The organism is Shewanella sp. ECSMB14101 (assembly GCF_000773485.1).
GTDB classification, from domain to species: Bacteria; Pseudomonadota; Gammaproteobacteria; order Enterobacterales; family Shewanellaceae; genus Shewanella; species Shewanella marisflavi.
Window position 1 is genome coordinate 403143 of the sequence record NZ_JSFF01000001.1, and the last position, 183978, is coordinate 587120.

The window sequence follows — 183978 nt, forward strand, 5'->3', positions numbered from 1 at the left end:
TTCGACTTCGTTGATTGGGCTTTCGGTGCGGTTATTGATAAAGCCTTTGTCGGTCAGAGCCGCAACTTTACCTTCGGCTTTTGTCAGGCCGTTAACAAGCTCACCATTTTCATTAGTGACCTCAAACTCGTAACTAATAGTACCTTCACCAAGTGTATAGTTAATTACCTTAACATTTGTTTCTAACGATGTTGTTGCTACCGGTGGAGTCCAGGATTCTCCTGGGGTACCAGGTTGACCATCAACTCCGTCTTTACCATCTTTTCCATCGTCACCACTGCATCCCGCTAACGAACCGGCCAGCACAGCGGCGACCAGATAAGCGAGTTTTTTAGATGTTATAAGTTTCATCATTTTTCTCCATTGATCCAAAGCGCCGAGTTAGCTGCCTTCCTGCTAAATTTTGCAGGGGGTCATTAGCAGTCAACAGTTTGTATCGGCGTGATTGGACCCAGGTTATTTTTATTGTTTGAACCAACATGGAAACATATGGGTTCGAATATGACTATATTGTTAAACCCATGTTGTTTTCTTAACCTGGCTCACAGGAATTTGTATCTCTTTGGGGGTAGATCTCATTTTTGTTAAATTTATTTAAAATCAAACATCTAATTAATGTTTGTTAAGGTTGTTTTAAGTTTATTTTAAGGTTGTGACTGTTTTAACCATCGATGAGATAAACGAAGTTGTTGATGCTGGCAAACCGCACTGGTTAGGGACGGTGCCGATTACTCTGCAGGTGGGACTAGCACAATTTAATCTTGTGACAACTGGGCCAGCTTTGCTTGGTAGCGCAGCTGTAACTCGACCTCATGGGTTTTATCTAAAGCCTGGGTAATAGCGTGGCGAGCCGCTAGCGGTTTACCCATAAGGTATAGGGCTTTAGCCTTGCCAGCATAGGCTTGTGGCATATAAGGGGCAAGCTCAATGGCCTTGGTGTAGTAGCGTAGTGCGCCTGGATAATCGGCGTTTTGGTAGTGCTCGTTAGCAAGTATGATCCAGCGAAACGGACTGGGATCATCGGCCTTGTCTATACGCCGCTGTAATTCGCGCGCTTCTAGGGTACGTCCCTGAGTTACCATTAACACTTTATAGTTAATCAATAAATTCAGATCGTCATTATCGATAGCTAAGCCATATAAGTAGAGAGATTCCGCTTGTTGAGGTGCGTTTAAATGGCGATAGATCACCGCAAGCAGATTGATGAGTTCGACCCTTTTAGGTGCCAGTGTTAACCCTTCGATGGCGATCCAGGCGGCTCTGGTATACGCTTTTTGCTCTAGCGCATCGGCCGCTAGGTTTTGATAGTACATGGCCATAAACTCATTTTCGCCAATATTCCCCTTAGCACGGCTGTTACGACTCGGGAAATAGTCGACCACTAAGCCTGGCTCGTAGAAATAGAGGCTACCGGCTTTGGGTTCGAAGTTGGGATCCATGAGCTTGGTTTTGACATGATTGGAGATCAGCTGCAGTTCGGCCGATTGGAAAAACACTGGCGAGGAGGTTTCCTCAATATACTTGAGTTCAATGCCCACCAAGTTAGCGTAGGCCTTGGTCAGTACAGCCAAAGACATACAGTTACCCGCATTTTGGATTAAGGTGTCATTGGCATTGTAGGTTTGGCCATAGTAGTTAAACGAGCCTAAACGTCCCTCGAGATAATCATAGATGCGGTAATGACCCGCTATATCCTGATGGGCGTCGTAATAGCGAAGAAAACGTGATTTTTCTTTTTCATTGATAAACAGTATCTTATCTATACTTTCTATTTCTGGTTTTTGGCCTAATAGACTCGTATCGAGTTGCTTGATGAGATCAAACTTGTCTATTTTTGCCTCTTGCTTTGGCTGAGAGACACAGGCGCTGAGCGAGAGTAGGGCCAGTAAGCTAATGAAGTGGAGCCTAAAGGGTGAAAAAACCATAACTTTCCTTGTATTTTTTGGGACGTGACGACCTTTTCTGATGATTCGCAAGTTGCCAATGCACTTCTACTGGATAATAAATAACCATCCTACAGGTGTCTATCGCCATTTTTTGGCCGAAATGAACCCATGCCTATGCTTCGCCCATTTGCCTAGTCAGGGGAGAAATGTGTGAGATTGTGCAACATCGCCCATTGCCAGCGTGTTTGGCGCTGCTAATTGATATTAGATGGTGATAGAATCGCTCGATAACAATAATCAGGGGAATATTCGATTTGGCACAGCTTTACTTTTACTACTCGGCGATGAATGCGGGTAAATCTACTTCTCTGTTGCAATCTTCCTATAACTATCGTGAGCGTGGCATGAATACCTTGGTCATGACGGCGTCTATCGATGATCGTTATGGTGTGGGTAAGGTCGCCTCGCGTATCGGTATCGAGACCGAAGCTCAGGTGTTTGCCAGCGACGATAATCTGGTGGAGATGGTGAAAGCGGCCGTCAGAGAGCAGACCTTGCACTGTATCTTAATCGATGAGTCGCAGTTTTTGAGTAAGGAGCAAGTACGCCAACTAACCTATGTGGTTGATGTGCTTGATATTCCTGTGCTTTGTTATGGCCTGAAGACTGATTTTCAGGGGGAGTTGTTCAGTGGCAGTCAGTACCTGCTGGCTTGGGCCGATAAGCTGGTGGAACTTAAGACCATCTGCCACTGTGGTCGCAAGGCCAATATGGTGGTGAGACTGGATGGCGAAGGCAAGCCGATGAGAGAGGGCGAGCAGGTCGCTATCGGCGGAAACGAGAGTTACGAGTCCGTGTGCCGTAAACATTTTCGCGAATTCCTTTGGGATTAAGTGTTAAAACAAAAAGCCACCTCAGGGTGGCTTTTTAGTGCAGGCTTGTTTACCAATGGCAAGAGCCGCTAGTGTTGCTTATGACCAAAGTTGACTTCTTGTTCGGGGAACCATTTTTCATAGAGACGCTGTATCTCGCCTTCAGCAATCAAGATCCCCAGTGCAGTGTCGATTTGCGTGAGTAGGGCTTGATTACCTCGCTTGACCGCGAAGGCCACAGGCGAACCGGGATCGGGATTGTCGAGTATCTTCACCTTGATTCCCATCTGCCGCGCCAGATAGAAGCCTACCGCCTTAGGCATAATAGCGGCCTGGATTCGACCTTCCTTTAACATCTGCATCGACTTCTCCTTACTTTGAGTGCCGATAATGCGAAAATCGTACAGGGTGCCCAACTCCTTCCAGTGTGTCTCGATGTAGGAGTGGCGATCGCCGCTGACAAATTCGTTGTGAAGATCCTCAAGCTTAGTGATCTGTTGGTTGTCTTCGAGAATGAATATCACATCATATCTATGGTAGTAAGGCTGGGTGAACTCAAAGAACTTGGCTCTAAGGGCGTTGACTTCCATGCCTGCAATCACCTCGATATCACCAAACCTAAGCTCATTAAATACCAGATCCCAGGCTTGCTGCCTAAACTGAAATGGCAGGCTGAGACGCTTAAAAATCAATCTGGCCACATCGGCATCGAACCCTGTTGTTTCGCCGTTTAAGGAGAACTGGTAAGGAGGAAATCCGGTGGCTACGCCACATCGTGTCGGTGGCGTTTGCTGCGCCAGAGCCGTAAGACTCAAACAGAGGAGTAGGCTGCCAAGAAGCAGCTGTTTGTAGGTAGCAATTTGGGGCATTAGTTGAGGTGGCCTGCTAGTTTCATCTTTTCACTCATAGGGGTTTAGTTTAGTTGGTTTTGTCATCTTGGGGCGAACACGCTAAGGGCCACCCTGGCAGGCGCGTCTTCGCTAATGGCCATAATAATATTGTGGATTAGACCTAAATAGCAAACAAAAGCTGTTACAATGTGTTTTATTGTCTTAAATTCAAAGTGATAGGTAAAAATAATCTTTATTATCGCAGCCTTATTTAGTGTGTCTTAAATTATATCCCCTATGAGACCTGGCTCAAAAAATCAACACTTGTAACCAGTGTTGATACAGAAATATTGCGTTAGATCAATTGTCAATTCGTCGTCAGGCGTCAAAATTCAGACACTTCTTGGATAACTTATTAAAATGCAATGCGAAATAATCAACCCGTGATAGACAATGAAGTCCCGCTTACCGACGATGACATCTTGCTCTCCACGACAGATCTCAAAGGCAATATAGGTTATGCCAATGAGGATTTTTGTCGTATCTGTGGCTTCTCTGAGGAGGAGCTGCTGACTCAGCCCCATAATATAGTACGTCATCCCGATATGCCCAAGGACGCCTTCGCCATGTTGTGGCAAAGCCTGGCCAAGAAGCAAGCCTGGCTCGGTGTGGTGAAAAACCGCTGTAAAGATGGCTCTTTCTACTGGGTCAACGCCTATGTAGCACCTGTATTAGAAAATGGTCAGGTGAAGGAGTATCAATCGGTACGGCGCCGGGCAAGCCGCGAGCAGGTAGAGCGCGCCAGCGATATCTATCAGAGCCTGAATAAGTCGGAGCAGCGCAGCGAGATCAAGGATGCCAAGCTCAGTTATGGCGGCAAGTTGACCCTATTTGCTTTTCTCTGCCTTATGTTAGCCATCGGCCTGAGTAATATCTCGCCCTGGTTGGCGCTCGTCTGCGCGCCGCTGTTGGCGCTCGGCATGAGGCTCCTCTTGGCGCCGCTAAGGGCCTTGAATGACCATGCACTTACTATCGTGTCAGATCCTGTGGCCAGACACATCTACGCTGGAAGGCGGGACGAGCTGGGCAATATTCAATTTGCCATGGAGTTTACCACGGCTGAGATCGCCGGGGTGGTAGGGCGGATGACAGATGCCTCAAGCGTCATCGCCAGAGACAGCGACGCCCTGCTCGGCTCTATCACAGCCACGGCCGATCGCGCCGATGGCCAGAATCAACAAACCGCCCAGGCCGCAGCGGCCGTTGAGGAGTTAACCGCCAGCTTTAATGAACTGGGGCAGCAGATAAAACAGGTGTCGGTGGATGTCGAGGCGAGCCAGGAGGCGGTGCAGCAGGGCTATCAGCAGCTCGATGCCGTGGTGGCCAGCATAGATGAGCTACATCGCGAGGTGGGTAACTTTGCCAATGTGGTCAGCGAGATAGAACATGACAGCGTAGCGATAAACCAGGTGCTTGAGGTGATCACTAAGATTGCCGAGCAGACTAATCTGCTGGCGCTGAATGCGGCCATCGAGGCGGCAAGGGCTGGTGAATCTGGCCGCGGTTTTGCCGTAGTGGCCGATGAGGTGCGCCAGCTATCGGCGCGCACCGCAGATTCTACCAGTCAGATCGATGCCATTATCGCCAAGTTTCAGCAGAGCACGGCCAATGCGGCTCATACCCTGAGCGCCGGTCAGCGTCAGGCGACTCAGGCGGTGCAGCTGGTTAAGCAAGCCGAGGAGGTGTTTGCCGAACTGGTCAATCGTATCGATAAGATCAATCAGATGGCTGAGCTGAGCGCAGATGCCATGCAGGAGCAGGGATTGGCAGCGGTAGATATCAGTGATTCGCTGCAGGCGATCAGCGAGCTGGCCAGCGAAGGCTTCGAACAATCCCAGGCCGATAGGCGCTTGGGTGAGCGCACTTCACTTAAGTCGGTCGAGTCGCGGCAACTGGCGCGTCAGTTTTGGCGTCAGGCGGTGCATCGCGCCAATGCCTAGGCGTGTCGCAAGAATGCTTAGCATTATTGGTTAGATAACAAAAAGCCCAGATAATTCTGGGCTTTTTTAGGTTTAGCTATTGTGATTAGAGCTGCATCTCTGGGACGTGCTCGGGCACAATCAGTTTGCCGGCCGTCTTGGCGACGATCTCCTCAACACTCACCCCTGGGGCTCGTTCCAGCAGGTGGAAGGCACCATCTTTGATCTCCAGGAAGGCCAGATCGGTCAGTACGCGCTTGATACAGCCGTAACCGGTCAGCGGCAGCTCACATTTTGGCAGCAGTTTAGAGTTGCCGTGCTTATCGGCGTGCATCATGGTGACGATAATATTATCGGCACCGGCTACCAGATCCATGGCACCGCCCATGCCTTTGATCAGCTTACCTGGGATCATCCAGGACGCGATAGAACCTTCCACATCCACCTCGAAGGCGCCCAGCACGGTGAGGTCCACATGACCACCACGGATCATGGCAAAACTCTCAGCTGAGGAGAAGAAGGAGGCGCCAGGTACCGCAGTAACCGTCTGTTTGCCCGCGTTGATGAGATCGGCATCTATGGTCTCTTCGGTAGGGAACTCGCCCATGCCGAGCAAACCGTTTTCCGACTGCAGCATCACCTGCATGCCTTCGGGAATATAGTTGGCGACCAGAGTCGGGATGCCTATGCCTAAGTTGACATAGTAGCCGTCTTGCAGCTCTTGGCTGACACGCTGTGCCAGTTGTTCTCTCGATAAAGCCATGGTGTCGCCTCCCTATTTACTCTTCACTGTACGCTGCTCGATACGCTTCTCGAACGTACCTTGGATCAGGCGATCCACATAGATGCCTGGGGTATGGATATGGTCGGGATCCAGCTCGCCCGGCTCGACGATATGCTCGGCTTCGACCACAGTGATTTTACCGGCGGTAGCCATCATAGGGTTGAAGTTAGCGGCTGTCTTGCGAAATACCAGGTTACCCATGGTGTCGGCCTTCCAGGCGCGTACTAGAGCGAAGTCGGCGGTCAGCGCAGGTTCGAGCACATAGTGACGACCATCGATCTCACGGGTCTCCTTACCTTCGGCCACTGGCGTGCCGTAACCAGTCGCGGTGAAGAAGGCGGGGATACCGGCACCACCGGCGCGGATCTTCTCGGCCAGGGTGCCCTGAGGGGTGAGGATCACGTTAAGTTCACCCGAGAGCATCTGCTGCTCGAAGGTGGCGTTCTCGCCCACGTATGAGGCGATCATGGTGCTGATCTGACGGCTCTTGAGCAGCAGCCCCAGGCCGAAATCATCGACCCCGGCGTTGTTTGAGATGGCGGTGAGGCCCTTGGCACCACTCTTAACCATCTGGGCAATTAAGCCTTCAGGAATGCCACAGAGGCCGAAACCTCCCACCATCACTGTCATGTTGTCTGTCAGACCTTCTAGTGCTTCTTCATAGCTGCCGACCAGCTTATTGAGTCCTGCCATTATTATTATCTCCTTTGAGAGTAAGCCGGGCCTGAGCCCAGCCCTGTTATTCTGTTAACGCGCGTGCGACCTTGGCACCGCTGACTCTGCCCAGTGCCTGGCTGATACTGTTACCTGCCTTGATCAGCGCATTAAGATCTATCCCTGTGTCTATTCCCATACCGTGGAGCATATAGACCAGATCTTCGGTGGCCAGGTTGCCCGATGCGCCTTTGGCATAAGGGCAGCCGCCAAGCCCTGCCACCGAGCTGTCGATGACACTGACGCCGGTCTCCAGGCAGGCGAGAATATTGGCGAGCGCCTGGCCATAGGTGTCATGAAAGTGTAGTGCCAGTTTCTCAACAGGCACCTTTTGCGCGACCGCTTCCACCATTCTACGGGCATTTAAGGGGGTGCCAACGCCTATGGTGTCACCCAGAGAGATCTCGTAGCAGCCCATTTTGTAAAGGATTTCTGCCACGCGAGCCACTTCCTCTACCTGTATTTCGCCCTCGTAGGGACAGCCCAGCACGCAGGAGACATAGCCGCGCACCGGGATCTGTTTTGCCTGAGCCGCCTCCATCACGGGGATGAAGCGCTCGATCGACTCCTCGATAGAGCAGTTGATGTTGCGCTGGCTGAAGCTCTGTGACGCTGCGCCGAAGATAGCGACCTCGTCAGCCCCGGCGTCAAGCGCAAGTTCCAGTCCCTTAAGGTTAGGAGTCAGGGCGCTGTAGATCACGCCTGGGCGTTTACTGAGCTGGCGGAAGATCTCGCCCGAGTCGCCCATCTGCGGCACCCACTTGGGGGAGACGAAACTGCCAGCTTCGATACGGGTTAGGCCCGCTTCGCCCAGTTGGTCAATTAGTGCTAGCTTGTCGGCTGTGGTCACCGCCTTCTCGTTCTGTAGGCCGTCGCGGGCGCCGACCTCGAAGATGCTGACCTTGCTTGGATAGCTGTACGTCGCGGACATGATTAAGCGTCCTCTTTCGCAGTGACTTCGAGCAGCAGGGCGCCGTCGCTCACCAACTCGCCTGGTTGGAAGAAGAAAGCAGCGACTTTGCCGTCAAACGGTGCCTCTATGGTGTATTCCATCTTCATTGCTTCCATCACCATCAGGCCTTGACCCGCCTCGACCTCATCGCCTACTTCGACCAGGTGAGTGACGATAGTGCCGTTCATCGGCGCCTTGAGCTTGTCTTCGCTGCTGGCTTGATCTTCAATCACCTCGGTTTGCAGCGCGCGGAAGTGGTAGCTGCCGCTCGGCAGGAAGAGGGTGAAGTCGTCGCCTTCACGGCTGACGGGGATCTTGCTCTTGTGGCCGTTGATCTCGGCGTGCAGCAGATCTTGCTTGAGTTCGCCGCTCAGGGTCAGCTGCTGATCGTTAAGGTTCAGGTAGTAGCAATCGCCAACCTGACTCAGGGTCAGATGCTGGATCTCATGCTCATCGTCTAGCAGGGATAGCTGATGCATGCCGCTGCGGTTGAGCCTAAAGCCGCTGACCTGACCCCAAGGAGAGTAGGGATCCTGGCTGTTGGTCGCTGTGAGCTTGGCCTGCTCTTTCTGTGCGCACAGGTGATAGAGCGCGGCGAAGGCCAGGGCACCATTTTGCTCATGGCTGTTGTCACCATCCAAGTTCGCGCCAATCAGGGTGTCGCCATAACGCTCGATAAAGTCTGTGCTGAAATCGGCCTGGCCAAAGGCCTGGTGTTCGGCGATGTTAGCCAAAAATTCTATGTTGTGCTTGAGGCCGCTGATCTGGTACGACTCCAGGGCATGCACCAGGCGCTGCAGGGCGCGGGGGCGCGACTCGTCCCAGACGATCAGCTTGGCGATCATAGGATCGTAAAAGTTACTGATCACATCGTTTTCGCGGATACCGGAATCGATGCGCACATAGCGGTTCTGCTCGGGCTCACGCAGGAAGTTGAGCTTACCGCTGGCGGGCAGAAACTCGTTTTGCGGATCTTCGGCGTAGATACGTACCTCGAAGGAGTGGCCGTGGATGCGCACATCCTCCTGACTCAGTGGCAGCTCGCTACCGCTGGCGACCATCAGCTGCCATTTGACCAAGTCCTGACCCGTGACCATCTCGGTCACAGGGTGCTCTACCTGCAGACGGGTGTTCATCTCCATGAAGTAGAAGCTGTTGGTCTCATCGGTCGCATGGGTGTCCAGCAAAAATTCTACCGTGCCCGCGCCCACATAGTCGATCGCCTTGGCGGCGGCCACAGCGGCCTCACCCATGGCGCGGCGCAGGCTGTCAGATAGGCCAGGGGCTGGAGCTTCTTCAACCACCTTTTGGTGACGACGCTGAATCGAGCAGTCTCGATCCGACAGATAGATACAGTTGCCCTGAGTATCGGCAAACACCTGCACCTCGACATGGCGAGGCTGTCTCAGGTAGCGTTCGATCAGCAGCTTGTCGTTGCCAAAAGAAGAGGCCGCTTCGCGGCGGGCCGAGTTGATCGCCTCCAGGGCTTCAGATTCCGACTCGACGATACGCATTCCCTTACCACCACCGCCATAGGCTGCTTTAATTAGCTGAGGGAAACCTATCTCTTTAGAGGCCTTGAGCAGCACCTCGTCGCTCTGGTCGTCGCCGTGATAACCGGGCACCAGAGGTACATTGGCCTTTTCCATGATGATCTTGGCGGCGCTCTTGCTGCCCATGGCATCGATGGCATCGGCGCACGGTCCGACGAAGGCGATACCGGCTTGTTCACACTGGCGGGCAAAGTCGGCGTTTTCTGACAGGAAACCGTAGCCAGGGTGGATCGCCTGGGCACCGCTGCGCTTGGCGATTTCAAGGATTAATTCGCCCTTGAGGTAAGACTCGCTCGGGGCGCTGCCGCCTAAGTAGAAGGACTCATCGGCCATCGCCACATGACGGGCGTCCTTGTCGGCGTCCGAATAGAGGGCCACGGTTTTGATACCCATGGCCTGTGCTGTCTTGATGATTCTGCAGGCGATTTCGCCACGGTTGGCGATCAATAATTTGGTAAACATGTTAGCGTGCTCCCCGAACTGGTAGGGCAATAGGGTCTAAGATGATCTCTGGCTTCATTAGGCGTTCCACCTTGGGCTTCTCTTCTCGAAGAAGGCGTTTAGCCCCTCCTGGCCCTCGTCTGAGACGCGAATGCGGGCGATACGCTCGCTGGTGTAGGCCAGGGTTTCCTGGTCGATAACACCATCTTCTAGGCGTGACAGCAGGGTCTTGACCCAGGCCATGCCTTGAGGGCTATTGCCCTTGAGCGCCGTGATGATGGGCGCACTGGCCGCATCGAGGTCATCGTTAATTTCATGGATCACATTGAGCTTAAGTGCCGTTTGGGCGTCGAAACGCTCGGCGGTCAGCATGTAGCGGCGCGAGGCGCGCTGGCCCATGGCACGGACCACATAGGGGCTGATCACCGCTGGGATAAGTCCGAGCTTTACCTCGCTCAGGCAGAAGCTGGCGCGGCTGTCGGCGATGGCGATATCGCTGGCGCAGATTAGCCCCAGAGCGCCACCAAAGGCTGCCCCTTGTACCAAGGCCAGTGTCGGCTTGGGGAACTTGTCCAGCTTGTGCATCAGGGTCGCCAGCTCGTTGGCGTCACTCAAGTTTTGCTCGAAATCCATCTTGGCTTGCTTGCGCATCCAGTTGAGATCGGCGCCGGCGCTGAAGTTACGACCATTGGCCTTAAGCACCAACAGCTGACAGTTGTCATCTTTGGCGAACAGGTCGAGGGCGGCGATCATCTCGGCAATCATCACCTCATCGAAGGCGTTATGTTTGTCGGCGCGGTCAAGCACCATCTCGCCGACCCCGTCGCTTAGGGCGCAGCTTAAGTATTTAAATTCTTGTGCGATTGTTTGGCTTGTCATGAGTATCCTTCCTTGCCTCTGCGTTATCGATTGCTGACTAAAGCGGCGCATTACATGCGGAATACGCCAAACTTAGTCTCCTCAATTGGCGCATTGAGCGCTGCAGAGAGGGCAAGGCCGACCACGTCACGGGTTTGGGCAGGGTCGATAATGCCATCGTCCCACAGTCGGGCGCTGGCATGATAAGGATGTCCCTCCTTGTCATATTGAGCCACGATAGGGGCGCGGAAGGCGGCCTCATCTTCGGCGGACCATTCCACCCCTTTACGGGTCAGACCGTCACGGCGTACGGTTGCCAAAACGCCGGCTGCCTGCTCGCCGCCCATCACAGAGATGCGGGCGTTAGGCCACATCCACATCATGGTCGGCTCGAAGGCGCGGCCGCACATGCCGTAGTTACCGGCGCCGTATGAGCCACCGATGATCACGGTAAATTTAGGTACAGTGGCGCAGGAAACGGCGGTCACCATCTTGGCGCCGTGTTTGGCGATCCCTTCGTGCTCATACTTCTTACCCACCATGAAGCCAGTGATGTTTTGCAAAAACAGTAGTGGGATCTTGCGCTGGCAGCAGAGCTCGATGAAGTGGGCGCCTTTTTGCGCCGACTCGGAGAATAGGATGCCGTTGTTGGCGACTATGCCAACTGGGTAGCCGTGGATGCGGGCAAAACCGCACACCAGAGTGGCGCCATAGTTCGCCTTGAATTCGTCGAAATCTGAGTCATCCACTATGCGGGCAATCACCTCTTTGACATCGAAAGGCTTCTTCAGATCCGTGCCGACTATGCCGTAAAGTTCATTGATATCGAACTTAGGCGGTTTAGCTGGACTTAGTTGACTGGCGATCTGCTTGTTGTGATTGAGTCGGGTCACTGCCTTGCGCGCCAGTTCGAGGGCGTGGTCATCGTTTTGCGCCATATGGTCGGCTACGCCTGAGATCTTAGTATGCACCTCGGCGCCGCCCAGCTCTTCTGCCGAGACTTCTTCACCGGTCGCGGCCTTCACTAATGGTGGTCCCGCGAGGAAGATGGTGCCTTGCTCTTTGACGATGATCGATTCATCGGCCATGGCGGGTACATAGGCTCCCCCTGCGGTACACAGGCCCATCACCACGGCGATCTGTGGAATGCCTTTTGAGGACATCTTGGCCTGGTTATAGAAGATGCGGCCGAAATGATCTCTGTCGGGAAATACCTCGTCCTGGCGCGGCAGGTTTGCCCCGCCTGAGTCCACCAGATAGATGCAGGGCAGGTGACAGCGCTCGGCGATCTCCTGGGCCCTAAGGTGTTTCTTCACCGTCAGTGGATAATAGGTACCGCCTTTTACCGTGGCGTCGTTGGCGATGATCATGCACTCGACGCCGCTGACGCGACCGATACCTGCGATAATGCCCGCAGCCGGTACTACGTCTTCATAGACCTGGTAGGCGGCAAATTGGGAGATCTCCAGAAACGGTGAGCCGGGATCCAGTAGCTTCTCGACACGTTGACGTGGTGACAGCTTGCCACGGGAGAGGTGGCGCTCCATGGCCACGGCGCCACCGCCTTGTTCGATTTCAGACAGTTTTAATTTGAGATCGGCGACCACCTGGCTCATCTGTTGATGCTTGGCCTTAAACTCGTCGCTGCGGGGATTGATTTGACTGCTCAGTTGCGTCACGGCTTGGTTCCTTTTAAGACTGTGGTGAACGGGAAGCGGCGATTGCCCGCCCGAGGCCGGACAGGATCCGGCCTACTTTACGCATTCGATTATTTCGACTCGTTGAACAGCTCGCGGCCGATCAGCATGCGACGGATCTCTGAGGTGCCGGCGCCAATCTCATAGAGCTTGGCATCGCGCAGCAGGCGACCCGTGGCGTATTCGTTAACATAGCCGTTGCCGCCCAGCAGCTGGATAGCATCCAGTGCCATCTTGGTAGCGAGCTCCGCGCTGTAGAGGATGGCACCAGCAGCGTCTTTACGTGTGGTCTCACCGCGATCGCATGACTTGGCGACGTTATAGATGTAAGACTTGGCGGCGTTCATGCCTGTGTACATGTCGGCAAGCTTGCCCTGTACCAGCTGGAACTGACCGATAGACTTGCCGAACTGCTCGCGCTCGTGAATGTAAGGCACCACGATATCCATACAGGCGGTCATGATCCCTAACGGGCCGCCTGAAAGCACTACGCGCTCATAGTCCAGACCGCTCATCAGCACCTTAACGCCGTTGTTGAGGCCGCCAAGGATGTTCTCTTCTGGCACTTCGCAATCTTCGAACACCAGCTCACAGGTGTTAGAGCCGCGCATGCCCAGCTTGTCGAGTTTTTGCGCCTGACTGAAGCCCTTGAAACCACGCTCAACGATGAAGGCGGTGATGCCGTGTGGGCCCTTGTCCATATCTGTCTTAGCGTAGATGACATAGGTGTCGGCATCTGGGCCATTGGTGATCCACATCTTGTTGCCGTTAAGGATATAACGGTCACCCTCTTTACGGGCGCTCAGCTTCATAGAAACCACATCTGAACCCGCGTTAGGCTCGCTCATCGCCAATGCGCCGATATGCTCACCGCTAACCAGCTTGGGCAGGTACTTGGCCTTCTGCTCGCTATTACCGTTACGATTGATCTGGTTAACACACAGGTTTGAGTGCGCGCCGTAGCTCAGGCCAATTGAGGCCGAGGCGCGGGAGATCTCTTCCATGGCCACCACGTGGGCTAGGTAACCCATGTCTGCTCCGCCGTACTCTTCAGGCACTGTGACCCCAAGCAGACCCATTTCGCCCAGTACAGGCCATAGCTCGTTAGGGAAGGCATTTTCCTGATCGACTTTCGCGGCGATAGGGGCGATTTCGTTGGCGGCGAAGCTTTGCACTGCGTCACGCAGCATGTCCACATCTTCACCTAGGCCAAAGTTGAGAGAGGAGTAGAGTTGAGTCATTGTTTTATCCTACAGGTCTAATTTTTATAATTTTTATCAGGCCGGTTTATCCAGCCTTGCTTGTGTTCAATTTGTTGCTGTGTTAACTCGATATGGATTTTTGGTGCCTTAGGCTTGTTCTTGCTGCTCCAGGGCAGCGCGGCACTGTTGCTCGGCAGAGTTGAGCTCCATCAAGACCACCTTGATGTCGTCCATCTGCTGTTGCAGGGCCGATTTTTTCTCTTCCACCAATTCCAGCATGGTATGTAGCTGAGTACTGCTGTTCTTGTCGGCGTCATATAGCTCAAACAGGCGGCGAGTTTCGGCGAGGGAGAAGCCCAGACGTTTACCTCTTAAGATCAGCTTGAGACGCACACGATCTTTCAGACCATAGATGCGGGTTTGCCCGCGGCGTTTGGGTTTCAACAACCCCTGATCTTCATAGAAGCGGATACTACGGGTAGTAATGTCGAACTCCTTTGAAAGGTCGCTGATAGAGTAGGTGGTCTGTGGACTGTGTTTGTCGCTCATCGAAAAAATACCATATTGATTAACTTGTCTAGCACGATATATGAAGTTTACGTAAAGGTAAAGATTTTGGTGGTCGGATTGGCCCATTTGGCTGTAAAAATCTTAGTGATAACTGGTGGAATAACCACCAGTCCTGACTTTGGGGCTAGGTTAGGGAGGCTGCGAATAAGTCCTAGTGGCCTTCTCTTTTATAGAGAGTGGCTTACACAGCAATTGGCGTTCAAGGCGTCTGACTGAAGGCATGCCGGAGCCAGGCAAAGTCAGATAACGCAGAGAGCCGGTTGCTGTGAAAGCGCCGAAGGGCGTAGTTTACTGGCCAGCCTGCTGTGTTGTACTTCTTGCAAAGAATTTGGGTCATTTGCCGCGAACCAACCCTTGTATTCAGGCCTGTAAGCCGACGCAGAGCACACAGGGGACTTGGTCGCACCTCCCTTAGGCAAAGGTCTAATGGGAAAAGTGTCACTTGGCTCCATAATGTGATCTATGGCGCATAAGCCAAATCGTATGGAAGGGGAAGCCGATATGTCGGCGTCAACGGCGCTCGCATGTCATTCGGAGAAGATCATATGAAGGATTTGCATAATCAGTTACACCAGGAATCTATCGACAATCCCAACGCCTTTTGGGCCGAGGCCGCTGGCGCCTTAGTCTGGGACAAGGCGTTCGAGCGGGTACTCGATGATAGTCAGGCACCTATGTATCGCTGGTTTAGCGGCGGACAACTCAACACCTGTTATAACGCGGTCGACCGTCACGTTGAAGCTGGGCGCGGCGAGCAGGTGGCGATTCAATATGTAAGCCCGATTACGGACACCGAATATGGGATCACCTATAACGAGCTGCAAGCCCAGGTGAGCCGACTGGCCGGTTATATGGCCAGCCAGGGCGTGACCAAAGGCGACAGGGTGATCATCTATATGCCCATGGTGCCAGAGACCGCCTATGCCATGCTGGCCTGTGCGCGGTTAGGGGCGATTCACTCAGTGGTGTTCGGAGGTTTTGCCGCCAACGAGCTGGCGACCCGTATCGACGATGCCAAGCCTAAGATGATCCTTTCCGCTTCCTGCGGCGTGGAGCCATCGGGCGTGGTGGCCTATAAGCCGCTGCTGGATGATGCCCTCGAACAGGCAAGCCATCAGGTGGAGCAATGTGTGATCCTCAACCGTCCTCAGTTGCAGGCCGAATTAGTCGATGGCCGCGACATAGATTGGCAGAGCGCAGTGGCCGATGCGCCCAATATCGAGTGCCAGACGGTGGATGCGACCGATCCGCTCTATATTCTGTATACCTCGGGGACCACAGGCCAACCCAAAGGTGTGGTGCGCGATAATGGCGGTCATGCGGTAGCACTCGCCTGGTCGATGAAGCATATCTATGATATCGACCCGGGTGATGTTTTCTGGGCGGCTTCGGACGTGGGCTGGGTTGTTGGCCACTCCTATATTGTCTACGGCCCCTTATTAGTGGGCGCCACCACAGTATTGTTTGAGGGCAAACCCGTGGGCACGCCAGATCCTGGCATCTTCTGGCGCACCATTGCCAAATATGGGGTAAAGAGCTTCTTTACCGCGCCGACGGCGATCCGCGCCATTAAACGTGATGACCCAGAGGGCAGTTACCTTGAGGGTGTGGATCTTAGTTGTCTCGGCACTTTATTCCTCGCTGGCGAGCGCTGCGACCCGGATACCCTGCACTGGGCCGAGCAGCAGCTCAATAAGCCGGTGATCGATCATTGGTGGCAGACAGAAACCGGTTGGCCGGTCGCGGCTAACCTGATGGGTACCGCGCCTGTGCCGGTCAAGGCCGGATCTCCGGCTAAGGCTGTGCCAGGTTATGACGTGCAGGTGCTCGATGAGATGGGCGATAGTGTCGCGCCGAATCAGTCAGGTAACGTAGTGATCAAGTTGCCATTGCCACCGGGCACGCTGGCGACCCTGTGGCAAAACGAGGCGCGCTACAAGGAGAGTTACCTCTCCATGTATCCGGGTTACTACCTCACAGGGGATGCCGGTTACATGGATGAAGAGGGTTATCTCTATATCATGAGCCGCATCGATGACATCATTAATGTGGCCGGTCACCGTTTGTCGACCGGGCGCTTCGAAGAGGTGCTTTGTCAGCATGAGGCGGTGGCCGAGGCGGCGGTGATCGGGGTGGATGACAAGCTTAAGGGACAGGTGCCACTGGGGTTAGTGGTGCTCAAGAAAGGCTGCGATCTCAGCGACGAACAGCTTTACAAGGAGCTGATCGCCCTGGTACGTGAGCAGATTGGCCCAGTGGCCGCCTTTAAGCTGGTGAGCGCCGTGCCTAAACTGCCCAAGACTCGCTCGGGTAAGATCTTGCGCGGTACCATGCGTAAAATTGCCGACAACCAGGATTTCAAGATGCCGGCGACTATCGAAGACCCCTACACGCTGGAGTTGGTACGCAACGCCCTGACCCGCATGGGTTATGCCGACGCTCACGTTTAAGGTGTTTGTCTTTCACGATTTAAAAGGGCCCTAGGGCCCTTTTTTAATGTCGGCTTCACTTTGCAACTTAAAGGTATCGATGCGCGTTATCAATTGCAGCCAAATGCCGCTTGTATAAGGCTCGTATACAGGAGTCGTAAAGAGATAGGGGCGCTCAAGTATAAGCCGCTGCAGCAGTAGCGTAAGTTTATCTTAGCAAGGAGAAGCTTTTCGCCTGCGGTTTAAATATCGCCATTGATAAATAGTTTTAAGCTGTCGTATGCTGAGATGGCACTTTAATCCAAAAGGTTGGGGAAAATGAAGAGTAAGTATCTAGGAATAGTGTTGTTGGTCATCGGCGTAGCGTTAGCCTGGTGGGGGTATAACATCTATGACTCAACCAGTTCGCAGATCACCCGAGCGGTCAACGGCGATACGCCCATTGAGGCTTGGGCTGGTATGGTTGGTGGCGCCATCTGTGTGTTGATTGGCCTATTAAAATTAAAATAATCTTTTAGCACTGACTGGTTAAGCCTGCATTTTTGCAGGCTTTTTGTTTTTAAGATGAAGGATAGAGTAATAAGCTGGGCTGCTAGATAGCAAAGCTAGGCCTTTGGATAACTTATATACGGGCTAATTGATATAGCGCCTAATTGGCGCAGCTTTTCTGTATTTCGGGCTCTGATAGTACAATCCCGGCAGCATAAGACAGTGTCAATTATCGTAAAAAAAACCGGCATAGAGCCGGTTTATTTGAAGTATCTTCAAGGATGCTAGTTAGGCGAGTTTAACCAGCATCTTACCTCGGTTCTTGCCTTCAAACAGGCCGATAAAGGCTGCCGGAGCATTGTCCAGTCCTTCATATATGGTCTGCTCTGCCTTAACCTGGCCATTTGCCAGCCACTGACTCATTTGCTGGGTAAACTCGCCATAGTGCTGCCAGTGTTCGAACACGATAAAGCCTTCGATTCTCAACTTTTTCATGATGATATAGGCAAGGTTGCTTGGGCCTGGAGTTGGCTCGGTTTCATTGTACTGGGCGATCATGCCACACACGGCAATACGACCATGGTCGTTCATGTTATCCAGCGCTGCGGCTAAATGCTCGCCGCCGACGTTTTCAAAGTAGACATCTACCCCTTGAGGGGCCGCCTCTTTGAGTGCCTGACTCAGGTTAGTGGTGCGCTTATAGTTGATCACCTGCTCTATGCCCATCGCCTTGAGCGCTTCGGCTTTCTCGTCTGAGCCCACAGACGCAACGACCTTGGCCCCCATCAAGAGACCCAACTGACAGGCAACACTGCCCACGGCGCCAGAGGCGGCTGAGACAAACAGTGTCTCGCCTTCTTTTAACTGGGCAATGCGATTAAGGCCAGTCCAGGCAGTCATACCTGGCATACCCAACACCCCAAGGAAGTGGGATTCAGATAAGGGGGTCTCGGGTAACAGAGTGTGATCAGCTCCGTCGGTAATGTAGTGGCTACGCCAGCCTTTCATGCTGCTCACCTTGCTACCGACTGGGAAATCGACATGGTTAGATTCGATCACCTCACCAATGGCGCCGCCTTCTAATACTTGGCCCAAGGCAAACGGCGCGATATAGCTCTCTCTGTCTACCATGCGGCCACGCATGTAGGGGTCGACCGACATCCATAGGTTTTTTACCAGAAATTCTCCGGCCTTGAGTGGTGGTAACTCGATCTGTTTTAGGCTGAAATTCGCATGGGTAGGCATGCCTTGTGGACGGCTGGCCAACAGTATCTCTTGTGCTTGCATAGATTAAACCTCTTTTTACTTTGCGCGCTAACTAATTGTGGTAAACTCTACAAACAAATTGAGCGCAATGCAAATACTTTGTGCGCAAAGTAATGCGTTTTATTGCCCAATATCTTGCGTTCATTTTGTTAAGATAGTTGTAGGCTAAGGTGGCTGGCGGCGCTAAAGTGCAGAGCCTTAGTAATAGTTCGAGTCAAAAACGGTAAAAATAATGAGTAAGCAGATGAGTGAAGTACAAGTGACAACTGATGCCGCCGCGGGCGATAGCCTAGAACAGGGCGGCGAATGCCTGTCAGATAACGTCTGCTTTGCCCTCTATACCGCCGCCAATGCCTTGGTGCGCGCCTATCGTCCCTTATTGCAAGAGTGCGATCTTACCTATCCCCAGTATCTGGCGATGCAGGCCTTGTGGCTGAAAGATAACGCCAGCCTGACGGATCTCTCCCTAGCGACTCGTTTAGACTTGGGCACCTTAACCCCCATAGTGAAGCGCCTTGAGGCCAAGGGACTCGTGGTGCGCCATGTGGACAGCCGTGATGAGCGAAAGAAGGTGATTCAGGTGACTCAGGTCGGTGAGGCGCTTAAACAGGATGCCCTGGCGTTGAAGCAGCAATTGCTCGCTAAGGTGACAGCATCGGATGAGCAGCTCGAGCAGCTAAGGTTGATCTGTCTTAATCTGACCCAAGATCTCAATGTCGGTTAGTCCAGGTGCTTGATGTGAAAAGCGAAAACACTGTTCTGAAATGCGGCCAGTGAGCGGGGAGTTTTCCTAGTAATTAACTTACCAATTTTTGTATAATCGCGACCAATTTCGTGCCTATCGACTATGTGACTCGCAGTTGTCGTCATAACCTTTTTTAAGCTTATGATTTAACTCAGATAGTCCAGACTATAATAAAAGATAGGTGTAGACAGTCTCTGTTTCCCATGGGAAAAATCTAATGCAAAATCACTCAGACCTCCTCGATATTGGCGTGATTGGCCTAGGCGTCATGGGCAAAAATCTGGCGCTTAATATTGCCGACAACCATTACCGTGTCGCCGCCTTCGATCTTGATAGTGCCAAGATAGATGCCTTGTTGGAGCAGGAGCAAAAAGAACGTCCTGCCGATAAACCTCAACGTATTGAAGGATGTAGCAATCTTTCAGAAATGTTATCTAGTCTCGCAAAACCTCGCATTCTGGTGTTATCGGTTCCGGCCGGGGCGCCTGTCGATGGCGTCTGCCATGCATTGCTTCAAGCAGGTATCGAAGCCGACGATATCGTGGTCGATACCGGCAACAGCCTTTGGACTGATACCGTGGCCCGTGAAGCCCAGTATAAAGATCAATTTATCTTCTTTAGCTGCGCCGTTTCAGGTGGTGAGATGGGGGCACGTTTTGGCCCCTCTTTGATGCCCAGCGGCGATATTAAGGCGTGGGACAGAATTAAGCCGATTTGGGAAGCGATTGCGGCCAAGGTTGACCCGCAAACGGGTTTGCCTATCGAGCGTCAAGAGCTTGGTAACCCTGTGACAGAGGGCGAGCCCTGTACCACTTACATTGGTCCGGCTGGCGCCGGCCACTATGTGAAGATGGTTCACAATGGCATCGAGTATGCCGATATGCAGCTGATCTGTGAGGCTTATCAGCTGCTCAGCGAAGGCTTAGGGTTAAGTGCAGCAGAGGTCGGCGAGATCTTTGCCCGCTGGGATCAGGGCAGCCTGAACAGTTATCTGATGGAGATCAGTGCTGACGTCTTGTCGCAGGCGGATCCCTTAACAGGCAAGCCATTGGTCGAGATGATCTTAGACAAGGCGGGGCAGAAGGGCACAGGTCTGTGGACGGCGGTGAGCAGTTTGCAAATTGGTTGTCCGGCGCCCACTATCGCCGAAGCCGTATACGCCCGGGCGGTAAGCACCCAGAAACAACAGCGCCAGCAGTTGAGCCTGTTGCTGGCCGGTCCTGCGCCGCTGAGCTTAAGCGAAGATGAGCGCGGAGTCTTTATCGACCAGCTGGAAAATGCCCTCTATTGCGCCAAAATCGCCTGTTACGCCCAAGGCTTCCAGCTGATGGCGATGAATGCGCAGGAGCGTGGTTGGCAGTTGGATTTTGCCGAAATTGCTAAGATATGGCGTGCCGGTTGTATTATTCGTGCTACCTTCCTGCAATCTATCACCCAGGCCTATCAACAGGCACAAACCGCAGGTCAGCCTCTCGCTAACCTGCTGATGGCTGAGACCTTCAGTCTGGCATTATCGGCCAAGCAGCAAGATTGGCGTCAGGCCGTGGCCAAGGCGATCATGAGTGGTGTGCCCGTACCCTGTATCGGTTCGGCGCTGGCCTATTACGATAGCTATCGCTGCGAGACCCTGCCGGCTAATCTGCTTCAAGGTCAGCGTGACTTCTTCGGCGCCCATACCTTTGAACGTATCGATAAGCCAGCCGGTGAAAAATATCACCTCAACTGGAGTCATAGCGAGCGCACGCTAGAGAAGCTCTAATTGCTGATGAACATAAAAAACCGCTACTGATACCAGTTAGCGGTTTTTTTATATCTAAATTTGGCGCTGGCTGACGTTAGCCCTGACAGCCGCCACTCTCGTAACAACTGGGCTTACGGGGACAGCTGGCACCGCGGGCGCAGATGAGCCTGGCTTCACTGTCGATGCCGCGCTCCACCCAGTTGATGTTGAGGATCTTAGCCACCCGCTTGATATCTGTCTTGATATTGCTGGGGAGGGGCGATGAACCGCCATTGTCGACACAGGCCTCTTTGAGTTGTTGGGCCACTTGATTAGCGTCGCCGCCCTGGGCCTCGATGGCGGGGTTGAGGTCGATACCGGCGCACAGCACGTGGGGATTACCGGCAAGATCCTTTACCCGAATCGACTCGCAGCAGTAGATCTTTGGCTCGTTGGCCACATCTAAGATGGAGATTTGTGCCGATGAGCCTTGGGTGGTGGCGTTAATCATTCTAAATACTGCCCAGTGCTGGCAGGGATCTTCCACTTGACGCATATTGCCCCAGGGCAGCGGAATGCCGTTACCTCGATAGACGGCCTTAAGCTTCCCGGGGGAGTAGGCATCGAAATAGTGCCAGTGGCTATAGGGGGAAACCGCCGTCATGCGGCGCATGGCCACCGAGGGGGAAACATCCACCAACCTGGCAACGTCTATCTCGTAACCATGTCTGTCCAATAGCTGCCTGAAGGGCACCTTAGGGCAGAGCAGGGCGCCAGCGAAAAAGCTGGATTCAAAATCGCGCCAGGCGTGCAGTATATCCTGGGCATCGACGGTCGATGATTGAGGCCTAAGATCGGCTTCTTCCACTAAGCTTGTGCCATGGCTGCGACCGGCCACCATGATGCTTTTCAGGCCATCTTTGTTGTGTAGCACGCTATGACCTATGTGCACCGCCAAGTCATACTTGAGTCGGCGGGTATGCTGGTTAAGCAACTTGTTAAGACAGATTTTGTTGGGCAACTCGAAGTAGGAGGTGATGATATGTTGTTGGGTCGCTCCAGCCTCTTCGCGGATTGCCTTGGGCGCGCGGGAAAACCATTTCACCACCAGACCGAGGCGCTGCACGATAGCCAATAGATCCTCCAGGCTTAATGGCATGCGTTTTAGGCCCACCTCTTCGGCGGCGCGCTCTAAATCGGGAAAGTGGTTTTGGTGATGCTCCTGATGGGCGCGAATTAAAAGGTGAGCGAACTGGCGACCGCTGATCCCGGTTTGCGACAGCATTTCAGGAATGGCAATTTGTAAAATTTCATTGGAAAACAGAAAACTGGGTTCCAGCGCCATGCCGCTTATCCCACCGCGGGAGCCTTTGACCGGGGTGATAGCCTGCTCCTCGGGGGCATCGTCGAGAAACCAGTCGACCTCTTTTTGAAACACCGCCGCAATCACGGCCAGCATGCCTGCACTGGGCACGCGTTTACCGCGCTCTATCATCGACAGGTAAGAGACTGAAGGGGCTGAGTCGGCATCAACCCTAATACAGCGGGCTGACAGATCTTCCATAGTTAGGTTATTGCGTTTTCTGAGGTTGCGTATCTTAGTGCCCAGAAAATGCGACTTTCTCATCAAGCTGCTATTTGTCTTCATTTTGTAAAATTCACACTGTGAAATTTCTATTGTGAAATTGTAATGAAAAAGTGGCTAGACTACAAATTAAGCAATCGGGGAAATCTATTAGCCCTTGAGCGTCACACTAAGCTGTAAGGGAAATATCTCCTCAGCGAGTCACATAGCGATCACGAAATATGAGGGATGAGGCGATGAATATGCATACAGAGCAACTAGACCAGAGTATTTACAACTTCATCAAGCAGGTAATGCCAATGACACTGATAAACGGAAATAACGCTCTGGCCCCACAAGGTCAGGAGCAAGATACCTTGACCTATGCCAAGCAGATCTTAGATCAGTATTTTCCCCTGGATCAGGGTTCGCATCAGGATGTCTGCAGCTATGTGATTTACTACAAGCAACTGCTAGCTTTCTTCGCCGATGGCAGCCAGAGTGGTCTGGCACAGCCAAAACAGTTTGTGGCGCTGTCGGGTCACAAGTGTGAGCCTAGCTCTCTAGTGCTGAAAAATAATGGTTTTCATATTGAGATTGCCATCGATCGTAGAGGTGAGCAGGGACGTCATGATCTGGCAGGCATCAATGATGTACAGGTCGAGGCGGCATTGATGACGATAGTTAATAGCGAGCAGAGCCCTTGTCAGCGCAGCTGGACCAGCCTGGTGACTGGCCAAGCCGATAAGCATTGCAAGGAGTTCACTTCAAAAGATGGCAACGAATACTGCCTGTGATCTTTCCATCGACTCGCTATAAAAAATGCCAGCATTTCGCTGGCATTTTTTATGGCTATTTGTATTTAGCCTGACGTTTACGCCAGAGCCAGTCCTAAGCTGAACAGGGCACTAAAGATCACCGTGAGCTTGGCGGTGCGCCCTAATAGGGGGTTTAATGCCGCCCCCGAGGTTTGGCTAAATTCGCTGTTTAATTTACGCGCCAATACCAGAGAGAGTCCACCGAGTAAGACAGGCAGACCAGGTAGTAAGCCCAGCAAGAAGCCACCAATGATGAGTGCAAAAGGTAGGTATACCAGTGCCTGATATAGGACTCTGGCTTGCCCTTCGCCAATTTTAACCGCCAGGGTGTGCTTGCCCGCTTTGGTATCTGTGGGAATGTCGCGGGTATTGTTGACCAGCATTACGGCGGCGTTAAACAGGCCGATGGCACTGCCTAAAATCCAGGCGGCAATGCTGGTGTCATTGGCCTGCAGATAGTAGCTGCCTACGACGGCAACCAAGCCGAAGAAGACAAAGGCGGCGACCTCACCAAGGCCATGTGAGGCCAGCGGATAGGGGCCGCCACTATACCCCAGGGCGCCGAGTATTGAGGCCGCGGCTAAGATGGCGATAGGCCAGCCACCGTGGTAAATCAATAGTGAGCCAACTAATAGCGCCAGCACTAAGCAAGCCACCATGGCATTGCGTACCTTGTTGGGGGCAAGCAGGCCACTTTGGGTGACTCGTACCGGGCCTAGTCGCTCTTCGGTATCGATACCACTCTTAAAGTCGAAGTAGTCGTTGGCGAGGTTGACGGCGATCTGCAGCAGCAGGGCGCACAGCATTGAGGTGGCAGCAATCAGCCAGCTAAATTGCGTTAGTGAAAGTGCAAGCGCATTGCCGACCAAAAGGGGGCCAATGGCTGCAGGTAAAGTACGGGGGCGTGTCGCCAAAATCCAGGGATTCATTATGTGAGTTCGTAGTTGTTAGGGTGGGGATGGGAGCGAAGCTCGACAAACGTTGACCAAGCATAGCAAAAAAGGCGAACTCGATGAAGCGCTTGAATTAGCATTATGTGAACAGCTTCGTTTTATTTGTGTGGTTTGCCACTTCTGCTTGCTATCAGTTTTAACAAAGTTTAACGGCACTGTTAAAACTTTGTGTATTTTTGAAGCGGCGCACATCTCCAAGTGATTTTAAGCATAAATTTGCAGCTAGCCTCAAAGACATATCCCTTTTTATATGCTGTGATAGCTGTCTGACAGTAGGAAACTGTGAGCTTTGGTTTAAGCTTATCTAATTAATTTATATAGAATTATGCGTAAACCTCGTCGGCAGTCTCCTCGAAGGGTAAGACAAGGAATAGGGTAATGCGTTTTGATGAACAGGTTGCCATTGTCACAGGGGCTGGATCCGGCCTAGGCCGGGCCTATGGGATTGCTTTAGCCGAGCGCGGCGCACGCGTGGTCCTTATCGATTCAGGTATCGCGGATAGCGGCTGCCAGACATATAGTGGTGCTGGTCTCAACAAGACAGCCAAAACCCTAGCAGGGCTGGGTGCCGATTGTTTGACATTTCAACTCGATGTTCGTAATCCTCAGGCCTTAAAAGAGGCGGTAGATACTGTCATGACCCGTTGGGGACGTATTGATATTTTGATCAATAACGCCGGGGTCCACTCAACCGTGCCTTTCGATACTTTGAGCTTTGAACAGTGGCAGCAGCAATTGGATGTGGATCTCAATGGCAGCTTTCACCTGACTAAATTGGTCTGGCCGTTAATGAAACAGCAAAATTATGGCCGTATCGTTATGACGGGCAGCGCCAGTGGTCTCTATGGGGATATGCACGAAACCCATTTCAGTGCCAGTAAGATGGCGCTAGTAGGTCTGGTCAATAGCCTGGCTAAGGAGGGACGGGAATATAATATTTACGTCAACACCTTAGTGCCTCAGGCGCTCACTCCTATGACAGAACATCACCTTAGCCCTCTGGTGAAACCCTTATTTAGTACCTCGTCGGTTAATGCCGCACTCCTGTATCTTTGTTCTGCCAAGGCCTGCACTGGCCAACATCTGCTGGTTGCCGCCGGCAGTGTCAGTCACGGAATGTTTGTCGAATGTCAGCCGCTGCGCATTATAGAAGATGGCTGTAAGCCTGAGGAGATCGCCCATCGTTGGGACGAACTCTACCGCGCCCAGCCATATTTATATCATGAGAGTGGTGAGGAGCAGGTGACGGCTTGGGCTAAGCGCAGTGCCGCCGAGCATAACGTTGATATAGAGTAGTGCTATATTCGACTTGCTGATCCTGTCCACTATTCTTGCATTAACTTCTTGAGTTGCGGAGCGGTTTTAGGCTTTGTTGCCCATAGGCTTTGGCTGGGATGTGATGCTCGGCTTAGCGAGATGACAAGCTTGTTAACTGGGGCAAAACTTTGCTGCAAGGGGCTAAGAGAAGCTCAGGTTAAGCTAGTAAGGTTAGCGTCGTTTAAGGTAAGCTTAACGGTCAAGTTAGATAAAATATCGGTGAGATCGTATGAGTCACGTGTTAGATGATTTGTTATCCCTATTATCGCTAGAGCAGATAGAGGCTGGCCTCTATCGGGGGCAAAGCCAAGATCTGGGTTTTGGTCATGTGTTTGGTGGTCAGGTAATGGGGCAGGCTTTGAGCGCTGCAGCGCAAACGGTTGACGCCGAACGTCATGTTCACTCCTTCCATTCCTATTTTTTGCGCGCCGGTGATGAAAAGCTACCTATTGTCTATGATGTCGAGAATATGCGCGACGGTGGTAGCTTTAGTGCACGCCGGGTAAAGGCGATTCAGAAGGGTAGACCCATCTTTTACATGACCTGCTCTTTTCAAAAGCCAGAAACCGGATTCAATCATCAAAACCAAATGCCTGATGTGCCAGGCCCTGAGGGTTTACTGAATCAGCAAGAGTTGGCGATGACCCTGACAGATAAGGTGCCAACTAAGGTGCTTGAGAGGTATATGGCTGACTCGCCTTTGGAGATGCGTTTGGTGAATCCATCGACACCTGTGGCACCCAAGCAGAGTGATCCCAAGCGCTATGTGTGGATCCGTGCCAATGGCAAGGTGCCAAATGATCTCTCTGTTCATGAGTATCTGCTGGCCTATGCTTCTGACTTTAACTTCTTGGTTACGGCGGCTCAGCCACATGGCGTGTCGTTTTTAACTCCGGGTATGCGTATGGCGACCATAGATCATGCTATGTGGTTCCATCGTCCCGTCGATTTGAGTCAATGGTTGCTTTATAGCATTGAGAGTCCTAATGCCAGTGGCAGTAGGGGGTTTGTTCGCGGCGAGTTTTATACTGAGTCCGGTGAGTTAGTCGCATCGGCTACCCAGGAAGGTTTGATTCGATTAACACAGGGATAAAGGATTTAGGTAGGTTGAAAGAAATGAAGATTAAAATGAAAGTCATTTTAGCCACTTTACTGCTGATGTTGGCGGGGTGTGTGACTGTAGAGCCAGAGCCACCCATTATCGTCAACGGAGCCGCTGGCTATTTGGAAAGGGTTAACCTGCCTCAGGGATGCAGCGTGACTATAGCTGTGATCGATCTCGATACCCCTGGTGTCATCGTCGCCCAGAAAACCTTTGATATTGCCAGGGCTCCCGTGCCGTTTAAATTTACCTTTGCCCGAGAGACCATTGAAAGCCACGTCAATTATGGTGTGGTGGCAATGATTCAGTATCAGGGGAAGGTGATCTTCCAAACTTACGATAAGTTTCCGGTGATCAATAACGGTAAATACACCACTGAGGTGGTGATGAAACTGGTTAAATAGCACCAGATAATAACAAGGAGCCCTAGGGCTCCTTTTTTATGCCTCTATGATTTATCTATTCATTCTTAGCGGATTGCTCTATTGCTCTGACATGTTTTACAAAGGATGAATCTTGAGAAAATTTCATTCAGTAGCGCACTATGAAATGTTGATTTGTTATATTTTATCCAATAGGGTGGAGAGATAATAATAATCAAGGAAGAGCAGATGCAATTTGTCGGCAGTCATCATCTTATTGGGAGTTTGCCCGAAGCGGCGCTAACTCAAGAAAACCCTCTCGATAGACACAACAACCCCAAGGCGTTGATGAGTTCACAACCAGGAATGGTCGCTGAATTCCAGCTGCCCACCCCAACTTCCTTTATTGGCGGTTCTCGCCGTCAAGACTTAACAGATAAAACAGGCTCACATCAAGATTTGGCAGCTAAGGAAGATGCGGCTATAGATTTTGCTGAGCTGACAGAAGCGCAGAGCCAAGTGTTGCTGGCCAATCTTGGACTGTTGACTCTCGCCTTATGCTTTCTGCTGTTTGGCATCAGTGTCTAGTCACCAGCCCGTTAGGGCAAATAGTGTAAACGCTAGCTTTTTACAAGCCGAGCGACTGGTTAAATCGCAGCAGCTGTCTTCTATTTACCTAACCAATTTCTTATCTCCCTCATCAGATGTAGAGCTTAGGATGTACTGGGCTTTTTGACGTCCCCAGGGTTGTCCTGAGCCTGCACCTTTGTTTTGCCTAAAAACTCAATTACACAAAGGGATTTCAATGACCGCTATTTCTCTTTTTCTCTCTTTCCCTCTCTTTTCTCTCTTCCCCCTCTCTTTTCATAGTGCCAAAACCTGTGTTAATGGATTGTAAATTACCATTTCGCTTAGCTTTGCCAATTCGGCGCTCAATAAGTGGGCAAGCCGGATGCTTGTCACAGTAATAAAAGGTGTATTGTCGATATTTGTTTGTTTTGTGTGATCTGTATCGTGTCGGGGTATTTAAAAAGAGGTACAAGTTAGGCTTGTTGATTTAGATCAATAACTCCTCGTTATTTGTCTGGCAGGATACGCGCAAATGTAAGGAATTTGATAATAAAAACAACAGTAACTGTTGTGTTAATGGAGTAGTATGATGAAAAAAACTATCGTTTCAGGTCTGATCGCTGCCACCCTACTGTCTACTGGATTTACAGCCTCTGCACACCAAGCTGGTGATGTTATTATTCGTGCTGGCGCCGCTGTTGTTGCCCCTAACGAATCTAGCCAAGATGTTGCTGGTTTTGGTGAGTTCAATGTTAGTAACAATACCCAATTAGGTCTTAACTTTGGTTACATGCTGAGTGATAACTGGGGTATTGAGCTATTAGCGGCAACGCCATTTAGCCATGATGTCTCTTTAGATGGCGTAGGCAAGATTGCAGAGACTAAGCACCTGCCACCAACTTTAGTGGCTCAGTATTACTTCGGTTCTGCCGAGTCTAGCGTGCGTCCTTATATCGGTGTGGGTGTGAACTTCACTAACTTCTTCGATAACGAATTCACTAATGATCTGGATGGCGCATTGACTGACCTTAGCCTAAGTAACTCTTGGGGATGGGCTGCGCAGGTAGGTTTTGACTATCAATTCAATAAGAATTGGCTGTTTAACGCTTCTGTTTGGTATGCACAAATCAGCACTGATGTTAAATTCAATTTAGGCGATGTTCCTGTGAAAATTGAAACCGACATCGACCCATGGGTTTACATGGTGAGCTTTGGTTACACTTTCTAAATCTGAGTTTTCGATAATAAAAAAGGAGCCAAAGGGCTCCTTTTTTGTTGTCTATTTTTAACGTATCAGGTTACTGCGTCTTTTTAGCTGCTTTTGCCGCTTTACGTTCTTCTTTGGTGCGCCAGTGACGGGTGTTGTAGATAAATTCTGGTAGCAGCTTAGTTAGCCAGGCGACGAGTCTCCAGCGCTTGGTGATATAGGCTCTGCGCTTTGCCTTCTGCATCGCCTTGATGGCCTGACGGGCGACCTCTTGGGGCGGTGATAGCCAGAGGCGACTCTTCTGCATGGCGGCTTTGTCCAGCAAGCCTAACTGCAGATCTGTGATAGTGATTGGCAGCTTTAAGCGTTGGGCATGCATACTTAGCCCCTCTAGGTAACTGCTGGCGTAGGCCTTAGAGGCGTGGTAGGCCACGTTAGGGCCGCCACGTAGACCGGCGATAGAGTTGATGGCCGCTAGTTGGCCATAGCCCTGTTCGACAAATAATCGAAATGCCGTATTGCATATGGCGCTGTAGCCCTGCACATTGACGGTAATAATATCTTGGTCAAGTTGCCATGGCAGCGAGGCATCATAGCCGTTGAGGCCAGTATTGACTATCACAAGGTGGGCGCCACCGAGTTGCTGCCATACAGACTCTAGGGTGTTGATAATTGCCTTGGGCTCGGTAATGGCCAATGGATGCAGGCTGACTTTTGTGGGCAGCCCATTGGCAAACTCTTGAAGTGATTCGGTATCTTGTGCCAGAAGTGCCAGTTCGACACCTTGCTCGGCGAGTTGTTTGGCGATTTCGCGACTGACAAGTGAGCTGGCGCCCACAATTATGGCTGTAGCTTGAGACATGAGACTATTCGACATCAAATGGTTAGCCTATGATATGAAGATATCTGATTGAGAACAAGATTTATAATATAGACATGTGGACATCCAGAAGTCTTGATGTATGATTAGGAGCAAGAGTATGAACAGATGGTTAAGCCCGGTAGTGGCAATGGCGATGAGCGCTGGTTTACTGGCAGCTTGTGCGACACCCAATGCCAGTGTGGAGATCCAAGGGGAAGTGTGGTTTAAGGAGCGTATGGCGTTACCGCCTGAGGCTGTGCTATCGGTGCAAATTCAGGATGTGTCTAAGATGGATGCCCCTGCTGTGGTGTTGGCGGCCTTTGACAGAGTCGATGTGACAACGCCTGCACCTTTTAATTTTGTCATTCCTAGGGATCAGTTTGAGGCAGGCCATAGGTACACAGTCGGTGCCAAGATCACTTTAGATGGCAAGCTGATGTTTATTAATACTCAATCGTACCCCATAGATTTAGGCGATAGCTCGCCTATCTCAGTGTTAGTGCAGCGCGTCGGTAGGTAAGATTAAACACCGCGCCGATAGCGATTACTGGCCCTATGTGGTTGTTTGTTAACGAGATCGAAAGAGGCGCGGTATGCCGGTAAAAATTCCCGATAATCTGCCAGCGGCGGAAATACTCGAATCAGAAAATATCTTTGTTATGTCCGAAACCCGGGCGGCAAATCAGGATATCAGACCGATGAAGGTGCTGATCTTGAATCTGATGCCAAACAAGATAGAGACTGAAACTCAGCTGTTGCGATTACTCGGCAACACGCCGCTACAGGTGGATGTGGATCTGCTGCGTATTCACGATAAAGCCTCTAAGCACACCTCTATCGATCATATGGACAACTTCTATCGTGATTTTGAGGCGGTTCGTCACAAAAATTACGATGGCCTGATCATTACCGGTGCGCCTTTAGGGCAAATTGAATTTGAAGAGGTGACTTACTGGGACCATATTCGTGAGATCATCGACTGGTCGCAAGAGCATGTCACCTCTGTGCTCTTTCTGTGTTGGGCAGCTCATGCGGCCCTGTATCATCTCTACGGCTTGCAGCGCAAACTGCTGTCGGCTAAGCGTTCAGGGGTGTTTAACCATCAAAGAACCTGTAAACATTTCCCTTTGCTGCGCGGTTTCGATGATGAGTTTTTTGCGCCTCACTCTCGCTTTGCCGAAATGGATGTGCAGGATCTCAAGGCTCACAAGGATCTGCAGGTGTTGGCCGAGTCCGATGAGGCGGGCGCTTACTTGGTGCTGAGCCGCAACAACCGCAACTTGTTCGTGATGGGGCACCCCGAATATCAAAAATCGACCTTAAGCGATGAGTATCAAAGGGATCTTGCCGAGGGGCTTAGCCCTAAGGTGCCGAAAAACTATTTTCGCAATGACGATCCCAGCCAGCCGCCAGTGGCTCGCTGGCATGGTCATGGCAGTCTCTTGGTCAGCAATTGGCTCAACTATTATGTCTACCAGCTGACGCCTTATGATCTTGATGATATGAACGCTATCACTCCTTGGGAACATGAGTATAAAGATGAGCAGGAGTAACTCTTACGGCGGGTCGATCCTTATCGATACCCCCAGGCTGTGCATGCGCCAGTTTGTGCTGGAGGATGCCGAGGATGTGTATCGTTTTGCCGCGAATCCCGATGTGGTGCGCTATACAGGTGATGCAGATGCGGTCAAGAGCCTGGAAGATGCAAAGCGGATCATAGAAAACTATTGGCTGGCGGGGTACCGAGAACATGGTTTTGCCCGTTATGCATTGATCAACAAGGCTGATAAACAGCTGATCGGTTTCTGTGGCATAAAGTATGAATCCTTACTTAACCGAGGGCAGGGTGGCATAGATATCGGCTATCGTATGCTGCCCGAATACTGGGGAAAAGGGCTTGCCACTGAAGCCGTCACTGCCTGTTTGCGCTATGCTCGCGAGACCCTAGGTATCGACTGCGTCTATGCCGAGGTGATGCTTGATAACCCAGCTTCTAGCCGGGTACTGGAAAAGGCTGGCATGGTGCAGATAGATAGCTATCAAGACGATGGCGTGAGTCTCCTTCTTTTCCGCACTCCCTAGGTGGCTGGCAGTTAGTTTTGTTCTCCTGATAGCTGCGTGGCGGTTGAAGAACAAGGTGTAAGGCGCTATTTTAACTAGACGCAGCGCCCGCTCGCTTACCTTCGAGAATGGATCCTCATGTCAGAGAAAAACCAAGCTGTACTCCTGTTATTGGCCCATCCTTCGCAGCACAGATCCGAAGTCAATCTTCCCCTGTATAACCTTGCCAAGACGATTCCTGGCGTCACTGCAGTGGATCTCTACGGTGAGTATCCCGAATTTGATATCGATATCGAGCGGGAGCAACAACGATTGCTGAGTCATGACGTGGTGATCTTTCAGTTTCCCCTCTACTGGTATTCGACGCCCGCTATCTTGAAGGAGTGGCAGGACTTAGTGCTTGAATATGGCTTTGCCTATGGCACCGATGGTAATGCGCTCAAAGAAAAGACCTTTTTTTGCGCGATCACAGCAGGGGGCAAGGAAGAGGCCTACCAGACTGAGGGTTATAACCATTTTACCCTGAGACAACTATTGGCGCCCCTTGAGCAGACCGCCAGCCTGACAGGGATGCGCTATCTGCCACCCTTTGCGCTGTTTGGGGCGCGCACCGCCATCGAAGATGGCCTGATGGCTCAGCACCTGAGTGACTGGCGTTCCCTGTTGAGCGCCTTGGTGGCTGGAAAAGTCAATCGCCGAGTGGCCGCTAAGCTGGCCAAGCTAAACGGCCATCTTGATCAGATCATAACGGGGTAAGCGCCATGACGAGCTATTTTCTACAGGCTTTTATTTATCTGGTTGCCGCCGTAATAGCTGTGCCCCTGGCAAAGCGGTTTGGTCTGGGCTCAGTGCTGGGGTATTTGATCGCCGGGGTGGTGATAGGGCCTGTGATCGGCCTGGTGGGCGATGAAACCTGGGTTATTCAACACTTTGCCGAATTTGGCGTGGTGATGATGTTGTTTGTCGTCGGGCTGGAGCTTGAGCCCAAAATGCTCTGGGCTATGCGTCATCGCCTGATGGGGCTTGGTGGCTTGCAGGTGTTCTTAAGCGCCGCAGCCGTGATGGCTATCGCGCTCTATTCTGATGTGCAGTGGAGCATAGCTCTCACCATAGGCCTTATTTTCGCGCTTTCTTCGACGGCCATCGTGCTGCAGACCTTTAATGAAAAGGGGCTAAGCCGCACCGATGGCGGACGCAATGCCTTCTCGGTATTGCTGTTTCAAGATATCGCAGTGATCCCTATGCTGGCCTTTATTCCTTTGTTGGCGCTCCCCGAATTGGTGGATAAGGCGCAGCAGGCGGCTACTCAGGTTGCCGAGCATCATGATGAGATGAGCCTGGTGGCTGGGCTGCCGCCCTGGGCCTATGCCATAGTTATCGTCGCCGCAATCGCCAGTTTGGTGGTAGGCGGGCACTACTTGAGTCGGCCGCTGTTTCGTTTTGTCGCTGCCTCTGGACTGCGGGAGATCTTTACCGCGACTGCGCTCATGCTGGTCATAGGCATTGCGGCGCTGATGAGTTTGGTCGGGCTATCGCCTGCCTTGGGTACCTTTTTAGCTGGTGTGGTGCTCGCTAACAGTGAATTTCGCCATGAGTTGGAGTCCAATATTGAGCCCTTTAAAGGTTTGCTGCTAGGGCTTTTCTTTATCACTGTGGGCGCCGGGATAGACTTTGGCATCCTCTGGCAAGATTTTGGCCTGATCATTGGCCTGACGCTGGGGATCATCTTGCTCAAAGTGCTGGTACTTTTACTGCTCAGCTTAGTGTTTAAGATCCGTCAGAGCGATCGCTGGTTGTTTGCCCTGAGCCTTGCTCAGGCTGGGGAATTTGGCTTTGTGCTGCTTAGCTTCACGGTGCAAAACCATGTGTTACCTGTTGAGTTGGCGCAGCAGCTTTCATTGGTGGTGGCCCTGAGTATGATGCTGACCCCTGGTCTGTTTATCTTATTCGAGCGGGTGATTGAGCCTAAATATCGCACCAGCAGCGCCGAGCGGGAAGCCGATCAAATTGATGAGCGCGGCAGTGTGATCATCGCTGGCGTCGGTCGATTCGGCCAGGTAGTTAATCGTCTACTCAGCGCCAATGGCATCAAGACAGTGGTGCTGGATCATCAGATAAGTCAGGTCGACATGCTGCGCAGCATTAACGTAAAAAGCTATTTTGGGGATGCCACCCGACCGGATCTGCTGCATACGGCTGGGATAGATGAGGCGGCGCTCTTGGTGGTCGCCATGGACAATCGCGAAGGGGCGGTGGAGCTGGTGAAATATGTTAAACACAGCTACCCGAAAGTGAAGATATTAGCGCGGGCATTTGACCGAGGCCATGCCTATCTACTGCGTGATGCGGGCGCCGATTTTATTCAGAAGGAGACCCTGCTGTCGGCGCTAGAGTTAGGGGCCGATGCCATGAAATGTTTGGGGTTTCATCCTTTTCATGTGGAGCAGCAGAAAAATACCTTCAAGCGTATCGAGAAGCGCAGTTCAGATATGCTCTATCGTGCCTGGAAAGATGACAGCAGCGGTGAGCGTTTCGACAACAACTACCGTAAGCTGTTCATTGAGTTAGAGGAGACGATTAAGGCCGCCATGACAAGGGATCGTACCGATAAGCATGCCATGAGCGATCGAGGCTGGACCCCGCCGCCCAAGGGCTATGATGAGTTGCTTGACGGCGATGAGCCGCTGCCATTAACGCCCCCAGAGGATCAGATCAAGCCTTAAGGGCGGAGAGACTGGGTTGTAGCGCCTCGGGCAGCGCCAGCTGCATTGGCTCATGACTCACAGGGCAGGTGAAATTTAGGAAGCAGGCGGTCAACTGCAGGTTGGGATCGCCTGCTGTGGCATCACCATGCTGCCTGTCGCCCACGACTGGGTAGCCAATGCTTGCCATATGGATACGGATCTGGTGTTTACGCCCTGTCTCTATGTTTACCTGTACCAGCGACATATCAAGCTCGGGATCATATTCAATAAGTGAGGCATGGGAGCGCGCGGCCTTGCCATCGACCTCAGTGTCTATGGTGCGGGTCGCCTCGGGAAATTCACCTTTAACTATCACCCTGTACTGCTTATCTAGCTCACGCTGTTCAAATTGAGCCGCCAGCGCCGCCGTGGTTTTCTTACTGTGACCTATGATCACCAGCCCAGTGGCAGCTCTGTCCAGTCGGTGGATGATGAAGGCCGGACGCTGAGGCGTGAGGTGGGTCTCTACAAAGCGATTGATGGTGGTGTGATCGCTCCATTTTGATCCCTGGCACAACATGGCGTAGGGTTTGTACCAGATGCTGTAATCGCCCTTATCTAAGATTAACTGTGCGTCGTCGACGCTTTGGTTAAGCACGTCACTATTGTAATAGAGGTGCAACTCATCGCCGATTTGTAGTGGTTTCTTTGCTCGGCGCAGTCGCTGGGTGTATTTCCCTCGGGTGAGCCACACAGCACCTTTGGTCATCGCCTGCTTTATCGCCTGTTTTGAGAGTTGGCTTGCCATAGCCAGTTGGCCACAGGCGTCAGTCTGGGTCTCTTTGATGGTGAGGTGGCATTCACATTTGGTTGGTATAGTCTCTTGGGGCATGGGGCTTAATGACCTAATATTCAGGCCCGACAGTTTACACCATTTTAGTGAGAGTTTGAGGGGCTTTTTACGAAGGCGGGCATGGCTTTTGCGCTGCTATACTCATGCTAGGCGGTAATACATGGCGTGGACAGTGATCACCAGGGAGGAGTGGATGATGCGATTGATCGTAAGCGTGCTGGCAGGCTTGCTGATAAACTATGGTGGCACTGCGCAGGCAGAGGAAACCCCAGTCCTGGTTCGTTATAACTTATCGACACACTTTGTCGATAATAAGCAGAGCTATTATATCGATCTGCTGCGCCTGGCAATGGAGAAGAGCCGAGATCAGTTTGGCGACTATCAGATGCAAGCGGTGCCGCTAGAGATGCCCCAAGGGCGAACTATCAAACTGGTAGAGCAAGGCAAGTTGGATGTGGTGTGGACCATGACCAGTATGAGCCGCGAGCAGCAGTTGCGGGCGGTCTATTTTCCGCTGCTAAAAGGGCTGATGGGTCATCGAATCGCCATTATTCGTAAGGAGGATGAAGCGCGTTTTGCAAATATTACTCGCCTAGAGCAGTTGCAGGCGATTCCCGTCGGTCAGGGGATCGACTGGCCCGACAGTGATATTTTGCAGCGCCAGGGTTTTACCTTAGTACGTGGGGCGGCTCCCCATCTTCTGGCTATGCTGGAGAAACGTCGCTTCGACTATTTTCTGCGCGCCCTGCATGAGCCTTGGGGTGAGATAGCCGACAAAGACACACTGATGGTGGATCCCCACTTTGTTATCGTCTATCCGGCGCCCCTTTATTTCTTTGTCAATCCACAAAATCCGGGACTGGCTGAGCGGATCGAGTATGGCCTGCGAGCGGCTCTGGCGGATGGCAGTTTCGATGAGCTCTTTTATCATCATGCTGTCACTGAAGGTATGTTGAATCGGGCTAAGTTAGCCGAGCGGCGTTTGTTTCGGTTGGACAACCCTTTGTTGTCCCAGGAAAGCGAGAACTTGTTAACTGAGCCTGAACTCTGGCTCGATTAACGATGCTGATTTTACTGGCAATTGTCATTAATTTGGCGTCAAATACCAGTATAAAGACTTCAATATTGGAGCGGTTATGATCGCAAATGAGCAGATGGTGGCTGTACTTGAGGCCCTTCCCGATCCCGCCTTTATACTATCGAGCAGTGGTAAATATGTGGCCGTATTTGGCGGCAGTGACGCCCGCTATTACCACGATGGTCGCGGTTTGATAGGCGTCCGTCTGCAAGATGTGATTAAACCTGCCAAGGCTGCCTGGTTTTTACAAATCATAGACAGGGCGCTCTCCAGCCGTCGTTTGCTTATTGAAGAGTATGAGCTGAGCAATAAGGATGTAAAAGGGCTGCCCGATGAAGGGCCTACAGAACCTATCTGGTTTGAGGGGCGGATTCAGGCACTTGATTTTCTTGTTGATGGCGAGGAAGTGGTTTTATGGGTGGCCAGCAATATCTCTAAACGTCATGATCTGGAGCTTAAGCTTAGAGAGATGAGCGATACCGATCAGCTGACCGGTTTGTTTAATCGGCGCAGGCTCGAACGCGATATTTCTATTCACTTCGATAATTTTACCCGTCAACAGATGCCCACCACCGTCTTGATGTTGGATATCGATAACCTGAAACAGATAAACGATGCTAAAGGCCACCACAAGGGGGATGAAAATATCCTGGCGGTTGCCGAGATCTGTCGCCGTGAGTTTCGCAAAACTGATTATGCTTACCGTTTTGGTGGTGACGAGTTTATTGTGATGCTGCCGGGCTTGATGCCGAATCAGGCGATGACTATGGTCGAGGGCTTGCATCAGCATTTCAATCAGGCGCTGGCTGCATTGGCCGAAGATTGCCCGAGTGCCACCATCAGTATGGGGATGACAGGGATCAATGCTAAAGACGCCTCTTACCAAGATACGCTAAAGCGTGCCGATATGGCTCTGTATCAGGCGAAAACCCAAGGTAAAAATCAGCTAATTTTCACACCTTAAAAGACGACCCTTGGGTGCGTTGATTATCCTAAGCGCGCCGCTCAAAGAGGTTGTTTTGATTGGGGCATCCGCACCTTTCTTCTATAGTTTATATAATGAATCTTTAATGCAAATTCACTTGTTAAGCCTTGCTGACAGACATACTGTTAAGAGGAAGCAAGCGCAGCGGAGGCATTATGCACACACAGTTACAGGCAAAGATAAAACATTGGTTGAGTCTCGATAGCGATGCAAGCAGTCGCGCCGAGATCCAGACCTTGGTGGATAGCGGGGCACACGAGGAGCTGGCCGCCAGGTTCGCTGGACGACTTACCTTCGGTACCGCGGGCATTCGCGGCGTGGTGGGAGCCGGTCCCATGCGGATGAACCGTTTAGTGGTGCAACAGACGTCTAAAGGTGTTGCCGAATACCTTAAGGCGCAGGTTGACAATGCCGTCAGTCGCGGGGTGATCGTCGGCTATGATGGTCGCCATGATTCCAAACAGTTTGCCGAAGATGCTGCAAGCGTGCTCACCGCCGCCGGTTTTAAGGTGTTTCTCACCAGTGCGGTGGCGCCGACTCCGCTGGTGGCCTTTGGCGCGCTGCACTTGGGCGCTGCGGCCGGCATAGTGGTGACTGCTAGTCATAACCCGCCGCAATATAATGGCTATAAGGTGTATTGGGGCAATGGCGCGCAGATCATTCCGCCCCATGATACTGGCATCGCGGCGCGTATCGAGCTGGCGGCCAATACGCCTGTAGATATGTTGCCGCTGGCAGATGGCCTAGAGAGCGGCAAGCTGGTGATGCTGGAAGCCGATTTCTATCAGGCTTATCGTCAAGGTGTGTTAAACGCCGAGGTGCTGCAAAACCATACCCATCCTGAGATGGTGAGTCTGGCCTATACCGCCATGCATGGGGTCGGCGCCGAGATGGCCGAGAGCCTGCTTAAGGATATCGGGGTCACACAGGTCTATTCTGTGGCGGCCCAGCGTGAGCCAGATGGAGATTTCCCCACGGTCAATTTCCCCAATCCTGAGGAGGCTGGCGCCATGGATCTGGTGATGGCCGAGGCCCATCAACATGGCGCCATGTTGGCCTGTGCCAATGACCCGGACGCCGATCGCTTTGCGGTGGCGGTACGTAAACCAAGCGCCACGCCAGAGATGCCATCGACTGAGGCTTATCAGATGCTCACTGGGGACCAGGTGGGGGTATTACTGGGTCACTATCTGCTCTCCCATGCCAGTAACGATCAGCGTCTGCTCTGCTGCACTATCGTCTCCTCCAGTCTCTTATCATCCATCTGCCAGTCGATGAAGGCCGATTGTCAGACCACGCTGACAGGTTTTAAATGGCTCACCAATGTGGGCATGAGCAAACAAACCCAGCACAACCGCTTTTTGTTCGCCTACGAAGAGGCGCTGGGGTACACGGTTGGTAGCATGGTGTGGGATAAAGATGGTCTTTCCGCGCTGGTGGCTTTTGTGCAGTTAACCGCCGAGCTTGTCGCCAAAGGCGAAACACTCTGGGACAGACTGGAGAGCATCTATCGCCAATATGGTTACTACCTCAACCGCCAGGTGAGTATTGCGCTGAGCGGCGAGCCCGGCGCGCCTAGCATAGGCGAGCAGTTAAGAGCGCTGAACCCTGTTGAGGTCGCGGGACGTAAACTGGTGTCGGTGGATGATATTAGCCTGGGCGTGCGCCGCTTTGCCGACGGACGAGAAGAAACGATTGACCTGCCTCGCAGTGACGTACTCATCTATCGTTTAGAAGGAGGAGCTAGAGTGATCGTTCGCCCCTCGGGCACAGAGCCTAAGGTGAAGTGCTATTACGAGCTGGTCGAATCTTTTGGTGAGCAGGAGGGGCTTGATACCGTGCAGCGCCGCGCAGAAGCCGCCATGGACGCGTTTGTCCTTCGTCATCAAGCAGAGCTGCCTAATGCATAGGGAGCAGAAACTCGCGCCTGAAATGATGTGTCATTTATTTATGAAATGTTTGTTCTCTACTGACAATAGGCTGTCAGTAGGGGGGCTTTAAGCTCTTTATAGTGCCGAATGAGGTAGACGCTCAGGGTTGAGCGTCGCATTTGGCCCTTTAAGGAGAGCATGATGCAAGAACAGAAAGTGTTACAACAGGCACCCTTACAGCAGGCCCCTTTGGTCTGGGGCGAGATCGCCGTCGCGGATATGGCGAGAGCCAAAGTCTTCTATCAGAGCCAGTTCGGGGTGAGTTTTCGTGAGCAGCAGATGTTTGGTATGGAGATGGCTATCTTAGAGACAGAGGCGTCCCAAGCGGCCAGCATCGCTCTGGTAAAGCATGATATGATGCGCCCAAGTTCAGAGGGTAGCATTCTCTATCTGCACCTTAGCGATCACCTAGCGCCTATGGTTGAAAGGCTGGAGCGTAATGGTGTCGAGATCGCCCTGCCTATCATGGCCATCAACGAAGGTGAGTGTGGCTACAGCTGTGTCATAGTTGACAGCGAAGGCAAGCGCGTCGGCCTCTGGGCGCCTAGTCTGAAAGGCTAAATTTGCGCACTTAAGTTAGGCTCTTAACCCTCAGATGCTTTAACTTTAGAGATTGAGATTTTAAAGGATTAACGCAGGCGCTGCGGCGCTTGCAAGCTATCCAATCCAATCCAAGCTATGCAACCCAAGCTATGCAAAGGATATAACAGAAGGAATTGAGATGAAGACGATAAACCTCGCGTCTAAGTCCGTGGTCGGCATGAGCGTTCGCACCAACAATGGCAATGAGTCTGAGGTGGCAACGCAAAGTATTGCGCCTCTCTGGCAGGCTTTCATGGGGCAGTATGGTAAGCAGATCCTCGGTAAGTTGCCTGTGTATGGGGTCTATTACGACTATGCCAATGACATGGATGGCGACTATAGCCTGATGGTGGCGGTAGAGGCTGCAACCATTGAGGCCTGCGAGGGCGGGGCGTTAACCCCCCTGACCATAGAGGGCGGCAACTACCTCTGTTTTAGCGCCACGGGAGAGATGCCCCAGGCGGTGCTCTCCCTCTGGCAGCAAATTTGGGCTTATTTTCAGCGCCCAGAATGCCCCTATCGTCGTCAGTATCTGACCGATTTCGAGTGTTACTCTCAGACCGACAGCGTCGATATCTATATCGGCGTTCACGTCGAGGTCTAGATAGGTTGGTCTTATCCGGTCGAGATATCGTCGGTTTCGTCAGTCTTGGTATCGTTATCACTGGCCGCGCCTAGCGGTGATTATTAGGTAAGTTATGCGCCGCGCCGATCGCTTATTTCAAATCGTCCAAATTCTCAGACACAGACGCCTCACCACTGCCAAGCAGCTGGCGGAGCGTCTTGAGGTCTCTAGCCGCACCATCTACCGGGAGATTCATGATCTCTGCCTGTCGGGGATCCCCATCGAAGGTGAAGCAGGCGTTGGTTATCTGCTGCGCCATGAGGTCAATGTGCCGCCCTTGATGTTTAACGAACAGGAACTGGAGGCCATTCAGGTGGGGATGCGTATGGTGCAGGCACAGGGTGGCCATGAGCTGGCCAGCGCCGCCAAGCAGGCGATGATCAAAGTCGAAGCCGTGTTGCCTGAGCGCCTCAAGGCTTATCTGTCTTTGATGTTTGCCCCTGATTTTTACAGCGATGGTCAGCTATTCACCTTTCTCGACTTGCTGCGTCAAACCGCTAGAGAACGGCAATACATTCAGCTGAGTTATCAAGATGTCAAGCAAAGTAACAGTGAGCGTAGGGTGCGCCCGCTGGCGCTCTATTACTGGCAAGGGGTCTGGACCTTGCTGGCCTGGTGCGAATTGCGTGGCGATTTTCGTAACTTTAGAGTCGACCGCATCTCAGACGTGCTGCCTCTGGCCAGCCATTTTGCTCATACGCCGGGCCAAGAGATGGCAGATTATATCGCCCTGATGCAGGCGCAATATGGTGACTGCTAGGTGTATTATCAGCGGTTAGGTTATTCTGGCTGCAATGACTACACAAAGCCTTGTGTCTTAACCCCGGTTTGTCTCAATTGCCCCGCTTATTAACAATGGAGTGATACACTCGGGCGATGAGCTTGAGTTAAAGAAAAGCCAACGCGAGGAATTAGCACATTAACACTCATGATGCCGCCGGGCTGGATAATATCTATCCCTTAGTGATCTTCGATGGCACCTGTAACCTGTGTCATGGCGCCGTGCGTTTTATCGTTAAACGCGACAAGCTGCGACGTTTTCGATTTGCCTCGATTCAGAGCGATATTGCCCGGCAGATCTTGGCCGAGCACGGCATAGTCGTGGACCTTGAGGATCTCAGTAGCTTCTATCTGGTAGATGAGGATGGTGTGCTGGCTCAGAGCGAAGCGGCGCTGGCGGTGGTGAGTCACCTCGATGGCGCCTGGCCCTTATTGAAGCTATTTAGGTGGCTGCCCCGCGCCTTGAGAGACTGGGGTTATCGCCAGATTGCCAGCAGGCGTTATCGTCTCTTTGGTCGCAGAGCCTGCGCCCTGCCAACAGAGGTCGACAGGGCTAGATTTCTTAACTGAATCGAGATTAGTTGAGATCAGAGCGCCATCAGCTTAGGCAAGAAACGATCGTCCAGTTTGGCAATCTCGCGCTGTTCATCCAGAACCTGCTGCAAAATCTCCTTGCTGGTGAGTGGATTGGCCAGTACCACACGAAACACGACCGAAGTGATGCCATGATTATTGGCCGGGATGATGCGGGTACGGGAGACAAAAGATTTTCCCTGTTCGCGCTGCCGCTTCTGAATAAACTTGGTCAGGCCGTCTAGCAGGGTGTTGATCTCGCTCACCCGCGCTGTGTCACCAGTCTGTACAGCCTTTTCCAGTGTCACTTGTACCTTGGCGGGCACATAGCGATAGGTCAGCAGGCAAAGCTCTGGCTTAGATGCCAGCTGAAAATCATCTTGAGCGGCAATCAGCTCGCCGAAATAACGCGCCTTTTCCAGGCTGTTGTTGATTAAGATCTCGTAGCCGTCACGGCCAATCACCTGCAAACAAGCGTGCACCAGCATGGCCATACCTGGGCGGGATCCCTCTAAGGTTTGGCTACCCAAATCCTTTGAGCCCTTGCGCAGAATATATTCGGCGTGGTGTTTGATGGCGTTGGCAAATTCCGGGTCTTTAAATAGCACCATGCCGGCGCCCATGGGCACGTACATCTGCTTATGAGCATCGATAGTCACTGAGTCGGCGCGCTCGATGCCGGATAACAGCTGACGATACTTGTTCGACAGTAGGCTGGCACCGCCCCAGGCGGCATCTACATGGAAATGACAGCCAAGGTGCTCGGCGAGATCTGCAAGCTCATCGAGCGGGTCGATATTGCCGGTTTCCGTGGTGCCAGCCACACCGACAATCGCCATGACCTTGATATTCTTATCGGATAGTTGTTTGGCCGTCTCGCGCATCTTGGCCACATCCACCTTGTTGTCCGCCGCGCAGGGGATACTGATGATGTTGTCGCGGCCGATGCCGAGCAAATCAGCGGCCTTGCCGAGAGAGTAGTGGCCGCGCGTTGACACTAAGATCGCCAGATCATCATAGCCATAATGGCGCAGCGCGCGCATTAGGCCTGATTGTGCCACACCCTTGAAATCCCCATCGGGTTTTAGCAGACGGTTACGAGCGATCCACAGGGCCGTGATATTGGCGACCGTACCACCAGAGCAGAAGGCGCCGAGTGAGTGACTGGCGCTGTGCATCCAGCTCTGATAAAAAGTCTTGGTCTGGCCGTAGACCATATGATGCATCATCCCCAATACCTGACGTTCCAGCGGCGTAAAGGCCTTGGAGGTCTCTATTTTTACCAGGTTTTGGTTCAGCCCTACCATCATCTTCGACAGTGGCAGTACGAAATAGGGCAGTGCCGAGGTCATATGGCCAATAAAGCTGGGCGCCGAAGTATGTACGCTGTGGGCGATCAGCGTTTGCATCATCTGCTCGGCATAGTCGGAGACGAAGCTGGGAGCGGCCGGGATCTGATGGGCCTGAAAGTCTTTTTCGATCTCGCTAAGTGGTTTCTCGACCGCGACGATATTCTCTTTGAGGAATCCCATCAGGTTTTCTGACAGGTTTTTCTCTATCTTGCCAAGGGTCGAATTAGGTGCCTCGGGCAAGGTGAAAATACGCATCAAGGCCTCTTCAGAGGCGGTCGCTTGTCGTGTCTGTTTTGATGTCATCGAGGCGCGTCGCTTAACTTGTGTCTGTTTTCTAATCGAAAACAGGCGAACGAAAAAGGGAGCTAACTTTACTGTAAGCTTTATACCGCATCAAGGGGGAAAAGTGAAATGGCTAGCGGCAGGGGAGTAAAGCCCTGAGAGGGCCCAGGAACTAACCAAAGGGGGTCGTTCCTGGGCACTTTAGTTTAATTGGCTTTGGGACTATCGACCTAGCCGATAGAGGCGGGCGATATTCACTGCGCAGTGGTAAAGGTTGTCGCTGGCACTGGCCAGAACCTGTTCTAATGCCATCGCTCTTGGGGTGACTGAAAAAATAGCCTCTATGCCGTGTTCGAGCAGTATATTGGCATCGTCGCTAACACAGCCGGCAATGGCGATCACCGGGATCCCCTGTTTGTTGGCCTCGCGGGTGACCCCCATGGGCGTCTTACCGTGCAGGGTTTGGCTGTCGAGGCGGCCTTCGCCAGTGATCACTAAGTCTGCGCCTTTGAGCTGCTCGCTCAGCTTAACCGTTTGCATCACGATATCGATACCGGGTCTGAGCTTGGCCTTGAGATAGGCCAGCATCGCAAAACCCATACCGCCTGCCGCGCCTGCACCCGGTACCTCGCGGCATTCCGTAAGGCCCGCGAGGTGGGTAATATCGGCAAAGTGAGCCAGTGCCTTATCCAGTCTGGCGACCATGATCTCATCGGCGCCTTTTTGTGGCCCGAAGATGGCGGATGCGCCTTTTTCGCCGCACAGGGGATTATTTACATCGCAGGCAACTTCAATCTGTACCTGATTTAAACGTGGATGCAGGCCGCTGAGATCGATACTGGCCAGTTCGATGAGGGCTGCGCCGCCTGGGGCAAGGGGCGTACCTTGACCATCGAGCAGGTGAACGCCGAGCGCCTGCAACATACCTGCGCCGCCATCGTTGGTGGCGCTACCGCCGAGTCCGAGGATCAGGTGAGTAACGCCGTTATTGAGCGCGTGGCAGATAAGTTCACCTGTGCCATAGCTGGTGGTGATTAGGGGATCGCGCTGGGCCGGAGGCACATGGTGCAGCCCCGAGGCCGAGGCCATTTCAATCACCGCGGTGCGCTGGCCAGCGATCTCTTGACCCAGTAAGCCGTAGTGCGCATCGACCTGGTTGCCCAGTGGGCCAGTGACCTTGAGGTTAACCAGTTTACCACCTGTGGCATCGACCATAGATTGCACAGTACCTTCGCCGCCATCGGCCACGGGTAACTTAATATACTCAGCATCGGGTAGCACCGCTTTAAATCCGCGTGCTATCTCTGTGGCGACTTCCATGGCGCTCAAACTTTCTTTATATGAATCGGGCGCGATGACTATTTTCATGCAGGCTTCCTGTGTGAAGGGGGAGTAACGTTTAATTAAATCTGGGGTGTCCGGCGCCAAGGTATTAACCCTTCAGCGCCGGGGAGTTTAGCTTAGAGTAGGACAAGACTCAGCAGATAGACTAGCGTCATGGCGGTAACACCTTGGATTAGGGTCGCCATGGTTTGTGCCTTGTAGGCCTGCTTCACGCTCATGCGGCTAAACTGAGTGACCACCCAGAAGAAGCTGTCGTTGGCGTGTGAGACTGTCATAGCACCGGCGCCAATGGCCATCACTGTGAGCACGCGGCCCATGTCGCTGGCCAGGCCGATATCGCCCAGCATAGGCGCAACCAATGCAGAGGTGGCCACCAGGGCTACGGTCGATGAGCCTTGAGCCGATTTTAGTGCCGCGGCGACGATAAACGGCATGAAGATACCGATACCCAGTGCCGACAGAGAACTGCCAAGGAAATTACCAATCTCTGTGGCTTTGAGCACGGCACCGAAGGCACCACCTGCACCAGTGATTAACAAAATCGGGGCTGCAACCACCAGACCATGGCTGATGCGCTCACTGAACTCTTTGATCTTATCGTCACTCTTAAGCAGAAGTAGCGAGAGGAACAGGCCAATCATCAAGGCGTTCACAGGTTGACCCAGGAAAGCCAGCGTATCGAATAGCGCGCCATCGCCCAGTGGCATTGAAGGGAACTTGGCAATAGAGCCTAAACAGATCAGTAGGATCGGCACGAAGATGGGGGCAAAGGCTTTGGCTGGGCTAGGTAGCTCGCCATAGGTTGCCTTCAGTTTGTCAAAATCTTCTACATTGTTTTTAAGCTCTTCGGCGCCTTCGCCATCGGGCTCAACATTAGCGAAGCGGTTAGCCCACAACATACCTGCCAGTGCGGCAACGGCGGCAACGAAGATACCGACACCAATCACCAAGCCAAGGTTAGATTCCAGTCCCAGGTTACCTGCTGCGGCGATAGGGCCGGGCGTTGGCGGTACGAAGGTGTGAGTAGCATAGAGACCCGTGGCGAGGGCTACACTCATGGAGACGCTGGAGACCTTCATACGGTTGGCCATCGACTGCTTGAGCGAGTTGAGGATCACATAGCCCGAGTCGCAAAATACCGGGATAGAGACTAGGTAACCGATGATCGACATGGTGAGGGTCGGGAAGCGTTTACCTAACAGTTTAATGACCACATCGGCCATGGTAATCGCCGCGCCGCTCTTTTCCAGTATGGTACCGATAATGGTACCCAGCACGATAACCAGGCCGATATAGCCTAAGATACCGCCGAAACCGGAGGTGATGGTTTTTGCCACATCGGCGCTGGGTAAGCCATAGGCAAACGCAGCGATAAATGAGGCGAGAATGAGGGTTAGGAAGGGGTGAAGCTTAAATTTGGATGTCGCGATAACGATGAAGGCTATCACGGCGATCAAGATCAATACTAGGCTCATAGGGTGTCCCTGTCGTGGGTTATATTTATTGGTTTAGCGTTAACCCGCCCCTAGCGCAGGGACAGAGGGTTTTCAGGCTGGCACCATTATCCGTAGATAGAGACAATCTGGCTTCGTGCCAGTTGCCTAACATTTAACGTGAGCGCAACCAATATTTGTGCGCTTGCACAAATATTGGTGAAAATAGAAGATAAAAGTCGGTCTGGATCACAAATCGACGGGCAGGGTTGTTCGATTAGGCGGTTAATTTGTCGTCGTTGGCTGATTGCCAGCTGGCCTCGCCGCGACAGGCACTGCCGAAGGCTTGAAATAGTTTGACCGAGTCAGGATTTTCATTGGCCTGCCACTCAGGGTGCCACTGCACGCCGAGGATAAACTGGCCATAATCTGGGCCGTGGATTGCCTCAATCAATCCATCTTCACCATAAGCCAAGGCTTCGAGCCCCTTGCCTAGGGTGCAGATCCCCTGGCCATGGAGGGAGTTGACCATGGTCTTGTCGCCAATCAACTTGGCCAGCCAGCTGCCGGGTACCGTCTTGATGGCGTGTCTGGGTCCATACTGCACATGATTTGGGGTCTGAGGATCTTCACGGTGATCATCAAAGCCGGGTTCGCTATAGACCTTTTGATACAAGGTGCCACCCAGTGCAATATTAAGCTCCTGCATGCCGCGGCAGATCCCCAGAATAGGTAACTTACGCTTAAGGGCGCCTTCAATCACTGCTAGGTCGACGATGTCACGGTTCAGATCTTGGCTCTTTTCAGGGGTAAGGTTTTCTTGTCCATACAGGCTAGGCTCGATATTTGAGCCTGCGCCCGAGAGGTAAACCCCATCGACCATGTCCAGATATCGGTCTACGTCCTCGACGCCGAAACAGGTAGGCATGAGCAGAGGGACAGCATTGGCTATTTCCACAATCGGCTGCATATATTTGTGGGTCATCACTTGGTACGGATGTTGGTTTTTGTCCTGCTGGCCCATGGTCATCAAGATAATAGGTTTGGATTTCTTAGCACTTGTAGTCTGTGTTATTGGCATAGATCACCCGTTTGGTCGCGTTATTTGTCACCCGATGCGTGACGTAAGAGTAGCGTTATACGGCCGCTGTGGGCCTTAGCTATTGGCTTTGTTTTAAGGATAGCAAAATGTGCAAAGCCCATTTATCGACCACCAGTCTGCCCTAATGGTGTTCATTATGTCAAACGGTTTGATTTTAATTAATTACGTTTTGGGGCTGGTTGGAGGAGACGTGAAATCCCAGATTTTATACTGGGAGCATGATTCTTCGATTTGACCTGGTTTGGTTATTGAGGGGGATTCTATATGTTTGATCTATCCGAGGTGTCCATATATGCGATCGAATAACATCCCTGTTTAATTGCCAGTTCGGCATCCATGCCTCTCGCTCGTAAGCGCTAAGCTTTGCTTCACTCACCGTGCCAAAATAGTGATTGTACGAGCCCTGCCGGGCAGGCGCTACTGCCAGATTCCCCCCATTGGGCTGATCGCCACAATAACCATTTGTTCCGACCTCGACCTAGATCAAAATAACTTCACCAAATAAACCTTAACATTGGTGCGAACTGTCACCTGACAGAGCATGTTCCCGTTCCCATTGTTGGCTGGAAGACTTGAAAGGTAAGCCTGTTGAGTCCTGCTGAAACGCAATTGCTCAGGGCTGAATTGTTGAGAAACAGGCTCTGCTTCTCATGCCGGAAATGATGGTGAACATTGCTAAGAAGATAAAAAACCACCTGATTGAGATTGTTATGATTCATAAAATGAGCAAGGCCGTAAGGGGCATACCCACACCAATGGCGGGCTTGGCGCTGGGCATTGCAAGCTTAGGTTGGTGTTGGGAAAACTTTGCCGAGCTCCATGGCTATGGGCAGTGGACTGGCGCCGCGATTGCCAGCGTGCTGTTAGTCGTCTTGGCCGTTAAGTTTTTCTTTCATCACGCTCTGCTTAGGCAAGATCTCGCTCATCCGGTCGTCGGCAGTGTCGTCCCCACCTTTGCGATGGCGCTCATGGTGGTGTCTAACTCCCTGGCGCAATTTTATCCGCTAGCGGGTGAAGCCTTGTGGCTAGTGGCTGTGGTGCTCCACATCATCTTTCTGGTGAGCTTTGTATATCACAGGGCAAAAGACTTTGAACTTCACCATTTGGTGCCCAGTTGGTTTATTCCCCCCGTAGGCATTGTGGTTGCGGATGTCTCTTTCTCAGGCAATCCGGCACTGGCAGGGATAGCGCAGGGCGCGCTGCTCTTTGGCATGTTGGCTTATGCCGTGATGCTGCCCATGATGATCTATCGTTTCATGTTTACCCATGAAGTGCCTGATGCGGCGAAACCCACTATGGCGATTCTGGCGGCGCCAGCCAGTCTCTCGTTGGCAGGCTATTTAACCGTTACAACAACGCCATCGCCGGTGATTATCGCCCTGTTATTTGGCATCGCCGTGCTGATGACAGCTGTTATCTACCTGGCGTTTTATAAGCTCCTGAGATTGCCCTTTAGCCCCGGCTATGCGGCGTTTACTTTCCCTTTAGTGATTGGCAGTACGGCATTGTTTAAGGTGGCAAACTGGATGGTACTCGAGGGGATAAAGGCTGATTATGTGCAGCAGGTGAGAGAGTTAGCGGTATTTGAGTTAATGGTGGCGACCCTTGTGGTGTGTTATGTCACGCTGCGCTACATCAATAACCTCTTGATACAGCCACGCCTTGTTTCACGGACAGCTTAGTGTCACCTCCTGTTTAGAGTCTCGTTTTGTTCAGTATCGACGCGCCCTGCTTGATGGGCGGCAGGTTAACCGTACTGGCAAGGAAGCCTCGCCGCGTGAAAGCCATAGCGTGAAAGCCAGCAACTCAACGAATCCCCATGCGCTCAGCGCAATAATCAAAACCCTATAGTCTTAACGGTCCGTATGCGCAAAAATAATGACCTTTACGGCATGACTTAGCCGGCGAGAGTGCGTAAAATCCCCGCTTTCAGAAAGGGGGCCTAGCGCCATTGCCCCCGCTTTTTGTCGTATTTACTTAAGATGTCAGACACCATGTACTGTGCCCAGCAATGTTTCACTCCGTTTCGCGCCTCCGTCGAGGGGATCGCGCTGCCTGAGCGGTTTACCTTTCCCTTCTATTATGAGCCCCACAAGCTGTGTGAGCTGGCGGCAAGTGAGTTGCAGGAATATCTTGAGCATCAAAAGCAGTGGCAGCACAACTTCGGTCTGAGCGGCGAGCGTGAAGGTGCCATCGGCAAGATGTTTGGCGTCTTGGTGGTGCAAAATGAACAGGGTGAGCTTGGTTATCTCAAGGCGTTTTCAGGCAAACTCGCCGAGCAGAATCTGCTGCCGGGGTTTGTGCCGCCTGTGTTTGACATGCTGACCCAGGATAGCTTTTTTCATGGCGAGCAACTGGCCATCAATCAATTGACGGCAGAGCTTGAGGCGTTACAACAATCCTCCGTTCTCAGCGGGCTAAAGAGCGAACTTAAGGCGCTGCGCGAAGCCAAAGAACAGGCTGTGGGCGAACTTAGGGCGGAGATTATCGACAACCGTAAGTCGCGCAAGGCCAGACGTGTGGCGGGTGAGCAGCTTGATGCCGCGGCCTTTGAGGCATTACAGCAACAGCTTGGTCGCGAGAGCGTGGCCGAGAAGCACAGGCTCAGGCTGTTAAATGAGGAGTGGGACAGTCAGATTGAGGTGCGCGCCACCCAACTTGCCAGCCTTAATGCTGATCTCGACGCCTTAAAACAGCGACGTGCCAAGCAGTCCAGTGCCTTGCAGCTAAAGTTGTTTGCCCAGTACCGCTTTTTAAATCAGGCGGGCGAGGTTAAGGATCTTAACAGCCTGTTTAGTCACCTGCCTAATGGATTACCGCCGGCCGGGGCGGGGGAGTGCGCCGCGCCTAAGTTGCTGCAATTTGCCTTTGAACATCACTTTAAACCTATTGCGATGGCGGAGTTCTGGTGGGGGGCATCGCCCAAGTCCGAGGTGAAGCAACATAGGCATTTCTATGGTGCCTGTCAGGGCAAGTGCGAACCCATTTTAGGTCATATGCTTGCCGGTATCGAGCTGGATGATAATCCGCTGCTGAGCAACCCTGCCGAGGGCAAAGCGCTCCCCATTCTCTATCAGGATGAGGCGATAGCCGTGATCAATAAGCCGGCGGAGTTTCTCTCTGTGCCAGGCAAGAATATCAGTGATAGCGTTTATAGTCGCATGAAGCAGGCTTTTCCGAGGGCAAGTGGACCGCTGATAGTGCACCGCCTAGATATGTCCACCTCGGGTTTGATGGTGATCGCACTGAGCAGCGAGGCCAATAAGGCGTTGGTACAACAGTTCATCGGCCGCACCGTGGAGAAGCGCTATCTTGCCAAGGTGGCTGGAGAAGTAAAGGGCGATGCGGGGGAGATCAAGTTGCCTCTGAGGGTTGACCTAGATGACAGACCGCGCCAACTGGTCTGTTTTGAACATGGTAAACATGCTCATACCTATTGGCAGGTAAAGGCCAGGGAAGAGGGCTCGACCTTGTTGTCACTGTTTCCGAAAACGGGCCGAACCCATCAGCTCAGGGTGCACTGCGCTCATCAAGATGGCCTAGGGCTGCCGATTATCGGTGACGATCTCTATGGTGCTAAGGCCAACCGATTGCATCTGCATGCCCAGTATCTGGCCTTTAACCATCCGCTAAGCGGTGAGCGGGTGAGTTTTAGCTGTGAGCCCGATTTCTAGACCTTTTTATTGCTCATCCTGGGTGCGGCTTAGTAACACCTGCCCCAGATAGAGCTGCAACAGGCCGTCGAGCTTATGAATATCTATCTTAGTGATTTGGGCTATCTTATCCAGGCGATACCTTAAGGTGTTACGGTGAATAAACAGCGACTTGGCACAGGCTTGCTGATCGCCAAAGTGTCCCAAATAACTTGCTAGCGTCTTGCGCAGCAGGGCGTTCTTGTCTTTGTCTATCAGGCGCTGAAATGGCGTCAATAACTGTTTGCCGCGCCAGTCATCCTTAAGGCCTGAGAGCATCACCAAGAGGGCATGGTCTTCATAGAGGTATTTGCTCTGCTCAGGTTGTAACTGTTGACCAAAATTGAGGGTTTCCAGCGCCGTCTGATAGGAGCGGTTGATCTCCATGGTATCGGGGAAGTAGTGGCCAAGGGCGATTTTGAGGCGTGTGTTTAACTCGTTTGGCAGACGTTTAAGCAGGCGGTCGATGCGCAAGCTCTCAGCTTCGGCGCTCCAAGACTTGCCATCGAGAAAAGCGGGTTTGAGGATCACCAACTCTGTCATCGAGGTCATGGCGATTAGGTTGCCCCTTGAAGGCGTTTCCAGCAGGTGCAAAACAGTCTTGAGCAGAGAGTTAGCACGCTCGTCGCTGGTATCGTCATTGATTCGAATGACGGCGGCGACTCTGGGCATCTCAAGATCGATATCGAGTCGTTTAGCCCAGATCCTGAGATGATCGAGATCCCGTCCCTCAGGTTTTATCAGCTGCAGGATAAACTCCTCCTGCTGACGAGCACGCCATTGCGCCACATCCAGCGAGTTAGCCTGCTCGACAATCATCTCGGCGGTCATCTTCAGCAGCTGGCCAAAGGCCCTGAGGTGTTCAGGCTCGCCCGTGATACCGATAACGCCGATGATCTCGCCCTGATAGTGCAGCGGCAGGTTGATGCCCGCCTTGACCCCATGCAGGCTACCTGTGCTGGCGTTGTTGAGCTCAACGGTGCGATTCTGACTGATGGCCAGCAGGGCACCTTCGTGGGTGGAGCCGATTCGGTGTGGGTCGCCAGAGCCCAGGATCACGCCTTGGCTGTTCATCACATTGATATTGTGGCCGATGATCGCCATGGTGCGATCGACTATTTGTTGGGCAAGTTGTGTGTCGAGAAAGAACAAGTCGATGTTAACGGCTTAGGGATTGAACCTTGAGCTTAAGGCAAAAATTTACCAGACACTAGACTTGCTGGACGCTTTTGCGAGATGGCAATAAAAAACCCGCGACAGGCGCGGGTTTTTTTGTAGGCTTTAGCTTATTACAGCTTGTAGCTCATGCTAAGCATGATCAGGTGGGCATTGTAGTCGTGGTTGTTGTAACCAAATCCGACGACGTTCCAAATACCATCTGGCGCTATGCTGTTACCTGGGTCATTGTCCTGGTATTTTTCCATCTTGTAGTCAAGACGAACAGCCATCTTATCGGTGGCCTGGTATTGACCATAGAAATTGACGTTGTGGACTCTGGCATAGTAATCGCCATAGTCACCAGTGATACCCTGTTGTACCTGAGTGTTGCTGCTTGAATCTGAGAAGGTGTAGTCTACGCCAAGACGTAGTTTCTTCTCTAACAGATTGTTGTAGCTAAACCCAGCGCCAACCACATCGACCTGATCTTCAACTAAACCAAACCAGTTTGGCGCGCCAAAGTTGGTGCTGCCAGCCTGCTCTGAATCAATGTTTTGACGATTGTAGAAGGCGTTAACCATCATATCGTCGTTGAGCAGGTAGCTGAGGTTGATGTCATAGCTGACATCTTTTGACTCAGTGAGACCGATTTGGGTTTCGTTGTAGTCATCCAGTGCGTAACGACCACCAAAGTCAATGGTCAGCGCATCGATTGGCGTGTGGCTAACACGAGCCTCGACCATGGTGCGCTTGCGGTCGGCAAGGTTGTACTTGCGCAGCAGGCTGTTTGACTCATTCGAGGTCCACTCTGAGGCTTGGTATTGCGAACCATCACGCTCGCCATAGCTACCCTTGATCCACATATCCCACTTGTCAAATGCGCTTAGGTGGTACTTAGCCCACAGCGTGTTCTCATCAGTGGTTTCGCGATCTTGGTAGCTACGCTCGTCGCGACGGTAGTCGTAACCCACATCAAGCTTCATGCCACGGCTGATACGCAAATCAACACCCACTTTACCTCTTTGTGTCGTGAAGTCATAAGGGGTGTTGTAGGCCGCTTTGCCTGTGGTGGAGTCGATGCTGATCTGAGTCCATTCTTCCACATTGGTTTTGTTATCGCGGTCGCTATAGTCATAGCTGGCGTTAACACGAACCGTGCGGTTGATGCGAGACACGACCTTTAGGTTAGCGCCAGTCATATCGACCTTAGCATCCACGGCATCTACTGGCGTTTGATAACCATAACCAGAGGTTACCAGCGCCTGATCTTGGCTCATCTGACCGTAATGCACGCGGCCGCTCATGATGGTGCTACCGGCTGTGTATTGGCCCATTAGCGAGACGGTGTGCGCCTCGTTGTCTGGGTCTAACGCCATGGTGCCCTGAGTCTGCGCGCCGAAGGTCGGATTAAAGGCATTGTCAAAGGTCAGCTGGCTGTACTGGTTCTTAAAGCTTGAACCTGAGTAGGCCAGGGCGGTAAACCAGTTGTCGCCTTTGAACTTGACGCCTGCCTCCACGGTATCTGTGGTGTAATCCACAGGCTCAGCCAGCATCATAGACTGATTGAAGAAACTACCTGATGCCTGCTTAAGACCCGTTTTATCTTCACGCTCATAGGTGATGTAAGTGCTCCACAGCTCCTCACCCTGATACTCGAAGCCCAGGCCAGCGCGCTTGCGCTTGAGGGAGAGTTCAAGTGGGTTAAGGCTGTTGTATAGCTCACTCATATCCTGGCTTGAGCCCGCAGTTTGCCAGTTGTCTGGCAGAGTGAGGTGGTCGCCGCCTACGCCTTGATAAGGACTCATCGCCTTGTCAGTCTTGTAGGTGGCAATTTGACGGTAGTTGATGTTCAGCTTGTGCTGTCCTACCTTGCCAGTTTCGAGATCAAGAGAACCGTTTTCCATGCCGAGGTTTTGCGCCTCTACGCTGGCACGGTAACCAGATTCGCTGACGTAACTGACATCGGCATCGACCTTACCGGCAAATTCATTTTCGGCGGCAAATGCGTTGGCAGAGCGTATATCATCGCTGTCGTTGTAACCCACGCCAACACCTACAGTGCCGCTGATGCCAGTTTCAATTTTACAACGCTTACAGTCCCACTTATCGAACTTCACCTTCTCGGTATTGGCGTTTTGAATGCCATAGCCATCGGCCAGTGCCATGCCAGGCATGACGATACCGGCATTAGCGATAAGGGCGAGGGTGACTACATTGAGTTTGAATTTCATCTTCTCGTCTCCTTAGCGCTGGAATAGCTTGCCAGATGGATGGTTTGAACCATGGATCTGGTTGTGACAGTTCAGACAGCTACGACCACCGGTAAAGGCGTTACCACCCACGGTACCTTGGTCGGTGTTGCCCAGGTAAGCATTGCTGGCATGGCCATCGCTAGCGTGGCACTGCTGACAAAGTTGTGGCGCGCGAGTCTTCAACATGCCCTCGTTAACGCTACCGTGCGGGTTGTGGCAGCTAACACAGTTTTCAGTTACGGGAGCATGTTCCCATAGCTTTGGGCCGCGTTTTTCTGCGTGGCACGAGTAGCAGGTCTCGTTAACGCTGGGCTTAACCAGGTCCGAGTCTGACAGGGTACCGTGTGGGTTGTGACAATCGCTACAAACCATCTGCGCCCACTTCATTGGGTGAGCAGAGCGCTTGTTCATGTCAGCTTTTTGCTTAGTGTGGCAGCTGGTACAGATCTCCATCTCGGTGTTCTTAGAGAGCACGGGATCTTTATCTGTGTGAACTGAGTGACAAGAAGCACAGGCAACATCGGCATTATCGTGGTGACCGCCGTTCCAGGCCATACGCTTGTCATCTTTGTGACAGCTCATACAGACGCTGTTTTGCTTCTCAGCAGACAAGCTTGAGTCGGGACCGAAGGCGATCATCGGCTCGTTACCGCCGCGGTTATGCTTACCCATAGGGCCGTGGCAGGCTTCACACTGCAGACCGGCCATCGGGCTTTTGCTCGAGTCGGCGGCGCCGTGTACGCCTTTAAACAGATCCATGACCTTTTCTGATTTGCCGTGACACATAAGGCAAGAGTCGGCACCTTTAGGCGAGTATTGGCCTTCGGCAAACTTCTTGTCTAGCGTGGCTTCCACCTCGTCAGGGGTCATCTTAGCGTCCCACTTAGAGGCAACGGCGCCTTGGCTTATGCCAAGCGACAGCACAGCTGCTGCCATCACCGCCGGAATCAGGCTTTTGAATTGATTTATGATTTTCATAATAGGCATCCTAATTTGCACAAAATAGTCGTGAAAAGTGGGGGAGGTGACTCCCCCGGATTTCAATTTGAGATGTGCAAATTACATCTTCACCGCAGTGTGATCTTCGATAACAGGTGCGTGGCAGTAGAAACAAGTTTCCAGTTGCGCTGCCTCGGTAACCGCTTGCTTATCGGTGCCATTAACAATAGCGCCTTGACCTTCAGCATGTGCTGCAAATTTAGCTTCTGATTCAGGGCTATATACGTGGCAAGACATACAGGTTGCTGCGATAGGCGTTGTGTATGTTCCGCCTGCTGTCGCTAGCGCGCCCTTGTTCTTAAATGCATCAAGGTTGAAGTCGTTATGACATTGCTCACAGGTCATGCCAGCGATAACAGCGTAATCACCAGAGCTATGAACTTTATGAAGTTTCAGCTCAAGAGCGCCCATGTTTGCACCGCCGGCATAAGTGCCATCTGGCGTGTGACAAGCCACACAAGCATCGACACCTATGATAGGCATATCGTTGGCGTCTTTGGTGTGAGACAGCTGCTCAGACATCACGAAACCAGCATGGTGGCTACCCTTGTGCACTTCAAACTCTTTGGTGTGACAAGATGCACAGGCAGTGAAGTTAACTGAGTCGACATGACGCATGCTTGGTGCTTGACCCGATAGCGTGGCAAAGACCAAATCGGCTTTCATACCAGTGTACTTATCAGTATCACTACCGTCGAAAGCTGGATCGTCACAGGTAACGAACTCACCCTTGTCTGAACACATTGCCCAACCGACGAAGGTAAAGGCGGTTTCGTTGTCGGCACCTTCTTCACCTAGCTTAAGATCTTTGCTTGTGGTGTAAACCAGCTTGCCATCTTCGATCTTAGCAGCTGCATCCAGTACGCCATTTTTCACAGCATTGATTAAGTCTTTACCATAGTAGCCAAGAGTGACATTGTTTGGCCCTACGTTAGTGACGATCTCGAAGCGCTGTACCATAGGCAGAATAGTGTTGATATCAACGGCTGCGCCACTTGAATCGACAACCTCAATACTGATGGTTGCAGCTTTGGTTTCTGCGTTGATAACAGATTCAACATTTAGGCCGTATTGGTCGATAAGGGCTTTCTTGTCGTTGCCCGCTTGTGTATGGAGCTCGGCAGTCCAGCTCGCGTTATGACAGGCAACACAGTTGCTGTTGTCATTTTGCTGAGAGTGACCTTTACCCGCTTTGAAGTCTACGTTGACGTGGCAGCTAGTACAGGTTTCCATGGTTGGAACGCGTGACCAGTTACCCCACTCGGTTAGCTCTTCTGACTGCACGTGACAGGTTTGGCAGTTGTCTTGCACTATGTGATGAGCGGTTTCGGCGCTCTTATCCATGTTACGACCGTACATCTTAGCGTCGTTGTGCACGTTGTGGATCAGATGGCCGAAGGCAACTTGTTGCTTACCTTTGTCATCTGCCATCTCTTGAGTATGACAAGACACACAGCTCTCTACCTCAGTGTAGCTGTGATAGATCTTCTTACCTTCTGCGTGACAGCTGTTACAGCTAGCGGTATCAACCACATTTTTGGTGTAAAGGGCTTCATAGCCTTCACCTGAGAAATCTTCTGCGATCTCAGTACGTGGTACGGCAGTTACACCGTCAAGCAGTGTCGATGCACTGGCGATAACGTTGTAGCGTTGAGTTAGTTCTGAGTTGTAACCTTCCACGTCGATAGTAAAAGTGTAGTTACCATCTTTATGATCGGTAAAGGCTTTTTGTGAGCCAATGAATTGCCATTCGGCGGCATTACCGGCACCGGTTGCACCTTGTGGCAGCAGTTGAACCACTTTTTTCACTTCAAGATCTTTTAGACCGATAACTGGAAGATCTTCTTCGTTGGTCGCAAAGACTGTGATAGTTGGAATGCCGTTGTCATAGTCCACCTTGGTGACATCAAGGTGAAGCACTTCAATGGCGTCGGCTGCTGGGCCACCTGGGTTGCCCGGATTACCATCTTTACCATCGCTACCACCACAACCGGTAAGAGCCATGGAGACGGCACCTGCTGCGATAAGCAGCTTAAATTTATTGTGTTGTACGTTCATCATTTTTTTCCCTGCATAGGTTTGGCATCGTCTTAAGTGCATGGCCTGTTAACAGCGCCGATTCTCGTTTATAAGTTGTGCGACCTAAGTCAATGCTGGAAATAGAAATCCCCAAGGAAATGCTAACGTAACAGACGGCTAAAATCTGCCTGACTGAGTCTAATGTGTGACCCAGATCTTTCTATTTCTAAAGGGGTAGGTTTGAGGGCTGGTAAAGGCGAAGTTTGATGAAAAAAATGTTGCAAAATGAAACGGTTTTGCGATTTTTGTTTTTATTTTAGCATTAGCTGTTCTTTATTAAAAACAAAGGGAGGCAATGCCTCCCTTTGGGTATCAGAATTTCCCCAGATGAGCCATCAGGGGAAAGGCTAAGTCACTAGTGACTGCTGCCCCAGTTAGCGTGAGCTTCCAGGATCTGACTGTCTTTATGACAAGTAGAGCAAGTTTCAGCCGGGTTGAGGCTATCATAATCGCTAGCAGGTACACCTAAGGTGGTGAGTGGAGCACCGTCTTGCTTTAGCAAGCCACCATTGGTCTGAATGTGTGCTGCAGTGGCTTCACTTAGACCATAAGGCGCTTGGTGACAGCTGACACATGCTGCGGCTTGTGGTGATACCACTAGCTGCTCGTTAGCGTCACTTAAACGGTTACCATCAGTTGTACCAAAGGCAACAGGTGCGGCTTTCGGATCTATCTTAGAAAGTGAGAATCCGTTGTCACCGTGACATGCCTGACACTCAGTCTTCTTGAAGAACATGTCGCCTTCAGGGGTATAGACATAGTGCTTGCTGTGAACAATATAAGCTAGGTTAGAAGAACCTGCGCCTTTCTTGTCACGTGTGCCATTGTGGCAGCTTGCACAGCCATCCATATCGTTACTGAAACGATGCTTGATCGCAGTAGTGTGACACTGCTGACAAGCTGTCATGTCTGCATGTTGTACGCGTGGAGACTGGTCAACCTTGGTACCATCGGCAGCGAAGTAGGCTGTGTCAGAAGGCACATAAGGGCCAGCATTTGTTGCAACGCCTTCTGTGACTGTACAGTCGGCTAATGCGCCTTTGCCGTCAAAGCAGATGTGCAGTTGGCTGCTTAGCGCAACAGTCACTTCAGGGGTTTCCATCACCTGGGCAACCTTGTATGCACCATCAGCGATAGTGACATTGATAGACCCATCTTCGCCAGCAGTGAAGTAGCGGTAACCTATCTTTTGGTAGTTCACGAGGAAGTCATCATCGACTACACCGTTGAATACAATGGCACTGGTGTCACCACCATATTTGTATGGCGTAGGATCGATTTGTGCCAACGTCACCTTAGTATCACCTAAGCTCACAGTCATGTTAGCCGTTACTGTCTTAGTATCAGCATCATAGCTCATGCTGTTAAAGGTCACTTTTGCAGCTGCTGATTGTGCATTGTCATTTTTCAGGTAGTGGCCCGATTCTGCACCGCGTACACCACCGTTTGGATCGTTATGACAGCTCACACAGTTTTGCTTGCTTTCATCAATCTGGTTGTTGTCACTATCCCAGTGCCAGCTTGGTACTGCATATGGGCTGTTATGACAGTTCATACAGGTTGCAGTATCCAAGTCAGCCTTCCAGGCGTCAGCCATCATCAGGCTTTCATCTGCCTGGTGACAGGTTTGGCAGTTACCCGCGCTTTGTGGGTAGATACCGTTGTAGGTCGAGTGGCTATGGATAGCGTGTGCCATACCTTTGATTGAGCCATCAAACTCATAGCTACGTACCACGTTGCCAGCGTCATCTTTCTCGTCTTTCATGTACGTGTTGTAGTCGGTATGACAGAAGGTACAAGACTCAAGTGTGACATGTTTGCCGCCATGCATGGCAAGAGCGCCATCTTGACCAGGACGGTGACAGCTCTGACAAGTATCATTTGCAATCAAAGCTTTAGGCTTATCTTGAACTGTGTCAGAACTTGGTTGCCAATAGAAGAAGCTGTTATCAACCATTGACGAACCGGCAAAATTGCTCGCCTTAACGCCGAGGTAGATGCCGTTAGTGACGTCTGCCTTATAGTCGTACTTGCCTAAGGTGTCGATAGGTTTATCCAGCACTAGCGTATAGCTACCGTCACCATTATCGGTTAAGCAAGTTTCACACTCTGAACCTTTGAAGTAGGAAGAGCCAGTGTAGTGGTCATCGCCTTTATCTTTATTAAAGTAGCTTAACCAGATATCACGTGGGTTGCCTTCGAGATCTGTGCTGCCCACTTCATCTTCGTTGCCGACACGACCAAAAGAAACTGCACCAATATCTGCTGGTGTGAGACCGAATACCGCAACGCCGTTAGCGTCAGATAGATTGAAGTTGATGGTGAGGATACCTGCGTCATCTACGCTGGCCGATTGAATAGTCGATTTTAGGTGTGAAACCTCGCCAATGGGGTTAGCGATAGGACCTGGCTTGCCATCTTCGCCATCTTTACCGTCGCTGCCGCAACCAGATAAAGCGAGAGAGAGAAGTCCGGCACCTAATACAGCTTTTGTCGCTGCATTAACATTGAACTTTTTCATCATGATTATTCCCTGCAATAGTTTTAATCATCACTAATTGATTGTTCTTCAATAAAAACAAGTACTGAAACAGAGTGCTGTAATTGTTTTCTACGTTGAAAACACTCGCTTAGTGTGTGGAATTAATTTCCACCTCTAAGGCTATCGAAATGGCAGCTTTTTAGCAGGTGTTTCAGTCAGCTTATGTGATTGAGATCTGACTATTTCTTTAGAGGTAGGTAAAAAAATGCATTTTAAGTGAAATTTTCATTTTCACTTAAGAAAGTCAGCCAGTTAAAAGGACTTTTTGTTAAATTTTTGTGGCAAGGTGAGCCGGGTTTGTCACGGCGTGTTAGCCTGTTTAGGTATGTGTGGGAAGTTGTGGGAAAGTCACTCGCTGAAGTTAAAGGGATGTGTGGTAAACAAAAAAAGAGTGGAAAGCTTGGCTTTCCACTCTTGTCATGATTTAGAACAGACTTTGCTTTTTAGTCTTGCTTATGCAACTCGGCAACCTTTTCTGCACTATGGCAGGTTAGGCACGACTCGCTGTTGAGCATAGCTTCTTCGTAGCTACCCGCAACGACACCACCCATGCTTTCGATGTGTGATTTAGCCGCTTCTTTTCCTCCGCCGATCTCATAGCTTGATGAGACGTGGCATGAGGCACAAACACCCGCTTGTGGACTAGAGAAACTGGCATCGCCCTTGTTCCAACGCATTGGGGTTGAACGCGCATTTTCTAGACCGAAGTTCATATCACTATGACAAGCAGAACAGTTGGCACTGCTCACTAGAGACTGAACATCTTCGCGGCCGTGTGCCTTACCGAAAGTGCCGTGTACACGAACGATTAGGCTGTTGTAATCGCCAGCTTCGTGACACTGCGCACAAGTGTGCACGTCTGCATTGCGGTAGTGCGTATCGCCTTTGCGGGCAACCATGTCGTTGTTGTGACAGCTTGCACAGTTTTCATAGTCAACGGCGCTGGCGCGTTCAGGAGCTTGTTCACCACTTAGCGTCAAAAATGCGGTTTTTGCAGCATTAGTGCTGAGGGCACCTGAACAGTTACCTTCACTATCAAGAGCTGTCAATGTCGAGCTCTTGTTTGCAAAACAGGTGTTAAAGCTTGGAGTGATGGCAATGTTCGCCCCAGCCTTGATAGCATCAGCCAGAGATGGAAGGCCATAACCTGGGTTAGCAGCATTAACCGTTACACCGTAACTACCATCTATATTCGCGATGACTGAACCACTGGTGCGTCCGGCTAGGAAAGCATCAGGCTTTGTCGCGTCAACGGCGTTTACATAGAGACGCATGCCAGTGGTATAGTCAGCAGTTACTATCTCTTCACCCTTAGTTAAGTGCATGGTAAAGCTTAAGGTATTTGAAGCCTCATCCCAGTTGATTTGACTGTAGCTGGCATCAATTAGAGTACCCGCCTGTGATGCTGCTTCGCGGCTGTCTTGCTCATGGGCAGCGAAATGACGGAAGGCGCCGCCACGGGTGTTACCGTCGTGGCTACTGTGACAGGCGACACAGCCTACCAGCTGGGTTTCTTCTCCAACAAGCTCAGTGCGGTTACCGTAATGGTAATCACCGTGGCAAGTTTGACAGGCAACGGCATCCTTATCAGCAAACCATGCCATTGCATGAGGAGTAAGTCCTTCTGGCAGTGTCTCTTCAGTTGTGGTGTAGCTAATGTGACAGCTTTGGCAGTTGGCTGTTGAGGCTGGGAAGTTAAGCTCGGCTTTAGGCTGACCTTCGCTATCGAGCGCCGCACCATCAAACTTGTATGCAAATGCTGGGTTTTTGCTTGCGTTAGCAATAACAGTATTGAATTTTGCCAGTTCACGGCGATCACCTTCAGTGATACCTGTGTGAACCGCATGCACTAGGCCTTTGATTGAGCCATCAAAATTAAATTCAACCGTATTACCTTCTCCGTCAACACCAGAGCCGCTGTATTGGGTGTAATCGGTATGACAGAAGCCACAGCCATCGGCGGTGTTACCATAGTTGCCATGACGAATATGATCCTGGCCTACGTGACAGTTAGTACAGGTTTCCATCTCTAACACCTTCTTAGGTGAGGCGACAGACTGCTCTGTTAATGGATCCCAGTAGTAGGCTTCGACATTCTTAAGCTTGTTCTGACCCACGCCATATGTGATCAGGTAGATACCATTGATGCGATTGGCGTCATAGTCATAATCCAGACCATTAGTGTCGATGATCTCCGGCGCAGTAACCTGATATCTTCCCTGGCCAAGATAAGCCAGACAGGTCACACCTTCCTGACAGTCACGGGTCGGGCGCCAGTTGTTAGAACCTGTCATAGGTACGCCATTTTTGCTGGCATTACGGTAAGAAAGCCAGATCTCCTCATCGCCATCGCCTCTGGCGGTGACTTCTGTACCGTCTTCTAAGCTGAAGGGAGTGAAGGCTTCGCTGCGTGTGCCCATACGACCAAAGGCGATACGTAGTGGATCGGTAAGTGTCTCTAATCCAGTAACGGCAACACCGTTAGGATTGGTTAGACTGAATTCGAAGGTTAAGGTTTTTGACGTCTCATCAAAGCTTGCCTTTTCTATTTGGGTCTGTACGGCGGTTGCACTGTTGATATCGATTGCGATTTCACCTGGTTTGCCGTCTTCACCATCTTTACCATCGCTGCCGCCACAACCGGCAAGCGCTAGGGACAAGGCCCCAACACTGAAAGCTGTTTTGACAGCGGTACTGATTGAATACCGTTTCATCATTTTTCCCCTGCATGAGAATGAGAGTGATCTCAATTTTATTTTTGGTATGAACAAGGTGAGCCAGAGTTATTGCTATTGCCTCAATGACTTGGCGACACCTTGGGCGCATATTACTCAAAAGGGGGTAGATGGAGAGCGTGCGTCTGCCCAAACGTGAAGCGGATCTATTAACAGTGTTACAAAATGATAGTTGTGTTAAAGTACAATAATTACAGTGGGTTATATTTTAGCTCGGTTTCAAAATTAAGCAATGCTGTGAAAAGTCGGCCGCTATCTTAAGTGAAGCTTAATAAGTGGGCGTTTTATTAGCTTATGTATTGATCTAAGACAAACTCATTGGTGGAGGCTGATGACCGATTGCGCTTCGTTTGGTCACAATCTGTATTTGTGGGGTTGTCTGAATGTTGTCTAAAGGTTGGTGGGGTGAAGAAAAGGAGGCTAAAGCCTCCTTTTCTGAGCTGAGGGTTAAGGGTTATGAATACCCAGTAGTTGAGTTGGTGTGTGGCAGGTTGAGCAGCTCTCTGCAGAGCGGCTGCGAACGTCATCAGCACTCATACCATCTAAGATACCGCCGTTAGTCTGGATATGGGCCGCTCCAGAGTCCTTAAGGTATTTCTGGTGACAGCTGAGGCAGGCACCAGCATCGGATGAGACCCAGATATCGACGCCTGTGGTGGTATCGCCATAGCGCCAGACGCGGTCTTTGGCTCGGCCAAGTTCAAAACCACCATCGGTATGACAGGTGAGACAGTCTGTTTTCAGTACTGTGCCCGACTGCACGCCTGCGTATTTCAGGTAATGGCCTTCGGCTTCGTGCGCCTTAAAGGCGAAGCTGGTTGGTTTACGACCGCCTGGGTAACCTTCATCTCCTCGTGTGGTTTTATCAGAGGTGTGACAAGTCTGACAGTTGTAGCCATTATTGTAGTGGTGGTTTTCCTGGTTGTGGCAAGTTTGACATTTTGCCGTATCGACAATGGCACGGCGCATGGCGGTTTGCCCGTTCTGGTCAACACCAGTACCAGACCAGACGAATTGGTAAGGTGCCTCTTTTACCGCTACCGAACGGGTGTTATCGCTACAGGCGGTCATCACCACCTCAGCTACACCATAGCCACCATTGTTGAAGCAGACCTCAATGGCCGACCAGAGTTCAAATGTCTTACCTGTGGCATCTAGTGGCATATCGAAGGTGTTAGCCACAATGGTAAAGGTCTTGCTGGTATCGTCATAGGTGCCTTGAGACAATCTGAAACGGCGGTTGCTATAGGAAGCGTCGCTATAGGCTGGATAGTCTTTATCGACATCCCAAGCGACGACCACTCGGGTTCCCAGTTCAATATAGTCTGCGCCAACTGCATTACCTGAAGCATCGGTAACTTGCACATCAAACTTCAGTTTACCATCGGCGTCTAAGCCTATGTTGCTAAAGTTAACGCCCATGGCCTGTGCTAGCGTATAAGCCTTGAGGACATCGCCATGACGCTTCTCGGCGTTACCTGTGCCTGAGTAGGTATCCGTCGCGTTATGACAGGCAACACAGTTGGTGCTGGAGTGATTTTGCGACGGTTTTTCGGTGTGACAGCCAATACAGGCAAGGTTTGACTTATCGGCCTTAAACAGCGCGGCATCGCTAGGGGCATCGTCGCCCTCGACATGGCAGGCTGCGCAATTGGCTGCCGGCTTTTGCGGGAACATCACCTTGCCATAGTCGTGCAGGCTGCCACCAAAACCCACTATCTTATAAGGCGCGGGTACATAGCCTTCAGGGGTGCTGGTGACTCTGTTCTGGCCCTTATGGATGGCATGTATCATGTGAGCAAATGCAACGCTGTTGCCACTTTCTGGATCGCCAGAGGTTGTGGTGTGGCAACTGGCGCAGTTTTCCAGATCGATACGACGACCGCCGTGGAGCGCCAGACTCTCCTCTTGGTGGCAGTTCATGCAGGTTTCTTTGCTGACCACATTGCGGGTTTGAATCCCGTCGGTAGCGCCTGTTGATGGTTGCCAGTCATGGTGAGCATTGGCGGTTGCCTGAGGCAGTTTCAGCTCCAGTGTCACCCTGTGAGTGTTGTCGCCGTTATAGGTGATCGCCAGTGGTTCGGCCACATTGGCGATATTTTGCTGAAATTTATAGGTGTAGCTACCGTCAAGATTATCCATGAAACAGTCTTCACAGCTGCTTGCGGCCTCAACGTTTGCTTGGTACTGAGGGGAGGGGTTAAGCCCTGAGGTATCCTCAGGTAAAGAGCCTGGCTGTCTTAGTCTATTGATGTAGGCTTGCCACTGGTAGCCGCGATCAAACTCCTGACCATCTATAGTTTCGACGACATTAGCGAGTTGGGCGACCCCAAAGCGTAAATCATAATCTTTGGTGAGGCCGAGTACGGCGACGCCATTGGCATTTTCCAGCTTAAAGGTCACGCTTACCTGTCCATCTTCGACCGAGGCCTCTGTAAATTCGGCCATTACGGTAGGCGTGTCATCGATATTGACACCGATAGGGCCGTCAGCGCCATCTTCACCATCCTTACCGTCACTGCCACAACCTAGCAGGAGCGCGCTGCAACTTAGGGCAATGAGGCTCCATCTATTCACCTTTCTCTTTATATCCATCATAGTGCGTTCCATTTTAATCTATCTATCAATGCTTGTTAGGATAGGCGCCAGCGATACTGGCGCCTCCACGGGTTATTTGATTGGGTGTACTTTCAGGACATCGGCTTCTGCGCCCAACCTGTGACAGGTCGCGCAGCTTTCAGTACCTGCGGTAGCATCTGACAGGGTGCCCATAAACACGGCGCCTTGCTGGATCATGTGATTCTTGTTGGTCTCGCTGCTATGACAGTCGCTACAGATTGCCGCAGTTGGGCTGGTGTAGCTACCGTCACTAATGGCCAGAGGTTTAACTCCTGGGTCGAGTGGCAGCGCTGGCGAGAGTACACCGTCATTATTGCTATGACACTGGGCACAATTGCCTATGTCACCAGGATAGTTGATGGCTTCATAACCGGCTCGCTGGCCGCTATGAATGGCGTGGATCAGGTGCTTAAAGTCGGCAGTGGTCGTCGAAGGATTCTCGCTGGCTTCGGCTACCATATTAGGGTTATGACACAGCTGACATTGGCCTTCGAGATCATTTCGCGAACCATGGAAGTTCAGTTGTTGATCCCCATGACAACTGCCACAGGTGTCATTAGTCACTACCACGCGACGTCCGCTATCACTGAGCGCCTCGCTGCTAAAGAAGCTGTGGCTGGATTTGATGACGATTTGGCTGTTGGCTTCGTTATCGCAGCTACCCAATACGCCATCGGCCGCGCAGATGCGTCCCTGTATCGCTAAGGTGCCCTTATCCATCTCGCTACCCGCTGGCACGCTAAGCCCAGTGACTTGATAGTCGAAGGCACCATTACTGCCGGCGAGAGGCGTTATTTCATGCAGACGAATCGAGCGTGCCGAACGAGTGGCATAGTCGAAGCTTGTGCCCCAGTTCGCGTAGACTCGGAGGTCTGATATAAAGTCGAGTTGGTCGGCACTGGAGGTATACCGCTCACCACTACTCGGGTTTTCAAGTGCAAGGGTAAAGGAGACGGTATCACCGCTTCGCATCGCCTTAGTGATCACTGGCTTAAATTGTGCCAGTGCCTGCTCGTTACCACCGTCATTGTGTACGCTGGCTGTCCAGTCGGCATTATGGCAGGCGACACAGTTGGCATTGTTAAGTTGAGCGGGGTGGCCTTCCCCAGCCTTAAAGTCGATATAGGTATGACAAGAGCCACAGGTCTCCATCGTTGGCACTCGAGCCCAGTTCATCTGTTCGCTCAGGCTTTCATCTTGGGCGTGACAGGTTTGGCAGTTAGCCAGCGAACCTGGGAAGCCGATTAAATGTTTGCCGTGGATCATCTGGGGGAAGATGTTATCTGGATTGCTGACACGATCGGCATTATGACAGGTCACACAGGTCTCAATCTGGTTGTAGTTACCTCTGTGGAAGGCGAGATCGTTGTGACAGCTGTTACAGGTGTCTATCTTAATCAGATTGCGGCTGTAAGCGGGATCGCTACTCGTTCCGTCTGTTTCCGCCTGCCAGTCAAAGTGCTGATTGGTAATGGGCAGGGAAGTCCCATCGGCAAGTGTATCGCCGCCCATCTTCACTACAATACGTTGAGTAGCGCCAGCCTGATAGCTTATGTCGTTCATGCCATCAAAGGCTGCACTGAAGGTGTAGCTGTAGTTACCATTTTTATGGTCGACATAGCTCCCTGGGCAGCTGGCATTGCAGTTCTCAGAGGTAAAATATTGCCACTGTGAGCTGTTACCCGCATTGGTATAGCCTTGAGGTAACAGCTGGGCGGCAATAAAGGTGGCAGTGGGCACCCCCACCACAGGCTCATCGTTTTGGTTGGTGACACGATAGTTGACCGTGGCGACGCCTCCCTCCATATCAACCTGATCGAAGGTGATATGGAGATCATCTATCACCATGGCTGGTGGGCCGCCGGGTTCACCTGGGTTGCCGGGTTTACCATCATCGCCACCACAGGCTGATAATAGGGTAATTAGCCCGAAGAGGGCTACATAACAAATGGGGTTGTTCATCTTCATCATCGCTTCCTTGGCATACGGGGTGGTACCTGAGTTACAGACGGTAACTCAGGGTCACTCCAAAGTAGTGGGCGCTGTAATCGTGGCTTAAGTCACCGAAACTCAACACGTTGGGGATGCTGTCTGGCATGAGCTGGTCATTGGCCCAGTCAGCATCTTGGTACTGCTCGAAGATCCAATCGAACCTCAGACCTAAGCCATTGCTCAGGCTAAAGTCTGCGAAGGCATTGATGTTATGTTTGGTGGCGTAATAGTCGCCATAGGGATTGTGTAGCCCTTGGCTCACTTCGGTGTCGCTCTGACCATCACTGAAGCTATAGTCAAGTCCTATCCTAAGGCGTTTTTCAAGCAGGTTGCTATAGTCAATGCCTGCCCCTATGAGGGTGGCCTCGTCCTCAGTGTTTGCAAACCAATTGGCTCCGGCGTAGTTATTGCTGCCAGCCTGATCGCTGTCGCGCCAGTCCTGGTTGACAAAGGCGTTGAAGTTTAGGTTTTCACTGATAGCGTATTGCGCTGACAGATCATAGCCTTGGCTGTCTACCTGTGTCAGGCCTATCTGGGTGTCAGTATAATCATCTTGGCGGGTATGCAAATTTAATGTGACATTATAGGCTCCGCCGTTGTAGCTGGCATAAAGTCCATAACCTTGGTGCTCGCGATCGGCGAGGTAGCTGCGTCTCAGCAGAGGGTTATTGGGCCTGTTGCTGGCGGTCATGCCATGATATTCACTGCCGTTGCGATCGCGATATTCGGCCTTTAACCAAGCTTGCCAATGGGGAGAAAGCCTGTAGTGGAGCTTGGCTTCAATATCGGACTCCTGCAGAGTGTCTCTATCAAGGCCGTTGTAATTGTTGTGTTCATATTGATATTGCAGGTCAAGATAGAGGCTGCGGGTGAATCTGTACTTGGCGCCTAGATTGGCCTGCTGACGTGTGCGGTCGTAGTCTGGATTGAGCCGATCGCCACTGTAGTAGCTGTCGGTGACAATTTGTGGATAGCTGAAGATTGGCGTCTTGTTGTCACGGTCTCGATAATCATACCCCGCTCTGAGGCTAAAGGCTGGTGTCAGCCTGCCGTGATACTTTAGTTTCATCTCTATCAGATCTACTTGGCCTGCTAGGTCCGTCGCTGGTAACGTAGGCGAGGGGCCATTGATGGTGGCAGGTAAGAACGCCTGATCTTGTGTCATACGAGTAAAGCCCAGATGCATAATGACCTGTTGGCCCTCAGCGGAAAATTGGCTATGACCAGCGACGCGATAAGCTTTGTTGTCAGGAGCCACGGCATTTTGGCCATAATAGGCGGCACCGAAGGTGGGGCTGAAGGCCGATTGCCAGTGCAGAGCACTCAAGTCGTTTTGATATTGGCTGACTTCGGCGTCTATGCCCGTGAGCCAGTGATCGCCACGAAAGTAGAGTTTGGCATTGACGCGATCGTTTTTATCTTCGATACGCTCGGCCAATAAGGTGCTATTGGTAAGCAGATTAACACTGGCGCGGCGATTGCCCTGACGCTCTTCATGTTGATAGCCAAGAGCAACTTCATAGAAGTCACCTGTATAGTTAGCATCGATACGATAGCGGTCCCGGGTGATCTTAAGCTCTGCAGGGCTGAGGCTGGATGACAGGCTTGTCATCTGATCTGTGGTTGCAGCGCTTTGCCACTCACTAGGCAATTGCCATGTCTGGCCATCGCGGCGGTAAGGGGTTAGGGCGCTATTATTGTCGTAACGGGCAAAGCCTCGATAGGCTGCTTGTATTTCATATTGGCCTTTGCGCCCCGTGGTTAAAGAGGCTGAGCCGGCATCATAGCCTAAACGATTGGCTTCGAAGCGAGTTTGATAGCTCGAATCTGTCTTGTGAGCAAGATCCGCTTCAAGGCTTGCTACGGCGCCATCTTGGTCTGTCCCTGTTGTATTGCCGAAACGGCTATCACCGCCATCATTGTAGGCAATTCCTGCCCCTATCATTCCCGTTGTACCCTTAGGGACTTCACAACGTTTACATTCCCAGGCATCAAGTTTGACTTTGTCACGGTTGGCCGAGGCAAGCCCATATCCTTGTGCGCCGGCATAGCTGCTGATCACAGCTAAGGCCAACAGGCTTAAACGCCATGGGAGTCTTTGAGATCCATCTTGTTTAATCATCGCTATGCTCCCTCATTAACGTTGCAGAAGTTTGCCAGACGGGTGGTTAGAACCATGTACCTGGCCATGACAGTTCATGCAGCTTTGTCCCGCATTAAAGGCGTTTGGACTGTTGGCAAATACGGGATTAGCCGCATGGCCATCGCTGGCATGACACTGTTGACAAAGTTGCGGCGGCTTGGCGATTAACATCGCCTCGTTGACTGCGCCGTGGGGGTTATGACAGTTAGCGCAGTTATCGCTCACCGGTGCGTGCTCCCATAGCTTAGGACCACGTTTTTCGGTGTGGCAGGCATAACAGTTCTCGTTAACGCTCATCTGTTTTAAGCCTGCATCACCCAATCCACCATGGGGATTGTGGCAGTCGCTACAGACCATCTGCTGCCATTTGAGTGGGTGGCTGCTGCGCTTGTGTAAGTCGGCCTTCTGTTGGGTATGACAGCTGGTGCAGACGGCAACTTCCTGGGCCTTATCGCTAATAGGGTCATGACCTGTATGTACCTGATGACAATCACTACAGGCCACATCGGCGTTATCATGATGGTTACCGTTCCAAGCCATACGCTTGTCGTCGTTATGGCAACTCATACAGACGCTATTTTGTTTTGCAGCGGGCACAGGAGATTGGGCACCAAAGGTAATCATGGGTTCTTTGCCGCCACGGTTATGTTTGCCCATAGGGCCGTGACAGGCTTCACATTGGAGATCTGCCATGGGAGAGCCTTTTACTTGAGGATCGCCATGTACGCCATCGAAAAGGGCCATTACCTCTTGGCTTTTTCTGTGGCACATAAGGCAGCTATCGGCGCCTTTGGGAGAGTATTGTCCCTCGGCAAACTTAGTGTCGAGGATTTGCTCAACCTCTTCGGCGGGCATCTTGTCCCAAGGGGTTGCCTGAATCGACACACTGAGGAGTGGGTATAGTACGATTAGAGCCGCTAGCTTGAGCGCAAGCAGCCAGTTAGATTCCTTTTTCATCATCATCCATCCAAGCGCAGAAAAGTTTTTAGTTGTTATCTTTAAAGATTGCTAATTTACCAATTCTAAATAATAGGTGTGATTTGTGACGAATGTGTAACTTTTGTATCGATAATTGTTCTGTAAAAGTGATGTTTTAGAACAAATTAGCATTATATGTGATCTTGATCACGTTGCTGGAGTGGGGTAGGGACGTAGAATGCCCTTGTTGGTGGAAATGATTCTCATTTAATTATCTCGTTTTCTCATTGAGATATCTGTCACATAATATAAAATACAATTGAAAATTATTATCGTTTCCAATCATAAATATTGATCTAGATAAAGTTATTGGAAGCCTTGCTCCGTTAGAATCTGGTGTAGTTCAGATTTATCGAGACCTGAAAAGGTAGAGTTGCAATATGAAATTAAGCGAATTAAAGCCTGGCGACAGTGCAGTGATCTCCGAGGTTGGCCAAATTAGCCTGCCTGCGGTGGTGAAACGCAAGCTTTTATCTATGGGGATCACCCCCAACACCTCTTTGACATTATTACGACGTGCCCCACTTGGCTCGGGATTAGAGTTGGCCATTCGTGGCAGTAAGTTATGCATGCGTAAGGACTTGGCAGAGGTAATAGAGGTGGAGCTGGCTCATGGCTAAACAATTTCATTGTGTGACTGTTGGCAACCCAAATGCGGGTAAATCAACACTATTTAATGCCCTAACCGGAGCTAACCAACAGGTGGGTAACTGGTCAGGGGTGACGGTTGAGAAAAAGACTGGCCAATTTACGTTAAATGACACTGAGGTGTTGTTGACGGATCTTCCCGGTATTTACGATCTCTTGCCTGCAGGCAGCAGCTGCGATTGCTCTCTCGATGAGCAAATTGCCCAGCAGTATCTGGCTGAGGCGCAGATGGATGGCATCATCAACTTAGTGGATGCGACCAACATTGAGCGTCACCTATACCTGACGGTGCAGCTGCGTGAACTTGGTATCCCTATGGTGGTGGTGATCAACAAGATAGATGCGGCTAAGGCTCAGGGGATCGAGGTCGATGTTACCAAGATGACCAAAGAGTTAGGCTGTCCGGTGATCGCCGTCTGTTCTCGTGATGTCAATGATATTAAGCAGGTTCAGGCCCAGGTGGTGGATCTGCTCGACGGCAAGGTCTCAGAGGCGCCATTGGTGCTGGATTACGATGTTGAGATTGAGGCGGGAATTAAAGCGCTGTTTGAGCGCGACAGCCAACTGAGTCGTGGCCGAGCCTTGGCAATGATGGGCAATGGCTTAGGCTGTGGTCAGTGTAAAAATGGCCAGATGCTTTCAGAGGTTTCTCAGTGCTCCGAGAAACTTGCGGCTCAGGGCAAAGATATCGAGATCATGGTAGCGACTACTCGTTTTGATTTCGTGCAGAAAGTGTTTAACGAATCGGTAAAAGCCGCCGATGTACAAACCATCAGTGATCGCTTAGACAAGCTGGTATTACATCCGATAGCCGGGGTCCCAGTATTTCTGTTCGTGATGTATCTGATGTTCATGTTCAGTATTAATGTGGGCAGTGCTTTTATTGATTTCTTCGATATCACGGCCGGTGCCTTGTTTGTTGACCATCTCGGCGCCTTTATGAGTAACGTGGGCGTACCTGCGTGGTTAGTCACTATTGTTGCTGGTGGCGTGGGACAAGGTATTCAAACCGTAGCTACCTTTATTCCGGTGATCGCCGCGCTCTTTTTGGCTCTGTCTGTCTTAGAAGGCTCGGGTTATATGGCTCGCGCAGCTTTTGTGGTGGACGGATTGATGCGCCGCATCGGTTTGCCGGGTAAGGCGTTTGTGCCTATGATTGTCGGCTTTGGTTGTTCAGTGCCTGCAATTATGGCGACCCGTACCTTAGGCAGTGAGCGTGAGCGTATCGTGACGGGTATGATGGCGCCCTTTATGTCTTGTGGTGCACGTCTGCCTGTTTACGCCCTATTTGCAGCGGCCTTCTTCCCTGAATCGGGCCAGAACCTAGTGTTCTTGCTTTATATCATAGGTGTATTCGCGGCTATCGGTACCGGCTTACTGCTAAGGTCGACCTTACTACCCGGCAGCAGCAGCGCCGTAGTGATGGAACTGCCTAACTATGAAAAGCCTAAGTTTAAGGCGGTGATGGCCAGAACCGGTAAGCGCACCAAGAGCTTTATTCTAGGAGCGGGTAAAACCATTGTGATTGTGGTTACTCTGCTTCACTTTGTTAACTCTATCGGTGTCGATGGCAGCTTCGGACATGAAGACAGCTCTGAATCTGTGCTGAGTGTGGCGAGTCAAAAGGTGACTCCTTTCTTCTCACCAATGGGGATAGAGAAAGACAACTGGCCAGCCACAGTCGGTATCATCACTGGTATCTTTGCTAAAGAGGCGGTAGTTGGCACCTTAAATAGTCTCTATTCCACTTCGGGTGGTGACGAGGAGGCTTTAGCACCATTTTCTGAAAGCTTTAGTGAAGCCTTAGCAACGATTCCTGAGAACCTGTTTGGTATCGCCCCAGAAGATCCGCTATCTATGTCAGTAGGGGATATCGAGAGTATTGAAACTGCCTCAAGCGAGCTGGATGTAGATACCTCGACCTTCAGTGCGCTGCAGAGTGGCTTTACAGGTATTACAGCGGCATTTGCGTACTTGCTCTTCATCTTGCTTTATACGCCATGTGTGGCCGCAATGGGGGCGTTAGTGGGCGAATTTGGCTCTCGCTGGGCGACCTTTGCAGCGACTTGGACATTCGCACTGGCCTATGGCACAGCAACCGTCTTCTATCAGGTGATGACCTTTGCGGCTCACCCATTGCAATCGGGTCTCTGGATAGCCTTCTTTGTGGTGGCCTTGGTGGTCTTTTACCTCTGGCTTAAGCGCAAAGGGCAGCGCGCCCAGACGATTATTCCTGTTATCAATGTGGTAACTGAATAGACAATCGACCCGCGTTAAGTCAGTCGTTAAAAACAGAAAAGCAGCGATTTATCGCTGCTTTTCTGTTTTTGCGCTAAATGATGTCAGTTTTTGCTATTTGGCCGTTGTAACGAAGCGAGATCTGTAGGAATATGCAGGTTTTCCCCAATTAATGTCGAGCGGCGATTGTGCGGCCGATGATTAGAGTTCGCAAAGAGGATTTCCATGAGTCATGTGGACACCGAAGTACGTCCTAGTAACTTCATTCGTAACATCATAGATGAAGATTTAGAAAGCGGTAAGCACACGAGTGTACACACGCGTTTTCCGCCTGAACCAAACGGTTATCTTCATATTGGTCATGCTAAGTCGATCTGCTTGAATTTCGGTTTAGCTAAGGACTATAAGGGGCTATGTAACTTACGTTTTGATGATACCAACCCTGAGAAAGAGGATATTGATTACGTTAACTCTATTCAGGCCGACGTCCAATGGTTAGGTTTCCAGTGGGATGGTGAAATCCGTTACTCGTCAAACTACTTTGATCAGTTACATCAGTACGCTGTTGAGTTGATCAATAAGGGCTTGGCTTATGTATGCTTCCTTAACGGTGAGCAGACCCGTGAATATCGCGGTACCTTAAAAGAGCCGGGTAAGAACAGCCCTTATCGTGACACCTCGGTGGAAGAAAACCTTGAGCTGTTTGAGAAGATGCGCAAGGGCGAATTTAAAGAGGGTGAGTGCGCCCTGCGAGCCAAGATTGATATGGCGTCACCTTTTATGTGCATGCGCGATCCTGTGATCTATCGTATCCGTTTTGCTCACCATCATCAGACAGGTGACAAGTGGTGTATCTACCCTATGTACGATTTCACTCACTGCATCTCTGACGCGATTGAAAATATTACCCATTCGCTCTGTACTCTGGAGTTCCAGGATAACCGTCGCCTATATGACTGGGTATTAGATAACCTGGATGATTTCCAGGCGCCAAACCGCACTCGTCAGTATGAGTTTTCGCGCCTGAATCTGGAATACACCTTGATGTCTAAGCGTAAGCTTAACGATCTTGTGGTTCGCGGTTTGGTGTCAGGTTGGGACGACCCGCGTATGCCGACCATTGCAGGTCTACGCCGCCGTGGTTACACGCCAGCGTCTATTCGCGAGTTTTGTCGTCGTATCGGGGTGACCAAGCAAGACAACATGGTCGAAGTGGGTATGCTAGATGCGTGTATCCGTGAGGAGCTTAACGAGCACGCGCCGCGCGCCATGGCTGTGATCAATCCGGTAAAGGTGATCATCGAAAACTATCCTGAAGGCCAGGTTGAAAAGCTATCTGCACCAGCGCACCCAACTATAGAGACTATGGGGCAACGTGAGCTGGTCTTTGGTCGTGAGCTTTATATCGATGCTGACGATTTCCGTGAAGAGGCCAACAAGAAGTACAAGCGCCTTATTCAGGGCAAGGAAGTGCGTCTGCGTAATGCCTACGTGATTAAGGCTGAGCGCTGCGACAAAGATGAAGCGGGCAATGTGACCACCATCTATTGTACCTATGATGATCAAACCCTAGGTAAGAACCCGGCTGATGGTCGTAAGGTGAAAGGGGTGATCCATTGGGTTGAGGCTTCTAGCTGTGTTCCTGCTGAGTTCCGTCTGTATGACCGACTGTTTAATCAGGCAAATCCAGCTGCGGCCGATACGGTTGATGAAGTGCTTAACCCTGAATCTCTCGTGGTTAGACACGGCTTTGTAGAGCCTGGTTTGGTGAATGCTGAAGCCGAAAAGGCTTACCAGTTCGAGCGAGAAGGCTACTTCTGCGCCGACAATAAAGACTCATCACCTGAGCATCTGGTCTTTAACCTGACCGTTGCGCTGCGAGACTCTTCTAACTAAGTCTTAGGCTCAGTTTTAGTTGGGTGCTAGCTTGATGTTAACTTAGCACCCACTCGGTATTAAAAAAGGCTTTAGGATCATCCTAAAGCCTTTTTTGTATTTAGCAGTTGGCTATCTTTGCTATTGATATATAGGGCCTAATCCGTAGCTCCAAAGGATCACACTCGAGGCCATTAAGGCAACCAGCAATACTAAACCGGCAGTAACGACCGAGCTGGCGTAGATAAAGCCTTTCTCTTCAGGGATGTTCATGATGATGGGAACGCCCGTGTAGAGCAGATAGACAGAGTAACTTAGGCCAACTAACCCTACAATCATCACAAACCACAGAGCGGGGTAGAGTGCTGCCAGACCCACCATAAATAGCGGAGTGGCTGTATAGGCGGCTAGCTCAATGGCTTGGGTATAGGTTGGGTGTGCATCAAAGGTCTTTGCCATCCAAAAGGCCAGGTAGGCTAAGGCAAATACCCCGGCGATTAGACCGAAAAACATACTGACTGACATCATCAAGGCGCTTTGCTTGGTGAGGAAGAGTGGATCGGATACCCCGAGGTTCCAGCCTATCATTGTCGATGCAACATAGGTGCAAACAGCCGGTATAAGGGCAATTAACAGGACATGACTGAGACTGCTCTTGAGCGCTACGTGATTTTGTTCAATTGTGTGCCACTCTTCTTTTGGATGAGTGTATAACCCCATTAAGTGATTCAATATCATTATAGTTATCCTTGTTCAGCTTTCATTACTGTGCTCGCCAAACTTCAGACGAACCCTAAATGCCTGTCGGTCCGCTACCAATAGACCTTAGGCTCCCAAACAGCCACTTCAATGTGGCTGACATAGTTTATTTATTGAACATAAACTTAGACTAGTCAAGCTAACTTTCATCTGTTAGGCAGATAGGCGTGCCCAAGGATTGATTTTATGAGTAAAATAGGCGCCGTTTGTTTGTTAACCTTCAGAGTGTGTAATGCAAGCCTTATTAGCGCCGATCAAGCAGTTTTTACAATGTGAAACCCCGGATGAGTGGATCGCCGTCGCCAGCCGACCGGAGCAGTTGTCGGCGTTATTAATCGATCACTGTAATTGCGAGCTAAAGGCGGCGCAGACCGCGATGTTTCTTATTCGCAAATATGCGGTAGATAAGGATAGCGGTGAGCAGTTGCTGCAGTGGGCTAAACCCTATGAAGACTTTGTCTATAACAAACAGCGAGATATCGATGTTTTTCTTGCTCGCGACGTTAAGAAGAATGAATTACTTGGTGAGCTTAAGCCAAAGGCCGGTGTCGCCTACGGCGCGGATCTCATTGCCAAGATGGTACGCCTGATTAAAGAGGAGTTTCATCATTTTGAGCAGGTGCTTGAGATCATGCAGGCTAGAGGCATTCCTTATCAAAACCTTACCGCCGGTCGCTATGCTAAAGGTATGATGCGTGCGGTGCACACCCATGAGCCGGCGACGCTGGTGGATAAGTTGATCGTGGGGGCCTTTATCGAGGCGCGCTCCTGTGAGCGTTTTGCTAAGTTAGCGCCTTATCTTGACGAAGGGCTGCGCAAGTTTTATGTCTCGCTGCTACGCTCTGAAGCCCGTCATTATCAAGATTATCTGGTGTTAGCTCAGGCGATATCACCTGATAATATTGAGCAGCGTGTCGCCGAGTTTGCAGCTCTTGAGGCGGAGCTTATCAGCGCCCCAGACAGCGAGTTTAAGTTTCACTCTGGCAGGCCTTGTTAATCGCTAGCTATTTAACCGGTTGAGCAACAAAGGTTAATTATCGGCGAATGGCAGACGTTGCAGCACCAGCTGCTCGGCACTGACTTTTAGCACACTTCCTTGCTCGTACCAGTCACCGACGACTATGCGTTGGCGATTATTGGTGAGCTGGTGGATGTTGGGTCTGTGGATGTGACCGTGGATCATTCGTTTAGTGTCAGTCTGCTGCATTAACTGCTCGACCGCACTCTGCTCGACATCCATGATGCTGTAGCTTTTTAATTGATTACTCTGCTTACTCTTATGGCGCAGCTTATTGGCAATGGCTGTGCGCTGGGATTTGGGCAGATGATTGTAAATAAACTTGGCCCAGCCGAAATTTCTAAATCGACGAAATCGTTGGTAGGCTTTATCTAAGGTGCATAGGCTGTCACCATGGAGAATAACACAGGGTATCCCGTAAAGGTCTATACAATAGACTTCGGGTAACAGGGTCATTCCAGCGAGCTTTGCATAACGTTTACCAAGCAAGAAATCGCGATTGCCATGGACGAAATAGATAGGCGTGTGCGCCGAGAAGGCTTTTAAACGCTCGGCGAGCTCGAGAGCGAAAGGCTCTGCAATGTCGTCTCCTACCCAGACCTCAAATAGATCGCCCAGAATATAGAGGGCATCACAATGGCTGGCGTCTTGACTGAGAAAACGGTTGAATGCGGCGAGAATATCGGGGCGATCGGCACTAAGATGCAGATCGCCCACAAACAGGGTGTAATTCAAGAATTGTCTGCCCTGTGCTTACTCAGCAACGGTAACGCTTTCGATAACAACAGCTTCTAGCGGTACATCTTGATGCATGCCGCGATTGCCCGTAGCCACTGCCTTGATCTGGTTAACCACATCCATGCCTTCAACCACTTTACCGAACACGCAGTAACCCCAGCCTTGTACTGACTCAGATTTAAAGTCGAGGAAGGTGTTGTCGTTGATGTTGATGAAGAACTGTGCCGTGGCCGAGTGAGGATCTGAAGTACGTGCCATGGCAATGGTGCCTACAACATTAGATAGACCATTGTTGGCTTCGTTTTCAATGGCTTCGTTACAACGCTTTTGCGACATATCTTCGGTAAATCCGCCGCCTTGGATCATGAAACCATCGATTACGCGGTGAAAAATGGTGCCGTCATAGAAACCGTCTTTAGCGTACTTAATGAAGTTAGCTGCGGTTACAGGGGCTTTTTCGGCATCAAGTTCAATTTTGATAACACCGTGGTTGGTTTGCATTGTGATCATATGACTGTATCTCATCATGGTTACTTATTCAGATAGCGCCCGATTCTAGCCTATTAACCATGATGCATAAAGGGATGGCACGACTTTTATCATCTTTCCCTGATCCCAGCGCCTGAATATTTACCTCTTGTTAGCTGTAGAATGTGCGGCGTAACAAAAAACGCTTTAGATTCACGCTATCACGCTGGAAGACCCTGTTTTCAGGTGGTAGACTGAGCGACCCAATTGTAGTCAATAATTTGTAGAGAAAATCGATGTTGAAGCTATACAACAGTCTTACCCGCCAAAAAGAGGAATTTAAGCCATTACAGCCAGGTAAAGTCGGCATGTATGTCTGCGGGGTCACCATATATGATTTGTGTCATATTGGTCATGGACGTACGTTTGTTGCTTTCGACATGATCGTCAGATACCTGAGGTATAAAGGTTACGATGTGAACTTTCAGCGTAACATTACCGATGTCGACGATAAGATCATTAAGCGCGCCGCAGAGAATAACGAGAGCTGCGATGCACTGACTGAGCGATTAACCCAAGAGATGTATCGTGATTTCGATGCGCTCAACATGAAGCGTCCTGACTTCGAGCCGCGTGCGACTCAGCATATGCCTGAGATCATTGAGATGGTTGAACGTCTAATTGAGCGCGATCATGCCTATATTGCCGACAATGGCGATGTGCTTTTCAGTGTGGCTTCATTCCCTGAGTATGGTCGTCTATCAGGGCAGAACCTAGATCAGCTGCAGGCGGGTGCCCGCGTTGAAGTCGATGAAAACAAACGTGATCCTATGGATTTCGTGCTTTGGAAGATGTCTAAACCAGGTGAGCCAACATGGGATTCACCTTGGGGACCGGGTCGCCCTGGTTGGCATATCGAATGTTCAGCAATGAACAGTAAGCATTTGGGTGAGCATTTTGATATCCATGGCGGCGGTTCGGATCTGCAGTTTCCGCACCATGAAAATGAGATAGCACAGTCATGCTGCGCCCATGATACGCCTTATGTGAATTATTGGATGCACACCGGCATGGTGATGGTGGATAAGGAGAAGATGTCGAAGTCACTGAACAACTTCTTCACCATTCGTGATGTGCTTGCGCATTATGATGCCTCGACTGTGCGTTACTTTTTGCTGTCGGGTCACTATCGCAGTCAATTGAACTATTCAGAAGATAACCTTAAGCAGGCTAAGGCGGCGCTTGAGCGACTCTATACGGCGTTAAAAGGCTTGGAACTTAGCGTCGAGGCGGCGCCAGCGACCGAGTATGTGGCTAAGTTCACTGCGGCCATGGACGATGACTTTAATACTCCTGAGGCCTACTCTGTGCTGTTTGATATGGCGCGCGAGATCAACCGCCTTAAGGTGGACGATTTGGCTGCAGCTTCTGCTCTGGGTGTAAGCCTTAAGCAGCTAGGTGATGTGCTAGGCATTTTAGATCAAGATGTGGATGCCTTCTTTAAAGGTCAGGGCAGTGACGATGAGGTTGCTCAAATTGAAGCCCTAATCGCCGAGCGTAACCGTGCCCGCGCTGAAAAAGATTGGCCTGCGGCAGATGTGGCCCGTGATGGTCTGAATGCTCTTGGGGTGATCTTAGAAGATGGCCCAGAAGGCACAACATGGCGTAAAAAATAAGCTATCGGTTAGCCAGTGAGATTGCTTTAGCTGTCTTGTTGTAAAAACCACTTAATAAAAAAGCCTGCATTAACTGTGCAGGCTTTTTTGTGGGCATTGATTGCTGGAGGTGTTACCACCCGGACCACAATCAGATTTACTGCGCTTAGTCGTGATAGTTCTCGGCCGCAAACAGGGTATTTTCCAGTAGGCTGGCAATTGTCATAGGACCTACGCCACCAGGTACTGGTGTGATATGACTAGCGTGCTCAGCGGCCACATCATATTGCACATCACCAACCAGTTGGCCGTTTTCCAAACGGTTGATCCCGACATCGATAACGATGGCACCGGGTTTAATCCACTCACCTGGAATAAAGTGTGGTTTACCCACAGCAACCACGACCAGATCGGCGCGGCGGACTTTATCTTCAAGGTCACGGGTAAAACGGTGACAGGTCGTCGTGGTGCAGCCGGCCAATAGCAGCTCTAATGTCATTGGGCGACCAACAATATTCGATGCGCCAACGACAACTGCATCTAGGCCGTAGGTGTCTACGCCTGTTGATTTAATTAAGGTCATGATCCCCATAGGTGTGCATGAGCGTAGCACAGGAATGCGCTGCGCCAGACGACCGACATTATAAGGATGGAAACCGTCGACATCTTTATCGGGCTGAATGCGCTCGATCACCTTCGATTCTTCGATATGATCAGGTAACGGCAGTTGCACCAAGATGCCGTCAATCGCAGGATCTTGGTTGCACTTGTCGATCAGGGCCAATAGATCGGCCTCAGATGTTTCGATTGGCAGGTCAAAAGATTGTGATAGGAAGCCAACTTCTTCACAGGCGCGGCGCTTGCTGCCGACATAAACCTGAGAAGCCGGATCGGCGCCGACTAAAATAACGGCTAGTCCCGGTACACGCTTTCCAGCCTCTTTGCGGGCGGTTACTTTGGCACTTAGTTGCTTTCGAATGGATTGAGCAATCGCTTTGCCATCGATTATTTGTGCTGTCATGGGGGGTGGATTTCCTTAATATGGCGCGATAATAAAAAATCGGCGACATTTTAACAGGGGGGGCGGAAACTGTCATTGACTTAGGACGATAATAGACAGTTCTAATATATGGATAATGCCAGCTAAGGCGCCTATTATCATTGCATTGTTAAAAAGGCCAAGCTGAAGTGTGGAAACGGGTTATTCGCGCAGATATTTGCCCGGATTGTTTAATAAAGTTTCGGATAGCTGTTTAAATAGTCATGTGCGTCGTCATTGCAAAAAAATCGTTGACGCTAACCATGTGAGGGGATAATATGCGCTCCGTTCTCAGCGACACCCAGTGAGTGTTGAGAGTGTTAGACTTTCGGTGATTAGCGCAGCCCGGTAGCGCATCTGGTTTGGGACCAGAGGGTCAGAGGTTCGAATCCTCTATCACCGACCAAATTTTTAAATAGTGTGGATACGCTATTTTGCCCTGTTAGGATATGAACCAAGTTCATAACGACGCGCCCGTAGCTCAGTTGGATAGAGCATCCGCCTTCTAAGCGGATGGCCGCAGGTTCGAATCCTGCCGGGCGTACCAAATCAGTGGTGATTGTAGCTCAGTTGGTAGAGCCCCGGATTGTGATTCCGGTTGTCGTGGGTTCAAGTCCCATCAGTCACCCCACTTCTTTTGAAGAAAATAAAAAAAGCGACCTAAGGTCGCTTTTTTTACGTCTGTAATTCGAGCTTTGAGGCTCGACTATGCAGAAAACCGTGGCTATAATGTCGCGTCTTGATAAATTTCAACTATGTGCGACGACTGCCAAACCCAGTTACCAAGGCATTTTAGTCGTTTTTTTAGATCAAGAAACGAATACCTTAATAGTTGATGATTCGGCTATTACAAAAGACGTTTGACATATTTCGAGGTAAAACAATGCAAGTTTCTGTAGAAACAACACAAGGTTTAGAGCGCCGCCTAACTATCTCTGTTCCAGCTGAGCAGATTGAAAAAGCCGTTTCTGATAGTTTGAAAAATGAAGCTAAGCGTGCACGTATTCCTGGTTTCCGTCCAGGCAAGGTACCTGTAAGCGTGATCAACAAGCGTTACGGTAAAGCGATTCGTCAAGAGATCACTGGTGAAGTGATGCAACGTAATTTCGTTGAAGCCATCATCGCAGAAAAATTGAACCCAGCGGGTGCACCAACTTTTGTTCCTGGTGAGACCGATGCCGAAAACTTCCAGTTTGTTGCAACCTTCGAAATCTACCCAGAAGTAGAACTAAAAGGTCTAGATGCAATTGAAGTTGAACAACCAACTGCTGAAGTAACCGATGCTGATGTAGATGCGATGATCGAAACTCTGCGTAAGCAACACGCAACGTTCGAAGTGGTTGAGCGTGAAGCGGCTGAAGGCGATAAAGCGAAGATCGATTTCGTGGGTTCTATCGACGGTGAAGAGTTTGAAGGCGGCAAGGCTGAAGATTTCGAACTACAACTGGGTAGTGGCCGCATGATTCCAGGCTTCGAGTCTGGCGTTGAAGGTCATAAAGCGGGTGAAACATTCGATATCGAAGTGACTTTCCCAGAAGATTACCACGCAGAAAACCTGAAGGGTAAAGTGGCTAAGTTCGCTATCACTTTGAAAGAAGTACAAGCGGCTAACCTGCCTGAAGTTAACGACGAGTTCGCTAAGTTGTTCGGTGTCGCTGAAGGTGGCCTAGAAGCCCTTAAAGTTGAGATCAGCAAGAACATGAGCCGTGAGCTTGAGCAAGCGCTTAAGGCTAACGTTAAAGATCAAGTACTAAACGGTCTGCTAGCGCAAAACGAGATCGATCTGCCTAAGGCACTGATCGACGGTGAAGTTAACGTACTTCGTCAACAAGCAATGCAGCGTTTTGGTAACCAAGCCGCTAACATGCCTGAGCTACCAGCTGATCTGTTCACAGAGCAAGCTGAGCGCCGCGTAAAAGTCGGTCTGCTACTTGGTGAAGTGATCAAGACTAACGAGCTGAAAGCGGATGATGAGCGTGTACAAGCACTGATCGCTTCTATGGCGTCTGCCTACGAAGATCCAAAGGAAGTTATTGAATATTACAATAACAACCAAGAGATGATGCAGAACATGCGCAACGTTGCGCTAGAAGAGCAAGCGGTTGAAGCTCTGCTGAAAACGGCTAAAGTGACAGAGAAAGCAGTTCAATTCGAAGAATTTATGAACAAGGCTACTGGTCGCGCGTAACCTATGCTTGACTTAAATGGCTGTTAGCCATTTATAATGGCTCGTATGAGGCTCCTCATGCGAGCCGTTTTTATTTAGGGAAGTTAATAATGCAAAATGCGCCAGAATCAGTACTGAATGCACTTGTGCCTATGGTTGTTGAACAAACGGCCAAAGGAGAACGTTCATATGATATTTATTCTCGTCTGCTAAAAGAGCGAGTGATCTTCCTCGTCGGTCAGGTCGAGGAGCATATGGCAAACCTAATCGTTGCTCAGCTACTGTTCCTTGAGTCTGAGAGCCCAGATAAAGATATCTATCTTTATATTAATTCTCCGGGTGGTTCGGTGACGGCAGGTATGGCGATTTATGATACGATGCAGTTTATTAAGCCTAACGTCAGCACAGTTTGTATTGGCCAGGCTGCCAGCATGGGCGCGTTTCTGTTAGCCGGTGGTGCTAAGGGTAAGCGTCATTGTCTACCTAACTCGCGTGTGATGATCCATCAGCCTTTGGGCGGTTTCCAAGGCCAAGCCTCTGACATTGCGATTCATGCGCAAGAGATCTTAGGTATCAAGAATAAGTTGAATCAGATGCTTGCCGATCATACTGGCCAGCCGCTGGAGGTTATCGAGCGCGATACCGATCGTGATAACTTTATGAGTGCAACCGAGGCCGAGGCCTATGGTTTAGTGGACTCAGTGCTCGATAAACGAAGCTGATATTTGTCGCTTGCTGAGCTATGATCAGTAAAAGGCTATAGAGATGAATTGTGCAGTGAGTGAAACTGCAAAAGAGGTAAACTAATGGGCGACAACAAAAGCAACGGTGATAGCGGGAAACTGCTGTACTGCTCTTTTTGTGGAAAGAGTCAGCATGAGGTTCGTAAGCTCATCGCCGGCCCTTCTGTGTATGTATGTGACGAGTGTGTAGAGCTTTGTAATGATATCATCCGTGAAGAAATTCGTGAGATATCGCCTAAGCAAGATCAAGACAGATTACCTACGCCACATGAGCTCAGAGCACATCTTGACGACTATGTGATTGGTCAGGAGAAGGCTAAGAAAGTCTTATCTGTTGCTGTATATAATCACTATAAGCGTTTAAAGAATTCCACGCCTAAAGATGGTGTCGAGTTGGGTAAGAGTAATATCTTGCTGATCGGCCCAACAGGTAGTGGTAAAACATTGCTGGCCGAGACTTTGGCTCGCTTCTTAAACGTGCCTTTTACTATGGCCGATGCCACCACCTTAACCGAAGCCGGTTATGTGGGTGAAGATGTTGAGAACATCATTCAGAAGCTATTACAAAAGTGTGATTACGATGTCGAGAAGGCACAGCGCGGTATCGTCTATATCGATGAGATCGATAAGATCAGTCGTAAGTCAGATAATCCGTCTATCACCCGTGACGTGTCCGGTGAAGGTGTACAGCAGGCATTGCTTAAACTGATTGAAGGTACTGTAGCAGCTGTGCCACCTCAAGGCGGACGTAAGCATCCTCAGCAGGAGTTCTTGCAGGTTGATACCTCTAAGATTCTGTTCATCTGTGGCGGTGCGTTCGCAGGGCTGGAGAAGGTGATTGAGCAGCGTTCTCATGTGGGAACCGGTATTGGCTTTGGCGCCGAGGTGAAGGGGGAGGCCGATAAGGCAACCATTTCCGATGTACTGATGCAGGTTGAGCCTGAAGATCTGGTTAAATACGGTCTGATCCCTGAGTTTATCGGTCGTCTGCCTGTTTTGGCGACACTGGCAGAGTTAGATGATGCGGCCCTAATTCAGATTCTGTCTGAGCCGAAGAACGCGTTGACTAAGCAGTTTGCAGCCTTGTTCGAAATGGAAGGGGTAGAGCTCGAGTTTAGAGAAGATGCCCTTAAGGCGATCGCTTTGAAGGCGATGGACCGCAAAACCGGTGCTCGTGGCCTGCGTTCAATTGTTGAAGGTATACTGCTTGATATCATGTATGACTTACCTTCGTCAGAAAATGTGGCCAAGGTGGTTATCGATGAATCCGTGGTCAAGGGGGAGTCAGATCCTATCTTGATTTACGAAACCAACGAGTCGCAAGCTGCCGTTGCTGAACAATAATTCGGCTAACACTCTGCTAAGCTATCATTAAGGAGTCCACTGGACTCCTTTTTTTATTTTTGCCATTGAAACCCACTAAAACACCCCAATATACTGATTAATATTGTTACCAAACGGAATCGAGCTATGACCTTAGAGCGTGAAGCGCGAATCGAACTCCCGGTACTGCCATTGAGAGATGTGGTGGTCTACCCGCACATGGTTATCCCCCTGTTTGTTGGGCGGGAGAAATCTATCCGCTGCCTGGAAGCGGCGATGGAGCAAGACAAGCAGATTATATTAGTGGCTCAGCGCGATGCTGAATTAGATGAACCGACCAGCGATGATATTTTTGACGTCGGTACCGTCGCCTCTATCCTGCAACTGCTGAAACTGCCTGATGGCACGGTGAAGGTGCTGGTAGAAGGCGGCCAACGTGCGCGCATCGACAAGTACACTCAAGAAACCGAGTATTTTATTGCCACGGCGCAATACCTTGAATCGGAAGAGCTTGCCGACAAGGAAGAGGAAGTGCTGGTGCGCTCGGCCATCGGCCAGTTCGAAGGTTATATTAAGCTGAACAAGAAGATCCCGCCTGAGGTATTGACCTCGCTCTCGGGTATCGATGAGGCCGCACGTTTAGCAGATACCATGGCGGCACATATGCCGCTCAAGCTGGAAGATAAACAGGCTGTGCTTGAGATGGTCAACGTCTCTGAGCGCCTCGAATATCTGATGGCCATGATGGAATCTGAAATCGATCTGCTGCAGGTGGAGAAGCGCATTCGCTCTCGCGTCAAGAAGCAGATGGAGAAGAGCCAGCGTGAGTACTATCTGAATGAGCAGATGAAGGCGATTCAGAAAGAGCTTGGTGATATAGACGAGTCTCATGACGAGTTCGAGACCCTGACACGTAAGATTGAAGAAGCGGGTATGCCGAGCGAGGCCAAAGAGAAGGCTACCGCTGAGCTGAATAAGCTGAAGATGATGTCACCCATGTCAGCTGAAGCTACCGTGGTTCGCAGTTATGTGGACTGGATGATCTCTGTGCCTTGGAAGCAGCGCTCTAAGATCAAGCGTGATCTGGCAAAAGCTCAAGATGTTCTGGATACAGACCATTATGGTCTGGAGAAAGTCAAAGAGCGCATCTTAGAATATCTTGCAGTGCAGAGCCGTGTTAAGCAGCTAAAAGGGCCTATCTTATGCCTTGTGGGTCCACCAGGGGTAGGTAAAACCTCTCTGGGTCAATCTATCGCTAAGGCAACGGGCCGTAAGTACGTCCGTGTTGCGCTCGGCGGCGTGCGTGATGAAGCGGAGATCCGTGGTCACCGTCGTACCTATATCGGCTCAATGCCAGGTAAGGTGATTCAGAAGATGTCTAAAGTGGGTGTCAAGAACCCGCTGTTCCTGCTCGATGAGATAGACAAGATGAGCAGTGATATGCGTGGTGATCCAGCGTCAGCGCTGCTTGAGGTGTTAGATCCTGAGCAGAACGCGACCTTTAGCGATCACTACCTTGAGGTGGACTACGATCTCTCTGATGTGATGTTTGTCGCCACTTCTAACTCGATGAATATTCCTGGTCCATTGCTTGATCGTATGGAAGTGATTCGTCTGTCGGGTTACACGGAAGATGAGAAGCTTAATATTGCCAAACAACACCTGCTGCCAAAGCAGATTGAGCGCAATGGTCTGAAAGCCAACGAGGTGACTGTTGATGAGAGTGCCATCATAGGCATTATTCGCTATTACACCCGTGAAGCCGGTGTGCGTGCACTTGAGCGTGAGCTGTCTAAGATCTGCCGTAAGGTGGTGAAGCAAATCCTGCTGGATAAGTCGGTTAAGCATGTGGACGTCAATCAAGACAATCTCAAGTCTTACCTGGGGGTTCAGCGCTATGACTATGGCAAGGCGGAATCGAACAACCAGATTGGCCAAGTCACAGGTCTTGCCTGGACTGAAGTGGGTGGCGACCTGCTCACCATCGAAGCCACCTCTGTACCGGGTAAGGGCAAGTTGACCTATACCGGTTCTCTGGGTGATGTGATGCAAGAGTCGATTCAGGCGGCGATGACAGTGGTGCGAGCCCGCGCAGAGCAGCTTGGCATTAACCCAGACTTCTACGAGAAGCGTGATATCCATGTGCACGTGCCAGAAGGGGCGACGCCTAAAGATGGTCCATCAGCCGGCGCGGCGATGTGTACGGCTTTAGTTTCAAGCCTCACGGGTAACCCGGTACGTGCCGATGTCGCCATGACCGGCGAGATCACCTTGCGCGGCGAAGTATTGCCCATTGGTGGCCTAAAAGAGAAATTGCTCGCGGCCCACCGCGGCGGTACTAAGCTGGTGTTAATCCCTAAAGAAAACGAACGAGATCTTGAGGAAATTCCGGCTAATGTGGTGGCCGATCTTGAGATTAGACCGGTACGCTGGGTCGATGAAGTTCTTAAGTTGGCGTTAGAACGACCAATCGAAGGCTTTGAAGTTGTTAAAAATTTGGTCTAACGCAAGAAAATGCCTATTTGCATTAAAAAAAATGCAAAAAGGGGCTTTTTAAAATCTAAACCTGTGGTAGCCTAGGTCTGTGGATAGCTTTCTAGCTGCAGCCCTTGGCGCTGCTGGTTTTTAGGCTTATTCCGATTTTATTTCTTAGGTTTTCCTATTTGGCTTGAACTTTAGATTCAAGCTTGTTATAAAAAGCCTCCGCAGACCGCTCTAGAGAAGGATTTGGTTGCGGCGCAAAAATTAAATTCAAGGGGATGACATGAACAAATCTGAACTAATCGAGAAAATCGCTTCTGGTGCTGATATCTCTAAAGCGGCCGCTGGTCGTGCTCTAGATTCTTTTATTTCTGCTGTGACTGATGGCTTAAAAGATGGCGATAAAATCTCTCTAGTTGGTTTTGGTACTTTTGAAGTGCGTCAGCGTGCAGAGCGTACTGGTCGCAACCCACAGACGGGTAAAGAGATCAAGATTGCAGCAGCAAACATTCCAGCATTCAAGGCCGGTAAAGCACTTAAAGACGCTGTAAACTAAGAGACTCTTAGTTAAGGTGGCCTTTGTAAACCTTACGAGTAGTTTGATAAGCACTGTTTAGACAGTGCTTTTTACGAGTAAGGGTTTTGATAATGTCAATTCACATTATCAAGCCGTTGGCCTAACATTACGCACTGTGTAAACTAGGTCTACAAATTACAAAAATGGCGCATCCTCCATATAGGTGATGCGCCATTTTATTTTCAATGCAACGAGCGAGAAATCTGATGTTAGAAAAGATTCGCGAAGGCTCACAAGGCGTGATTGCTAAAGGCATTCTCGTTCTTGTGATATTGTCCTTTGCATTTACTGGTGTAAGTAGTTACCTCGGGTCATCCTCGGAGCCGTCAGCGGCTACGGTTAATGGTGAAGAGATCAGTAAATCTGCACTGGAGCAAGCCTATCAAAGCGAGCGTGCTCGATTAGAGCAGCAACTGGGTGAGATGTACGATGCATTGGCCAGTAACGAGAGTTACCTGGCTAGCGTGAAGCAGAGTGTTTTAGATCGTTTGATCGCCGATAAACTGGTTGATCAAGCTGCTGCCGAACTGGGACTGACGGTGTCAGATCAGCAGATCAAGACAGCCATCATGAACGAACCTGCGTTTCAAACCGATGGTCAATTCGACAACGATCGTTACCTGGCACTTATTCGTCAACTGGGTTATCAAGCCAACAGTTTTCGCGACATGATGCGCGCCGACATGACTCGCCGTCAGTTGGTGGTTTCTGTGGTAGGGTCTGAGTTTGTGTTACCTGGCGAGGCCGAGTATCTGGCTAAGCTGCAAGGGCAGACTCGCGATATCCGTTATCAGGTTGTCGATGCTGAGCCCCTGTTAGCGGGCGTGACTGTTAGCGATGAAGAAGCTAATACCTACTATCAGCAAAATCAGCTGCAATTTGTGCGTCCTGAGACGATTTCGTTAGATTATATCGAGCTAAGTGCCGATATGTTGGCATCGTCTGTTCAGGTCACGGATGAAGAAGCTAAGACCTACTACGATGAAAACAAGGCGCAGTATCTGCAGCCAGAGAAGCGTTTAGCTGGTCATATTTTAATTAGCCTTGGCGATGATGATGACGCGGCCGAAGCGAAGGCAGAGGCGGTATTAGCCAAACTTAAAGCTGGTGAAGACTTTGCAGAACTGGCTAAGAGCGATTCAGACGACAGTTTTAGCGGTGAGCAAGGTGGACAGCTGGATTGGTTCGAGCAGGGTGTGATGGAAGCACCATTTGATGAGACGCTGTTTGCTCTAGAAAAAGGTCAGTATTCAGATGTGGTTAAAACCAGCTTTGGTTACCATATCATTAAGCTGTTAGACCTACAGCCAGCATCGACCTCTGCTTATGAGGATGTGAAAGATAAGATCATCGCTCAACTACAGCAAGATAAGGCGGTTAACGAGTACTATTCGCTGCAGCAGCGCTTGTCTGATGTAAGCTATGAAGTGCCTGATACCCTATCTGAGGCGGCTAAAGAAGTTGGCGTTGCGGTGAAGACAAGCCCTGTATTCACTCGTGACAATGCACCAGAGCCTCTTAACTCTCCTGATGTGCTCAAAGCGGCGTTCTCTAACACCGTATTGCTAGATGGCATGAACAGTGACGTAATTGAGCTGGGTAATAACCATGTGGTTGTGGTACGTGTTAAAACACATACTGAGGCCGGTACCATGGAGTTTGCCGATGTTAAAGCAAACATCCTTGAGCGTCTGAAACAGGATAAGGCGAACGATCTTGCTCGTGATAAAGCTCAAGAGATAATGGCAGCCATTAAAGGCGGCGATATCTCAGAAGAGATGATCACTCGTACTCAGTTAAGTCGTGGTGAGCAAGGTATAGATACTTCGATTGTCAGTAAGGCATTTGAAATGGCTCAACCTTCAGGTGACCTAGTGGTTGATACTGCAGCATTGGCTGATGGTTATGCCGTGGTGATTTTAGACAAAGTTAATCAGCCTGAGCAAGTCGATGCAAATCTGGTGACAGCGTTGAAACAAAGATTGAATTCGCAGTACAGTGAAAACGATTACCGCTCGCTTATTGCCGCACTGAAGTCAGAAGCTGAAGTGGTTTACTCGCCAGCTGAATAAAGCTATCGGGTATCCTTAAAAAGCCAGTCCAAGTGACTGGCTTTTTTATTATCTGTCATTTAACGAGCTAAGTTGGCTATGGGTTTTAAGATCACAGTGTGAAGGTGCAATCAGAGTGTCAGAGTTCAGCTAAGAGCGGATAACTCATTAAACCAGTGCATTGGGTAGTCGATAAGGAGATTAGGTTATTGAGGCGAGCAGAGGCGTTTTGATGAACATTATCAGGCGCAAGGGGAGACAAATATAAAAAAGCCACGGATAGATCCGTGGCTTTCTTCATGACACACAGCTAGGTAAAGTTTAGAGCTGCTCTACGTCAAAATTCACTTCAGGGTTAACATCGGCTTCATAGTCAACTGAGGCGATGCCGAAACCAAACAGCTTAAGGAACTCCTCTTTGTACTCTCGATAATCGGTGAGTTCGCTGAGGTTTTCGGTGGTGACGCTAGGCCACAGATCGCGGCAATGCTGCTGAATATCTTCACGTAACTCCCAATCATCTAGGCGCAGACGGTTGGCCTCATCGACCTCTGGTGCTGCACCATCGGCTCGGTAGAGGCGCTCGTGGAACATACGGTTGATCTGCTCCTGACAGCCTTCGTGAAGGCCCTCTTCGCGCATCTTCTTAAACACCATAGCAATGTATAGCGGCATTACAGGGATCGCCGAGCTGGCCTGAGTTACCACGCTTTTTAGTACAGCGACATTCGCGCTACCGCCAGTGGCTGACAGCTTATCGTTCAGTGCGTGTGCCGCGCGGTCTAGATCCATCTTGGCTTTGCCCAGCGCACCGTGCCAGTAGATAGGCCAGGTCAACTCTGTACCTATGTAGCTGTAGGCAACGGTTTTGCATTGTGGGGCTAAGACACCGGCTTCAGAGAGGGCGTTCATCCACAATTCCCAATCTTGGCCACCCATGACGGTAATTGTGTCTTGGATCTCTTGCTCAGTAGCAGGCTCGACACTTGTCTCTATGATAAGGTCTTTGTTGGTATCCACAGCCGTTGCCGTGTACGTTTCACCAATGGGCTTAAGTGATGAACGTACCAGCTCTCCGGAGTCTGGCAGCTTTCTTACTGGTGAGGCCAGGGAATAAACCACCATGTCTACTTGACCCAGATCTTGTTTGATCAGCTCGATTGCCTTTTGCTTAGCTTCATGGCTGAAGGCATCGCAGTTTAGGCTTTTCGAGTATAGGCCATCTTGCTTTGCAAACTTGTCGAAGGCGGCAGAGTTATACCAGCCAGCCGTACCAGGTTTAGTTTCGGTACCTGGTTTTTCAAAAAAGACGCCGAGGGTTGCTGCGCCGCTGCCGAAGGCCGCTGCGATGCGTGAAGATAGACCATAGCCACTTGAAGAGCCGATCACCAATACTTTTTTGGGGCCGTTTGCGACCGGACCTTTTGCCTTAGTGATGTTAATTTGCTCTAGTACATTTGCTTCACAGCCAACCGGATGAGTGGTGGTACAAATAAAGCCACGTGTTTTTGGTTTGATTATCATGTTTCTGCTTCTCTTGAAAAAGTGCCATAAGGATAAATAAACCAAGAAGAAATGGCACATGTTTTTTAGTAATAAGACGTTAATGCTCCAGTGGTTGGAGCAGTTTAACGCTTGTAGGAAAACATCGTCTGTTCTTGGATCAGTCGCTGGGTGTATTCGTGTTGTGGCGCACTAAACAGTTTTTCAGTCGTGGCCTTTTCCACCATTTTGCCCTGATGCAATACCATGATCTTGTCGCTAAAGTGGCGGATGATATTCATGTTGTGGGAGACGAAAATATAGGAGAGCCCCATCTCCTGCTGCAGCTTGAGTAGCAGGTTAAGGATCTGTGAGCGTACCGAGAGATCCAATGCCGTTAATGCCTCATCGGCTATGATGATTTTGGGGTTTAGCATTAAGGCTCTGGCCACGGCTACCCGTTGTTTCATCCCCTCTGAGATCATATGGGGGTAAAAGTCGGCATGCTCGGGCAGTAAGCCGACCTTTCTTAAGGTGTCGACCACTTGGGCAAAACGCGTTTGTTTGTCCAGATCCGTATTAAACCTCAGGGGTTCATCCAAGAGCTCACCTACAGTAAGACGTGGGTTGAGTGAGGTGTTTGGGTCTTGGAAGATCATGCGGATTAGGCGGCAGCGTTGTTTGAGGTTACGGCTCTCTAATGCTTCGCCCTCAAATAAAATTTCACCATCTGTGCGTTGCTCCGCGCCGACCAAAATGCGTGCCAAGGTACTCTTGCCTGAGCCGGTTTCACCAACAATCGCCAGGGTCTCGCCACGATTGAGCTCGAAAGAGATAGGTTCGAGCGCGTGATGATACTGACGCTTAAAGCCTTTATAGCCGGCGAAAAAGGTTTTACTCAGTCGATCAACTTTTAGTAAGGGGCTCTTCATGGCATGGCTCATTGTGATAAGGAAAATGACAGGCAAAATAACGGTCTTTCTGATGACACAGGCTAGGCTGATTGACACATAGTTTCTGTGCCTGGGGACAACGCGGACCGAGTCGGCAACCTATTGGAAGATGTTGCAGCGCAGGCGCGGAGCCAGGTAGTGTCTGCATCATGGTCTTGTGATGTTCAGGATTTGAATAGTCAGGAATATTGTCCAATAGCGCCTTAGTGTAGGGGTGATAGGGATTGGCGATCACATCGCTTGTCGCTCCCGATTCCATCACCTGACCGCTATACATCACAGTTAGGCGGTCGCTCCATTGGGATAAGGTTTCTAACTCGTGACTAATTAATAGGATAGAGACGTTTTGCAGCTGGTTTAGCTTACTCAATAGACGAAATATTTGTGCCTGGGTGCGCACTTCCATCGAGTTGGTTGGCTCATCGGCGATCAACAATCTGGGTTGGTTGGCCACGGCGATGGTAATCATCACCTTCTGGCATTCGCCGTCTGATAACTCCCAGGCATAGCTGGACATGATCTTCTGTGTCTCTTTGATGCCGACCTTGTGTAACCATTGCTGTGCTTTTTTACGTTTGTCACTGCCACGTTTCCACCAAGGGAGATCTTTGTTTTCCGGCATCGCCTCAATGATCTGAGTGCCGACTGCGATGGCCGGATCCAGGCTACTGATAGGGTCTTGAAAGATCATTGCCATTTCGCTGCCCATGAGCGCGCGGCGCTCGCTGGGTGACATATCCATCAGATTTTGGCCATCCCACATCATGCGGTCGGCTTGTATGGTCCAGTTGTGACCTGGAATGCCCAAGATGGCTTTGGCAAGCAGTGTACGACCCGAGCCTGATTCTCCCACCAAGCCGTGCACTTCTCCTGGATTAAGGGTCAGACTCACCCGCTCCAGCGCCTTCACTCGGCCATGGGGCGTATCCAGTTCTATGGTGAGGTTTCTAATGTCCAGTAGTGGCATAGGTTTGTCTCATTAGGAGCGAATAGGGGAGAGGGCAGATCGCAGCCCGTCGCCCACAAGGTTAATGGCCAGTACGCTGCACAAGATAGCCACGCCGGGGATGGTCACAGTCCAAGGGGCGGTGAGTAGGTTGTCCATGCCTTGAGATACCATGGCGCCCCATTCCGGGCTAGGTGCCTGCGCCCCGAGATTGAGAAAACCCAGTGCGGCAATATCCAAGATAGCCGCGGAGATCCCTAGAGTGGTTTGAATAATCATGGTATCCATTACGTTTGGCAAAATCACATACCAGAAGATCTGTAGGCTGTTGGCACCATCGAGTCTGGCGGCGGTAACATATTCTTTTTGCCGTTCTTCATGTACCGCCTGGTGAATGGCGCGCACAAATTGTGGCGTTAAGGCGATGCCCACCGCCCAGAATACGTTACCAAGCCCAGGGCCTGTCACGGCAACCACTAAGATCGCCATCAAGAGCGAAGGAATAGAGAGCAGGGCATCTAATAGATGGCTGAGAATGCTGGATTTAAGCCCTGTCATCATGCCTGAGATAGAGCCGATAACAAAGCCTACCAAGAGGGCGGTAATTACGATGGCAAGGGCCATACCGAAGGTCAGGTGAGCGCCATGAAGTAATCGACTGAAGATATCCCGGCCCAGATCGTCAGTACCGAGAAAATGTTCTACTGTGCCAGAGGGTTCCCATGAAGGCGCTAGCAAGAGTGCCAGGGGATCTTGATGCTCCGGGCTATAAGGTGCGATCAGCGGACCAAATAGTGCCAAGAGCAACAGACAACAGACGGCCCAGAGTCCCGCGAAGGCAAAGGGATTGTCGGTAAAGGCTGACCAGATCCGGCTCAGGGGAGAGGGAATATGATCTTCCTGATAGATTTTAATTTGCGGCATAAAGCTCTTTCCTGCTGAGGGGATTCATTGCCGTATGGATCACTTCGATAAGAATGCTCAAGAAGATGATAATTAGGGCAACGGCTAAGATCCCACCCTGAATCACAGTATAATCACGTTGATAAATCCCCGAGACTAACCAAGCGCCTACGCCCGGCCAGCTAAAGATCACTTCTACAACCATAGCATAGCTGGCAAAGGCGCCTAACATCAGGCCAAGGTTTTTCAATACAGGGACAAAGGCGTTCGGTAGGGCATGGCGCAGCACTATGGTACTGGTGCGCAATCCGCGTGCCTCGGCCGCCTTGATATAGGTCTGATCCATGATGGTTATCATGGCTGAGCGTGTGATACGTACCACTACGGTAAACGGCAGTACCGCAAGTGTTACTGCTGGTAAGATGATATGCAGCAGGGCGTCAATAAAGGCCGATGTCGCGTATTGTGAATCGGACAGCAGGGTATCGATAAGCAAAAAGCCGCTGACAGGTTTTATGTCGTACAGCAGGTTGATCTGGCCCGAAATGGGCAGCCACCCCAGTTGCACGCCAAACCAGAGCGAGAGTGACAGGCCTAACCAGAATACTGGGATAGAGTAGCCTGTCAGGGTGATCGCCATAATGGTGTGCTGTGTGATCTTGTGTTTGCTTAAAGAAGCCAAGACGCCTAAGGGAAGACCGAGGATAAGGGCGATAAGGCCTGCAACGATGCCTAACTCGAAACTGGCGGGTAACACGGCCGAAAGTTCATCGATAACTGGGTTTTGAGAGGTCGCGGAAATGCCTAAATTACCTGTCAGTCGCTGGTGCAGATAGGCGATAAACTGATGCACTTGAGAACTGTCGAGTTGATAGTCTTGCTCTATCTGCATCAGTTCTTCACTGGTTGGTGATTGTAAGCCAGTTAGCGCGAAGGTATGTTCTACCGGAAATTTTCCCGTGGCGATAAACATCACCAAAAAGAGCACAAAGGAGGTTGCCAGGAACAAATTGAGTCTACGGATCAGGTATCTGGCCATTAGTTACTCTCCTTTGCAGCAGGCTGGGACGCCGAGGTGTTGGTAAAGGAGATACCGCCAAAAGGCGTTAACTTAGATTCTGTGACCGATTTTTGTTTGACCACCAGGCGGGTGGCGTGAGCAAAAGGTAACAATGGCATCTGCTGGGCAATATAGTGTTCCGCCTCCTGATAGAGCTTGGCGCGTTTTGCTCTGTCAGTGGTCGATTTCGCCGCATTGAGAATCTGATCAAATGCTGGGTCACACCAACGAGAGCGATTGCTGTTAGAACCCACCGAGGCGCAGCTTAAGATCGGCGTAAAAAAGTTATCCGGGTCGCTGTTGTCGGCGTTCCAGCCAATAAGCACTGAGTCATAGCCGTGCTGGCTCAGTTTCTGATTGAATACACTCCAGTCGTAGTTAACGATATTGACCTTGACGCCAATGTTGGCCATATCTGCCTGAATCAGCTCTGCTGTTTTATGGGCGTTAGGGTTATAGATACGCGCAACAGGCATGGCCCAAATATCTATGGTGAGATCGTGAACCCCAGCCTCGCTAAGCAATTGACGGGCTTTCTCGGGGTTATAATCGATCAGACTTTCGTTGGCGGAGTAGGCCCAAGAGAGGGGCGGCAACAGGCCGACAGCCTCTTCTGCGGTCTTATGGTAAACGGCTCTGAGAATGTTTTCTTTGTCTACAGCGTGAGCCAGCGCGCGCCGAACCCTGACATCATTGAGGGGAATACGCTCTGTGTTGAAGGCCCAGAAGGCGACATTAAATCCTGGCAGTGAATCGACCTCAAGATCGTCTTTATCGATGACAACTGGCAGTTCGCCCGCTTTTGGTAAGGCTGAGATGTTACAGTCACCCGTGATGAGCTTTGCTAAGCGAGTGGTGCTTTTTGGCGTTATATCAAACACAAGCTGGTCGACTTCAGGGGTGAGACGCCAGTAGTCAGGGTTGCGGTAGTAACGGATAAAGTCATTTTTAACATAGTCGATAAGACGAAACGGCCCAGTGCCTATGGCTTGTTTATCCAGTAACTCAGCTTGGCCAGATTGCAATAGCTGATCGGCGTACTCTTTGGAGAGAATAATCGCAAACCCGGTCGCCAGATTTGACAAGAAAGAAGCATCTTTATGCTTGAGATGGAAGGCGACATGGTAGTCATCAATCTTCTCAATAGCGTCGATCAGTTCGGCAAAGCCAATACTCTGGAAAAAGGGGTAACCTGTCTTGGAGACAAAGTGGTAAGGATGGTTAGTGTCGATAATGCGATTGAAAGAGAAGAGCACATCGTCGGCATTAAAATTACGGCTCGGGGTAAAACTGTCTGACTGATGAAATTGTACGCCCTGGCGTAGCTCAAAGGTGTAGACCTTCTCATCCTCGCTTAATTGCCAAGAGGTGGCCAGTGACGGGGTCATCTCTCCCGATTTGGCGTCATAATCGACCAATCCATCATAGAGCTGCTGTGAGGTAGCATCGACCGTAGTGCCTGAGGTAACCAACTGGGGATTAAAAGATTCTGGATTGCCTTCAGAGCAGTAGACCAAGCCTGAGGGCACGCGTGTTGGCCCACAGGCTGACAACAGTGGCACAATACAACAAAACGCCGAACCTAACGTGAGACGTTTGAGCAGCTCTTTCATCAGTAGATGTAATAGTTGTTTGAATGAAGAGGTTTATTTTAACAGTGGGATGGAGTTAGGGGCAAACATCATCTGCCCCTGAATGCGTTATTTATCCAGTAAGTTGTACTTTTTCAAGATACCCCTGAGCTGGTGATAGCTGAGCCCGAGCAGTTCGGCGGTTTTCTTCTGATTATATTGACCTGTCTCTAAGGCTTTTTTGAGCAGTGAGATCTCTTGATGTTCGCAGTGCTCTTTAAAGTCGATGGGGAAACAGATTTCATCGCCAGTCGAGACAGTGCTTTGCGCCTTAGGCTCTGGCTTGTCCGTGTCGCTCTCGCTCTGGCGCGGCGTATCGACCTGGGCTTGACGAGATTTGGTCTTGACACGATTCGTTGGGCGATAGGGAGAGGCGAAGGGATCGATCACTATGCTGTCTATGGCTTCATCTTGCTCCGTATTGCGATAGACGGAGCGCTCAACTACGTTCTTTAACTCACGAATATTGCCTGGCCAGCTGTATTCCATTAACTGTTCTATTGCATTTGGGCTAAAGCCATCAAATTGTAGCTGTTTTAATTGGCGCGCCATGCCGATGGCAAAGTATTCTGCTAGCGGCATGATATCTTCCTTACGATGACGCAGTGGTGGCAGCGTGATCACATCGAAAGCCAGGCGGTCGAGCAGGTCGGCCCGAAATTCGCCTGCTTCGGCGAGTGAGGGCAGATCTTCGTTGGCGGCGCACACTAATCGCACATCGGTCTGCACGGTTTTACTACCGCCCACGCGTTCAAACTCACCATATTCGATGACCCGCAGTAACTTCTCTTGTATGAGTCCAGAGGTGTTGGCCAACTCATCTAAAAACAGTGTGCCGCCATCGGCACGTTCGAAACGCCCCTCATGTTTCTTATTCGCGCCGGTAAAGGCGCCGGCATCATGGCCAAAGAGTTCACTTTCAAGCAAGTTTTCACTGAGTGATGAACAGTTTAGCTTGATAAAGCTTTGATCCCAGCGTTTAGAGAGATAATGTAAGCGCTCGGCGATCAGTTCTTTACCTGTGCCGCGCTCGCCAATAATTAAGACAGGCTTTGATAGCGGAGCAATTTTTGATACATGCTCTAGGACTTCCAAGAGGGCGTTTGACTGACCTATAAGGTTGTCTTGTTGAAATTGATTGGCCACTTTATTTTTTAGTCTTTCACGCTAATTATTGGTGAAAATAATAATATGTGTCTCGTGAATTAAAATAAAGAAAAAGTTATAAATATGTTTAACCAATTGTTTTTTATGGGTATAGTTAAGTTGGCACACTTAATGTATTAATCTTAGCGAAACCAACATAAATTTGAGGACAGTATTATGGGAATTTTCTCTCGCTTTGCAGATATTATTAACTCTAATATCAGTGCATTACTCGATAAAGCAGAAGATCCAGAAAAAATGGTTCGCCTGATCATCCAAGAGATGGAAGATACATTAGTTGAAGTGCGTTCGACCTCTGCCAAAGTCTTGGCTGAGAAGAAAGAGATCATTCGTCGCATCGCTAAGGTACAAGAGCAGGTGCAGGATTGGCAGGACAAAGCAGAATTGGCCTTGTCGAAAGACCGTGAAGATCTCGCCAAAGCCGCTTTGCTTGAAAAGCAAAAGGCCAGTGAGTTGGCGGCCACTTTGGAGCAAGAACTGGTTGTTGTTGAAGAGCAGATCAGCCGTTTGAAAGAGGAAGTGAACCTGCTGCAAGAGAAGTTGGCCGATGCCAAGGCGCGTCAGAAGACTATCATTATGCGTAAGCAGACTGCTTCTTCTCGCTTAGAAGTGAAGCGTCAGCTGGATTCGAGCAAGATTGATAATGCCATGAGCCGTTTCGAGCAGTATGAGCGTCGTGTTGAAGGTCTTGAGTCTCAGGTGGAAGCCTATGATCTGGGTAACCAGAAGACACTTAACGACGAGTTTGCTGCGCTGGAAGCTGATGATGCCGTGAATGCGGAACTAGAAGCCCTTAAGGCTAAGGTCAAATCAGCTAAAGCTAAGAAACAGACTAAATAACAACAATTCTGAGGTGAGTTATGGATTTGGATTTATTAATAGCCCCCATTATTATCTTTATGGTTGTGGTGGCGCCCATCTGGCTAATTCTGCATTATCGTAGTAAACGCCAAGTGAGCCAGGGACTCACTGAAGAAGAGTATGCTCAGCTTAATGAGTTGATTGGTAAAGCAGACAAGATGGCCCAACGCATCGAAACATTGGAAGCAATTTTAGATAGCGAGGCCCCGCAGTGGAGGAATCGAGATGAGCGAATCTAGTGGACGCCCCTTATATCGAATTCCCGAGTCAGGCAAGATAGCTGGAGTATGCGCAGGGATTGCGGATTACTTTAACTTCGAAACCTGGTTGGTAAGGGTAGTAGCAGCATCGATATTTTTGCTTGGGGGATCGGGAGTTGTCATTATCATCTACGTATTACTCTGGATGATCTTGGATATTAAACCCGGCAGCGCAACGAACAAGCAACAACATAAAGAGATCGAGGTGAAGAAAAAGGTTTGGCAGGCAGGGGAGCCAGCCAAGGCAGCCTTAAGAGACGTCAACAACCAGTTTCGTGATTTAGAACTCAGGTTGCAGAATCTCGAAAGACATGTCACCTCAGATAGCTTCGAGCTAAAACAACAGATCAATAATCTTTAAATTCTTTCAATGGGCGGTGTATACCGCCCTTAGCCGTATTAAGATTAGGTGATGAACTCAATTAATCGCTCACTTCGTAAACTTACTCACCATTCTAAGTCTTTGGTTAAACGGACGACGGATAACCATGTCAGATTGGCTGTCACGGGTCTGTCTGGGGCGGGAAAAACCGCATTTATCACCGGGTTGGTTAACCAGTTGCTGCATGCGGGCATCGGCGAGCGTCACAATGCTCTGTCTTTGCTTGAAGTGTCGCGAGAAGAGCGGCTTTACGGGGTTAAACGTACGTTACAGCCCGATCTTACTATTGCCAGTTTTGATTATGAAGGTGCCATGGCGGCGTTATGTGGCGAACCCGCCGCCTGGCCGCAATCGACGCGTACTATTAGCGAGTTACGCCTGGCCATCCGTTATCAGCCTGCTGCCGGCCTTAGGGCGAAATTTACCGACAGCGCGACGCTTTTCTTAGATATCGTCGATTACCCGGGCGAGTGGTTGCTCGACCTGCCCATGCTAAGACTCAGCTTTATGCAGTGGTGTCAGGCGCAGTCACGACGAAAGGCGGTACTGTCGCTTAGCCCTCTCTATGAGAGCCTGATGTCTCTCTGTCGCGAACTGGATCTAAACGCACCAGCCGATGAGCTCAAGCTCAAAGAGATTGCCAATGCTTATCAAGCGCTCTTGGTTGATCTCGTTCAGCAGCAGGGGTTTTATTATGCACAGCCTGGACGCATGTTGCTGCCTGGAGAATTGGCCGATACGCCGATTCTGGCGTTTTTCCCGCTATTGCATCTGCGAGAGAGTGAGTTGCTGGAGCATGAAAAAAGCGCTAAAGGTTCATACTATCAGGTGCTTAAGCAAAGGTATCAGAGCTATGTTAGCCAGGTGGTGAAGCCTTTCTACCTACACTATTTCGCTAAATTTGATCGCCAGCTTGTGTTGGTCGATTGTTTAACCCCCCTTAATCGTGGCAAGGCGCAGTTTGATGACATGGCCAGTGCAATCGACGGCATCATGGAGAGCTTCCATTTTGGTCAGTCTAATCTGCTCAGACGCCTGTTTGCGCCCCGTATCGATAAGTTACTGTTTGCTGCCAGTAAAGTGGACCATATGAGTCGTGATCAGCAGGGCAATGTACTGTCGCTCCTATCACATCTGGTTAAGCGTAGTCAGCAGCATGCCCAGTTCGAGGGCTGTGAGGTCGAGACCATGGCGATCAGTGCTATCAAGGCTACCCAGCACGGTATGGTTCAGAGCCAAGGTAAAGAGGTTGAGGTGGTTCAGGGCCGAGAGCTAAGCTCTGGTGACCTGGTTACCTTGTACCCAGGCGAAGTCCCTACTCACTTACCTAGCGCCGATTTCTGGGCCCGTCAGGGATTCGATTTTGTTAATTTTGCCCCGCCAAAGGCTGAGCAATCCGGTCATGAGGTGCATTTTGAGCATATACGCCTGGACCATCTTTTGCAGTTCTTACTCGGCGATAAATTGCGCTAACAGGTCGCAGATAAACATCATGTTGAAGGTGTTATGAATAAACCCGATTTACAGATAGAGAAGAAGCAGGTCTTCGATGAGCCTCAGCTTACCGGGGAGACAGAGCTTAAGGCTGCGCGGCGTTTTGATGGTGAGGTGACTCTTGACGATCAAGAGTCCGAGCAGACCTTGAATGCACTGGTTCCTGAGCTCGATGGGATAGCGCCTCAGGCACACTCACGCAAAAAATCCTGGTCTTGGTTAGCCAAGGGAACAATCTTGGGGATTGGCCTTGTCTTTGTCGTTGAGCTTTTGCTGACACTGCGACAGGCCTGGTTTGAAAGCCCTTTGCTATTTGCCCTCTACGGCGCTGTGACCTCGGTTGTGGGATTATGGGCATGTGTGATTGCTATCAAAGAGTGGCGTCAGCTTAAGCGACTTCGCTCAGTGGAAGAGGCTCAGGCGGTAAGTGAGCGCTTATCAGTTAGCATGCAAAGAGGTGAAGCTGATAAGTTTATTGATAAGCTCATCTCGGCGTTACCTGGAGAGATAGATACTCAAAGGTACTATCGATTGGTACGAGAGGAGCACAACGATGCCGAGCGGTTACTCCTGTTCGAAACAAGTGTCTTGCCACAGCTCGATGCCAAGGCCAAGAAACTGGTGCATCGTTATGCCAGCGAATCAGCGCTGCTGCTTGCGGCGAGTCCTCTTGCCGTGCTCGATATGGCGATCATATTGTGGCGCAATCAGAAGATGATCGCACAGCTTGCCAGTTGTTATGGCATAGAGCTAGGTTATTGGAGTCGCATCAAGCTTATCAGGTCGGTGATCACTAACATTATCTACGCAGGTACCAGCGAAGTGGTCACTGACATTGGGACTCAGCTGTTTTCGCTCGAGGTATCGGGGAAAGTATCGGCCCGGTTGGCGCAGGGACTAGGCGGTGGTTTACTCACCGCGCGTTTGGGATATCAAACTATGCGTCTGTGTCGTCCGGTTGTCTTTACGCCGGAGACTAAACCAAAACTCAGCAAGATCCATACGGCTCTGCTGGGTGAGTTGAAAGACTTCTCACTTTCGGTTCTGGGTAAAACAACCGTTCGTAACAAAGATTTTACATCGAAGTAGGGCTTAATTTTTCGCTGCAGGTTTACTCCTAGCCCCTAAACTGGGCAAGTTAGTGCATCGCTCTCATTCAAACCTAACAATAATAGTGAGCGAGTATTATGGAGAAAGTGTATGCAAGAGAAATGGAAGCTTGCCACTCAGGTTATTCATGCTGGGCACGAGTCAAACCAGCATGGCGCCTTAGTGTCCCCGCTGGTGCAGAGCGCGACCTTTACCTTTGATAGTGTCGAGCAAGGTGGCGATTGTTTTGCCGGTGAGCAACAAGGCTATATCTATACCCGTTTGGGAAACCCCACCACCGCAGAACTGGAACGCAAGATGGCTACCCTTGAGGGAAGCCAATCGGCTGCGGCTACGGCTTCAGGAATGGCTGCAGTCTCTGCAGCCCTGCTGACCCATTTAAGCCAGGGCGATCACTTGGTCGCCTCACAGGCCGTCTATGGTTGTACTTTTTCCCTAATGACCGAGCAGTTTAAGCGCTTCGGTATTGAGGTGACCTTGGTCGATTTTGCCGAGCTTGCCAACATCGAACAAGCTATCAGGCCTAACACTAAGGCGCTCTTTTGCGAAACTCCCGTGAATCCTCATCTTGATGTTTATGATTTACAAGCGATAGCCGCCATCGCGAAGCGCCACAATCTGGTCAGCATAGTGGATAACACCTTCATGACGCCACTATTGCAACGTCCACTTGCGCTGGGAATAGATGTTGTGATCCACAGCGCCACTAAATACCTCAACGGCCATGGTGATGTGATTGCCGGTATTGTATGTGGCACTGAGGAGATGATCACTAAGCTGAAACTCGAGGTGCTAAAGGATATTGGTGGGGTGATCTCTCCCCATGATGCCTGGTTGATCCTTCGAGGGCTAAAAACCTTAGATGTACGTCTGGGGAGGCATTGTGACAACGCTGATCGGGTGGCGGCCTACCTTGAGCAACATTCGCAAGTCGCCAGAGTCTACTATCCGGGGTTAAAGGGGCATTCTGGCTACGGATTGCTCGGACAGCAGATGCGCCGCGCTGGTGGTGTCGTTGCCTTTGAACTTAAGGGTAGCTTTGAGACCGCTAAGGCATTTGTGAACAGACTGAACCTATTTAAGATCGCGGTGAGCCTGGGGGATGCGGAATCGCTTATCCAACATCCTGCTTCTATGACTCACTCTCCCTATTCGCCAGAGGCGAGGATGGAAGCGGGGATAGGTGATACGCTGCTAAGGATCTCTTTGGGTCTCGAGGACAGCGATGACATCATTGCCGATTTGGCGCAGGCCTTCTAATCATGATCGTTAACTGAAATAGGTTAAGTGAAGTACTTTTAGTGAAATTTACAGGTGATAAAAAAGGCCCGCATCAGCAGGCCTTTTTTGTTACTGGTGTTAGATAGTCCAGAATAGGTGGGCTATCACATAGAGCGCCAGCATACTGATGAAGTTGATAATCACCCCGGCGCGCATCATTTCAGATTGTTTAATGTAACCTGAGCCGTAGACGATAGCGTTAGGCGGTGTGGCGACGGGCAGCATAAAGGCGCAAGAGGCCGCAATACCGATAAGCACCGACAACATGACTGGAGACAGGCCAAGTGCCTCGGCGATGGCGGCAAACACTGGCACCAAGAGTGCTGCACTGGCCGTGTTACTAGCAAACTCGGTCAGCATTACCACGAAGAAGATCACCGCAAAGGTAAACAGGGCCATGTGAGTGTTGCCAAAGATATCGGTTACCCAGTGAGCGAGGAAAACGCTGGTGCCTGTGGCCTTGAGAATGGCGCTGAGAGTGAGGCCGCCACCAAAGAGGATCAGTACGCCCCAATCTGTGGTTTTCTCAATCTTCTTCCAATCGACTAAGCCTAAGCCTGCCAACATAACCACTGCGCCGAGTGCCACTATAGTATCGAACTGAGGGATCCCTCCTAGGGCTGCCGAGATAGGCTTACTGAAGATCCAGCAGCAGACGGTAGTGAGGAAGATCAGTAAGGTAAGTTTGCCGGGTAAAGCAAGTTGCTCGTTGCTCTTGGGAAGCTCACATACCACATTGAGGTTGGGTTTCAGATAGAGATAGAGAGCGATCAGCATACTAGGCAGCATGAGAGCCACGGTAATAAGGCCAAATTCTAGCCAGTCGGCAAAACTTAAACCGACCTGAGCCGCTGCAATCGCATTGGGAGGGCTGCCAACTAAAGTGCCTATGCCGCCAATGTTTGCCGAATAGGCGATACCCAGTAGCATAAACAGATAGGTGCTTTTGTGCTCCTTAAAGTCCAATTGTCTTAATATTCCCAAGGCTAGCGGCAACATCATGGCCGCGGTGGCAGTGTTGCTTATCCACATCGACAGTAATGCAGTAATACCGAAGAGGAGCATACAGGCAATGCTGAGTTTACCTTTCGATGCCGTTAGCACCTGATATGCAATGCGCTTATCAATGCCCTGATGATTTAGCGCTGCTGCCAGCACAAAACCACCAAAAAACAGATAGATAATTGGGTTGGCGAAGTTGCTCATGGCGGCCTTGGTTTCAAATACCCCAAGTAATACCCCCATGATAGGGATTAAGATGGCTGTGACACTAATATGTATCGCTTCTGTTAGCCATAGAATTGCGGCGAAGATCAATATGGAGATCCCCGTATTGACGCCTTGTTCAAAGGGCAAGAAATTGTAGAGCAGTGCAAAAAGCACGATATCGGCAAATAGGATCACCAGCTTGCTTTGTGAAGCCGATTTTGGCGGGGCAGCGAGTGCCTCTTGTGTTGTGTCGAGGGACATTGAGCTTCCTGATTTATTATTGTTTGGCGCTACACACTAGCCTAGCGGCGGCGGTACGCAACTGAAATTTTTTTGTGGCAAAACTACAGAGCGGTGACGGCCTGATGTGATCCGCGTCTCTGAAGTGGGTGCAATTGTGCTTTATATCACTCAGGCATGATAGGGGACGATCAAATTTTTTTTCAGTCACTAGTTAAAGGCTCAGCAATTAATAAGGCGCTGAAATAAATTAATATAATTTATTTTGTGATCTGCATCGCATCGGTTGTGCTGCTGCAGCTTTGCTGGTCACGAATTGGCAAAATTTTTGAACCTGTTCTATGTTTTCGAGGTGGCCGAGGAAAAAGGATTGTTGGCCATGTATACCACAAGGACACAAGGAGACACCCTATGAAACATCTGCTTTTTGCGGCGCTCGTTGCAGCGTCATTTTCCCTTCTACCCGTCATAGCCGCCGACCAGGTGGTTGTTCCTGTTGAGACCGCTCAGGCGAGTCTGACACAGGTTAATATTAATACTGCCAGTGTGCAGGAACTGACTCAACTCAAAGGCATTGGCGAAGCCAAGGCCATGGCAATAGTCGAATATCGCGATACACATGGTCAATTTTCGAGTGTTGAGGAGTTGACCAAGGTAAAAGGTATTGGGCCTAAGGTGTTGGAGCAAAATAAAGCGATGTTATCGCTTTAACCTAATGGTTAGTATTGTTGTTTTAGCCCGCAGTCGCGGGCTTTTGTTTATAGATTCGTCAGTTAGGGCTATTCTGGCGATAACTCTTGGTTATTCACTTGATTGCTGGGCTGCCTTAGTGGATAATGCAGGCCGTCTTAGAGCATTCTAGCTCAAGAAACTATGGTGACCCTAGGGTCCCCCCGCAATGATAACTTGTGAACTCGGCCAGGCCCGGAAGGGAGCAACCGCAGCAGGCGACTCATGTGCCGGGGTGTGGCTCTAGGGGAACCTCCAATTCTCACTATTATCAACGAGTTAACTCAGAAATACCTCAGGTGATACACTTGGTGGTACACTCGATGATAATTAGTCTATCTCCAACACTAAACCTAAGATAATCAGTTTAGCGATCACTCTGACTTGTCAGATATCTTCTTGTTGCTCTTCTGTGAGCTTTGATTTTAAGAAGGCCCTGGATTTCTCAAGCGCGGCTTGTATTTCTTCTTTCATTTGTTTGAGTTCGTTATAGTCTTCGAAGAAATAGGTATCGACCAGATGGCGGATATAGCGCACTGGTAGTTGATTTAAGGTGACGCAGCAGAGATCGGCAAGATAGTCTTCGGGGAGTTCGTCGAATAACCCTTCGTCAGACAGTAACTCCATCAAGAGTACTTCGTAATAATTGCGAATTTCCAGTTGCATAGGTTTTTCCCTCAAGTTCCATTGCGGTTTATCTAAGCATAATCTAGTTTGCTACCATATGGCATGAGCGGCAATAAAAACTTGTGCATGGCGCTCACTAAGCTCTTGTATGTCATGACTATAGCCTCCACCGACCACGCATGCTATGGGGATTCCGGCCTTTTTTGTCGTCTCGAGTACCAGATGATCTCGCTGATAGATCCCTAGAGTCGAGATGTTCAGGTGTCCTAACCTATCATCTTGATGCACATCAACGCCGGCATCATACAAGATGAGATCTGGCCGATAGAGACGAATCGCAAGTGCTAAGGTTTGCGTCACTGTCTCAAGATAGTCAGCGTCCTGGGTTCCGCGCGCTAACTCAATATCGAGATCTGAATGCTGCTTTCGGGCCGGAAAATTCTCTTGGCAATGGATAGAGCAGGTGTAGATATTGTCATATTTTTGCCCCATGGCGGCGGTGCCATCTCCTTGATGCACGTCACAATCGAAGATCAATACAGTATCGACGCCATCGAGGCGTTGGGCGTGCAAGGCTGCGGAGATCAGATCATTAAACACACAGTAGCCACTTCCAAAGTCATAATGGGCATGGTGATAGCCGCCGCTAAGTTGTAGCGCGACGCCATGGGTTAATGCCAATTCGCAGGCCAGATGGGTGCCGCCGATGGAGTAAAGCGTGCGTTGTGTCAGCCTGTCGCTTAAGGGAAATCCCAGGCGGCGAATGGCCTTGTCGGCGAGACTTTGCTGGATAAATTGGGCCACATAATCCGGGCAGTGGATCTGGCTTAGCCATTGAGGCGTGACGGCTTGGGGGAGGTGAAAGGCCTCTGGCGGCGCTATCTTGTTATCTCTTAGATATTGGTATAAAGCCTGATATTTGGTGATGGGAAATCTATGGTGTTGGGGTAACGCCAGCTGAGAATAGCTGGCGTGATAGACGAGTGGAACCATGTAAGTTGTTTATAGCTGTTGAATTGCCCAGCTCATAAACTCTTTACGTGTTTTCTCATCGGCATGTAGCCACCAATATTGCAGCATCTGCTGAGCATGGTCAGCATCGCTTGGGTTGGCAGGGAGTTTGGCTGGCAGAGTGACAGCTTCTACGGTATTGGCTTGCTGGGCAGGCGCAGTGCTACGGGCAACGGCGGCGCCACCTGTGGCGGCGGCTGTAGCGGCTTCAATATCCTGGCCAGAGTCGCCATTAAAGAGTTTACTGACAAAGCTGCTTTCGGTGATATCGGTTTGAGTGACCTTATAGTTGACGTTGCCTCCGTCGACACGGCTGATCACGACGGCTGGCGACTTAGCAAAACTCTTAGGTTTCTTGATGATCTCGCCTTCTGCTGGTTGAAGCTGGTATTCATAATCACCATCAACGGCCAGGGTCACAATAAATGGTGAGGATTTAACGAAACTTTCACTGTCGCTGAAATCGTCTTGTACCATATCATGGTAACGGATAGCGATTTTGTGGGTACCTTCGCTTAGTTCCAGATCCGACTTATGGTTAAACAGGCTGCCTTCAACTTTTTTGCCGTCCAAGGCAAGGTATTCGAACGACATGGGAATCTTGAGATTTGCAGCCATTGCCGATGAGGCACCAAGCAGAGCGATTAAAGCGGTGATTGGCTTGATTGATTTCATTGTTGCTCCTTAACGATTTTGATGCTTATACGGGCGTTCAAACGCCTGAATACGATCTTCTATATAGCTAATAGCTTGTCGGCACTTGCCTAAGCGGCGATGGACCAAAAGTATTTCATTTTGCAGTGCAATTTTGTCAGCACTATGACAGTTTTCAAGCTTAGATTGCAAATGCGCAATTTTTTGTTCAAAGGTGTGAACCCAGTTCATATGTTTGTTCAATTCTTCATAGAGCTGGTGGCTATTATTCATCACCCCGGCCGCGATCCAGCTAAAGCCACTCTGCGCATGGCTGTTTTGGCGGCGTTTTCTTGCATGGGCAATACGCGATGTCTTCTGCTGCTGTGCAGACTTAACCCCGAGTCCCGTCGTGTTGAGTGCACGTTTTAAAGCGGTAAACCTGTCCTGTATCCCTTCACAACTCAGTGCGATAGTGTCTGCCGAGATATTGCCTTGAAGCAGTTTCTCTAATTGGGCGATCTTCTTACTGAGTTGATCTATGCAGGGACCGAGTTGGGCGCCCGCCTGATTGAACAGTTTGTCATTAAATCGCTCAGTGTCTTGCAGCAGTTTTCGTTCCCCTTTGGGGAGCTGGCTGTCGTGTTGTAACACCTCTTGCTCTAACTGTTTCAGTTGGACTCGTAAGCGGTGGATAAGTTCATTGGTCTTCATGACCAGGCTCCCCAGGCCAAATTAATGGCGATGAGTATGACGATGGCTATAAAGAGGGGACGAATAAAGGGAACCCCAAACTTTATCGCTGTTCTGGCACCGATGAAGGAGCCTAACATCATGCAGAGGCCCATTGATAAACCAATGATCAGGTTCACCTGGCCTAAGGCAAGAAAAACCGCTAAAGAGGTCAGGTTGCTAATAAGCGTCATTGCTCTGGCGAGGCCGCAACTGTTCAGTACCGGCAACTTATATTGCGAGACGCTGCTAATTGTCCAAAAGGCGCCTGTGGCGGGTCCGGCAAATCCATCATAGAACCCTAGCGGCAAACCTTGGCGCCACTGTTTGAACTTGGAGGGCGCTTTCTGTGGTGGCTCATAGCTGGGGCAACCCATGGCATTGGGTTTGAGTAAGGTGTAAAGGGCTACGGCTATGATAAATAGCGGTAGCCACTTTTCTAGCCATTGGTTGTCGATAAGGTAAACCACAAAGGTGCCCATCACGGCGCCAATAAATGTGGCGACGGCAGCGTGATACCAAAACTTGGGGGTAAAGAACTGTTTTCGATAATAGGTAAAGGCTGCCATGGACGAACCAAAGCTGGCAGCTAACTTATTGGTGCCCAGTGCCGTATGGGGGGGAATGCCTATCGTCAGCAAGGCGGGGATGGAGAGTAGCCCGCCGCCGCCGGCTACGGCATCAATAAAACCTGCGATGAAGCCCGTAGCAGCAAGAATGGCCCAGCTGCTGGGTTCGAGTAATAGATCCAAAGAGTTTCCTATTCTATAACTTGGCGGAAGGGTGGCAGGGCATCGAGCAACGATTTGCCGTAGCGTTTCGTCACTAAACGGCGATCCAATATAGTGATTCTGCCATAATCCTCTTCTTTACGCAGTAATCTACCACAACTTTGAATGAGTTTACGTGAAGCATCGGGAATCGTCAGTTGTAAAAAAGGATTTCCCCCTTTGACTTTGATGTATTCCGCGTGGGCTTGTTCCACTGGTGAGGTGGGGACGGCAAAGGGGAGCTTGGTAATGATCAGGTTAGTCAGGTAGTCGCCTGGAAGGTCCAAACCTTCTGAAAAGCTGCCGGTGCCAAAGATGATACTGACCTCGCCGTTATCACAGCGCGTCTTATGATCTTGCAGTAGCTGTTGACGCGACGCTTCTCCCTGTATCAGTAGCGGGCTTTTAAGCTTGGGCCGAACCAGATCGGCCACTTTCTCCATCTGCCAGTAAGAGGCAAATAGCACTAGGGTTGCCATCTCCCCATCGATCAGGGTCAGGATCTGCTCGGCCAACTCATCTGTGTAGCGATCGTCTGTGGGTTCAGTGCGCATCTTAGGCAGATAGAGGGTGGCGTTCTGTTGGAAGTCGAACGGGCTGTCCATGGCCAGGTATCGACTGCCATCATTGACAGACAAGCCAACCTGATGGGTAAAGTGATTAAAGTTGTTCAATGCCCTTAATGTCGCGCTGCAAAGCACGACACCGGCAGCCTTTTCCCACAGCAGGGATTCCAGCATGAAGCCGACTTCGATAGGAGAGACATTGAACAGGTAGTCGCTCTGCTTGCCGACAATATGTTCTACCCAACGTGCCATAGGGGCGCCTTTGCTATTGTCCTCTTTGGCCATCATCTTCCAGAGCTTTTGCAGGTTTTCCAGACGCTGAAGCATAAACCCTGTTTCGCTCAGCAGCTGCTCAGCCTGATGCTTGGGCAGCTCACCATCTTTAATGGCTTCGCTAAGCAGTGCCAACATCTTGTTGAATTGCTTAAGTGCTCCATTTGAGGCGGTAGCCAGGTTTTCCGCTTGTATGGTTAAAGCCTGAGGCAATTTGCCGTGCTCAAACCGAATACGACGTTCGGGGTTATCAAACCCGGCCGCTTGACCATCACAATATTGGGCGACGCTGGAGAGTAGGCTGGTGAGCTCATTGATGTGATCAAGCATTGCCTGAGCTGGCGCTATGATATGGTTGCTCTTGAGCTGATTTTGCAGTTTAGTGCTGGTTTTACCGACCTTTTCAAGCCAATCGATAGCGCCTCTCAAGGTTGCTTGGGCGCTAGAAAAGTCCCTGGCGACCACAGGCAAGTGATGCGCCTCGTCAATGACATAGTAGAGATCTTCTGGGTCAGGCAGTATCACGCCGCCCCCCAGCTCAAGATCGGCAAACAGCAAACTGTGGTTGGCGATCAATACATCCCAGGTGTCGATATCTTCTCGGGCCTTATGAAAAGGACACTGTCTGTGGCTAGCCAGTTGTCGGTGGCAGCTGTGCTTGTCACAGGCTATCTGTTGCCATAGGTGATCTGGCAATGCTTGGGTGAGTGTGTCTCGCTCGCCATTCCAGCGACCCTCATGGAAATCTTTCAGCAAGCTTTGCAATAGTTCTACTTGACTGTGATCCGGTTTGGTTTGCCACATCGCCATCTGGGTGCCGTCATCGCCGCCGATCAGCATCTCCAATTTGGCCAGACAAACATAACGCTGTCGTCCCTTGACGAGACCAAAACTAAAATTGAGCCCAGATTGCTGTAAAAAGAAGGGCAGATCCTTGTTAAGCAGCTGCTCTTGTAGGGCAACCGTGGCGGTAGCGATACAGACTTTCTTTTTACTGGCAAGCGCCAGGGGGATGGTTCCCAGAATATAGGCTAAGGATTTACCTATACCTGTGCCAGCTTCCACGACTATGATCCGCCTGTGCTTATCATATTCTCCTGCAAGCGTCTTTGAGATCTCGGCAACGATATAGTTTTGTTCCCGGCGTGACCTAAAGTTAGGTAAGGCCGCGGCGATATCTTTGTAAATGGTACGGATCTGGGTTTTAACGTCTGCAGATAACATGAAGGCATAGTGCTGGACAAATAATGCTGTACATAATAACAGTGATTACATAGCCTAAGAAGCATTGATGTGATGATTTGGCGACTTATTTACAGTTACCTAATCTAAAGATATGAAATAAATGGAAATAGTTTAATTTGCGCGACGCTAATTCGCTGCTTGTCAGCATAAAAGGACGAATACTCACTCGTCATCATTTTGCTAACGAGCTGCATTATTATCTTAGAACTCCTCAAGGTCCTGTGCGGGTCATCGTTCCCCATGGTGAGCGTATCTGCTTTTGCCGCACACAAGATCTCGCAGCGCTTGGCACAGCGCTGCAAGATACTGGGGTAAGGCAAGAATCGCTGGTATTGAAAACTTTCGATGATGAGCCAGTAAGTGCGCTTTATTTTTCCTCTAACCAAAGTTTCCGACACCTGAGTCGCACCGCGACGGATAAAGGCGTGGCGTTGTTCGAATCTGAACTGCGCGCCGAGCAGCGTTATTTGATTGAACGTTATATCGCCCTCGATGTGGAATTTGTGGGCCAATGGCAAGCAACAGAGCAGGGGATACCGACACTGTTGGCTGACAGGGGGCGGCGAAGTGATGCCAAGGTTTCCATGTCAGTCGTCTCCTTAGATTTTGAATGCTCTGTGGAGGGGCAACTATATAGCGTCGGCTTATTTGGTCAGTCGGCCAGTGGAGAGCGTTTTCAACAAGTCATCATGGTGGGCGAGGCGGGACAAGCCGAAGCTGACTATCTCGAGATGGTTGAGGATGAGCGCGCGCTAATTTTGCGCCTGCTGCAATGGTTTAAAGAGCAGGATCCCGACATCATCATTGGCTGGGCGGTAGTGACCTTTGACCTTGCACTTCTCTATCGCCGGGCAAAATTGCTTGGGATAGATCTCACCCTGGGACGTTGCGGCGCGCGCTTATCCTGGCGAGTCGAAAATAAATTTAGGCCGGAAACCTTGGTGCTGCCAGGGCGTGTGGTGCTCGATGGTATCGATTGGTTAAAAGCCGCATTTTATCAATTTGATAGCTTTAGCCTGGAGAACGTAGCACGTGAGCTGCTGGGGGAAGGTAAAGCGATTCACAACGTCAGTCAGCGCGCCGAGGAGATCACCAGTCTGTTCCTTCACGATAAAGTGGCGCTGGCACATTACAATATTACCGATTGTCGCCTTGTGTGGGACATCTTTGAAAAAACCTCTCTGTTAGCCTTTGCGTTAGAGCGCTCACGCCTGACCGGACTGGAGCTTGGGCGGGTGGGTGCATCGGTTGCAGCCTTTAATAACCTTTATTTACCCCATCTCCATCGAGCCGGTTATGTGGCGCCAAGCGCGCCGGCAAGTGATGGCATTGAGAGTCCGGGTGGCTATGTGATGGACTCAAAACCCGGCCTTTACCAACACATATTGGTATTGGACTTTAAGAGCCTTTACCCATCAATTATTAGAACCTTTTTAATCGACCCCAAAGGCTTGATTGAAGGGCTTAAACAAGGTCAAGACACAGTTCCTGGCTTTCTTGGGGCCGAGTTTAGTCGTCGGGAGCCCATCTTACCTGAGCTGATCGCCAGCTTGTCGGCGAAACGGGAGTTAGCCAAACAAGAGGCGAATGGGCCCTTGTCTCAAGCGATTAAGATCATCATGAACTCTCTTTACGGGGTGCTTGGGTCTCGCGGATGTGTGTTTCATGATGCCAGACTGGCAAGCTCGATCACCTTGCGTGGTCACGAGATCATGAAACAGACAAAGCAATGGATTGAAGAGCAGGGGTTAACGGTTATCTATGGCGATACGGATTCAACTTTTGTGCATCTGGCTGAGCCTGAAAAAGTGGGCGATATTGACGCCTTTGCCCGCAAGCTGGTTGATAGCATTAACCAGAAGTGGCGAGTCAAGTTAAAGCAAGAATATCAATTAGAATGTTATTTAGAACTCGAATATGAGCGCCATTTTGAGCAGTTTTTCATGCCAACGTTGCGGGGCTCAACCTTAGGGTCTAAGAAGCGTTACGTGGGCGCCTATCGAACATCGGAGCAAGAGCTTAAGTTAGTCTTTAAGGGCATGGAGCAGGTCAGGAGTGACTGGAGTCCATTAGCGCGTGAAATTCAGGCTGAGATTTACTATCGACTGTTTGCCAAACTGGATGTGGTGGCGTATCTCAAACGGATCATTAGCGAGTTACAGCAAGGGATGTTGGATGACAAACTCATTTTCTCAAAACGTTTGCGTAGGGATATTGTCGACTATACTGCTAAATCATCACCTCATGTGAAGGCCGCGACAATATGGTGCGAGCGTAGTGGGGAAAAGGAGCACGGCAAGCGTGGCGCTAAGATCAGTTATCTGATGACACAGAATGGCGCTGAACCCGTGCAGTATCGTGTCGGAAAAATCGATTATCAGTACTATTTGGATAAACAAATAGCACCTATTTCTGATCCTATACTTTCAATTTTAAACACTAGTTTCAATAATCTTGTGGACAAGCAAATGACGTTAATTTAGTTGTTTTCACGTTGAGTAGATAGTGTGTACTTGTTAACAATTAGTATGAAGTCTGAGTTTTCTGAATTTTTTTAGTTAATTTGGTGAAAAAAGGCACGGTTATTGTGATTTTCATCTTTGAGGGGGTGCTGATCTTTTGCTAATCTTGAACTGAAATTGGAACGAAATAAAACAACGGAATGTAGCAAAAAATAAAGCAAACTGAACATAACAAACAAGGTTAGATTAACAAGATGAAGAAGAGTGTAATAGCAACAGCGCTAGCGGCAGTCATTTTTGTTCCCGCTGCATCCGCTATCGAGATCTATAAAGACGATAAAAATGCTGTAGAAATTGGTGGTTTTGTTGATGCCCGTGTTATTAACACTCATGGTTCAACCGAAGTGGTAAACGGTGCATCACGGATTAATTTCGGCTTTACGCGTGAGATGAGCGATGGCTGGAAAGCATTTACTAAGTTGGAGTGGGGTGTTAACCCATTCGGTAACAGTGAAATCGTTTACAGTAGTGAAAGTAACTTCGAATCAAAGAGCGGTGACTTTCTTAATAACCGCCTAGGCTATGTTGGTATTGCCCATGACCTATATGGTAGTTTGACTATCGGTAAGCAATGGGGTGCATGGTATGACGTGGTCTACAACACAAACTATGGTTTTGTGTGGGATGGTAACGCTGCTGGTGTATACACCTACAACAAGGCTGATGGTGCGATAAACGGCGTAGGTCGTGGTGATAAAACGGTTCAATACCGTAACGCTTTTGGCGACTTCAGCTTTGCGGTACAAGCTCAGCTAAAACACGATACCTTCTACACCTGTGAGGCAGATCCAAATCCAGCGTTGTCGACTGATTGTAAAGAGCGTTGGGATGACCCTGCTGTTTTGGATTCAGAAGAAGTTAAGTACAACTATACCTATGGTGCATCGGCGACTTACCAAGTTACCGACAAGTTTGCTGTTACAGCGGGTCTTAACCGTGGTGAATTTGATGTGACCTTCAGAAAGACAGCCGAGCAGATCACCGCTATAGACGTGATCTACGGTTTAGGTCTGACCTGGGGTAATTGGGATGGCGATGGTTTTTACGGCGCCGCTAACTTTAACAAAAACGAAAACCATGACACTGATAACCTTGGTCGTTTGATTAAAGATTCTTACGGTGTGGAAACCCTGTTTTCTTACAAGTTTGACAATGGCCTACGTCCCTTTGTTTCTTACAACGTATTAGATGCGGGTAAAGACTACATCATTCAACCGAATAACGTTGATCCTAACTCATCTTTCAAGCGTCAGTTCGTGGTGGCCGGTTTGCATTATGTGTGGGATGCCAACACAGTACTTTACATCGAAGGCCGTAAGGACTTCAGTGAATTTGAAGGTGCTGATGCCGAAGCGCAAGCTAAGTTTGAAGAAGATGGCGTAGCCATTGGTATTCGTTACACCTTATAATCAACAAATAGATCTTTTTCTGTTTAAAGAAGCGCCCTTTGGGGCGCTTTTTTGTGTCTGTAAAACAGTGGCGTATTAATTGAGTCGATTAAGCCGACCCTATGTTCTCTGTCTGTTCTCTCGATGTTTGTAACATCTTGTTCTATTTCAATATGCTTTTGCCGAATTCAACAGGCGAAAGGCTTAGATTTCTACCCTTGTATCGCTTATTTTGTAATCAATTCTTTACGAGTCCACCAGAGTCTAGCTTGATATTGCTACTTACCTATAGGTTTTTATCAAGTTGTTACCATCTTCGTTTTGTTACATTTGCATATAGATAAATTATCTTAATCGTTAATTAAGCGACCCATTAAATTAGCTTGGGCAGATTAAAGCTAATGAAGTGAGATGTAGTTAAGCTGTTGTTTGATATTGTTTATTTAGGCGTTCCGCATTGCTGTGCTAATTAAGGGATAGCGAAACCAAGCAAAGGGATCTGGCTAACAAAGATCATCCCAATTGTGATAAGCGTCTACAAAATGAGCGAACGCAAATTAATTCTGTGAAAATAGTGATGCGATTGTTGATTAAATGTTTCACATGTGGTTCTATTTGTTGGCGAATGTGCACAAGTGTAACGATTGGTGTTTATTTGTGTTTACTTTCACAAAAAAATAAAAAATAAAGTCCAGGGAGAAACAACATGTATAAGAACAGCTTATTAGCTAATTCGGTGCGTTTTGCGCTAGTTAGCGGTGCAGCTATGACTGCTTTTACTGCTCCAGCAGTATTCGCGGCAGACGAGGAAGCTGCGGATAAAGTTGAACGTATTGAAGTTACTGGTTCACGCATTAAGCGTAGTGATCTTGAGGGTGCTTCACCTGTAACAACGATCACTGCAGAAGATATGAAAGTTGAAGGTAACTTTACGGTAGCCGATGCGCTACGTAACAGTAACTTAAACTCTTTTGGTTCATTCTCTGAGCGTTCAGGTAGTTCTGCTCAGTCTCAAGCAACTATCGATCTTCGTGGTGCCGGTTCAAGCCGTACACTGGTTCTGATCGACGGTAAGCGTTTCCCAGGTTCACCAACACTGGGTGGTGCATCAGCTAACTTGAACGCCATTCCTATGGCGGCAGTTGAGCGTATCGAAATTCTGACCGATGGTGCTTCTTCTACTTACGGTTCTGACGCGATTGCTGGTGTTGTTAACATCATCATGAAGAAGAACTTCCAAGGTATTGAGTTCAATGTAGGTGGCGGTTCACGTGAGCGTGATGGCGGCCTGACAAGTAAAGAATTCTCTGTGGTCGCTGGTTATGAAATGGATAAGGGTAACATTACCTTTGCATTCGACCACCAAGACCGTAAAGGTATCTCTGATGCAGACCGTGAGTTCACTGCACCATGGATGAAAGATCTAGATGGCGACGGTGTTATTCAGGCATACAACGAGACTGACGGCTGGTCATACTACGGTGCTACAGTACTTTCTCCTGATTTTTCTGAAGCACAAGCTTCTTTATTGTGTGATGACCTTATTGCCCAGTATGGCGAAAATGTATTCAAGCGTGTTGCTGCTGATGCGGATTGGAGCGAAGGTTCTGAGTACTGTATGTATGCATACGGTAACGTTTCATTCAACAAGGCTTCTGTAGACCGTAACACCGTTTATGTAGACGCTAACTATGAGTTGGGTGAAGATGTTGAGTGGTTCGGCCGCATCATGTTTACTCAAAACAACTCATTTGGCCGTTATGCGCCGCCAGCAGCACCGTGGACTAACATGACTGCTGATAACCCACATAACCCATATGGTGAAGACGGTGCATACGGTCTATACCGCTGGGTTGGTATCGGTACCCGTGATGGTCGAGTAGATGACTATAACCAAGATTACCTAACAGGTCTTCGTGGTTCTATCAGCTCATGGAATGATGCAACGTGGGAATTCTACTACCACTACAACAAGGCCGATAACAAGTCTATCGGTGAATACTACTTAAGCTATTCAGGTCTTGCTTACAACGAAGCTAACGGAATCGATCTAGGTTCTGAAGCCGGTGTAAACAACATGAAAGCGACTACTCTGACTCAGGATAAGGCGACTTTCCATCAGTATAATGCTGGTATCGGATTTGACGCTGGTGAACTGCCAGGTGGTGCTGCAGCTCATTACTTCGGTCTTGAGTACTTCGAACAAGATTACGCTTCTATCTATGACGCTCAGTCAGAAGCTGGTCTAATCGGTGGTAGTGCTGGTAACTCAGCTGGTGGCGACCGTCAAGTATGGGCAGCTTTCTATGAAGCAGCGCTACCAATCATCGATTCTGTTGAGTTGAACCTTGCAGCTCGCTACGATGATTACAGCGACTTCGGTGACAACCTTGCACCTAAAGCGTCTATTCGCTGGCAAGCTCTGGACAACTTAGTTGTTCGTGCTTCTTACTCTGAAGCTTTCCGCGCACCAGCGCTTGATCAGCTTTATGCTGCGACAACCTTCAGTGCTGATACTGGTACCGATTACCCATTCTGTGAATCGAATGGCATCTCTGAGGCAGACTGTTCTAGCCGTCAGTACGACACTTATATTCGTGCTAACAAGGACCTAGGTCCTGAGACTTCTGAATACCTCAACTTTGGTGTTGCGTGGGACGTCGTTGATAACTTCGGTATCAAGGTTGACTACTTCGACCTGAACATCGATAACGTGATCAGCCGTCGTTCAATCACTAACGTGATGGAAGGTATTGCTGACGGTACGCTTAACCCAACTGAAACCTTCTACGTGGTGCGTGCGCCAGGTCAGGGTGGCAAGCTTGGTGCGGCTCGCGAAATCGGTACTGGTTATGGTAACGGCGACAAGCTACAGATCAAAGGTTTGGACGTAGCGTTCAATGGTAACTTTGAAACTAGCTTCGGTGACTGGGGTATCAACTGGAACAACAGCTTTGTATTCGATTACATTGTTGAAGTTCAAGGTGGTGAATCAGCTGAAGATACAGCTGGCTGGAACGGTCAACCTGATTACAAGTCAGTATTCACAACTTCATATACCAATGGCGATCACCGTGTATCATGGAACATGAACTACACTGCATCTACCTATGAAGATAAAGATTCTGGTAAGTTAGATTCTTGGTTAATCCATAACCTAAGCTACACTTACAACGCAGGTGCTTACGGTGCAATTATGCTGACTGTTAATAACCTGACTGATGAAGATCCAGTACTGTCTTCTGCTGGTAAGTATGAGAACCCTGATCTTTACAACAACTACGGTCGTGAATACCGTGCTAGCTACACTCTTAAGTTCTAAGAGTTAGTTAATAGTTGTAGTATAAATACTTGATAAAAAGGCCCTTAATAGGGCCTTTTTTTATGGTATTAATAAAGCCAATAAAGATAACAATATGAAAAGGGCAAGCATTATGAGCCAACATTGGGATGAATACTGGCAACAGGGGCACTTAACCTCATTCGGCGCCAGCTTTAGCGGAAACTATTCAGGCGTGCTTGAAACTATATGGCATCAGGATTTTAAATGTTTGCCTGATGATTTTAAGGTACTAGATCTAGCGACGGGCAATGGGGCACTGCCGCTTTTACTAAATCAGTTTTTTGCTGATACGCAGAAACCTGGAGAGGTAATAGGTGTTGATCTTGCCAAAATTAATACTGATCTTGCCAAGCTAGATATCAATAACAATATCGATGTTTCCTTGGTTTCTCATGTTGATTGTGCTTCATTGCCCTATGCTAATAATCATTTTGACCAAGTGATCTCTCAGTTTGGCTTGGAATATTCAGACTTAACACTCTCTATACCGGAAGCAATTCGTGTTTTGAAACCAGAGGGAGCTTTGAGCCTGGTTACCCATCATAGCCGCTCTTTGGTGATAAATCGTAACCGACGAATTCTAACTTTAATCAGTCGCGATGAAACCCAGCGTGTATTTGCCACAATGGAGGCCTTAGTTGCACAAATGGGCACTTTAATCGATGCGGAGGATTTGAGAAAAGTTAAGCAAGACCCTGAATGTGAGCGTCTACGGCATGAGCTAAATCAACACATATCGGCTCTTGTTCAGTTTGATGAAGACGCATTGAAAGATAGTGAACTGTTAGCCTATGTTGCGACACTTTTTCAGCAGGGGCTTTTTTGGTCTCTGGAGCAAAAGACGACATACCTTAATTTCGCCAAAACCCAAATTGTAACGTTAAAGGAGAGGTTGTCAGAATTGATAGCCGCTTCACTCGATGAATCCGCCTTGGCGAGTCTATTGGCTAGGCTCAATGAATATGGCGCTGTGCTCTATAGCCTAAGTCAAATAGCGAATGAGGACGGGCAGATTTTAGGATGGAAGATTGTTATAAACAAAACTGTCTAGCAGGGGAGGGGGCTAAACCGATCATATGTGTACATCATGTTTCGAATGTCTCCCACGGCAACGCCGGAGCAACATAATTGCATTTACATGCTTTTCCCTAGGCAACTTGGTTATCACTTTGTTAATTAATCTTTTGTTTATTGTTAATGCGGATAGTCCTTTAAATTCATGTGTTTAGTGCCTTGCGCCTGTTTAAACTCCTGGGGGCTTGTTTAATTTGTAAATATTGACTTGTTTGAAAAAACACCTCTTGTATTAATTTCGCCTCGTAAGAGCTTTTTCTGCTAGTTTTAGCCGTTTCCAAATGTTGACACAGGTCAACATTTTGTGAAATGATGCCTGCGGGTCTACACCTCACCCGGTGTAGAAAAGGGAAGATAATAACTAACAATCACAAGAGAAATGCACACTTATGGTGGCGGAATTCATGCAAATATAAGCAGAAAACCCGTGTTACCAATAAGTTAAACCTTTTATTTTTCACTTCAAATTGGTTGGGAACTATGTCCAAGGTAAGCAATAGAACTAAAATCGCTACAGCGCTCATTGGCGCGCTGGCCTTAGCAGGCAGTAACTTAGTGGTTGCCGATCCACTTTCTGACGTTCAGAAAGCGGATTCTAAAATTCATACAGATGCAGCAGCATCTCAGAAGAAAGTCGATAAGTATTACGATCAAGCGCAAGATATGGCGTTTGAATATGGCCAAGTTGCAGACACTCGTGAGTCAACTAAGTCATACAATGATTACGTGGCTGGTTTGGTTGCAGACCAAGAAGCCACAATGAAACTGATTCAAGAAGATATCAACGGTGTTGATAAGCTACGTCAAGGTGTTGTGCCTTTGATGTTCAAGATGGTTGATGCCCTTGAGCAGTTCGTTGCACTGGATCTGCCGTTTAATAAGGAAGCTCGTGAAGCACGTATTCAGCGTCTTCGTGAGACCCTTGATACCGCTAACGTCACTTTGGCTGAAAAGTACCGTTTGATTCTTGATGCTTATAACATCGAGCGCGAATACGGTTCTAAGCTGAACGTTGAAACCGGTAAGCTACAACTAGACGGTAAAGAGATCTTGGTTGATTTCATCAACTTCGGTCGCGTTGCCTACTACGCACAAAGCCTAGATCAAAAGTCTGCTTGGATGTTCAATCCAGAGACGAAAGCATGGGACAAGCTAGAAGATAGCTACCTACGTAACATTACTAAAGCAATTCGCCAGGCTCGTGGCCAGGGTGCTCCAGATATGTTCGCGTTACCAATCCCAGCTGCGGAGGCTGCACAATAATGAAAAAGTTAATCTCTACAGCAATCGTTGCTGCAAGTCTATCTTTAACAGCTGGTATGGTGAGCGCTGCTGACGCGCCAAAGAGCATCGACCAGCTACTTAAGCAAGTTCAAACTGAACGTGCTAACGCTGCTCAAGTTAACAAGAAGCGTGAAGCTGAGTTCCAGGCAGAGCGTGGCGACAAAGCTGCACTACTTAAGCGTGAAAAGGCTGCACTAGCAGCTGAAGAACAGCGCGGTAAAGATCTGTCACAAGCATTTGCCGATAACGAGCGTAAAATTGCTCAGTTAGAAGAAGACCGTAAGATTGCTCAAGGCGACTTGGGTGAAATGTTCGGTGTGGTTAAAGGTGAAGCCGGTGATTTCGCTGGTAAGCTTGTTGCGTCAAACGTTAGTGCACAGTACCCAGGTCGTGATGCGTTCATCGCTGAACTTGGTGCTCGTAAAGAGCTGCCAAAAATCGAAGAACTCGAAAAGTTCTGGGAAGAGCAGCTATTTGAAATGGCTGAATCTGGTAAGGTTGTTACCTTTGATGCTGCGGTAACGGGTATCGATGGTAACGTTCACACCACTAAGGTAACTCGTGTTGGTGCTTATAACCTACTAGCCGATGGTCAGTATGTTGTTTACAACGCTGACCTAGGTCTTATCCAGCAGCTTTCACAGCAGCCTGGTGGCGAGCAAGTAGCAAGCGTTAAAGCTTTCGAAGGCCAAACTTCTGGCGTTCACAAACTGTTCGTTGACCCTGCACGTGGTGTACTGCTAAACGTATTCACTCAGAAAGCAACTATCGAAGAGCGTATTGAAGCCGGTGGTACTATCGGTTACATCATTATCGGTCTACTGGTACTAGGTGCCCTGATCTCTATCGAACGTCTGGTGACTCTGTATGTTGTTGGCGCTAAAGTTAACGCTCAGCGTAAGAACATCGATAACCCAGGTAATAACCCTCTTGGTCGCGTGTTGAAAGCTTACCACGACAACAAAGATGTTGACGTTGAAACGCTTGAACTGAAACTTGACGAAGCGATTCTAAAAGAAACGCCTGCACTTGAGACTCGTATCTCAATCATCAAGGTTCTGGCTGCTATCGCACCTATGATGGGTCTACTGGGTACGGTAACCGGTATGATTGCAACCTTCCAAAGCATCCAGCTATTCGGTACTGGTGATCCTAAGCTAATGGCTGGTGGTATCTCTATGGCACTGATGACAACCGTACAAGGTCTGGTTGCTGCACTTCCACTAATGCTAATGCACGCTATCGTGATTGCACGTAGTAAGTCAGTTGTTCAAGTACTTGAAGAGCAAAGTGCGGGTATCGTTGCCGAGCACGCTGAGAAGAGGAACGCCTAATGATGCTATACCTGATGGACATCTGGGATTCCGTCAGGGGCTTCATGGCCTCCGGAGGCGACGTCCTCTGGTTGGTTGCGGCAGTGCTATTTCTAATGTGGGTGTTAATGCTTGAGCGCTATTGGTATCTCAATTTGATTGCGCCAAAAGAGCACAAGAACATTATCACCGCATGGGACAATCGAGAGGATTCTACCTCTTGGCATGCACACCGTATCCGTGAAGCTTGGGTATCCCAAGCGAAACAAGATATGAATGCTCGTATGCTGATTATCAAAACCTTAGTAGCCATCTGTCCAATGATCGGTCTACTAGGTACCGTAACCGGTATGATACAGGTATTCGATGTGATGGCAGTTCATGGTACGAGTAACGCTCGTATGATGGCAGCTGGTATTTCAATGGCGACAATGCCCACAATGGCGGGAATGGTCGCAGCACTATCGGGTGTATTCTTTAGCACACGTTTAGATGCAAAAATGAAAATCAGTTTAGAAAAGCTCAAAGATAGCTTGCCACACCACTAGAGAGAGTATTGAACATGGCACGTAAAAAGCATTCAAGTATAGAAGAAGAAGCGCAAATTGATATGACGCCGATGCTCGACATCGTGTTTATCATGTTGATCTTCTTTATCGTAACGACGTCGTTCATTAAGCCATCTGGTCTTGACTACAACAAGCCAGAAGCTTCTCAAGCGACAACTAAGAAGTCTGCAAACATCTTTATTGGTGTCAGCAAGACAGGCGTGATTAAGATGGAAAACCGTCAGGTTGACATCGAGCGTGTGACAGCAAACGTTGAGCGTATGCTGGCTGAAGCACCAGAAGCGGCTGTACTGATCGAAGCAGATAAAGAAGCTGAACACGGCATTGTTGTAAAGGTTATGGACAATGTGAAGAAAGCGGGTATCGATAAAATATCGGTTTCAGCGGGGAAAGACTAATATGCTGAGAGGAATAGTATCATTATTAGTTGGTGGTGCTGTTACTTTTGCCCTGTTTGTTTTCATGGCCTTCTTGGTCGGTGGCGGCGCTAAACGCGCCGACACCAAAACTGATTCTCCAGTTATCGAGATCAGTATGGATAAACAGGATACGAAAGTGCAGGACAAGCCTAGGGTAAAACCTAAGCCACCTACACCGCCTGAGCAGCCACCTTTACCAGATACGCCACCGCCAGATAGCTCATCTGACATTGATACCAACATGGCTTTCAACATGTCTGGTGTAGTTGCTGGCTCAGCGAGTACCGGCTTTAAGCTGGGCAACATGATGACCCGTGACGGTGATGCGACACCTATCGTACGTATCGAACCACAGTATCCAATTGCTGCGGCACGTGACGGTAAGGAAGGCTGGGTACAACTTAGCTTTACCATCAACGAACTTGGTGGTGTAGAAGATGTGCAGGTGATCGACGCCGATCCAAAGCGTATTTTCGATAGAGAAGCTAAGCGCGCACTGAAAAAGTGGAAATACAAGCCTAAGATTGTTGACGGTAAAGCCCTTAAGCAACCTGGCATGACTGTTCAATTGGACTTTAAACTAGATGGAGGCAAATAGAGATGCAAAAAGTTAATACGCTTGCAGCAGCACTATTGTTTGCTATCGGTGGAAGTCTAACAATGGCGCCAGTCGCAAACGCCGCTGAGAAGTGCCCGATTGAGAAGCGCCAGTCTAAGGCCGTAGGCCAAAGCTCGGCAAAGAAAGTCCAAAAGTCTTTCGAAGCTTATCAAGAAGGTAACATTGACGAAGCGATTGCTGTTCTGCTTGAAGCCAGTCCTCGTGATGATTTTGATAAGGCCTATATTGCCCGTATGTTGGGTAACTTCTATGCCGAAAAGAATCAGATGGGTACAGCGATCAAGTATTTGAAGCAAGCTGTAGACGCTGACATTCTTGGTGGTACAGACCATGGTGCTACCCTGCGTTTGTACGCTGACCTGTTGATTCAGGAAAAGAAGTTTAAAGAATCTATCCCTTACTACTATGAGTGGATGAAGTTTACCTGTAAGGAAGATGCACAAGTGTATCGCCGTATTGGTATCGCTTACTCTGAACTCAAAGAGTGGGACAAGGTTCTTGGCGTTGTTGATAAAGGTCTGGCCATCAGTACTAAGCCCGATAAAGGCTTGTACCAGATGAAGCTAACCGCTTACTTCAACAAGAAAGATTATAAAAATGCGATTAAAGTACTCGAAACTATGGTTCCCTTGTTCCAACAAGATGGCCGCCTTTGGGTGCAGTTAGCGCAGTTTTATTTGATGACTGAATCTTATGAAAAGTCACTAGCAACTTATCACTTAGCTTATATGAATGGATTTTTAGAGACTGCGGCTAATATTACACGCCTGTCTCAACTGCTGGCACAAAACGGTTCACCGTATCGTGCAGCGAAAATCTATGAAAAGCATATGAAGAGTGGCCTAATCAAGGAAGATGAGAAAACCTTGTCTATCCTGGGTGGCTTCTATCACAATGCGAAAGAGCTAAAAGAAGCGGCTGAATACTATGGTAAAGCTGCTGACGTTAATAACGACGGCAAACTTTATCTTAAGCAAGCAAGACTTTTGACGCTTCGCGAACAACATAAGGCTGCTATTCCAGTGCTGAAGAAAGCACTTGCAGCAGGTGGCGTGAGCGAGGGTGAAGTTGAGTTTGAATTGGCACTGGCTTATCTCGGCACTAAGCAGTACAAGGCAGCGTATAACGCTTGCTTAAAGGCTGCTAAGGATGAGAAGACTAAGCGCACAGCTAATAGCTATCTTGCTTATATCAAGGAAAAAGCACGTATCTATAACGTTGCACTTTAATCCTGGTTGTTATGACATAAAAAGCCCCGCGAGGGGCTTTTTTTATGTCATTTAATCTAGTTAGTTGAGACAGCGCATCGCCGTATGATGCTCCTTTTGCCCCTCGAGGGTATGAGTCAACGAGCGCACATCTTCAAACAAATTTTCGATGTTGAGACCGTCCTCAGGCTGGCAAAGGCAGGCAGCCAATTCATAGTCGATACGGTAGTTGTGTTTACGTTGAAAATCCTGGTTAAAGGCCATGATTTTCTGCTCGATGCGGCCGATAACGATTTCGGTTCCTTCTCTGTCTATGTTGAACAACCCCAAGGCAAAGTTATCCTGATTTAGCCTTGCAACCAGATCCGTGGTCCTTAATATCGCTTCTTGAACCTGTTTCATGAATAATTCAAGCAAATGAGGTTGCTTTACTGTTTCATGAATGTGTGGGCAAAGATACAATAGTGCCAGCGTCTGGCGTTCTCGCATATGGCGGTGCCACTCACGATTGAACACCTCCATAAAGTAGGTTTGATTGTAGACGCCAGTTTCAGGATCTCTGAATCCAGAATTACTAAATGAGTAAATCATTAACTCGCTCCTCAGATACACCTAAGGTAAGTATAGAAAACAACGTACACTTGCACAGAATATGAAGGATATAACTCGAATGAATAAAACGCTTCTCGCATTGACGATATCAGCTTTAGTAGCCATGGCTGGCTGCTCAGACAAGGACACTAGTGCAAGTCAAACGACAAAGGGCTCGCCGGCAGCAGAGAAAGTCTCTGCCACACAGACTCAGAGCGCTGAGCAGGTTTACCTTGAATTAGTCGATCGTTATTTTGACGATCTACTCAAGCTCGAACCTATGTACGCTACCTTTGTCGGTGTTAATGATTATAACGATCAGTTTGGTGGCAGTCTGACTGAAGAGTATTTAAAGGCACGTCATGACTTCAACAGTCGCTATTTGAAGGAAGTTAAGGCGATAGATCGAAATGCCTTACCTGAGGCGCTACAGCTTAGCTATGACATGTTTGCCTATGATAGAAACATGGCTCTAGTGTCTGAAACTTTCCCGGCTTATTTTATGCCGATGAACCAATTCTATAGCACAGTGATCACCATGGTGCAGTTGGGTAGTGGGGAGAGTGCCCAACCTTTCAACACGGTTAAAGATTACGAAAACTGGTTGTCGCGTTTGAGCGGCTTCATTCAATGGACCAAGTTGGCACAGTCGCGCATGGATGAGGGGATCGCCAGTAAGGTTGTGCTGCCAAGGGTTTTGGTTGAGCGCATTATTCCTCAGCTGGAGGCCCAGCTGGTCGAAAAGCCAAGTGAAAGTCTCTTCTATGCACCAATTACCAAGTTGCCGGCAAGTTTTAGTGAGCAAGAAAAAGCGCAGCTCACCCAGCAATATAGTGACTTAATCAGTAAAGAGCTGCTCCCAGCACTTACGTCACTTAAACAATACTTCCAAGACACTTACCTACCAGTTGCCAGAGCCAGTGACGGTTGGTGGGGATTGCCAAACGGTAAGGTTTGGTATCAGCATCTCGCCAATTCTCATACTACCACCAGTATGTCGGTGGATGAGATACATCAGATTGGCCTCGATGAGGTGGCGCGCATCTTGAGTGAGATGGACAAGGTGAGAGCTCAGGTAGGTTTTGAAGGCGATCTCACGGCATTCTTTGATTCGCTATCATCAGAGCCTCAGTATTTCTTTAGCGACCGTCAGGGGTTGATTGACGGATATGGTGTGCTGAAAGATAAGATTAACGCCGAATTGCCACAGTATTTTAATGTCATGCCAAAAGCCGACTATGTGGTTAAGCCGGTTGAGAGTTTCCGTGAGCAGTCTGCGGCAGGTGCTTCTTATCAAGCGCCTGCGGTAGATGGCTCTCGTCCTGGTGTATTCTACATCAACACCTTTAACCTTAAGGCGCAGCCCAAGTGGGGCATGACGACCCTGTCTTTGCACGAGGCGGCGCCAGGACACCATTTCCAGATCGCCATCAAGCAGGAGTTGACCGGCGTTCCTCAGTTCCAACGCTTTAGTGGATATACTGCCTTCGAAGAGGGATGGGCCCTTTACGCCGAGTATCTGGGGATTGAGATGGGATTGTTTGAAGACCCGTACCAATATTTCGGCAAGCTGTCCGATGAGATGCTGCGCGCAATGCGTCTCGTGGTCGATACCGGACTACATGCTAAAGGCTGGAGCCGCGAGCAGGCAATCCAGTATATGAAGGATAACTCGCCGATGGCCGAGAGCGACATTATCGCCGAAGTGGAGCGCTATATGGCGATCCCCGGACAAGCTCTGTCATACAAGGTGGGTCAGCTGAAGATATTGGCACTGCGCGCCGAAGCGGAAAAAGCTTTGGGGGACAAGTTCGATCTTAAAGGTTTCCATGACCAGATCTTGACCTCGGGCTCGCTGCCGATGGCGGTAATGGAGCAAAAAATCCACCGTTGGATCAAAGCCCAAGGCGCTAAGGCATAATCTGAGAGGAATGCCTTTTTAAACCCAGCAAATGTTTTATACTTGCTGGGTTTTATTTTATTCATTTTTAGGGAAATTAGAGGAGTGCCACATGGTACAAGCAACAGCACGTCATTTATTAGTCAGCAGTGAAGAAGAGTGTGCACAGATCAAACAGCAGATCTTAGATGGCGCCGATTTCGGCGAAATGGCTAAGGCACATTCATCATGTCCATCAGGCGCTCAGGGCGGCGATCTGGGCTCATTCGGTCCAGGCATGATGGTACGTGAGTTCGACGAAGTGGTCTTCAGCGCACCATTAAATGAAGTGCAAGGCCCGGTTAAGACTCAGTTTGGTTATCATCTGCTCGAAGTGACCAGTCGCGGTTAATTAAGGCGAGTTGATGCTTGAGTTATATACAGACAACTTAAGGATCCGCTCGCTCACACCTGATGACTGGCAAGACTTCTTGTCGGTTCATCAGGATGAGCAGCAAAATCGCCATGTCAGAGCGCCGCAAAGCGAACCCGTTATACGGGATAAGTTTGCCGAGCGGCTTATGCCATGGAGATACGAGTCTGGTGCCTGGTTAACCTTAGTGATCGAAGAGATTGCCACAGGCGAGTTCATCGGCTTTACCGGCTTTTATACTGTTGATGTTAGCCTTGGGCAGGTCGAAGTGGGCTATATGTTAAGCCGCAATGGGCAAGGACGGGGTTACGCAACCGAAAGCCTTAAGGCCGTGATCGATTGGGCTTGCCTGCAATATGAAGTGCATAAGTTCATTGCCTTATGTTCTAACGATAATCTCGCCTCGGTGCGGGTGCTGGAAAAGTGTGGTTTTGTGCATGAAGGCACCCTAAGACATAATTTTCGCCTTAACCATGTCTGGGTAGATGATTGCTACTTTGGGCTATTGGCCAGTGAGCGTGGTGATAGCCCGCACTAGCCCCGAGGTGGTATACTCGCCCGGTTCAAATTAAACAAAGGTAGTTAGTGTGACCACAGAATCTCAAACCCTGGCGTTGTTGCCAGGAGAAACCTTTATCGAACTTTATAAAGTGTTAAAGGTTCAGTCTATGACCTCTGGTGGCGGCGAAGCCAAGGTGGTGATCAGCGAAGGCTTAGTCACTGTTGACGGTGAGGTTGAAACCCGTAAACGTAAGAAGGTGATTGCCGGACAGGTGGTCAGCTATAACGGCGAAAGTGTCACCATAGTCGCTGAGTAATCAAAGAGGGAGTCATATTATGCAGTATCCAGATGATGACAACGGCAAGATGTTAGCGGCTATGGCCGATGCTGGCATAGATTTAACCAAAGCCTTGGACGTAGACTTTTTCTTGGTCTTCGAAGATCAGCGTGATGCGGAATCTGCCGTTGAAGAGTTGGCAAAGTCAGATCTTGAGGGCGAGTTAGAGTTGCACCTTAACGATGAGCTGGGTAAGTGGGAGCTGATCGTATGCATTAACATGGTGCCAGAGTATCAGGCGATCGTTGATCAAGAGTTTGAACTCAATGAGTTTGCTGCCGAATTTGGCGGCGCGACCGACGGTTGGGGCGTGATGCAGCACCAAGAAGGTGATGATGAGTTTGCCGATCATGACCATGAATGCGGTGATGACTGTCAGCACTAATGACCAAAAATTCGAGAAGCCACTATTTTTAGTGGCTTTTTTATGCTTTAAATTTGTCTCATAAAACAAAAATGCCTAAGTAGGGAGAGCCCATGGCAAAACAGATCAGTTTCGGTACGCCGGTTAATGACGCCGAGCGCTGGGCATTTGGCATGTTGGCAGATGAGTTGCCAGAAAATTATATCTTGCTTACCAACGTAGAGATCCCCACTAAGTCAGGCAAGGCAATGGAGGTCGATGCCCTGGTGATTGGCGAATGGGGCGTATATGTCGTCGACGTCAAAGGTTATATTGGCAGGCTGGATGCTGGGCTGCACGCCTGGTCTCTCGATGGTCGACAGGTAGACAACAGCCTTGCCAAGGCCAACTATGTGGCGCGGGTGCTGGCGGGTAACGTCAAGCATAAGATCCCGGTTGGTGTTTATGCCCCTTGGTGTCAGGGAATGGTCTTTGTGACTGGGCGGAAGGGCGAAGAGATAGAACTGGAGAAGCAACAGGGTTCCCTGAGCATCTATACACCGAGTCAGATAGTGGCTGCGCTAACCAAGGAATGGGGACTCACGGCGCCGCGTAAACATCAGGTGACCGACGAGCAAAAGCAGATGGTGTTAGAGACCATAGGTCAGGTGGCCTTGGTGGAGCAGCGCAACAATAAGATCCAAGATTTCATTAAGCTTAAGTGCCTGTTCATTCAAAGTGGTCTCGAGGTATGGCAGGCCGAATACAATCCAGGGGGCTGGACCGCGCCATGGCTGCTTAAGGTGTTGGTTCCGACACAGTTTGACAATAGCGATGAATCGCTCAGCTATGAGATGCGGCTACGTGATGAGTTTAAGCGCTTACAAACCTTGGCCGGTTGTAGTGGTGTGCCTCAGTGTGCGCCGCTGATTCAAGATGGCGAGCAATTAGTCCTGCCCATCAGAATGCCACGCGGTGTTCCCCTTGACGTACTTGAACATGAGCAGCTGACTACTTATCAGCTCTTGGAGATTTTGCGACGTGCCGTGTCAGGGCTGCAACAGATCCATCGCCGTGGTATCACGGTTGGCGGTTGGAGCAGCAACTGTATCTTTATCTCGGATCTGGGGGATGTGGAGTTTATCGACATCAAGGATAACCTGAATACCAGTGAAGATATTTATGCTTTTGCTAAGTGTTTCCTGACGCTGGCCGAGCAAACACGTCAGCCGAGGGTCTACCAGTGGTTCAGGCTGGCGGCGAGCGGCGCGATGACAGATCTGGATATGATACGCTGCGATATTGCGGCGCTGATCGACAATGGGGTGTGTGACACCTTACCCCAGCGGATCACCATCGCCAGTGGCGCCATCATAGATCACCACTACCAGTTAGAGCAGTTTATAGCGGCCACTGAACACAGCCAGTTCTGGCGCGCACGGCATCTGCAGGGCAGTTATCCGTGTGGCATCTCTATCTATGCCAAGGTGGAGACTAATTGGTCGATGCTCAGCAGCCTCTACCGTAGTTTATCTAAGCTTTATCATCCTCATGTGGAGAAGGTGCTTAATTTCGGCCAGTTACCTCAGAGTGATGAGCTGTTTATCAGCCGCGCCTGGGAACAGGGGGCGTCCCTTGACGAACTGACCGAGATTCAACTGGGCCAGCCACCGACCTGGTTCACTCAGCTGTTGTCCGCGCTGCAGTATCTGCATCAGATGGATATTTATCATGGGGCGATCTGCCCGAAAAATATCATCTGCAATGATGATCGGGCCGTGTTGGTGAATTTCGGTATCGGGCTGGATATTGCCACCAGTCATTATGCGAGTCGATATGCCGATCCTCAGTTGTGGGCGGCAGAAGGAGACGCCGAGAAAGATCTCTATGGGCTTGTGGCGAGTTTTATCGCCACCCTGACGCCCGAGACGTTGCAGGGAGACGGTGGTCAGGCGGGTATTATCAAGGCACTGCACGCGTTCGACAGAGAGTGGTTTGGCGAGAAAACCTTCGATACCTGCCTTAAGGTGTTAAATTTTGAGTTGGATATCACCCCGGGTTGTAACTATCTAGAAGCGTTCGATGTGACCGACCTCCTGAAGAACTAAGCCTTTGTTTAGGCGCAAGTTGATGCCTTGCGCCTAACTGCTCCCATGGCGATAGGGAGCAAAGATCTCCAGTAGCCAGTCGATAAAGGCTTGCGCCTTAAGGGGGCGCTCGTTGGCCTTGGGCGTCAGCACATAATAGGCATAGGGGCTGATAAATGATGTCGATAAGGGGATCACTAGGCTGCCTTCGGCCAACTCCTTTTCGATAAAGAAGCGCGGGATCAAGGCCAGTCCCATTCCGCTCACCGCGGCCTGGCTCAGCATATAGAAGTGCTCCATGCCGAGCATCTTGTCTGTGGTCAGGTTCAAGCCCACCTCGTCGGCCCATAAGGCCCATAGTCCTGGTCGCGTAGTGTGCTTGAGCAGTGTCATCTGGTTAATATCTTCAAGGCTGTGTATCTGTTTGGCCAGCTGTGGGGAGCACACCAGACAAAGATCTTCATCCATGAGTTTTAGTACATGACAATGGCGTGGCCGCGCAGTGGCGCTGCGGATCGCTACATCATATTTATCTCGAGTAAAGTCAACCTGGAAGTCACCGATGGAGAGATCCACATAGAGGTGAGGATGGCGGGCCTTAAACTCCTCTAGCCTTGGGATCAACCAGTTAATAGTGAGGCTGGGTAATACATTGATTGAAAGCGCCTGCGCAAGGACAGGCTGTGAGATCAATTCCTGAGTGGATTGACTGATACTCTGTAGGGCACTGCTAATGTGCCGTAGGTAGCGCTCCCCTTCAGGGGTGAGACACAAGTGTTTGTGCTGGCGCTGAAACAGGCTGACATTAAGGTAAGTTTCTAGGCTTTTTATCTGTTTACTGATAGCGCCATGGGTGACGAAGAGTTCCTCACCGGCACGGGTAAAGCTTAAATGTCTGGCCGCCGCTTCGAAAGCCCGTAGTGCATTGAGGGGAGGTAGTGTTAATGGTGTCATTGTTTATCTGTGAGTTTATTTCATGCACTGTTGAGGATAACTCCTTTGCCAAACGCTTGCAAAGGGCGTTTAATAGCCGCCAATTCATTTTACATTTGACCCAGAATTGTTATGTCTCTCGAGCTCAGTTACGAAATCTTAGCCCTGCTGTTTGCCGTGGCGGCCCTTGCGGGTTTTATCGATGCCATTGCCGGTGGTGGCGGGTTGATCACTATCCCGGCACTCATGTGGGCTGGTTTGCCGCCCACGGCGGCGTTGGCGACCAATAAATTGCAGGCCTGTGGCGGCAGCTTTTTTGCCAGTTTTTATTTTGTGCGTAAGGGGATGGTGAATCTCGGGCAGATGAAGCTGGCGATTGCCTGCGCCTTTGTGGGCTCAGCGTTAGGCACCATTGCTGTGCAGTTGATTGATACCAGTGTGCTCAAGCTGTTGCTGCCTTTCTTGATCCTGGCCATTGGCAGTTACTTTCTTTTTTCTAAGAAAATCAGCGAAGAGGATAAGCAGCAAGTACTGACGCCTACGGTATTTGGATTTACGGCAGCGCTTGGGGTGGGGTTTTATGATGGTTTTTTCGGGCCGGGGACGGGCAGTTTCTTTGCCTTGGCCTTTGTGTCGCTGTCGGGATACGGGCTGGCAAAGGCTACGGCTCATGCCAAGGTGCTGAACTTCTCAACCAATATAGCCTCATTGATCTTCTTTGCCTTGGGCGGCAAGGTGCTCTGGTTGCTGGGTGGCATCATGTTGCTAGGGCAGGCCATAGGGGCGACCTTAGGCTCGCGTATGGTGCTGACTAAGGGCAGTAAGATCATTCGTCCTCTGGTGGTGACCATGTCGATAGCCATGAGTGCCAAGCTGCTGATGGAGCAATATTTCTGATCCACTGTTAGATGGACTGTCACTGACCCTGACCCTATCAAGAACCCTTTAGCTTGCCTGGCTCTGTATTTCGTCTGACTTTTGTGTAGAATGGCCGAGGATTTGATTTAATCATATTGCATTTCAGTAATATGCATAGCCAGGGATGTCAGGATGGCCGGTCGTCTAAACAGGGTTGTTTATGTCGCGCTCACACTTTGTTTGAGCCTGCTCAGCGCACTTCAGGGCGCTTATTGCAAGGAAGCTGAGCGCAAGCTTGGTCAATACCAGATCACCATGAGCACAGTTTTTGCCCATGGTGATAACCAACAAGTCGTCAATCGCGCAAGGGCCTTGCTTGATTATCGCGATGGCGCTAACGCCGCCGATCTCTCTATCACTCCTCAAATGTTGCAGTATCAAGATCATCGTTATCGATTCAGGGTCAACAGTTTCGATGATGCAGGTTCTGCAGCAAAACTCGGCGCGATAATTCGACAAGGGATGCTTCTCAGCCGTGAAGGCCAACAGCCGCCAGCGCTGACATTTAAAGCGCAACAAGCCTGGCAAGCCTATAACGACAGACAAGGCGATAAGGCGAGGGCGGCACTAGCGCCTCTGTTATCACTGTTTCATTTAAGCCCTGTTATCGCTCAAGCCAATACGCCCGAGTCGGGCGGGGTTATTGCGCCTGTTTTAGGTGAATTTACCGATTGGCAGGTGGAGGAGAGAGAGGGAGAGTTGACGACGGCTAGCCTGCTCAATGCCTATCAGCAAAAGGGAGTGGCATACCGGCGTTTTGGCCGCTTAACCTATCATCACCAAACCGGCCTACTCGATAAGCTCTTGCTCGTAGAGCAAAAACGCCTTGGCGAAAAGTTAGAGACACGTCGCTGGGTGATGGCCCCCAAGGACAGTCTCTATGTCAGCAGCATACTGTGGCAGGACGAAGGCGATATTGATTATGATGAACCGGATGACAGCCTGTATGAGATCACCCCTTTAGCCAAGACCCCTGATGACCCAGATGGCGCGGCGTCTATGATGGCGCAGGCTCAGGGGATCATGTCTGCCGGCTGGGGAGGTGATGATATTGAGCTGCGTTATATTCACGGTTTAGTGCCGGGCGAGTACGCCACCTCGGTAGCATACAGCAACATTGAGCTGATCGACTGGCAAGAGCGGGTCATCGATTTGCCGCTTTGGGTTCACAGCAGCAGCGGTGCCCGGGCATTTGGCGGCGTGGTGAGCTCTCAGCTCAACTTATTACCGCTAGGCTGGGGCGAGAGCAAAACCAAACTCGACGAGCTTGAGCATATTCGCGCCGAACTGCGCCTGACACCGATAAAACGTGTGAGTAAATCGCTCCCCTGGCAGCAGTTACTGAGCGCTCCCTACCGCTATGGGGACTCGACTCTTACCTTAGAAGCGATGAACACCACAGGGCGCTATCGCCTGTCGGTGACGAGTCGCGGTAACTATGCCCTCTCTCCAAATTTCAATGGTCTTATTGGTCAGTTTCGCTTGGAAAACATGGTCTATCATGGGCCTGAATGGCTCTCTATTACTGAGCAGATGCTGCTTGATGAGTTATTTACCCTTGAGCCGCCGCCAACCGTCTATATTTTGCAGCTGGCACAGACGCCAAAAAGCCTTGAGCTGTTACATCTTGAGTCGCTGGTCGACGCCCAGATCAGCCGCAGCGTCAAATTTGTGCGTCAGTCTGAGTATGACGCCAACCTCGAAAATCCCCCGACGCAACTTTCAGAGCAAACTGCATCTAAGCCCAAGCCATCTGGCAAGTTGACACCAAGTGATGGATTAAGGCAACTGACAACGGTATCGCTCAGCGGACACGATCTCTTTATCCCCCTGCCAACGGCGCTGGCCAACTGGTGTCAGCCTGAAATTACTCAAGGTTTCAATGAGGGGGAGATGCCCGTGGTATGGCGTCTTGTCAGCGATGGCCAGGGGCAGAGCGCCTATCTACTGACCACAGAGGATGATACCCGGCACTACTTTTACGACAAACAAGTGGCGGGCACCATTCGCTGTCAGGGAGAACCTAAGTGGCATGAGATTTTGATAAAACCTGGCGAGCGTCCCTGGTTGGTGGATCTCTCGGCGCTTGTTTCACACACGGGCGGGGACTCTCAGGAGCCGATGAGCTTGAGATCTTTACTGATCACTGATGCCAGTGGTAGGCGTCTTAACCCGCGTCTGCCCAAGGGGAGTCAGGGAGATACACTGGACAGTGCCCTGATTGATGGGCGTTGGTTGAGTGTCGATGGCGCCGCGCGCCGCGCCGCTTACCTTGAGGTGAGTAATACGCCGCTGACGATTCCTTACCAATTTCATTTTAAGCCATTGCCTTAGGAGATGAAGATGAGACGTGCTCTCCTGTTCGCGATCGCTTGTTTTACCCTAATCCTTGGCGACGTCCAGGCCAATATCTGGTTGGATGATGATTGGCAGCCCACCCAAGATAAGCAACAAGCCAGTTTCTATTTGAAAAACGCAATTGAGCCTAAAGCGGGGCGCTTTCGTTTCGAGCCCTATTATCTTGGTAGCGATATCATGCAATTTAGCGGCACCTTGAGCGGTGAGTCGCTAAGTGATAACGCCCATCCCGTGGGGGCTTATCGCTTCTTTGCCAAAGATGGCACCTTGGTGGAGCAAGGTGAGTTTAATTCCCAGGGGCAGCGTCAGGGATTGGTAAAGATCTATGATGGCGCCGGCAAACTCAATTGTGATTGCCAGTTTGATAAGGGAATACGTCAGGGGCTGCAACGGGAATACTATGGTGATGGTCGCCTTAAACGTGAGCTGGTATTACATCAAGGTGAGCCCACTGGGCAAGAGAAGGTCTATTCACCGATGGGCCACTTAGTGCGTGAGCTCTGTCATACCGGGCTGTGCAGTGACCGTTTTTATGACAAGCAATGTCGGCTTACCATGGAAAGCCAAAAACTAGATGGGCTTAAGCATGGGGTCGAAACCTTTTGGCGAGATGGCCAGGTGGAGGTCACTCAGGCTTATCTTGATGGCAAGCAAGATGGCGACTATTTTGCCTATTTTCCAAATGGTCAGATTAAACAGCACCATAGGTGGCAAAACGACTTCAAGGTAGGCGAGCAGCTGAACTACTTCGAAGATGGCCGCCTGGCGAAACGAGAAATCCTCGATGGCCGTGGGCGAACCCTGAGCTTGGTCGAGTATCGAGAAAACGGCGATCGATATCGGGAGGCCGAATACGATTACAGCGCCGATGGCGATGTTCAGGAGGTCAGACGTTTTTATCATAGAGGCTCGCTGAGCAAGCAAATAGAGAAGCGTAAGCTGAGTCAGTGGCGCCTAGTGACCCAATATCATGACGGAAAAGTGATTGGTCGGGAGGAGACCCAGGCCGGCAAGCTGACAGGATTAAAAATCGCCGCCAAGTTGGATCGTAAAGAGAAGCTTGCCTGGCTAGAGAAGATCCACTATCGAGACGGGCTGCGTCATGGACCAGCCGAGAAGCGCGGCGGCGATAATAGTTTGTTCTATCAAGGCGAGTATGCCTTAGATAAGCCGGTTGGCGATTGGCAGATGCAGACTCGCGAGATGCGCACTTGGTGTCACTATAACGCTCAAGGTCAGCTTGATGGCGAATACCTGTCATTGGGTGAGTCAGATCAGGTGCTGGAACGGATCAATTATCAAGATGGAGAGCCTGCAGGAAGGTTTGAGCGTTTCTATGCCGATGGCGAGATCTACCAGCAGGGGCAGTATGTCAATGGTCAGCGCGAAGGCAAATGGATAGTGGTTCAAGAAGGTGATTATTCGCTTCAGCCTAAGCCTCATCGAACCTATTGGCAGGGGGAGTACCGCGCGGGTAAACAGGTTGGCCGCTGGGAACGACGCTCAAGCAAAGGGTATGGATTGGCCATCGCTCAGTATGATAGTGAGGGGCGAAGGCATGGCGTTCAATATGATTTTTACGCCGACGGCGCCCTGCGCCAGCGCAGTGAATATCGTCATGATCAGCTGATGAGTGAAACGCAGCCCGAAAGGCCCTATCGCTCGCTGCAAGCACACATCTTCGCTCTTTATCGTTAAACCGTCAGACAGATACTCGCTGATAGCGCAGCGATATGGCTGCGCTATCAAGGAAATGATTTTAATAGGTACAAGGAAGCTTGAATGAACCTTTCCCGCCCGATCCACTCTGCGTTATTGGCAGGCGTCAGCCTTAGTGCAACAGTCTTTATCACTTGCCCGGTTGAAGCCAGTCAGAAGCTGTCGACCCTGATGGTGGAGATTCGCCAGCAGGAGGGCATTGCCACTTATTACAATTTGGCCACAGGTATGGCGCTTAATGGGCAGGTGACCCTGGTGCGTGACAATCAGGGGTATACCTTAGGGGAGTTTTCCCAAGGCGTGCCTAATGGGCGCTGGCTGGTCTATTTGCCCAACAATCAGAAGCTTGTCGAGGGTGAATACCTCAACGGTTTGCAAACAGGGCGTTGGCAACTGTTTTCCAACAGTGGTGAGTTAAGTGAAGAGCAGTTTTACATCAAGGGCGTGCCGAGCGGCGACTGGAGCCAATATGATGATCTGGGCAACCTCTATCAGAAGAGTGTCTATGAGGCCGGGGCTAAGACTCAGGTGCTGCGTTACTTTGCCAGTGGTAAATTGCAGGCCAAAGAAACCTATGTGGACCATTTGCGTCACGGGATCTGGGAAACCTATCATGGCAATGGCGTCTTGGCTCAGCGTCAGCAATACGCCAACAATCAGATCTCAGGCCCTTATCTTGCGCAAAACAGTCAAGGTCAGGTGCTAGAGGAGGGCCGTTTCGATGCCAACGGTGAGCGCCAGGGTCGATGGCAGACTTTTTATGATGATGGCACACCAGAGCGAGATGAGCATTATGAGGCCGGTCGCCTCGAGGGTGAGAGCCTGAGCTACTATCCTAACGGCCAGCTGTCGCTTAAGGGGCAATATGGCAACGATATGCGCCAGGGACGATTACTGCATTACAGCGATACCGGAGTGAAGCTTGAAGAGGAACATTATCTCGATGGCGATCATCATGGTGTGCAGCGCTACTTTAACCGCGCTGGCGTATTGGTCAGTGAGCTCAATTACAAGGCGGGTCTGCAGGCGGGTGTTCAAAAGACCTATTACGATAACGGTAAGCCTAAGAAGGTGATTCGCTATCATGATGAACTGCTTGCCGATAATGGCCAGTATCCCCTGCACGGAATGCAGCAGCGTTTTGACGAGGCAGGGCAGCTTATCGCGACTGAGCACTATCAGATGGGGCTTAAAGAGGGCGAGTTTACCACCTATCGTCAAGGGCGTTTACAGCATCAGCAGCAGTGGCAGCAGGGAGAGCGTCATGGGGACTTCATCAGCTACTATGACAATGGCAACCTGCGTAGTCTGGACCAATATCAGGCCAACCAGCAAACTGGCAAGGCTGAGCGATATTATGAAGATGGAACCCCCAAGGAGCGAGGCACTCGTATCCAGGGGCAATGGGTAGGCCTATATGAGTCCTTCTATGAAACGGGGAAACCACGAGAGCGACTTCGCTATAGCGACGAGAAAAGTGCCAGCAGCGAGCGTTTCCCGCTAGATGGTCAATTTTCCCGTTGGTATGCCAATGGCGATCTCAATGAAGAGGGGTTGTACCATAAAGGCGAAAAACAGGGGCTATGGCGCCAGTACCGCCAGGGACTCGTCAGTCGGGAGATGACGTTCGTGGCCGGCAAACTCAACGGCCCTTACAGCGAGTATGATAATGGTCGTCGTAGGGTCACGGGCCATTATCAAAATAATCACAAACAGGGATTGTGGACCGAGTATCGCTTTCAGGAGAAAGCTCCCAGCTTTGGAGCGATCCCCGAGGGCAACATCTACCGCACCAGTCATTATCACCTAGATAAACTCGAGGGCGAGCGGCGCTATTTCAGTTTTAAACAGGTTTGTTACCGCAGCGAGCAGTATGTGGCAGGCGAGTTGACAGGCCCCTACAGCGAGTATTACCCAGGCAATGGCCAACTCAAGCGCCAAGGCACTATGGTGCAGGGACGTCAGACCGGACTGTGGCAGAGCTGGTTTGAAGATGGAGTCTTGTCTGAAAGTGCCGAGTATCTGGATGGCAAGCTACAGGGAGAAGTTGCCAAGTACTACGCCAACGGTCAACTTAAGCAGAAGTCTCTGTACCAAAAGGATAAGTTAAGCGGCGAGCAGTATAGCTACTTCCAGACGGGTAAGCCCAAGACCAAGGAGATGTGGTTGGATGGTCAGCGTGAAGGCGAGGCCAGCTATTTTCAAGCTAATGGTAAGCAGGCCGAGCAAGGCACTTTTCTGCGCTCACGCAAAGAGGGGTTATGGCGCACCTACTGGCCCACTGGCGAGCTGCGCAGCGAGGGCAGCTATATCGCCGATAGGCAGGCCGGTGACTGGGCCTTCTATGATCAATTCGGCAAGCTGATGAAGACGGAGCATCACTAGGTGAGGGGGAATTACGTGCCATTTACCCAAAGGACGCTGGAACAGAACAATTCGAGCTTTGCTCGAAAAAATTGGAGCCGAGATAAGATGAAGTCAGGCGTTAAGCTTATCTCCCCGGCGTTCTTGGCCTTGGGACTTTTGTTGTTATCCGGCTGTCATCAGGCGCCTCAACTGCCCATCGATGAGCAGCTACTTACGTCTATCGAGTGCAGCAAGCAGCAGATTTACGGGATCTGGGTCGAGACTGACTGCCTTACAGGCTATCGCGGCAAGCCCTTTAGCGGCATAGCGACTCGGGGCGAGTTGGCGACTTACTTTGGCGCTACTCAGTATCTTGAGGGTAAACGTCACGGATTTAGCTTCTCGGCCAATGGGCGTCGTATCCTGTCCCAGGGTTGGTATCGTCAAGGAATAAGAGAGGGTGAACACTTAGACTATTATGAGCAAAGCCAGCGAGCGAAACGTCAGGCCATCTACAAGAATGGTGAGGAACAGGCGATCGCCCTGTTCGATGAGGCTGGCATTATAGAAAGTTATCGCCGCCTAGAGGGTGATAAGACAGTCGAGTCCATCATCTATGAGCAGGGACGCCCCTGGACGCACATCTTCTTTCAGGATGGCGAGCAGCGTGAGCGCCTGCGTCACTATTTTCCAGATGGCAGCTTGGCTAGCGACGCCCTGTTTCGTAAACAGGACCTTAAGCTGCTCAGCGAGATCACCTTCTATGCCAGCGGCAGAGTAAAGACGCGCTATGCCTATGATAGCAAGAGCGATCTGGCCACGCAGCAGACCTACTGGCCAAACGGTCGCCTTCAATCGCAGCAGCAATATGGCTTCGATCCGCTTATCGTACGCCACTGTGAGCAGCGCAGTTTCTGTCAGTCTAGCGGTGCGCTGGAGGAGCTCGCCCATTATGAGATGGGGGTCGAGCATGGGCGATTCGAGTGGTATCACTGCAGTGGTCAGCTGATGAATGCCAAGGAGTTTCGACAGGGGGTCATGGTGGATACTCTGGTGAAGACTTTCGATGATTCGAGCAACTTGATTAAGCGTGAGCTGTTCGACGGCAAGGGGAAATTACTCGAGGCGTTTTATTTTAACGCTGCCAATCAGCAGATCTATTATGAGCGTCCTTGATCAAGGTCCTGTTTTGTTATCTAAGGGAAAGGTAATATAGCGGTCTTATTTTTCGTCAGATTCGATGCGAGACATTAACGCCCGTGACGCGCAAGCCAGATAGCACCATCGCCATGTTGCAGTTAATCGAACAGGTAAAACAGACCATGCCGCTCGATGATCCTGAGACCTTTGCCTGTGGCCCAAAGGGGGACTGCATAGGTTGTCCTAAGAAGTTGCTTGAGCTGGTGGACAGTGAAATGCGCTATTGGGAAAGCGCCATAGCGCGGGGAGAAAGACCATTGCTTGGCGAGCTTAGCCGTTTTGCCAAGTTATGCCGCAATGTTCATCGAGGCCTGGCGCGTAGCGGCACCCTGGAGCGATACCAAGCTACGCAGACAAAGCGGTCTGACGAATCCCATAATTAACTTGCTATGGGTCATCTTTACTTTTCAATAGCCTATGGCTACTTTTGATTTTCTTTCATGCCAATTCCATCGAGGGTATAGCCAAAGGTTATAACTAAATGGCAGCCTCAGGGTTTAAATTATTAGCAGGCGACCCGAGATTATAGGCATAGGGTTAAACCCATGTCGGGCCTAACCTCATTTATTCGATAAGGAAGCAGTATGGCAAACCAATATATTCCCCCGAAAGTTTGGGTTATGGACAGCGAAAATGGTGGTACCTGGGCCAGTATCAATCGGCCCGAAGCCGGGGCAAGGCACGATCAGGCTTTGCCGGTTGGCAAACATGACTTGCAGCTCTACTCGTTGGCGACGCCCAATGGTCAGAAGGTCACTATCATGCTCGAAGAACTGTTGGCGCTGGGCGTCGAAGGTGCCGAATATGATGCCCATCTCATTCAGATTGGTGAGGGGGATCAGTTTTCATCAGGTTTTGTGGCGGTTAATCCTAACTCTAAGATCCCAGCATTAGTAGATACGAGCGGGGAGACGCCAGTTAATGTGTTTGAGTCCGGGGCCATCTTGCTCTACTTGGCAGAGAAGTTTGGCCATTTCCTCCCAAGTGACCATGTTGCGCGAACTCAGGTGCTCAACTGGCTGTTCTGGCTTCAGGGTTCGGCTCCCTATTTGGGCGGTGGTTTCGGTCATTTCTATGCTTACGCGCCGGAAAAGTTTGAATACCCGATCAACCGATTCACCATGGAGGTTAAACGTCAGCTGGACCTGCTTGATAAACAGCTGGCCAGGCAGGCTTATATCGCTGGCGATGAATACTCGATTGCGGATATGGCTATCTGGCCATGGTACGGTAACCTGGTGTTGGGCCAAGCCTATGACGCTGCCGAGTTTCTCGATGTCGATGCCTATAAGCATGTAAAACGCTGGGCGCAGCAGATCGCGGCAAGACCTGCGGTGCAGCGTGGCCGTATCGTTAATCGCAACTGGGGCGAGCCTTGGGAGCTGTTGGCTGAGCGTCATCAAGCTGAAGATATCGATGCTGTGCTAGCGTTAAAGCCTGAATAGGTCTAACGAACTAACTCAATTCCTGTTTCAGCACCGATTAAGTATTTTTAGCATGACCCGCCCTATTGGTGGGTCTTTTTGTACTTAGTCTTGACGCTGAACGTCACTTTACACACAAGCGGCCAGAGGAAGGGAGAAGCGCATTGCCTATCTAAGTGACATTTCTTACTATAGCTAACATCAGATACTTAGCTATCCTCCTCATTTCTAAACGAGAAAAGATGAAATTTATCCATACCTCAGACTGGCATATCGGTCGTCAGCTGCATAATCAGAGCCTGCTTGATGATCAGCGTCATGTGCTTTCTCAAATCGTCTCACTCGCTAAGACCCATGAGGTCGATGCCCTGATTGTCGCCGGCGATATCTATGACCGCTCCGTGCCGCCTGCCAATGCGGTAGCCCTGCTCGATGAGGTGCTCAACGAGCTGATTGCCTTGGGAATCAAAGTGATCATGATTGCGGGTAACCATGATGGCCATGAGCGTCTGGGCTTTGCGGCGCGGCAGATGCAGAGTAGCGGTCTCCATATCGTCGGCCCGCTGACGGCCGAGGTCAGCCCAATCCATTTAGGCTCAGCCAGCGGTGATGCCGTGTTCTATCCTCTGCCATACGCCGAACCCGCGACCGTCAGGCAGCAGTTGGACTGCCAGGTCAGTACTCATGAAGAGGCGATGGCCGAGCTGCTGACTCAGGTGCATCAAGATGACAGTCAGGGACTGCCCAAGGTGGTGATTGCTCATTGTTTTCTCGATGGTGGTAGCGAATCTGAATCTGAGCGTCCCCTGAGCATAGGGGGGGCGGATAAGATCTCTCCCAAACTCTTCGAGGGATTTGACTATACCGCCCTGGGGCATCTGCACGGCCCACAATATAAGGGCACTGAGCAGATACGTTATTCAGGCTCCATCCTCAAATACTCCTTCAGCGAGCAGCATCAACATAAGTCGGTGACCTTAGTTGAGCTTGCTCAAGGTGAGACCAGTATCAGTTTGTTACCCATTGAGCCACTGCGGGATGTGCGCATTCTCGAAGGGGCGTTGGATGAGTTGTTGGCCCAAGGCGTCAAGGATCCCGGCCGCGAGGATTATCTGATGGTGAGGCTACTGGACAAGCACGCCATCTTAGATGCCATGGGCAAGTTGAGAAATGTCTATCCTAACGTGCTGCATCTCGAGCGTACCGGACTGATGGCTGCTAACGAGCAACTGGCCATTGCCTCAGATCATATCAAGAAGGGTGAGCTTGAGATGTTTAAAGATTTCTTTACTCAGGTATCGGGCGAGCCGATGAGTGAGGCGCAGCTTGAGCTAATCACCCAAACCTTGGATGAGCTGCACAAAGGGGAGGAAGGCAGATGAGACCACTGCGACTGACCATGACCGCCTTTGGCCCCTTCGCCGATGAGCAGACCATTGATTTTAATGCCCTGGGCAGCAATCCGCTATTTTTGATCAACGGCCCGACCGGCGCCGGTAAGACGACGATTCTTGATGCCATCTGTTTTGCGCTTTACGGCAAGACGACGGGAGATGAGCGTGAAGGCACCCAGATGCGCTGCGACATGGCCGATAGCCAGCGTCTGACTCAGGTAAGCTTCGAGTTTGAGCTTGGCACTAACCGTTATCTGATCCGCCGCGTCCCTGAACAGTCCAGAGCCAAGAAGAGTGGCGACGGGGTGACGCAGCAAAAGAGCGAGGCGCAGCTGAGTCAATTCGATGCCGATGGCAAGGAGACCCTGCTGGTGGCGGCTAAGGTGTCCGATGCTACCGCGCAGATAGAGCAACTCACGGGGCTGGATGTGGATCAGTTTCGTCAGGTGATGGTGCTGCCCCAAGGTAAATTTCGTGAGCTGCTGATGGCCGATTCCAAGGCCAGAGAGAAAATTTTTAGCCAGCTGTTTCAGACTCACATCTACCGCAGAATCGAAGATAAGCTTAAGCAGCAGGCGGCGGGGATCCGCAAAGAGGTGGAGGCGATGCGCAATCGCCGCTCGGGCATATTGGAAGGCGCCGAGCTTGAGTCTGATCAGGCACTGCTTGACGAACAAACGCGCCTCGCCCCCGAGTTGCAAAAGGCCGAGTCGGATAAACTTGCCCGAGAAAAGGCGCTGCTTGAGGCCAATCAACAACTGGATAAGGGGATGAAACTCCAGGCTGATTTTAATCGCTTGCAGGCCTTGCAACAGGAGGGGGAAGAGCTTAAAACCCGCCAGGCTGAGGCCACTTTGTGGCAACAGCGTCTGCAAGCGGCGCAGCGGGCAAATAACTTAAGCCCTCTATATCAGGCGATGCAATCACGTTTGGGTGAGCAACAGGCGGCGACTAAGCTGCGTGACGAGCGCCAGCAGACGCTGCAGACTGCCCAGCAGGCATTGGCGCAGAGTCAGCAAGCCTTCGAACAGCTCGGTGAGCTTGAAGCGCAACAGTTGAGTCAACAGCAGAGGCTGACTCAACTCGAGGCGCTAGCGCCGCAACTGGAGCAGCTAACTCAGTTGAGTCAGCGTCTGAGCGAGCTTAAGGGCAAGATGCAGGCGGCCGAAACCAGTGGTAAGCAGAGCGCACAGCAGCTTGAAGCGCTCAAGCAGGCGCGCCAGGAGATGCTTGGGCGGCGCGAGTTGCTTAAACGAGAGGCCGAGCCGCAGCTCAGTCTGCAACAATCTCTCAATGATGCCCGAATCCAGCTTAAGGTATTTGAGCGCTGGCAACAGCAGCAACATGAGGTAGCGGCCATTGGACATAAGCTGGAGGCGGCAAAGGCCGCAGGCAGTGAACTGGCCGGCAAGCATAAGCAGGCTGAAGATGCCCATAAACGCCTGGAGCTTAGCTGGCATCGCGGTCAGGCGGCGCGTCTCGCCGCCGAGTTATCGCCAGGTGAACCTTGCCCGGTTTGCGGCAGTGTTGAGCATCCTGAGCCCGCTCAGGGCGAGTTTGATTTACCATCGGATGATGCGCTGGCCGAGGCCAAACAACAGGAGTTGGATGCACTGAATCAGCTGCATCAGGCGCGCAGTGACTTTAAACTGCTCAAGCAGTCGCTACAGACCCAGCAGCAGAGCGCGGAGCAATTGCAGCAGGAGCTTGGGCAGGCGGCCGATTTGTCCCTTGAGCAACTGCAAACGCGGCTTATCGAACTCAATGAGGCCTTCGAGAAGGCCAAGGCGGCGCAAGCATCGCTTGTTCAGTTAGAGACTCAGCTTGAGATCAGCGAGCAGCAGGGACGAGAGTTACAGACAGGCCTGGATGAGGCGCGCGCTCATTATGGCAAGCTGGCCGAGCAACAGGCCAGTGACAAGGGACAATTTCAGCAGATTAGCGCGGCCATTCCGAAAGAATTTAGCGACGCGGAGGCAGTAAGTCAGGCCATTGCAGAGCTGGGCGCTAGCCTCGCAGCGCTTAAATCGCGCCAGCAGTCGATAAGGGCGAATCACGCCAAGGCTGAGCAGGACAAGGCCGCTGCGCAGGCCTCTCTCGATGCCGCCAGTGCTCGTGTTGTAGAGGTTGGTGCTACTGCCGAGCAGGAGCGCCAGCGTTTCGAACAGGCGCTTGAGACTTCCGAATTTGATAGCGTTGCTGCATTTGAACAGGCCAGTTTGAGTGAGTCTGAGCAGGCCGAACTGGCGCAGCAGATCAAGGCCTTCGAGCAGGCACAGATCACCCATCAGGCTAACCTGGCGCAGTTAACTCAGGTGCTCGCAGATTGCGAGATGCCAAATATTGCTCAGCTAGAGCAGCATAAGGTGGACGCCGAGCAGGCGATGCAAACCGCCTTGGGGCTGTGGCAGACGATAAGTGGCAGAGCGCGCCAATTGGCCCAGACTCAGGAGCAGCTGAGGGCGCTTGATACCAAGGCCCAGGCGCTCGAGCAGCAATATGCCGTAGTGGGCACATTGGCCGATGTGGCCAACGGCAATACGGGCAACAAGCTCAGCCTGCAACGTTTCGTGCTGAGCGTGCTGCTCGACGATGTCTTGCTAGAGGCCAGCCACAGATTGCAGCTAATGAGTAAGGGGCGTTATCGACTGCTACGGAAGGAGGAGCGTGCCAAGGGCAACAAGGCTTCAGGGCTGGAGTTAGAAGTAGAGGATGCCTACACGGCCAAGGTTCGCGCCGTGGCGACCCTAAGTGGTGGTGAGAGCTTTATGGCGGCCTTGTCGATGGCGCTGGGATTGTCGGATGTGGTACAGGCCTACGCCGGCGGGATTAAACTCGATACCCTGTTTATCGACGAAGGTTTTGGTAGCCTGGATCAGGACTCGCTGGAGCTGGCCATCAGAACCTTGATGGATTTGCAGTCGGCGGGGCGTATGGTTGGGGTGATCTCCCACGTGACCGAGATGAAGGAGCAGATCGCTAGTCGCATCGATATTCATAAAAGTGCCAATGGCAGCGAGATTAAATTAGTTTTACCTTAAGATTAAAAGGTGCTGATCTTGATTGGGATTTCAGCACCTTTTTAGTATTTTTGCCTGTTTGTACGCCTAAAACCTCAGTTTATTCCATTAAATTGTGTTGTTGATCAGTTTGTAATTGCCGTTATTTTTGATATAACTTGGCATCGGCCCCATTGTTTATGGGGTTTTTGGGCTCTAATGATAAGCATAATAATGAAAGATGAGGCACAGGTTGCGCGCAGGTAAAATTTCTTTTTTGAGCATGTCTCAATCTCGTATCATGGCGTTACCTTCGCCACATAAAAAAATCTTGCTTGCAGCAGGCTTGGTGTTGGGTGCCGCCGTGTTATGGCCTACGCAGCAGCAGACCCTTCCGCAACGCATTCCGGTTGCCCTGGATATTGAATCTTTGGTGACTAATCTGCAAAAGAGTGATGAAGTGGTTGAAATTGCCACTCATCCCGATTTTGTCAAAACTATCGTAACTGGTGATACCCTAAGCGGCTTGTTTGTTGAGGCCAATGTCGATCAGCAGACCATGTATAGGGTGCTTGAGGCCGACCTGAATATTCTGGCGCTGGATACCTTAAAGCCCGGTAATATTATCCGTTTCTGGCTCGATGACTCAGGCGAGCTCGAGAAGCTTGAACTCTATTTTAGCGCTGCGCGCCAAGTGGTGTTTAGTCGTTACGAGGAGGGGGGCTTTAGTGTCGAAGAGATCAATGTTGAAGGGATATGGCAAAACCGAGCCTTGAGCGGTGAGATCCACGGCTCTTTCTACCTGTCGGCGCAACGTATCGGCCTCAATGCCGGTGAGATCCAGCGGATCGAATCTCTGCTCAAAGAGAAGCTCAATTTTGCCCGGGATCTGCGCGCCGGCGATAAGTTTGCTGTGCTCAAGAGCGATCAATATATCGACGGTGAAGCGACGGGAAATAGCGATATTCTCGGCGTCCATATTCAGCGTGGCCGCAGTGACATCAACGCCTATCAAAACAGTGACGGCAACTTCTATGACGAACAGGGACGCAGTCTGGCCAGGGCTTTCCAGCGTGTGCCTTTACTCAAGAACTACCGCATCAGTTCACGCTATAACCGCCATCGCCATCACCCGGTGACTGGGCGCACCGCGCCGCATAATGGCACAGATTTCGCCACGCCCATCGGCACTAAGGTGGTCGCGCCAGGTGATGGTATCGTGTCTTTGGTGACCGACCATAGATATGCGGGTAAATATGTGGTGATCGATCATGGTAATAAGTATCGCACCCGCTATCTGCATCTATCTAAGGCGTTAGTGCATAAGGGGCAGCGTGTGTCTCGCGGTCAGGTGATTGCCCTGTCGGGCAAGACGGGTCGTATTACGGGTCCGCATCTGCACTATGAGTTTCATGTCAACGGCCGCCCAGTCGATCCTATGAAGGCCAATATTCCGATGGCGAGCAAGTTGTCGACTAAGCAGATGAACGAGTTTGCTCAGCTGGTTAAGGTGCGTCAGATGATGATGGGACAGAGCTAGTTCAGAGAGTTAGCTACCAGTAATAAAAAACGCCACATGATGTGGCGTTTTTTATGGGTTTTCGGCGGCTTCCAGATCTAACATGGTGAGCCAGAGCCTAAGATCAAACTCCAGCTGATGATAATCGCCTTCCATATGACAACAGAGCTGATAGAAAGCTTTGTTGTGATCTTTCTCTTTTAGGTGTGCCAGTTCGTGTACCACTACCATGCGCAGCAAAGGTTCTGGCAATTGCTTGAGCCTGGCCGCTATGCGGATCTCATTTTTCGACTTGGTCTTGCCGCCATGGTTTTTGGCTATATAGGAATGTAAGCCCAACGCCTGCTTCTTGAGGGTGAGCTTGTCATCAAAAATCACCTTGCTCAGCGGCGACGATTTCTTGAGATAGCGATTTTTGAAGGCCATGGTGTAATCATACAGGGCCTTGTCGCTGCGGATATCGTGTCCATCGGGGTAACGCCGCTCAAGTACAGCTCTTAAGCGTTTATTCTCAATAAGCTCATAGACTTGGCTAAGCAGCTCGGCGCGATAGCCTTGAAGGTAGGGGAGAGAAACCATAATAGCAAACCGGGCGCCTGGCACCCGGTGAGTCTGAGCTCTGTCTTAATCGTTCTTGGCAAATATGCACTTGTTTTGGTAGCAATAGGCCACCTCAAAGGCACTTTTTTGAAAACGTTTTAGATCCAGGCCGTCGAAATCGACCATAGGTGGATTGCGCTTAAGCTGCTCTTTGATGTTGACCGGCGAGATCAGGTGTACCGGCAGACCGCATAGCTGAATGGCCGCCTCCATCTTAAAACTGGTGGCACTACCGGCCAGTTTGCCTTTTTGTTCGCGTTCGATGATGACCACTTCGTCGACCTTGTAATCTTCCATCAGCTTGCTAAAGGCAAAGTGAAACTCTTTAATCGACTCAGTCTTGGCCGAATTGGAGATAGTCAGCGAGCGAGAACGGCAATCAGGGACGTTAAAGGTCTCACCTTCATAGCTCAACAAACAGATGATGGCTTCGCCACCTTTTAACTCAACGCCACAAACTCTCATGATAACCCTAATAAAAAAAACAATGGCGGCTATTGTAACCTTAATTGACCGGATTGAGCACTAGTTGTTGCGGGAAAATCGCCACGGGGATGCTTTGCTGGCCTCGCGGAAGCTTAGAGAAGAGTCGGATAAAAAGGCTGAGATAAAAAAAGCGGTCATTGAGACCGCTTGATGTTAAAGAGATACTAGCTCACAAGGTATTAGCCAAGCTTAATCTTCAGGCGTATCTTGCAGTTTTGATTTAGGTTTACGCAGCATAGGCGCGTCACCAATATCGACACCTGTGATAAAGCGTCTATCGCGCTGGGCTTTCGATTTGCCGGCGCTGGCACCTTTATCCGCTTTTGTCTTAGGTTTATGCTGAGATTTCGCCTTTTGCTTGGCTTGCTTGGGCGCGTCTTTTAGCCCTTTAAATTTAGGTTCCAGTCCTTCCAGCTCACTCAGCTCAAAGTTCCTTCGCAGGAACAATTGAACCTGTTTGAAGTTGGCCCAGTCTTTAGGCCCCACTAATGAGATGGCATCGCCCTTGGCGCCGGCGCGGCCGGTGCGGCCAATACGGTGAATATACTCTTCGGCAAATTTAGGCATGTCGAAGTTAATCACCAAAGAGACGTTCAGTAGATCTAAGCCTCGTGAGGCCACATCTGTGGTCACTAGGATCTGCTGCTGGCCACGGCTGAATTGATCCATGATCTGGTTACGGGCTGCTTGCTTAAGCTCACCGCTAAGGGATGCCGTACTAAGTCCCTGCTCGGCCAGTACCGCCGCCAATCTGTCGGTGTCGCCGCGGGTCGCGGTAAAGATAATGACCTGCTTATGTTGCTCTTGTTTGAGCAGTTGAAACAGTAACTTCTCTTTATGGCTCAGGTTGTCACACAGGTAAATCTTCTGGGTAATGTCCTGATTCTCGACATGGGATTCACCTATGGCGACATGCTCGGGTTCTTTAAGCAGCTCGGCGGCGATTTCGTTGATTTGGCCATGATCTAAGGTGGCTGAAAACATCAGTGTCTGACGACGCTTGTGGTCAGCAGCCTGATTGATCGCTCTGAGTTGGTCGGCAAAGCCGAGATCTAGCATACGGTCTGCCTCATCTAAGATGAGTAGCTCGAGGCCGTTAAGAAATAGATGGTTTTGCGCCAAGTGATCGGCCAGACGTCCTGGCGTGGCGACGACGAAATGAGGATCTTTAGCCAGTGCCTTGGCCTGGTCGTTAAAGTTTTCGCCGCCTAAGATCTTGAGTGCCTTATATTGAGTGTTAGCCACCAATAGGCGTAGCTGACTGTAGACCTGGGTGGCCAGTTCGCGCGTCGGCAACAGGATCAGTACCCTGGGATCGCGCTTAGTTAACGCCTTGGTGGAGATGACTCGTTGCATTGCCGGCAACAAGAAGGCGAGGGTCTTGCCAGAGCCTGTCTTTGAGGATGCCATGAGATCTCTTCCCGATAAGCCGACGGGAATCGATTGCGTTTGGATCTCGGTCGGCGTGTCGATGCCCATATGTTCAAGGCTGGTCAATAGACGTTTATCGAGTGAAAAATCTGAAAATTGCAATGCTGTGCTCCAAAATAACCATAGGGGCGCATTATACATCGCCGTGAACGATTCAGCCATCGACTTGAGGCGCCAGGATTGTGTTGTCGGGTCGATGACAAATATTTGTGCCGATCAGGCTGCTTGGTGGCTGACTTTGGCTTATGATGAAAAATGAACTCAGTTAAGGTCGGCAAACAGAGATTTGCCAACTATCCCAGGGAGTATTAAAGAGAGTATGGCGAATATCGGCATAGCGCTGGGCAGCGGTGCGGCAAAAGGGTGGGCACATATTGGTGTGCTTAAAGAGCTAGCAAGTATGGGAGTGTTACCCAATAAGGTCGCGGGCTGTTCTATTGGCGCCGTGGTGGGGGCAGCCTATGCGCAAGATAATCTGGATGATCTTGAGGCCTGGGTCAGCAGCTTTTCCAGCTGGGATGTGTTGGGGCTGATGGATCTGAGTTGGCGCAAAGGAGGCTTAATCGGTGGCGAGAAGGTGTTTGATGTGATGCAGCAGCATATCGGCAACCTGGATATCGAGCAGATGCAGATGCCGTTTGCGGCGGTGGCGACCGATCTTTATACCGGTCAGGAGATCTGGTTTAAACAGGGGAACTTGCGCCACGCGGTCAGGGCCTCCTGTTCTATGCCGGGAATTTTGCCACCGGCCAGGGTCGGCGATCGTTGGTTGGTCGATGGCGCAGTGGTTAACCCTGTGCCTGTGTCTGTCAGTCGGGCCATGGGGGTCGATCTTGTGATTGCGGTGGATCTTAATGCCCACCGAAAGGCACGTGTTCAGCAACTGCCGGTGGCTATCTCATCAGATGTTAAACCTAGCCCGGCCGAGCAGATCAAAGCCGACAAAGAGTTGGAGAGCGGCTTTATGGATCTGTTGGCAAGGGGCCGAGAGTATGTCACTGGCCTAACCGATAAATTTTCGTTAGGCAATCGCAGTGAGCCTGGGATGTTAGCCGTGATGTCTCAGTCGATGGATATTTTAGAGCAGCGCCACAAGCGGGTGCGCCTGATGGGCGATCCGCCTGATATTCTCATTACCCCCAATGTGATGGAGATTGGCACCATGGAGTTTCACCGCGCCAGAGAAGCGATAGAAGCGGGTCAGGAGGCGGTGAAGCTGGTGGCACATATCATTCGCGCTCGTATCGATGAGCTTGAGGGCTCATAACCGCTTAATAGCCAGATAATCTAAACCATGGCCTGGTTTTTGCTGATTGCTTAGATAATTCTTAGCAGCAGTCGGAAAATTGACAATGAATTCAATTAGCCAGGCCATTAGCGGTTCACAAGCGAGTCTTATTGCCAACACCTATGGTCAGACGGACAAGGGTGTCGATGGTCATCTGTCGGGTGAAAAGGTGACCCTGTCGCACCAGGCGGCACAGACCCCGGAGCAGACGACTGGACCTGAGATTAAACAGGAAGAGGTTCGTTTTTCTGCCAGAGCGGCCAGGGCACAAAAGATTGATGCCATGGCGAAAGATTTCTTTGCCTCTGGTGAGTTTGGCCTGGGAGACATTCCTAAGTTGATCCAACGCCTGCATCAAGATGGCATCTTATCTGAAAGTCAGCTCTCCCGCCTTGGTCAGGCGGGGTTTGAGATCCCCAAGGCCGACGAAGCTCAGCCTAACTTACTTGAGTTTATTAACGCCCAGCGCAGTCAATTACAGGCAACTAAGCCAGACAGTGTTATGGTGTCTATTCTCGATGACGCTGAGTCCGTGCTTAAGCAGATGGATGGCTTAGATAGCCAGGGATTGAATCAAAAGGCCGCCAGGGTCTCGGCGCAGCTGTCGGTATTTGTGAATGGCGATCAGGCTATGACAGATGCCGACAGGTCGATGTGGCAGGGACTGAAATCGACCATGCAATTGGCCGCCTCGTCGGGAAGTTCGCAACAAGCTTCGGGGCAATTACAGCGTTATTTGGCGCTATCTAAACGAATTACGTAATTTATTCACAGCTTGTCCCATTTTTATCCCGTATCTAGCTTTGTTTGAGTGAGAGGTCAAGGCTAGTTTTGGCGATCAGTGGCCTGGTTGGCAGTAATCTTTTGTCGCAAAATTCCATCGGTAAATTCATGATCTGGATCAAGGTACTTGTTCGCAACTTGTAGCTTAATGCGCTACATATTGTGTTCATCGACTATATTGACACTATATATGGTGTTAGTTTGGCCGTTACTTGAGGAGATATTGAACAATGCCAGTGGTTATTAAGCGGGATGGTTACCGCACGCCTTTTGACGAAACAAGGATTCGAGATGCTGTGATCGCAGCAGCTAATTCGGCAGGTATTGATGATGTTGCCTATGCCACGGCCGTGGCCCAACAAGTACGTCAGTCGGTGGCGGAATTTGACAAAGTTGATATTCACGATCTGCAAGATGCGGTCGAAAATCAGCTGATGGAAGGTCCCTATAAGCAACTTGCCAGGGTCTATATCGAGTATCGTCACGACAGAGATGTTCACCGTGAGCTGAGCAGCCGCCTTAATCGTGATATTCGTGGCTTGGTGGAGCAGAGTAATGCCAGTCTGCTCAACGAAAATGCCAACAAAGACTCTAAGGTTATCCCAACCCAGCGCGATCTATTGGCGGGCATTGTGGCTAAACACTATGCCACCCGTCATATTCTGCCAAGGGATGTGGTTTCTGCCCATGAAGCGGGTGAGATCCATTATCACGATCTCGACTATGCGCCATTTTTCCCCATGTTTAACTGCATGTTGATCGATCTGGCCGGTATGCTGACCCATGGGTTTAAAATGGGCAACGCCGAGATTGAAACCCCTAAGTCTATCTCTACCGCCACGGCGGTGACGGCGCAGATCATCGCCCAGGTGGCCAGCCATATCTATGGCGGCACCACCATCAACCGTATCGATGAGGTGCTGGCGCCTTTCGTGGCCAAGAGTTACGACAAGCATTACCAGGTGGCACTGACCTGGGGTATCACTGATGCCAAAGCGTTTGCCACGGCGCAGACAGAGAAAGAGTGTCACGATGCCTTCCAGTCGTTGGAATATGAGGTCAACACCCTGCATACCGCCAACGGCCAGACACCTTTTGTCACCTTTGGTTTTGGCCTGGGGACTTCATGGGAGTCACGCCTTATCCAATCTTCTATGATGAAGGTGCGTATGACGGGTCTAGGTAAGAACCGTAAAACCGCAGTTTTCCCTAAGTTGGTGTTTGCGATTCGAGACGGCATCAATCATAAGGCGGGCGACTGTAATTATGACATCAAGCAGATGGCGCTTAAGTGTGCGTCTATGCGCATGTATCCCGATATTCTCAACTACGAGCAGGTTGAGAAGGTCACAGGTTCCTTTAAGACGCCTATGGGTTGTCGCAGCTTCTTGGGTACCTATGAAGAAGAGGGTGAGTTGGTACACGAAGGGCGCAATAACTTAGGGGTGGTCAGCCTGAACCTGCCTCGAATCGCAATCGAGGCGCAAGGAGATGAGGCGCGCTTCTATCAGTTACTCGATCAGCGTTTAATCGTTGCTCGCCGCGCCTTGGATACCCGTATCGAACGTCTGCAAGGCGTTAAGGCTCGGGTTGCACCTATTTTATATATGGAAGGGGCCTGTGGCGTGCGTCTGCGCGCCGATGATGAGATCAGCCAGATCTTCAAGAATGGCCGTGCATCCATCTCTCTGGGCTATATCGGCCTCCATGAGAGCATCAATGCCCTTTATGGCAATGATACCCATGTGTATGACAGCGAGGAGCTGAGGGCGAAGGCGATTGCCATCATCGAGTATCTTAAGGCGGCGACCGTGCGCTGGCGTGAAGAGTCAGGTTATGGCTTTAGCCTCTACAGCACACCGAGTGAAAATCTGTGTAGTCGTTTCTGTAAGCTAGATACCAAGGCCTTTGGCGTGATCGATGGCGTGACAGATCGCGGCTATTACACCAACAGTTTCCACTTGGATGTAGAGAAGAAGGTTAACCCTTACGATAAGCTGGATTTCGAGCAGCCCTATCCAGCGCTCACCAGTGGTGGTTTCATCTGCTATGGCGAGTACCCCAATATGCAAAATAATATTGAGGCGCTGGAAGATGTCTGGGACTACAGCTATAGCCGCGTGCCTTACTATGGGACCAATACACCTATCGATGAGTGCTACGACTGTGGCTTCACCGGCGAGTTTAGCTGTACCAGTAAGGGCTTTACCTGTCCTAAATGCGGTAACCATGAGCCGAGCAGGGTTTCAGTGACCCGCCGGGTATGCGGCTATCTCGGTAGTCCTGATGCCAGACCCTTCAACTATGGTAAGCAGGAAGAGGTGAAGCGCAGGGTGAAGCACCTCTAATGAGGTGACTGCACCTTAGTTAAAGGTGCTGTGGCTAGGTGAAACTCAAGATAGCAAGGTGCCTATAGGCTCTTGCTATCTTTGTGTGAGGCATACATGAATTATCATCAATATTTTCCCATCGATGTGGTGAACGGCCCCGGCACCAGGGTGACCCTGTTTGTGTCTGGCTGTGAGCATCAATGCCGCGGCTGTTACAACCAATCGACCTGGAATCCCTGCTCGGGTCACCTCTTTGATCAGGCGATGATTGAGCAGGTGATTAAGGATTTGAACGATACCCGTATCAAGCGCCGTGGGTTGTCGCTCTCTGGAGGGGATCCGTTATACCCTCAGAACTTGGACGATATCCTGGCCTTGGTGCAAAGGGTAAAAAATGAGTGCCCTGGCAAAGATATCTGGCTATGGACGGGTTATACCTTAGATGAGCTCACGCCTGCTCAGCGGGCGGTGATCGCCTACGTGGATGTGTTGGTGGACGGTAAGTTTGAGCAATCGCTGGCCGATCCCAGTTTGGTTTTTCGTGGCAGCAGTAATCAGGTGATCCACTATCTTAGCGATAATCATGAGTTTAAGGCTTAAGTCATTTAATGGCACAGTCTGTCTTTGGGCATGATGACTTGTCCGCTTCTTCCCCATTAGTGGTATAATGTTCGCCAATTTTGCAGATGCAGCCTATTTTTAGCTAAGGGCTGCATTTGTATTTTAGCTAGATTTTAAGGCAAGTTAATGAATTTAAAGCAAGAGTTACAGCAATTGAACGATCGTCTCGACAAGTATCGCCGCAAGTTAGATGCGGCTGAAAAACGTGGTGATCAGGCGGTGATTTTGCAGTTTAAGCAAGAGATCAATGCGGTAACTAAGCAAATTACCCACGTCAAGCAGCAGCAAAGCCGCCAACTGAACAAAAAAGGCTCAGAGGTGAGTGAGCTGGCTTTTAGTCGCGCGCTCACTAAGGCGGAGCAGGCCGATATGGGTAAGCTTAAGCGTTCGGTGAAAGGCTTGGTGGTGGTTCATCCTATGACGGCGTTAGGGCGTCAGATGGGACTCACTCAGGTAACGGGCTACGCACCTAAGGCTTTTTAAGCTAAAGCAATGATAAATTTGATGCTGGCGTGAGCGACTTCATAGCCTTGACGCCAGTCAAAGCGTATCCTTATGAGCCAAAGTGGTTGCGGTGAAGCAATAACCGATTTCAACACTCGGGTATTTCACTGTTAGGCAAAAACACATAGAATGCTCGGTCTGAGAAAGGGGAGAATCCCTCCACCTTATTATTCTTCTTTATTCGTGTCTCAGACTAGAGCGAGTTGTAAAGGTTATTTCATGTCGATTAAGTATGTCGCCACCTCTAAGCTTCCCACCCCTTGGGGAGTATTTGCCATGCACGGTTTCGAAGATACAGAGACGGGCAAAGAACATGTGGCGCTCACCTTTGGCGAGTTAGACGCAAACCAGCCTATGCTTGGACGTATTCATTCCGAATGTCTTACTGGCGATGCGCTGTTTAGCTTGCGCTGTGACTGCGGCTTTCAGCTGCAAACCGCCATGCAAAATATTGCCGAGGCAGGCCAAGGCTTTATTCTTTATCTGCGACAGGAAGGTCGTGGCATAGGCCTGCTTAATAAGATCCGTGCCTATGAGTTGCAAGATCAAGGCGCCAATACGGTAGAAGCTAATGAACGTCTGGGCTTTGCTGCCGATATGCGCAAGTATGACATGATCAAACCTATGCTGGAGAAGATTGGTGTGCAGCAAGTGAAGCTGATGACCAATAATCCGCGTAAGGTAAAGGCGATGAAGGAGTTAGGTATTGCCGTTATAGAGCGAGTTCCGCTGCAGGTGGGTAAGAATCGTTATAACGAGGCCTATCTTAAGACTAAATCGACCGAGCTGGGTCATATGATGTCTGAATATCACTTTACCGAAGGTCATCAAGACTAGCCTAATTCTCTGGTCAGCGCCGTGACACTCTCGCGGCGTGATGAGATGTGTCTTTATGCTCTTAACTGAGCTTTCGTTTTACGCCGTGACATCAGCTGCCTAGCGATGACTACCTGCTCTTGAAACGGTTTACCTTGCAGCTCGGCGCTCAGGCAATCATTCCCTTGCAATGCCATGAGCTCTTGGTGTAGCGATTTTCTCTTAATGTCTGAATCTTCTTGTTTATCTCAGATCTTCTTATTTATCTCAGGCCTTCTATCTATGTTGTGATAAACCCTGAAAGATCACTCTTTGCTGCCCCAGATATGCTGATTAACATCCTTTTGCCCCTGACTGTCTGCTGTATCAACGCGTGGTGTCGCAGCAGGCGCTTGAGCGTCACGACCGGTCTCGCCTTTTAGGTGTGGCGGGATAGGCTCGCCTATCATCTTGAGGTAAAGGCGCTCGACTTTCTCTCTAGCCCATTGGGTCTTACGTAAAAATTTAAGACTGGATTTGATAGAAGGGTCGTGATTAAAACAGCGGATATCTATGCGTCTGCCCAACTCTTCCCAGCCGTAGTGATCGACAAGATCTGTGAGTAGGGTTTCTAGTTTGATGCCGTGTAGCGGATTGTTCGCCTGAGTCATGGTAAAGATTTCTAAAAAATTTGGGTCATTATATCAGTTTATTTTGGATGTTTTCGATAAAAAAGGGGACCCTGAGGTCCCCTTATATTGGCATTTGCTTACTGGAAGCTAAGTTCCCAAGCATCGATAGTGCCTGTATCACGACGGGCGCTGTCGACAGCCTTCAGTGTCCAGGTTCCGGCAGATTCAACGCCAGACATGTCCACTGTGTAGCTCTTAATAATGTTGTCAGCACTGCCGCCGCTGTTGTCGTGTAGTACGGCAACTTGACCGCTTGGACTATGCAGCTCAACCTGCAGGTCACCGATATAGGTATGGGTAATGTTAACCTTTACTGTGACAGTGCCAGAGTCGCCGCTACGAGTGACAGCAATTGGGCTGCTGATGCCAGCCGTGTTGTTGTCAGGGATAGCGTAGCTAGTGTTGTTGGTGTAGGTAGCGGCGCCGCCTGTGTTACCGCCTGAGCTTTGCTCAGTGTAGCTGGCCGTTAGGCTTACACCGCTAAAGTCGCTATAGCCTTGAACCATCACATAGTAAGTCCCCGCCTGTGGTGTGCTCACTGGGCAAGACTCGCTGTTGCCGCCTTTCCATGGACGACAGTCGTAGCTGCTTAGAGTAGGCGCCGCACCATACTGAACGTAAAGGTCAGCATCGCCTGTACCACCGCTCATGGCGAAGTTCAGATCGCTGGCACCGGCTGGCACATCGATTGAGAAGTGTAGCTCGTCGCCTTTCACGCCAGTCAGGTTGGTCTTAGCCACGCCATTTTCTAGTACGTTGCTACCGCTGCCTGTACCTGGATCGGTTGGGCCGTTGCAAGAGGCATCGAGATACGCTTTGGCGGCAACTGCGTCGACTAGACCGTAACCTGTCTTGTCATCGCGACCAGCTACATCAAGATCTTCTGCCGTTGCGTTAAGCGCTGCACGAACCTGGGCGGCGCTACACTCAGGGTGATAGCTCCACACCAGCGTTGCTACGCCAGAGACGTGAGGCGTCGCCATAGAAGTACCGTTGTAGTACTCGTAATCTTCAGCATCTGTGTTGGCAACGGTAACATTGGTGCCCAGATGAGCGCGCAGTGCCTGACCGGTTGCGCGATCGACAGAAACAGAAACCATAGGGGCTTCGTTGTTCGTGTCAACCAGGAAGGGGTTTTGCAAACCTGGTAGCGTGGTGTTACTAAAGACGATTGCAGCCTGTGCGCCTGCATTGTTACACGCTTTCACTGCATCGATCTCTGGATAACTAGCGCCTTGATTGCCGACACGCTCAACCAGACAAACCTTGCCAGTCATGTCGCCACAGTTAAAGACGCCACCAGAAACACTACATTCGGCCAGCTCAGCGGTGACAGAACCTATTATCGGTGTGCCAACATAGTTGCCGCTGCTGTCTTTCACAAAGCGGTTATGTGGCACGACGCCATTGTCAAAATAGGACACGCCACCGGCTGTGATGTTGGCCAGACGACCTTCACCACGTGTGACGGTTGACAGAATTGCTTCACCTGGGCCCGAGATCTCTACTTGGTTAGTGTATTGAGAGAAGGCTGCGTGATCTTTGTTGTTATCTACCGCAGCCACAGACATCACAGCGTCGTATGACGCAGGGTAGCTATGAGTGTTGTTACCGGCGTTACCGGCTGCTGCAATCAGTAGCACGCCGTTGTTGGCGTGGGCTGCAAGCGCGTTACGCTCTGTGGTGGTTGATTGCGAACCACCCAGGCTCATGGTTACCACGTTTGCACCATTGTTTACACAAGTGTCAACCGCTGACACTAATGAAGAGGAGTAACCCCAACCTTCGGCGTTAAATACTTTGACCACGTGGATGTTGGCGTTTTGGTTTGGCATAACACCTACTACACCGTCGTTGTTGGCAATAGCCGCGATGGTGCCGGCAACGTGAGTACCGTGGGCATTGTTCGCACCTGGCTCATACCAGTTGCCTGTGCCTGAGTTATTGGTACCAGTTACATTGTTGCCGCTTAGCTCGCTGTGGCTGCGGTCGTAACCCGAGTCGATGATACAGATAGTGCGGTTGCCAGCCATGCTGTCGCTCAGGCTGGTGGCGCCCACAAAGGTTTGGCCCCAAGGTGTGGTTTCGCTGAGTAAACGGCGCGGCATATCTTCTTCGACATAATCCACGTCGGCGCGAAGTTTCAGGGCCTTGATACCGTTTGCATCTAACTGAGCTGAGTAGGCGTTTGAGCGACCGATGCGCTTCATCTGCTTGGCCTTCACGCTGTTAAGTGCTCTGTGTTGTGAGAAAACTTCGTTAGCTCTTGGCTGATACTCACTGAGCGCGTTATCACTGGCCTGGGCTGCAGCTTCGGCATTCTTAAATTTGACTATGTAACGCTTAGGCAGTGGTGAGGCTTGATTGATGCGGGCATTGTCTGCCTGCAGGTGGAGTCCTTTCGAAGGGGCTGCATTGACGTTTGCTGCAATTGCCAGGGCAAGCGCAGACAAAGACATAGCGACCGCAGTTGTCTTTTTAACTGTCATTTTGTATTCCATTTTAAAAGTTAGAATTAATAATTATTATTAGAGTGCATTGCAGCATGACTGCCACAATAACCGTCACTCGGCAGTGAATTTATCTGCTGATGAAACATTTGTAAACAAGGTGTTAAGTTTGGCTGGCGAAAGATTTGGGATGGTTTTTAATACATTTTTATGCACTTGCTAATCAATGAATACGATTGCAATCTGGGTGATTTATAATATTTTTGAGTATTTATTCGAATTTTTAGCGTGTTTATACAGGGTTGGTTTGGCGGGAGAGATAGCGACGAGAAATTGACTGTTAATTTTAAATCTGTGTATTAAATAGAAATTAGATATTCCATAATTGAAATACCTTATATCAAATAGTTATATGATGTTTGACTTGTTACAGTTTAGGTGGGCAATCGACAGGAAGGCTGATAGCTAAAAACCAAGGTGGTAGCTATTTTGTATTGTAAAAGACATCCAAGCCACTGAAATAAAAAAGGCACCTTAAGGTGCCTTTTTAAATGCTGTATTCGTTACTCTTTTACCAGGCTTTGATAGCCACCACCGTTATAGGTGTTGCTGTAACCCAATTTGATCAGGCTTTCCTGTGCTATACCGCTACGCCGACCGCTGCGACAATAGAGCACAACGGATTGATCTTTATCGATATTACGCTTGGTAAACTCCTCGGCAATCTGCTCAAAGGGGATATTTATTGCGTTTGCTAAATGTCCCTCAGCGAACTCCTCCGGGGTTCTGACATCGACAATCATGGCCCCATGCTCAATATGTTCCCAAGCGATTTTAGGGTTTTTCTCTTCGCCGTAACTCGGCGCAGAGACACCCATGATGACGATGAAGAACAGCGCCATCAGACTCATTACAGGGGTTGCTAGCATTTTTTTGGCTTGTCTCACCTTGACTCCTTGTGATCTGTGAGTTTTACCAATCTTAGTCAATAACTGCTCATCCTAGCTTGTTAAAACGCTATTTCTGATCACTTACTTACAGTGATTGGTATTATTTCATGCGAGCCAATTCCGCTTCCGTTTTGATCCCCATCTTCTTCATTAACATGGCTGCGGGGCAGAAGCCGGTAAAGGCGCTTTGAAATAGATTAGCGCCAACAAAGGCGGTTAGCCAGATAAAGTTGGGATGTACAAAGGCGGTGAGCAGCAATGACAACATGACCATAAAGCCAGCAAAGGCAAAAATACTACGTTCGACAGACATACTGTATCTCCTTAAGATTGCGGATTGACCGCGGCAAAATATTCGGGGCGATGGCGCATCACGGCGTAATAGAGCACGGGGATCACCACCAGGGTTAATAGCGTTGAAACCAAGATGCCGAAGATCAGGCTAATGGCTAGCCCGTTGAAGATCGGATCATCAAGAATAAACAGTGCACCTATCATGGCGGCCAGACCCGTTAGCATGATGGGCTTGGCCCTGACGGCGCCGGAATGGATCACCGCCTGTTCGAAGGGCACGCCAGCTGCGGTTTCCTGATTAATAAAGTCCACCAAGAGGATAGAGTTACGCACGATAATACCGGCCAGGGCGATCATGCCTATCATTGAGGTGGCGGTAAATTGAGCGCCAAGCAGAGCGTGACCCGGCATCACCCCAATAATGGTGAGCGGGATCGGCGCCATGATGATCAACGGGACGCTGTAGGAGCGGAACTGACCGACGACCAGCAGATAGATAGCTATCATGCCCACAGCATAGGCTATCCCCATGTCTCTAAAGGTCTCATAGGTGATCTTCCACTCGCCATCCCAAAGCACGGCAATGCTGTCCAGGCCTGAGGGTTGATTGACATAATGCTGGTCAAAGCCCAGACCGCCTTCTTGGTTGATACTGCCTGCGATGTCGAACATGCCATAGAGTGGGCTATCCAGCGGACCAGACATATCGGCTACCACCATGATCATTGGGATCATATTCTTGCGTATGATAGGGGCATCTATGACGCGCTTATGTATGGTGATCAGCTCAGAGACAGGCACAGAGGTCCCCGACATTGTTGTGAGCCTGAGGTTAAGCACCTGCTCCAGATCTACCTTGGCGCCTTCTTCTAGCTGAAGCTTGATAGGTACTGGGGTCTTTTGATTCGGCTTGTGCAAATAGCTCACCGCCTTGCCACCGACAGAGGTCGCCACCAGATCGACGATGTTGCTATAAGGCACGCCCAGCAGGCTGGCCTTAGAGCGGTCGATATTGACCTGCCACTTTTGCTGCGCGGCTGGCAGGTAGATGTCGATATCGACTACGTCCTGCGTGTCGTGGAATAGCTGTTGCAACGCTTTGGCAGCGGTTTCGCGCATCTCGGCGTTGGGGCCATAGACCTCGGCTAAGATAGGTGACCATACCGGCGGCCCAGGAGGCACTTCGACGACCTTGACGTTGGCATTGTATTGCTTGGCTGTGGCCTGAAGTGCCATACGTACCTCAGAGGCAATGCTGTGGCTGTCTCTGTCGCGATCACCCTTGTCGACCAAGTTGACCTGAATGTCGCCCAGTTCCTGGCTTTGTCTGAGGAAATAGTGGCGAACCAAGCCATTAAAGTTCATCGGCGCATTGGTACCCGCATAGAGCTGATAGTTATCCACCTCTTTCACTTTATCCAGCTCTAAGGCCAGCGCCTTGAGGACGCGCTGAGTTTGCTCAACCGGTGTGCCCTCTGGCATGTCTACCATCACCTGAAACTCAGACTTATTGTCAAATGGCAGCATCTTAAGCACTACCAGCTGTCCCACCGGCAGCGAGACGGCAATCATGATCAGTAAGGCAATTGCGGCGCCTAGACCAATTCTTGCCTTACCGGCCTGTTTGCCTCGAACAAAGGGCGAGATCAAGCGAGTAAAGAGTCTGAGCATGCGATCGTCTACGTCATGTTCGCTATCGCTGCTCTGATGGCTATGGCCTTTGAGTAGCTTAGTCGCCAGCCAAGGGGTCACGATAAAGGCGATGGCCAGGGAGATCAGCATCCCCATGCTGGCATTGATGGGAATAGGGCTCATGTAGGGGCCCATGAGGCCAGATACAAAGGCCATCGGCATTAATGCGGCGATCACGGTAAAGGTCGCCAAAATAGTCGGTCCGCCCACTTCGTCGACGGCGATGGGGATCAGCTCCACAAAGGATCGTTTTCCAAGGGCCATGTGCCGGTGAATGTTCTCCACCACCACAATGGCATCATCGACTAAGATACCGATGGAGAATATCAAGGCAAACAATGAGATACGGTTTAAGGTGAAGCCATAAGCCCAGGAGGCAAACAGGGTGATCGCCAAGGTGATAATGATGGCGATACCCACCACCACAGACTCACGCAGACCCATGGTGAGAAACACTAAGATCACCACGGCGGAGGTAGCAAATACCAGCTTAAGGATCAGGGTGTTGGCCTTATCACCTGCGGTTTTACCATAGTTACGCGATACCTCTATGTTGACATCGTCCGGGACTAAGATGTTGTCTATCTTATCCAGTCTTTCCAGGATCACATTGGCGATATCCACGGCATTTTCGCCAGGCTGCTTGCCGATAGCTATGGTAACGGCTGGGTAGATTGCCGACTTGTCGCCATGCCAGGCGTGCTGGGTTGGGATGTCACTATTGAGGCTAATCTTGGCGATATCGCCCAGATACACGGGGGCGCTTTGGCCAGATTCGTCCTGATAGACGGCAACAACCAGCTGCTCAACTTCTTGTTTCGATTTTAAAAACTGCCCAGTTTGTACCTTGATCTCCTGATTATCTTGCACCAGAGATACCGGCATGGAGACATGGTTGTTGCTCGACAAGCTGCGGTTAATATCATCATAGGTAAGGCCATAGAAGCTCATCTTCGCCGGGTCAATGCGTACGTTCAGGCTGATCTCATGGCTACCAACGCTATAGATCTCTCGGGTGCCCGGAATGCGCTTAAGCTCACTTTCCAGTCCCTTGGCGATATGGGTGAGTTGCTCGGCAGATTGCGCCCTGTTTTTCGACCAGAGGGTCAGGCTGACGATAGGCACATCGTCGATGCCACGGGGTTTAATCTGTGGCTCGCCCACGCCGGCATGGCTGGCAACCTTGTCTTTATTGGAATAGACCTGGTTGTAGAGTTTGACTATCGCCTCATTGCGGGGAATGCCAACCTCGAAGATAGCGATGATCAATGCGCCGTCTGGTTGAGAGAAGGAGTAAAGGGTGTCTATGCCCTTGATCTGCGAGATCACCTCTTCCATAGGCTGAGTCACCAACTGCTCGACTTCACTCGGGGTCGCGCCAGGGAAGGGGATATAGATATCGGCAAAGGTGACATCAATTTGAGGTTCTTCCTCTTTTGGAGTAACCATGACGGCAAATAGACCAAGCAAAAGCCCAAGCAATGCCAGCAGCGGAGTAATGGCACTGAGCTGAAACATCGCCGCGAGGCGCCCAGAGAACCCTAGGCGTTTAGTATTGTGCGGTCCATCTGTGTGTCGATCTTGCTGATTCATCGTAATACGGCTCCTATGAGATCAACGGCATTATTGCTTTAACTGCAGCAGTACTTGATAGGCATCGAGAGCGATGGTGTCACCGTCGCTCAGGCCAGAGAGCACCTCGAAACGATCCCCTTGTTTATTTCCCAAACGTACCTGATTGAGAACGAAATGATCCTTGTGCTTGAGGTAAACCGCACTGAGTTCGCTGTTATAGATCACCGCCGATTCGGGAATGGTGAGCGTATTGCGATCGCCGGCATTAAAACTGGCTTTGACCCACATGCCTGGCATCAGGTTGGGTTCTTGAGGCGGCAAGTCAATTCGCGTCTTGTAGCTGTGACTATTGGCGTCGGCAAAAGAGAAGATGGTCAGGGCATCAGACTCTATCTCTTTTCCATTGGCCAGGGCGAGTTTCATCTTAGGGTTGGCTCTTAGCGCGTCGATGTAACGCAGCGGCACATGAGTGACTGCGCGCATATGTTCGGTGGCAAAGCCGCTGAGCAGTGGCTGGCCAGGAGACACGGTTTCACCCACTTCCACATGGCGTGCAGTGACTACACCGGCAAAGGGTGCACTAACGATAGTATATTGCAGGGATTCATTGGCTTGAATAATCCGCGCTCTGGCCGCGCTTACGGCTTGTGCTGCGGCTCTGGCATTGGCGATGGCCTGGTCCATATCTCCTTGAGAGATAGCGCCTTGTGGGAACAACTGCTCAAAACGTTTACGCTGTTTTTGTGCCTCTTCATTTTGAGCCTGGGCACGGGCAAGCTCGGCTTCGGCCGCCGCCAGTTCGGCGCCTTGGGCCTTGCTGGTGATCTCAAGCAGTGATGCGCCCTGAGGAACAATATCATTAACGTCATAGTTAATCTTGATGATACGGCCGGAGGTTTGCGCCGATACCGTGGCCGACTTTACGGCTTCAAGCTGTGCATCTAAGGTGATCCACTGGGGCTGAGACTCTGTAGTTAGGGTTATTGTCGGCTGCTCACTGGCACTCGAAAATAGGCTGACAAGTGACAGCATAATGCCGATAGAAAACGCGTGTTGTACTTGCATGGAAGATCACCTCTTAAAACTTCATAAGAAAATTCTAATGGACTTTTTAAGCTTGTGCAATCTTTTATTAGAAAAATACGATTGATAGGGGCGAAATTATTAGCCCCTTTAAAACTAATCGTTTAAGTAATAGGTCAGAGTAGAAACCACCCTGACTTTTTTAATACTCGGTGTATTACTGTCTCGGTTGCTGATGGTAAATTGTCCCTGAGAGGCGTTTTTGATCTTACCAAGTTGAGAGTCCGAGTCTTTCGCAAACTTCTCAGCGGTTTGACGGGCGTTTTCTGTGGCTGTCTGTACCATTTGTGGTTTTAACTCGTTGAGCCCAGTGAACAGAAATTCAGTGCGTCCGTTGTAGTCTTGATTGGAGATGGCTATCCCTTCTTTGGTCAGCTCAAGAAGATTACCTTGAGTGGCCAGAAGCAACTCGACCCGTTTGGTATAGAGTGAAACAGTGACCTGAGCGGCGTAGCGGTATTTGACGTTAGGGTCGACATAGCCCTGGGCCTGCCTGTCTTCGATAGAGGGGAGCGAGCTTGAGATCTCTTGCTGTGTAAAGCCTTGTTTAATCAGGAAGGCAATAACTTTATCGGTTTTGGTTTGGACCTCTTGATAGAGGTTATTGAGATCGTTATCCACTTGGGTAAAGCGGATGGGCCAGATAGCGGTATCGGCTTTCACTTCTGCCTCAGCGAGGCCTTTTACCGTGACAGTCCGTTCCATGGCGCGCATCTTGATGATGCTGTCACCTAAACTTGTGCCTAACAGATAGAGACCGGCGCAGATAAAGCCGCCTAAGAGAATACTTGCCAGTGATTTTTGCATGAGAAGCGTCCGAGTTGCTTGTCGTTAGCGCCAGCATATGCCTGTTTGGTCCGGTTTTCCAGCGCTATGCTTGGTTACTGGGCTGCCAGAGCTCTACCTTGTTGCCATCGGGGTCGATAAACCAACCGAAACGACCAAATTCAGAGTCTTCGGTTTCCGCTATTAACTCGGCGCCGCCTTCGGCCACCTGGGCCAGCGCTTCATTGAGATCATCGACGATCAGATTAAACATAAACTCTTTGCTTGAAGGGTGAAGGTAATCTGTGTCTTTGGCCATGGGGGTCCACACACTGTAGCCTGTGGCAGCCATTGGCATCAGATTATTGAGGTAAAAGGCTGCGCCGCCCCAGTTTTCTACTGGCACCTGAAGGTAGGTTTTGTACCAGTTGGCGAGTTTTTGAGGATCCTCGCTCTTAAAAAATATTCCACCTAAACCTATTACTTTAGCCATTGTCCATCTGTCGTTATAGGAGTTTGTATTAACTGTAGGAAACTTTTCCAATAACTACAAAAAAGCCGCAGTAGGCTGCGGCTTTTTAAGGACAGTAAACAAGTTAGAACTTGTAGTTGTACTGCATAGAGTAATAGGTCGCGTTAGAGCGAGTTGTAGCATGTACCATGCCGGTATCTGGACCGATTGGTAGGCCGCCAGTGATAGCACTGTGCTCAATTAACTGTACATCTTCACCGCGAACAAAGGCGACACCGAAATCCAGGCTGGCGTGCTTGCTGAGATTAAAGGTTGCACCTGCGGTAAACCACTGACGATCAGAGTCAGGGATTGAGATAGAGCTGACTTCGCCAACGACCCCTTGGTCAAACATATAACCGGCACGTATTGTCCAGTCTTGGTTAAGGGTATAGGTACCACCTATGCTGAACAACCAAGAGTCATCCCAAGCATAGGTTTTTAGGCTGGCTTCAGGAGCCACTGGTACACCACCTACAACACCGTCGGTCACTGTGATCTCATGGAAATCGCCCCAAGTGGTCAACTGCGCTGTGTAGTGCAGAGCAAACTTTTCGGTGAGTTGGTGGAAACCTGCTACCTGGAAGATATCCGGCATAGGGATATTGATCTCATCGAATGCGACAGTGGCACCGGCAATCGGGTTATACATGTCGATATCGCCAGTTGCCTTAAAATCTGGGCTAAAGCGGTAGCTCATACCGAATCTGTGATCGGCGTTGATCTCGTAGACGGCACCTATGATACCACCGAAGGCGACGCCATCGGCTTCAACATCGACCAGATCCAATTGTCCTGGGCCTTCAGCTGTCGGAACCTGTCCACCACGGGTAAGGGTGCCTGTACCATAAATTACATCGACACCAGCACCTATGCTGAAGTGGTCGTTAAAACGGTACGAGCCACTTAGGTTAAGGTTAAAGGTGGCGACTTCAGTTTTACCCAGCAAGTCTAGAGGTCCGGGCAGGCCGTTAACCAACTGCTCTGATAGAGGTGTGGTGTCTGTACCAGTTCCGAAGTTGCTGAACATGGCAACGCCATAGGCGAACTTGTCGTTGACTGGGCTGACGTAGTAGAAGTTAGGGATTATTTTAGCTTCTGCTGCATCGTCCACATGGCCGTAGTGAATTTGACCGAGTACAGTGTCGACGTAAACATCTTTTACGCTGACTTCAACGTCGGCATAGGTCAGGCCAACTGACAGTTGTTTTTCATCGAATAAGGCCATAGCAGCTGGGTTACGAGATAACACTGAAGCGTTATCTGCAATGACGGCGTCACCGGCAAAGGCGCGGCCGATACCGGTCGCTGACTGGCTGTTAAGTTGGAAACCGGCAGCCATTGCTTGTGAGCTGGCGAGTGTTACGGCTACCGCTAATATTGTCTTGTTGAAACGCTTCATAGTTTATTCTCATTATGGTGGCTTGGCGGCAATTTCATGTAGACATGAATAGGCCAAGTCCTTTTTATAAATCCCGTGCATAGTAGGGATGTGCTGCAGCCCCAACAACTCCGACCAGATCGGTTTTTTTGTTGAGTTTCTGTTAACGTTTTTCCGAAAAAATCTCTTGGTGTTTCGTTCGGAACAGGAGAGCTTGTGGTCGCCGCTATCCCACGCATTATGTGGGTTTTGTTTAGGTTTCTCTAAAGGTTAATGGAATGTGAAAGTGCAAATTATCGGTAAAATTTTCGAGGTATAAAAAAAGCGTACACGTGTACGCATTTTTGATCTAACGCTCATTTTTAATACAAATGAGCGTTAACTGATATGTTTACAATTTTTGACTAAATTGCTCGAACTGTTCGCGGGTGCTGCTCTCTGGCTTAGAGATCAGGCTGACCAAGATGCCCGACAGCATGGCGAATACAAAACCGGGTAAGATCTCGTAGAGATCGAAGATGCCGCCGCTGGTCTGTTTCCAAAGTACTACGGTAATGGCACCAACGATAATGGTGGCCACAGCGCCATTACGGCTGTAATCGCGCCAGAAGAGTGACAGGATGACGACAGGGCCGAATGCCGCGCCGAAACCAGCCCAGGCGTAGCTGACCAGGCTGAGCACACTACTTTCTGGGTTTAATGCGATAATGCCCGAGATGATGGCGATGGCCAGTACGCCTATACGGCCAATCATCATCAACTCTTTACTGCTGGCTTGGGGTCTTAGCCACTTCTTGTAGAAGTCTTCAGTGATCACACTGGAGCAAACCAGTAGCTGAGAGTCTATGGTACTCATGATGGCGGAAAGAATCGCCGCGATCAGCAAGCCACCAATCCAAGGATTAAAGGCTGCATGGGCCAGATGAATAAATACCGTTTCTGGGTTATCGATTGGCTGGTCGGCAAAATAGAGGGTGCCAGCAAGGCCTGTAGCCAAGGCGCCGATGAGAGCGACAATCATCCAGCTCATGGCGATACGGCGAGACACCTTGAGATCATCGGCACTGCCAATGGCCATGAAACGCGACAGTATGTGCGGCTGACCAAAGTAGCCTAGTCCCCAAGCCAGCAGAGATGCCAGACCGATAAGTGTGGTGTTGTCGCTAATCAGGGTCAACATGGCAGGATCCAGACTATGGATGCCGTTTTGAGTCTCTGGTTGGCTGAAAATTGCCACGGGTACGATCAGCAGGGCGATCAGCATTAGACAGCCCTGGAAGAAATCTGTCCAGCTCACGGCAAAGAAACCGCCAACGAAGGTGTAGGCGACTATGATCCCCGAGCCGATAAGCAGAGCCAGGTTGTAATCTAGGCCAAACACCTTTTCAAATAAGATGGCGCCGCCCACCATGCCTGATGAGGTATAGAAGGTGAAAAACACTAAGATGGTGACCGCCGACACTAACTTGAGCACAGATTGCTTGTCTTCGAAACGCTTCTCGAAGAAGTCTGGTAGGGTGAGGGCGTTGTCGGTGAATTGGGTGTAGATCCGCAGACGTTTGGCCACAAACAACCAGTTTAACCAGGCGCCAAAGACCAAGCCTATGCCGATCCAGGCTTCACCTAAGCCGCCCAGATAGACGCCTCCGGGTAAGCCGAGCAGCAGCCAACCTGACATGTCAGAGGCGCCCACGCTAAGAGCGGTTACGGCTGGCCCCATAGAGCGGCCACCCAAAATATAATCGTCGACTGAGTCGGTTGCTTTATATGCCCAAAGGCCAATGCCCATCATGAGGACGAGGTAGCCGAAAAAGGTAATTAAAATGGGTAATTCAATATTCATGCTTACGCCGTATTATTGTCATGCCAGTTAGCACCCTATTTAAGGCCGCAGCCCGCGACAGCAGTGAGTTGGCATTTTTGTTTTAAGTTGGCCTGCTATGCTAGCAGATGTTTGAGCGTGAGCCCAAATATGTCGTGAAATGTGATCATGATCTTGGCGAGATCGGTCGATAAATTGTCAGATATAGGCGAGTTGTTTTGGGTTTGTTGTGCATCGTGAGGGCTTGTTGTGCTTTTGTGTGGCACTTTGTTTGTGGGGGCTCAAAGCGTCCCCCCCAGCTTAATCGCTTAACCTTGGTAAAATCAGGCCTAGATAAACGACTCTTTTACTTCATCTCTGACATAGTCCAGATCTTTGGCATGCTCTGCGACCAGCAACACATAGGCATTTTCAGACTTGAAGCCCATGCCCTGATAACGCTTGTCGGCGAAGGCCTCCTCGAGCACCATGCGATCGTCGAGCGGTACGATAAACAGAGTGACTTTGCCTTGCTTGCCCTGAATCACCAGGTGGATGCTCTTCACGCCTTGGAAGTCGCAGTAAGTGCTAAAGAGCACTCGTCCCGGTTGTTCGGTAAACTGCGCCTGGTTGAGGCTGCTTAGCGAGGCCAGTTGAGTATTGATTTCGTCGACACTGATATTTTGCTCGCTCTGCATCGCTACCTTTTCGTGGTAGACATGGGTCAGCGCATGCTGACCTAGGTCCACAGGTGCCAGTCGCATCAGGGTGAAACTGATGCCAGCGATAAAGGCAATAGACGCCACCAGAGCCAGAGTAAAGCCAGTCTTGCGGCGATCGACCTGATGCTGATGCAGCTGCTGATTCAGTAGTAACTTGGCCTCAAGATCTTCGGGAATATCGACTTTTAACGCGGCTTCGAGTTTGTTATCTAATAGCTTGAGATCGTTTACAAAGGCAGTGCGCTCGCTCGATTCATGCATCGACGCAAGAAACTCGTCATCTTGACGATGTGGATTTTCATAGGCCTCGCGGCGGAATTTTAGCTCATCCATTGGAGCGCCCCCTGGTGTGCGTGTCATCGAGTATCTCTTTTAGCTGATTTCTAGCGCGAAATAAGCGGGTCATTACGGTATTACGATTTAGATCTAGGATGCCGGCAATCTCTTCGCCGCTGAAACCACCAATCACCTGTAATACCAGTGGTTCGCGGTATTCGGCTTCGAGCTTTGCAATCTGGCGTCTTAGCATATGCTGCTCCATATTCTCCTCACTGGACGAGGAGATATGGTCGGCAATATCGGCTTGATCTATGTCCGAGTAATCAAACTGCTTACGTTCGAAACGGCGCGCATTTTCCCGGCGTAAAATCGTGATCAACCAAGCCTTGGCGGCCTTATCATCTTTTAAAGACTCAAGAGAGCGCCAGGCACGTAAAAAGGTTTCTTGAGTGATATCTTCAGCGATATGTTTATCGCCACACAGCCAATAGGCGTAGCGGAACAGATCGCCATGAAGTGCCCTGACAAGGCTATCGTATCGTCGTTGTTTATTCAGCATGTCACTATTGACCGACTTTTTCGGTTTTATATTTCGTATCACGCTAAACATTTTTTACTCGCAGCATAGGAAGGGGGTTGGTGCGCCAATTGTTTCGACTACGTTAACGCTATTGGCGCACCAGAGGCAAGTTGTTAGAGCGGATTTAACGGACTCAAGGCAGATTGTGTGCTTGTTTGGGTTGCTGCAGGTACATTCCTCACCTGTTTGATCACGTTTTCGGCGTCAAACTCAGCACCGGCAGGACTATAACCTTGACGCTGAATAGCCGCTATTGCCTCGGCAAGTTGAGGATATTGCGCCGCGATGTCAGACAGACTCAGTGGTTTACCGGCAAGTTGGCTCATATATTGTTGCAGGGCAACCAAGGTCTCACCGCTGCGACCTGCGCGGCAGGCATTTTCAAATTGGTTTAATGCTGACGATGGTTTGGAAGCTGCAGCTGCTGCTGGCTCAATCGCGCCCTTGCCTTGACGGTAACTTTGGTAGTGGCGATACCAAAGCAGTAGGCTGGCTAACCACGCCAGTGCCAGCGCCGCGCTCACATAGGGCCAGAAGTTGGCCGAACCGGCGCTTTGGTTGACTAAGCTCACCTGGCTTGGCACCGGTGCGTTGTTGGCCGGGGCGACAAGGAGTGTGCGAGCCGGTAGGGTGGCATACTCCTGTTTACGAGTGTGGGTGTTCCACCAAGGGATGCGGATCTCAGGCAGGGTATAACTGCCGGGTTGTGTGGGCACAATCGCCGTAGTCTGGTTTAGCTGCGCCACCACCTGTTTTTCGCGCACATAGGTTTTGCGCTGTGGCTTCTCAGGATAGCTTTTAAAGGTATCGGGTAGTGCCAGTGCTATCTCGGGTAAGCTAGTGTCGTCGGCGTTGGATGCTAATAGGCTGATGTTGCGGGTAATAGGTACGCCAACTTGAAATTCTTGATCTTGCGGCCAATCTTCTTTTAGCACTACAAGATCGCTTGCCAGCCAGTCGCCTTGATAGCTATCGGGGATAGGTAATACGGTGATCTCGCTCGGGGCGGCTTTGGCCTGCATGGGGCGACTTTCGTTAAAAGAGAACATGCCGCCGCGACGGGAGGACTCTACTAACACATCACCTGAAAAGCTCGCGCCCGAGAGTGACAGGTTGCCGGGCTTGTCGGCGATCAGGCTATAGGTTCGTTCGATCACTCGGTAGCGTCTGCCATCGATGATCTCATGGCCATCGACATCATCGCCTAGCTGCTTGAGCTGGGCCCCCTCGACATTGGGCGCGCTGAGTACTCCTCGCTGCAACTCGACACCCAGGTAGAGCTTAACCTTATAGGTGATCAACTGACCCACATAGGCAGTTTCGGTGGAGACGTTGCTGCGAATAAAGAGGTTTTTCATCTGCTCGGGTTGGCTACCCGGCGCCACCACCTTGAGATTGATAGGGTCTGAGCTGATGTTGTCTATGGTCATCGCCGGGATCACTATTGTGCCGGTCTTTTTAGGTGCCAGGAGGATCTGCCAGCGAGTTTCTTTACTGGCATCGAAGTTCATGATCTGGGTGCTGCGACTGACGCTGGTGCGTCCGACAATAAAGTCTTTCAACAGGGCGCTGGTATCCAGACTGGCATTGTCCACATCGTCATCGGCCTTGATGCTGAGCACCAGATATTCGCCCTGAATCGCCGGGTTTCTGTCTACCGAGGTTTCTACCTTGGTCAATGCATAGGCTGGGCTCGATAAACAAAGTGCCACACAGGCTAAGGTCAAAAGGTGTCGTATTACCACTGTTGATTGTCCTTTATGGTCGCGCCTTGACGGCGGCGTTTTTGATATTCCAGTTGCATCTTGTTGCGCAGCAGCACCTGAGGATCGTCAATCACCCCGGTGAGGGCGCGTTGCATCTCAGGTGGCAGCTCCTCGGGGGCGATGACATTGCTCATGGCGGCGTTGGTTTGCGCGTCTGTCTCACCTTGTTCATCTGACTCGCTGGGGTTGCCCTGTGCCATATCGGCTTGAGCATTCGACCGCTCGCTTTCAGCTTGATGCTCTTGAGCGGCTTGCCCAGACTTGTCCGCTTGCTCGGGATCGGCGCTCATTTGCGCATCATTATTTGGCGATGACGATGACTGCTGCTCGCCAGACTGATTTTCATTGTCTTGAGATGAGCTTTCCTGATTGTTCTTAGCTGATTTATCTCGCTCAGAGTCGGCCTGCTCGGATGAATTGCCGTCACTAGATTGAGATGGCTCACTATTTTGGTTTGCCTGCTGCTCGCTCTCTTGTCCTTGACTCTCTTGTCCTTGACTGTCTTGGCCTGCGTTGTCTTGACCAGCGCCGTCTTGGTTAGCATTGCCTTGCTCACCATTATCTTGATCGGCGTTTTGCTCAGATTGCTCTTGCTGAGACTTTTCCTGTTGAGCGTCCTGTTGACTCTCATCCTGATCAGATTGCTCTTGCCCGTCTCCATTTTGTGTTTGTTGCTCTTTGAGCTGCTTAGCCAGCTCAAGGTTTTGCTTGGCTTGGGTCAGCTGAGGATCTTTATCCAGTGCCTGCTGATAACGCTCAATCGCCTTGTCGAGGTCATTGAGCTGCATCAGGCTATTGCCCTGATTGTATAAGCCATTGGCGGAATCATCTTGCTCGAATAGTGCCAGTGCCTGCTGATAGTCACCACTTTTATAGAGCGCTGAGGCTTTCCATTGGGGCGAGTTAAACAGCTCTGCAGCCTGCTGATGCTGGTCTGCCTGATAGGCCTGCATGGCGCGTTGATCGTCCGTGCTGAAAGGGTGTTGCCAGCTGATGGCCTGTGCCTGAGGGCTCGGCGCTAATACCAGAAAACAGGCAATCGCCGCGAACGCCTGCCTGAAACTCAGCAGGACTGGGAGCAGCAAAAGCAAGGTGAGATAAGGGCCAAGATCTTGCCAGGTTTCTCCTTCTAGCTCAGAGGCCTTAGCATCTGTCTCCTGGCTTAGGCTATCAATGAGGGATTCGAGGTCTTGGCCATCGGCGCGATAGCTAAATAGCTTACCACCACTTTGGTTGGCCAAGGTGCCAAGCTGATTGAGATTCGTTTTGCTCACCACTACCTGATCGCTATTATCCCTCATTAATTGCCCATCGGGCAGGCGGATGGCTGCGCCCTGAGTTGTGCCCATTGCCATTATCGACAGGCGATACTGGCTGTCTGCCAATAGCGATTTAGTGTCACTAATCTGTTCAGGGTTGATCCCGTCAGTCACTAAGATAATCTCGCCTTTGAGATGACCGCCCTGCAGTAGTAATTGCTTGGCCTGACTTATCGCAGCGGGCAGATTAGAACCCAATACCGGCATGATCTCAGGTGAGAGGGTCGGTAGCAGGTTGAGTAAGGTGGCCTTATCCCGCGTGAGTGGGCTGATGATAAAGGCATCCCCGGCATAGGCGACCAGGCCGGTTTCGCCCTCTTTAAGGCTCTTGATCAGATCCGTCGCCTTAAATTTGGCCTGTGTTAGGCGGTTGGGCGCCAGATCGGTCGCATACATGGAAAGTGACATATCCATCACTATCACCCTGCCAAGGTTTGACTCAAAAACCGGCAGGTTTTGCTTGGTCAGCGCCGGGCCGGACAGCGCCAGGACCCCGACCAGCCAGATGAAGCTGATGAGACCTAATTGACCTTTTTTTGTGGTCGCCTGACCGCTGACCAATACTTTGGCCAGATGAGGCGCGATATAACGATTCCAGCTTGAGGCCTGATATTGCTGGCGTTTAAGTTGCCAGAGCAATAGCGCGAGTGGAATAAGGGCTAAAAGCCATTCGGGGCGGAGAAAATGGATCATGAGCCTCTCCGGGGGAAGCGTTGAACTAAAGCCTGCACGGCAGCAAGGCGGGTTAACATCATCAATACACTGATCAGCATAGCCAAGGCTAAGGGGTAAAAGAAGAGCTCGGCTTGGGGGCGATAGCTGAGCTGATCGCTGTCGGTAGGTTCGAGCTTATCTATCTCTTGGTAGATCCCCTGCAACTCGTCTGAATTGCGTGCCCTGAAATAGCGGCCATTGGTTTTTTGCGCCAGTAGGGTGAGCTGGTCTTCGTCAAGATCCATCGACGGATTGACCCGCTCTTTACCGAATAGGGTGCGACGTTCCAACACCTCGGCGCCCACGCCAATAGTGTAGATAGTGATGCCGCGCTTAGCGGCGATATCGGCGGCTTGCTCTGGAGTGATACTGCCAGAGTTATTGGAACCATCGGTCAGCAGAATCAATACGCGATTACTCTGCTGCGCCTTGTCGAAGCGTTTAACTGCCAGAGCGATGGCTTCACCAATGGCCGTCTGTTTACCTACCAGGCCAATCTGGGCCTCGGTGAGAAACTGAGCAACCGAGCGTCTGTCTTGCGTGAGGGGCGCTTGTAGGTAGGCGTGATCGGCAAACAGGATCAGCCCAAGCTTATCGCCCTTACGGCGCTCGATAAACTCGTTCATGACCTCTTGCACCATGGTAAATCTGTCGACCGTCTTGCCCTCAAGCACCATATCTTCAATCTGCATACTGCCTGACAGATCCACCGCCAGCATAAGATCCCGGCCTTTACTGGGCAGCTCTATGGCATCACCAACCCAGAGCGGGCGGGCAACGGCGATAACCAGCAGCGACCAGAGTAGCCAGTAGGGCCAGCGGGCGCTGGGATTGGCGCTGTGTTGACCTATGGCGCGGGTGTCTGCGACGCCTGGCAGTTGCAGTTGGCCACCCTTGACCTGAGCAGTTTGTTTGCTGCGGGCGAAGATCAGCGGCAAAGGGAGCAGGAGTAATAACCAGGGCCAGGCTAGCGTGAACATGGCGCCTCCTTGCTCTGTTTTAGGGGGAGGGCCTGTTGCAGCCAGGCTTGAGCGCCCGCGAGTAATTGCGATGCCTCATCAGTCGATAGCTCTGCTGACTGGAAGCGTTTTTCTAGCAAGGTAGCCAGGTGAGGGTCTATGCCGGGCACCTGCTTTTTAAGCCAGTCATACCAAGCTGCTCCTTGCAAAGAGGCGACCTGCTCCCGCGGCAAGTAACTCATGGCGCTGCGTTTAAGCAAGGCGTTGACGCTATGGGGCAGCTGGGGATCGCTTGCCTCAAGTTGACTGAGCAGCTTTAAGGCCTCACGTTTGGCGGCCAGGTGTTTACGTCTGCGCTTAAGATAGATAACAAGGCCACAAACGACTAGCAGTAGCAAAAGTGCCAGCAGGTAGTAGCCGTAGGCGAGGGGCCATAGCCCGATAGGGTCAGGGGTAATAATATCCTGCATTGCAGCCAGGTCGGATTGCGGAGCCACTTGCATCTACCTCAAGGCTCCCATCTGCTGATTTAAGGGCTGCGCCGCACTTATGGTTCTCGGGCGTGCGTTGATCTGATTCATCATGGTGATAAATCCTTGTTGCTGTGTCTGTTGCTGAGCGAGCCAGGCGTTGTAGCTGCGTCTATCTAGCATCAGCTCCTTACCGCCATCTCTGACAGGAAACTGAAACTGAGATGGCAGTTTCAGCGTGCCTTGACTGAGTGGGTCAGTGAGTAAAAACGCCCCAATGTCGCAATGGCGTTTTAGCTCACTCAAAGGCCCTAAGCATTGCGGACTAAAATGACTGCCATCACTGATGATCCAGATGAGTGAGCCAGGTTTGGCGATGCGTCTGAGTCGCTGGCAGGCACTGAATATATGGTCTGGCTGTTTGGTCGGGTTGGCCATCTGGGCCAACTGGTGTTGATGTACCTTTTCGACGGCCGAGATCAACGCCAACATGCCGGTTTGTCTGCTGCGGGGCTTAAGCTCTAGGTGTTCTGCCTCGCTGGCAATCAGCGCGCCTAAGCGATCGCCATGGCCTACCGCGGCCCAGCCAAGGGTGGCGGCCAGATGGGCGGCCTGAACCGACTGAAGCATTAAGCTTGAGCCGAAATAGAGGCTGTGGCTGAGATCCAGCAGTAACAGCACCGGACGTTCACGCTCCTCGACAAACAACTTGGTATGGGCCTTGCCGGTTCTGGCAGTGACCCGCCAGTCTATGGTGCGCACGTCATCACCGCTTTGGTAATGGCGCACCTCGGCAAACTCCATGCCGCGTCCCTTGATGCTGCTGGCTCTGTGTCCGGCCAATGCGGCTCGCGCCTTGGTTCTGCGTTCGGGCAGGGCTCTGGCCAGATTTTGGCAGGCTAGCAGCTCTTTTTGATTGAGCGACACACCATCGGCAAACAGGGGTAAAGCATTCTGTTCCATTAAGGCACCGCAACCTGACTAAGGATATGGTCGATCACCTGATCGGCACTTACGCCTTCTGCCTGCGCCTGATAGCTCAGCAGCAGACGATGGCGCAGCACATTAGGGACTACGGCTTGAATATCTTCAGGCGAGACAAAGTCGCGCTCCATCAACCAAGCGCGGGCACGGGCACAGCGCTCGATGGAAATCGTTGCCCTGGGGCTGACGCCATATTCCAGCCAGTTGGCGAGCTGATCGCTATATTGCTGTGGCTGCCGGGTGGCCATCACGATATTGACGATATATTGCTCCAGCGGCTCGGCCAGATAGATATCCAATGCCGCTTTTCGGGCGGCGAAGACTTCCTCCTGGGCGATAGGCGCTACCTTAGGAAGCTGCTGAGTAATGGCTTCACTACGTGATAAGCGCATGATCTCAAATTCGGTTTCAGCACTCGGATAATCCAAATTCAGGTGCATTAAGAAGCGGTCCAGCTGGGCTTCTGGTAGGGGATAGGTGCCCTCGTTTTCCAGTGGGTTTTGGGTTGCCATCACCAGAAACAGCTTAGGCAGTTTATAGCTTTGTTTACCCACAGTGACCTGGCCTTCGGCCATGGCTTCAAGTAAAGCTGATTGCACCTTTGCCGGGGCGCGGTTGATCTCATCGGCCAAAATCAAGTTGTGAAAGATAGGCCCGGCTTCAAATTCGAAAGTAGCCGTTTGGGCGCGATAGATATCGGTGCCGGTCAGATCGGCCGGCAGCAGATCTGGGGTAAATTGAATACGGTGGAAGTCACCCTCAACGCCATCGCTTAACGCTTTAACCGCACGGGTTTTGGCTAGACCTGGCGGGCCTTCAACCAATAAGTGACCATCGGCAATCAGTGCGATCAGTAAGTTTTCGGTAAGAGTGGGTTGACCCAGGATCACTTTATCCAGGTATTCACGTAATGCATGAAATCGACTTAACGGCATGATGCTACTCGGTATTATTTAATTGTGTGAGCTGTAGACAGCGTGTTGAGTAAAAAATTCAGTGGTAAATGGTTTATCGCACTCCATGACTTAAGCAGAGGGCCTGCTAGGATTGGGCTGTGCCAATTTCCATTCAGCAAATTAAGTTAACATGCTTAAACGGGGATTTAAACCAGAGTTAGCCGCAAAATTCGCTTTTATTAAACATTGTTAATCAACATCTTTTTCGATATTTGTTGTTTAAAAACCAAACGGGTGTTTAAAACCTTGAAATAAGAAGTTAGAATCAGATCACACTTTGATGGTCTGACCTGTTGTGAAGCTGTTACAAAAGGAGAACAACGGGGTAGGGAAGAATAATAACGGCGTTAATAGAAGCGTTTCTATCAGACGCGTCACGAGGGCAAAAGATGAGTGAATTACAGCAAGTAAGGAATGCGAAGGGTGATCGCATCGCGATAGTGATGGGGCTAAGAACCCCTTTCGCTAAGCAGGCGACCGCTTTTCATGGGGTGTCGGCGCTGGATATGGGCAAGATGGTGGTCAATGAACTCTTGTCTCGCAGTGAATTAGACCCGAAAGAAATTGAGCAGCTTGTTTATGGTCAGGTGGTGCAGATGCCTGCAGCGCCTAACATCGCCCGCGAGATAGTGTTAGGGACTGGCATGGACGTCTCTACCGACGCTTACAGCGTAACACGCGCCTGTGCTACCAGTTTTCAGTCAACGGTCAATGTGGCCGAATCCATCATGACGGGCAACATCGAGATAGGCATTGCCGGCGGTGCCGACTCTTCGTCTGTACTGCCCATTGGTGTATCAAAGAAGTTAGCCCACGCCCTGGTGGATCTGAATAAGGCCCGCAGTTTAGGGCAGAAATGGTCAATTATCCGCCGTCTAGGGCTCAAAGATCTTTTACCCGTTCCCCCTGCGGTTGCCGAATACTCGACCGGATTGTCTATGGGACAGACTGCCGAGCAGATGGCAAAGACCTACAATATTAGCCGCGCCGATCAGGATGCGCTGGCGCACCGCTCTCATACCCTAGCGACAGAGACCTGGGATTCAGGCCATCTACGTGATGAAGTGATGGTGGCTCATGTGCCGCCTTATAAGTCCTTTATCGATAGAGACAATAACATTCGTGAGAACTCTTCTCTGGATTCCTACGCTAAGTTGCGCCCGGCATTCGATCGCAAGCACGGTTCGGTAACTGCAGCTAACAGTACGCCGCTAACCGATGGTGCTTCGGCGGTACTACTGATGAGCGAGAGTCGCGCAAAGGCGCTCGGCTATGAGCCTATCGGCTATATCAAGAGCTATGCCTTTAGCGCCATCGATGTGTGGCAGGATATGTTGATGGGGCCTTCCTATGCAACGCCACTGGCACTGAAACGTGCCGGTATGGAGCTTGAAGATCTGACTTTAATCGAGATGCACGAGGCCTTTGCGGCGCAGACGCTCGCCAATATGCAGATGTTTGCCTCGAAGAAGTTTGCCAAAGAGAAGCTTGGCCGCGACCGCGCCATCGGCGACATCGATATGACTAAGTTTAACGTTCTAGGTGGCTCATTGGCCTATGGCCATCCCTTTGCGGCAACGGGTACCCGTTTGATCACTCAGGTATGTCGAGAGCTAAAACGACGTGGCGGCGGCACTGGCCTGGCAACGGCTTGTGCGGCAGGTGGTTTAGGTGCAGCAATGATAGTAGAAGTGGAGTGATCTCATGGAAAAGAGTTTTACATTAAGTCGTCTCGATAGCGGCATCGCTGTGCTGACCATGGATGTGCCGGGTGAAACCATGAATACCTTGAGGGCCGAGTTTGGTCCTGAGATCTGTGAGATGTTGGCCGAGATTAAGAGCGATGCCAGTATCCGCGGTGTGGTGATTATCTCGGGTAAGAAAGACTCATTTGTTGCAGGTGCCGATATTTCCATGCTTGATGCCTGCAGCACAGCAGGCGATGCGCGCGAGTTATCCAAGCAGGGCCATGAGGTGTTTTTCGCGCTTGAGTCGTTAACCATTCCTGTGGTTGCGGCCATAAATGGTGCCTGTCTCGGCGGTGGTCTTGAACTGGCGCTTGCCTGTCATCAACGTGTCTGCAGTGATAGCAACAAGACCATGTTAGGTCTGCCTGAAGTTCAGCTTGGCTTGTTGCCAGGTGGCGGTGGAACCCAGCGTCTGCCACGTTTGGTAGGCATTGCCAAGGCGTTAGATATGATGCTGACCGGCAAACAGCTAAGACCCAAGCAGGCCCTGAAATTAGGCTTGGTAGATGATGTGGTGCCCGAGTCTATTTTACTGCAAACGGCAGTCGAGATGGCACTGGCTGGAGCACGTCCGGCTAAGAAGCGCAAGGTCTCTTTGGTTGAGAAGCTGTTAGAGGGCACGCCTGTGGGGCGTAACATAATCTTCGATCAGGCACTTAAGCAGGTTAACAAGAAGACCCAGGGTAACTATCCTGCGCCAGAGAAGATCATCGACTGTGTACGCCAAGGCATGACCAAAGATATGGTGAAAGGCCTTGAGGTGGAAGCTCAGCATTTTGGCGATCTGGTGGTTTCTAGCGAGTCTGAAGCCTTGAGAAGCATCTTCTTTGCGACCACAGATATGAAGAAAGAATCTGGCGCCGGTGATGTATCGCCTAAGGCCGTCAACAAGGTGATGGTATTGGGCGGTGGTTTGATGGGCGGCGGAATCGCTTCTGTCACTACTACTAAGGCCAAGATCCCTGTGCGGGTGAAAGATATCAGCGAAACGGGTTTGAGCAATGCGCTCGCTTATGCCTATAAGTTGCTGGCCAAAGGGGTTAAGCGTCGCCATATGACTCCGGCTGTTCGGGATAACCTGATGGCGCTGATGACCACGACTACCGAATATAAAGGCATCAAAGATGCGGATATGGTGGTGGAAGCGGTATTTGAAGATCTCAATCTAAAACATCAGATGGTGAAGGATGTTGAGCGTGAATGTGGCGAACATACTATTTTCGCCTCGAATACTTCCTCATTGCCGATCAAACAGATCGCCGAGGCTGCTGAGCGTCCTGAAAATGTAATTGGTTTGCACTATTTCTCACCAGTAGAAAAGATGCCACTGGTTGAGGTCATTGCCCATGAGAAAACTTCGCCTCAGACCATTGCTACCACTGTGGCCTTTGCCCGTAAACAGGGTAAGACGCCAATCGTGGTGAAAGATGGTGCCGGTTTCTACGTTAACCGTATTTTGGCGCTCTACATGAATGAGGCGGCGAATCTGTTGTTAGAGGGGCAGAGTGTCGATCATCTGGATAAAGCGCTGGTGAAGTTTGGTTTCCCTGTAGGCCCCATGACCTTGCTTGACGAAGTGGGTATCGATGTGGGAGCTAAGATCTCGCCCATTCTTGAAAAAGAGCTTGGTGAGCGCTTTAAGGCGCCCGCAGCCTTTGACAAGCTACTCGCTGACGATCGTAAGGGGCGTAAGAATGGAAAAGGCTTCTACCAATATGGTAACAAAGCGAAGAAGAAACTGGTCGATGAGAGCGTCTATGGTGTGCTTGGACTAACTCCTGCTACAGATAAAGAACCAAGAGCAGTTGCCGAGCGTTGTGTCATGCAGATGCTTAACGAGGCGGTTCGTTGTCTGGAAGAAGGGATCATTTCCTCGCCAAGAGACGGTGATATCGGTGCGATTTTTGGTATCGGATTCCCACCATTCTTAGGTGGCCCTTTCCGTTACATGGACTCGTTAGGTGCGAAACACTTGGTTGAGACATTAAAGCGTTACCAAAGTGAGTTTGGTGATCGTTTTACGCCTTGTGACCGATTAGTCGAGATGGCCGAATCTGGTGCTAAGTTTTACGATTAATTAATTTTGAATTTAACAATGCGGCAACATGATGCCGCATTTTTTTTTGCCCTAGGATATTTTTTGCCTGTTTTTTGTTCAGATATTGGTTGGGTTCAGGTATGATGCTCAGCTGATTTTTGCGATTTTTAGTTTCTTTAGCGCGGTTGTTGTGAGGTATTTTCTGTGATGGTACTTATTCTTAGTGTGTTGACTGTGAGCAGTCTGGCGATGGGAAACCTGGCATTTCGAGCTGGTCTAGGGGTAAAGCGTTGGGCCGTCTTAGGGCTTGTGTTAGGGCCTGTTGCTTATCCGCTACTGAGTACCCACAAGCGTTTCGCGCTAAAGCGAGTGCAGGGTAGGCATAGCGTCGCGATTAAAGTGTGATGTCTTCGCTATTCTGCCTTATAGCCCAACTCGTTTACCTAAGTGCAGATAAAGCCCATTGTGATTCCCTCTAGTGGAATATCGCAGGATCAAAAAAGGAGCTCTTGATAGCTCCTTTTTTATGTGTCTGGTTTTACTAAGAGGGTGAAATTCAATTAATTCCACCAACCTTTAGCAGGGATCACTTCTAGGTGATTTAGGCCTTCAGGTAGCTGTACCTTCTTGCGCTCTGGTTTGTGAGTAAGTCCAAGAGCTTTTTTCAATGAATCTAACATAATCATTCTCCTTAAGACTTAAGCAACGGCTGAGTTGATGAATTTGATGTTTGGGATGCTAGCCAACTG

Annotated in this window: 149 protein-coding genes, 3 tRNA genes and 1 other RNA gene (1 of these 153 cut by a window edge); 82 read left to right on the plus strand and 71 right to left on the minus strand. The window is 50.3% G+C overall.

What is annotated here, in order from left to right; translation table 11 throughout:
• On the minus strand, positions 1–351 hold the 5' end (the start) of the coding sequence (locus NY07_RS01760) for a multiheme c-type cytochrome (protein WP_033537604.1). It extends 1650 nt beyond the left edge of the window; the window shows 351 of its 2001 coding nt (coding positions 1–351); the start codon lies at positions 349–351; the stop codon falls past the left edge of the window.
• A gap of 404 nt (positions 352–755) precedes the next feature.
• Complete coding sequence (locus tag NY07_RS01765; RefSeq protein WP_033537605.1) at positions 756–1925, minus strand: tetratricopeptide repeat protein; 1170 nt, start codon at positions 1923–1925, stop codon at positions 756–758.
• A 275-nt stretch (positions 1926–2200) separates the two neighbouring features.
• On the opposite strand from NY07_RS01765, the gene NY07_RS01770 reads away from it, so the two are divergent.
• Entirely contained in the window at positions 2201–2779 is a 579-nt protein-coding gene (locus tag NY07_RS01770; protein WP_033537606.1) for a thymidine kinase, read from the plus strand.
• A 68-nt stretch (positions 2780–2847) separates the two neighbouring features.
• Here NY07_RS01770 and NY07_RS01775 read toward each other — a convergent pair whose 3' ends face one another.
• The gene (locus tag NY07_RS01775; RefSeq protein ID WP_033537607.1) at positions 2848–3627 is read right to left on the minus strand and encodes a transporter substrate-binding domain-containing protein; all 780 of its coding nucleotides are present in this window, start codon (positions 3625–3627) and stop codon (positions 2848–2850) included.
• A 386-nt stretch (positions 3628–4013) separates the two neighbouring features.
• Between NY07_RS01775 and NY07_RS01780 the strand changes: the two genes are divergently transcribed.
• Positions 4014–5588, plus strand: a complete 1575-nt coding sequence (locus tag NY07_RS01780; RefSeq protein WP_033537608.1) for a methyl-accepting chemotaxis protein — start codon at positions 4014–4016, stop codon at positions 5586–5588.
• Positions 5589–5673: 85 nt separating this feature from the next.
• On the opposite strand, the gene NY07_RS01785 is transcribed toward NY07_RS01780, so the two are convergent.
• The 8 genes from NY07_RS01785 to NY07_RS01820 all read right to left on the minus strand — a co-directional run bounded on the left by NY07_RS01785 (position 5674) and on the right by NY07_RS01820 (position 14317).
• Positions 5674–6330 (minus strand): 3-oxoacid CoA-transferase subunit B, encoded by a 657-nt coding sequence (locus NY07_RS01785; protein WP_033537609.1) that lies wholly within the window; start codon positions 6328–6330, stop codon positions 5674–5676.
• 12 nt (positions 6331–6342) lie between these two features.
• Positions 6343–7044, minus strand: coding sequence for a CoA transferase subunit A (locus tag NY07_RS01790; protein ID WP_033537610.1), 702 nt, complete (start codon positions 7042–7044; stop codon positions 6343–6345).
• A 46-nt stretch (positions 7045–7090) separates the two neighbouring features.
• Positions 7091–7996, minus strand: a complete 906-nt coding sequence (locus NY07_RS01795) for a hydroxymethylglutaryl-CoA lyase (RefSeq protein ID WP_033537611.1) — start codon at positions 7994–7996, stop codon at positions 7091–7093.
• A 2-nt stretch (positions 7997–7998) separates the two neighbouring features.
• Positions 7999–10032 (minus strand): acetyl/propionyl/methylcrotonyl-CoA carboxylase subunit alpha, encoded by a 2034-nt coding sequence (locus NY07_RS01800; RefSeq protein WP_033537612.1) that lies wholly within the window; start codon positions 10030–10032, stop codon positions 7999–8001.
• A 57-nt stretch (positions 10033–10089) separates the two neighbouring features.
• Positions 10090–10890: an enoyl-CoA hydratase-related protein gene (locus NY07_RS01805; protein WP_033537613.1), complete on the minus strand. Its 801-nt coding sequence runs from the start codon at positions 10888–10890 to the stop codon at positions 10090–10092.
• A 50-nt stretch (positions 10891–10940) separates the two neighbouring features.
• Positions 10941–12548, minus strand: coding sequence for a carboxyl transferase domain-containing protein (locus tag NY07_RS01810; RefSeq protein WP_033537614.1), 1608 nt, complete (start codon positions 12546–12548; stop codon positions 10941–10943).
• 89 nt (positions 12549–12637) lie between these two features.
• Positions 12638–13807 carry an isovaleryl-CoA dehydrogenase gene (locus NY07_RS01815; RefSeq protein WP_033537615.1) on the minus strand — a complete coding sequence of 390 codons (1170 nt, stop codon included), beginning with the start codon at positions 13805–13807 and terminating at the stop codon, positions 12638–12640.
• A gap of 108 nt (positions 13808–13915) precedes the next feature.
• The gene (locus tag NY07_RS01820; protein ID WP_033537616.1) at positions 13916–14317 is read right to left on the minus strand and encodes a MerR family transcriptional regulator; all 402 of its coding nucleotides are present in this window, start codon (positions 14315–14317) and stop codon (positions 13916–13918) included.
• A gap of 566 nt (positions 14318–14883) precedes the next feature.
• On the opposite strand from NY07_RS01820, the gene NY07_RS01825 reads away from it, so the two are divergent.
• Positions 14884–16788, plus strand: coding sequence for a propionyl-CoA synthetase (locus NY07_RS01825; RefSeq protein ID WP_033537617.1), 1905 nt, complete (start codon positions 14884–14886; stop codon positions 16786–16788).
• 297 nt (positions 16789–17085) lie between these two features.
• Positions 17086–17277: a DUF3185 family protein gene (locus tag NY07_RS01830; RefSeq protein ID WP_033537618.1), complete on the plus strand. Its 192-nt coding sequence runs from the start codon at positions 17086–17088 to the stop codon at positions 17275–17277.
• 267 nt (positions 17278–17544) lie between these two features.
• Here the strand turns inward: NY07_RS01830 and NY07_RS01835 are convergent, their stop codons facing one another.
• Positions 17545–18543, minus strand: coding sequence for an NADP-dependent oxidoreductase (locus tag NY07_RS01835; protein ID WP_033537619.1), 999 nt, complete (start codon positions 18541–18543; stop codon positions 17545–17547).
• Between the two features lie 223 nt (positions 18544–18766).
• On the opposite strand from NY07_RS01835, the gene NY07_RS01840 reads away from it, so the two are divergent.
• Both NY07_RS01840 and gndA read left to right on the plus strand, forming a co-directional pair.
• Complete coding sequence (locus tag NY07_RS01840; protein WP_235363878.1) at positions 18767–19246, plus strand: MarR family winged helix-turn-helix transcriptional regulator; 480 nt, start codon at positions 18767–18769, stop codon at positions 19244–19246.
• A 238-nt stretch (positions 19247–19484) separates the two neighbouring features.
• A complete protein-coding gene (gndA, locus tag NY07_RS01845; RefSeq protein ID WP_033537621.1) occupies positions 19485–21026 on the plus strand; it encodes an NADP-dependent phosphogluconate dehydrogenase in 1542 nt (513 codons plus the stop codon).
• Positions 21027–21102: 76 nt separating this feature from the next.
• On the opposite strand, the gene NY07_RS01850 is transcribed toward gndA, so the two are convergent.
• Complete coding sequence (locus tag NY07_RS01850; protein ID WP_033537622.1) at positions 21103–22635, minus strand: DUF3612 domain-containing protein; 1533 nt, start codon at positions 22633–22635, stop codon at positions 21103–21105.
• A 173-nt stretch (positions 22636–22808) separates the two neighbouring features.
• Between NY07_RS01850 and NY07_RS01855 the strand changes: the two genes are divergently transcribed.
• Positions 22809–23348, plus strand: a complete 540-nt coding sequence (locus NY07_RS01855; RefSeq protein ID WP_033537623.1) for a malate synthase — start codon at positions 22809–22811, stop codon at positions 23346–23348.
• 77 nt (positions 23349–23425) lie between these two features.
• Here NY07_RS01855 and NY07_RS01860 read toward each other — a convergent pair whose 3' ends face one another.
• Positions 23426–24298 carry a 1,4-dihydroxy-2-naphthoate polyprenyltransferase gene (locus NY07_RS01860; protein WP_033537624.1) on the minus strand — a complete coding sequence of 291 codons (873 nt, stop codon included), beginning with the start codon at positions 24296–24298 and terminating at the stop codon, positions 23426–23428.
• Between the two features lie 402 nt (positions 24299–24700).
• Here NY07_RS01860 and NY07_RS01865 point away from each other — a divergent pair, with 402 nt between their 5' ends.
• From NY07_RS01865 to ompW, 5 genes are all read left to right on the plus strand, one after another.
• Entirely contained in the window at positions 24701–25618 is a 918-nt protein-coding gene (locus tag NY07_RS01865; RefSeq protein ID WP_033537625.1) for an SDR family NAD(P)-dependent oxidoreductase, read from the plus strand.
• 250 nt (positions 25619–25868) lie between these two features.
• Positions 25869–26732, plus strand: a complete 864-nt coding sequence (gene tesB, locus NY07_RS01870) for an acyl-CoA thioesterase II (protein WP_033537626.1) — start codon at positions 25869–25871, stop codon at positions 26730–26732.
• 23 nt (positions 26733–26755) lie between these two features.
• Complete coding sequence (locus NY07_RS01875; protein WP_033537627.1) at positions 26756–27145, plus strand: YbaY family lipoprotein; 390 nt, start codon at positions 26756–26758, stop codon at positions 27143–27145.
• 207 nt (positions 27146–27352) lie between these two features.
• Entirely contained in the window at positions 27353–27691 is a 339-nt protein-coding gene (locus NY07_RS01880) for a hypothetical protein (RefSeq protein WP_033537628.1), read from the plus strand.
• A gap of 568 nt (positions 27692–28259) precedes the next feature.
• Positions 28260–28901 (plus strand): outer membrane protein OmpW, encoded by a 642-nt coding sequence (ompW, locus tag NY07_RS01885; RefSeq protein WP_033537629.1) that lies wholly within the window; start codon positions 28260–28262, stop codon positions 28899–28901.
• A gap of 70 nt (positions 28902–28971) precedes the next feature.
• Here ompW and NY07_RS01890 read toward each other — a convergent pair whose 3' ends face one another.
• Positions 28972–29742, minus strand: coding sequence for an SDR family NAD(P)-dependent oxidoreductase (locus NY07_RS01890; protein ID WP_033537630.1), 771 nt, complete (start codon positions 29740–29742; stop codon positions 28972–28974).
• A gap of 118 nt (positions 29743–29860) precedes the next feature.
• On the opposite strand from NY07_RS01890, the gene NY07_RS01895 reads away from it, so the two are divergent.
• The 5 genes from NY07_RS01895 (at position 29861) to NY07_RS01915 (ending at position 34526) form a co-directional block, all read left to right on the plus strand.
• Complete coding sequence (locus NY07_RS01895) at positions 29861–30262, plus strand: YbaY family lipoprotein (RefSeq protein ID WP_033537631.1); 402 nt, start codon at positions 29861–29863, stop codon at positions 30260–30262.
• Between the two features lie 73 nt (positions 30263–30335).
• Positions 30336–31295: a homoserine O-acetyltransferase MetA gene (gene metA / locus NY07_RS01900; protein ID WP_033537632.1), complete on the plus strand. Its 960-nt coding sequence runs from the start codon at positions 30336–30338 to the stop codon at positions 31293–31295.
• Positions 31282–31824, plus strand: coding sequence for a GNAT family N-acetyltransferase (locus tag NY07_RS01905; RefSeq protein ID WP_033537633.1), 543 nt, complete (start codon positions 31282–31284; stop codon positions 31822–31824). The genes metA and NY07_RS01905 overlap by 14 nt, the downstream gene beginning before the upstream one ends.
• A gap of 117 nt (positions 31825–31941) precedes the next feature.
• The gene (locus NY07_RS01910) at positions 31942–32559 is read left to right on the plus strand and encodes an NAD(P)H-dependent oxidoreductase (RefSeq protein WP_033537634.1); all 618 of its coding nucleotides are present in this window, start codon (positions 31942–31944) and stop codon (positions 32557–32559) included.
• Positions 32560–32564: 5 nt separating this feature from the next.
• A complete protein-coding gene (locus NY07_RS01915) occupies positions 32565–34526 on the plus strand; it encodes a monovalent cation:proton antiporter-2 (CPA2) family protein (protein ID WP_033537635.1) in 1962 nt (653 codons plus the stop codon).
• Here the strand turns inward: NY07_RS01915 and NY07_RS01920 are convergent.
• Entirely contained in the window at positions 34516–35379 is an 864-nt protein-coding gene (locus tag NY07_RS01920) for an RluA family pseudouridine synthase (RefSeq protein WP_033537636.1), read from the minus strand. The genes NY07_RS01915 and NY07_RS01920 overlap by 11 nt on opposite strands.
• A gap of 154 nt (positions 35380–35533) precedes the next feature.
• Between NY07_RS01920 and NY07_RS01925 the strand changes: the two genes are divergently transcribed.
• The 7 genes from NY07_RS01925 (at position 35534) to NY07_RS01955 (ending at position 41891) form a co-directional block, all read left to right on the plus strand.
• Complete coding sequence (locus tag NY07_RS01925; RefSeq protein WP_033537637.1) at positions 35534–36400, plus strand: hypothetical protein; 867 nt, start codon at positions 35534–35536, stop codon at positions 36398–36400.
• Between the two features lie 76 nt (positions 36401–36476).
• Complete coding sequence (locus NY07_RS01930; RefSeq protein ID WP_033537638.1) at positions 36477–37382, plus strand: GGDEF domain-containing protein; 906 nt, start codon at positions 36477–36479, stop codon at positions 37380–37382.
• Between the two features lie 176 nt (positions 37383–37558).
• A complete protein-coding gene (locus NY07_RS01935) occupies positions 37559–39313 on the plus strand; it encodes a phospho-sugar mutase (RefSeq protein ID WP_033537639.1) in 1755 nt (584 codons plus the stop codon).
• Positions 39314–39475: 162 nt separating this feature from the next.
• Positions 39476–39895: a VOC family protein gene (locus NY07_RS01940; protein WP_052125448.1), complete on the plus strand. Its 420-nt coding sequence runs from the start codon at positions 39476–39478 to the stop codon at positions 39893–39895.
• 160 nt (positions 39896–40055) lie between these two features.
• Positions 40056–40520, plus strand: coding sequence for a GyrI-like domain-containing protein (locus NY07_RS01945; protein ID WP_033537640.1), 465 nt, complete (start codon positions 40056–40058; stop codon positions 40518–40520).
• A gap of 94 nt (positions 40521–40614) precedes the next feature.
• Positions 40615–41301, plus strand: coding sequence for a helix-turn-helix transcriptional regulator (locus tag NY07_RS01950; RefSeq protein ID WP_033537641.1), 687 nt, complete (start codon positions 40615–40617; stop codon positions 41299–41301).
• A 203-nt stretch (positions 41302–41504) separates the two neighbouring features.
• Positions 41505–41891, plus strand: coding sequence for a thiol-disulfide oxidoreductase DCC family protein (locus tag NY07_RS01955; protein WP_200884287.1), 387 nt, complete (start codon positions 41505–41507; stop codon positions 41889–41891).
• 17 nt (positions 41892–41908) lie between these two features.
• On the opposite strand, the gene panP is transcribed toward NY07_RS01955, so the two are convergent.
• The 4 genes from panP to NY07_RS01975 form a co-directional block, all read right to left on the minus strand.
• Entirely contained in the window at positions 41909–43549 is a 1641-nt protein-coding gene (gene panP / locus NY07_RS01960; RefSeq protein ID WP_033537643.1) for a pyridoxal-dependent aspartate 1-decarboxylase PanP, read from the minus strand.
• 201 nt (positions 43550–43750) lie between these two features.
• On the minus strand, positions 43751–44896 hold the full coding sequence (locus tag NY07_RS01965) for a glycerate kinase (RefSeq protein ID WP_033537644.1): 1146 nt from the start codon (positions 44894–44896) through the stop codon (positions 43751–43753).
• Between the two features lie 92 nt (positions 44897–44988).
• Entirely contained in the window at positions 44989–46347 is a 1359-nt protein-coding gene (locus tag NY07_RS01970; RefSeq protein ID WP_033537645.1) for a GntP family permease, read from the minus strand.
• A 235-nt stretch (positions 46348–46582) separates the two neighbouring features.
• Positions 46583–47386 carry a gamma-glutamyl-gamma-aminobutyrate hydrolase family protein gene (locus NY07_RS01975; protein ID WP_033537646.1) on the minus strand — a complete coding sequence of 268 codons (804 nt, stop codon included), beginning with the start codon at positions 47384–47386 and terminating at the stop codon, positions 46583–46585.
• 731 nt (positions 47387–48117) lie between these two features.
• Between NY07_RS01975 and NY07_RS01980 the strand changes: the two genes are divergently transcribed.
• Positions 48118–49089, plus strand: coding sequence for a TDT family transporter (locus NY07_RS01980; protein ID WP_033537783.1), 972 nt, complete (start codon positions 48118–48120; stop codon positions 49087–49089).
• A 312-nt stretch (positions 49090–49401) separates the two neighbouring features.
• Positions 49402–51081 (plus strand): RluA family pseudouridine synthase, encoded by a 1680-nt coding sequence (locus tag NY07_RS01985; RefSeq protein ID WP_033537647.1) that lies wholly within the window; start codon positions 49402–49404, stop codon positions 51079–51081.
• Between the two features lie 6 nt (positions 51082–51087).
• On the opposite strand, the gene NY07_RS01990 is transcribed toward NY07_RS01985, so the two are convergent.
• The 10 genes from NY07_RS01990 to NY07_RS02035 all read right to left on the minus strand — a co-directional run bounded on the left by NY07_RS01990 (position 51088) and on the right by NY07_RS02035 (position 70575).
• Positions 51088–52251, minus strand: coding sequence for a sugar diacid recognition domain-containing protein (locus NY07_RS01990; protein ID WP_033537648.1), 1164 nt, complete (start codon positions 52249–52251; stop codon positions 51088–51090).
• A 137-nt stretch (positions 52252–52388) separates the two neighbouring features.
• Positions 52389–54488 (minus strand): MtrB/PioB family decaheme-associated outer membrane protein, encoded by a 2100-nt coding sequence (locus NY07_RS01995; RefSeq protein ID WP_033537649.1) that lies wholly within the window; start codon positions 54486–54488, stop codon positions 52389–52391.
• Positions 54489–54500: 12 nt separating this feature from the next.
• Complete coding sequence (locus tag NY07_RS02000; RefSeq protein ID WP_033537650.1) at positions 54501–55487, minus strand: DmsE family decaheme c-type cytochrome; 987 nt, start codon at positions 55485–55487, stop codon at positions 54501–54503.
• Between the two features lie 81 nt (positions 55488–55568).
• Positions 55569–57569 (minus strand): OmcA/MtrC family decaheme c-type cytochrome, encoded by a 2001-nt coding sequence (locus NY07_RS02005; RefSeq protein ID WP_033537651.1) that lies wholly within the window; start codon positions 57567–57569, stop codon positions 55569–55571.
• Between the two features lie 373 nt (positions 57570–57942).
• A complete protein-coding gene (locus tag NY07_RS02010) occupies positions 57943–60111 on the minus strand; it encodes an OmcA/MtrC family decaheme c-type cytochrome (protein WP_033537652.1) in 2169 nt (722 codons plus the stop codon).
• A 461-nt stretch (positions 60112–60572) separates the two neighbouring features.
• A complete protein-coding gene (locus NY07_RS02015) occupies positions 60573–62843 on the minus strand; it encodes a multiheme c-type cytochrome (RefSeq protein ID WP_033537653.1) in 2271 nt (756 codons plus the stop codon).
• 468 nt (positions 62844–63311) lie between these two features.
• Positions 63312–65459 carry an OmcA/MtrC family decaheme c-type cytochrome gene (locus NY07_RS02020; RefSeq protein WP_052125458.1) on the minus strand — a complete coding sequence of 716 codons (2148 nt, stop codon included), beginning with the start codon at positions 65457–65459 and terminating at the stop codon, positions 63312–63314.
• A gap of 75 nt (positions 65460–65534) precedes the next feature.
• Complete coding sequence (locus NY07_RS02025; protein WP_140946880.1) at positions 65535–67454, minus strand: OmcA/MtrC family decaheme c-type cytochrome; 1920 nt, start codon at positions 67452–67454, stop codon at positions 65535–65537.
• A gap of 31 nt (positions 67455–67485) precedes the next feature.
• Entirely contained in the window at positions 67486–69597 is a 2112-nt protein-coding gene (locus NY07_RS02030) for an MtrB/PioB family decaheme-associated outer membrane protein (RefSeq protein WP_033537654.1), read from the minus strand.
• A 15-nt stretch (positions 69598–69612) separates the two neighbouring features.
• A complete protein-coding gene (locus tag NY07_RS02035; protein WP_373681769.1) occupies positions 69613–70575 on the minus strand; it encodes a DmsE family decaheme c-type cytochrome in 963 nt (320 codons plus the stop codon).
• 401 nt (positions 70576–70976) lie between these two features.
• On the opposite strand from NY07_RS02035, the gene NY07_RS02040 reads away from it, so the two are divergent.
• From NY07_RS02040 to glnS, 3 genes are all read left to right on the plus strand, one after another.
• Positions 70977–71216 carry a FeoA family protein gene (locus tag NY07_RS02040; RefSeq protein WP_011866315.1) on the plus strand — a complete coding sequence of 80 codons (240 nt, stop codon included), beginning with the start codon at positions 70977–70979 and terminating at the stop codon, positions 71214–71216.
• A complete protein-coding gene (gene feoB, locus NY07_RS02045) occupies positions 71209–73503 on the plus strand; it encodes a Fe(2+) transporter permease subunit FeoB (protein WP_033537655.1) in 2295 nt (764 codons plus the stop codon). Before NY07_RS02040 ends, feoB begins: the two co-directional genes overlap by 8 nt.
• 204 nt (positions 73504–73707) lie before the next feature.
• Positions 73708–75378 carry a glutamine--tRNA ligase gene (glnS, locus tag NY07_RS02050; RefSeq protein WP_033537656.1) on the plus strand — a complete coding sequence of 557 codons (1671 nt, stop codon included), beginning with the start codon at positions 73708–73710 and terminating at the stop codon, positions 75376–75378.
• Positions 75379–75498: 120 nt separating this feature from the next.
• Here glnS and NY07_RS02055 read toward each other — a convergent pair whose 3' ends face one another.
• Positions 75499–76095, minus strand: a complete 597-nt coding sequence (locus tag NY07_RS02055; protein WP_033537657.1) for a Yip1 family protein — start codon at positions 76093–76095, stop codon at positions 75499–75501.
• A 253-nt stretch (positions 76096–76348) separates the two neighbouring features.
• Here NY07_RS02055 and miaE point away from each other — a divergent pair, with 253 nt between their 5' ends.
• Entirely contained in the window at positions 76349–77113 is a 765-nt protein-coding gene (gene miaE / locus NY07_RS02060) for a tRNA isopentenyl-2-thiomethyl-A-37 hydroxylase MiaE (RefSeq protein ID WP_033537658.1), read from the plus strand.
• 33 nt (positions 77114–77146) lie between these two features.
• Here miaE and NY07_RS02065 read toward each other — a convergent pair whose 3' ends face one another.
• Both NY07_RS02065 and NY07_RS02070 read right to left on the minus strand, forming a co-directional pair.
• The gene (locus NY07_RS02065; protein ID WP_033537659.1) at positions 77147–77869 is read right to left on the minus strand and encodes a UDP-2,3-diacylglucosamine diphosphatase; all 723 of its coding nucleotides are present in this window, start codon (positions 77867–77869) and stop codon (positions 77147–77149) included.
• Between the two features lie 18 nt (positions 77870–77887).
• Complete coding sequence (locus tag NY07_RS02070; protein WP_033537660.1) at positions 77888–78382, minus strand: peptidylprolyl isomerase; 495 nt, start codon at positions 78380–78382, stop codon at positions 77888–77890.
• A gap of 254 nt (positions 78383–78636) precedes the next feature.
• Between NY07_RS02070 and cysS the strand changes: the two genes are divergently transcribed.
• Positions 78637–80016, plus strand: a complete 1380-nt coding sequence (cysS, locus tag NY07_RS02075) for a cysteine--tRNA ligase (RefSeq protein WP_033537661.1) — start codon at positions 78637–78639, stop codon at positions 80014–80016.
• A 145-nt stretch (positions 80017–80161) separates the two neighbouring features.
• Here cysS and folD read toward each other — a convergent pair whose 3' ends face one another.
• On the minus strand, positions 80162–81016 hold the full coding sequence (gene folD, locus NY07_RS02080; protein WP_033537662.1) for a bifunctional methylenetetrahydrofolate dehydrogenase/methenyltetrahydrofolate cyclohydrolase FolD: 855 nt from the start codon (positions 81014–81016) through the stop codon (positions 80162–80164).
• A gap of 347 nt (positions 81017–81363) precedes the next feature.
• On the opposite strand from folD, the gene NY07_RS02085 reads away from it, so the two are divergent.
• The 9 genes from NY07_RS02085 (at position 81364) to ppiD (ending at position 90397) form a co-directional block, all read left to right on the plus strand.
• A tRNA-Pro gene (locus tag NY07_RS02085) sits at positions 81364–81440 on the plus strand.
• A 64-nt stretch (positions 81441–81504) separates the two neighbouring features.
• Positions 81505–81581, plus strand: a tRNA-Arg gene (locus tag NY07_RS02090).
• Positions 81582–81589: 8 nt separating this feature from the next.
• Positions 81590–81665 (plus strand) — tRNA-His (locus NY07_RS02095).
• A 252-nt stretch (positions 81666–81917) separates the two neighbouring features.
• Positions 81918–83222 carry a trigger factor gene (gene tig, locus NY07_RS02100; protein ID WP_033537663.1) on the plus strand — a complete coding sequence of 435 codons (1305 nt, stop codon included), beginning with the start codon at positions 81918–81920 and terminating at the stop codon, positions 83220–83222.
• 89 nt (positions 83223–83311) lie between these two features.
• Entirely contained in the window at positions 83312–83923 is a 612-nt protein-coding gene (clpP, locus tag NY07_RS02105; RefSeq protein ID WP_033537664.1) for an ATP-dependent Clp endopeptidase proteolytic subunit ClpP, read from the plus strand.
• An 84-nt stretch (positions 83924–84007) separates the two neighbouring features.
• Positions 84008–85288, plus strand: a complete 1281-nt coding sequence (gene clpX / locus NY07_RS02110; RefSeq protein WP_033537665.1) for an ATP-dependent protease ATP-binding subunit ClpX — start codon at positions 84008–84010, stop codon at positions 85286–85288.
• 126 nt (positions 85289–85414) lie between these two features.
• On the plus strand, positions 85415–87772 hold the full coding sequence (gene lon / locus NY07_RS02115; RefSeq protein WP_033537666.1) for an endopeptidase La: 2358 nt from the start codon (positions 85415–85417) through the stop codon (positions 87770–87772).
• 259 nt (positions 87773–88031) lie between these two features.
• Positions 88032–88304: an HU family DNA-binding protein gene (locus tag NY07_RS02120; RefSeq protein ID WP_011866302.1), complete on the plus strand. Its 273-nt coding sequence runs from the start codon at positions 88032–88034 to the stop codon at positions 88302–88304.
• Between the two features lie 227 nt (positions 88305–88531).
• A complete protein-coding gene (ppiD, locus tag NY07_RS02125; protein WP_033537667.1) occupies positions 88532–90397 on the plus strand; it encodes a peptidylprolyl isomerase in 1866 nt (621 codons plus the stop codon).
• A gap of 300 nt (positions 90398–90697) precedes the next feature.
• Here ppiD and fabV read toward each other — a convergent pair whose 3' ends face one another.
• From fabV to pspF, 7 genes are all read right to left on the minus strand, one after another.
• The gene (fabV, locus tag NY07_RS02130; protein ID WP_033537668.1) at positions 90698–91900 is read right to left on the minus strand and encodes an enoyl-ACP reductase FabV; all 1203 of its coding nucleotides are present in this window, start codon (positions 91898–91900) and stop codon (positions 90698–90700) included.
• Positions 91901–92004: 104 nt separating this feature from the next.
• Complete coding sequence (locus NY07_RS02135; RefSeq protein WP_033537669.1) at positions 92005–92790, minus strand: peptide ABC transporter ATP-binding protein; 786 nt, start codon at positions 92788–92790, stop codon at positions 92005–92007.
• Positions 92765–93778 carry a peptide ABC transporter ATP-binding protein gene (locus NY07_RS02140; RefSeq protein ID WP_033537670.1) on the minus strand — a complete coding sequence of 338 codons (1014 nt, stop codon included), beginning with the start codon at positions 93776–93778 and terminating at the stop codon, positions 92765–92767. The genes NY07_RS02135 and NY07_RS02140 overlap by 26 nt, the downstream gene beginning before the upstream one ends.
• A gap of 12 nt (positions 93779–93790) precedes the next feature.
• A complete protein-coding gene (locus tag NY07_RS02145) occupies positions 93791–94681 on the minus strand; it encodes an ABC transporter permease subunit (protein ID WP_033537671.1) in 891 nt (296 codons plus the stop codon).
• Positions 94668–95699, minus strand: a complete 1032-nt coding sequence (locus NY07_RS02150; RefSeq protein WP_033537672.1) for an ABC transporter permease subunit — start codon at positions 95697–95699, stop codon at positions 94668–94670. Before NY07_RS02150 ends, NY07_RS02145 begins: the two co-directional genes overlap by 14 nt.
• Positions 95699–97333 (minus strand): ABC transporter substrate-binding protein, encoded by a 1635-nt coding sequence (locus NY07_RS02155; protein ID WP_033537673.1) that lies wholly within the window; start codon positions 97331–97333, stop codon positions 95699–95701. The genes NY07_RS02150 and NY07_RS02155 overlap by 1 nt, the downstream gene beginning before the upstream one ends.
• Positions 97334–97420: 87 nt before the next feature.
• Positions 97421–98497, minus strand: coding sequence for a phage shock protein operon transcriptional activator (pspF, locus tag NY07_RS02160; protein ID WP_033537674.1), 1077 nt, complete (start codon positions 98495–98497; stop codon positions 97421–97423).
• A 177-nt stretch (positions 98498–98674) separates the two neighbouring features.
• Between pspF and pspA the strand changes: the two genes are divergently transcribed.
• The 6 genes from pspA to NY07_RS02190 all read left to right on the plus strand — a co-directional run bounded on the left by pspA (position 98675) and on the right by NY07_RS02190 (position 103885).
• A complete protein-coding gene (pspA, locus tag NY07_RS02165; protein ID WP_033537675.1) occupies positions 98675–99358 on the plus strand; it encodes a phage shock protein PspA in 684 nt (227 codons plus the stop codon).
• A gap of 20 nt (positions 99359–99378) precedes the next feature.
• Positions 99379–99618, plus strand: a complete 240-nt coding sequence (gene pspB, locus NY07_RS02170; RefSeq protein WP_011866292.1) for an envelope stress response membrane protein PspB — start codon at positions 99379–99381, stop codon at positions 99616–99618.
• A complete protein-coding gene (gene pspC, locus NY07_RS02175) occupies positions 99605–100000 on the plus strand; it encodes an envelope stress response membrane protein PspC (RefSeq protein WP_033537676.1) in 396 nt (131 codons plus the stop codon). Before pspB ends, pspC begins: the two co-directional genes overlap by 14 nt.
• A 51-nt stretch (positions 100001–100051) precedes the next feature.
• Entirely contained in the window at positions 100052–101494 is a 1443-nt protein-coding gene (locus NY07_RS02180) for a YcjX family protein (protein ID WP_033537677.1), read from the plus strand.
• A gap of 33 nt (positions 101495–101527) precedes the next feature.
• A complete protein-coding gene (locus NY07_RS02185; protein WP_033537678.1) occupies positions 101528–102604 on the plus strand; it encodes a TIGR01620 family protein in 1077 nt (358 codons plus the stop codon).
• Between the two features lie 111 nt (positions 102605–102715).
• Positions 102716–103885 carry a trans-sulfuration enzyme family protein gene (locus NY07_RS02190; RefSeq protein ID WP_033537679.1) on the plus strand — a complete coding sequence of 390 codons (1170 nt, stop codon included), beginning with the start codon at positions 102716–102718 and terminating at the stop codon, positions 103883–103885.
• Between the two features lie 99 nt (positions 103886–103984).
• Here the strand turns inward: NY07_RS02190 and NY07_RS02195 are convergent, their stop codons facing one another.
• Positions 103985–105376: an SLC13 family permease gene (locus tag NY07_RS02195; RefSeq protein ID WP_033537680.1), complete on the minus strand. Its 1392-nt coding sequence runs from the start codon at positions 105374–105376 to the stop codon at positions 103985–103987.
• Positions 105377–105766: 390 nt separating this feature from the next.
• Here NY07_RS02195 and NY07_RS02200 point away from each other — a divergent pair, with 390 nt between their 5' ends.
• Both NY07_RS02200 and ffs read left to right on the plus strand, forming a co-directional pair.
• Positions 105767–106066, plus strand: coding sequence for a ComEA family DNA-binding protein (locus NY07_RS02200; protein WP_033537681.1), 300 nt, complete (start codon positions 105767–105769; stop codon positions 106064–106066).
• A gap of 171 nt (positions 106067–106237) precedes the next feature.
• Positions 106238–106334: signal recognition particle sRNA small type (gene ffs / locus NY07_RS19120), an RNA gene on the plus strand.
• A 137-nt stretch (positions 106335–106471) separates the two neighbouring features.
• Here the strand turns inward: ffs and NY07_RS02205 are convergent.
• The 6 genes from NY07_RS02205 to dinG are packed head-to-tail and all read right to left on the minus strand — an operon-like array spanning position 106472 to position 111920.
• Complete coding sequence (locus NY07_RS02205; RefSeq protein WP_033537682.1) at positions 106472–106750, minus strand: late competence development ComFB family protein; 279 nt, start codon at positions 106748–106750, stop codon at positions 106472–106474.
• A 51-nt stretch (positions 106751–106801) separates the two neighbouring features.
• Complete coding sequence (locus tag NY07_RS02210) at positions 106802–107704, minus strand: histone deacetylase family protein (protein ID WP_033537683.1); 903 nt, start codon at positions 107702–107704, stop codon at positions 106802–106804.
• A gap of 9 nt (positions 107705–107713) precedes the next feature.
• On the minus strand, positions 107714–108397 hold the full coding sequence (locus tag NY07_RS02215) for a DUF2057 domain-containing protein (protein WP_033537684.1): 684 nt from the start codon (positions 108395–108397) through the stop codon (positions 107714–107716).
• 9 nt (positions 108398–108406) lie between these two features.
• Complete coding sequence (locus NY07_RS02220) at positions 108407–109069, minus strand: primosomal replication protein (RefSeq protein WP_033537685.1); 663 nt, start codon at positions 109067–109069, stop codon at positions 108407–108409.
• A complete protein-coding gene (locus tag NY07_RS02225) occupies positions 109066–109839 on the minus strand; it encodes a sulfite exporter TauE/SafE family protein (protein WP_033537686.1) in 774 nt (257 codons plus the stop codon). The genes NY07_RS02220 and NY07_RS02225 overlap by 4 nt, the downstream gene beginning before the upstream one ends.
• Before the next feature lie 8 nt (positions 109840–109847).
• Complete coding sequence (dinG, locus tag NY07_RS02230) at positions 109848–111920, minus strand: ATP-dependent DNA helicase DinG (RefSeq protein WP_033537687.1); 2073 nt, start codon at positions 111918–111920, stop codon at positions 109848–109850.
• A 137-nt stretch (positions 111921–112057) separates the two neighbouring features.
• Between dinG and NY07_RS02235 the strand changes: the two genes are divergently transcribed.
• From NY07_RS02235 to NY07_RS02280, 10 genes are all read left to right on the plus strand, one after another.
• Complete coding sequence (locus tag NY07_RS02235) at positions 112058–114424, plus strand: DNA polymerase II (RefSeq protein WP_033537688.1); 2367 nt, start codon at positions 112058–112060, stop codon at positions 114422–114424.
• 233 nt (positions 114425–114657) lie between these two features.
• Positions 114658–115872 (plus strand): porin, encoded by a 1215-nt coding sequence (locus NY07_RS02240; protein ID WP_033537689.1) that lies wholly within the window; start codon positions 114658–114660, stop codon positions 115870–115872.
• Positions 115873–116557: 685 nt separating this feature from the next.
• The gene (locus NY07_RS02245) at positions 116558–119173 is read left to right on the plus strand and encodes a TonB-dependent receptor (protein ID WP_033537690.1); all 2616 of its coding nucleotides are present in this window, start codon (positions 116558–116560) and stop codon (positions 119171–119173) included.
• Positions 119174–119285: 112 nt separating this feature from the next.
• On the plus strand, positions 119286–120245 hold the full coding sequence (locus NY07_RS02250) for a class I SAM-dependent methyltransferase (protein ID WP_033537787.1): 960 nt from the start codon (positions 119286–119288) through the stop codon (positions 120243–120245).
• Between the two features lie 503 nt (positions 120246–120748).
• The gene (locus NY07_RS02255; RefSeq protein WP_033537691.1) at positions 120749–121531 is read left to right on the plus strand and encodes a DUF3450 domain-containing protein; all 783 of its coding nucleotides are present in this window, start codon (positions 120749–120751) and stop codon (positions 121529–121531) included.
• Positions 121531–122886, plus strand: coding sequence for a MotA/TolQ/ExbB proton channel family protein (locus NY07_RS02260; protein WP_033537692.1), 1356 nt, complete (start codon positions 121531–121533; stop codon positions 122884–122886). Before NY07_RS02255 ends, NY07_RS02260 begins: the two co-directional genes overlap by 1 nt.
• The gene (locus tag NY07_RS02265) at positions 122886–123413 is read left to right on the plus strand and encodes a MotA/TolQ/ExbB proton channel family protein (RefSeq protein ID WP_081953751.1); all 528 of its coding nucleotides are present in this window, start codon (positions 122886–122888) and stop codon (positions 123411–123413) included. Before NY07_RS02260 ends, NY07_RS02265 begins: the two co-directional genes overlap by 1 nt.
• 14 nt (positions 123414–123427) lie before the next feature.
• A complete protein-coding gene (locus tag NY07_RS02270) occupies positions 123428–123832 on the plus strand; it encodes an ExbD/TolR family protein (protein WP_033537693.1) in 405 nt (134 codons plus the stop codon).
• 1 nt (position 123833) lies between these two features.
• The gene (locus tag NY07_RS02275) at positions 123834–124451 is read left to right on the plus strand and encodes an energy transducer TonB (RefSeq protein WP_033537694.1); all 618 of its coding nucleotides are present in this window, start codon (positions 123834–123836) and stop codon (positions 124449–124451) included.
• A gap of 2 nt (positions 124452–124453) precedes the next feature.
• Positions 124454–125701 (plus strand): tetratricopeptide repeat protein, encoded by a 1248-nt coding sequence (locus NY07_RS02280; RefSeq protein ID WP_033537695.1) that lies wholly within the window; start codon positions 124454–124456, stop codon positions 125699–125701.
• Between the two features lie 60 nt (positions 125702–125761).
• On the opposite strand, the gene NY07_RS02285 is transcribed toward NY07_RS02280, so the two are convergent.
• On the minus strand, positions 125762–126271 hold the full coding sequence (locus NY07_RS02285; protein WP_033537696.1) for a diguanylate cyclase domain-containing protein: 510 nt from the start codon (positions 126269–126271) through the stop codon (positions 125762–125764).
• 79 nt (positions 126272–126350) lie between these two features.
• On the opposite strand from NY07_RS02285, the gene NY07_RS02290 reads away from it, so the two are divergent.
• The 6 genes from NY07_RS02290 (at position 126351) to NY07_RS02315 (ending at position 131873) form a co-directional block, all read left to right on the plus strand.
• On the plus strand, positions 126351–128192 hold the full coding sequence (locus NY07_RS02290) for a DUF885 domain-containing protein (RefSeq protein WP_033537697.1): 1842 nt from the start codon (positions 126351–126353) through the stop codon (positions 128190–128192).
• A 91-nt stretch (positions 128193–128283) separates the two neighbouring features.
• Positions 128284–128562, plus strand: a complete 279-nt coding sequence (locus tag NY07_RS02295) for a peptidylprolyl isomerase (protein WP_011866267.1) — start codon at positions 128284–128286, stop codon at positions 128560–128562.
• Between the two features lie 13 nt (positions 128563–128575).
• Entirely contained in the window at positions 128576–129121 is a 546-nt protein-coding gene (locus NY07_RS02300) for a GNAT family N-acetyltransferase (protein ID WP_033537698.1), read from the plus strand.
• A gap of 49 nt (positions 129122–129170) precedes the next feature.
• Positions 129171–129401, plus strand: a complete 231-nt coding sequence (locus tag NY07_RS02305) for an RNA-binding S4 domain-containing protein (protein ID WP_033537699.1) — start codon at positions 129171–129173, stop codon at positions 129399–129401.
• 19 nt (positions 129402–129420) lie between these two features.
• The gene (locus NY07_RS02310; protein WP_033537700.1) at positions 129421–129807 is read left to right on the plus strand and encodes a ribonuclease E inhibitor RraB; all 387 of its coding nucleotides are present in this window, start codon (positions 129421–129423) and stop codon (positions 129805–129807) included.
• Positions 129808–129899: 92 nt separating this feature from the next.
• Complete coding sequence (locus tag NY07_RS02315; RefSeq protein WP_033537701.1) at positions 129900–131873, plus strand: NERD domain-containing protein kinase family protein; 1974 nt, start codon at positions 129900–129902, stop codon at positions 131871–131873.
• Between the two features lie 33 nt (positions 131874–131906).
• Here NY07_RS02315 and gcvA read toward each other — a convergent pair whose 3' ends face one another.
• On the minus strand, positions 131907–132806 hold the full coding sequence (gene gcvA, locus NY07_RS02320) for a transcriptional regulator GcvA (protein ID WP_033537702.1): 900 nt from the start codon (positions 132804–132806) through the stop codon (positions 131907–131909).
• A gap of 111 nt (positions 132807–132917) precedes the next feature.
• On the opposite strand from gcvA, the gene NY07_RS02325 reads away from it, so the two are divergent.
• From NY07_RS02325 to NY07_RS02370, 10 genes are all read left to right on the plus strand, one after another.
• Positions 132918–133682 (plus strand): TSUP family transporter, encoded by a 765-nt coding sequence (locus NY07_RS02325; RefSeq protein ID WP_033537703.1) that lies wholly within the window; start codon positions 132918–132920, stop codon positions 133680–133682.
• A gap of 153 nt (positions 133683–133835) precedes the next feature.
• Complete coding sequence (locus NY07_RS02330; protein ID WP_033537704.1) at positions 133836–136037, plus strand: hypothetical protein; 2202 nt, start codon at positions 133836–133838, stop codon at positions 136035–136037.
• A gap of 9 nt (positions 136038–136046) precedes the next feature.
• The gene (locus NY07_RS02335; protein WP_033537705.1) at positions 136047–137759 is read left to right on the plus strand and encodes a toxin-antitoxin system YwqK family antitoxin; all 1713 of its coding nucleotides are present in this window, start codon (positions 136047–136049) and stop codon (positions 137757–137759) included.
• 84 nt (positions 137760–137843) lie between these two features.
• Positions 137844–140165, plus strand: a complete 2322-nt coding sequence (locus NY07_RS02340; protein ID WP_033537706.1) for a toxin-antitoxin system YwqK family antitoxin — start codon at positions 137844–137846, stop codon at positions 140163–140165.
• Positions 140166–140252: 87 nt separating this feature from the next.
• Positions 140253–141302 carry a hypothetical protein gene (locus NY07_RS02345; RefSeq protein ID WP_033537707.1) on the plus strand — a complete coding sequence of 350 codons (1050 nt, stop codon included), beginning with the start codon at positions 140253–140255 and terminating at the stop codon, positions 141300–141302.
• Positions 141303–141385: 83 nt separating this feature from the next.
• Positions 141386–141709 carry a hypothetical protein gene (locus tag NY07_RS02350; RefSeq protein WP_181404207.1) on the plus strand — a complete coding sequence of 108 codons (324 nt, stop codon included), beginning with the start codon at positions 141386–141388 and terminating at the stop codon, positions 141707–141709.
• Positions 141710–141910: 201 nt separating this feature from the next.
• Entirely contained in the window at positions 141911–142771 is an 861-nt protein-coding gene (gene yghU / locus NY07_RS02355; protein WP_033537708.1) for a glutathione-dependent disulfide-bond oxidoreductase, read from the plus strand.
• A 221-nt stretch (positions 142772–142992) separates the two neighbouring features.
• The gene (locus NY07_RS02360) at positions 142993–144132 is read left to right on the plus strand and encodes an exonuclease SbcCD subunit D (protein WP_033537709.1); all 1140 of its coding nucleotides are present in this window, start codon (positions 142993–142995) and stop codon (positions 144130–144132) included.
• Positions 144129–147185: an AAA family ATPase gene (locus tag NY07_RS02365; RefSeq protein ID WP_033537710.1), complete on the plus strand. Its 3057-nt coding sequence runs from the start codon at positions 144129–144131 to the stop codon at positions 147183–147185. The genes NY07_RS02360 and NY07_RS02365 overlap by 4 nt, the downstream gene beginning before the upstream one ends.
• Positions 147186–147426: 241 nt before the next feature.
• Positions 147427–148683, plus strand: coding sequence for a peptidoglycan DD-metalloendopeptidase family protein (locus tag NY07_RS02370; protein ID WP_033537790.1), 1257 nt, complete (start codon positions 147427–147429; stop codon positions 148681–148683).
• Between the two features lie 51 nt (positions 148684–148734).
• Here NY07_RS02370 and NY07_RS02375 read toward each other — a convergent pair whose 3' ends face one another.
• The 3 genes from NY07_RS02375 to NY07_RS02385 form a co-directional block, all read right to left on the minus strand.
• Positions 148735–149241 carry a M48 metallopeptidase family protein gene (locus NY07_RS02375; protein ID WP_033537711.1) on the minus strand — a complete coding sequence of 169 codons (507 nt, stop codon included), beginning with the start codon at positions 149239–149241 and terminating at the stop codon, positions 148735–148737.
• A gap of 45 nt (positions 149242–149286) precedes the next feature.
• Complete coding sequence (locus NY07_RS02380) at positions 149287–149727, minus strand: DUF3010 family protein (RefSeq protein WP_033537712.1); 441 nt, start codon at positions 149725–149727, stop codon at positions 149287–149289.
• 210 nt (positions 149728–149937) lie between these two features.
• Positions 149938–151281: a DEAD/DEAH box helicase gene (locus NY07_RS02385; protein ID WP_033537713.1), complete on the minus strand. Its 1344-nt coding sequence runs from the start codon at positions 151279–151281 to the stop codon at positions 149938–149940.
• Positions 151282–151498: 217 nt separating this feature from the next.
• On the opposite strand from NY07_RS02385, the gene rssA reads away from it, so the two are divergent.
• From rssA to ribA, 6 genes are all read left to right on the plus strand, one after another.
• Complete coding sequence (gene rssA / locus NY07_RS02390; protein WP_033537714.1) at positions 151499–152446, plus strand: patatin-like phospholipase RssA; 948 nt, start codon at positions 151499–151501, stop codon at positions 152444–152446.
• An 85-nt stretch (positions 152447–152531) separates the two neighbouring features.
• The gene (locus NY07_RS02395) at positions 152532–153230 is read left to right on the plus strand and encodes a hypothetical protein (protein WP_033537715.1); all 699 of its coding nucleotides are present in this window, start codon (positions 152532–152534) and stop codon (positions 153228–153230) included.
• A 250-nt stretch (positions 153231–153480) separates the two neighbouring features.
• Entirely contained in the window at positions 153481–155598 is a 2118-nt protein-coding gene (gene nrdD / locus NY07_RS02400) for an anaerobic ribonucleoside-triphosphate reductase (protein ID WP_033537716.1), read from the plus strand.
• 96 nt (positions 155599–155694) lie between these two features.
• Positions 155695–156180 carry an anaerobic ribonucleoside-triphosphate reductase-activating protein gene (gene nrdG / locus NY07_RS02405; protein ID WP_033537717.1) on the plus strand — a complete coding sequence of 162 codons (486 nt, stop codon included), beginning with the start codon at positions 155695–155697 and terminating at the stop codon, positions 156178–156180.
• 147 nt (positions 156181–156327) lie between these two features.
• Positions 156328–156684 (plus strand): YibL family ribosome-associated protein, encoded by a 357-nt coding sequence (locus NY07_RS02410; protein WP_033537718.1) that lies wholly within the window; start codon positions 156328–156330, stop codon positions 156682–156684.
• 240 nt (positions 156685–156924) lie between these two features.
• On the plus strand, positions 156925–157542 hold the full coding sequence (gene ribA, locus NY07_RS02415; protein WP_033537719.1) for a GTP cyclohydrolase II: 618 nt from the start codon (positions 156925–156927) through the stop codon (positions 157540–157542).
• Positions 157543–157826: 284 nt separating this feature from the next.
• Here the strand turns inward: ribA and NY07_RS02420 are convergent, their stop codons facing one another.
• The 18 genes from NY07_RS02420 to NY07_RS02505 all read right to left on the minus strand — a co-directional run bounded on the left by NY07_RS02420 (position 157827) and on the right by NY07_RS02505 (position 179422).
• Positions 157827–158171 (minus strand): VF530 family DNA-binding protein, encoded by a 345-nt coding sequence (locus tag NY07_RS02420; protein WP_033537720.1) that lies wholly within the window; start codon positions 158169–158171, stop codon positions 157827–157829.
• Between the two features lie 98 nt (positions 158172–158269).
• Positions 158270–160681 carry a S8 family serine peptidase gene (locus tag NY07_RS02425; protein WP_033537721.1) on the minus strand — a complete coding sequence of 804 codons (2412 nt, stop codon included), beginning with the start codon at positions 160679–160681 and terminating at the stop codon, positions 158270–158272.
• Between the two features lie 524 nt (positions 160682–161205).
• On the minus strand, positions 161206–161520 hold the full coding sequence (locus NY07_RS02430; protein WP_373681775.1) for a rhodanese-like domain-containing protein: 315 nt from the start codon (positions 161518–161520) through the stop codon (positions 161206–161208).
• A gap of 172 nt (positions 161521–161692) precedes the next feature.
• The gene (locus NY07_RS02435) at positions 161693–161905 is read right to left on the minus strand and encodes a YgaP family membrane protein (protein WP_033537722.1); all 213 of its coding nucleotides are present in this window, start codon (positions 161903–161905) and stop codon (positions 161693–161695) included.
• 11 nt (positions 161906–161916) lie between these two features.
• On the minus strand, positions 161917–165171 hold the full coding sequence (locus NY07_RS02440) for an efflux RND transporter permease subunit (RefSeq protein ID WP_033537723.1): 3255 nt from the start codon (positions 165169–165171) through the stop codon (positions 161917–161919).
• A 30-nt stretch (positions 165172–165201) separates the two neighbouring features.
• Positions 165202–166218, minus strand: a complete 1017-nt coding sequence (locus NY07_RS02445) for an efflux RND transporter periplasmic adaptor subunit (protein ID WP_033537724.1) — start codon at positions 166216–166218, stop codon at positions 165202–165204.
• A gap of 114 nt (positions 166219–166332) precedes the next feature.
• Entirely contained in the window at positions 166333–167043 is a 711-nt protein-coding gene (locus tag NY07_RS02450) for an SIMPL domain-containing protein (protein ID WP_033537725.1), read from the minus strand.
• A gap of 64 nt (positions 167044–167107) precedes the next feature.
• On the minus strand, positions 167108–167494 hold the full coding sequence (locus tag NY07_RS02455) for a VOC family protein (RefSeq protein ID WP_033537726.1): 387 nt from the start codon (positions 167492–167494) through the stop codon (positions 167108–167110).
• Between the two features lie 103 nt (positions 167495–167597).
• Positions 167598–168914, minus strand: coding sequence for an OmpP1/FadL family transporter (locus NY07_RS02460; protein WP_033537727.1), 1317 nt, complete (start codon positions 168912–168914; stop codon positions 167598–167600).
• Between the two features lie 370 nt (positions 168915–169284).
• The gene (gene putP / locus NY07_RS02465; RefSeq protein ID WP_033537728.1) at positions 169285–170736 is read right to left on the minus strand and encodes a sodium/proline symporter PutP; all 1452 of its coding nucleotides are present in this window, start codon (positions 170734–170736) and stop codon (positions 169285–169287) included.
• Positions 170737–171044: 308 nt separating this feature from the next.
• The gene (locus tag NY07_RS02470; RefSeq protein ID WP_033537729.1) at positions 171045–171749 is read right to left on the minus strand and encodes a DUF3379 domain-containing protein; all 705 of its coding nucleotides are present in this window, start codon (positions 171747–171749) and stop codon (positions 171045–171047) included.
• Positions 171742–172305, minus strand: coding sequence for a sigma-70 family RNA polymerase sigma factor (locus NY07_RS02475; protein ID WP_033537730.1), 564 nt, complete (start codon positions 172303–172305; stop codon positions 171742–171744). The genes NY07_RS02470 and NY07_RS02475 overlap by 8 nt, the downstream gene beginning before the upstream one ends.
• A gap of 83 nt (positions 172306–172388) precedes the next feature.
• Positions 172389–174020, minus strand: a complete 1632-nt coding sequence (locus tag NY07_RS02480) for a BatD family protein (RefSeq protein WP_033537731.1) — start codon at positions 174018–174020, stop codon at positions 172389–172391.
• Positions 174014–176053 (minus strand): vWA domain-containing protein, encoded by a 2040-nt coding sequence (locus NY07_RS02485; RefSeq protein ID WP_033537732.1) that lies wholly within the window; start codon positions 176051–176053, stop codon positions 174014–174016. The genes NY07_RS02480 and NY07_RS02485 overlap by 7 nt, the downstream gene beginning before the upstream one ends.
• Positions 176050–177054, minus strand: a complete 1005-nt coding sequence (locus NY07_RS02490) for a vWA domain-containing protein (protein ID WP_033537733.1) — start codon at positions 177052–177054, stop codon at positions 176050–176052. Before NY07_RS02490 ends, NY07_RS02485 begins: the two co-directional genes overlap by 4 nt.
• The gene (locus NY07_RS02495; RefSeq protein WP_033537734.1) at positions 177042–177536 is read right to left on the minus strand and encodes a DUF4381 domain-containing protein; all 495 of its coding nucleotides are present in this window, start codon (positions 177534–177536) and stop codon (positions 177042–177044) included. The genes NY07_RS02490 and NY07_RS02495 overlap by 13 nt, the downstream gene beginning before the upstream one ends.
• Positions 177537–178466, minus strand: a complete 930-nt coding sequence (locus NY07_RS02500) for a DUF58 domain-containing protein (RefSeq protein ID WP_033537735.1) — start codon at positions 178464–178466, stop codon at positions 177537–177539.
• Positions 178466–179422, minus strand: coding sequence for an AAA family ATPase (locus tag NY07_RS02505; protein ID WP_033537736.1), 957 nt, complete (start codon positions 179420–179422; stop codon positions 178466–178468). The genes NY07_RS02500 and NY07_RS02505 overlap by 1 nt, the downstream gene beginning before the upstream one ends.
• Positions 179423–179832: 410 nt before the next feature.
• Between NY07_RS02505 and fadI the strand changes: the two genes are divergently transcribed.
• Both fadI and fadJ read left to right on the plus strand, forming a co-directional pair.
• Positions 179833–181143 carry an acetyl-CoA C-acyltransferase FadI gene (gene fadI, locus NY07_RS02510; protein WP_033537737.1) on the plus strand — a complete coding sequence of 437 codons (1311 nt, stop codon included), beginning with the start codon at positions 179833–179835 and terminating at the stop codon, positions 181141–181143.
• A gap of 4 nt (positions 181144–181147) precedes the next feature.
• A complete protein-coding gene (gene fadJ, locus NY07_RS02515; protein WP_033537738.1) occupies positions 181148–183268 on the plus strand; it encodes a fatty acid oxidation complex subunit alpha FadJ in 2121 nt (706 codons plus the stop codon).
• Positions 183269–183978 lie beyond the last annotated feature (710 nt).

Excerpts from the sequence above, each read along its gene's own strand:
- NY07_RS02210 (WP_033537683.1), bottom strand. The coding sequence starts at position 107,704 with ATGGTTCCACTCGTCTATCACGCCAGCTATTCTCAGCTGGCGTTACCC.
- NY07_RS01915 (WP_033537635.1), top strand. The coding sequence starts at position 32,565 with ATGACGAGCTATTTTCTACAGGCTTTTATTTATCTGGTTGCCGCCGTA.
- NY07_RS01835 (WP_033537619.1), bottom strand. The coding sequence starts at position 18,543 with ATGCAAGCACAAGAGATACTGTTGGCCAGCCGTCCACAAGGCATGCCT.
- NY07_RS01995 (WP_033537649.1), bottom strand. The coding sequence starts at position 54,488 with ATGAAATTCAAACTCAATGTAGTCACCCTCGCCCTTATCGCTAATGCC.
- pspA (WP_033537675.1), top strand. The coding sequence starts at position 98,675 with ATGGGAATTTTCTCTCGCTTTGCAGATATTATTAACTCTAATATCAGT.
- NY07_RS02455 (WP_033537726.1), bottom strand. The coding sequence starts at position 167,494 with ATGGCTAAAGTAATAGGTTTAGGTGGAATATTTTTTAAGAGCGAGGAT.
- yghU (WP_033537708.1), top strand. The coding sequence starts at position 141,911 with ATGGCAAACCAATATATTCCCCCGAAAGTTTGGGTTATGGACAGCGAA.
- NY07_RS02295 (WP_011866267.1), top strand. The coding sequence starts at position 128,284 with ATGGTACAAGCAACAGCACGTCATTTATTAGTCAGCAGTGAAGAAGAG.
- NY07_RS02325 (WP_033537703.1), top strand. The coding sequence starts at position 132,918 with ATGTCTCTCGAGCTCAGTTACGAAATCTTAGCCCTGCTGTTTGCCGTG.
- tig (WP_033537663.1), top strand. The coding sequence starts at position 81,918 with ATGCAAGTTTCTGTAGAAACAACACAAGGTTTAGAGCGCCGCCTAACT.
- NY07_RS02280 (WP_033537695.1), top strand. The coding sequence starts at position 124,454 with ATGCAAAAAGTTAATACGCTTGCAGCAGCACTATTGTTTGCTATCGGT.
- NY07_RS02345 (WP_033537707.1), top strand. The coding sequence starts at position 140,253 with ATGAAGTCAGGCGTTAAGCTTATCTCCCCGGCGTTCTTGGCCTTGGGA.
- NY07_RS02140 (WP_033537670.1), bottom strand. The coding sequence starts at position 93,778 with ATGCCACTACTGGACATTAGAAACCTCACCATAGAACTGGATACGCCC.
- NY07_RS01840 (WP_235363878.1), top strand. The coding sequence starts at position 18,767 with ATGAGTGAAGTACAAGTGACAACTGATGCCGCCGCGGGCGATAGCCTA.
- clpX (WP_033537665.1), top strand. The coding sequence starts at position 84,008 with ATGGGCGACAACAAAAGCAACGGTGATAGCGGGAAACTGCTGTACTGC.
- NY07_RS01905 (WP_033537633.1), top strand. The coding sequence starts at position 31,282 with ATGAGCAGGAGTAACTCTTACGGCGGGTCGATCCTTATCGATACCCCC.
- NY07_RS01925 (WP_033537637.1), top strand. The coding sequence starts at position 35,534 with ATGATGCGATTGATCGTAAGCGTGCTGGCAGGCTTGCTGATAAACTAT.
- NY07_RS02260 (WP_033537692.1), top strand. The coding sequence starts at position 121,531 with ATGAAAAAGTTAATCTCTACAGCAATCGTTGCTGCAAGTCTATCTTTA.
- NY07_RS01775 (WP_033537607.1), bottom strand. The coding sequence starts at position 3,627 with ATGCCCCAAATTGCTACCTACAAACAGCTGCTTCTTGGCAGCCTACTC.
- NY07_RS01855 (WP_033537623.1), top strand. The coding sequence starts at position 22,809 with ATGAATATGCATACAGAGCAACTAGACCAGAGTATTTACAACTTCATC.
- NY07_RS02145 (WP_033537671.1), bottom strand. The coding sequence starts at position 94,681 with ATGCCGCAAATTAAAATCTATCAGGAAGATCATATTCCCTCTCCCCTG.
- NY07_RS02200 (WP_033537681.1), top strand. The coding sequence starts at position 105,767 with ATGAAACATCTGCTTTTTGCGGCGCTCGTTGCAGCGTCATTTTCCCTT.
- NY07_RS01910 (WP_033537634.1), top strand. The coding sequence starts at position 31,942 with ATGTCAGAGAAAAACCAAGCTGTACTCCTGTTATTGGCCCATCCTTCG.
- NY07_RS01985 (WP_033537647.1), top strand. The coding sequence starts at position 49,402 with ATGTACTGTGCCCAGCAATGTTTCACTCCGTTTCGCGCCTCCGTCGAG.
- NY07_RS02460 (WP_033537727.1), bottom strand. The coding sequence starts at position 168,914 with ATGAAGCGTTTCAACAAGACAATATTAGCGGTAGCCGTAACACTCGCC.
- NY07_RS02410 (WP_033537718.1), top strand. The coding sequence starts at position 156,328 with ATGAATTTAAAGCAAGAGTTACAGCAATTGAACGATCGTCTCGACAAG.
- glnS (WP_033537656.1), top strand. The coding sequence starts at position 73,708 with ATGAGTCATGTGGACACCGAAGTACGTCCTAGTAACTTCATTCGTAAC.
- NY07_RS02190 (WP_033537679.1), top strand. The coding sequence starts at position 102,716 with ATGCAAGAGAAATGGAAGCTTGCCACTCAGGTTATTCATGCTGGGCAC.
- gndA (WP_033537621.1), top strand. The coding sequence starts at position 19,485 with ATGCAAAATCACTCAGACCTCCTCGATATTGGCGTGATTGGCCTAGGC.
- NY07_RS01850 (WP_033537622.1), bottom strand. The coding sequence starts at position 22,635 with ATGAAGACAAATAGCAGCTTGATGAGAAAGTCGCATTTTCTGGGCACT.
- NY07_RS01825 (WP_033537617.1), top strand. The coding sequence starts at position 14,884 with ATGAAGGATTTGCATAATCAGTTACACCAGGAATCTATCGACAATCCC.
- NY07_RS02030 (WP_033537654.1), bottom strand. The coding sequence starts at position 69,597 with ATGATTAAACAAGATGGATCTCAAAGACTCCCATGGCGTTTAAGCCTG.
- NY07_RS02275 (WP_033537694.1), top strand. The coding sequence starts at position 123,834 with ATGCTGAGAGGAATAGTATCATTATTAGTTGGTGGTGCTGTTACTTTT.
- NY07_RS02020 (WP_052125458.1), bottom strand. The coding sequence starts at position 65,459 with ATGGATATAAAGAGAAAGGTGAATAGATGGAGCCTCATTGCCCTAAGT.
- NY07_RS02010 (WP_033537652.1), bottom strand. The coding sequence starts at position 60,111 with ATGATGAAAAAGTTCAATGTTAATGCAGCGACAAAAGCTGTATTAGGT.
- metA (WP_033537632.1), top strand. The coding sequence starts at position 30,336 with ATGCCGGTAAAAATTCCCGATAATCTGCCAGCGGCGGAAATACTCGAA.
- fabV (WP_033537668.1), bottom strand. The coding sequence starts at position 91,900 with ATGATAATCAAACCAAAAACACGTGGCTTTATTTGTACCACCACTCAT.
- NY07_RS02330 (WP_033537704.1), top strand. The coding sequence starts at position 133,836 with ATGGCCGGTCGTCTAAACAGGGTTGTTTATGTCGCGCTCACACTTTGT.
- NY07_RS02135 (WP_033537669.1), bottom strand. The coding sequence starts at position 92,790 with ATGAAGAGCCCCTTACTAAAAGTTGATCGACTGAGTAAAACCTTTTTC.
- NY07_RS01935 (WP_033537639.1), top strand. The coding sequence starts at position 37,559 with ATGCACACACAGTTACAGGCAAAGATAAAACATTGGTTGAGTCTCGAT.
- NY07_RS01965 (WP_033537644.1), bottom strand. The coding sequence starts at position 44,896 with ATGAAAATAGTCATCGCGCCCGATTCATATAAAGAAAGTTTGAGCGCC.
- NY07_RS01940 (WP_052125448.1), top strand. The coding sequence starts at position 39,476 with ATGCAAGAACAGAAAGTGTTACAACAGGCACCCTTACAGCAGGCCCCT.
- NY07_RS02055 (WP_033537657.1), bottom strand. The coding sequence starts at position 76,095 with ATGATATTGAATCACTTAATGGGGTTATACACTCATCCAAAAGAAGAG.
- rssA (WP_033537714.1), top strand. The coding sequence starts at position 151,499 with ATGGCGAATATCGGCATAGCGCTGGGCAGCGGTGCGGCAAAAGGGTGG.
- NY07_RS02450 (WP_033537725.1), bottom strand. The coding sequence starts at position 167,043 with ATGCAAAAATCACTGGCAAGTATTCTCTTAGGCGGCTTTATCTGCGCC.
- NY07_RS02265 (WP_081953751.1), top strand. The coding sequence starts at position 122,886 with ATGATGCTATACCTGATGGACATCTGGGATTCCGTCAGGGGCTTCATG.
- NY07_RS02025 (WP_140946880.1), bottom strand. The coding sequence starts at position 67,454 with ATGATGAAGATGAACAACCCCATTTGTTATGTAGCCCTCTTCGGGCTA.
- NY07_RS02360 (WP_033537709.1), top strand. The coding sequence starts at position 142,993 with ATGAAATTTATCCATACCTCAGACTGGCATATCGGTCGTCAGCTGCAT.
- NY07_RS01950 (WP_033537641.1), top strand. The coding sequence starts at position 40,615 with ATGCGCCGCGCCGATCGCTTATTTCAAATCGTCCAAATTCTCAGACAC.
- gcvA (WP_033537702.1), bottom strand. The coding sequence starts at position 132,806 with ATGACACCATTAACACTACCTCCCCTCAATGCACTACGGGCTTTCGAA.
- nrdG (WP_033537717.1), top strand. The coding sequence starts at position 155,695 with ATGAATTATCATCAATATTTTCCCATCGATGTGGTGAACGGCCCCGGC.
- NY07_RS02000 (WP_033537650.1), bottom strand. The coding sequence starts at position 55,487 with ATGAAAATCATAAATCAATTCAAAAGCCTGATTCCGGCGGTGATGGCA.
- NY07_RS01780 (WP_033537608.1), top strand. The coding sequence starts at position 4,014 with ATGCGAAATAATCAACCCGTGATAGACAATGAAGTCCCGCTTACCGAC.
- NY07_RS02035 (WP_373681769.1), bottom strand. The coding sequence starts at position 70,575 with ATGAAAAAGGAATCTAACTGGCTGCTTGCGCTCAAGCTAGCGGCTCTA.
- NY07_RS01765 (WP_033537605.1), bottom strand. The coding sequence starts at position 1,925 with ATGGTTTTTTCACCCTTTAGGCTCCACTTCATTAGCTTACTGGCCCTA.
- NY07_RS02490 (WP_033537733.1), bottom strand. The coding sequence starts at position 177,054 with ATGTTCACGCTAGCCTGGCCCTGGTTATTACTCCTGCTCCCTTTGCCG.
- NY07_RS02485 (WP_033537732.1), bottom strand. The coding sequence starts at position 176,053 with ATGATCCATTTTCTCCGCCCCGAATGGCTTTTAGCCCTTATTCCACTC.
- NY07_RS02380 (WP_033537712.1), bottom strand. The coding sequence starts at position 149,727 with ATGAGAGTTTGTGGCGTTGAGTTAAAAGGTGGCGAAGCCATCATCTGT.
- NY07_RS02425 (WP_033537721.1), bottom strand. The coding sequence starts at position 160,681 with ATGACAGTTAAAAAGACAACTGCGGTCGCTATGTCTTTGTCTGCGCTT.
- NY07_RS02500 (WP_033537735.1), bottom strand. The coding sequence starts at position 178,466 with ATGGAACAGAATGCTTTACCCCTGTTTGCCGATGGTGTGTCGCTCAAT.
- NY07_RS01785 (WP_033537609.1), bottom strand. The coding sequence starts at position 6,330 with ATGGCTTTATCGAGAGAACAACTGGCACAGCGTGTCAGCCAAGAGCTG.
- NY07_RS02070 (WP_033537660.1), bottom strand. The coding sequence starts at position 78,382 with ATGATCACAATGCAAACCAACCACGGTGTTATCAAAATTGAACTTGAT.
- NY07_RS02205 (WP_033537682.1), bottom strand. The coding sequence starts at position 106,750 with ATGCAACTGGAAATTCGCAATTATTACGAAGTACTCTTGATGGAGTTA.
- NY07_RS01795 (WP_033537611.1), bottom strand. The coding sequence starts at position 7,996 with ATGTCCGCGACGTACAGCTATCCAAGCAAGGTCAGCATCTTCGAGGTC.
- putP (WP_033537728.1), bottom strand. The coding sequence starts at position 170,736 with ATGAATATTGAATTACCCATTTTAATTACCTTTTTCGGCTACCTCGTC.
- NY07_RS02240 (WP_033537689.1), top strand. The coding sequence starts at position 114,658 with ATGAAGAAGAGTGTAATAGCAACAGCGCTAGCGGCAGTCATTTTTGTT.
- NY07_RS02300 (WP_033537698.1), top strand. The coding sequence starts at position 128,576 with ATGCTTGAGTTATATACAGACAACTTAAGGATCCGCTCGCTCACACCT.
- NY07_RS02470 (WP_033537729.1), bottom strand. The coding sequence starts at position 171,749 with ATGGATGAGCTAAAATTCCGCCGCGAGGCCTATGAAAATCCACATCGT.
- NY07_RS02195 (WP_033537680.1), bottom strand. The coding sequence starts at position 105,376 with ATGTCCCTCGACACAACACAAGAGGCACTCGCTGCCCCGCCAAAATCG.
- NY07_RS02215 (WP_033537684.1), bottom strand. The coding sequence starts at position 108,397 with ATGAAATCAATCAAGCCAATCACCGCTTTAATCGCTCTGCTTGGTGCC.
- NY07_RS02250 (WP_033537787.1), top strand. The coding sequence starts at position 119,286 with ATGAGCCAACATTGGGATGAATACTGGCAACAGGGGCACTTAACCTCA.
- NY07_RS02435 (WP_033537722.1), bottom strand. The coding sequence starts at position 161,905 with ATGTCTGTCGAACGTAGTATTTTTGCCTTTGCTGGCTTTATGGTCATG.
- fadI (WP_033537737.1), top strand. The coding sequence starts at position 179,833 with ATGAGTGAATTACAGCAAGTAAGGAATGCGAAGGGTGATCGCATCGCG.
- NY07_RS02015 (WP_033537653.1), bottom strand. The coding sequence starts at position 62,843 with ATGAAACGGTATTCAATCAGTACCGCTGTCAAAACAGCTTTCAGTGTT.
- NY07_RS01945 (WP_033537640.1), top strand. The coding sequence starts at position 40,056 with ATGAAGACGATAAACCTCGCGTCTAAGTCCGTGGTCGGCATGAGCGTT.
- miaE (WP_033537658.1), top strand. The coding sequence starts at position 76,349 with ATGCAAGCCTTATTAGCGCCGATCAAGCAGTTTTTACAATGTGAAACC.
- NY07_RS02180 (WP_033537677.1), top strand. The coding sequence starts at position 100,052 with ATGAACTCAATTAATCGCTCACTTCGTAAACTTACTCACCATTCTAAG.
- NY07_RS01815 (WP_033537615.1), bottom strand. The coding sequence starts at position 13,807 with ATGACTCAACTCTACTCCTCTCTCAACTTTGGCCTAGGTGAAGATGTG.
- pspC (WP_033537676.1), top strand. The coding sequence starts at position 99,605 with ATGAGCGAATCTAGTGGACGCCCCTTATATCGAATTCCCGAGTCAGGC.
- NY07_RS02475 (WP_033537730.1), bottom strand. The coding sequence starts at position 172,305 with ATGTTTAGCGTGATACGAAATATAAAACCGAAAAAGTCGGTCAATAGT.
- NY07_RS01895 (WP_033537631.1), top strand. The coding sequence starts at position 29,861 with ATGAACAGATGGTTAAGCCCGGTAGTGGCAATGGCGATGAGCGCTGGT.
- NY07_RS02310 (WP_033537700.1), top strand. The coding sequence starts at position 129,421 with ATGCAGTATCCAGATGATGACAACGGCAAGATGTTAGCGGCTATGGCC.
- NY07_RS01930 (WP_033537638.1), top strand. The coding sequence starts at position 36,477 with ATGATCGCAAATGAGCAGATGGTGGCTGTACTTGAGGCCCTTCCCGAT.
- NY07_RS02430 (WP_373681775.1), bottom strand. The coding sequence starts at position 161,520 with ATGGGTGTCTCTGCGCCGAGTTACGGCGAAGAGAAAAACCCTAAAATC.
- NY07_RS02420 (WP_033537720.1), bottom strand. The coding sequence starts at position 158,171 with ATGACTCAGGCGAACAATCCGCTACACGGCATCAAACTAGAAACCCTA.
- NY07_RS01970 (WP_033537645.1), bottom strand. The coding sequence starts at position 46,347 with ATGAGCCTAGTATTGATCTTGATCGCCGTGATAGCCTTCATCGTTATC.
- NY07_RS01880 (WP_033537628.1), top strand. The coding sequence starts at position 27,353 with ATGCAATTTGTCGGCAGTCATCATCTTATTGGGAGTTTGCCCGAAGCG.
- NY07_RS02505 (WP_033537736.1), bottom strand. The coding sequence starts at position 179,422 with ATGCCGTTAAGTCGATTTCATGCATTACGTGAATACCTGGATAAAGTG.
- NY07_RS01860 (WP_033537624.1), bottom strand. The coding sequence starts at position 24,298 with ATGAATCCCTGGATTTTGGCGACACGCCCCCGTACTTTACCTGCAGCC.
- ppiD (WP_033537667.1), top strand. The coding sequence starts at position 88,532 with ATGTTAGAAAAGATTCGCGAAGGCTCACAAGGCGTGATTGCTAAAGGC.
- tesB (WP_033537626.1), top strand. The coding sequence starts at position 25,869 with ATGAGTCACGTGTTAGATGATTTGTTATCCCTATTATCGCTAGAGCAG.
- NY07_RS01790 (WP_033537610.1), bottom strand. The coding sequence starts at position 7,044 with ATGGCAGGACTCAATAAGCTGGTCGGCAGCTATGAAGAAGCACTAGAA.
- NY07_RS02040 (WP_011866315.1), top strand. The coding sequence starts at position 70,977 with ATGAAATTAAGCGAATTAAAGCCTGGCGACAGTGCAGTGATCTCCGAG.
- NY07_RS02120 (WP_011866302.1), top strand. The coding sequence starts at position 88,032 with ATGAACAAATCTGAACTAATCGAGAAAATCGCTTCTGGTGCTGATATC.
- NY07_RS01975 (WP_033537646.1), bottom strand. The coding sequence starts at position 47,386 with ATGCCAATAACACAGACTACAAGTGCTAAGAAATCCAAACCTATTATC.
- NY07_RS02315 (WP_033537701.1), top strand. The coding sequence starts at position 129,900 with ATGGCAAAACAGATCAGTTTCGGTACGCCGGTTAATGACGCCGAGCGC.
- NY07_RS02150 (WP_033537672.1), bottom strand. The coding sequence starts at position 95,699 with ATGGCCAGATACCTGATCCGTAGACTCAATTTGTTCCTGGCAACCTCC.
- ompW (WP_033537629.1), top strand. The coding sequence starts at position 28,260 with ATGATGAAAAAAACTATCGTTTCAGGTCTGATCGCTGCCACCCTACTG.
- NY07_RS02395 (WP_033537715.1), top strand. The coding sequence starts at position 152,532 with ATGAATTCAATTAGCCAGGCCATTAGCGGTTCACAAGCGAGTCTTATT.
- NY07_RS02335 (WP_033537705.1), top strand. The coding sequence starts at position 136,047 with ATGAGACGTGCTCTCCTGTTCGCGATCGCTTGTTTTACCCTAATCCTT.
- NY07_RS02270 (WP_033537693.1), top strand. The coding sequence starts at position 123,428 with ATGGCACGTAAAAAGCATTCAAGTATAGAAGAAGAAGCGCAAATTGAT.
- NY07_RS01980 (WP_033537783.1), top strand. The coding sequence starts at position 48,118 with ATGATTCATAAAATGAGCAAGGCCGTAAGGGGCATACCCACACCAATG.
- NY07_RS02005 (WP_033537651.1), bottom strand. The coding sequence starts at position 57,569 with ATGATGAACGTACAACACAATAAATTTAAGCTGCTTATCGCAGCAGGT.
- ribA (WP_033537719.1), top strand. The coding sequence starts at position 156,925 with ATGTCGATTAAGTATGTCGCCACCTCTAAGCTTCCCACCCCTTGGGGA.
- NY07_RS01865 (WP_033537625.1), top strand. The coding sequence starts at position 24,701 with ATGCGTTTTGATGAACAGGTTGCCATTGTCACAGGGGCTGGATCCGGC.
- panP (WP_033537643.1), bottom strand. The coding sequence starts at position 43,549 with ATGACATCAAAACAGACACGACAAGCGACCGCCTCTGAAGAGGCCTTG.
- NY07_RS01820 (WP_033537616.1), bottom strand. The coding sequence starts at position 14,317 with ATGAGCGACAAACACAGTCCACAGACCACCTACTCTATCAGCGACCTT.
- NY07_RS01805 (WP_033537613.1), bottom strand. The coding sequence starts at position 10,890 with ATGACAAGCCAAACAATCGCACAAGAATTTAAATACTTAAGCTGCGCC.
- NY07_RS01830 (WP_033537618.1), top strand. The coding sequence starts at position 17,086 with ATGAAGAGTAAGTATCTAGGAATAGTGTTGTTGGTCATCGGCGTAGCG.
- NY07_RS01800 (WP_033537612.1), bottom strand. The coding sequence starts at position 10,032 with ATGTTTACCAAATTATTGATCGCCAACCGTGGCGAAATCGCCTGCAGA.
- NY07_RS02220 (WP_033537685.1), bottom strand. The coding sequence starts at position 109,069 with ATGAAGACCAATGAACTTATCCACCGCTTACGAGTCCAACTGAAACAG.
- folD (WP_033537662.1), bottom strand. The coding sequence starts at position 81,016 with ATGACAGCACAAATAATCGATGGCAAAGCGATTGCTCAATCCATTCGA.
- NY07_RS02185 (WP_033537678.1), top strand. The coding sequence starts at position 101,528 with ATGAATAAACCCGATTTACAGATAGAGAAGAAGCAGGTCTTCGATGAG.
- nrdD (WP_033537716.1), top strand. The coding sequence starts at position 153,481 with ATGCCAGTGGTTATTAAGCGGGATGGTTACCGCACGCCTTTTGACGAA.
- NY07_RS02255 (WP_033537691.1), top strand. The coding sequence starts at position 120,749 with ATGTCCAAGGTAAGCAATAGAACTAAAATCGCTACAGCGCTCATTGGC.
- NY07_RS02440 (WP_033537723.1), bottom strand. The coding sequence starts at position 165,171 with ATGAATCAGCAAGATCGACACACAGATGGACCGCACAATACTAAACGC.
- NY07_RS02285 (WP_033537696.1), bottom strand. The coding sequence starts at position 126,271 with ATGATTTACTCATTTAGTAATTCTGGATTCAGAGATCCTGAAACTGGC.
- NY07_RS01890 (WP_033537630.1), bottom strand. The coding sequence starts at position 29,742 with ATGTCTCAAGCTACAGCCATAATTGTGGGCGCCAGCTCACTTGTCAGT.
- NY07_RS02370 (WP_033537790.1), top strand. The coding sequence starts at position 147,427 with ATGTCTCAATCTCGTATCATGGCGTTACCTTCGCCACATAAAAAAATC.
- NY07_RS02375 (WP_033537711.1), bottom strand. The coding sequence starts at position 149,241 with ATGGTTTCTCTCCCCTACCTTCAAGGCTATCGCGCCGAGCTGCTTAGC.
- dinG (WP_033537687.1), bottom strand. The coding sequence starts at position 111,920 with ATGTTATCTGCAGACGTTAAAACCCAGATCCGTACCATTTACAAAGAT.
- clpP (WP_033537664.1), top strand. The coding sequence starts at position 83,312 with ATGCAAAATGCGCCAGAATCAGTACTGAATGCACTTGTGCCTATGGTT.
- NY07_RS02495 (WP_033537734.1), bottom strand. The coding sequence starts at position 177,536 with ATGCAAGTGGCTCCGCAATCCGACCTGGCTGCAATGCAGGATATTATT.
- NY07_RS01920 (WP_033537636.1), bottom strand. The coding sequence starts at position 35,379 with ATGCCCCAAGAGACTATACCAACCAAATGTGAATGCCACCTCACCATC.
- NY07_RS02445 (WP_033537724.1), bottom strand. The coding sequence starts at position 166,218 with ATGCAAGTACAACACGCGTTTTCTATCGGCATTATGCTGTCACTTGTC.
- NY07_RS02245 (WP_033537690.1), top strand. The coding sequence starts at position 116,558 with ATGTATAAGAACAGCTTATTAGCTAATTCGGTGCGTTTTGCGCTAGTT.
- pspB (WP_011866292.1), top strand. The coding sequence starts at position 99,379 with ATGGATTTGGATTTATTAATAGCCCCCATTATTATCTTTATGGTTGTG.
- NY07_RS02155 (WP_033537673.1), bottom strand. The coding sequence starts at position 97,333 with ATGAAAGAGCTGCTCAAACGTCTCACGTTAGGTTCGGCGTTTTGTTGT.
- feoB (WP_033537655.1), top strand. The coding sequence starts at position 71,209 with ATGGCTAAACAATTTCATTGTGTGACTGTTGGCAACCCAAATGCGGGT.
- cysS (WP_033537661.1), top strand. The coding sequence starts at position 78,637 with ATGTTGAAGCTATACAACAGTCTTACCCGCCAAAAAGAGGAATTTAAG.
- NY07_RS02365 (WP_033537710.1), top strand. The coding sequence starts at position 144,129 with ATGAGACCACTGCGACTGACCATGACCGCCTTTGGCCCCTTCGCCGAT.
- NY07_RS02340 (WP_033537706.1), top strand. The coding sequence starts at position 137,844 with ATGAACCTTTCCCGCCCGATCCACTCTGCGTTATTGGCAGGCGTCAGC.
- NY07_RS02290 (WP_033537697.1), top strand. The coding sequence starts at position 126,351 with ATGAATAAAACGCTTCTCGCATTGACGATATCAGCTTTAGTAGCCATG.
- NY07_RS01875 (WP_033537627.1), top strand. The coding sequence starts at position 26,756 with ATGAAGATTAAAATGAAAGTCATTTTAGCCACTTTACTGCTGATGTTG.
- lon (WP_033537666.1), top strand. The coding sequence starts at position 85,415 with ATGACCTTAGAGCGTGAAGCGCGAATCGAACTCCCGGTACTGCCATTG.
- fadJ (WP_033537738.1), top strand. The coding sequence starts at position 181,148 with ATGGAAAAGAGTTTTACATTAAGTCGTCTCGATAGCGGCATCGCTGTG.